The sequence below is a fragment of the Streptomyces sp. NPDC027663 genome, assembly GCF_055566415.1.
In genome coordinates, this window is sequence record NZ_JBVHSK010000014.1 from 57,672 (window position 1) to 221,407 (window position 163,736).

Sequence of the window (163,736 nt, forward strand, 5' to 3'; positions counted from 1 at the left end):
GGCGGCGACGGCGTGCTGCACGTCGTGCGGTCCGCGGCGCACCCCGAGGCCAGGCACATGGCCGCCGAGGCCGAGTGGTTCATGGACTACCGCAACGGTGACGGCTCGGTCGCCGAGATGTGCGGCAACGGCGTCCGTGTGTTCGCGCGCTACCTCCAGCACGCTGGGCATGTGGCCGAAGGCGACCTCGCGGTCGCCACGCGCGCGGGCGTGAAGTCCGTCCACATCGCCAAGGACGGTGACGTCACCGTAGGCATGGGCCGTGCCCGCCTCCCCGAAGGGGACGTCACGGTGACGGTCGACGAGCGCAGCTGGCCCGCACGCAACGTGAACATGGGCAATCCGCACGCGGTCGCCTTCGTCGACGACCTCGCGCACGCGGGCAACCTGTACACCGCGCCGCCGGTCGGCCCCGCGACCGCCTACCCGGACGGGGTCAACGTCGAGTTCGTCGTGGACCGCGGTCCCCGGCACGTCGCCATGCGGGTGCATGAGCGCGGCTCCGGCGAGACCCGCTCGTGCGGCACGGGCGCGTGCGCGGTCGCCGTGGCCGCTGCCCGGCGTGACGGCGCCGACCCGGGCGTCACCGGAGCGCTGGCGACGTACACGGTCGACCTGCCCGGCGGCCGCCTGGTCATCACCGAGCGGCCCGACGGCGAGATCGAGATGACCGGACCCGCCGTGATCGTCGCCGCGGGTGAGATCGACTCCGAGTGGCTGGAAAACGCCCTTCGCTGACCTGGCGGAACGAGCCCGGCAAGGGCTTCGGACGCTCGGATCTGCGGTTCCGGCCGCCGGGACCCGTTCAAAACCCCGGCGGCGCGCGGGACATGTGGCGCAAACCCTTAAACCTCGTTTCCTTCGCTCGAATGGGTGATCCGTTTCACGCTCGGCGAGAGGCGGTCGGTCGTACGTGGTGGGCTCGGTAGCATCAAGCACCGGCACGGACGGGGGAACGTCGCCATCCCTGAGCCGCGTACGCCCTGGGGCCCCGTCCGCCGGTCCACGAGCCGGAGGTGCCCATGAGTGCGGAGGCCACGAACCCTGCGACCCCTGGCCCGGTATCGCCCACAGCGCCGAAGGCGCCGGCGGTGTCGGCAGTGGCGGGCGCCGTAGGCGCGGCCACGACGGGCACGACGGCCCGCAGAAAGTCCCGGCCGCGGATCGACCTGCGCAGGCTCGGCCGGGCCGCGCTGCTCGGCCCCGCCGCCCGTGGCAAGCTGCCCGACGCCATCAGCCATGTGGTGGACGCACACCGCGCCCATCACCCCGACGCGGACCTCGAACCTCTGCGCCGCGCCTACGTCCTCGCCGAGTCCTCGCACCGCGGCCAGATGCGCAAGAGCGGCGAGCCGTACATCACGCACCCGCTCGCCGTGACCCTGATTCTCGCCGAACTCGGCGCGGAGACCACGACCTTGACGGCCTCTCTGCTCCACGACACCGTCGAGGACACCGAGGTGACCCTGGATCAGGTGCGGGAACAGTTCGGCGAGGAAGTGCGTTATCTGGTCGACGGCGTCACGAAACTGGAGAAGGTCGACTACGGAGCCGCCGCCGAGCCGGAGACCTTCCGCAAGATGCTCGTCGCCACCGGCAGCGACGTGCGCGTGATGTCGATCAAACTCGCCGACCGGCTGCACAACATGCGCACGCTCGGCGTGATGCGCCCCGAGAAACAGGCGCGGATCGCCAAGGTCACCCGGGACGTCCTCATCCCGCTCGCCGAGCGCCTCGGCGTGCAGGCACTGAAGACCGAGCTGGAGGACCTGGTCTTCGCCATCCTGCACCCCGAGGAGTACGAGCACACCAGGGAACTCATCGCCGACAACGCCGCCCGCTCCGGCGACCCCCTCGCCGAGGTCGCCGACGAGGTCCGGGAGGTGCTGCGCGAGGCCGACATCCCGGCCGAAGTCCTCATCCGCCCCCGCCACTTCGTCTCCGTCCACCGCGTGGCCCGCAAACGCGGGCGACTGCGCGGCACCGACTTCGGCCGGCTGCTGGTGCTGGTGAACGAGGACGCGGACTGTTACGGCGTCCTCGGCGAACTGCACACGTGCATGACCCCGGTGGTCTCCGAGTTCAAGGACTTCATCGCCGTACCGAAGTTCAACCTCTACCAGTCCCTGCACACCGCCGTCGCCCGGACCGACGGCCAGGTCGTCGAAGTGCTCATCCGCACCCACCAGATGCACAAGGTCGCCGAGGCCGGCGTCGTCGCGCTCGGGAACCCCTACGCTCCCGGCTCCGACGACCCCGCCGACGGCGAGCGCGCCGACCCCACCCGCCCCGGCTGGCTCTCCCGCCTCCTCGACTGGCAGCAGGCCGCCCCTGACCCCGACACCTTCTGGTCCACCCTGCGCGAGGACCTCGCCCAGGACCGGGAGATCACCGTCTTCCGCCCCGACGGTGGCACCCTCGGCCTGCCCGAGGGCGCCACCTGCGTGGACGCCGCGTACGCGCAGTACGGCGAGGACGCGCACGCCTGCATCGGCGCCCGCGTCAACGGCCGCCTGGCCACCCTCAGCACCGTCCTGCGCGACGGCGACACGGTCCAGCTCCTGATGGGCCAGGACCCGGCCTCAGAGCCCTCCCGCGAGTGGCTGGAGCACGCCCACACCCCGGCCGCCCGCATCGCCATCCAGCGCTGGCTGGCGACACATCCCGGCGCCGAGGGGGAGGCGGCGACCGGCACACGGACCACAACCGCCGACGGGACCGGCATCCGCCCCCCGGCCGCCGAGGGGGCCGGTGTCCGGGCCGGAGCGGCGGAGGGCGGTCGTGTCCGTCCCGAGGCCGCCGAAGGGGCTCCTCCCGCCCGCCCCGCGGACGGCACCCCCGCCGCCCGGCCCCGGCGCGCCGACGTCCTCGCGGACCGGCCCGGGGCCTCCGTACGGCTCGCCGGGTGCTGCACGCCCGTACCGCCGGACGAGATCACCGGGTTCGCGGTCCGCGGGGGAGTGGTGACCGTGCACCGCGCGGGATGCGCCGCCGTGGCGCACATGAAGAGCCGGGGGCGCGCGGAGATCGGCGTGCGCTGGGGCGACACCGCCGAGTGCCGAGTCACCCTCGTCGCTGAATCGTTCGGCCGCCCCCATCTGCTGGCCGACCTCACCGAGGCGATCGCCCTGGAGGGCGCCGAGATCGTCTCCGCCACCGTCGAACCACCCAGCCAGCAGCGGGTGCGCCACACCTACACCCTCCAGCTCCCCGACGCGGCCCACCTCCCGGCCCTGATGCGCGCCATGCGGGACGTGCCCGGGGTGTACGACGTGAGCAGGGCCCAGCACCAGGCACCGGCTTCCTGAAGACGGCCTCTGCCGGTCGACCCGTTCGGGTGGGCCGGGCGCGCGTCGCCACGGCGGCGCCGGTCCGCCCTGGTAGCGGTGGTCCATGCTGCTCACCCCCCGCCCCCGGCCCCGTCCGAGGATCTCCCGGTCCCGGAAGACGGCCCTGCTCGCCGCCGCCGTCTCCGTCTGCCTCATCGCCGCCGCGGCCCCCGCCGAGCCCCTGGGCGTCGGCGACCGGCTCTTCCCCCACCTGGGAAACCCGGGCTACGACGTGGCGTCGTACGACATCTCCCTCAGCTACCCGGGCACCAACGACAAGCCGTTGCAGGCCGTGACCACCATCGACGCCTGGGCGACAAGCGACCTGGACCGCATCAACCTCGACTTCGCGCACGGCACCGTGCAGTCCGTCGAGGTCGACGGACATCCCGCGCGCTTCACCGGCGTCGGCGAGGACCTGGTCGTGACCCCGGACGCTCCGCTCTCCGAGGGCAGCTGGACCCGGATCATCGTGCGGCACACCAGCGACCCCGTCCCCGGCAAGGACCAGGACGGCGGCTGGGTCCGCACCTCGGACGGCCTCGCCATGGCGAACCAGGCCGACGCCGCGCACCTGGTCTTCCCCTGCAACGACCACCCGTCCGACAAGGCGATGTTCACCTTCCGGATCAGCGCCCCCTCCGGCTACACGGCCGTGGCCAACGGTCTGCCCACCGGAGCCGACCGGATCGGCCGCACCACCACCTGGACGTACCGCACCCAGCACCCCATGGCCACCGAACTCGCCCAGGTGTCCATCGGCCGCTCCGCCGTGGTCCACCGCGACGGACCGCACGGTCTGCCCCTGCGCGACGTCGTCCCCGCCGGCGACCGCAAGGCCCTCGAACCATGGCTCGCCAAGACGCCTGACCAGATCGCCTGGATGGAGAGCAAGGTCGGCCGGTTCCCGTTCGAGACCTATGGCGTGCTCATGGCACAGGCGGCGACAGGCTTCGAACTGGAGACCCAGACCCTCTCGCTCTTCGAGAAGAGCCTGTTCACCGAGTCCGCCTACCCCAAGTGGTACATCGAGTCGGTCATGGTCCACGAGCTGTCCCACCAGTGGTTCGGCGACAGCGTCACCCCCCGCAGCTGGTCCGACGTCTGGCTGAACGAGGGGCATGCCACCTGGTACGAGGCGCTGTACGCCGAGGAGACCGCGCACCACCCCATGGAGGCCCGGCTGAAGGCCGCCTACGGCGCCTCCGACCGCTGGCGCGAGGCCGGTGGCCCGCCCGCCCGGCCCAAGCCGCCCGCCGCCGGCCAGAAGATCGGCATCTTCCGGCCGAACATCTACGACGGCGCCGCGCTCGTGCTCTACGCCCTGCGCCAGGAGATCGGCCGCACCGCGTTCGAGCGGCTGGAGCGGATCTGGGTCCAGGAACACCGGGACACCACCGCCACCACCGCCGACTTCGTCCGACTGGCCTCGGCCGTCGCCGGCCACGACCTGACCGGCTTCTTCAGGGCCTGGCTGTACGCCGAGAAGACCCCGCCGATGCCCGGCCACCCGGACTGGAAGCCCACGGCCCAGGCCGCCCCGGCCCAGCCGCGCATCGCGCGATAACCCGATGACGAGACGTGCCGTACCGTGCGACCATCTACAGGTCGGCGCGTACGGGGGACACGGGAATCTCCCGGGGTACTCGTACGTTGAACACGACGAGCGGCTGCGGGCGACCGCTGACGCCGCGACGGCACTCTCATCGACGTAAGGATCCAATGACCTCCTCTTCTTCCCCTTCCCAGGACACCAAGCGCCTCGCGCACGCCTATCCCGAGGGTCTTCGGGCCGATGCCCTGATGGAAGAGGACGTCGCCTGGAGCCATGAGATCGACGGCGATCGGGACGGCGAGCAGTTCGACCGCTCCGAGCGCGCGGCCCTGCGCCGTGTGGCCGGCCTCTCCACCGAGCTGGAGGACGTCACCGAGGTCGAGTACCGCCAGCTCCGCCTGGAGCGGGTCGTGCTCGTCGGCGTGTGGACCACCGGCACCGCGCAGGACGCCGACAACTCCCTCGCAGAGCTGGCCGCCCTCGCGGAGACCGCGGGTGCGCTCGTGCTCGACGGCGTCATCCAGCGCCGCGACAAGCCCGACGCGGCCACCTACATCGGCTCCGGCAAGGCCCAGGAGCTGCGGGACGTCGTCCTCGAAACGGGCGCCGACACCGTCATCTGCGACGGTGAGCTGAGCCCCGGCCAGCTGATCCAGCTCGAGGACGTCGTCAAGGTCAAGGTCATCGACCGTACGGCCCTGATCCTGGACATCTTCGCCCAGCACGCCAAGTCCCGAGAGGGCAAGGCACAGGTCGCGCTCGCGCAGATGCAGTACATGCTGCCGAGGCTGCGCGGCTGGGGTCAGTCGCTGTCCCGGCAGATGGGTGGCGGTCGCGGCGGCCTCGCCACGCGTGGTCCCGGTGAGACCAAGATCGAGACGGACCGGCGCCGGATCCGCGAGAAGATGGCGAAGATGCGCCGGGAGATCGCGGACATGAAGACCGGCCGCGAGATCAAGCGCCAGGAACGCCGGCGCAACAAGGTCCCGTCCGTCGCCATCGCCGGCTACACCAACGCCGGCAAGTCTTCCCTGCTCAACCGGCTCACGGGCGCCGGAGTCCTGGTCGAGAACGCCCTGTTCGCGACCCTGGACCCGACCGTCCGCCGGGCGGAGACCCCGAGCGGCCGGCTCTACACGCTGGCCGACACCGTCGGCTTCGTCCGGCACCTGCCGCACCACCTGGTCGAGGCGTTCCGCTCCACCATGGAGGAGGTCGGCGACTCCGACCTCATCCTGCACGTGGTGGACGGCTCGCACCCGAACCCGGAGGAGCAGCTCGCCGCCGTGCGCGAGGTGATCCGGGACGTCGGCGCCACCGACGTGCCCGAGATCGTCGTGATCAACAAGGCGGACGCGGCCGACCCGCTGACCCTCCAGCGGCTGCTGAGGATCGAGAAGCGCTCCATCGCCGTCTCGGCCCGCACCGGCCAGGGCATCGAGGAACTGCTCGGCCTGATCGACAACGAGCTGCCCCGCCCCTCGGTCGAGATCGAGGCGCTCGTGCCCTACACGCACGGCAAGCTGGTCGCCCGCGCCCACACCGAGGGCGAGGTGATCTCCGAGGAACACACCGCGGAGGGCACCCTGCTCAAGGTCCGGGTGCACGAGGAACTGGCGGCGGACCTGGCGCCGTACGCACCGGTCTCCGCGGCCTGACCCACGGCAGCACGACGGCCCGCCACCCTGTCCCGGTGGCGGGCCTTCGCCTTGCTCACTGCCCGGCGAACTGCTTGCTCACCGAGTCGTACACACCCTTCGCCACATCACCCAGCCGGGGACCGGCCAGCCAGCCCGCGCTCACCGGGCCGATCGAGGTGTTGGACACCAGCGCCGGCTTGCCGTCCGCGCCGGTCGCCACCCAGCCGCCGCCGGACGAACCACCGGTCATCGTGCAGCCGATCCGGTACATCGTCGGAGCGTCCTGGTCGATGGACAGCCGGCCCGGCTTGTCCTGGCACTGGTACAGCAGCCGGCCGTCGTAGGGCGCCGCCGCCGGGTACCCGGACGCGGTGATGCCCTTCACCTCGGGCACCGCCGGCGCATCGAAGTTCACCGGCAGCGCCCCGCCGACGGTCTCCTCCAGCGACTTGCCACCGCTGCCCTGCTCCGGCGTCACATGGATGACGGCGAAGTCGTACGGAGCGCCGTTGCCCCCCGTCTCACCGCCCTCGCCGATCCACTGCTGCGAGGTCTTCGCCGCATCGGCCCACCACACGCCGTACGGAGCCACCTCGGAGCGGGTGGCGTTCTCGAAGTCGGCGGCCGCCTTGCCCTGGTTGTTGTACGACGGCACGAAGGCGATGTTGCGGAACCAGCCGCCCTTCTTGCCGGCGTGCACACAGTGACCCGCCGTCCAGATGAGGTTGGACTTGCCCGGGTGCGCCGGGTCCGTCACGACCGTCGCCGAGCAGACCATGGTGCCCTCAGGGGCGTCGAAGAACACCTTGCCCGACGTGGCCGCGCTGGAGTGGTACGGCGGCGCAACCGCCTGCGCCTGCACCGGCTGCGGCGTCGGGTCCGTCACGCCCTGGTCACCGGAGATGTCGTTGTCGTCGACGCCCTTGTCCGGGTCGTCGGCGTCCCGCATCCGGTCCGGGTCCCACAGACCCTTGATGATCGGGTTGATGAAGTCGTTGGCCTCGCGCAGCCACTCTTCCTTGTCCCAGTTCTTCCAGGCGCCTTTCTTCCACTTGTCGATGTCGATCCCGTGTTCCTTGAGCCTCTGTTTGAGGTCCTCGGGGATGTGAACCTTTCCGTCGCCGGTGCCGCCCGCGGTCGCGCCGACGGTCGGCTTGCCGTCGGCATTGTCGTCACCGTCGCCGTTGCAGGCGGTGGCGGTCATCGCCAGCGCCGAGACGAGGGCGACCGCCGTCAGCGCGCGGGAGGCACGGCGTGGGCCCCTCCCTCCTCGGACGGTGAACGACGGCCGTATGGATCGCATGCTCTTGACTCCCCCTGCTGTGAAGGAACTCGGCGCTGCGGATGCGTCACCGGCACGGATCCCACGAGGAGTTCATGCCGGCCCCACATCCTTCTGGAACGGCATCACACACTATGCGCTCGCTGCGGGGGAGTTCCGATGGAACGGCAACGGTTCGGCTACAAGCCGTCTGACCTGGCTCTCGGCAGGGAGGCGAGCGGGACGGCGGAGACGGAGCAAGGCCTGTGCGTACGCAGCATGCACCGGGACAGGGCCTTGCGCCCGTGCCGTGTCCACCCCGCCGACACGTGACCGGGCTCGGCCGCCGCGCCGGGTGACCGGCCGATGCCGGCCGCGGGGAGACCGCCGTGCCGGGTCCGGGAGGACGACGCCCGCAGGCAGTCACGGCAAGGATCACGGCACTGATCTCCGCGCAACCCGTAACCCGCTGAACGGTGCGCGGTTGTAGGCGGTGGGGGGCCTGCTGTCTGTGTCCGGTCCCCGCGGATCAACTCGCCTCTGAGGAGCGGGGAGGACAACGCGCCGTGGCCGTTACGGAGTCGATGGCAGGGGGTGCACCCGGGGACGCGGGGGCCGTGCACGAGGGGATCCTGAGACGTCAGTCGGCGCGTGAGTCCTCGGCGCGCACCTACGCACGCGCCCTGCCCATCGTGCCCGTCCGGGCGAGGGGCCTCACCATCGAGGGCGCCGACGGCCGCCGTTACCTGGACTGCCTCTCCGGCGCCGGCACCCTCGCCCTCGGCCACAACCACCCGGTGGTGCTGGAGGCCATCCGTAAAGTCCTCGACTCCGGCGCCCCCCTCTCCGTGCTCGACCTCGCGACACCCGTCAAGGACGCCTTCATCACCGAGCTGTTCCGCACCCTCCCGCCCGGCCTCGCCGACCGCGCCCGCGTCCAGTTCTGCGGGCCGGCGGGCACCGACGCCGTCGAGGCCGCACTCAAACTCGTCCGCGCCGCGACCGGCCGCACGGGCATCCTCGCCTTCACCGGCGCCTATCACGGCATGACCGCCGGCGCCCTGGCCGCCTCCGGTGGCGCCTCCGACGTCCAGGTCACCCGTCTGCCCTACCCGCAGGACTACCGCTGTCCCTTCGGCGTCGGCGGCTCGCGTGGCGCCGAACTCGCCGCCCGGTGGACCGAGTCCCTCCTCGACGACCCCAAGTCCGGCGTACCACTGCCCGCCGGCATGATCCTCGAACCCGTCCAGGGAGAAGGCGGAGTGATCCCCTCCCCGGACGACTGGCTGCGCCGCATGCGCGACCTCACGGCGAGCCGGTCCATCCCGCTCATCGCCGACGAGATCCAGACCGGAGTCGGCCGGACCGGCGCCTTCTGGGCCGTCGGCCACAGCGGCATCACCCCCGACGTCATGGTCCTGTCCAAGGCCATCGGCGGCAGCCTCCCACTGGCCGTGATCGTCTACCGCGACGACCTCGACGTCTGGCAACCCGGCGCCCACGCCGGCACCTTCCGCGGCAACCAGCTCGCCATGGCCGCCGGCACCGCGACCCTCGCCCACGTCCGCGAGAACGGCCTCGCCGAGCGAGCCGCCACTCTCGGCTCGCGCATGCTGACCCAACTCGTCTCCCTCGCCGACGAGTTCCCGTGCGTGGGCGAAGTCCGAGGTCGCGGCCTGATGATCGGGCTCGAACTGGTCGACCCGGAAGCCGACGAGGCATCCTCCGGTGTCCGATCCGCCGCCGAGCACCCCGCCGAACCGACCGAGCCGGAGCCCACCCGCACTCCCCGCCCCGCCGCGCCCGCGCTCGCCGCCGCCGTACAGCGGGAGTGTCTCCAGCGCGGGCTGATCGTCGAACTCGGAGGCCGTCACGCCTCCGTGGTCCGGCTGCTTCCCCCGCTCACGATCAGCGACGAACAGGCGACGGCCGTACTCGACCGCCTGAGCGACGCCGTCGCGGCCGCGGCCTGCCGACACGCAACCCAGGGCCCACCCCGCCCAGAACGACAAGCGCCGGCCAAGAGCACGAGCTGAGCACTTCACTCGCCGCACCCGCCCACCGGCACCATCCGCCAGTCCGTCATCCCGTCCCATCCCGACCCGCCCCCTTCCCGGCACCCAGACCGACGCCCTTGCCGGGCATCCAGTCCGACGCCCTTGCCGGGCGTCCAGATCGACACCGACCGTCGGTGACAACCTCATAGCCATCTCGTTCACGCTCCTCTCCTCCGCCCGCTTTCCCACCCGCCTGGCCCTCCGGCGCCGCCCCGGGGCAGCCACCGGCCGGCCGAGGCGACCGAGCAGACGACGGAACGAGCCGCCCCGCCCCACCCCCCGAGGAGCCGCCATGAACGCCACCCCCTCTCCCGACGGCAGCTCCGGCGCCCCCGACGAACCGGGAGGCTCCGGCGCGGTGCCCTCCCGCGTACCGCTCACCGAGTCGGTCCCCCAGCAGAAAAGGCGGGACGCGGACCTCACCAGGCGGACAGAGCCCGGCGCCGACCCACTGGAGGACCCCGATCCCCTCACCGTGGCGGGGGCCGCCGCCACGGAGAACCTCCTGAGGTGCTGGGTCCGCGAGACCGGCCCCGCCGCCCCCACGACCGGCAGCCTCCGCATCCCGCTGCCCGCCAGTGGCACCGCCGTGATCGCACCGGTCCGCTACTGGTCCCCGACGGGCTGGCACCGCTTCGGCCCGCCCCGCTTCACCGGCGCACCCGAGACCGCGCCTCCCGTCGACGCCGTCACGCTCGCCGCGCTGCTCGCGAGGGAGACCACCGGCGACAGCGGCAGCGCCGACGGCACCACGGCCCCCACGGCAGGCGGCCCCGGCGACGACGGCGAACTCGTGGCCAGGGTGGCCGACTCCGCCCGCCGCATCGCATCCTTCATCCACCACCGGCGCGACCACCCCGCCGACCACTCCGACCTCTTCCTCAGCGCCGAGCAGGCCCTACTCCTCGGACATCCGCTGCATCCGACGCCGAAGAGCCGGGAAGGCCTGACCGAGGCCGAAGCCGACCGGTACTCACCGGAGCTGCGCGGCTCCTTCCCCCTGCACTGGCTGGCTGTCGCCCCCTCTCTCCTCGCGACCGACTCGGCCTGGACCGAGCGCGGCCGTCCCGTCGCCGCCGCCGATCTCGCCCGGCGCCTCGCCGGGACCGCACTGCCTCTGCCCGCCGGCTACACCGGACTGCCGCTGCACCCCTGGCAGGCGCGCGAGGTACGCCACCGCGCATCCGTCGCCGCCCTGCTCGGCTCCGGCCTCCTTCGCGACCTCGGCCCCCTCGGCGCTCCCTGGCACCCCACCTCCTCCGTACGAACCGTGCACCAGCCCGGCGCGCCAGCGATGCTCAAACTCTCGCTGGGCCTGCGCATCACCAACTCCCGCCGCGAGAACCTCCGCAAGGAACTCGACCGCGGAGTCGAGGTGCACCGGCTGCTGCGCACGGGCCTGGCCAAGCAATGGCAGGCCGCACACCCCGGCTTCGACATCGTCCGCGATCCGGCCTGGCTCGCCGTCGACGACCCGGACGGCCTGCCCGTGCAGGGCCTCGACGTGGTGATCCGGCACAACCCGTTCACCCCCACCGACGACGTCGGCTGCGTCGCCGGGCTCGTCTCGCCCCGTCCCCTCGCCGAGCCGACCGCCGGCCCGTCGAGTCCGCAGTCGACGTGGCCGCTGCGGTCCCGGCTGGCCCAGCTCGTCGCACGGCTCGCCGCACGCACCGGCCGGCCCGTCGGCGCCGTCGCCACGGAGTGGTTCCTTCGATACCTGGAGCACGTCGTCCGGCCCGTGCTCTGGCTGGATGCCGAGGCGGGCATCGCCCTCGAAGCCCACCAGCAGAACACCCTGCTCGTGCTGGACCGCGACGGCTGGCCCGCCGGTGCCCGTTACCGCGACAACCAGGGGTACTACTTCCGCGAGTCCCGGCGATCCGACCTCGACGCCCGGCTGCCCGGCATCGGAGAGCGCAGCGACACCTTCGTCTCGGACGAGACCACCGACGAACGCTTCGCCTACTACCTCGCCATCAACAACGTGCTGGGCCTGATCGGCGCCTTCGGTTCCCAGCGCCTCGCCGACGAGCGACTGCTCCTCGCGGCCTTCCGCCGTTTCCTCACCGACCTTGCCTCGGGGCCGGCCCCGCTGCGCACGTCGCTGCCCGGCCACCTGCTCGACTCACCCGTGCTGCGCTGCAAGGCCAACCTGCTGACCCGGCTGCACGGTCTCGACGAACTCGCCGGCCCGGTCGACACCCAGTCCGTCTACGTCACCATCGCCAACCCCCTTCATCACTGAGCCAAGCCCCCCACCGCACCACCCGAGCGGACCGCGCCTCAGGCGCACCGCCCCGCCCCCGCGACACCGAGGACCATGACCCACCCCGTCTCCTGAGAGGAGCGCAGCGTGCCCCCCACCGATGCGAGCGCCGGACCCGGCCCCGCCCCTGCCCACCCGGGCCGCACCGGCCCCGGCCCGGCCATCGTGGGCCCTCGAACCTCTCGCTTCCGCGGGTTCACGGTCGAGGACGACGACCCGGACAGCGAGGACACGCTGGAGCTGAGGCTGCCCACCGAGTTCATCGCACTCCGCGCCGGCTCGACGGCCGATCTCCTCGACCGAATCCCCTCATGGGGTCCGGTCATGACCTCCGTAGGCGCCTTCCGCCTGGTCCCCGTACGCATCGAGCAGGACCTGCCGCTCGTCCACCGCTGGATGAACGACGAGGCCGTCGCGGAGTTCTGGGAGCTGGCCGGGCCCCGGAACCGCACGGCAGACCACCTGCGCGCTCAACTCGACGGGGACGGAAGGAGCGTGCCGTGTCTCGGCGTACTCGACGGCACACCGATGAGCTACTGGGAGATCTACCGGGCGGACATGGATCCGCTGGCCCGCCACTACCCGGCCCGCCCGCACGACACCGGTATCCACCTCCTCGTCGGCGACGCCGCCGACCGGGGGCGAGGGCTGGGCTCCGCCCTGCTCCGCGCCACGGCCGACCTGATCCTGGACCGGCGTCCTGCCTGCGCACGGGTCGTAGCAGAACCTGATCTCGGCAACACCACCTCCGTCTCAGCCTTCCTGAGCGCCGGCTTCCGGCTCGCGGCCGAGGTCGACCTGCCCGCCAAGCGGGCCGCCCTCATGATCCGGGACCGGGTCCTGCGCGACCTGCCGTAGCTCCTCGTGACTGCATCCTCACAATGAGATACGAACGACGGCTCCACGGTGTTCCGCGGCCCGAGAAAAATTTCGAGGGCTTCCCGCGTTCCGACGGATCGGCCCTCGGCCACCCGTCCGACCACCAACCTTGAGCGCTCCCCTTCCCCGAAGCACAACCACCCCCACACCCCCCGCCGAACCCCCACCGCCCCGGAACCATCCAACCCACCGCCCCAGGAGCCCGGCCGTGATCCCGCCCCCTGTCCCCGCCATGGCCACCCGTTTGTCGGTGCAGGGTCGTAGGGTGGTCGGGCTATGACGAAGCCCTCCCTCTCCGAACTCCTGCATGCCGCTGTCGCTGCCGTCGGCGGTACGGAGCGCCCCGGCCAGGTGACCATGGCCGAAGAGGTCGCCGAAGCGATCGACGACGGATCCCACCTGCTGGTCCAGGCCGGCACCGGCACCGGAAAGTCGCTGGGCTATCTCGTGCCGGCACTCGCGCACGGAGAGCGGGTGGTCATCGCCACGGCCACGCTCGCCCTGCAGCGCCAGCTCGTGGAGCGCGACCTGCCGCGCACGGTCGACGCCCTGCACCCGCTGCTGCGCCGCCGCCCGGAGTTCGCCATGCTCAAGGGCCGGTCGAACTACCTGTGCCTGCACCGCTTGCACGAGGGGATGCCACAGGACGAGGAGGACGGTCTCTTCGATCAGTTCGAGGCCGCCGCGCCCACCAGCAAGCTGGGCCAGGACCTGCTGAGGCTGAGGGACTGGGCGGACGAGACCGAGAGCGGCGACCGGGACGATCTCACGCCGGGTGTCTCCGATCGCGCCTGGGCGCAGGTGTCCGTGTCGTCGCGGGAATGTCTGGGCGCCTCGAAGTGCGCGTACGGCGCCGAATGCTTTGCGGAGATGGCCCGCGAGCGTGCCAAGCTCGCCGAAGTCGTGGTCACCAACCACGCCCTGCTGGCCATCGACGCCATCGAGGGCGCCCCGGTGCTGCCCCAGCACGAGGTTCTGATCGTGGACGAGGCGCACGAGCTCGTCTCCCGGGTCACCGGCGTCGCCACCGGCGAACTCACGCCCGGCCAGGTCAACCGTGCCGTGCGACGTGCCGCCAAACTGGTCAACGAAAAGGCCGCCGACCAGCTGCAGACTGCCGCCGAGGGCTTCGAGCGGCTCATGGAGCTGGCGCTGCCGGGCCGCTTGGAGGAGATCCCGGAGGATCTCGCCTACGCTCTGATGGCGCTGCGGGACGCCGCCCGCGCGGTCATCTCGGCGATGGGCGCCACGCGCGACAAGTCCGTCCAGGACGAGGACGCGGTCCGCAAGCAGGCGCTGGCCTCGGTGGAGACGGTGCACGACGTGGCGGAGCGGGTCCTGAACGGCTCGGAGTGGGACGTCGTCTGGTACGAGCGTCATGACCGCTTCGGTGCCTCCCTGCGGGTCGCCCCCATGTCGGTCTCCGGGCTGCTCAGGGAGAAGCTCTTCGCCGACCGGGCCGTCGTCCTCGCCTCGGCGACGCTCAAGCTGGGCGGTGACTTCAACGGGGTCGGGGCCTCGCTGGGGCTCGGTCCGGAAGGCACGGAGGGCGAGGACCTGCCCAAGTGGAAGGGCGTGGACGTCGGCTCGCCGTTCGACTACCGCAAGCAGGGCATCCTGTACGTCGCCAAGCATCTGGCGCGCCCCGCTCGGGACGGCGAGCGCACCGACATGCTGGACGAGCTGACCGAGCTGATCCAGGCGGCCGGCGGTCGGACGCTCGGCCTGTTCTCGTCCATGCGGGCCGCCCAGCTCGCCGCGGAGGAGCTGCGTTCCCGGATCCCCGAGTTCCCCATCCTGCTCCAGGGCGAGGAGACGCTCGGCGAACTGATCAAGAACTTCTCGGCCGATCCGCAGACCTGTCTCTTCGGCACGCTGTCGCTGTGGCAGGGGGTCGACGTCCCGGGTCCCAGCTGCCAGTTGGTCGTCATGGACAAGATCCCGTTCCCGCGTCCCGACGATCCGCTGATGAGCGCGCGCCAGAAGGCGGTGGAGGACGCCGGGGGCAACGGTTTCATGGCGGTGGCCGCGACCCACGCCGCCCTGCTGATGGCGCAGGGTGCCGGCCGTCTCGTGCGGGCGTCGGGCGACCGGGGGGTGGTCGCCGTTCTGGACCAGCGGCTGGCCACGGCGCGGTACGGCGGCTATCTGAAGGCTTCGCTGCCGGACTTCTGGTACACCACGGACCGAAACCAGGTCCGCAAGTCGCTCGCGGCGATCGACGCGGCGGCGAAGCAGACGCAGACGGAGCACGCGGCTGCGCAGTGATCGCGTGGTGGCCTGACCGGTGCCGGTCAGGCCACCTGCGACCGCCCGGCGCCCGCCGCGGGAGGCCGTGCAAGGCCACTTCGGGCACACGCAGGGCCCCGGAACCGGCGCAGGGGTTCCGGGGCCCGGTCAGGGAGCGGGGGGTGACCCGCCCGCTGCAGCCGTCACACGCGGCGCAGCACGGCGACGACCTTGCCCAGGATGGTCGCGTCGTCGCCCGGGATCGGCTCGTAGGCCGCGTTGTGGGGGAGGAGCCAGACGTGGCCGTCCTCCCGCTTGAAGCGCTTGACGGTGGCTTCGCCGTCGAGCATGGCGGCCACGATGTCGCCGTTCTCGGCGACCGGCTGGCGGCGGACGGTGACCCAGTCACCGTCGCAGATCGCGGCCTCGATCATCGAGTCGCCGACGACCTTGAGGACGAACAGTTCGCCGTCACCGACGAGCTGGCGGGGGAGGGGGAAGACGTCCTCGACGGACTCCTCCGCGAGGATCGGGCCACCTGCGGCGATACGGCCGACCAGCGGGACGTACGACGCGGCGGGCTTGCCGGCGGTGTCCGTGGGCTGCACGGTCACGGCCTGGTCGGAGCCGCGCACCTCGTACGCGCGCGGGCGGTGCGGGTCGCGGCGCAGGAAGCCCTTGCGCTCCAGCGCCATGAGCTGGTGGGCGACCGAGGACGTGCTCGAAAGACCGACGGCCTGGCCGATCTCCCGCATCGACGGCGGGTAACCGCGTCGCTGTACGGAATCCCTGATGACCTCGATCACCCGGCGCTGCCGGTCGGTGAGCCCGGAGCTGTCCGCCCGGATGCCTGGAGGTCGGCCCGGCAGGGAGCGCTTGTGCCCCTCGGGATTCGTGGCTTCGTTCATCGCGTGTACCGGCTCGACTCGGCCCTGGGAGCGGTCCTGGGCGGTGATGGTGGCACTGTCTGCGGTGGTGGTCACGTCGGCCCCTCTCGATGGTCTCCCTGCTGGACAACGGTAGTTGCTTTCGAAAGGTTGCGCCAAACACACGTTCGAGTGAAAAAGTGCGTTTCACCTGACGCGATCGTGTGTCTGGGTGTATGGCGCACGCGACACCGGGCGGGCAAAAGCGCCCATTGTTGTACTCTTCACCGCCGGGGTTGCCGACCTTGTGGGTCGTGTCCCCAGTCTGCCATCCGGAACCCCTCGGTCCGGGGTCCGGGGCCCTTCCGAGCCGGAGCGGCACGCGTCCTCCCCGTGGTGCCCACGCTATCGCCGCACGCGCCCGAGAGATACGGCCACGCGCGCGTGTCTGCGCTGGTCGTCGGCGGCGCCCTCGATGCGCCGCTCCGCTGCGACACGCGAATCTGCCTCGATGTATGAGCCAATCCCCACATCTAGTGGTTGGATGGCTACAGCAGCCCACAAGTTGTGGTCCCCCGGTTAGAGGTGGCTCGGCAATCGCCTATGCTTAGGGCTGCTTCGCGAGGCTCATGGGTCCCGCGAGGCTGTTGAGTCTGCTGTGAGGAGGGTTGGAGATCATGCACTGCCCCTTCTGCAGGCACCCCGACAGCCGTGTGGTCGACAGTCGTACGACCGACGACGGCACGTCGATCCGTAGGCGCCGCCAGTGCCCCGACTGCTCCCGTCGTTTCACGACCGTGGAGACGTGCTCGCTCATGGTGGTCAAGCGGTCCGGAGTCACCGAGCCATTCAGCCGTACCAAGGTCATCAACGGCGTGCGCAAGGCGTGCCAGGGGCGGCCTGTCACCGAGGATGCACTCGCCCAGCTCGGCCAGCGGGTCGAGGAGGCGGTGCGCGCGACCGGAAGTGCCGAGCTGACCACCCATGACGTGGGTCTGGCCATACTCGGCCCGTTGCAGGAGCTCGACCTCGTGGCCTATCTGCGATTCGCCTCCGTCTACCGGGCGTTCGACTCGCTCGAGGACTTCGAGGCCGCCATCGCGGAGCTGAGGGAGGCGACGCGAGGCCCCGCCGCGGACGACGGAGACGCGGCAGCGGGGAGCCAGGAAGACGAACGCGGGCCCGGCGGGACCACTCAGGTCCCGGAGCCCGCCCACGCCGCCGACTGACCGGCGGGCCAGAACCGGGCGGAGACCCCGATTCCGGCCGGTAGGCGGTGGACGAAGACCTGTTGCGGGTGGCAGCTGAGGGTGCCCGCGACGCAAGACAGAACACGTGCCCATGGGAACAACGGGGCACTTCAGGGCGTTTTCGCCCGTACAGGGAGGCGGCATGACAGAGACGGCGAGCGGTCCGGCACGAGGTTCCCGAGCCAAGGGCGCCAAGGCCACCAAGGGACTGCGTATCGAGCGCATCCACACCACCCCCGGCGTGCACCCGTACGACGAGGTCGCGTGGGAGCGCCGTGACGTCGTCATGACCAACTGGCGCGACGGCTCGGTCAACTTCGAGCAGCGTGGCGTCGAGTTCCCCGACTTCTGGTCGGTGAACGCGGTCAACATCGTCACCAGCAAGTACTTCCGGGGTGCCGTCGGCACGCCGCAGCGCGAGGTCAGCCTCAAGCAGCTGATCGACCGCATCGTGAAGACGTACCGGAAGGCCGGCGAGGACCACAAGTACTTCTCCTCGCCCGCCGACGCCGAGATCTTCGAGCACGAGCTGGCCTACGCCCTCCTGCACCAGATCTTCAGCTTCAACAGCCCCGTCTGGTTCAACGTCGGCACTCCCCAGCCCCAGCAGGTCTCCGCCTGCTTCATCCTGTCCGTCGACGACTCCATGGAGTCGATCCTCGACTGGTACAAGGAAGAGGGCATGATCTTCAAGGGCGGCTCCGGCGCCGGCCTGAACCTCTCCCGTATCCGCTCCTCCAAGGAGCTGCTCTCCTCCGGCGGCAACGCCTCCGGTCCCGTCTCCTTCATGCGCGGCGCCGACGCCTCCGCCGGCACCATCAAGTCCGGTGGCGCCACCCGCCGCGCCGCCAAGATGGTCGTGCTCGACGTCGACCACCCCGACATCGAGGACTTCATCCAGACGAAGGTCAGCGAGGAGGAGAAGATCCGCGTCCTGCGCGACGCGGGCTTCGACATGGACCTGGGCGGCGACGACATCACGTCCGTCCAGTACCAGAACGCCAACAACTCGGTCCGCGTGAACGACGAGTTCATGAAGGCGGTCCAGGACAGCGGCAAGTTCGGCCTGCGCGCCCGTATGACCGGCGAGGTCATCGAGGAGGTCGACGCCAAGGCACTCTTCCGCAAGATCGCCGAGGCCGCCTGGGCCTGCGCCGACCCGGGCATCCAGTACGACGACACCATCAACAACTGGCACACCTGCCCCGAGTCCGGCCGGATCACCGCGTCGAACCCGTGCAGCGAGTACATGCACCTGGACAACACGTCCTGCAACCTCGCCTCGCTGAACCTGATGAAGTTCCTGAAGGACGACGGCAAGGGCCACCAGTCCTTCGAGACCGAGCGCTTCCAGAAGGTCGTCGAGCTGGTCATCACCGCGATGGACATCTCGATCTGCTTCGCGGACTTCCCGACCCAGAAGATCGGCGAGAACACGCGCGCGTTCCGCCAGCTCGGCATCGGCTACGCCAACCTCGGCGCCCTGCTGATGGCCACCGGCCACGCCTACGACTCCGACGGCGGCCGCGCCCTGGCCGGCGCCATCACCTCCCTGATGACGGGTACGGCCTACCGTCGCTCCGCCGAGCTGGCCGAGGTCGTCGGCACCTACGACGGCTACGCCCGCAACGCCGACGCCCACAAGCGCGTCATGAAGCAGCATGCCGACGCCAACGGCACGGCCGTCCGCATGGACGACCTGGACACCCCGGTCTGGGCCGCCGCCACGGAGGCCTGGCAGGACGTCGTGCGTCTCGGCGAGAAGAACGGTTTCCGGAACTCCCAGGCGTCCGTGCTCGCCCCGACCGGCACCATCGGTCTGGCGATGTCCTGCGACACCACCGGTGTCGAGCCCGACCTGGCGCTGGTGAAGTTCAAGAAGCTGGTCGGCGGCGGCTCGATGCAGATCGTCAACGGCACCGTCCCGCAGGCCCTGCGCCGCCTGGGCTACCAGGAGGAGCAGATCGAGGCGATCGTCGCCCACATCGCCGAGAACGGCAACGTGATCGACGCCCCCGGTCTGAAGCACGAGCACTACGAGGTGTTCGACTGCGCCATGGGCGAGCGCGCCATCTCCCCGATGGGCCACGTCCGCATGATGGCCGCGATCCAGCCGTGGATCTCCGGTGCCATCTCCAAGACGGTCAACATGCCGGAGACGGCGACCGTCGAGGAGGTCGAGGAGATCTACTTCGAGGCCTGGAAGCTGGGCGTCAAGGCGCTCGCCATCTACCGCGACAACTGCAAGGTCGGCCAGCCGCTGTCGGCCAAGAAGAAGGACACCGAGGAGAAGAAGGCCGAGGAGCCCGCGGCCGTCGAGGCCAAGGTGGAGAAGGTCGTCGAGTACCGCCCGGTCCGCAAGCGCCTGCCCAAGGGCCGTCCCGGCATCACCACGTCCTTCACGGTCGGCGGTGCCGAGGGCTACATGACCGCCAACTCCTACCCGGACGACGGTCTCGGTGAGGTCTTCCTGAAGATGTCCAAGCAGGGTTCGACCCTCGCGGGCATGATGGACGCCTTCTCCATCGCCGTCTCGGTCGGTCTGCAGTACGGCGTGCCCCTGGAGACGTACGTCTCCAAGTTCACCAACATGCGCTTCGAGCCGGCCGGTATGACGGACGACCCGGACGTGCGGATGGCGCAGTCGATCGTCGACTACATCTTCCGCCGCCTGGCGCTGGACTTCCTGCCCTTCGAGACGCGCTCCGCGCTCGGCATCCACTCCGCCGAGGAGCGCCAGCGGCACCTGGAGACCGGCTCGTACGAGCAGTCCATCGACGACGACGAGGTCGACGTCGAGGGCCTGGCCCAGTCCGCCCCGCGCGCCCAGGAGCTGAAGGCGGTCGCCACGCCGAAGGCCGAGTCCGAGGCGGCGAAGCCCGCCCCGAAGCAGGCGCACACCAGCGCCGAGCTGGTGGAGATGCAACTGGGCATCCAGGCGGACGCCCCGCTGTGCTTCTCCTGCGGTACGAAGATGCAGCGGGCCGGTTCCTGCTACATCTGCGAGGGTTGCGGCTCGACCAGCGGCTGCAGCTGATGTTGAGCGCCGTACAGGTGTGATGCACCTGTTCAGGGCGGTGGGCTCGGTCATCCGGGCCCACCGCCCTCGGCTTGCGCGGTCACCGTCGGGCTCGCCCTGCTCGCTGCTGCCGGGACTGAACCACACAGGTGCTCTCCGTCGGCATGACACCGGGAGTAAGGGGCGACGGCCATGGCTCTCGCCCCTTACTCATCCGGAGCGACAACCTCAGGGCTGGTGGGCCCTGCCCATCACCCGGGTGTAGGTGGCCGGGTCCTCGTCGAAGCCGTGCACCCCGGGGCGGAGGGTCCAGTTGCCGGCGTCGTCCCGTACGAACTCGGCGATCGTGGCGGCCGTCGAGCCGAGGACCGTTTCGAAGTCGTCCTCGGCGAGCACGGTGTAGCCCTCACGGACGCGCACGGCCGGATTGAGCACGTCCCCGAACCTCTTGTCTTCGGCCTGCTGCTGGATGACGACGCCCACCACCACGCGCGCGTAGCGGCCGTCGAGCCGGTCGAGTTCGAGCGTCATGACCTCGTCCCAGCCGAAACCCTTGCCGTCCGTGCTGTCGCGGTTGAGGAAGATCGTGCCGTCCGGAGAGCGGCTGTCGAAGTGCACCAGATAGGCGGGAGTCCCGTACGGGTCGCTCGACACGAAGGTCGCGGCAACGATGTCGAGATCGGTCGACGGCCGACCCGCCGGACTGGGGTCCCACTTGAGCGCGACCTCGACCTTGCGAATTCCCTTGCTGAAGCCGGTCACCAGGCTTTCCCTTCCCCCTTGTGTCGCGTTCGGCCCCAACTCCCGTGCAATCGGGGCTCTTTGTCCATCGTGCCATGCGCGCGGGGGCGCATGCCCGGGTCGTCTCCGCCCGAGCGTGACCGACGCCACGCCTGGTGGCCGTACGATGGCGCGGTGCTGGTCAAGTGGATTCGCTGCACCGTGGTGGACCGCCGGGGCTTCGAGCGGGGGCAGCGAAAATGGGCGGGGCTTCTGGGGGAGCCGGGTTTTCGGGGACAGGGCGGGGGCTGGAGCCGACAGCGGCAGGGGGTGGCGCACATCTTCGCCTTCTGGGAGAGCCGTGCCTTCTACGACTCCTTCATGGCCCGCTCCCATGATCGACTGGCCGCCGCCCAGTCCGGCACGTTCAAGGACGCCCAGGTCAAGCTGTTCGAGTACCGCTTCGATGTGAAGACGGGCTTCGAACCGCGCTTCACCGACGCCGACCTGGTCCGGGTGGCCCTGTGCCGGATTCACGAGGAACGCGTCGAGCACTTCACGCTCATGCAGGAGAAGGTCTGGAACCCCGCGATGGCGGGTTCGCCCGGCATGATCCGCGGCATGTTCGCGGAGGCGCCCGAGCACGAGTTCCTGATCCTGTCGATGTGGCGGTCGGCCGCGGAGCACGGCAAGTACCGGACCGAGCGCGTGGAGCGCCTGGCGCTGCGCGCCCAGACCGAGGCCGACGTCGCGGGGCTCTCCGGCGACATCGTGGAGCTGGAACCGCCCTGGACTGTATGACGGGACACAGTAGATTCGAAAATCGGACGCACTGTCCCGAATCCGTACGGAGAGCGGACTGTAACGGCCTGAGAGGGGCGATCCATGTGACCTACGCCGTATGGAGCCCGTACGAGTGCTCTACTTTGCGCCGTTCGATCTAGGGTTTTGGCATGGCACGACCACGGCGCATCGTCCTTGTCCGGCACGGCGAGTCGACGGGCAACGTTGACGACTCCGTGTACGAACGCGAGCCCGACCACGCTCTGGCACTGACCGAGCGCGGCGTGCGGCAGGCGGAGGAGACCGGAAAGCGGATCCGGGACCTCTTCGGCAGGGAACGCGTCAGTGTGTACGTCTCCCCGTACCGCCGTACGCACGACACACTCCGAGCCTTCCACCTCGACCCCGACCTCATACGCGTCCGGGAGGAACCCAGACTGCGCGAGCAGGACTGGGGGAACTGGCAGGACCGTGACGACGTGCGCCTGCAGAAGGCCTATCGCGACGCGTACGGTCACTTCTTCTTCAGGTTCCCGCAGGGAGAGTCCGGTGCCGATGTGTACGACCGGGTCGGCGGCTTCCTGGAGAGCTTGTTCCGCAGCTTCGAGGACCCCGACCACCCGCCGAACGTCCTCCTGGTCACTCACGGACTCGCGATGCGGCTGTTCTGCATGCGCTGGTTCCACTGGACGGTCGCGGAATTCGAGTCGCTGTCCAATCCCGGGAACGCCGAGATGCGGATGCTCGTCCTGGGGGAGGACGGCAAGTACACGCTGGACCGGCCGTTCGAACGGTGGCGGGAACCTGTCCCGTACTGGGTCAACGGCTAGAGTGGCAGAGCGATGACCGCTGACTCCTCTTCCCTCGGGCGCCTGGAGCGCGCCCTGACGAGCCTGCGTGGCCTGGCCGTCGGGGACGCGCTGGGCTCCCAGTTCTTCGTTCCGGTGAACTACCCCCTGCTGAAGCGCCGCGAGCTTCCCGCAGGCCCCTGGCAGTGGACGGACGACACCGAGATGGCCGGCTCCGTGGTGGCCGTGCTCGCCGCCCACGACCGCATCGACCAGGATGCGCTGGCCCGCTCCTTCGCGGAGCACCACGACTTCGACCGGGGCTACGGGCCCGCGGTCAACCGCCTGCTGCGCCTGGTGCGAGAGGGCGGGGACTGGCGCGAACTGGCTGCGGGACTCTTCGACGGGCGGGGGTCCTGGGGCAACGGCGCGGCCATGCGCATCGCCCCCCTGGGCGCCTGGTACGCGGACGACCCCGAGCAGGCGACCCACCAGGCCGAGATCTCGGCCTACCCCACTCACCAGCACCGGGAGGCCGTGGTGGGAGCCATGGCCGTGGCCGCGGCGGCGGCACTGGCGGGCTCGCCGGAGGGCCCGCCCAGCCCCGAGGCGCTCCTCGACGGCGTCATCGCGCTCGTGCCGAAGAGCGCGGTCGGCCAGGGGCTCCGTCGCGCCCGGGACATGCTCGACTACGGCGACGCGGCCACCGTCGCGGCCGTGCTGGGCTGCGGGCGTCGCACGACCGCGCACGACACCGTCCCGTTCGCCCTCTGGTCCGCCGCGCGGTCACTCGGAGACTACGAGACGGCGTTCTGGACCACCGCCCAGGTGGGCGGAGACGTGGACACCACCTGCGCGATCATGGGCGGCGTGCTGGCCTCCGGCAAGGCGGGGACACCACCCACCGAGTGGGTGCAGCGCACCGAGGCACTGCCGGACTGGGTGCCCACCGGCCTCTGACGGTCGCCGTGGCCCGCACGGCAGGGGCAGCTGAAAACTCTCCGTGCTCGATGGGAACGCTCTGTGACCGCCGCTCGTTCTTCCCGTGTCTGCTGCACCCCGCGGCTTCGAGCGCGAAAGGTGCAGCAGTGATCGCGGAAGGCGAATCGAGCATGGAGGGGGTGCGTGGTGGCGTCCGTCTTGCTGGTGCTGGTGCTGGTGTCGGCCTTCTCCCCTGTCGTGTCGCGTGCGCGGGTCGCCGGGGTGCGGCCGACCGGACCGCCGCTTGTGCCGTCTGTCCCCCGGCAGCGGTCCGGCCGGCCGCGGCTCCGCGCGGCTGGGCCTCGGTCAGCCGATGCCCGGGCCGGCCGCGCCCGCGAGGGAGTCGAGATCGCTCTTACGGACCCTGATCACCAGCCATGCGGTGAGGAAGGCGAGCCCGGCCATCGCGGCAGCCGGCACGAACGCGGTGGAGATGCCGTGGGCGAGCACCTCGTGCCCCCAGGGAGCGGGCAACTGGTGCGTCTTGGCGAACTGCGCCTGCTGCTCGGGCGAGGAGTCGGCGAGGAACTTCGGCAGCTGCTTCTTCGTCTCGTCCGTGCTGGCCGAGCCGAAGACGGTCGTCAGGATGGACAGCCCGAGCGAACCGCCGACCTGCTGCATGGCGTTGAGCAGCCCGGAAGCCGCACCCGCCTCATGCTGGGCGACACCGGAGACGGCCGTGACCGTGGCCGTCACGAAGTTCAGGCCCATGCCGAAGCCGAACACCAGCATGGGGCCCAGCACACCGCTGACGTACGTGCTGTCGGGTCGGATGAAGGTCTGCCACACCAAGCCGATCACCACGAGCGCCGAGCCGACGACCATGAGCGGCTTGGGGCCGAGCGTCGGCAGGAAGCGCTGGGACAGTCCAGCAGCCGCAGCGATCGCGAAGGTCACGGGAAGGAAGGCGAGACCGGCCTTGATGGCGCTGTAGCCGAGCACGTTCTGCACGAACAGCACGATGTAGAAGAACATGCCGAACATCGCCGCGGCCAGGCTCAGCATGATCACGTACGTGCCCCAGCGGTTGCGGTCGGCGAACATCCGGAGCGGGGTGATCGGTTCCTTGGCCCGCATCTCGGTGAAGACGAAGGCGAACAGCAGGACCACGGCCGCGCCGAACGAGCCGAGGGTGAGGCCGTCCCGCCAGCCTTCCTCCGCTGCGCGTATGAAGCCGTACACGAGCGTGGCCATGCCCGCCGTGGACGTCAGGGCACCGGTGAGGTCGAAGCGTCCGGGGTGCCGCTCGGACTCGTTGATGTACAGCGGCGCGAGCGATGCGATCAGCACGCCGATGGGGACGTTGACGAACAGCACCCAGCGCCAGTCGAGCCAGTCGGTGAGCATGCCGCCCGCAAGCAGGCCGATGGCACCGCCGCCTGCGGACACGGCCGCGAACACGCCGAATGCCCGGTTGCGTTCGGGTCCTTCGGGGAACGTCGTCGTGATCAGCGCCAGCGACGTAGGCGATGCGATCGCGCCACCCATGCCCTGCAGGGCCCGTGCGGCCAGCAGCTGCCAGGGTTCCTGGGCCAGACCGCCCAGCAGCGAGGCGAAGGTGAACAGCAGGATGCCGGCGATGAACACCCGGCGGCGGCCGAGGATGTCACCAGCCCGCGCACCGAGCAGCAGCAGGCCGCCGAAGGTGAGCGTGTAAGCGCTGACCACCCAAGTGAGGTCCGTGGTACTGAACTTGAGTGCGTCTTGAATGTGCGGGAGCGCGATGTTCACAATCGTCGCGTCGAGTACCACCATGAGTTGGCAGGCTGCGATGACGGTGAGTGCGATGCCGGGATGGCCCGCCCGGCGGGCCATACCCGGTTTCTGATCGTCCTGGAGCAACTGAGAGGTCGTCACTGTGGGTCCCCCATAACGGCGTTAGTGAACGCCCGCGTTCACTGTCGCGTCCACGGTAGTGAGTCCCGAACAGTGAACGCAAGCGTTCACTTAAATGCGTGCCGCGCCCTGCGTCCCCCTATTGCTGCAGTGCGGCTCGCTCCACCTTGGAATCCCCGCTTCCCCTTGCATGCTGGAGAAACAAAGATGGTTACCTCGCGCTGGACGGCCGCGCCCGCTCGGACGGCTTCCCCTCGTCGGCGCGGTGCGGTTCTGGAGCGCGCGATCCTGGACGCCGCTCTCGAGCAGCTCAGCACGGTCGGCTGGAAGGGGCTGACCATGGAGGGTGTTGCGGCAGGCGCCCAGACCGGCAAGGCCGCGGTCTACCGCCGTTGGCCATGTAAAGAGGACCTCGTCGCGGACGCACTGGTGTCCGGACTGCCCCGGGTGGAGAAGGCCCCGGACCTCGGCAGTGTGCGCGAGGACCTGCTCTCCCTGTGCCGTCATGTGCGGCAGGTCATGTACTCGCGGCCCGGAGTCGCGCTGCGCTCGGTGATTCACGAATGCGACCGTGTGCAGGCGGTGCGCTTCGAGGAAGTGATCGCCGGGAGTGTGGTCGAGCCGACGATCGAGCTGCTTCGTGAGGTCATCACCCGGGGTATAGAGCGAGGAGAGGTCCGCTCGGACGCCGCCAACGGATATGTCTTCGATGCCGTCCCGGCCATGATGATGTACCGCTCAAAGATGTGCGCAAGCGAATGGCACGAGCAGGACCTGGAAGAGATGATTGACCAGCTGATGCTCCCGCTGCTGCGCCCCTACGGAGCCTGATCCCGTCCGTCGGCGATCTTGGTCGCGGTCGGGCGACCGGGGTGTCGCCCGGCGATCCAGGCGGCGTACGCTAAGGGCGCCATGCCGTACGAACCGCCTACTCACACCGTCGAGCGCTCCCTTCGCGCAACGACCGGAGCGAAGGTCATTGCCGGTGTCGATGAGGTGGGGCGCGGCGCCTGGGCCGGCCCCGTCACCGTCTGCGCGGCGATCACCGGACTCCGCCGGCCGCCCGAGGGGCTGACCGACTCCAAGCTGTTGACCGTCAAGCGGCGTACAGAACTCGCCGTGACTCTGCGGACATGGGTGACGGCCTACGCGCTGGGGCATGCTTCCCCCGAGGAGATCGACGACCTGGGGATGACGGCCGCACTGCGGCTCGCCGCGGTTCGTGCCCTGGATGCGCTTCCGGTCCGCCCCGACGCCGTCATCCTCGACGGAAAGCACGACTATCTCGGTGCCCCGTGGAATGTACGCACGGTGATCAAGGGCGATCGGTCGTGCGTGGCCGTCGCGGCCGCGTCGGTGATCGCCAAGGTTCAGCGCGACAATATGATGGCCGAACTGGGTATCGACCATGCAGACTTCGGATTTGCGGACAACGCCGGGTATCCGTCGCCCGTGCACAAGGCCGCACTGGCGGAGCGGGGGCCCACCCCGCACCACCGTTTGTCGTGGGCGTATCTTGATGCGTTGCCTCAGTGGCGGCACCTCAAGAAGGTCCGCAGCTGGGTGGACGGAAGCGTTCCGGAAATCGAGGGCCAGCTCGGCTTCGATTTCTGACGGTTCCGATCGCACTGATGTGCCACCCGGTCACCCGCGCCGCACCAACGTTTGATAAATATCAGCTCATGCCTCTCATTCCCGAGGAGCCTCAGATTCACGAGAGTGCCCAGGGTCCCCGCGTCACTCCGGCCAGCGGCCGTACCGCGCCGACCCCTCGCCCCGTACCCGGCCCCCGTCCCGCGGCTCCGTCCCGCCCCGGTCGTCCCGGCCCTCTGCGGCCCACGCCGCCGGTGCAGCGCACGCCGCGTGACGTGGCTCCGGCCAAGCCGAGCCCGTCGGGCCCGGCCGCTCCCGCCGCAACGACGAACCCGCAGATCCAGCTGATCCCGGCCACGGCCGAGGGCGCGCTGGACGCCGCCGAAGAGGCGGTGGACCTGCTCCTGGACTCCGGCCGCGCCCCCGGCGACGTGCTCGTGATCACCACTGGTGCGCAGCACCCGTGGGCCGACCACGAGTTGTCCTTCGGTGAAGCGTCCTACTGGGCGCAGCACGACTCCGGTGACGACGTCTTCTACACGGACGCCGCCATCGCCTCTCGTGCCGCGTCCCGCCCGGTGGTCGTCGTGGCCGTCAACGGGGGCCCTGCCTCCGTCGCTGCCACCGCCCTCCCGCTGGCCCACTCCCGGGCCGGTGCACTGCTGATCGTCTGCGGCGACCCGCAGCAGATCAACTCGGTGCTGGGCGCCGGCGTCTGAGCCACGTCCGGCACCTCGGGTCACCGAGGTGTCGAGCAAGCCGCTCCGGCGGGATCCGCACGGTGCGGCTTTTGGCGTGCCCGGATGACGGACGACGGCCGTGCCGCTCCCTTGGGACTCGGTCGGAGAGCCCGGTGGAGTGCCGGAGGCCTTCAGGGAAGCATCAGGGGCCCCTGGCGGGCCTGGTCCCGGCCGCTGCGATGGCGCATGACCGGGCCGCAGGCAAGAGGGCTGCTGGGCTGTTTCACCGTGGCGCGTCGGGGTCTGGGCCTCCATACCCGCGGAGCATGGCGCACGAGCCGCGCGTGCCGGTCGGCGCTGGCGGTGTGTGCCCGCCCGCCCCGTCCCGGTCACGCCACCGGCGGTTCCGCTGCTCGCCGGTGCCCGGAGACACCTGCCGTCGTCGTACCTGCGGCGCCGAGCCCGCGCCGTGTGCAGTGGCACCGAGCCCGAGTCGTACCGGCGGCACCGAGCCGTGTCGTACCGCTGGGCCAGGTCCTTCAGCGGGCCGCCGCGCGGCGCAGGACCTCGGAGACGGGTCCTCCGGTGCGGGGCACGAGCGGCGGGGCCTCCGAGGTGTCGAAGGGCTCCGGCGCCGAGTGGGCGTTCGGGTGACGTCCGCCGCGTCCCTCGCCGAGCACCTGCCAGCCGTCATGCGTCAGCGTGATGTACGCGCCGCAGCGCAGCCCGTGCAGCGTGCAGGCGTCGCGCAGCCCCCACATCCACGCCCCGTCCTCCTCGGTCCAAGGGGCGTCGCCCTCACGGCAGTAGAGCAGTACGGCCGTACGCGCCGGGGTGCGGCGGCGCAGGTCGTGCGGGATCACCCGACGCAGCTGGGCGAGCAGCGCGTTGCGCAACATCCAGCCGTCGGCCGGAGCCGGGCGGCGCGTGAACGAGGCGCTGGCCCGCAGCCGCTCGTCAGGATCGAGCACCGCCACGATCGCCGTGGACGGCTTCGGGTGATGGCGGGCATGCAGCCCACTGACGACCTCACGCGGGTTGCGCAGCAGCGGGATTCCGGCGGCAGCCCACTCCGCCGGCTCGAGCAGGCGGCTGGCGGAAGCGGCGGACGCGGAAGTCGACAACGAGGCCGCCGAGGACGAGGCGAATCCGAAGGTCACGTTCCTCCCTTCGGCTACGCGCCCACACTGCGGGCGAGGTCGGATTCGGGGGAGCGCGCACCGCAGCGGAGCCCAACCGGATCACGGACGAACCGTGCGGGGAGCGGACCTCAATTCTTCCTGTCGAACTTGGATGCGGCAACGAGCAATTGGGGCCACCGACGGTTATCTGGTGGTGCGTGGCTTATATCCTTACCCAAGGGTCCGACTGCCGATGCCTCGGGCATCCGGACGCGGCCCATGGCACCGCCGGCGGCTGCTGCCCGATCAGCCCTGGACGGCGAGGACCAGCGGCAACACCGCCTGCGCCCCGGACTTTCTGAGCAGGCGTGCCGCGACCGCCAGCGTCCAGCCCGTCTCCGTGAAGTCGTCGACCAGCAGAACGGGACCCTGCGCCTCGGCAAGTGCCGACGCAAGTGCGGCCGGCACCGTCAACGTCCCGTCGAGGGCCTTCAGCCGCTGCGCACTGTTGCTGCGCGACACCCGGGGCGCATCCCCGGTGTACTCCACGGAGCCGAGCAGGGGGAGTCTGCCGACTTCCGCGATCCGGGCGCCCAGGGACTCGATCAGCCGGGGGCGGCTGCGTGAGGCGACGGTGACCACGCCCACCGGCCGGGGCTGGGCGTCGGCCGCGCCGGACGCCCAGCCGCCGGGGCCTCTGGCCCAGTCGGCCAGTACGCCGACCACGGCTCGCGCCACGTCGTCCGGCACGGCCTCGTCCGGCGTCTTGGCAGCGAGCAGCGGACGCAGCCGGTTGCCCCAGCCGATGTCGGAGAGGCGTCCCAGCGCACGCCCCGGCGAGGCCTGTTCACCGGCCGGGATACGGCCCTTGAGGTCGATGCCGATGGCCGGGAGACCGGTCGGCCACATGCGACGGGGCTCCACCTCCACCCCTGCACGGCCCAGGTCGCTCTGCGCGGCGTCCAGCGCCGTCGTGGACAGGTCGGCGGTGAAGCGTGGTCCCGCACAGTTGTCGCAGCGGCCACAGGGCTTGGCGCCCTCGTCGTCCAGCTGGCGCTGCAGGAACTCCATGCGGCACTCGGTGGTGGCCGCGTACGCGCGCATCGCCTGCTGCTCGGCCGTGCGCTGCCGGGCGACCCAGTCGTAGCGCTCGGCGTCGTACGACCATGGCCGCCCGGTCGCGATCCAGCCGCCCTTGACGCGGTGCACCGCTCCGTCGACGTCGAGCACCTTGAGCATGGTCTCCAGACGTGAGCGGCGCAGCTCGACCAGGGGTTCCAGGGCGGGCAGCGACAGGGGCCGGTCGGCCCGGGCGAGAACGTCCAGCGTGCGCCGGACCAGGTCCTCGGAGGGGAAGGCCAGCGACGCGAAGTACTGCCAGATCGCCTCGTCCTCCCTGCCGGGCAGCAGCAGGACCTCCGCGTGCTCGACCCCGCGGCCGGCCCGGCCGACCTGCTGGTAGTAGGCGATGGGGGAGGAAGGCGAGCCGAGATGGACCACGAAACCGAGGTCGGGCTTGTCGAAGCCCATACCGAGAGCCGAGGTCGCGATCAGGGCCTTGACACGGTTGGCGAGCAGGTCGTCCTCGGCCTGCTGCCGTTCGGCGTTCTCCGTCTTGCCCGTGTACGAGGCGACGGCGTGCCCTCGCTGCCGCAGGAAGGCGGTGACCTCCTCGGCCGCGGCGACGGTGAGCGTGTAGACGATGCCGGAGCCCGGCAGGTCGTCCAGATGATCGGCGAGCCAGGCCATCCGATGCGCCGCATCCGGCAGCTGCAGCACTCCGAGGCTCAGACTCTCCCGGTCCAGTGGCCCGCGCAGCACCAGCGCGTCCGACGCACCGCCCGTGCCCAGCTGCTCGGCGACGTCCGCGGTCACCCGCGCGTTGGCCGTGGCCGTGGTGGCCAGCACGGGGACGCCGGGCGGAAGGTCGGCGAGCATGGTGCGCAGCCGGCGGTAGTCGGGGCGGAAGTCGTGGCCCCAGTCGGAGATGCAGTGGGCTTCGTCCACGACCAGCAGGCCGGTGGCCGCGGACAGTTTCGGCAGGACCTGATCACGGAAGTCTGGGTTGTTCAGCCGTTCCGGCGAGACGAGCAACACGTCGACATCGCCCGCCGCGATCTCGGCCTGGACGGTCTCCCACTCCTCGGTGTTGGCCGAGTTGATGGTCCGGGCATGGATGCCTGCCCGGGCCGCGGCCTCCACCTGGTTACGCATGAGCGCCAGCAGCGGCGAGACGATCACCGTGGGCCCGCTTCCTCTGGACCGCAGCAGCGAGGTCGCCACGAAGTACACCGCGGATTTGCCCCAGCCCGTGCGCTGCACGACCAGGGCCCGGCGCCGGTCGGCCACCAGTGCCTCGATCGCCCGCCACTGGTCCTCGCGCAGCCGGGCCGCGCCCGTGGCATCCCCGACGAGCCGGGCGAGGACGGCATCGGCCTGTGCCCGGAGATCCGCGTTGCTCATGTGCTCCATGCGTTCCATACAACAGGACGGGACCGACAAGCGGGCGGCCCAGGTCCGCGGCTGTGGACAACACGACGGCGTTGTCGTGTCCCTGATTCGACTTATCCACAGGCTCAACCGGAATCTCAGGATCCGCGAGATCGTCGGCGCATGACGAATCACAGCGAAACCGCCGGACCCTTCGAAAACAGCGACATCTCGGGATCGGAGCCTTCGACCGTACCGGCCGAACACGCCGCGCAGGTCACCCTGCGCACTCCGGCCGAGCTGGCCGACGCCCTGCCCTACCTGCTCGGGTACCGCCCGGAGGACAGCATGGTGCTGGTCGCCCTCCACGACCGCGGCGGGCGCGGCAGGTTCGGCGGCCGGGCCCGGCTCGGCATCCCCGCGAGCGAGGAGGACTGGGAGGCCGCCGCACGGCAGCTTGCTCGCGGGCTCGTCACCGGCAGCGAGCGGCGCGGCACCCGGCCCGAGCGGATGGTGGCCTACGTCTGTCAGGAACCAGGCCCGGGGGAGAGCGGCCGGGACGTCAAACGACGGCTCGAAGGGCTGGCCCACGTGATGCGCACCGAGTGCGGCAACCTCGACGTGCCGGTCATCGAGGCCCTCTGCATCTCGGACGGCCGCTTCTGGTCGTACTGCTGCCCGGTCGCGGGCTGCTGCCCCGAGGAAGGCTCGCCCATGGGCCTTCCCGGCACCTCCGTGCTGGCCGCAGCCGCCACCTATGCCGGCATCCAGGTACGCGGCACGCTCAGGGAGTTGCGCGCCAGGCTGCAGCCCTGGGAGACGAGCGCGGCGCTGGGACAGGAGATCGCCCTGGACGCGGCCGGTATGAGCCTGGTGCCCCGCATCCTGGACGAGACGGCCCGCCAGGAGGTGGCCCGCGAGACCCTGGACCTGGCCGACCGGATCATCCGCCGCTTCGCCGAGGCCGCACCGGTCTCCGGAACGCATCCGGCGGACGTACGCGACGACGACCTCCTCGGGGACGACGAGGCGGCGACGCTGATCCTCGGGCTCCAGGACCGTACGACCCGCGACCGCGCCGCCGCCTGGATGGAGGGCGACGAGGCAGGCCCGGCTCTCCGGCTGTGGCGAGCCCTGGCACGCCGCTGCGTCGGCCCTTACGGCGAGCACGCCGCCGCCCCGCTGACCCTCGCCGGCTGGGTCGCCTGGTCCTCGGGCGACGAGTTGGAGGCGAGGGAGGCCCTGGCCATGGCGCTGGGCGCGGATCCCGACTACCTCTTCGCCCGACTGCTGCACCAGGCCTGCAACGAAGGACTCGACCCCGAAGCGATCCGCCGCTGCCTGCGCGCGGAGACTGCCGGACAGGCCTCGCCCGACACGGCGGATGCAGAGCGTACGGCGTGTGCGACGGATGCCGTGGACGCGGTGGAGGTGGCGGAGCGAGCACGGCGAGCCCCGCGAACCCCACGCGCCGAGTCGCCCCGGACCGCGGTCCGCGGTCCCGGAGCAGGCGAAGCGGCGGACGGTGACGAGGGGACCGGGCCCGGCACACGGACAGGCACGCATCGTCGCCGTGCGCGATCTGCGGCCGGCGATGACAGCCGCAATCCCGCGCGGCTCACGGGCGGCCGACGCCGGCCCGCCGACTCCCGTCCGCGATCGTCGGCTGCCGAGCCCGGCCGTCACGGCACCCGTAACCCGGGCGCAAGGCGCACGCGGACGGCGGACGCGGGTGACGCCACGACGAGTGGTGCTCAGCCGGAGAGCGGACGTCATCACCCTGAGAGCGACGGATGAGCACCGGCGGATCTGCGGCCCACCGGTACGCCGCCATTCGGTCGGCTTCGTCGCGACGAGCCGTGACCCGGAGGAGTCCGCCTCCGTTCACCTGAGTGGCGGAACGCCTGGACGGACCGTGCCGCCGCCCCCACCTTGTCCCCAGGGGCGACCGATTGACCGCCCAGCACCCCCGAGGCGCACCGAGACCAGAAAAAGCGACCCCATGCACCAGCAGCCGACTCCGCCCACCGCCGGCGAACATCCGCCCCCGGACGTGCGCGAGCCGTCCCCGACGGCTGGCGCCGGCACCGTCGCACCGGGGGCCACCGACCGGCCCCTGGCGCCCTCACCGGCCCCCCGTTCACCCTCCGCGGTCGTCCCCGACAGTTCACCGCCCCCTGTCCCCGACCGGCCCCGCCGACCCGCCGGAGCCCCACCGCGTGGGCGCCCGGACCCGTCGGCCCGGCGCCCGGCCCCGGGCAACCGCCCGGCGCCCGAACTGCCGGCCACGCACAACGCGCTGATCTGCGTGGCCCTGCCCGGCCTCGCCATCTCCGGCGAGCTGGGACAGCTGGCAGGCACGGGACTGGACGGGTTCTACCGAGGCGGCAGGCGTCTGCTGTCGCGGTGCCAGGTCCGCGTGGCCGGTCGTGAACCGCTGCCGGTGCAGGCCCGGATGACCGGAGCCGACAGCGCCCGCTTCGTGGGGACGGTGCGCGCTTCCCCGGTGGCGGGTCCCGATCCCGACGTCGTCGTCGAACGGACGCGCCACGCAGACGGCAGCGAACGGATCACCCTTCGCAACGCCGCCCTGCGTCCGCTCCGCCTGCCCGTCGAGATCGCCCTCGGTACCGACCTGGCGGAGCTCGGCGCCATCGCCTCCGGTGCGGCCGGTCCCGAACTCCAGGCGAGTGTCCACGACTCGGGGCTGCGCTGGGCGACAGCCGGCGCAGCCGCCAGTGTCACTGCTGACCCCCCGCCCTCGGACGCCCTCGCGTCCGCCGGCCTGCTGCGCTGGGAGCTGGAACTGGCGCCGGGCGGGACGGCAGCCGTCGAATTGAGGGTCAGCCTGGAAGGCGCAGGGCCGCTGCGTGCCGCAGGTCACACCGTCGGCAGCCCTTTCGCCCCCGCACGGGCGGCAGGCGACGACCCTCGGGTGAGCGCCCTGCTGCACGCGGCCGTCGCCGACCTCCAGGCGCTGCTCCTGCGCGACCCTGCACACCCCTCCGACACCTATCTGGCGGCGGGCGCCCCCTGGCGCTGCGGATTGGCTCCGGCCGAGGCACTCGCCGCCGCCCGCATGGCACTGCCGCTCGGCACCCGGATCGCCGCAGGCACGCTGCGCACCCTGGCCCGCACCCAGCTCCCGGGCCCCGGTACCCGGGCCGGGATGATCCCGGGCCCTCGACGCGACGCCGGTCCGCACCTGCCGCCGAGCTGCACAGGAACGGAGGCCACCCTGCTCTTCCCCGTGCTGCTCGCCGAGGCCCGTCGCTGGGGACTGCCCGAGCAGGACACGGAGGAACTGCTGCCAGCGGCGGAACGCTGCCTGGCCTGGCTACGGACCGCCGTCGGCGACGGCACCTACCTCCCCGACCCGCACCCCACCGGCCCGGCCCGCTGCGAGACACAGGCCCATGCGCATCGCGCGGCGCTGCTCGGCGCCGACCTCCTCGACGCCTACGACAGACCGGGCGCCACGGAACTGCGCCAGTGGGCCCAGACCCTGCGGACCGCCTTCCGGACCGACTTCTGGATCGAGGATCGTGGTGGTGGACGCCCCGCCGCGGCCCTTGCACCGGACGGTCGGCCCGTGCCCCACCTGACCGCCGCCGCGGTCCACCTTCTCGACACCGGCCTGCTCGGCGCCGGCCGGCTCGCCCCGGGCCTGCTCGACAAGGTGCACACCGAACAGCTCGCCCGGCTGCTCGGTACCCCCGCCATGGACGCGGGCTGGGGACTGCGCGGTCTCGGGACCAAGGAGGCGGGACACAACCCGTTCGGTCACCGGACCGGATCCGTGCGGGTCCAGGAGACCGCGCTCGCCGTCGGCGCACTGGCGGCGGCCGGGTACGAGAAGGAGGCCGTTGGCCTGTTGAGAGGGCTGCTGGAAGCGGCGGAACACTTCGGTCACAGGCTCCCCGAGATGTTCGCCGGGGAGCAGCGCTCCGCCGGCAGCGCGCCGCTCCCGCATCCCGCGGCCTGCCGCCCCGCGGCCACTGCCGCAGCCGCCGTGGTCCTCATGCTCACCGCTGTCGCGGGCATCCGCCCCGATGCCCCCGCGCGCACGGTCACCCTCCGCCCCGTGCGAAGCGCTCCGCTCGGAGAACTGGGTCTCACCGGGCTGCGCATCGCGGGTGCGCCCTTCGCCGTACGGATCAGCCGACTGGGGCTCGCCATGGTGGAGGAGGCGGCGGACGGCCTGCAACTGGGAGCGTGAGTCCTCGGCAGGGGCGCATGGGTGGGATCCCGGATGAGGACCGTGACCTGGTAGGACGCAACCGGATCGACGGAGGGGAGCCGTCTGCGCGACCTATACCGGAACGAAGTGGAACCACCGCCGGTGCCGCCGACGAAGGGAGTGTTTATCGTCAGGAAGACGACTATGATCGCGGCATGCCCTACGACCCGTCGGCCTTTCCGCCCTTCGCCGTCACCGTGGACCTGGTCGTGCTGACCGTGCGCCGCCATGCCCTGTGCGCGCTGGCGGTACGCAGGGGCGAGCCCCCTTTCCAGGGACGGTGGGCGCTGCCCGGTGGCTTCGTACGGGACGACGAGGACCTGTCCCAGGCGGCGGCGCGCGAGCTGGCCGAGGAGACCGGGCTGTGTGCCCACGATCCCTCGGCCCCGGCTCAGGACAACGGAGCCCACCTCGAGCAGCTCGCCACCTACGGAGACCCGGAACGGGATCCGCGCATGCGGGTGGTCAGCGTCGCGCATCTAGCGCTCGCACCCGACCTGCCCGCCCCGCGCGCCGGCGGCGACGCGAGCAACGCACGCTGGGCACCGGTGGAGGAGCTGCTCCAGCAAGGCGGGTACGGCCGCGAAGGCGAGCCCGTGGCGCCGCTCGCCTTCGACCATGCCCGGATCCTCGCCGACGGAGTGGAGCGGGCCCGCTCCAAGATCGAGTACTCGTCGCTGGCCACCGCGTTCTGTCCGCCCGAGTTCACCGTCGGAGAGCTGCGCAGGGTGTACGAGGCGGTGTGGGGCGTGGCCCTGGACCCGCGCAACTTCCACCGCAAGGTCACCGGGACTCCCGGATTCCTGGTCCCCACGGGAGGCACGACCACACGTCAGGGCGGCAGGCCGGCCCAGCTCTTCCGGGCCGGTGGTGCCACTCTGCTCAACCCGCCGATGCTGCGCCCGGAAGTGTGAGACACGCGGGGCGGCAGCCCCGGTGCGACCGGCACACGGGACGGCCTGGTTGCGTCGCGACTCCATCGAACGGCGTACATCAGCGGACTTAGTTGACGCGGCATCAGACGGCAAAGCGCCTTATACCCGGAAAACCGGACATGTCGCGCTATCTTGCTGCAGGTGATCCAGGCCTTCGGACTGACCAGCAACTCCCGCAAGGCGCAACCGCCCGCTGTCGACGACATTTCCTTCGAGGCGAGCGCCGGGCACGTCACTGCGCTGCTCGGCGGCGCCGGTGCGGGCAAGACGACGGCGCTCAAGCTGATGCTCGAACTCCAACAAGGGCGCGGCATCACCTACTTCAGGGGGCGTCCCCTCCACCGGATCGCCCACCCGTCCCGCGAAGTCGGCGTACTCCTCGGTGACGTACCGGGCCACCCGGCCCGCACGGTCCGCGGCCATCTGCGCATGCTCTGCGCGGCCGCGGGAGTTCCCGCCCGGCGAGCGGACGAGGTCCTTGAAGTGGTCGGCCTCGTCAGCCTCCGTGAGGAGCGCCTCGGCACGCTGTCACGCGGCATGGACCGCAGACTCGGTCTGGCCTGTGCCCTGCTGCCCGACCCGCACACGCTCGTCCTGGACGAACCCACGGACGGCCTCTCCGCCCGGGAGGCGCAGTGGCTGCACGGCATGCTGCGGGCTCATGCCACCCAGGGCGGCACGGTGCTCTTCACCACGGCCGACCCGAAAGAGGCCGCGCGCACCGCGGACAGGGTCGTCACCCTCGACGGCGGCAGACTCGTCGCCGACCAGGAGGGCCGGGAGTTCGCCCGCACCCGGCTGCGCCCGCGCGTGGCCGTCCGCAGCCCCCACGCCGCCCGCCTCGCGGCCCTGCTCAGCAAAGACGCCCGGACCGCCCGCCGCTCCGTCGAAGTCGTGCGCGAGGGCGGCAACCGACTTTCGGTGTACGGCAGTACGACCGCCGATGTCGGTGAGATCGCGTTCCGCAACGGCATCCTCGTCCACCAACTCGCCGACGAGGTGGGCGACATGGGGCCGGGTGCCGGAGCCGGGGCTGATGACGGAAAGTCCGTCGCCGAGCCCCGGCAGGCCGCACCGGACGCACCGCCGGCGGAGCGGACCGGCGTGGCACAGACCCATGCGCAGCCGGGACGGGAGCAAAGCGGGACCGACCGTTCGAAGGCAGGTGGTGCAGGCGCCGGATCCGGCTTCGCGGCACTGCAGTCCGCTACCGCCGCGCGTGGCAGCTCACCGTCGGACCCGGACCGGGCCGAGGACGAGTCGCCGACAGCACCGCAGAGCGCTGTGCAGCCGGAAGCCGCCGGGCCTGACGTGCCGGCCGGCGAGGCCGGTACCGCGGGACCGGTGAGGGAGCCGGACACCGCAGCGCTCGATCTGACGGCCGCGGCAGGCCGCATGGCGGCCCTGGACCGGTCCGGTCCGGAGCAGGCCGCTCCGGCGCCGGGGCCCTGGCTGTCGGACCACGGCACCGCGGCCTCCGACCGCCCGTACGGACAGGGGGAGCACACGGCGGCCGATCCGTCGTCATCGGAAGGGGACGGGCCCGCTGCCGGCCACCCCTCGGCCGAGGAAGGGTGGAAGCCTGCCGGTGTTTCGCTGCCCGACTGGGCGCTCGCCGCCGACCGCGAGCGGCGCGGACTCGCCGAACCCCTTGGCCGGCCACCCGCGTGGGAGCGTACGGAACTCCCCTCCGACGTTCCAGCCGCGAGTGCGTCACCGGGCGCGGTCTCGCCGGCCGGCCGGACGGCGCACGCAGTTGCCGAAGCCGATGACAGCGACGGGACCGGTGATGCTCCCGGCGAGGTGCCGGTGCGAGCCGCCGACCCGACGACCATGCCGGACGACGGTCCCGGCGGTTTCGCGACGGCATCCGGACCGCAGACCGGCAGCACCCGAACTCTCGCCGCTACCCGCACCCGCCTCCCCGGGGCCAGGACCCCGGGCGCCGGGCAGCCACAGGCCGGCCGCACCGCCCGCACGGACGATGCCCGCGCTGTCGCTGCCCTCCCCCCGCTCCCGCCCCCCATCTCCGTCCGCCCCGCCCGCAGCCCCCTCCGTCCCCTCCGCTACGAGATCCGGCGCGCCACCGGAATCGGCACCGGGTTCCTCACGTGCGGTGCCGTACTCCTCGTGTCCGCGCTCGCCGCCGTACTGCTGGCCCGGATCGGTCACACCCCGCAGGCACGGCTGTTCGCGGCCTGGCCGCGGGAGCTGCCGCTGCCGCCGGCGGCCCTTGCCGCCGGGTTGCTCGGTGCGCTGGCTTTCGGGGACGAGTTCCGCCACCCCGCCCTGGCGGCGGATCGCGGCACCGTGCCCCGCAGGCTGGGGCTGCTCACCGCGAAACTGCTCGTCTCCGGAGCCACCGCGGTGATGCTCGCCTTCCTCACCGTGGGCTGCGACGCCGAAGTGCTCTACATCGTCTACGGACGGGAGCTCACGCAAGTTCCCGCGGACTGGCTCTCGCTGACCGCGGGTTGGTTCGGACTGGTCGTCGGGTGCGCCTGGGCCGGTGTGCTGGCGGCCGGCGTGTTCCGGTCCACGACAGCCGGTCTGGCCGCCGTCCTCGCCGTGCCCGTCCTCGTCGTCCCCGTCGTGCACAAGGCGCTGCAGGGCCCGGCCGTGCGGATGGCGGCCGACTTCCCGGTGCGGATGCGTGAGGTCTTCCCGGTCCAATGGCCCTTCGGAGGGGACCGGTATCTGCTCGCAGCCGTGCGGATCCTCGCACAACCCGTGGGCGGCGCCTTGGCGTTGTCGCTCGTGGCACTGCTGTGCGCGTACCTGCTCACGACGCTGCGGACCAGATGCCGATGACCACCACACGTACGCTTCCGGTCCTGCTGTGCGCACAACTCCTCGCACCGAGCCCATTTCTTTCCGATAAGGCGTCAATTGCGACGGGGTGAGCGATCACCCTTTCGTGTGCTTTTCACCAAAGACCTCAAGGGAGTTGGAGACGACGCCGACAAAGGATCCGTGAGTACCCTTGCGCACACCATGATGACCGCCGCCCGCTCCGCAGACTCAGGTCTTGCCGGCCCGGGCGAACTAGACCGCTACCCCTACGCCGAGGCCCCGGTGGCCGACCGCGTCGGCGCGCCCGCCTGGGACGGCGGGGACCCCGAGCTGGGCCGCGTCGGCCGCCGGGCCGCGGGCAGCCGCGGACGCGGACTGCACGGCCAACTCGTCCAGCAGCTGGGTCAGATGATCGTCTCCGGCGACCTGGGCGCGGACCGCCCGCTGGTGCCCGAGGAGATCGGCCAGCGTTTCGAGGTGTCCCGCACCGTCGTCCGCGAGTCCCTCCGCGTCCTCGAGGCCAAGGGCCTGGTCAGCGCCCGCCCGAACGTCGGCACGCGCGTGCGTCCCGTCAGCGACTGGAACCTCCTGGACCCGGACATCATCGAGTGGCGGGCCTTCGGGCCCCAGCGCGACGACCAGCGCCGGGAGCTCAGCGAGCTGCGCTGGACGATCGAGCCGCTCGCCGCCCGGCTGGCGGCCGGGCACGGGCGCGAGGAGGTGCAGCAGCGCCTGTGCGACATGGTCGAGATCATGAGCCATGCCATGGCGCAGGGCGACGCGCTCACCTACTCGCGCGCCGACACCGAGTTCCACGCGCTGCTCATCCAGATCGCGGGTAACCGCATGCTCGAACACCTCTCAGGCATCGTCTCGGCCGCTCTCCAGGTGTCCGGCGGGCCGGTGACCGGCTGTGACCGGCCGAACGAGGCGTCCCTGGCCCAGCACGCGCGGATCGTCGACGCGCTCGGCACCGGCGACGGCACGGCGGCGGAAACGGCCATGCGTCAGCTGCTCACGGTCCACCCCGAGGTGGAGCGCGTGGTCCCCGCCCCGCGTGAGCACTGACCCCGCGACCGACGCGGTGCGGTCGCCGGTGTGCGGCGTCCATCTGGTGCTCGTGGCAGCGCCGGGCCTGCCGGGTACCGGCCGCCGCCGGACCCTGCCGGACCTTCGGGGGTCCGGCAGGGTCCGGCGGTGCGTCGGACCGCCGTAACCCCCGGTGCGTCCGGGTCGGCCACCCCGGATGATCCTATTTGCGAACATCTGATCACTTCTGACCACTTATGGGGTGTGACTCGGGCCACGCAGATTGGGCGTAACGCTCGTGGGAGCAGCGCGATGACCTAAGAGGTGACAGCCGCGGAGGGAATACGGACGCCATGCAAGGCGCTGTGCATCTTCCCGGCCCCCGCCCGCTCCGTCGGCCCATCCCCAGGCCGGTGGTCGGCTCCTGTCCGCAGTGGACGGTGCCGGAAGCCGTTTTCCAACGTTCCGAGAGGTTGTTCGTGTCGGCCAGCACATCCCGTACGCTCCCGCCGGAGATCGCCGAGTCCGTCTCTGTCATGGCGCTCATTGAGCGGGGAAAGGCTGAGGGGCAGATCGCCGGCGACGATGTGCGTCGGGCCTTCGAAGCTGACCAGATTCCGGCCACTCAGTGGAAGAACGTACTGCGCAGCCTCAACCAGATTCTTGAGGAAGAGGGTGTGACGCTGATGGTCAGTGCCGCAGAGCCCAAGCGCACCCGCAAGAGCGTCGCAGCGAAGAGCCCGGCCAAGCGCACCGCCACCAAGACGGTCGCGGCGAAGACGGTGACCACCAGGAAGGCCACCGCGGGCACGGCCGCCCCGGCGGCGCCCGTCGCTCCGGCAGCCGCCGATCCCGCCGAGGAAGAAGCACCCGCCAAGAAGGCCGTCGCCAAGAAGACGACCGCCAAGAAGACGGCCGCCAAGAAGACCGTCGCCAAGAAGGCGGCAGCCAAGAAGGCCACGGCCAAGAAGGACGACGCCGAGATTCTCGAGGACGAGGTTCTCGAGGACGCCAAGGTCGCCGACGAGCCTGAGGGTACCGAGAGCGCCGGCTTCGTCCTGTCCGACGAGGACGAGGACGACGCGCCCGCGCAGCAGGTCGCCGCGGCCGGCGCCACCGCCGACCCGGTCAAGGACTACCTGAAGCAGATCGGCAAGGTTCCCCTGCTCAACGCCGAGCAGGAGGTCGAGCTGGCCAAGCGCATCGAGGCGGGCCTGTTCGCCGAGGACAAGCTGGCGAACTCCGACAAGCTCGCCCCGAAGCTCAAGCGCGAGCTGGAGATCATCGCCGAGGACGGCCGCCGTGCCAAGAACCACCTCCTGGAGGCCAACCTCCGTCTGGTGGTCTCCCTGGCCAAGCGCTACACCGGCCGCGGCATGCTCTTCCTGGACCTCATCCAGGAGGGCAACCTCGGTCTGATCCGCGCGGTCGAGAAGTTCGACTACACCAAGGGCTACAAGTTCTCCACGTACGCCACTTGGTGGATCCGTCAGGCGATCACCCGAGCCATGGCCGACCAGGCCCGCACCATCCGTATCCCGGTGCACATGGTCGAGGTCATCAACAAGCTCGCGCGCGTGCAGCGCCAGATGCTCCAGGACCTGGGCCGCGAGCCCACCCCGGAGGAGCTGGCCAAGGAACTCGACATGACCCCGGAGAAGGTCATCGAGGTCCAGAAGTACGGCCGTGAGCCCATCTCGCTGCACACCCCGTTGGGCGAGGACGGCGACAGCGAGTTCGGTGACCTCATCGAGGACTCCGAGGCCGTCGTCCCCGCGGACGCCGTCAGCTTCACGCTCCTGCAGGAGCAGCTGCACTCCGTTCTGGACACCCTGTCCGAGCGCGAGGCCGGCGTCGTCTCGATGCGGTTCGGTCTCACCGACGGTCAGCCCAAGACCCTCGACGAGATCGGCAAGGTCTACGGCGTCACGCGTGAGCGCATCCGCCAGATCGAGTCCAAGACCATGTCGAAGCTGCGTCACCCGTCGCGTTCCCAGGTGCTGCGCGACTACCTCGACTAGGTCGCGTCGTACGACGGCGAAGGCCCGGTTCCCCTCGGGGGGCCGGGCCTTCGTGCTGCGCGATGCGGGCCGGTGGATGACTCTGGGTGTCCCAGAGGATCCCCAGAGTGAGGAGCCTGCATGCGTCGTTCCGTTGTCCGGGCACTGGTCAGGCCGCTGGCGCTGGCGGCCACCGTGGCTGTCATACCCCTGGTGGGCGCGGCTCCGGGGAGGGCCGACAGCGTTGTGGTGGGCGGGTTCCCGATAGAGGTCTCGCAGGCTCCGTGGACGGTGGCGCTGGCCAGCCGTGACCGGTTCGGGGGTACGCGGGCGGGCCAGTTCTGCGGCGGAGTGGCGGTCGCGCCGACCTTGGTCGTCACCGCGGCGCACTGTCTGACGGAGGACGCGCTCGGGGTGCCACCGGCCCGGGTGCGCGACCTCAGGGTCATCACGGGCCGCACGGACCTGCTGTCGGCCGAGGGCGACGAGATCGCCGTACGGGACATCCAGGTCAATCCCCAGTACGAGGCCATGAGCAACTCCGGCGACTTCGCGTTCGTCACCCTCTCCGACGCGCTGCCGCGAAGCGCGGTCATCGCCATGGCGCGCGCGGGCGACCCGGCCTACAGACCGGGCACGCAGGCCCTCGTGTCGGGCTGGGGCGACACGACCGGCGGGGGAGCCTATGCACGCAGGCTGTACGCCGCACGAGTGCACGTGCAGCCCGACGACCTGTGTTCCCGTGCCTACCCCGGGGGCGTGGAAGGTGCCTACCAGCCCGCCACGATGCTGTGCGCCGGAGAGGCCGCCGGCGGCCCGGACAGCTGCCAGGGCGACAGCGGTGGGCCTCTCGTGGCCGGAGGGCGGCTGATCGGGCTCGTGTCGTGGGGGAGCGGCTGCGGGCGGCCGGGCACCCCCGGCGTCTACACGCGCGTGTCCGAGATCGTGCGGCCTCTGGAGCCCGCTGCGAGAACCGCGCGACGGCCGGGCACGCCCGCCTGAGCGCGGGTGCGGCAGGGCGGTAGGCATGAGCACGGGCGGTCTCTCCCGATGAGGAGAGGCCGCCCGTTCACCGGCCTGTGCCGGGGCTGGCTCGTCGGGTGTGCGAGATTCAGCGCTCTTCTTCGGAAGCGGTGTTCGGAACGGACGTCAGCCGCTCCGTCTCGTCCTGTATCTCAGCGGCGATCTTCTTGAGTTCCGGCTCGAACTTGCGACCGTGGTGGGCGCAGAAGAGCAGTTCTCCGCCGCTGAGCAGGACGACGCGCAGGTATGCCTGGGCGCCGCAGCGGTCGCAGCGATCGGCGGCCGTCAACGGGCTCGCGGGGGTCAGAACAGTAGTCACGTCGCCTCTTCTCTAGCTCGACGAGCTGTCGTACCAGGGTCAACATCCAACCAGCCCGAAAACGTTCCCGCTCGTGGCTTTTCCTCGAAAAATTTCTTCCGGGGCGGCTGTTTGCTGCCGGTTGGCGGCGAATGTGCCGTAGTGCGTCTCTTGTATGCGTACGGGTTCGCGCTGTCTTGCTTGTCTCGGTCCTCCCGGCCGGGTTGCCGGTTGTTCATGAGGACGTGCCCGGAGCCTAAATGGTTCATGCCCCCAAGGGAACGTGATATGTACTTCACTCCAACGAGGGATCGAACATGCATGCGAGCCTGGACTAGTCTGAGTTCTCGACGAGGGTGGCGTTACACCGGCTCTACCAGGCCTCGGTACCCTCTGAGCGGCGACCGAAGCCGCCCCCTTACCCAAAGGGGGGCCACCTGAAATTCAGCGAGGAGCGAACCGCGTGACCGCCGATACGTCCGTGCCGTCCACAGCGCTGCTGGCAGGAGCAGACCGGGACGGTTCCAACTACACCGCGCGGCACCTGCTCGTCCTCGAGGGCCTCGAGGCCGTGCGCAAGCGCCCGGGCATGTACATCGGCTCGACCGACAGCCGCGGTCTGATGCACTGCCTGTGGGAGATCATCGACAACTCCGTGGACGAGGCCCTCGCGGGCGTCTGCGACCACATCGAGGTCATCCTCCACGACGATGGCTCCGTGGAAGTGCGTGACAACGGCCGCGGCATCCCCGTGGACGTCGAGCCCAGGACCGGCCTGTCCGGTGTCGAGGTCGTCATGACCAAGCTCCACGCGGGCGGCAAGTTCGGCGGCGGCTCCTACGCCGCCTCCGGTGGTCTGCACGGCGTCGGCGCCTCCGTGGTCAACGCCCTCTCCGCCCGTCTCGACGTCGAGGTGGACCGCGGCGGCCACACCCACGCCATCAGCTTCCGCCGCGGCGTGCCCGGCGCCTTCGCCGCCAGCGGCGCCGATGCCAAGTTCGAGGCCAGGAGCGGCCTGCGCAAGGCCAAGAAGATCCCGAAGACGCGCACCGGCACGCGCGTGCGTTACTGGGCCGACCGGCAGATCTTCCTGAAGGACGCGAGGCTCTCCCTGGAGACCCTGCACCAGCGCGCCCGGCAGACCGCCTTCCTGGTGCCCGGCCTGACCATCGTCGTCCGCGACGAGTACGGCCTCGGCGAGGGCGGCAGCAAGGGCGAGGAGTCGTTCCGCTTCGACGGCGGCATCAGCGAGTTCTGCGAGTACCTGGCGAAGGACAAGGCGGTCTGCGACGTCCTCCGCTTCTCGGGCAAGGGCACCTTCAAGGAGACCGTCCCGGTCCTGGACGAGCACGGCCAGATGACGCCGACCGAGGTCACCCGCGAGCTGGGTGTCGACATCGCGCTGCGCTGGGGCACGGGGTACGACACGACCCTGCGGTCCTTCGTCAACATCATCGCCACCCCCAAGGGCGGCACCCACATGGCCGGATTCGAGCAGGCCGTCACCAAGACGCTGCTCGAGACGGTGCGCGCCAAGAAGCTGCTCCGCGTGGCCGAGGACGACATCGTCAAGGACGACGCCCTCGAAGGCCTCACGGCCGTCGTCACCGTGCGCCTGGCCGAGCCGCAGTTCGAGGGCCAGACCAAGGAGGTGCTCGGTACCTCCGCGGCCCGCCGCATCGTGAACAACGTGGTCGCGAAGGAACTGAAGGCGTTCCTGACCTCCACCAAGCGTGACGCCGCCGCGCAGGCCAGGGTCGTCATGGAGAAGGTGGTCGCAGCCGCCCGCACCCGTGTCGCGGCCCGCCAGCACAAGGACGCCCAGCGCCGGAAGACCGCCCTGGAGTCCTCGTCCCTGCCGGCGAAGCTCGCCGACTGCCGCAGCGACGACGTCGACCGCAGCGAGCTGTTCATCGTCGAGGGCGACTCCGCGCTGGGTACGGCCAAGCTGGCACGGAACTCCGAGTTCCAGGCGCTGCTGCCGATCCGGGGCAAGATCCTCAATGTGCAGCGGTCGTCGGTGACCGACATGCTCAAGAATGCCGAGTGCGGCGCGATCATCCAGGTCATAGGAGCGGGCTCGGGCCGCACCTTCGACATCGACCAGGCCCGCTACGGCAAGATCATCATGATGACCGACGCCGATGTGGACGGTTCCCACATCCGCTGTCTGCTGCTCACGCTGTTCCAGCGCTACATGCGTCCCATGGTCGAGGCGGGCCGGGTCTTCGCCGCGGTGCCGCCGCTGCACCGCATCGAGCTGATCCAGCCCAAGAAGGGCCAGGACAAGTACGTCTACACGTACTCGGACCGTGAGCTGCGCGACACGCTCATGGAATTCCAGAGCAAGGGCATCCGGTACAAGGACTCCATCCAGCGCTACAAGGGTCTGGGCGAGATGGACGCCGACCAGCTGGCGGAGACCACGATGGACCCGCGCCACCGCACCCTGCGCCGCATCAACCTCTCCGACCTGGAGGCCGCCGAGGAGGTCTTCGACCTGCTGATGGGCAACGACGTGGCGCCCCGCAAGGAATTCATCTCCGGCTCGGCGGCGACGCTGGACCGGTCGCGCATCGACGCGTAGCGGCTGCGCCGGGCTTCAGCCGATGGGGTCGGCGCGCAGGTGGGGCCTGCTGGGGGCGGCCGTGTGGCCGCCGGACTGCTGCGCGTCGCCCCCGCCGGCGGCCGGGCCCCGGCCGCCGGCGGGGGCGGGCAACCCGGCAACCGGGTGGAGACGGCCTGGCGTGACGGGCCGGCTGACGGCTCAGCGGCCGACCGGGGGCTGGTCTCCTCCGGCGGCATGCAGGCCCCAGCCCGTACCGGTTGCCCCGGGCGCAGCCTGCCTCGCGGCCGATCCCACCCGCCCGCACCACCCGGCCCACGACATTCCAAGGGTCCGCCCGTACCGTCCCTCCACCCGTGGGTGGAGGCGGGCCGGTCAGAGGTTCCACCCGTGATCCACCCTGGATCCGATCCTCTGACCTGCGCATTTCCGTAGCTTCGAAGGGTCGGCAGCGCTCGCTTCCGGCACACCTTCCCGCTTACGGAGGCACCGATGTCCGGGCTCGTCAACGCGCTGGTGATCGTGGCCGTGGTCGCCATGGTGATCGCGCGGCAGTTCCGCGCCCGTCCGATCGACACCGACCGCCGCTGGTGGCTGCTGCCCCTGATCCTCGCCGTCGTGGCGCTGCGCGAGCCCGGCATTCTCGACGCCCACCACAGGACCGCAGCCGCTGTGCTGCTCCTGGTCGAGGTTCTGATCGGACTCGCCACGGGCGCGGGCTGGGCGTGGACCACCCGTATCTGGACGGCCGCGGACGGCGTCGTCTGGATCAAGGGCACGAATGCCGGCATCGGCGTATGGCTCGTCGGCATAGCACTGCGGGCCGGCGTCTTCGGTCTCGGTACCGCGCTCGGCGTGCACCAGGACAGCTCGGCCCTGATGCTCGGCCTGGCCGGCACGTTGCTGGTCCGCGCCGGGATCCTGGCCGGGCGGGCTCGGTCCCAGGGCCCCGCGACCCCTGTTGCCCCGGCGTACGGTGACGTCATGCGGCCGGCCTGGAAGGAGCGCGCGTGAAGGAGAACGCCTGGACACGCTGGCCGTCGCGTGAAGCGCTCGGCCGAACGGGAGTCTCCCGGCCCCGGCGCATGCTCACCTGGGCCGTCCGGCTGGTGCTGCTCGCCCTGCTGTTGTGGGCCGCGTTCAGTCACCAGCACGTGGGCATCTGGGGCGCGCTCGCGGCTGCCGCGACGGTGCTGCTGGCCGGTCTCGTCTCCTGGGGCTTCCTCCGCACGACGTACGCGCATCGGCTGGTGCCCTCCCTGGCGCTCATCACCGTGCTGCTGGGCATCGCGGTCGCGGCACAGGTCACGGGGTTCAGAGGGCCGGCCCTGGTGATCTGGTGCGGGTGCGGGATCGCCGCCCTGGAGAGACTCCCTCTGGGTGCCGCCGTGCCCGTGACGTCGGCGGCACTGGCCTCGTACGCCGCGTTCAACAACGACGTGTGGCTGACCACGGCGGCGACGGTGGCGGGCATGGCCCTCGCCGGCTACGTCCTGCGGCTGGACGCGGAGGCACGCGGCAACGCACAGCGGCTGCTCGCCCAGGAGCGGGCCGCACGAGCCGCCGAGGCGGAGTCGGCGGCGCTGGCGGAGCGTGCGCGCATCGCACGGGAGATCCACGACGTACTGGCCCACAGCCTCTCGGCGCAGCTCGTGCACCTGGAGGCAGCGCGGCTGCTGATCGAGAACGGCGCGAGCCGCGAGCGGATCCTGGAACGGGTGGTGGCCGCCCGGGGGATGGCCCGCGACGGCCTCGCCGAGACCCGGCAGGCGCTGTCCGCGCTGCGGGGAGAGCTGACACCGCTGGAGGACTTCCTGACCGAACTCGTCAGCACGGCCGACGGCGCCGAGGTCACCGTCACGGGTGAGCGCAGACCGCTGCCGGCCGAGGCGTCCCAGGCCGTGCGGCGGGTCGCGCAGGAGGCGCTGACGAACGTGCGTAAACACGCCCAGGGTGCCAAGGTCCGGGTGCGGCTCGACTACCGCGAACACGAAGTGACGTTGCACGTGAGGGATTCGGGCGGACGGCCGGGCGAACTCGGCGGCTTCGGAGGCGGGTACGGTCTGCTGGGCATGCGTGAGCGTGCCGAACTGCTGGGCGGTTCGCTGCACGCGGGGCCGCACGAGGAGGGTTTCGTGGTGACGCTGAAGGTGCCCGGATGACGGAGGCGGAGGGCGGCAAGAAGCCCGCGCGGGTGGTGGTCGCCGACGACCAGACCGTGGTCCGTGAGGGCATCGTGATGCTGCTCGGTCTGCTGCCCGGTCTGGAGGTCGTCGGGGCCGCGGGCGATGGCGAGGAGGCGGTGCGGCTCGCCGGGGAACTCGCCCCGGACGTGGTCCTGATGGATCTCCGGATGCCCCGCTGCGACGGTGTGGAGGCCACCCGGCGGATCCGGGCGCAGTACCCGGGGACCCAGGTGGTGGTACTGACGACGTACGCGGACGACGAGTCGCTGTTCCCCGCGCTGCGGGCCGGGGCCAAGGGGTACCTGACCAAGGACGCGGGCGGAGACGAGATCGTGCGCGCCGTGGAGAGCGTGCTGTCGGGAGACGCAGGGCTGTCGCCCAGCGTCCAGCGCCGGTTGCTGGAGCGGCTGTCCCAGCCCGAGCCGGCACCGGCCCCGACCGAGGCACCCGACGGGCTCACCGCACGGGAGACCGAGGTTCTGGTGCTGATCGCCGAAGGCCTCAACAACCAGGAGATCGCCCGCAGACTGCATGTGTCGACCGCGACCGTGAAGACACACATCAACAACCTCTTCGCCAAGACGGGGCTCAAGGACCGGGCGCAGGCCGTGCGCTACGCCTACAGCAAGGGTCTTGTGCGGCCACCCGCCGGGTGAGTCACCTGATGGGGTGAAGAGCCCGAGGAAGAAGAGTCGGGGATGCTCCCGTTCTGTCCATCCTTGGGCATGCAGTCACGCAACGGTCGTTCCCGCGGAGCCGGGGACGGTCCCGAGAGTCCGGCGGGGCACCAGGAAGAACACGGGGCAGCTGCCCATGAGGTGGCGTTCGAGGACCCCTGGTACGACGCCCTGGCGGCGGGCTGGGGCGAGCTGGACGGTACCGGCAGGCCGGCCTCGGCCGTGCCGCCGGCGCGGAGCGAGGCGAGCGCCACGGCACTGCGCGCCCGTGACGTGTACCTCGAGGTGCAACGGAGCGAGGCCTTCCAGGAAGTGCGCAGCAGATACCGGCGGTTCGTGGTGCCGGGAGTCGTGGCGTTCCTCGTCTGGTACGCGGGGTACGTGATCGCCGCGACGACCGCGCCCGGACTCATGGCCCGGCCGGTGGTGGGCGCGGTGAACGTGGCCCTGCTGGCGGGGCTCGGGCAGTTCCTCACCACGTTCCTGCTCACCTGGGCCTACGCGCGGCACGCCAGGCTGCGCCGGGACCGGGCCGCGCTGGAGCTGCGCTGGGACACCCAAGAACTGACCCGAGGAGTGCAGGGGGGCGCCTCATGACCGGTGACCACCAGACCCTGGCTCTGCTGCTGTTCAGCGTTTTCGTGGCGGTCACCTTGGGGATCACGACCTGGGTGAGCCGTCGACGGCACGGTTCGGCGGAGGAGTTCTATGCCGGCGGGCGGTTGTTCTCCCCGATGGAGAATGGTTTTGCCATCGCGGGCGACTACATGTCGGCGGCATCGTTCCTCGGGGTGAGCGGGCTCATCGCGCTGTACGGGTACGACGGGTTGCTGTACGGGGTGGGATTCCTCGTGGCGTGGCTGGTCGTGCTGTTCCTGGTGGCGGAACTGGTGCGCAACTGCGGGCGGTTCACCCTCGCCGACGTGGTGGCCGCGCGGATGAGCGAACGGCCCGTGCGGACCGCCGCGGGAACTTCCTCGGTGACGGTGTCCGTTCTCTACCTGGTGGCGCAGATGGTCGGCGCGGGCAGCCTGGTGGCGCTGCTGCTGGGGCAGACAAGCGAGGCGGCCCAGTCCTGGGCGGTCATCGGGGTGGGCGCGCTCATGGTGATCTATGTGTCGTTGGGAGGGATGCGGGCCACCACCTGGATCCAGATCGTGAAGGCGGTCCTGCTGATCAGCGGGACGGTCGCACTGACCGTGCTCGTCCTGCTGCGGTTCCACGGAGACGTCGACCGGCTGCTGCTGACGGCCGCGGAACGCAGCGGTCACGGCAAGGCGTTCCTGGCACCCGGACTGAAGTACGGCGGGGACTGGACCTCCCGTGTCGACTTCATCAGCCTCGGGCTCGCGCTGGTGCTGGGCACGGCAGGCCTGCCCCACATCCTGTCCCGCTTCTACACCGTGCCGACCGCGCGGGCCGCCCGCCGTTCCGTGGTGTGGTCCGTCGGTCTGATCGGCAGCTTCTATCTGATGTCGCTCGTGCTCGGGTTCGGAGCGGCGGCGGTGGTGGGACCGGACGCCGTGCGCCGTTCCAACGCGGCCGGGAACACCGCGGTGCCGCTCCTCGCTCTCGACCTGGGCGGCGGGGCGGGCTCCACCGGTGGAACGGTTCTGTTCGCGATCGTCGCCGCGATCGCCTTCGCCACGATCCTCGCGGTGGTGGCCGGCATCACGCTCGCCTCCTCCGCCTCGGTGGCCCACGATCTGTACGCCTCGCTGCGCCCGCCGCGCGGTGGGGCCCCGCGCAGCGAGGTGGCCGTGGCCCGGTGCGCCGCGGTGGGCATCGGAATCGTGGCGATCGCGCTCGGTCTGCTGGCCCGTGATCTCAACGTCGCCTTCCTCGTGGGGCTGGCCTTCGCGGTCGCAGCGTCGGCGAATCTGCCGGTCCTGCTCTACTCGCTGTTCTGGCGCGGCTTCACCACACGGGGCGCGGTGTGGGCGGTGTACGGCGGGCTGTTCCCGGCGATCGGACTCGTGCTGCTGTCGCCGGTGGTGTCCGGCAGCCCGGGCTCGCTGTTCCCGGGTGTCGACTTCCAGTACTTCCCGTTGGAGAACCCGGGCATCGTCTCCATTCCGCTCGGCTTCCTCGCCGGCTGGCTGGGCACGGTCACGTCGGACGAGGTCGCGGACGAGGCCAAGTTCGCCGAGACCGAGGTGCGTTCGCTGACGGGTGCCGGCGCGGTGTAGCCGGGCCACAGGAGTCGCTAGGGGGACACCCAGGCGTACCGGTGTTCCGGGCGGCCGGTGTCGCCGTACTTCAGGGACAGGCGGAGACGGCCCGCCTGTTCCAAGTGGCGGAGGTAGCGCTGGGCGGTGGAGCGGCTCAGGCCGGTGCGGGCGGCCACCTCGTGGGCCGAGAGCGGCCGGCCGGCGTGGTGCAGCACCTCGCAGATCAGGTCGGTCGTGGGCTCCGAGTGACCGCTGGGCAGGCCGGGCGCGGAGGGGGCGGGGACGGTGCGCAGGGCGCTGAAGATCCGGTCGATCTGTTCCTGACCCGTAAGGCCCCGGCCGCCGACGCGGTCGACCGTGCGGCGCAGGGCGGCGTAGGAGTCCAGGCGGGCGCGCAACGCCGCGAAGGTGAAGGGCTTGACCAGGTAGTGCAGGGCGCCGAGGCGCATCGCCTGCTGGACGGTCGTCACATCACTGGCCGCGGTGATCATGATGACGTCGGCGTGGTGGCCCTGCTCCCGCATCCGGTGGACGAGTTCCAGGCCGGTACGGTCCGGCAGGTAGTGGTCGAGCAGGACCAGGTCGATGGCGCCGCGTTCGACGGCGGCCATGGCCTGGGCGGCACTGTGCGCCCGGCCGGTCACCCGGAAGCCGGGAACCTTTCCTACGTACTTGGCGTTGATCTCGGCGACGCGGAAGTCGTCGTCCACCACCAGGACGTCAATCATCAGGCCTCTCCTTCAAGGCCGGCGAGCGCTGAGCCCGTGTTCGGCTCCGCAGTTGTAGCGCGAGCAAAACGAGCACAACAGGCTCCTGCGAGCAAAAGAACGGCTTGTGCTCACAAGACTCCTGCTACGGCCGGGGCCGCACCTACCGTCCCGCCCCATGAGCGCACACACCAGCCCCGCGATCGAGCTGCGGGGTGCGAGCAAGACCTTCAGAACCCCGTCCGGGGCGCTGCACACCGCCGTGCGCGGTCTCGACCTCACCGTGAACTGCGGCGAGTTCGTGGCCGTCGTCGGACCCACCGGGTGCGGCAAGTCCACCACGCTGACGCTGGTCAGCGGTCTGGAGGAGCCCACCGAGGGCGAGGTGCGGGTGACCGGGGAGCCGGTCGACGGCGTCGGCGAGAAGGTCGGCTTCGTCTTCCAGCAGGACGCCACCTTCCCCTGGCGGACCGTGCTGTCGAACGTCATGGCGGGCCCGCGCTTCCGGGGCGTTCCCAAAGCGGAGGCCAGGGAGAAGGCCCGTGAGTGGCTGGCCCGGGTCGGACTCGCCGCCTTCGAGGACCGCTATCCGCACCAGCTCTCCGGCGGCCAGCGCAAGCGGGTCGCGCTTGCGGCCACGTTCGTCAACGATCCCGAGATCCTCCTAATGGACGAGCCGTTCTCGGCGCTCGACGTGCAGACCCGGGCCCTGATGTCGGACGAGCTGCTGGAGCTGTGGGAGGGCACCGGTGCCTCGGTCGTCTTCGTCACCCACGACCTGGAGGAGTCCATCGCGCTGGCCGACAAGGTCGTCGTGATGACCGCCGGCCCCGCGACCGTGAAGCAGGTCTTCGACATCGATCTGCCCCGGCCGCGGAAGGTCGAGTCGGTGCGCCTGGAGCCGCGGTTCATCGAGATCTACCGCGAGATCTGGGAGTCCCTCGGCGAAGAGGTCCGCATCACCCGTGAGAGAGGTGCCGCCCATGTCGCCTGAGGTTCTCGGCACCCCCGTCGTCGGCACCGCCAAGACTCCCGGCCGGGCTCAGACCCGCGCCCGGGCCGCGCGCCGGCGCAAGATCCTCGTGAGCGCCGCGCGCGTGGTGCTCCTGGTGGCCGTCCTCGGACTGTGGGAGGCGTTGTCCCGGGCCAAGGTCATCGACCCGTTCAACTTCTCGATGCCCTCCAGGATCTGGGACCAGATCTACACCTGGGTGACCCACGGAACCGCGCTCGGCTCCCTGGGCGAGCAGATCTGGTACACGCTCTATGAGGCGCTGCTCGGCTGGGTCATCGGTGTGGTCGCCGGTGTCCTGCTCGGTATTGCGCTCGGGCGGATCAGATTGCTCGCCGAGGTTCTTGGTCCATACATCAAGGTGCTCAACTCGATTCCCCGGATCGTGCTGGCGCCCATCTTCCTGATCTGGTTCGGCCTCGGACCGTCGTCCAAGGTGGCCTCCGCCGTGGTCCTCGTCTTCTTCCCGGTGTTCTTCAATGCCTTCCAGGGCGCCCGGGAGGTCGACCGCAACCTGGTGGCCAACGCCCGCATCCTGGGCGCGAGCGACCGCAGGGTGACGCTCCAGGTGGTCGTCCCGTCGGCCACCTCCTGGATCTTCACCAGCCTCCACGTGAGCTTCGGCTTCGCCCTCATCGGCGCCATCGTCGGCGAGTACATCGGCGCGACCAAGGGCATCGGCCTGCTCGTCGCGCAGTCCCAGAACACCTTCAACGCGGCCGGGGTGTACGCCGCCATGGTCATCCTCGCCGTCGTCGCCCTCGTCGCCGAGGGGCTGCTGACCTTCGCCGAGCGCCGCGTCTTCCGCTGGAAGCCCACCGGTTCCGACAGCTGACCGGCCACCGCCACACCCCGGCCCTTTCCCCGCACCGCCCCCTCTCAAGGACGTGAACCGCATGCGCAAGCCCGCAAGATACGCCTGCCTGGCCGCCGCCGGACTGCTCGCCCTCTCCTCGCTCACCGCCTGTGCCGACGACGAGGCCGGCTCCACGGCCGACGCCGGCAGCGGCGGCGGCAGGGGGGAGACCGTCAAGATCATGGTGGGCGGCCTGGACAAGGTCATCTACCTGCCCGCGATGCTCACGCAGCGCCTCGGCTACTTCCGGGCCGAGGGGCTGAACGTCCAGCTTCTCAGCGAGCCCGCCGGGGTCCAGGCCGAGACCGCGCTCGTCTCCGGCCAGGTGCAGGGGGCGGTCGGCTTCTACGACCACACCCTCGACCTGCAGGTGAAGGGCAAGGCGGTGGAGTCGGTCGTGCAGTTCTCGCACGCGCCCGGCGAGGTCGAGATCGTCTCGGACAAGGAGGCCGGCGACCTCGCCTCGCCCAAGGACTTCAAGGGCCGCAAGCTGGGCGTGACCGGACTCGGCTCCTCGACCGACTTCCTCACCAAATACCTGGCGGTCAAGAACGGCGTACGGGTCAGCGACTTCACGCCGGTCGCGGTGGGGGCCGGGCCGACCTTCGTCGCGGCGCTCCAGAAGGGCGCGATCGACGGCGGCATGACCACCGACCCGACCGTCGCGACGATCCTGGACAAGAAGGCGGGGAAGATCCTCGTCGACATGCGCACCCAGGAGGGTTCGCAGGAGGCGCTGGGCGGGCCGTATCCGTCGTCAAGTCTGTACATGCAGACGGACTGGGTGAAGGGGCACAAGGACACCGTCCAGAAGTTGGTCAACGCGTTCGTCAAGACGCTCAAGTGGATGTCCACGCACAGCGCCGACGAGATCGCCGCCAAGATGCCCGCCGACTACTCCCAGGGCGACAAGGCCCTGTACGCGCAGGCCGTCGAAAGCACCCTTCCGATGTTCACCGACGACGGCGTGATGCCGCAGGGCGGTCCCGAGACGGTTGAGAAGGTGCTCAAGGCATTCAATCCCACCATCAAGAACGCAGATGTCGACTTGAGCAAGACGTACACGACGGAGTTCGTCAAGGCGGTCAAGTGACCGCTGCATGAGACGTGCTCAGACGCGGGCCGCCCACTCGTAACGGTGTTCCGGGCGGCCCGCTTCGCCGTACTTCAGGGTCAGCCGGGCCCGGCCGGTGCGTTCCAGGAGCTTCAGGTACCGCTGGGCGGTCTGCCGGCTCACTCCCGTCCGCTCGGCGATCTCCTGGGCGGACAGCGGGGCTTCGGCGTTCATCAGCACCTGTCGCACCAGCTCGGCCGTCGTGGGGGAGTGCCCCTTGGGCAGGCCTGGCTCGGACGGGGCGGACAGGGCGCCGAAGATGCGGTCCACCTCCGCCTGTTCGGCCTCCCCGCCGCCGTCCAGGGTGCGCCGCAGCTCGGCGTACGCCTCCAGCTTGGCTCGCAGCCCGGCGAAGGCGAAAGGTTTCACCAGGTACTGCAGCGCCCCGTGCCGCATGGCCGCCTGGACGGTCGAGACGTCCCGCGCCGCCGTCACCATGATCACGTCGGTCTGGTGGCCGCGCCGGCGCATCTCCCGGACGACCGCCAGGCCCGTGCCGTCGGGCAGGTAATGGTCCATGAGGACCAGGTCCAGCCGGGGCAGGGTCTCTACCTGGCGCAGTGCGTCGGCCGCGTTGTGTGCCTCGCCGGCCACATGGAACCCGGGCACCTTCGCCACGTAGGCGGCATTGACCCGGGCCACCCGGGTGTCGTCGTCCACGACCAGCACCTCGATCATCACGCCTCCTCCTCGGCGGTGGCCGGGGCGTCCGCCCTCTCCTCGGCGGACTCCACGGACCCGGTGAGCGCCGGCTGCAGATCCGGCTCGGTCAGCGCCTCCGGCAGGACCACCGTGAACTCCGCGCCGCCCCCTGCCGCCGCGCTCACGGTGGCGCTCCCGCCCTGCCGTTCGGCGAGCCGGCGCACCAGGGAGAGGCCGATGCCCCGCTTGCCGTGCGCGGGCGGCTGCTTGGTGGACCAGCCCTCCGTGAAAATCAACTCCTGTTGGTCCGCCGGTACGCCGGGGCCCGTGTCGCGCACCCGGAGGACGACCGTACGGCCCTCGGTGCGCAACTCGGCCTCCACGCGCGCGTGCGGGGTGCCCGCGACCGCGTCGAGGGCGTTGTCCACCAGGTTGCCCACGATCGTGACCAGGCCCCGCGGATCGATCAGCCGGTCCGGCAGCCGGGTGTGCTCCGACACCCACAGGGCCACCCCGCGCTCGGCCGCCACGGTCGCCTTGCCGACCAGCAGCGCGGCCAGCAGCGGGTCCTGGATCTTCTCGGTGACCTGCTCGGCGGTGGCCCGGTGGTCGCCCACCACCTCGCCGACGAACTCCATGGCGTCGTCGTACATCTCCAGTTCCAGCAGCCCGAGCAGCGTGTGCATACGGTTGGCATGCTCGTGGTCCTGGGCGCGCAGGGCGTCGATCAGCCCGCGCGTGGAGTCGAGTTCGCGCCCGAGCTGCTCCAGTTCGGTCCGGTCGCGCAGGGTGGCCACGGCGCCGCCGTCGTCGGTGGGCATACGGTTGGCGACCAGGACCCGCTGGCCGCGCACGGTGAGCAGGTCGGTGCCGGTCACCCGGCCGGCCAGCACATCCGTCGTACGGCCCGCGCCGAGCGCCTCGTCGGGGGTCCGCCCGACGGCCTCGTCGCCGATGCCCAGCAGCCGCCGTGCCTCGTCGTTGAGCAGGCGGATCCGGCCGCCGCGGTCGAGCGCGACGACTCCCTCCCGGATGCCGTGCAGCATCGCCTCGCGCTCCGCGAGGAGCGCCGAGATGTCGGAGAAGGCCAGGTCCCGGGTCTGCCGCTGCACTCGGCGGGAGATCAGCCAGGCGGCCAGCGCGCCCACCGCCAGCGCACCTCCGGCGTAGGCGAACAGCCCCGGGATCGCGCTGATCAGCCGCGCCCGCACGCTGTCGTAGGCGATACCGACCGAGACGGCCCCGATGATGCGGTGGTCGGCGTCGTACAGCGGCACCTTGCCGCGCGCCGAGCGTCCCAGGGTGCCCTTGTCGATCTCCATGACCTGCTTGCCGGCCAGGGCGTCCCTGGGGTCGGTGGAGACGCGCCGGCCGATCTCGGCCGCCGTGGGATGCGACCAGCGGATCCAGCGCCGGTCGAGCACCACGATGTACTCGGCGTGCGTGGCCTTGCGGATCCGCTCGGCCTCCTTCTGCACCGGGCCGTCGCCGGTCGGCGGGGTGGTCAGGACGCCCTCGGCGATCTGCGGGTCCTGGGCCGTCGTCTCGGCGATGGCGAGCGCGCGGCGCATCGCCTCCTGGTCCAGCTGCTTGCTCAGCGGCGCCAGGAAGAGCCCGGTCGCGAGCACCGCGACGCCCGCGGCGATCGCCACCTGCATGAGCAGCACCTGGGAGAACATCCGGCGGGGCATACCGAGGCGCAGACGGCGTGCGGGGGGAGTGCGGCTCATACCCACGACGGTACGTGGCACGGTCCGAAGCGCCCCAGCGGGTCGACGTGCACCCCTTGATCAATGCTTGAGCGAGCGATCAATGGCCGGCTCGTGGGAGCGATGACCAGGTCGCGGGATCAATGCACAGGTCGTGGCGGATGGCCGATGGCTAGCTCGCCAGAGCCGTCGGCCTCAGTTCGCGCACCTCCACCACGTCCATCCTCGCGGGCGCACCGAGCACGGCCGCGCCACAGCTCTCCGGGCGGGGCGGCAGCGACGCCCCCTGGGCCACGGTGACCCGCCAGCGGCGGCCGTCGGCGTGGGACACGGTGACCTCCCAGCGGGGGGCCGTGCCGGCGGTCCGTACGACGCTCAGCACGCCCGCCCGGTACTCGCCGCAGGCCGAGCGGACGGCCAGTTCGGCGGCCTGGCCGGGCCGTTCCCACGCGGAGCACCCACGGCACCCCTCGACGACCACACGCCCCTCCTGCACGCCGTGCAGGGCCTCCTTGACGATGTGCGCCTCCGCCCGGCCGTATGCGTAGCCGTACGGCAGGACCAGCACCGTCGGGGCGAAACGATGTCCACCCAGATGGGTGACCTCCCAGACCCCGCGCACACCGGACGCCTCCAGTTCTGCGGCGAGGGGGCGGCCCAGGAGCGCGCAGCAGCGGTCGCGCTTGCCGTTGGTGCACACGAGCGCGAGCGGGTCCCCGGTGTGCGGCAGCCCGCCGAGCGCCGCGCCGAAGGAACGGTGGTCGCCCGCCCCGAGGGCGGCGAAGTCGAGTGAGAGGAGCCGCTCGGGATCGCGGGTGGTGGCACCGTGCAGCCACACACGCCCCGCAACGGTGTGGGAGGCGTACACCTGCCGGATCGGAGGCGTGCCGGGGTCGGCGTGCCGCCCGGGGCGCCGGATGAGCGCGATGCGCACGCCGGTTCCCTCGGCGGCGGCCTCCAGCGCCCGGCCGAGCGCCCGGTCCAGATGGCTCGAAGTGAGCGCCTTGGCACCCCACGGGCCGGGCTGTTCCAGCAGCAGCCACGTCGTCGCCGTGGCCGCCGTGCCGGAAACCGGCTCGTCGAGGCTCCGGGAGACGGTCGCACACCTACTCACAGAGGTGAGCCTAACCTGACTCCGCGCGGGGCGACTTCCGGCCCCGCCGTGTTCTAGTCCGGGAGGGGTTGCGGCGGGCGTGCACCGACGTAGTGGCCGCTGGGGCGCATGCGCAGCGGGCGCTCGCCGTACTCCTCCAGGGCGTGCGCGATCCAGCCCGCCGTCCGTGCGACGGCGAAGATCGTCTCCCCGGCCGTGGCGGGCATCCCGGAGGAGGCGGTGAACACGGCCAGGGCCAGGTCGACGTTGGCGTGCAGCGGGGTGTGGCGGGCGGTCGTGGCGACGATGTCGCGGGCGGCCAGCAGTGCGGACTCCGCGCGCGGGACCTGCTCCAGCAGGGCGAACAGCGCCCGCGCGCGGGGGTCCTCACCCTGGTAGAGCCGATGGCCCAGCCCGGGGACGCGGCGGCCCGCGCGCAACTCGTCGGCGATCACCGGGACCGCCGTGCCCTGGTCGAGCACGTCGAGGAGCATCCGGTGGGCCAGGCCGCTGGCGGCGCCGTGCAACGGACCCTCCAGGACGCCCAGACCCGCCGACACGGCCGCGTAGGCGTGCGCCCGGGCCGAGGCGGCCACCCGGACGGCGAGTGTGGAGGCGGCGAGGTCGTGGTCGGCGAGCAGGCCCAGCGCGGTGTCCAGGACGCGCAGGGAGGCCTCGTCCGCCGGGCGGCCGGTCAGCCGGCCCCACAGGCGGTGGGCGAGCGGGCCGTCGTCCTTGTGGTCGTGCCAGACCGGCGGCAGCGCGGCGACGAGCGTCGGGATGAGGGTCCGTGCCGTGTTCAGCACGGCCTCCTCGGACAGGTCGAAGCGCAGCGGGTCCTCGGCCGCCGCGGCGACGGCCGCCACCCGCAGCCGGTCGACAGGGGAGGCGTGCTCGGACAGGGCGTCCACCGCACGGCGGGCGACCTCGACGGTGGCCTCGGGCGCGGTGAAGACCACCCCGGGGGTCAGGCGGCCCGTCCACAGCCACTCCGCGACCTCCTCGTAGGAGTGGCGGCCGGCCATCTCGACGGCGTCCACGCCCCGGAAGAAGTACCGGTCCTGATCGATCAGCGTGATACGTGTGCGGACGGACAGGTCGCCGCCGGAGCCCGGGGTGCCGGCCGCCTCGCGCCGGTTGCGGCGAGCGAGGGCCTCCACCTCCTTCGCCTCGAAAGTGCTGGCCCGGCCACCGGCTTCGCGCCGGCTGCTGAGCAGGCCGCGGCTCACGTACGCGTAGACCGTCTCGGGCTTCACGCCGAGGAGTTCGGCGGTCTCCTTGGTGCTCAGCCGGTGCCCGGGACGGTGGGGGGCGGGTTCGGGATCGCGCATGGGGGCCACCGTAGCCCCTCTGCACACGTTGATGAGGAAGCATTGATCCGATCAATATTGACAAGGAATTCGTCAAGCATGGACAGTCGGATCAATTCCAGGGAGGAGAATCATGGTCATCAACTCGACCGCAACCCCGCTGATCGACGCCCCACGCGGACTCGCGGGCGTCGTCGTCGCCGATACCGAGGTCGGTGACGTCCGGGGGAGCGAGGGCTTCTACCACTACCGGCAGTACCCGGCCGTCGACCTCGCGCGCACCCGGAGCTTCGAGGACGTCTGGCACCTCCTGGTCCACGGAGAACTCCCGGACGCCGGCCGCAGCGCCGTCTTCGCCGCCGAGACGGCGGCCCTGAGAGGCCTGCCGACGGAAGTCCAGGCGGCCCTGCCCGCGATCGCCGCGGCCGGAAGCTGCTCCGGCCCGCTCGCCGGACTGCGCACGGCACTGTCGCTGCTGGGTGCCGCCCGGGGCTTCCGGCCGGTGTACGACATCGACGCGGAGCGGCGGCGTGCCGACACCCTGGCCGCCTGTGCGGCCGTACCGACCCTGCTCACCGCGCTGCACCGGCTCGGCCGCGGACTCGAACCGGTCGAGCCGCGCGAGGACCTCTCGTACGCCGCCAACTACCTCTACATGCTGACCGATTCGGAGCCCGAGCCGCGCCGGGCGCGTGCGGTCGAGCAATATCTGGTCTCAACCATTGATCACGGATTCAATGCGTCAACGTTCACCGCGCGCGTCATCGCGTCCACCGGCGCCGACATGGCGGCCTGCCTGACCGGCGCCGTCGGCGCCCTGTCCGGCCCGCTCCACGGAGGCGCGCCCAGCCGGGCCCTGGACACACTGGACGCGATCGGCACACCCGACCGGATCGACACCTGGATCCGGGAGCGGGTGCTCGCCGGTGACCGCATCATGGGCTTCGGGCACGCCGTCTACCGCACGGAGGACCCCCGCTCGCGGATGCTGCGGGAGACAGCGCTCCACTTCGGCGGACCACGGGTGCACTTCGCGGTGGAGGTGGAACGCCGGGTGGAGGCGATCCTGGCCGAACTGAAGCCCGGCCGCGAACTCCACACGAACGTCGAGTTCTACGCCGGAGTGGTCATGGAACTCTGCGGCCTGCCCCGGGAGATGTTCACCCCCACCTTCGCCGCGGCACGGGTCGTCGGCTGGAGCGCCAACATCCTGGAACAGGCGGCCGACCCGAAGATCATCCGGCCGGTGGCGCGGTATGTCGGACCGGAGCCGGAGAAGGCGGCCACGGGCACCGGGTGACCCGGTGCGGCCGTTCACCGGGCCACGTGCACCGATCAGTCCGCGGACGGGCGGAAGGACTCCGCCGGCCAGGAGGCGCACGGAAGCAAGGCGGGACCGCTCACCTCGGTGGCCTGTGCCAGGACCGTCCGGACTGCAACGCCGCCAAGTGTTCACTTCGGACGCGTTCCGGCCCGCTCGTATCCTGGACCACCTGTCCATGCTCGTCCGTGCGCCGGGACGCGAGCCGGTGTGCGCTGGTGTGTCAGAGAGGTCACCCGTTGGGGAACAACTTGGGGAACTGCGGCGGTCCGCAGCAGGTCCCGGTCGTCGTGCTCGCCGGTTTCCTGGGCTCCGGGAAGACCACACTCCTCAACCACCTGCTGCACCGCAGCGGAGGCAGCCGGATCGGAGCCGTGGTCAACGACTTCGGGGCCATCGAGATCGACGCGATGGCCGTCGCCGGCGCACTCGGCGACTCGACGGTCTCGCTCGGCAACGGCTGTCTGTGCTGTGCCGTCGACGCGAGCGAACTCGACCTCTACCTGGACCGGCTCGCCGCACCCGCCGCCGGCATCGATGTGATCGTCATCGAGGCGAGCGGCCTGGCCGAGCCGCAGGAACTCGTGCGGATGGTGCTGGCCAGCGAGCACCCGAGGGTGGTCTACGGCGGCCTGGTCGAGGTGGTCGACGCCGCCGAGTTCGACGACACGCGCGCGCGGCACCCCGAGATCGACCGGCACCTCGCCCTCGCCGACCTGGTCGTGGTCAACAAGCTCGACCGCGCCGACGACCCCGGCCGGGTCCTGGGGCTCGTCCGCTCGCTCACCGACCGGGCCGCCGTCGTACCCGTCACCTACGGCCGTATCGACCCCGGGTTCCTCTTCGACTGCAAGCCGAGCGAGGAACGCATCGGGCAGCTGTCCTTCGACGACCTGCACGAGCCCGGCGAAACCGGTCGCGAGACCGACGGCGAACCCGATGGCGAGGGCGGCGCGCACGCCCATGCCGGACATCTGCACACCGGGTACGACAGCCTGGCCTTCACCTCCGGCGTGCCCCTGGAGCCCCGCCGGCTCATGCAGTTCCTGGACAGCCGGCCCGAGGGGCTGTACCGGATCAAGGGGTACGTCGACTTCGGGCCGTACGACCCGCTCAACCGGTACGCCGTGCACGCCGTCGGCCGGTTCCTGCGCTTCTACCCCGAGCCCTGGCCGGCCGGCGGCGACCGTCTCACCCAGCTGGTGCTGATCGGCTCCGGCATCGGCACCGACGGCCTAGGCAAGGAGCTGGAGGCGTGCAAGGACGACGCCCCGCACGCCGACGAGCACGGCATGTGGGGCGTCCTGCGCTACGTACAGGGTTCCGAGGCGGAGCCGGACCCCGAGGCGTACGAGCCCTGGGAGGGGGCCTAGAACACCGGTCCCGCCACCACCGCCACCGTCTTCGCCAGCGAGGTGCCCGAACCGTCGCGGCGCGGGTCCGGCTCCGGCAGCTCCGCCGGGGCACCGGTCTTCTGTGCCGCGCGCGCGGGAGCCGGGCCCGCCCAGGCCACCGACAGACAGTCCTCGCCCTTCAGGAACCGCTGACAGCGGACGCCGCCCGTGGCCCGGCCCTTGCGCGGGTACTGGTCGAACGGGGTCAGCTTGGCCGTCGTCTGCACGGAGTCGTCCAGCGTGCCGCGCGAGCCCGCGACCGTGAACACCACCGCGTCGGCGGCCGGGTCGATCGCCGTGAAGGAGATCACCTTCGCGCCCTCGGTGAGTTTGATGCCCGCCATACCGCCCGCGGGACGGCCCTGTGGGCGCACGATGGAGGCCTGGAAGCGCAGCAGCTGCGCGTCGTCCGTGATGAACACGAGGTCCTCCTCGCCGGTGCGCAGTTCCACCGCGCCGACGATCCGGTCGCCCTCCTTGAGCGTGATGACCTCCAACTCGTCCCTGTTGGACGGGTAGTCGGGCACCACACGCTTGACGACGCCCTGCTCGGTGCCGAGCGCGAGACCCGGGGACGACTCGTCCAGCGTGGTCAGGCAGACCACGGTCTCGTCGTCCTCCAAGGAGACGAACTCCGCCAGTGGCGCGCCTCCGGAGAGGTTCGGCACGGTCGTCGGCTCGGGGAGCTGCGGCAGGTCCACCACGTTGATCCGCAGCAGCCGGCCCGTCGAGGTCACCGCGCCGATCACCCCGCGCGCGGTCGCCGGCACCGCCGAGACGATCACGTCGTGCTTGACGCGCTTGGCACCCGTGCTCTCCGGGAACGGCTCGTCGGTCGCCGTACGGGCCAGCAGCCCCGTCGAGGAGAGCAGCACCCGGCACGGGTCGTCGGCCACCTGCAGCGGCACGGCGGCCACCGCGGCGCCCGCGGACTCCAGCAGGACCGTGCGCCGGTCGGTGCCGAACTTCTTGCCCACGGCGGCCAGTTCGGCCGACACCAGCTTGCGCAGCTCGGCGTCCGAGTCCAGGATCCGGGTCAGCTCCTCGATCTCCGCGGTGAGCTTGTCCTTCTCCGCCTCCAGCTCGATCCGGTCGTACTTGGTGAGCCGGCGCAGCGGCGTGTCCAGGATGTACTGCGTCTGCACCTCGCTCAGCGAGAAGCGCCGCATCAGGCGCTCCTTGGCCTGCGCGGAGTTCTCGCTGGACCGGATCAGGCGGATGACCTCGTCGATGTCGACCAGGGCGGTCAGCAGGCCCTCGACCAGGTGCAGCCGGTCGCGCCTCTTGCTGCGGCGGAACTCGCTGCGGCGGCGGACCACGTCGAAGCGGTGGTCGAGGTAGACCTCCAGCAGCTCCTTCAGGCCCAGGGTGAGCGGCTGACCGTCGACCAGGGCGACGTTGTTGATGCCGAAGGACTCCTCCATCGGGGTCAGCTTGTACAGCTGCTCCAGGATCGCCTCCGGCACGAAACCGTTCTTGATCTCGATGACCAGGCGCAGGCCGTGCTCGCGGTCGGTGAGGTCCTTGACGTCGGCGATGCCCTGGACCTTCTTCGCGTTGACCAGGTCCTTGATCTTCGCGATGACCTTCTCGGGGCCGACCGTGAACGGAAGTTCGGTGACCACGAGGCCCTTGCGGCGGGCGGTGACGGTCTCGATCGCGACCGTGGCGCGCATCTTGAAGGTGCCGCGGCCGGTCGCGTACGCGTCCCGGATGCCGTCCATGCCGACGATCCGGCCACCCGTGGGCAGGTCCGGGCCGGGGACGTGCTTCATCAGCGCGTCCAGGTCGGCGTTCGGGTACCGGATCAGATGGCGGGCGGCGGCGATGACCTCCCGCAAGTTGTGCGGCGGCATGTTCGTCGCCATGCCCACCGCGATGCCCGAGGAGCCGTTGACCAGCAGGTTCGGGAAGGCAGCCGGCAGCGCCACCGGCTCCCGCTCCTGGCCGTCGTAGTTCGGGGCGAAGTCGACCGTGTCCTCGTCGATCGACTCGGTCATCAGGCTCGTCGCCTCGGCCTGGCGGCACTCGGTGTACCGCATGGCGGCCGGCGGGTCGTCGTTGCCCAGCGAGCCGAAGTTGCCGTGGCCGTCGACCAGCGGCACGCGCATGGAGAACGGCTGCGCCATGCGCACGAGGGCGTCGTAGATCGACGCGTCGCCGTGCGGGTGCAGCTTGCCCATGACCTCGCCGACGACACGCGCGCACTTCACGTAGCCGCGGTCGGGGCGCAGACCCATCTCGTTCATCTGGTAGACGATCCGGCGGTGCACCGGCTTGAGGCCGTCACGGGCGTCCGGCAGGGCGCGCGAGTAGATGACCGAGTACGCGTACTCGAGGTAGGAGCCACGCATCTCGTCCACGACGTCGATGTCGAGGATCCTCTCCTCGAACGAATCGTCGGGCGGCGGGGTCTTCGTGCTGCGGCGGGCCATCGCTGCCGGCTCCTCCTGATCTGGTCGCTCGCCGAGGGGGCGCGCACCCTCCGGCTCGCTCTTGCTGAAGCGATTGACTGATCTGACGCGGACCATTGTGGACCGCGGCACTGACAGCCCGGGCCACGACCCGGCCCCCGGCGGCCCGGCCGGTACCCGGGAGCCGCCCTGAGAGGGGTCGGACGCAGGCTACGCGATCCGCTGTGGGCGTACGTGCCGCGGGAACTTCACCGAGGTCCCGCACGCTTTGCATACAGTGGCAGGAACGGCAGGAAAACCGCGGTTTCTTTCGACCGCCTCCGCTCGCGAAGGGACGCACATGCCCATGGGTCACACGACCACAGCCGAGGCAGGCTCCGGGGGCCTGACAGCGACCGAGCACCGCCTGGCCAACGGTCTGCGCGTGGTGCTCTCCGAGGACCACCTGACCCCGGTGGCGGCGGTGTGCCTCTGGTACGACGTCGGTTCCCGGCACGAAGTCAAGGGGCGTACCGGCCTGGCTCACCTTTTCGAGCACTTGATGTTCCAGGGGTCGGCGCAGGTCAAGGGCAACGGGCACTTCGAGCTGGTGCAGGGCGCCGGCGGCTCGCTCAACGGCACCACCAGCTTCGAGCGCACCAACTACTTCGAGACCATGCCCGCGCATCAGCTGGAGCTGGCCCTCTGGCTGGAGGCCGACCGCATGGGCTCCCTGCTGGCCGCCCTGGACGAGGAGTCCATGGAGAACCAGCGGGACGTCGTCAAGAACGAGCGCCGCCAGCGCTACGACAACGTGCCCTACGGCACCGCCTTCGAGAGGCTGACCGCCCTCTCCTACCCGGAGGGCCACCCCTACCACCACACGCCGATCGGCTCGATGGCGGACCTGGACGCGGCCACCCTGGAGGACGCCCGCCAGTTCTTCCGTACCTACTACGCCCCGAACAACGCGGTGCTCTCGGTGGTCGGCGACATCGACCCCCAGCAGACACTCGCCTGGATCGAGAGGTACTTCGGGTCGATCCGGTCCCACGACGGCAAGCCCCGGCCCCGCGACGGCTCCCTGCCGGTGACCATCGGCGAGCAGCTGCGCGAGGTGGTCGTGGAGGAGGTGCCGGCGCGCGCCCTGATGGCCGCCTACCGGCTCCCGCACGACGGCACGCGCGAGGCGGACGCGGCCGACCTCGCCCTGACCGTCCTCGGCGGCGGCGAGTCCTCACGCCTGTACAACCGCCTGGTGCGCCGCGACCGTACGGCCGTCGCGGCCGGCTTCGGCCTGCTGCGCCTGGCCGGCGCCCCCTCCATGGGCTGGCTGGACGTGAAGACCTCCGGTGACGTCGAGGTGCCGGTCATCGAGGCCGCCATCGACGAGGAGCTGGCCCGGTTCGCCGCGGAGGGCCCCACGCCCGAGGAGATGGAGCGTGCCCAGGCCCAGCTGGAGCGCGAGTGGCTGGACCGGCTCGGCACGGTCGCCGGCCGCGCCGACGAACTGTGCCGGTACGCGGTCCTGTTCGGCGACCCGCAGCTCGCCCTCACCGCCGTCAAGCGCGTCCTCGAGGTGACCCCCGAGGAGGTCCAGGAGGTCGCCAAGGCCCGCCTGCGGCCCGACAACCGCGCGGTCCTCGTCTACGAGCCGAAGTCCCCGGAGACCGTAGAGGACGCGGACGTGCCCGAGGACCCGGAGACGGAAGCGACCGTAGAGGCGGGCCACGACGAGAACGAGGAGACGGCCAAGTGACCGAGCTCGCCACCATGGACTTCCACCCCCAGCCGCAGCCGGGCGAGGCCAAGCCCTGGGCGTTCCCCGCCCCCGAGCGCGGCACGCTGGGCAACGGCCTGACCGTGCTGCGCTGTCACCGCCCCGGCCAGCAGGTCGTCGCCGTGGAGGTGCTGCTGGACGCGCCGCTGGACGCCGAGCCGGCCGGCCTGGACGGTGTCGCCACGATCATGGCGCGGGCCTTTTCGGAGGGCACCGACCAGCACTCGGCCGAGGAGTTCGCGGCCGAGCTGGAACGCGCGGGCGCCACGCTCGACGCGCACGCCGACCACCCCGGCGTCCGGCTCGGCCTGGAGGTCCCCGCCTCCCGCCTGGCCAAGGGTCTCGGCCTGCTCGCCGACGCCCTGCGCGCGCCCGCCTTCGCCGAGAGCGAGGTCGAGCGGCTGGTCCGCAACCGCCTGGACGAGATTCCGCACGAGCTGGCCAACCCCACCCGCCGCGCCGGCAAGGAACTCTCCAAGGAGCTGTTCCCGGCGGCCTCGCGCATGTCCCGCCCGCGGCAGGGCACCGAGGAGACGGTCGAGAAGATCGACGCCGCGGCCGTGCGCGCCTTCTACGACCGCCATGTGCGGCCCGCCACGGCCACCGTGGTCGTCGTCGGCGACCTGACCGGCACCGACCTGGACGCGCTGCTCACCGACACCCTGGGCGCCTGGACCGGCACCCCGGGCGAGCCCCGGCCCGTGCCGCCGGTGACCGCGGACGACACCGGGCGCGTGGTCATCGTGGACCGGCCGGGCGCCGTCCAGACACAGCTGCTCATCGGCCGGATCGGCCCCGACCGGCACGACCGGGTGTGGCCCGCCCAGGTGCTCGGCACGTACTGCCTCGGCGGCACCCTCACCTCCCGCCTGGACCGGGTCCTGCGCGAGGAGAAGGGCTACACCTACGGCGTGCGCGCCTTCGGGCAGGTGCTCCGCTCGGCGCCGGACGGCACGGGCGCGGCGATGCTCGCCATCAGCGGCTCCGTGGACACGCCGAACACCGGTCCCGCGCTGGAGGACCTGTGGAAGGTGCTGCGCACCCTCGCGGCGGAGGGCCTGACCGACGCCGAGCGGGATGTCGCCGTGCAGAACCTCGTGGGCGTGGCGCCGCTGAAGTACGAGACCGCGGCGGCCGTCGCGAGCACGCTGGCCGACCAGGTCGAGCAGCACCTGCCCGACGACTTCCAGGCGACGCTGTACCAGCAGCTGGCCGCCACGGGCACGGTGGAGGCCACCGCGGCCGCCGTGAACGCCTTCCCGGTGGACCGCCTGGTGACCGTCCTCGTCGGCGACGCGTCCGAGATCAAGGCGCCGGTCGAGGCGCTGGGTATCGGCGAAGTCACCGTCGTCGCCGCGGAGTAGCGGCATACGCGCGTGGGGCCCTGACGACCTACGGGTCGTCAGGGCCCCACGCTGTTCCACTCGTGTTGCCAGATGCCCGATTTGAGGCGGAGGTTGCCTGTCTGCCCTGTGGGATGCGCTACAAAACACCGGATCCGTTTGGGGATTGAAAGCAGGTTCCGTAGCGTCGTCGGGGCTGTTCGTCAGGCAGTGCGCCGCACCCGCGGCACCGGACAGTCATCGCCGAGTCCCCGTACGGCGCGAGCCAGGGGAGCCGGGGACCCACCGTCCCTGGGGTGAATCGGGCGCCCGCGCGTGAGCGGGGGAGTCCGTAGGAGACCTTCCTGCTCCGAACCCGTCAGCTAACCCGGTAGGCGAGACGGAAGGAAAGGACCAGCCACTACATGGCGTTCATGTGCGCCACCGGGAAGCACCGCAAGCCCGGCCGGGTCAAGCGCACCACCGCTCAGGCGGCCGGTATCGCGGCCCTCACGACCACCGGCGTCGTCGGCACCCTCGCCGCCTCCCCGGCGCTCGCCGCCGAGAGCCCCGCGGAGCAGACCGGCCTCACCCCGGTCATCACCGTGAGTGACGACGTCGCCGACCGCATCGACGCGCAGGCCGCCGCCCAGCAGCAGGCAGCCGACCAGAAGGCGGCCGAGGAGGCCGCGGCGAAGGCAGCCGCCAAGAGGGCCCAGGAGGTACGCGCGGCCAAGGCCCGTGCCGCTCGTGAGGCCGAGCGCAAGCGGCTCAACGCCTTCACCGCCCCCATCGCGCAGTCCTACGTCTCCACGGCCTACCAGGCCAGCAGCTCGCTGTGGTCCTCCGGCTCGCACACCGGCATCGACTTCCACGCGGCCAGCGGTACGACCGTCCACGCGGTCGGCTCCGGGACGGTCGTCTCGGCGGGCTGGGGCGGCGCGTACGGCAACCAGATCGTGATCCGGATGGCCGACGGCATGTACACCCAGTACGGCCACCTGTCCTCCATCGGTGTCACGGTGGGCCAGAAGGTCGTCCCGGGCCAGCAGATCGGCCTGTCCGGCGCGACCGGCAACGTCACCGGCCCGCACCTCCACTTCGAGGCCCGCACGACCTCCGAGTACGGCTCCGACGTCGACCCGCTGGCCTACCTCCGCAAGCACGGCGTGCAGATCTGACGCCCGGCGCGCGAGCGCCCGAAGCCCCGGCTCACCGAGCCGGGGCTTTCGCGTTTTCCGCCGGATCCCGTCAGAGGCGCTGTCCAAAAAAATATCCATGAATCAGGGGCCGCCGTCGGAAATTCCGCCTCATTGCAATAGAGTCACGGAACACGCGTCCATCGTCGACGTTTCACGGGGATTAAGGCGGAGGTCGGTCATGCGTATTCCGGCGCACTCGGTGTGCACGGCGATCCGGGACGACATCGTCGCGGGTGTCCACGAGCGCGGCGGCCGGCTCACCGAGGAGGTCCTGGCCCGCCGCTACGGCGTCTCGCGGGTCCCCGTCCGCGAGGCCCTGCGCACCCTGGAGGCCGAGGGCTTCGTGGTGACCCGCCGGCACGCGGGCGCGTGCGTGGCCGAGCCGACCGAGCAGGAGGCCGCCGACCTGCTGGAGATGCGGATGCTGCTGGAGCCGCTGGGGGCCGCCCGGGCCGCCCAGCGGCGCACCGAGGCCCATCTGAAGGTGCTGCGCGGCCTGGTCCGGCTGGGCCAGGAGCGGGCCAGGAGGGGGCACAGCGATGATCTGCGCTCGCTGGGCGGCTGGTTCCACGAGACGCTCGCACAGGCCTGCGGCAGCTCCTCGCTGACCTCGGTGCTCACCCAGTTGCGGCACAAGATCGCCTGGATGTACGCGGTGGAGGCGCCGCTGAGCCCGGTCGAGACCTGGGCGGAGCACGGGGCGATCGTGGACGCGGTGGCGCGCGGGGACGGTGACCGCGCGCGGGCGCTCACGGCACTGCACACCGAGCGGTCGACGGGCGCGCACCGGCTTCGTTTTCCCGGCGCCGCGGAACGTGTGAGGTCTTCGCAACATGCCGTAAACATGTCGAGCCCGCGGCATTAACACGCACGCCGTATACAAAGAAGAGCCATTTCGCGGGGCCTTGTTTTCCGCTGCCCTAATTCCGCTGCGGCCGGAATTCATTCGGTGTGGCCCGAGTATGCCCGCGGATAAAGCGCGGCAATTTTTCCGCCGGGTGCGCAAACGCCGGAGCCGCGCCGCCCCGAGAGGCGAACGCGGCTCCGGCGCTCCGTGCGGTGGACGCTCAGACGGTCTCGGGCAGCTCTTCCAGGCCCTCGGAGACCAGCTTGGCCAGACGGTCCAGGGCGGCGTCCGCGCCCTCGGCGTCGGAGGCGAGGACGATCTCCTCGCCACCCTGGGCACCCAGGCCCAGGACGGCCAGCATCGAGGCCGCGTTGACGGGGTTGCCCCCGGCCTTGGCGATCGTCACCGGGACGCCTGCGGCCGTGGCGGCTCGGACGAAGATGGAGGCGGGGCGGGCGTGGAGGCCCTCGGCCCAGCCGACGTTGACGCGGCGCTCAGCCATGTGTTGCTGCCCTTCGGTGTTCAGGGTTGTCTAGACCAGTTTCCCATATCGTGGAGCGTGCCCGGAGCGGACCCTCGTTCCCCTCCGGTCGGCCCGGACCGCGGCCTCGGTCCGGCTTGCCGGTCCTCCACAGACTGCCTCGCGCTGTTGTCGGACGCGAGCCGTACTCTGGGGCCCATGCAGACCTCGGCGGACCGGCACGACCGGCACGAGTACCCCGCCCACTGGGAGGCGGACGTGGTGCTGCGCGACGGCGGCACCGCGCGCATCCGGCCCATCACCGTCGATGACGCCGACCGTCTGGTCAACTTCTACGAGCAGGTCTCGGACGAGTCGAAGTACTACCGCTTCTTCGCGCCGTACCCCCGGCTCTCCGCCAAGGACGTCCACCGCTTCACGCACCACGACTTCGTGGACCGGGTGGGACTCGCGGCCACCGTCGGCGGCGAGTTCATCGCCACCGTACGCTACGACCGCATCGGCGCCGACGGCATGCCCGCCTCCGCGCCAGCCGACGAGGCCGAGGTCGCCTTCCTGGTGCAGGACGCCCACCAGGGCCGGGGGGTCGCCTCCGCCCTGCTGGAGCACATCGCCGCCGTCGCGCGCGAGCGGGGCATCCGCCGTTTCGCCGCAGAGGTGCTGCCCGCCAACAGCAAGATGATCAAAGTGTTCACGGACGCCGGCTACACCCAGAAGCGCAGCTTCGAGGACGGGGTCGTACGCCTGGAGTTCGGCCTCGAACCCACCGACCGTTCCGTCGCCGTGCAGCGCGCGCGGGAGCAGCGCGCCGAGGCCCGGTCGGTACGGCGGCTCCTCGTGCCCGGAGCCGTGGCGGTCGTCGGGGCCGGCCGCGCCCCCGGCGGGGTGGGCCGCAGCGTCCTCGGCAACCTCCGCGACGCCGGCTACCCCGGCCGGCTGTACGCCGTGAACAAGGCCTTCCCCGAGGACGCCACCGAGGTCGACGGGGTGCCCGCCCACCGCTCGGTGCGGGACATCGACGGGCACGTGGACCTCGCCGTCGTCGCCGTACCGGCCGAGCACGCGCCCGCCGTCGTCACCGAGTGCGGCGAGCACGGCGTCCAGGGGCTGGTCGTCCTCTCCGCCGGATACGCCGAGAGCGGACCCGAGGGGCGCGAGCGGCAGCGGGCCCTGGTGCAGCAAGCGCGCGCGTACGGGATGCGGATCATCGGCCCGAACGCCTTCGGCATCATCAACACCGCCCCGGACGTCCGGCTGAACGCCTCCCTCGCCCCCGAGCTGCCCCGCCCCGGCCGCATCGGGATGTTCGCCCAGTCCGGCGCCATCGGCATCGCCCTGCTGTCCCGGCTGCACCGGCGTGGGGGAGGGGTCACCGGGGTCACCGGGGTGTCCACCTTCGTCTCCGCCGGCAACCGCGCGGACGTCTCCGGCAACGACGTCCTGCAGTACTGGTACGACGACCCCGAGACCGACGTCGTCCTCATGTACCTGGAGTCCATCGGCAACCCCCGCAAGTTCACCCGGCTCGCCCGGCGGACGGCGGCGGCGAAGCCGCTTGTCGTGGTGCAGGGGACGGGGGCCGCGCCACAGGGCCACGCGGTGCGCGCCACGCGGCTGCCGCACGCGACCGTCTCCGCGCTGCTCCGGCAGGCCGGGGTGATCCGGGTCGACACGATCACCGAGCTGGTCGACGCCGGGCTGCTGCTCGCCCGCCAGCCGCTGCCCGCCGGGCCGCGCGTGGCCATCCTCGGCAACTCCGAGTCGCTGGGCGTGCTGACGTACGACCGGTGTCTCGCCGAGGGGCTGCGGCCGGCACGGCCGCTGGACCTGACGACCGGGGCGACGGCGGAGGACTTCCACCGTGCGCTGAGCGCTGCGCTGGCCGACGACACGTGCGACGCCGTCGTGGTCACCGCGATCCCGGCGATCGGCGAAGGCTCGCCGGGGGATGCGGAGCTGGCGGAGGCGTTGCGGTCGGCCGCGGCGGCCGTTCCGGGAAAGCCGGTGCTCGTGGTTCATGTGGAGCTCGGGGGGCTTGCGGAGGCGTTGTCGGCTGCGGCGAGCACGGCACCACAGGTCGTCGGCAAGGCGCCCGGCGCCGTGGGCGGTGCCCACCCCGTCCCGCCCGCGGCTTCGCCCGAGCGGGAGGACCCCCAACGCCCCGCGGACCGACTGACCGCCGCGGGGTCGGACCGAGTGCCCGCCGCGGCTGCGGGCCGCCCGCCCGCCCCGGCAGCGGACCGACCGCCCGCCGTGGGGTCGGACCGACTGCCCGCCGCGTGGGCGGACGGAGTGCCCGCTGTCGTACCCGCTCCTCCCGAAGGCACTCGGCTCATCCCCGCCTACCCCGCGGCCGAGCGGGCGGTGCGGGCGCTCGCCGAGGCCGTCAGGTACGCGCAGTGGCGGCGGGAGGCCGCCGAACCCGGGAAAGTGCCCGAGTTCGACGACATCGACGAGAAGGGTGCCGCCCGGCTGATCGGCGAGCTGCTCGCGCGCGGGGAAGGGCTCACGATCCCCGACGCGCAGACCTGCGAGCTGCTCGGCAGGTACGGCATTCCCGTGCGGCGCGCGCTGCCGGCTCCCACCCCGGACGAAGCCGCCGAAGCCGCCCGCAGCCTCGGCTACCCGGTGGCCCTCAAGGCCACCGCCCCGCACCTCAGACACCGCGCCGACCTGGGGGGCGTACGCCTGGACCTCGCCGACGAGGAGCAACTGCGCCGGGCGTACGCCGAGTTGACCGAGCTGTTCGGCAAGCCGGAGGAGCTGCGCCCGGTGGTGCAGGGGATGGCACCGCGCGGGGTCGACACGGTCGTACGCGCCGTGATCGACCCGGCGGCCGGAGCCGTGCTGTCGTTCGGGCTCGCCGGGGCCGCATCGCAGCTGCTCGGGGACATGGCCCACCGGCTTGTCCCCGTCACCGACCGGGAGGCGACCTCTCTGGTGCGGTCGATCCGCACCGCTCCGCTGCTCTTCGGCTGGCGCGGCTCCACGCCCGTCGACACCCCCGCCCTGGAGGAACTGCTGCTGCGGGTGTCCCGGCTGGTGGACGACCACCCGGAAGTGGTCGCGGTCACTCTGGAGCCGGTCGTCGTGGCCCCGCACGGCGTGAGTGTGCTCGGCGCCACCGTACGGCTCGCGCCTCCGCCCGCCCGCGACGACCACGGCCCGCGGACGATGCCGGCCTACTGAGCAGGGAAGGGGGGACCGGATGGACATTGCCGGACGCCGGCGGCCCGAAGCCGTCTCCGGCCCGGTCGCCGCCGCCCGACTGGACATCCGGCCGGGGCCGGTGCCGAGGCACCCGCGCGCAGGCGCACAGGCCGCCCCCGGTCCCGGCGACTGGCCCGGACCCCCCTTGCCCACGGATTAGGATGGACGCCATGGCCAAGACCAGTACGACGACCCAGGGGCTGCGCGCGGCGATCGAGCGCAGCGGCTACTACCCGGCCCTCGTGGCCGAGGCGGTGGAGGCCGCTGTGGGCGGCGAGCCCATCCGGTCGTACCTGGTCCACCAGGAGACGACGTTCGACCAGAACGAGGTCCGCCGGCATGTGACCGTGCTGGTCCTCACCGGCAACCGCTTCATCGTCAGCCACACCGACGAGCAGGCCGCCGACAGCACGTCCCCGACGCCGTACGCCACCACCTCCACCGAGTCCGTGAAGCTCGACCGGATCTCCTCGGTCGTGGTCAGCCGCGTGGTCGCCAACCCGGAGCAGTACACGCCGGGCACACTGCCCCGCGAGGTCGTGCTGACCATCGGCTGGGGCGCGGTCAACCGCATCGATCTGGAGCCCGCCGCCTGCGGCGACCCCAACTGCGACGCGGACCACGGCTACACGGGCAGCTCCACGGCGGACGACCTCAGCCTGCGCGTCAGCGAGGCCGGGGACGGCCCGGAGACGGTGCGCCAGGCGCTCGCCTTCGCGCAGTCCATCTCGGAAGCGACCGCGGACGTCACCCGCTGATGTCCCAGCTCTCCGCCTGGGACCACCCGGAACCGCTCGCCCTGGACACGGCGCCGCTGCCCGAGTACGGCACCGGCTCCCTCGCCGACCTGCTGCCCACGCTGGCCGCCGGCATGGGCGTCCCCGGCCTGACCGCCACGATCGGGGAACTGACCCCGGCCGACCGGGTCTGTGTCTTCCTGGTCGACGGCCTCGGCTGGGAGCAGCTGCGCGCCCACCCCGACGAGGCCCCCTTCCTGACCTCCCTGCTCGGCAGCTCGCGCGGCGGCACCGGACGTCCGCTCACCGCCGGATACCCGGCGACCACCGCGACCTCCCTGGCCTCCGTGGGCACCGGCCTGCCGCCGGGCGCCCACGGCCTGCCCGGGTACACGGTGCGCAACCCGGACACCGGCGAGCTGATGAACCAGCTCCGCTGGCAGCCGTACACGGCACCGCGCCCCTGGCAGCCGTACCCCACCGTCTTCCAGCTGGCCCACGAGGCCGGGGTGCATGCGGCCCAGGTGTCCTCGCCCGCCTTCGAGCACACCCCGCTCACCAAGGTCGCCCTCAGCGGCGGCACGTTCCGCGGACGGCTCAGCGGCGAGGAGCGCATGGACCTCGCCGCCGGGCAACTGGCCGCCGCCGACCGCTCGCTGGTGTACACGTACTACGCCGAGCTGGACGGCTCCGGACACCGTTACGGCGTCGCCTCCGACACCTGGCGCGGCCAGCTGATGTACGTCGACCGGCTCGCCCAGCGCCTCGCCGAACAGCTCCCGCCGCGCAGCGCGCTGTACGTCACCGCCGACCACGGCATGGTGGACATCCCGTTCGACGAGCAGCACCGCATCGACTTCGACGAGGACTGGGAGCTGCGAGCCGGCGTCGCCCTGCTGGGCGGCGAGGGCCGGGCCCGGCACGTGTACGCGGTGCCGGGCGCCCAGAACGACGTACTGACCGTCTGGCGCGAGGTGCTCGGCGAGCAGTTCTGGGTGGCCTCGCGGGACGAGGCGATCGCGGCCGGCTGGTTCGGCCCGCGGGTGGACGAACGCGTGTACCCGCGGATCGGGGACGTGGTCGCCGCCGCGCACGACGACGTCCTGCTCATCGCCTCCGAGCGGGAACCCAAGGAGTCCGCGCTGGTCGGCAACCACGGCTCGATGACCCCGGCGGAACAGCTGGTTCCGCTCCTCGAAGTACGCTCCTGAGGCGACCCTGACCCGCCGGACCCGTTGATCCCGCACGCCCACGACATGCCGAAAGGTGCTCAACTCCTCATGCCCGAGCTGGTGTTCTTCTCCGGAACGATGGACTGCGGGAAGTCGACGCTGGCTCTGCAGATCGAGCACAACCGGTCCGCACGCGGCCTCGTCGGCATGATCTTCACCCGCAACGACCGCGCGGGCGAGGGCAAGCTGTCCTCCCGGCTCGGTCTGGTCACGGACGCGGTGGAGGTCGCCGACGACCAGGACCTGTACGTGTATCTCGTGGACCACCTCTCGCAGGGCGGCCGGGCCGACTACGTGATCGCGGACGAGGCGCAGTTCCTCGCGCCCGACCAGATAGACCAGCTCGCGCGCGTGGTCGACGACCTCGGCCTGGACGTGTTCGCCTTCGGCATCACCACCGACTTCCGCTCCAAGCTCTTCCCCGGCTCGCAGCGGCTGGTGGAGCTGGCCGACCGGATCGAGGTGCTCCAGGTGGAGGCGCTGTGCTGGTGCGGGGCCCGCGCCACGCACAACGCCCGCACGACAGGCGGCCAGATGGTGGTCGAGGGCGCCCAGGTGGTCGTCGGCGACGTCAACCAGTCCCCGGGCGAGGTCGGCTACGAGGTGCTGTGCCGCCGCCACCACCGGCGCCGGATGACCGCCGCGTCGGCCCACGCGGCGGCCCTGTCCCCGGACGTCCTGCCCGTCCCGTCCGCCTGACGGTCAGTGCGGGTTCTCGACCACCGAGAACTCGGCGCCCTCCGGGTCCGCCACCCTCGCCACCCGCCCGTGCGGGCTGTCGTGGGCCGTCCTGAGGACCCGGCCGCCCAGGCCGTTGACGTGCCGTAGCGTTTCGTCGACGTCTCCGACCTCGAAGTACGTCTGCCAGTGCGGTCCCCGGTCCCGCGGCAGACCGTGCCCGACGCCGTGCAGGCCGGCCACCGGACGGCCGTCGAGGTGCAGCGTCAGATAGTCGAAGCCGGCCGAGATCACCGGCTCCTCCTCGTAACCGAACACGCTCTTGTAGAACTTGGCGACGCTCTCCGTCTCGAAGGTGAGCAGTTCGTTCCAGACGGGCGTGCCGGGGACACCGGTGATCGCCGTGCCCAGATACGCGGAGGCCTGCCAGATCCCGAACACAGCTCCGGAGGGGTCCGAGGCGATCGCCATCCGGCCGGCTTCGGCGGCGTCCAGTGGGCCGACGGCCACCGTGCCGCCGCACAGCCGCACCGTGTCGGCAGTCTGGTCCACGTCGTCCGCGGCGAGGTACGGCGTCCAGGCGACCGGCAGTCGGCGGTCCGGCGGCAGCTGGCCCATGCCCGCCACCTCCCGCCCGTCGAGCAGCGCCCGCACGTACGGGCCGAGCTGCTGCGGGCCCGGCCGGAACTCCCAGCCGAACAGCTCACCGTAGAACTCCTCGGTGGCATCCAGCCCGTGCACCATCAGGCTCACCCAGCAGGGCGTGCCGGGCACGCGCCGCGCGTGCGGACCGGCCGACTCCCGTGCCTCGGTCATCGATCACTCTCTCCCCGGCCCCTCGCGGTGGCCGTGTCGCTTCCGCTCCCCGGAAGGGGTGTCCACGCCGCCGGCGCGTACTCCCGTGCCGGTGCCCGCATCCTCCGCGGTGCCGCGGGGCCGTACCGCGCCGCTCGGCGTTGCTCCGGGAGGATGCCCGATCTGCCGTCTTTCGCCACTTCCTGACGATGGCCGGCGGGTGTCCGTCGGCTGTACAGCATGTGCTCGATCCCGTACGCCACGTGATCGAGCCTGTCCGGCGGAGCAGAGTAGCCGGACCTGGACGCGGCGGCCACCCCTGGCGTATGGATGGACGCCATGAGAGCCATCATCACCGCAACCGAACTCGCCCATGAGCTGACCGGGGGCACTCCGCCCGTGCTGCTGGACGTCCGCTGGCAGCTGAGCCTGGCGAAGGCGGCGGGCGCGCCGGGCTTCGACGGCCGGGCCGAGTACGCGGCCGGGCACATTCCCGGCGCCGTCTTCGTCGACCTGGACCGGGAACTGGCCTCCACGCCTGGTGAACAGGGTCGGCACCCCCTCCCCGCCATCGGGGAGTTCGGCGCCGCGATGCGCCGCGCGGGCGTGTCGGCGGGCCGGCCGGTCGTCGTGTACGACGGCGGACAGGGCTGGGCTGCAGCGCGTGCGTGGTGGCTGCTGCGCTGGACGGGTCACCCGGACGTGCGGGTGCTCGACGGCGGGTTGCCGTCCTGGCAGGGCGAGCTGTCCACGGAGGTCCCGGCCCCGGCCCAGGGCGACTTCGCGCCGGCACCCGCGCCGACGGGCCTGCTGGACGCCGACGGAGCAGCGGCCCTGGCCCGTACGGGTGTGCTGCTGGACGCTCGTGCGGGGGAACGGTACCGCGGTGAGGTGGAGCCGATCGACCGCGTCGGCGGGCACATCCCGGGCGCGGTGTCGGCGCCGACGACGGAGAACGTGGGACCCGACGGCCGCTTCCTGCCCGCGGCGGAGCTGAAGGACCGCTTCAAGGCGCTGGGAGTGTCCGAGGACACCGAGGTGGGCGCGTACTGCGGCTCCGGGGTCTCCGGCGCCCACGAGGTGCTCGCACTGGCGGTGGCGGGCATTCCGGCGGCCCTGTACGTCGGTTCGTGGTCCGAGTGGTCCGCGGACCCGTCGCGGCCTGTGGCGGTGGGAGCGGATCCGCAGTAGCGGCAGCCGGGAGAGGGGCACGCGCGCGTGCCCCTCTCCTGTGCGCAGAGCCGCTCCCGGCGCGGGCGGAGAGCTACTTGCGTCCCGTGCGCGAACTGTTCCCGTTCCGTGCGGAGAGCTACTCCCCACACGTGCGCGAACTGCTCCCGTTCCGTGCGGAGAGCCACTCCCCGCACCCGCGCGAACTGCTCTCGGTGCGTGCGGAGAGCCGCTCCCGGTCCCTGCGCAGGGCTACTCCTGCTTCTTGCGGCGTGTGCCGAACACGATCTCGTCCCAGCTCGGGACGGCGGCGCGGCGGCCGGGGCGGACGCCGTCGGCCTCGGCCTGGCGGTCGGTCGCGCCGATGAGCCGGTCGCGGTGGCTGCCGACGGAGCGCGGCATGAGGACGTCCGCGTAGGCGGAGCCGGCCGACGCGGCGGGCGCCGGTGGTTCCTCGGCGGCGGGCTCGTCGGTGGCCTCCTCCTCGGTCTCCGAGGGGCGCTCGGGGACCACCAGGTCGCCGCGGAAGCTCGGCACGGCCTCCAGCAGGCTGGTCAGCGAGTCGCGTTCGCCCGTGCTCTCCTCTGCGGGCTCGGACGACTGCGCGGGCAGGCTGGGCCGCTCGCGGTCGCCCCGGTCGAGGGCACGGTCCAGCGACCTCTCGCGCGGCAGCCGGGCGATGCGCGGGACGAACGGGAAGCTGGGCTCCGGCACGGCGAGGTCGTCGGACTCGCCGATCAGCGAGCGCGCCTCGTCGTCCACGGCCTGCACGAGCCGCCGGGGCGGGTCGTAGGTCCAGCTCGCCGAGTGCGGTTCGCCCGCGACCCGGTAGACGAGGAGCACCTCCCAGGTGCCGTCGTCGCGGCGCCAGGAGTCCCACTGCACGGTGTCCTTCTCGGCACCGCGCAGCAGCAGCCGCTCCTGCACGGCCTCGCCGAGCAGCGGGCCGGAGTTCTCACCGGGGCGGCGGACCGGGGTCTTGCGGGCCCGCTCGGCCATGAAGGCGCGCTCGGCGAGCACCGGCCCCTCGAAGCGCCGTACCCGGTCGACGGGGATGCCGGCGAGCTGCGCGACCTCTTCCGCGGTGGCACCCGCGCGTATACGTGCCTGGATGTCTCGCGGGCGCAGATGGCTCTCGACCTCGATCTCGATCTGACCGAGGCGGGGCCGGTCGCCGCGCACGGCTGCGCGCAGCCGTTCGTCGATCGGAAGCGTGTACTCCGTAGAGTCGGCAGCCTTCAGCACCAGCCGTGTGCCGTCATTCGAGACGGCCACGACACGCAGTTCGGGCATGGGGACCTCCCGGGTGGTGCCTGCCGACGTCACGTGCGTCGCTGCTTCCGCTAGTCGAGTGTGGCCTGCCCGGGTGCAGCCTGCCACAACCTTGCCGAGTTGCCCGGCGTGTCGGGCACGGGCCCGGGACCGCCGTTATGGCACGGTTACCTGTTCGCAACGCTAAGTGACCAAAATCGTCACCCTGTGCAACTAGCCCCCTCCCGGCGGTCCAGCAAGGCCGCGGGCACCCTGGTGGGAGACCGGACCCAGGGCTCGCAACAGTACTCCATTCGGACCACCTGCGTGGATGGGCGCGCCGCCCAACTTCTGACGAGGGAAGCGACTTGGCCCTTCGCAACCGGTTTTCTCGATCATGAACGTGGCGAACTTCACGCAATCCGGAGAAACGGAACTAATGGTTTCGTCCGTGCGTCCGCGCGTCCGTGCCTCCCTGTCTCGTGCAATCGGCCGGCTGACGTCGTCGAGTACTTCCGTCACGTACGGGATGGGCGGACGAGTTCCGGGTACGTGTGACCGCGAGCACCGCCACCCGCGCCCGGCAAGTCGGCCGCGACGCCTACGCCCCCAGAATCCTCCGCAAGTAGTCGTTCTGGAACAGCCGTTCGGGGTCGAGACGGTCCCGCAGCGCGGTGAACTCGCCGAACCGCGGGTACACCCGGGCGAAGTACTCCGCGTCCCGCGTGTGCACCTTGCCCCAGTGCGGACGGCCCTCGTGCGCCGTGAAGATGCGCTCGGCGGCGGTGAAGTAGGCCTGGTACGGCGTGCCCCGGAACATGTGCACCGCGATGTAGGCACTGTCCCGGCCGGAGGCGGTGGACAGGGTGATGTCGTCGGCCGGGGCGGTGCGCACCTCCACGGGGAAGCTGACCCGCAGGCCCGAGCGCTCGACCATGGTCCTCAGCTCACGCAAAGTCTCCGCCAGGGCCGCGCGCGGGACGGCGTACTCCATCTCCACGAAGCGCACCCGGCGCGGCGAGGTGAAGACCTTGTAGGGGATGTCGGTGTACGTCCGCGCGGACAGCGCCTTGCTGGAGAGCTGCGCGATCGCCGGGACGGCGGCGGGGACGGCGCGGCCCGTCCACTGGGCCACCTGGAAGACGCCGTTGGAGAGGAACTCGTCCTCGAACCAGCCGGCCAGCTGTCCCACCGGCTGCTCGGGGCCCGCGCTGCGGTTGTTGCGCTTGGTGTTGGTGTTCCCGGTGTGCGGGAACCAGTAGAACTCGAAGTGCTCGTTCTCGGCCCACAGCTGGTCGAACTCGGCGAGAACCCGGTCGAAGGGCATGGGTTCCTCGCGCGCCGTGAGCAGGAACAGCGGTTCGACGGCGAACGTGATCGCGCTGACGATGCCGAGGGCGCCGAGCCCGATGCGGGCGGCGGCGAAGACGTCGGGGTTGTCCTTCTCGGAGCAGGTGAGCACCGAGCCGTCGGCCGTGACGAGTTCGAGTCCCTTGATCTGAGCGGCGATGGAGGCCGACTCGCGGCCCGTGCCGTGCGTGCCGGTGCTGATGGCCCCGGAGACGGTCTGCTCCATGATGTCGCCCATGTTGGTGAGCGACAGGCCCTCGCGCGCCAGAGCGGCATTGAGTCTCTTGAGCGGGGTGCCCGCCTCCACCGTGACCGTCATGGACGACCGGTCGATGGTACGGATGCCGGTCAACAGTTGAGGGCGTATCAACACACCGTCGGTGGCGGCTATGGACGTGAAGGAGTGGCCGCTCCCGACGGCCTTCACCTTCAGACCGTCCTCCCGGGCCCGGCCCACCGCGGCGGCCAGTTCGTCCACCGAGGCCGGCGTCACCTGCCGGGCGGGCCGGGCGGAGACATTGCCGCCCCAGTTACGCCAGGTGCCGTTCTTCCCGCTCGCTGTGCTGCTCAACGGTGCCTCCCCGCCCCGAGACCGGCCTGCGCAGCCGGCGGTACCCGAGGAAACCGACCGCGACCGCGACGGCCCCGGACACGGCCGGAACCCCGTACCCGGCCCGCGCCCCGGCTGCGTCGATCACCCAGCCGGCCATGGAGGAGCCGAGCGCGACTCCGACCGCGAGGCCGGTGCTCACCCAGGTCATCCCCTCGGTGAGCTGCGCGCGAGGTACGTGCTCTTCGATGAGGGACATCGTCGTGATCATCGTCGGTGCGATGGACAGCCCCGCAACGAACAGCGCCACGGCCAGAAGCGGCAGGTTTCCGACCAGTAGGAGGGGGATCATACTCACGGCCATGGCCGCCACGCCCAGCAGCCAGCGGCGTTCCGGTGCCCCGGTGAAGCGCAGCAGCCCGAAGAACACGCCGGCCACACAGGAACCGGCCGCGTACAGCGCCAGGACCACACTCGCGGCGCCCTTGTGGCCGCGTTCGTCGGCGAAGGCGACGGTGACCACGTCCACCGCCCCGAAGATCGTGCCGGTCGCCACGAAGGTCGCCACCAGCACCTGAAGCCCCGGCGCGCGCAGGGCGCTGCCGACGCCGCGCCGCTCCTGCGGGTGCGCTTCCGGCTCGGTGGCGCGCTGGGCGGTGAGCCAGAAGACGCCGGCCGCCAGGAAGCAGGCGGCCAGCAAGGGGCCTGCCTCCGGGAACCAGGCCGTGGACAGGCCGATGGAGATGATCGGCCCGAAGATGAAGCAGACCTCGTCCACGACCGACTCGAACGAGTAGGCGGTGTGCAGCTTGGGTGTGCCCCGGTACAGCGCCGCCCAGCGGGCCCGGATCATCGCGCCGAGGCTCGGCACCGTGCCGATTCCGGCGGCGCACACGAACAGCACCCAGTCCGGCCAGTCGAAGTGCGCGGCCAGCAGCAGTCCGGCCGCCGCGGTCAGCGCCACCAAGGTCGCGGGGCGCAGCACCCGGCGCTGTCCGTGCCGGTCCACCAGCCGGGAGATCTGCGGTCCGACCGCCGCGGCGGCCAGTGCGATGGTGGCCGACAGGCCGCCCGCGAGGCCGTAGCGCCCGGTGAGCTGCGAGACCATCGTGACCACGCCGATGCCCATCATCGACAGCGGCATCCGGCCGATGAAGCCGGCGGCGGAGAAGGCCTTGGTGCCGGGCTCGGCGAACAGGGCTCTGTAGGGGCTGGGCACGTGGTCTCCGAACCGGATCAGTAAGGCGCGAATGCGGCTGATACAGATTACAAGTTAGGTGACCCTAATTGAAGTCCACGGAACGTCTGGAAAAACCGCCCTAAACCCTGTGGAACCCGACTCTTCATTCCGCTGTTTCCCCGGTGTCAGCGCCGGGTGGCAGGATCGAGTCATGCCAGACGCGCTCGATGCCACCCCGTACGACGCCCTGCTCCTGCTCTCCTTCGGCGGCCCCGGAGGCCCGGACGACGTGGTTCCGTTCCTGGAGAACGTCACACGCGGGCGCGGCATCCCGAAGGAACGCCTCAAGGAAGTCGGGCAGCACTACTTCCTGTTCGGCGGGGTCAGTCCGATCAACGACCAGAACCGTGCCCTGCTGGACGCCCTGCGCAAGGACTTCGCCGAGCACGGCCTGGACCTGCCCGTCTACTGGGGCAACCGCAACTGGGCGCCCTATCTGACGGACACCCTGCGCGAGATGGTCACCGACGGCCGCCGCCGCGTCCTGGTCCTCGCCACCAGCGCCTACGCCTCCTACTCGGGCTGCCGCCAGTACCGCGAGAACCTGGCCGACGCCCTGGCCACGCTGGCGGCCGAGGGGCTGCAGCTGCCGAAGATCGACAAGCTGCGGCACTACTTCAACCACCCCGGCTTCGTCGAGCCCATGATCGACGGGGTGCTGCGCTCCCTCGCCGACCTCCCCGAGGACGTCCGCGCCGGGGCCCACATCGCCTTCACCACCCACTCCGTCCCGGACTCCGCGGCCGACACCTCCGGCCCCGTCGAGGCGCACGGCGAGGGCGGTGCCTACGTCGAGCAGCACCTCGACGTGGCCCAGCTGATCGCCGACGCCGTCCGCGAGCGCACCGGCATCGACCATCCCTGGCGGCTCGTCTACCAGTCCCGTTCCGGCGCCCCGCACATCCCGTGGCTGGAACCCGACATCTGCGACCACCTCGAGGAGCAGCACGCGGCGGGCGTCCCGGCCGTGGTCATGACCCCGATCGGCTTCGTCTCCGACCACATGGAGGTCCTCTACGACCTCGACACCGAGGCGAAGGCCAAGGCCGAGGAACTGGGCCTGCCGGTGCGCCGCTCGGCCACCGTGGGCGCCGACCCGCGTTTCGCCGCGGCGGTCCGCGAGCTGATCATGGAGCGGTCCGCCGTGGAGCGCGGCCAGGAGGTCACCCCCTGCGCCCTGGGCGCGCTCGGCCCGAGCCACGACGTCTGCCCGGTCGGCTGCTGCCCGGCCCGTGCCCCCCGGCCGGCCGCCGCGGGTGCCGACAGCCCCTACGCGTGAGGAGACCCGTGACCGACCCCCTGCACCGGGACCTGCTCGCGCTGGCCCAGGAGGCCGCCCGCCGCGCCGGCGAGCTGCTGCGCGACGGCCGCCCCGCCGACCTGGCCGTGGCCAGGACGAAGTCCAGCCCGATCGACGTCGTCACCGAGATGGACATCGCGGCGGAGAAGCTGATCACCGATCTGGTCTCCGGCCGGCGACCCGATGACGGCTTCCTCGGCGAGGAGGGCGCCTCCGTCGAGGGCACGAGCGGCATCCGGTGGGTCATCGACCCGCTGGACGGCACCGTCAACTACCTGTACGGGCTGCCGACCTGGGCGGTGTCCATCGCCGCCGAGCAGGACGGCGAGAGCGTCGTCGGGGTCGTCGCGGCTCCGATGCGCGGCGAGACGTACCACGCCGTGCGCGGCGGCGGGGCGTGGGCCACGGGCGCGTGGGAGGGCGAGCGGGCGCTGTCCTGCCGCCCCGCGCCCCCGCTGGACCAGGCGCTGGTCTCCACCGGCTTCAACTACGTCACCGAGGTCCGCACCCACCAGGCCGAGATCGCCGGCCGGCTCGTCCCGCTGCTGCGGGACATCCGGCGCAGCGGCTCGGCGGCGGTCGACCTGTGTGACGTGGCCTGCGGCCGGCTCGACGGGTACTACGAGCGGGGACTGAACGCGTGGGACTACGCGGCGGGTGACCTGATCGCCCGGGAAGCGGGTGCGAGGACCGGTGGACGGCCCGGAGAGCGACCGTCACGGGACCTGACGGTGGCGGGCACCCCGGGCGTCTTCGAGCCCCTTCAGCGGCTGCTGGAGGACTTCGGGGCGTGGCACGACTGAGCGGGGCACGCCCGCTCCGGCACCGCTGGACGCAAAGGACCCCGGCGCTGGATTCGCCGGGGTCCCCTGTTGCGCTTTCGGGCCGATCAGACGCGTGACGCGCCGACCTCCACACCGTGTTCGGCGGCGAGGCGTCGCAGGTCGTCGAGCTCTGCCTGCTCCACCTCGACGAGGAAGTCGTCGCCCTCGTCACGAGCCCGAGACAGGTCGGACTCGGTCGCCTTTATGCGCTGCAGAAGTCCTGCGGTGAAAGCGTCCATGCTGCGCCCCCTCGTCCTGGGTCGTGGGTCGGGTGGCACGGGGGTGTGCCGTATGGAAAGGGGCGGTCACGTCTCTCGCAGATGCCCAGCACTGCCCTGCTGGGCGGCGACGGTGCCGGACACCCACGCCCACTCTGCGAAGCGGATCGCGGAGTACCGCATGTGCTGCGGCACATGCAGAGCGTGATCGCGGGGTGTAAAGCCGTCCTCCCCCCGCTCCCTTCCCCGGAAACCTCAACCGGAAGAGAAAATCTCGCATTCCCGTGCCGGCGCCCGGATCTCTGCGGTCCACACCCCGCCTTACCGCCGACTTATGGCCGAAAAGGGCAGGATGGAGGTCACACCCCACGAACAGCCCTGCCCGTACGCGCCCACGGCGCGCTACGCGGGTGGACAGAGGAAGGACAAGCGACGTGCGCGTACTCGTCGTCGAGGACGAGCAACTGCTCGCGGATGCGGTGGCCACCGGACTGCGCCGGGAGGCCATGGCCGTCGACGTCGTGTACGACGGTGCGGCCGCCCTGGAGCGCATCGGCGTCAACGACTACGACGTGGTCGTCCTCGACCGCGACCTCCCGCTCGTGCACGGCGACGACGTCTGCCGCAAGATCGTCGAGCTGGGCATGCCCACGCGCGTGCTGATGCTCACCGCCTCCGGTGACGTCAGTGACCGGGTCGAGGGCCTGGAGATCGGCGCCGACGACTACCTGCCCAAGCCCTTCGCGTTCAGCGAGCTGATCGCGCGCGTGCGCGCCCTCGGCCGCCGTACCAGCGTGCCCCTGCCGCCGGTGCTGGAGCGCGCCGGCATCAAGCTCGACCCCAACCGCCGCGAGGTCTTCCGCGACGGCAAGGAGGTCCAGCTCGCGCCCAAGGAGTTCGCGGTCCTGGAGGTGCTGATGCGCAGCGAGGGCGCGGTGGTCTCGGCGGAGCAGCTGCTGGAGAAGGCCTGGGACGAGAACACCGACCCGTTCACCAACGTGGTGCGGGTGACGGTGATGACCCTGCGCCGCAAGCTGGGCGAACCGCCCGTCATCGTCACCGTCCCCGGCTCCGGCTACCGGATCTGATCCCGTGGCCACGACACCCGCGCCGCCCCAGGCGCCACCGAAGCCCACCTGGGACCCCCGGAGGCCGCAACCGCCCGTCCCGTGGCTGCGCCCGACCATCCGCATACGGCTCACGCTGCTGTACGGCGGCATGTTCCTGATCGCCGGCATCCTGCTGCTGTCGATCATCTACCTGCTCGCCGCCCAGGCGATCAGCACCGGCAACCAGCCACTGTTCAAGATCATCGGCGGCACCGACATCAAGGTCGCCAGCGACAACTGCCCGGCGATCACCGCGATCAACTCCACCAAGCTGCCGCTGTCCGACTTCAACGAGGGCATCGCCCACTGCGTGGACCTGCAGCGCCAGGCGGCCCTGGACAACCTGCTCAGCCGCTCCCTGCTGGCCCTGCTGGGCCTCGCCGTGATCGCCTTCGCGTTCGGCTACGCGATGGCCGGCCGCGTGCTGTCCCCGCTCGGCCGGATCACCCGCACCGCCCGCCAGGTGGCCGGCTCGGACCTGTCCCGCCGGATCGAGCTGGACGGCCCGGACGACGAGCTGAAGGAGCTGGCCGACACCTTCGACGACATGCTGGAGCGCCTGCAGCGGGCCTTCACCGCCCAGCAGCGCTTCGTCGGCAACGCCTCGCACGAACTGCGCACCCCGCTCGCGATCAACCGCACGCTGCTCGAGGTGCACCTGTCCGACCCGAACGCCCCGGTGGAGCTGCAGCAGCTCGGCAAGACACTGCTGGCCACCAACGAGCGCAGCGAACAGCTGGTCGAGGGATTGCTGCTGCTGGCCCGCAGTGACAACCAGATCGTCGAGCGCAAGCCGGTCGACCTGGCCGAGGTCGCCACGCAGGCCATCGACCAGGTGCACGCCGAGGCCCAGGCCAAGGGCGTGACCATCCACGGCGAGCGCAAGCCGGCCGTGGTGCAGGGCAACGGCGTGCTGCTGGAGCGGATCGCGCTGAACCTGGTGCAGAACGCGGTGCGCTACAACCTGCCCGAGGCCGGCTGGGTCGAGGTGACCACTCAGGTCGAGCACGGGCACGCGGTGCTGACCGTGTCGAACACCGGACCGGTGGTGCCCGCCTACGAGATCGACAATCTTTTCGAGCCCTTCAGACGCCTGCGCACGGAGCGCACGGGCAGTGACAAGGGTGTGGGTCTCGGCCTGTCCATCGTCCGGTCCGTGGCCCGCGCACACGGCGGCCACATCCTGGCCGAACCGCGTGAGGGCGGCGGACTGGTGATGCGGGTCACCCTGCCGCTGTGACCGAAAACGACACACGCGGAGGATGTTCGCTTTGCGCGGAATTTTCAGAGCCCCCGACACGGTTCTTCCTGTGTGATCGATCACATGGACGGATTTCCGGCCATGTACGCACGGTGATCATGACAGAAGGTGGAAAGCCGGGAAAGTCCTGGTTTTCAGGGCTCTTGATCACGGGAAGTACACGGTGAGGCGCCTTTGAGGTGCGGCATTCGAACCGTGTACGGTCCTCACCGCCATCCAAGCCGATCACTCTTGAGGGATCGGGTTGGGTGTCGATTGAGTAACAGACCTTGATGTGAGGCAAAATCTCCGCCTCAGGTCGGGCACAAGTCCGGCCTCTCACGCGTTACGTGCGCTGGAGACACCGCAGACACCCAGAGGGGGAGAGCGTTATGGCAACCGATTACGACACTCCACGCAAGACCGACGACGACGTCGACTCGGACAGTCTCGAAGAGCTGAAGGCCCGGCGGAACGACAAGTCCACTTCGGCGGTGGACGTCGACGAGTTCGAGGCCGCGGAAGGCCTCGAACTGCCCGGTGCCGACCTCTCGAACGAGGAGCTGGCCGTCCGGGTGCTGCCGAAGCAGCAGGACGAGTTCACCTGCATGAGCTGCTTCCTGGTGCACCACCGCAGCCAGCTGGCCCGGGAGAAGAACGGTCAGCCGATCTGCCGCGACTGCGACTGAGGACGGGTCGGCCGTGACTGGCTCGACCCCCTCGCGGAAGCGCCGCTTCTCCCGCGGGAAAGCGGACCAAGGGCCGTCCGACGGCCCGCACGGCGCGCGTGACGACGAGCGGGGCTCTCCCGGAGCGGGAGCCTCGCTCGGACCGGCGGCGGACCGGACGGACCTGCCGGCCCCGGCCGAGCAGCCCCCACCCGTCGCGCGACGCCGGGCAGCGGTCATCCGGGAGAAGGCCCGGGAAGGCGCCCGCAAGGGCGGCAGCCGCGCCCGTGCGGGACTGGGGTACCTCGCGGACCGCATCATCGACATCGCCCCGCGTGTCCCCGTACGCGACCTCGCGACCCTGCGCGGACAGTTCCCCGGCCGCGGGCCCGAGGAGCTGGCCGACAAACTGGTGGCGGGCGCCGCGGCCGGGACCTCGGCGGTCGGAGCCGGGATCGGGGCGGCGGCGATGCTGCCCGTGCCGCCGGCCATGCCGACCGAGCTGGCCGCGGAGATCACCGGGGTCGCCGCGATCGAGCTGAAGCTGATCGCCGAACTCCACGAGGTCTACGGCGTACGCCCACCGGGCAATCTCAAGACCCGCAGCACCGCCTATCTGTCCTCCTGGTCGGGGGAGCGCGGGATCGACGTGACGAAGCCGTCGACGTACGACGCGGCCCTCGGCGGCCGCATGAAGCGTGAACTGCGCCAGCAGATCATGAAGCGGATGGTCCGCGACCTGCCCAACCTCATGCCGTTCATGGTGGGCGCCGCGGTCGGGGCGGTCATGAACCGCCGGGACACCAGAAAGCTCGCGGGACGGATCCGGGCCGACCTCCGCAAGATCCAGGTGCCGTGGGACGAACTGCCGCCACTGCCGCCCCTGGACAAGCCGGCGGAGCCGCTCCGGATGCGCGATCTGCCGAAGGAACTCTAGGCACCCGAGGTGCCTCAGGCGTGCGCCTTCCGGGCCGCCTCGATCGCCGCGGCCAGCTTCTCCGGCTCCCGCGTCGACAGGTACAGGTACGGCGTCGGGTCCTGCGGGTCCGTGACCTCCACGCGCAGCGCCGTCGGGATGTAGGCGCGCAGCAGCAGGAAGGCGCGGGTGTCGGCCTTGTACGTGCGCCAGGCGCGCGCCTCCTCCGCGTCCAGCACCTCCCACGCGCCCAGCGCCGACACCGGGATCTTCGCCTCGCCCGCGATCAGCGAGTCGCCCACGACCCGGATGCGCGGGGAGCCGTAGGCGCTGGCCACCACCGCCGCGGCGGCCGTACCGCCGACCAGGCCGCCGAGCAGCGGCAGGGTGCCGAAGGGCAGCAGGATCAGGGCGAACGAGACACCCACCAGAAAGCTGATCAGCCACCACGAGCGGGGGGCGGTGAGGCGTTCTTCGTAGGGGGCGGCGGAGAGCTGCATGGAGCCAAGCTTGGCACGGGGTCCGCGAATCCCCGCTGTCGGGGGCGGGCGGCGCGAAGCGCCGTCAGGCAGGGCGGTGGCCGGTGACGGGCGGCCGGGTAAGGTCTGCGGCTGTGAGTGGTAGTTCCGCAGCTCTTCAGCCCCCCGCCTACGCGGTGAAACCGATACGGCACCCCGACGCGCCCGCGCCCGGGGAGCTTCTCGGTGCCCACTACGAACACTGTTTCGGCTGTGGTCCCGGGCAGCCGCACGGGCTGCTCCTGGAGGCCCGCGCCGGTGACGGTGTCTCGCTGACCGCCGAGTTCACCGTCCAGCCCGCCCACCAGGGCGCCCCGGGCCTCGCGCACGGCGGAGTACTGGCCACGGCCCTCGACGAGACGCTCGGTTCGCTGAACTGGCTGCTGCGCACCATCGCCGTGACCGGCCGGCTGGAGACCGACTTCGTGCGGCCGGTGCCGGTCGGCACCACACTGCACCTGGAGGCCGAGGTCACCGCCGTCGCCGGCCGGAAGATCTACTCGAGGGCCACCGGGCGGATCGGCGGCCCCGAGGGGCCCGTCGCCGTCCGTGCCGACGCCCTCTTCGTCGAGGTCAAGATCGACCACTTCATCGACCACGGCCGCAAGGAAGAGATCCGGGCCGCCATGGACGACCCTGACCAGGTCCGGCGCGCCCGCGCCTTCGAGGTGAACCCGTGAGCCGCAACCCCCTCGACGTGCTCATCCGGCGCGTCGACCCCGACGTACCGCTTCCGGCGTACGAACACCCGGGTGACGCCGGAGCCGATCTGCGCACCACCGAGCCCTGCGAACTGAAGCCCGGTGAGCGGGCCGTGCTGCCCACGGGTGTATCGATCGCCCTCCCTGAGGGGTACGCGGCCTTCGTGCATCCGCGTTCCGGCCTCGCCGCCCGCTGCGGCGTGGCCCTCGTCAATGCCCCGGGGACGGTTGATGCCGGGTACCGTGGGGAGATCAAGGTGATCGTGGTGAATCTCGACCCGCGCGAGAGCGTGCGGTTCGAGCGCTTCGACCGGATTGCCCAACTGGTCGTCCAGCAGGTCGAGAAGGTCCGCTTCCAGGAGGTCGCGGAGCTTCCCGGCTCCGCGCGGGCCGAAGGGGGCTTCGGGTCCACCGGTGGCCATGCCGCGGTGGGCGACGAGAGCGGCACAAGCGGTCGGGCCGCCGAGGGCGGTCCGACGGGTGGGAATCGATACGCTTCGGTCGTATCCGACCGGGAAGGACAGTGACGTGTTCGGACGTCGCAACAAGAAGGGTGCCGCCGAGGACGCGGCCGGCGAGGCCGAGCAGGTCGTCGACAGCGTCGACACCGAGGCGGACGAGGAAGAGGCCGAGCGCGAGCGCGTCCGGCTGGAGCCCGGGCCCCGGCCCGACGGGCCGTGGGACAGCAGCGAGGTGCGCGACCCGGCCGAGGGCCGCGTGGACCTCGGCGGTCTGTTCGTGCCGGGCGTCGACGGCATGGAGCTGCGGGTCGAGGTCGCCGGTGACGCGATCGTCGCCGCGACCGTCGTGCTGCGGGACAGCGCCATCCAGCTCCAGGCGTTCGCTGCGCCCAAGCGTGAGGGCATCTGGACCGAGGTCCGCGAGGAGATCGCGTCCGGCATCACCCAGCAGGGTGGCATCGTCGACGAGGTCGAGGGTTCCCTCGGCTGGGAGCTGCGGGCCCAGGTGCCGGTGCAGCTGCCCGACGGCACCGGCGGCTTCCAGGTCGTGCGGTTCGTCGGCGTGGACGGCCCGCGCTGGTTCCTGCGCGGTGTGATCTCCGGCCAGGGTGCGGTGCAGCCGCAGGCCGCCGGGCTGCTGGAGCAGATCTTCCGGGACACGGTCGTGGTCCGCGGCGAGGGGCCGATGGCGCCCCGCGACCCGATCGTCCTGAAGCTGCCGAACGACGCCCAGATGGTCCCCGAGGGGGTCCAGCAGGAGGAGGGCTCGCGCTTCTCCGGGGGCATGGGACAGCTGCAGCGGGGACCGGAGATCACCGAGGTTCGCTAGACCGAGGGTCGGTGACGCCTTGGGTCCGGCGTGGAACTGAGGGTCGGTGACTCGTCGGGTTCCGCTGTGGAACTGAGGGTCGCTGAGTCGTTGGGTTCCGCCGTGGCGGCCGGGGGTCGGTGTCTCGTCGGGCTTCGCCGTGGGAATCGAGGGTCGCTGAGTCGTGGGGTTCCGCTGGGGCCGATGGTCGGTGACGCGCTGGGTTCAGCTGTAAGAGGCGGGCCGTGCCTCTTCGGGGGTGCGGTCCGTTTTCGTGTGGGGACCGTCGCGGGGGCTGCTGCCCGTTGCCGGGTGCGGGTGCGTCGTGGCTGGTCGCGCACTTCCCCGCGCCCCTTGCGGGGTGCTGCCCGTTGCCGGGTGCGGGTGTGTTGTGGCTGGTCGCGCGGTTCCCCGCGCCCCTTGCGGGGCGCTGTCGTGGGCTAGGTGCGGGTGTCGGGCCCCTTGCGGGGTGTTGTCGTGGGCTGGTGCCGGTGTGTTGTGACTGGTCGCGCAGTTCCCCGCGCCCCTTATGGGGTGCTGGCGTGGGCCTCTAGCGGGGCTCGCTGCCTCGGCCCTCTGTGCCGGGCTTTGCCCCGGGCCCCTGTGGGGCGTTGCCACCGGGCTGTTGTCCGGGTGGGCCGTGCGTGGTGATACTGGCCGCTCGGTCGACGGGGGAGGCGGCATGGGCGGTCACGTGGCCACCGAGACCATGGTGCGGGTCGAGGGCGTGCACAAGTCGTTCGGGGCCGGCGCTGCCGCCGTGCATGCCCTGCGCGGGGTCTCCTTCGAGGTGCCGCGCGGTGAACTCGTCGCCCTCAAAGGGCGGTCGGGGTCCGGCAAGACCACGCTGCTGAACATCGTCGGCGGTCTGGACGTGCCCGACCAGGGGCGCGTCCAGGTCGAGGGCCGGGATCTCGCCCGGCTCGGCGAGAGCGAGCTGCTGGCGCTGCGCCGGGACCGGATCGGCTTCGTCTTCCAGTCCTTCGGGCTCATACCGATCCTCAGCGCCGCCGAGAACGTCGGAGTGCCGCTGCGGCTGCGCCGTGCCGACCCGCGCGAGCGGGAGGAGCGGGTCGAGCTGCTGCTCTCCCTCGTGGGGCTCGCCGGGCACGCGGCCCAGCGGCCCGGCGAGCTGTCCGGCGGCCAGCAGCAGCGGGTCGCCATCGCCCGGGCCCTCGCCAACCGCCCGGCGTTGCTCATAGCCGACGAGCCCACCGGCCAGCTCGACGCCGAGACCGGGCATGCCGTCATGGAGCTGCTGCGGGCCGTCGTGCACCGCGAACAGGTCACCGCCCTGGTCGCCACGCACGACGCGACGCTGCTGGACCTGGCCGACCGGGTACTGGAGCTGCGCGACGGCGAGATCGCCGAGGACTGAGCAGTCCCGGAGATCGCCGAAACGCTGAGCGGTCCGGCAGTTCACCGGGTAGTGAGCGTTCAGGAGATCGCTAGGACTGGACCGTGGAGGAGATCGCCGCACACCGAGCGGTCCGGGAGATCGCCGACCACTGGACCGTTCCGCAGATCGCCGAGGACTTGGGCGTGCGGAAGAGCGCTGAGCACGGAGAAGTCCGGGGGGTCATCGAGGACTGCGGGGCCGGTCGGCGGGGAGCGCTGTGGGCTGTGTGCCGGCTGGGTCTCGGCTCGCTCATCAGGGATGCGTCAAAGTTGTCCGCTGCTCGCCTCCCTGTCCCGTTTGCCGTGATTGTTGGCCGTAGGGTCGACGCTGCGTAGACAAAAGGCGCGGGAAGACAATGAGGCCATGGCACGCGGCAAGCTTCGGATCTACCTCGGTGCGGCACCGGGCGTCGGCAAGACCTACGCCATGCTCTCCGAGGCGCACCGCCGGATGGAGCGGGGCACCGACTGCGTCGTCGCGTTCGTGGAGCACCACGGCCGGCCGCGCACCGAGGTGATGCTGCACGGCCTGGAGCAGGTGCAGCGCAAGGAGATCGAGTACCGGGGCGGCCTCTTCACCGAGATGGACGTGGACGCCGTACTGCGCCGGGCCCCCGCGGTCGCCGTCGTGGACGAGCTGGCCCACACCAACGTCCCCGGTTCCCGCAACGCCAAGCGCTGGCAGGACGTCGAGGAACTCCTCGCCGCCGGCATCGACGTCGTCTCGACCGTCAACATCCAGCACCTGGAGTCGCTCGGCGACGTGGTCGAGTCGATCACCGGGGTGCGGCAACGGGAGACCGTCCCGGACGAGGTCGTGCGCCGGGCCGACCAGATCGAGCTGGTCGACATGTCCCCGCAGGCGCTGCGCCGCCGCATGGCCCACGGCAACATCTACCAGCCGGACAAGGTCGACGCGGCCCTGTCGAACTATTTCCGGCCCGGCAACCTGACCGCTCTGCGCGAGCTGGCGCTGCTGTGGGTGGCCGACCGGGTCGACGAGTACCTCACCGAGTACCGCAGCGAGCACCGGGTCTCGAAGATATGGGGCTCCCGGGAGCGGATCGTGGTCGGCCTCACCGGCGGTCCCGAGGGGCGCACCCTGATCCGGCGCGCTGCGCGCCTGGCGGAGAAGGGCGCCGGCGGCGAGGTGCTCGCCGTCTACATCTCCCGCAGCGACGGCCTGACCTCCGCCTCCCCGAAGGAGCTGGCCGTCCAGCGCACCCTGGTGGAGGACCTCGGCGGCACCTTCCACCACGTCGTCGGCGACGACATACCGGCCGCCCTGCTGGACTTCGCCCGGGGCGTGAACGCCACCCAGATCGTGCTGGGCTCCTCGCGCCGCAAGGCCTGGCAGTACGTGTTCGGGCCGGGCGTCGGCGCCACGGTCGCCCGCGAGTCCGGTCCCGACCTCGACGTCCACATCGTCACCCACGAGGAGGTCGCCAAGGGGCGCGGGCTGCCCGTGGCCCGCGGCGCGCGGCTCGGGCGGGCCCGGATCCTCTGGGGCTGGGCGGTCGGCCTGGCCGGCCCCGCGGTCCTCGCGGTGCTGCTGAACACCGTCGATCTCGGCCTCGCCAACGACATGCTGCTGTTCCTGGCCGTCACCGTCGCCGCGGCCCTGCTCGGCGGCCTGCTGCCGGCCCTGGCCTCGGCGGCCTTCGGGTCGCTGCTGCTGAACTACTTCTACACCCCGCCGCTGCACCGGCTGACGATCGCCGATCCCAAGAACATCGTCGCCATCGCGATCTTCTTCGGCGTCGGCATGTCGGTCGCGTCGGTGGTCGACCTCGCCGCCCGCCGTACCCACCAGGCCGCCCGGCTGCGCGCCGAGTCCGAGATACTCTCCTTCCTCGCCGGGAACGTGCTGCGCGGCGAGACCAGCCTGGAGGAGCTGCTGGAACGGGTCCGCGAGACCTTCGCCATGGAGTCGGCCGCCCTGCTGGAGCGCGAGAGCGACGTGGCGCCCTGGGCGTGCGCGGGCCGCGCCGGTTTCGGGCCGCCGCTGGAACGTCCCGAGGACGCCGACGTCGACATGCCGGTCGGCGACCACCTGGCGCTCGCGCTCACCGGCCGGGTGCTGCCCGCCGAGGACCGCAGGGTGCTCGCCGCCTTCGCCGCGCAGGCAGCCGTCGTCCTGGACCGCAGGCGCCTGCAGGAGGAGGCCGACCAGGCCCGGGCGCTCGCCGAGGGCAACCGCATCCGCACCGCCCTGCTGGCCGCCGTCAGCCACGACCTGCGCACCCCCCTGGCCGGCATCAAGGCCGCGGTGTCGTCCCTGCGCTCCGACGACGTGGCCTGGTCCGAGGAGGACCAGGCGGAGCTGCTGGAGGGCATCGAGGAGGGCGCCGACCGCCTCGACCACCTGGTGGGCAACCTCCTCGACATGTCCCGGCTGCAGACCGGCACGGTCACTCCGCTGATCCGGGAGATCGACGTCGACGAGGTCGTACCGATGGCTCTCGGGGGCGTACCCGAGGACAGCGTCGAGCTGGACGTGCCCGAGACGCTGCCCATGGTCGCCGTCGACCCCGGGCTGCTGGAGCGGTCGGTGGCCAACCTGGTGGAGAACGCCGTCAAGTACAGCCCGCACGGGAAGCGCGTCCTGGTGTCCGCGAGCGCCATCGCCGAGCGGGTGGAGGTGCGTGTGGTGGACCGCGGGCCCGGCGTGCCGGACGAGGCCAAGGAACGCATCTTCGAGCCCTTCCAGCGGTACGGTGACGCTCCGCGCGGTGCCGGCGTCGGGCTCGGCCTCGCGGTCGCCCGCGGCTTCGCCGAGGCCATGGGCGGCACGCTCAACGCCGAGGACACACCGGGTGGCGGGCTCACCATGGTGCTCAGCCTCCGCGCGGCCGGACCGCGCCCCGAGCACCTCGGCCCGCCCGCGGACATCGCAGAACCGGAAAGGCAGGTCCTATGACGACCCGGGTGCTCGTGGTCGACGACGAGCCGCAGATCGTGCGCGCCCTCGTGATCAACCTCAAGGCGCGCAAGTACGAGGTCGACGCGGCTCCCGACGGCAGGACCGCCCTCGAACTCGCCGCCTCCCGTCACCCCGACGTGGTCGTCCTCGACCTGGGCCTGCCCGACATGGACGGCGTCGAGGTGATCAAGGGCCTGCGCGGCTGGACCCGGGTGCCGATCCTGGTGTTGTCCGCGCGCCACTCCTCCGACGAGAAGGTCGAGGCGCTCGACGCGGGCGCCGACGACTACGTGACCAAGCCGTTCGGCATGGACGAGCTGCTGGCACGGCTGCGGGCCGCCGTCCGGCGGGCCGAGCCGGCCGGGCCGGGCGAGGAGGACCTCACGACCGTGGAGACCGAGGGCTTCACCGTCGATCTGGCCGCCAAGAAGGTCAACCGCGCCGGCAAGGACGTCCGGCTCACCCCGACCGAGTGGCACCTGCTGGAGGTGCTGGTCCGCAACACCGGCCGGCTGGTCAGCCAGAAGCAGCTGCTGCAGGAGGTGTGGGGGCCGTCCTACGGGACCGAGACCAACTACCTGCGCGTCTACATGGCCCAGCTGCGGCGCAAGCTGGAGGCCGACCCGTCGCACCCCGAGCACTTCATCACCGAACCCGGGATGGGTTACCGGTTCGAGAAGTGAGGCGCAGGGGGCCGCAGGAGCGGGGCCGTCCTGTCGGGGTGGTTGCATCACCGGAACGGAGGGGCCGCCGGATCGGGGAGAGGTCGCCGCAACGGGAGGGGCCGCTGGAACGGGAAGGGTCGCTGGAACCGGAGGGGCCGCCGGTTCGAGAGGTGAGCCGTCGTTCCGGAGCCACCTGTTCGAGACCGTCCGGGTTCGGGACCATCCGGGCCGCCTGCTCGCGTCTATCCGCGCTGCTCGTTCGCGTCGATCCGCGCCGCCTGCTCGCGTCGGTCAGGGTTGCCCGTTCGCGTCGGTCCGCGCTGCCCGTTCGCGCCGGTCGGCGCCGCCCGTTCGCGTGGATCCGGGTCGCCCGTTCGCGTAGCTCCGTGCTGCCCGTTCGCGACGATCCGGGGCCGCCTGTCCGAGACACGAGCTGCCCTACGGTCCGGTCGGTGCTCCCCGGTACCCTTCACGTATGAGTGCTGTTCCTCGTTCCGAAAAGCCGGCCGGCCGGTTCCGGCGCATGCTCGACCGGCTCTCCTCGTCGCAGGAGGACCTGGAGTCCGAGGAGCTGCGCGAGGACGCCGAGACGGCGGGCTGTACGAAGATCGGTGACTGCCGTGACCGGCAGATCGTCACGGTAACTGGTACCTTGCGCACGGTCACCCTGCGCCCCCGCGCCGGCGTCCCGGCCCTGGAGGCCGAACTGTTCGACGGCTCCGCCGCGCTGGACGTGGTGTGGCTCGGCAGGCGTTCCATCGTGGGCATAGAACCGGGGCGCAAGCTGATCGCATCAGGCCGGATCTCGATGAGCCGAGGCCGCCGGGTGCTGTTCAACCCGAAATACGAACTGCGACCCCTTGGACGGGAGTAGCCGGTGACGTCCCTCGACAAGCCGACCGAAGACGCCGACCAGACCCCGCCCCACGACGCCCGCGCGCTGACCGAGGCCGCGCTGTTCGAGGCGTTCGGCGGAGTGCGCGGCATGGTCGAGACGGTCGTGCCGGGCCTGCTCTTCGTCGCGATCTTCACGATCAAGAAGGACCTGCACGTCTCCGCGATCGCCGCGCTGGCCGTGTCCCTGATCCTGGTCGTGGTCCGGCTGGCCATGAAGGACACCGTCAAGCACGCCTTCAGCGGTGTCTTCGGCGTCGCCTTCGGTGTCGTGTTCGCGATGTTCACGGGCAACGCCAAGGACTTCTACCTCCCCGGCATGATCTACACGCTCGGCCTGGCGCTGGCGTACATCATCACGACCCTCGCCGGTGTTCCCCTGATCGGCCTCATCCTCGGCCCGGTCTTCAAGGAGAACCTCTCCTGGTGCACCCGCAACCCCGGCCGCAAGAGGGCGTATGCGAAGGCGAGCTGGGCCTGGGGCCTGATCCTGCTCGCCAAGTGCGCGATTCTCTTCCCGCTGTACTGGTGGGCCGACACCACCCAGCTCGGCTGGGTCCTGGTCGCCCTGAAGATCCCGCCGTTCCTGCTGGCGGTATGGCTGACCTGGGTCTTCCTCGCCAAGGCGCCCGCGCCGATCGACGTCTTCGCGGAGATGGAGGCCGAGGAGCAGGCGGAGAAGGCGGAGAAGGAACGCAAGGCCGCGCTGGCCGCCGAGGGTGGCGACGCGACCGGAGGACGGCACCGCCGGGAGGCGTGAGCAGCAGTCGTACGACGAAGAAGGGCGCCCTTGCTGTCGAGGGCGCCCTTCTCCCATGCGGTCAGGCCTGTTCGCGCCGTACCGACAGCAGCTCCTCCAGCTGCTCCTCCCGGGCCTGCGCGGCCACGAAGAGCAGCTCGTCGCCCGCCTCCAGGGAGTCGTCCTTGGTGGGGGTCAGGACCCGGGTGCCGCGGATGATCGTGACCAGCGAGGTGTCCTGCGGCCATTCCACGTCGCCGACCTGGGTGCCGGCCAGGGCCGACTCCTCGGGCAGGGTCAGCTCGACCAGGTTGGCGTCGCCGTGGCTGAAGCGGAGCAGCCGGACCAGGTCGCCGACGCTCACCGCCTCCTCGACCAGGGCGGACATCAGACGCGGGGTGGAGACGGCGACGTCGACGCCCCAGGCCTCGTTGAACAGCCACTCGTTCTTGGGGTTGTTCACGCGGGCCACGACGCGCGGAACGCCGTACTCCGTCTTGGCGAGCAGCGAGACGACCAGGTTGACCTTGTCGTCACCGGTCGCGGCGATCACGACGTTGCAGCGCTGCAGCGCCGCCTCGTCCAGGGAGGTGATCTCACAGGCATCGGCGAGCAGCCACTCCGCCTGCGGGACGCGCTCGACCGAGATGGCGGTCGGCGCCTTGTCGATCAACAGGACCTCGTGGCCGTTCTCCAGCAGCTCGCCCGCGATCGAGCGGCCGACGGCGCCGGCCCCGGCAATGGCGACCCTCATCAGTGACCGCCCTCCTCTTCCGGGCCACCGGCGAACGCCGCCTCGACCTTCTCCACCTCGTCCGTCCGCATCATCACGTGCACGAGGTCGCCCTCCTGCAGCACCGTCTGGGAGGTGGGCAGGATCGCCTCGCCCAGGCGGGTCAGGAACGCCACCCGGACGCCCGTCTCCTCCTGCAGCTTGCTGATCTTGTGGCCGACCCACTTCGCGGAGGCGTGCACCTCGGCGAGCTGCACTCCGCCGGTGGGGTCGCGCCACAGCGGCTCGGCCCCGGAGGGGAGCAGCCGGCGCAGCATCTGGTCGGCGGTCCAGCGGACCGTGGCCACGGTGGGGATGCCCAGCCGCTGGTAGACCTCGGCGCGGCGCGGGTCGTAGATGCGGGCGGCCACGTTCTCCACGCCGAACATCTCGCGGGCCACACGGGCGGAGATGATGTTGGAGTTGTCACCGCTGGAGACGGCGGCGAAGGCGCCGGCTTCCTCGATGCCCGCCTCGCGCAGGGTGTCCTGGTCGAAGCCGACCCCGGTGACCCGGCGGCCCCCGAAGCCCGGTCCCAGCCGGCGGAAGGCGGTGGGGTCCTGGTCGATCACGGCGACCGTGTGTCCCTGTTGCTCCAGGGTCTGGGCAAGAGCGGAACCCACTCTTCCGCAGCCCATGATGACGATGTGCACGACCGTCCTTCCGGTGTCCAAAAGTTGCTGCTCAGCATCAGGGTCTCAGACCGAGGCCCAAAGCTACACACGGGCGTCACTCGGGGGGCACCCCCGTGCCCGAGGACGCGGTTTCCGCCGTCGAGTGATGCTGCGCACGCTGCACAGGGTCAGGATTCCGAGGCAGGTCAGGGCGAGCAGTGCCCCGATCAGCTCCGCGGTCGCGGGCATGGAACCTCCGAAGTGCGTCGACAGGCGGGGTTTGCCATCTAGGCACGGGGGGCACTTCATCCACGGATTCCGCAGTTCCGTGCGCCCCCGATTTCACTCGTGAGGCAGATCCAGCACGCCGGGTGGGCGGGTGCCAGTTCGAAGGCTTACGATCCTCTCTCGTGTCCAAACTGACCGACGTGCCCAAACGGATCCTGATCGGGCGCGCACTGCGCAGTGACCGGCTGGGCGAAACGCTCCTGCCCAAGCGCATCGCACTCCCCGTCTTCGCCTCCGACCCGCTGTCCTCCGTCGCCTACGCGCCGGGGGAGGTCCTGCTGGTCCTGTCCATCGCGGGCGTGTCGGCGTACCACTTCAGCCCCTGGATCGCCGTCGCGGTCGTCGTGCTGATGTTCACCGTTGTCGCCTCCTACCGGCAGAACGTGCATGCCTACCCGAGCGGCGGCGGCGACTACGAGGTCGCGACCACCAACCTCGGCCCCAAGGCCGGCCTCACCGTGGCCAGCGCCCTGCTCGTGGACTACGTCCTGACCGTCGCCGTCTCCATCGCCTCCGGCATCGAGAACCTCGGCTCCGCGATCCCCTTCGTGGTCGAGCACAAGGTCTCCTGCGCGGTCGGCGTGATCGTGCTGCTGACCCTGATGAACCTGCGTGGCGTGAAGGAGTCGGGCAAGCTCTTCGCCATCCCGACCTTCGTGTTCGTCGGCGGCGTCTTCATCATGATCCTGTGGGGCGCCTTCCGCGGCCTGGTCCTCGGCGACACCATGCGCGCCCCCACGGCCGACTACCACATCAAGGCCGAACACCAGGGCCTGGCGGGCTTCGCGCTCGTCTTCCTGCTGCTGCGCGCCTTCTCCTCCGGCTGTGCGGCCCTCACCGGTGTCGAGGCCATCTCCAACGGCGTCCCGGCCTTCCGCAAGCCCAAGTCGAAGAACGCGGCGACCACGCTCGCCATGATGGGCCTGCTCGCCGTGACCATGTTCTGCGGCATCATCGCCCTCGCCATGGCCACCAAGGTCCGCATGGCCGAGCACCCGGCCACCGACCTGCTCCGCAACGGCACCCCGGTCGGCTCCGGCTACGTCCAGAACCCGGTGATCTCCCAGGTCGGCGAGGCGGTCTTCGGCAAGGGCAGCTTCCTGTTCATCCTGCTCGCCGCAGCCACCGCCCTGGTCCTGTTCCTCGCCGCCAACACGGCGTACAACGGCTTCCCGCTGCTCGGCTCGATCCTCGCCCAGGACCGCTACCTCCCGCGCCAGCTGCACACCCGCGGCGACCGCCTCGCCTTCTCCAACGGCATCGTGCTGCTCGCGGGCGCCGCGACCCTGCTGGTGTTCATCTACGGCGCGGACTCCACCCGGCTGATCCAGCTGTACATCGTCGGCGTGTTCGTGTCCTTCACGCTCAGCCAGACCGGCATGGTCCGGCACTGGAACCGCCACCTCGCCGTCGAGAAGGACCAGGCCAAGCGCCGCCGCATGATCCGCTCCCGCGCGATCAACACGTTCGGCGCCTTCTTCACCGGCCTGGTGCTCGTCGTCGTCCTGGTCACCAAGTTCACCCACGGTGCCTGGGTCGCCCTGCTCGGCATGTGCATCTTCTACGCGACGATGACCTCCATCCGCCGGCACTACGACCGGGTCGCGGAGGAGATCGCCGCGCCCGAGGGCCCGCCGAGCGACGACCTGGTCCGCCCGTCCCGGGTGCACTCGGTCGTCCTGATCTCCAAGATCCACCGCCCCACGCTGCGTGCCCTCGCCTACGCCAAGCTCATGCGCTCGGACACGCTGGAGGCGCTGACCGTCAACGTCGACCCGCCCGAGACCAAGGCGCTGCGCGAGGAGTGGGAGCGGCGCGGGATCGACGTCCCGCTGAAGGTCCTCGACTCGCCGTACCGCGAGATCACGCGGCCGATCATCGAGTACGTCAAGAGCCTGCGCAAGGAGTCCCCGCGCGACGCGGTCTCCGTGATCATCCCCGAGTACGTGGTCGGCCACTGGTACGAGCACCTGCTGCACAACCAGAGCGCCCTGCGCCTGAAGGGCCGCCTGCTCTTCACCCCCGGCGTCATGGTCACCTCCGTCCCTTACCAGCTCCAGTCCTCCGAGGCCGCCCGGGCCCGCGCCCGCAAGCGCCAGGAGTGGAACGCGCCGGGCGCCGTCCGGCGGGGACCGGCCGAGGAGCGGGCGAAGGAGCCGTCCGCGAAGGAGTGAGGCGGGGTTCTCCGGCCGGCCACGCGAATGCCGGCCGGGCGGTGACGTGAGCGTCGGCCGGGCTGACGCGAGGGTTCTCCGGGCGGTGACTGACCGTGGGCCGGGGCTGACGCGAGGGTTCGCCGGGCGGTGGTGTGAGTGTCGGCCGGGGTTCGCCCGGCGGTGACGTGAGCGTCGGCCGGGGGGCGAGGCCGGCCCCCCGCCGAGGACCGGGGCCGGGCGGGAAGGCCGTAGACTGGTGGGCTGTTGTCAGACCCACCGGTGTGCGGCCTTTCCGTCGCCGTTCCTCGCGTCTTCTTCGATCTGGAGTCCCCCACCATGCAGGCAGAACCGACCCAGTCTCTGGTGGGCGAGGAGTACGAGGTCGAGATCGGCCCCGTCGCCCACGGCGGCCACTGCATCGCCCGTACCTCCGAGGGACAGGTGCTGTTCGTGCGGCACGCGCTGCCCGGCGAGCGGGTGGTGGCCCGGGTGACCGAGGGCGAGGAGGGCGCTCGCTACCTGCGCGCAGACGCGGTGCAGATCCTGGAGGCGTCCAAGGACCGCATCGAGGCTCCGTGTCCCTTCGCCGGCCCGGGCCGCTGCGGCGGTTGCGACTGGCAGCACGCCAAGCCCGGCGCCCAGCGCCGGCTGAAGGGCGAGGTCGTCGCCGAGCAGCTGCAGCGGCTCGCCGGCCTCACCCCGGAGCAGGCCGGCTGGGACGGCACCGTGGTCCCGGCCGAGGGCGACAAGCTGCCCGCCGGCCAGGTCCCGCAGTGGCGCACCCGCGTCCAGTACGCCGTCGACGCGGACGGCCACGCCGGCCTGCGCCGCCACCGCTCGCACGAGGTCGAGCACATCGACCACTGCATGATCGCCGCGGAGGGCGTCAGCGAGCTGGGCATCGAGAAGCGGGACTGGACCGGCATGGAGTCGGTCGAGGCGATCGCGGCGACGGGTTCGCAGGACCGCCAGGTGATCCTCACACCGCGCCCGGGCGCGCGACTGCCGATCGTGGAACTGGACAAGCCGGTGTCGGTGATGCGCGTCGGCGAGAAGGACGGCGGCGTCCACCGCGTCCACGGCCGCCCCTTCGTCCGCGAACGCGCCGACGGCCGTACGCACCGCGTCGGCAGCGGTGGCTTCTGGCAGGTCCACCCGAAGGCGGCCGACACGCTCGTCACGGCCGTCATGCAGGGCCTGCTGCCCCGCAAGGGCGAGACGGCCCTCGACCTCTACTGCGGGGTCGGCCTCTTCGCCGGCGCCCTCGCCGACCGCCTCGGCGAGCAGGGCGCGGTCCTCGGCATCGAGTCCGGCAAGCGGGCCGTGGAGGACGCGCGGCACAACCTGGCCGACTTCCCGCGGGTCCGCATCGAGCAGGGCAAGGTCGAGTCGGTCCTGCCGCGCACGGGCATCACGGAGGTCGACCTCATCGTCCTCGACCCCCCGCGCGCGGGCGCCGGCCGCCAGACCGTCCAGCACCTCTCCTCCCTGGGCGCCCGCCGCATCGCCTACGTCGCCTGCGATCCCGCCGCGCTGGCCCGGGACCTGGGCTACTTCCGGGACGGCGGCTACCGGGTGCGGACGCTCCGGGCGTTCGATCTGTTTCCGATGACGCATCATGTGGAGTGCGTGGCGATTCTGGAGCCTGCTGCAAAGGGGATCTGACCAGCGGCTTTCTGGGTCCTTCAGGTGCGGCCTGCGGTGCTCGACCTGTTTCCCGAAGTACATGGCGTTGAGCGTTGCGTAGGTACGCGCCACGTGCCTCACCTGCGGTTTCGCGTAGCGAGGCGCGGGTGAGAGGTGCTTCGCCAATGTCTCAGGGAGACGGCTGGGAAACGTCTTGACGCTCGTCCGACGCTGGTTCTGACGGAGCGTCATGACGTTTGCTCGGCCAGCTGTCGAGCTCAAGGCGAAGGCCCTGCACGGCGAGGTCGCCAGCGAGCGCCGAGAGGGGACTGAGTCAGCTTGTGATCACACGGAAAGCCGTATCCGTCGCTCGTCGCTCGTCGCCCGGCCGACCGGTCCGGGCGGCTCGCCTCCGGCGCGTCAGCTGCGGGCTGCCGGACGGTTGCAGATCGCCAGGTAGTCCCGGGCCTTCGCCACATTCGATGCGAGGTCAGCGACGGAATCGAGCAACAGCCGGTGATCGGTCCAGGGTTCGTCCCCGGTCCTCCGCTGCTGCACCGCTTTCCAGGTCGGTTCCTCGAAACCCGTGATGCTCCGAGACCGGTGCTCCAGTCGGCGGCGGTGGACCTGTGTGTCGGAGCACACCACCTCGATGACCGCTACGGGCACCCGGTGGCGGCCGGCCAGCGCTCGCCATTGCTGACGGGCCGCCTCCACGGCGTTGACGGCGTCGATGATCACGCTCTGCCCCACGGCGAGCACACCGTCGGCCACGGACTCGGCGACGAAGTATGCGGCCAGCCCCGTGGGCTGGCCGCGGGCCACGCCGGCACGCCACATCGCCGCTTCCACGGGGTCGACCGACACCACCGCAGCGGGCAGCGTCCGTGCCAGCTCCTCGGCAGTCGAGCTCTTTCCCGCTGCGGGGAGTCCGGCCGTGACGATCAGCATGACGGCACTGTCGCAGACCCGGCCCCGGCTCGCCGGTCGGGCTTCGGCTCCCCAGGTGACAGCGGACATACGGCTGTCAATTCCCGGGAGCGGGACACGTACCGTCCTTCCCCTCGCGCCTGACGTGGTGCAGCCGGCCGCGCGTCGCCACCAGTTCGACAGCGCGGAGGGCGGCGATGTTCTGGAGCGGATCGGCGCCCACCACCAGAAGGTCCGCGTTGAGCCCTGGGGCGAGACGGCCGGTGTGTTCCCGCACGCCGATCGCGCCCGCCGCCTCGGTGGTGGCCAGTGCCAGGACCCGCTCCCGCCGGAACCCAAGGTATTCGAAAAGCTCCAGGCTCCCGGTGAAATCGTCGAACGGCGGGTCGGGGATGCCCGCGTCGGTACCCGCGACCAAAGGCACTCCCTGCGCGTCGAGCCACCGGACACGTTCGAGGAGCCGGTCGGCGATGGCCTAACCGCGTCCAGGCCGGCGCGCGGCACCTGGGGATCGGGCATTCGGCCCAGCACGTCGTCAGCGGGTTCTTCGGCCACCACGGCGTTCCGCACCGTACTGAGGGTGACCGGAGCGTCGCCGAACTGCCTGGCGGCAGGGTGGTCGGGGTCACCTTCGACGCGGCCGGACGGATCGCGGGCGTGGAGACCGGGACCCTCCCTTGAGCCGGGCGCCACCGGACCCCGGCCGCCGGGACCTGCCCGCCGGGGCCCCTCAGTCCTCCTCGCCGAGGATCTCGTCGTTGGAGTCGAACTGATGGCTGCCGGCGGGCAGGTCGGGGAAATACGAGCTCCCGGACTCCCCCCTCAGGACGGCCAAGAGAAAGGAGGCGCACTGAGTGGCGTGGTGCTCCCACTCGGGACCGCGCCCCTCGTTGAACATCACGGTCCACTCGTTCGGGCTCTGCCCCGGTCCGGCGAGCCAGTAGAGCATCGCTCCGCTGTCCTCGATGTAGGCCCAGGGCAGGACCCGCGTACCCGGCCTGTCGAGTTCCGCCGGCTTCGGCTCGGTCTGCCACAGCTGGGCGAGCACCTTCTCCCGCTCCGACAACTGGGCCACGAGGTTGTAGTCCTCGTCAGGGCACTCCGGGTCGAACAGCCATACCGTCTCGTCGAAGACGCCGCCGCCGTAGACCTCGACCAGTTCCTTGTAGTCGTCCGGCAACGGCGTGTCGAGCGCACGTTCGACAGTGTTCCAGTCACGGGTCCGCCGGGGAGTGCCCGGCGGAACGATCTCGATGAGCCTGGTCACATCGGGATGCATGAGGCGCGTGTCTCCTTGGGGCGTCATATGCGTTTGGGGACGTTCAGGAAAGTGACGATGTTCGTACTGTCGCCGCCTTCGTAGGGAGTGAAGGCGAATCCCTTGTTGCCCCGGGCCTCGATGGTCAGCCCCAGCGGAATGACGTCGGTGGGGTCGTGCGTGCGGTAGACGGGCGTGACGGTGTACTCGATGGTCTCACCGCGCTTGTCGACCGCTTCCCTGATCTGGTCCTCGATCTTCCGCATGACCGGTGAATTGGCGAACCGGTGCATGGTGACGAAGTTCCGGGGGTCCCGGTTGGAGCCGCCGATCTGCGCGCCGAGCAAGTGGGTCTTGTTGAGCTTCTTGTACTTCTGGTAACCGGGCACATTGACCCGGGATCGGTCTTTCCGCCGGTCATGTCGGACTCGATCGTCGCCCGCATGGTGGTGGCGCGGCCTCCGGGACCGGGCGCACCGTAGCGGACCCGGCCGCCCCACGTGACGTCGTTCTCGTCACAGGGAGTGAGGCCCAGCGGATCGGACAGCGTGTGCGGGTTGTCGACGTAGGCGAAGGGGTTCGGCGCGGGGTCCAGGCCGAGGGGGTCTGAGGTGAGATAGCGCGCGGTCTCCGGATCGTAGTGACGGAAGTAGTTGTGGTGCAGCCCCGTCTCGGGGTCGTAGTACTGGCCGGGGAACCTGAGCGGCGTGTAGGCGGTGGCGTCCTGGTTCCAGGTCGTCGAACCCCAGAGAGTCGCGCGGGTCCGCCACGCGATCCTGCCCTCCTCGTCGACGAGTTCGGTGGGAGTACCGATCTGGTCGGTGACGATGGCGAAGAAGCGCTGGTCGATGGCGTCCTGCGGAGCGTCCGCGAGGGACTTGGTCTCGGTCTGCGCGACAGGTGCCTGGCCGTCGTGGTCCCAGGTGAGCGTGACCAGTTCGGCCGCGCCGCCGACCCGCGTGGTCTGCTCCACCAGTGTGGAACCGTCCCAGACGAACCGGGTTTCCTCGGCGATGGCGCCGTCCGCGGACAGACGCTGTTTCGCAATGCGCCGCCCGAGAGGGTCGTACAGGTACCGCCAGCAGGTGCCGTCCGGGGTGACGGCGGAGATGAGCCGGTCCTCGGCGTCCCAGGCGTAACGCCAGGTGTCGGGCTTGCGGGAGAGACGTTTGACCTGCCGGAGCACGCACCGGCCGGCGGCGTCGTGCTCGTAGCGCACGTTGCCGGCGCTGATCAGGCGCGTTCCGGCGTAGCTGCGCGTTCCTCGCGCCGGGCTGCCGGGATGCTTCTCCGGCCAGGCCGCCCGCGTCTGGTTGCCCGTCTCGTCGTAGGCGTAACTCTCGCTCCAGCGCCCGGCCTCGACGGCGCTGACCCGCCCCGCCCGGTCCAGCAGGAACGAGCGCCGGCCGGCGTCCCGGTCGGTGATGCCGGTCAGGAGCCCGTCATGACGGTAGGTGTAGCCGCGCTGGATCGACGGCTGCGCGGTGTCGTGGACGGTGAGTGTCTGCCCGCTGAGGCTGCCGACGGGATTCCAGGTGAAGGCGAGGGTGAATCGGTCACCGAGGTGCCGCAGCACCTCCCGCCCCGCCGCGTCGTGCTCGAAGGAGAGGGTGCGGCCCGAGAGCGACAGCTCGGCGCAGCGGCCGGCCGTGTCGTAGGAGTACGCAGTCTCGACACCCCCGGGTGTCCGGCGCCCCGAGGCGTCGCAGGCCGTGGTCAGCGTCCGGCCGTCGATGGTCTCCGCGACGACACGCCCCACCGCGTCGTACGCGTAGGCCAGTGTCCCGTCGGGTCCGGCCGCCGAGACCAGCCGCCCGCACGCGTCGTTCCGGAAGACGGTCCTGCGGCCGTCGACTACCTTCTCGACGAGTTGGCCGGCCGCGTCGTAGTGGTAACCGACCGTCTGCCCCGCTGCGTTGATCCGCGCGGTCAGGTCGCCTGCCGCGTCGTAGCGGTATGTCGTCTCGTGCCCGTCGAAGTCGGTTTCCTTCACCAGTTGTCCGACGGCGTCGTAGACGTACCTCCAGGCGAGTCCCTGGGGGTTGAGCACCTCGGTCAGCCGGCGTTCGGTGTCATAGCGGAACTGGTGTTCCACGCCGTCCGGGGAGATGCGGGCGACCAGCTGGTCGAAGGGGCCGTGGATCAGCCGCGTACGCCCCCCGACAGCGTCGGTGTGGCCGGTGCAGTTGCCCTCTCCATCGTACGACCAGGATTCGGTGGCGCCGTTGGCCGCGGTCCGTTCCCGCAGCCAGCCCTCGGCGTCCCACACGAGCGTGGTGGTCGCTCCGAGCGGGTCGGTGATGCGCGTCGGGCGTCCGAAGGCGTCCCGCAGATAGCGGGTGCGGTTCCCCTGCGCGTCTTCCAGGACGGTGGCCAGGCCCGCCGGGTCGGTGTCGATGCGGAGTGCGTCGCCCGCGGGACCGCTGACCGTGGCGACGGCGCCCGTGGAGTGGTGGGTGAACAGGTGGACCGAGCCGTCCGGTGCGGTCAGGATTGTGCAGTTGCCCCGTCCGTCGAAGTCCTGGACTTACGTCGCTCCCTGCGGGTCGGTGATGCGGACCGGCAGGTGCGACGCGTCGTAGGTGATGTGGCTGCTCGTGCCGTCGGGAGCCGTGACCGAGATCAGGTCGCCCGCGTCGTCCCACGTCCAGCGGGTGGTACGACCCAGTGGGTCGGTGCGGGAGAGCAGGTGGTCGTGGCGGTCCCAGGTCTGGGTGATGGTGTGCCCGAGCGGGTCGGTGATAGCGACGATCTGCCCATGCCGGTTGGCGCGGTAGATCGTGGTGTTGCCGAGTGAATCGGTGTACGTGACGGTGCTGGTGCCGTCGTGCTGGCGCTCGCCGTAGGTCAGGCGGGAGTTGAGGATGCCGTCGGTCCCGCGGGTCTCGATCACCCGTCCCTCGGCGTCGTAGACGTAGGTGAACTCGGTGTCGTGGGAGTCCCGCCACCCCGTCACGCGGTGGGCGCCGTCGTAGCTGAATCGCGTAGGCGCGTCGACCGCGTTGCGGACTTCGCTCAGGTTACCGGTCGCCGCGTCGTAGCCGAAGGTGCACAAGCGCACCGGGTCGTCATCGGTGAGGGCCCACAGCACGGTGACGTGCTGCAGGTCGTCGCGGTCGACGCGTAGGCGGTAACCGGCCGCTGTGGGTGACGGTGAGCGGGACACCGTCGTCGTCGCGCTCGACGGAGATGTGGTTGCCGTTGCGGTCCTCGATGCCGACCAGCCACCACGGTCCGCCCTGCGCCGTACCGGCTTCGAACTGGCGCGTGAGTCCTGAGTACGGGTCCTCCACCGTCAGGACGTATCCGCTGCCGCGGCTCACATAGGTCAGCGGGAGGCGGACGCCCTCGGCGGGCCCCACCCGGTCGCCGGGCAGGTCGGGCATACGCGGATAGGCGAGCGCGGACCCGTCCTCCCGGTGCCACCAGTATCCGCCCAGAGCGTCATCCTGCTGGATCCGTTCGTCGAGGGTGGAGGCCCAGGACGGGCCGAAGAATCGGCCTGCTTCGTAGCCGGAGAGGTGGGTTCGGCGCAGGATCAGGGGCAGGACACCCGGCAACGTAACATCCGTCTGGGCAAGCACCATCTGGCCGCTGGCCATGTCGATCGGATCGCCGCACAGCTGTTTGGTGTTCAGCTCGCGGCCTTGTCTGGCCAGGTCAGCGGAGTCGATCTTCAGGCCGGGGTCCGGCTTGCGGCCGGAGGCGGGGGCGCCGTGGTGGCCTGAACCGCCGTCTGACTTGCTGGAGTTGACGTGGGCGCTGTCGCCGGGGGGTGTGCTATCAGTGCTCGCCCTTGGGGAAGGGGTAGCGCGTCCGGTCAGCAGGGTGTGAGGCGACCTTGCTCCACCGTGCTCATGAGCCGTCATCAGCGCGGTGGTGGGAACTTGTCCATGCCGTTCTATAAGGGGTGATCCGCGGCCGACGGGAGACCACCGCAGGGGAGTGGAACCCGGGAGAGCGGCGGCAAGGCCGGTGTCATGGGACCTTCGAGAAGCGTTTCGGCTCCGCCAGAACGGCTCCGGCCCCGTAGAAGTCGGCGAGCCTGGCGGACAGGGTGGCCACGGCCAGCCGTTGGGGGAGTGCCGCCGAGAACTTCAGGCCGCGCACTGCCCGCTGGTCGACGTCGGGCAGGACGAGCGTCGGCCCGGCTGGTACGGCGTCCAGCGCGGCGCTCCACATGTCCGGGCTCAGGTCCTCCCGCAGCCGCAGGTAGCAGTCCGTGGGCCGTTGGACCGGGTCGGCGACCGACGACAGCGTCGCGCCCAGCGTCGCGTTGGCCCGGTACCCCGCCCACGTCCACCATCGGACGTCGTTCCCGCGTCGTGCGATCAGAGTCCCGCCGGGGTGGACGAGGTGAGGGGCGTCCTCGTCACGCCACTCCTGGAGGCAGACCTGGGCTCGTCGAGTGAGCGAGACGTCCGGATCGGCGCCCAGGAGGACATCGCGCATGGCCCGCGTCAGCGCGTACGACAGTCCGGAGACCGTGCCTCCGGACCATTTGGCAATCCCACCACCTTCGACCGGCTCGACGAAGACCCGTTTGCGCCCCCAGTCGATGAACGTCACCTGCCAGCTGCGGCCCGCCAGCAGCAGCCGACGCGGTCCCTGGCGTTCTTCGGTGAGGACGGACGGGTCCATTCGCCCGATCTCGGTGCGGCCGGACAGGACGGTGAACTGCGGTGGCGCGGTGAAGGACGCGGTCAGCTCGATGAAGTGGCGCCGTCCGAAGCGGCGTTCCGCCTCGGGGCCGATGAACAGCATGCCCCCGTCGGTGTCGAGGAAGCCTTCGTCCGTCAGGTGGCGGAGGACGGGAGCGGCCGAACGGTCGAAGGGCGCCAGGCCGTTCCACTGCTCGGACCACGTCTGATCGCCCAGCTTGTGTTCCTGGAGCGCGGCGGCGAGCAGTTGCTGCGCGACGAGGTGTCGTGGCTCGGGTGGTGCGAGGACCGGTTCGACCCAGCCGCGGCCCCACAGGAGCAGCAGCGCGGCGGCCTGCAACAGGGTGTCCTTCTGGGTGGCCAGGAACAGGCAGTTCCGGGTGCTTCCGGCGCGGCGTCCCGTTCGGCCGATGCGCTGGAGGAACGAGGCGACGCTGCCGGGCGCGTCGATCTGGACGACCCGGTCGAGGTCACCGACGTCGATGCCCAGTTCCAGGGTGGACGTGGCCACGATGACGCAGTCTCGTGACTCGGCGAACGCCTGCTCGGACCGGGCCCGTTCGTCGGCCGAGAGGGACGCGTGGGAGAGGAACACGGTGACGTCGCGTGCCCGCAGCGCCGCGCCCAGTTCCTCGACCTGCCGCCGGGAGTCGCAGAACACCAGTCGCTTCTCGCCCTTGTGCAGGGCCGCTATGACCTTGGCGGCATTGGACAGGGAGCCGACGTAGTCGAGTTCGACCTCTTCCGGCGGGGGACCGGCCGTGTCGTTCGCAGGCACTCCTGCTGATTCCGTCCGCGAGAACGCCGTGAGGTCCGGGGCGACGACTCGGCCCGGACGCCGGCCGGCACCGGACCCCTGCAGCCAGGTGAGCAGGTGCCGTGGATTCCCGACCGTGGCCGACAGCCCGATCCGCTGAATGGGACGTCCGGTGACCCGTTGGAGGCGTTCGAGGACCGCGAGGAGGTGCCAGCCCCGGTCGTCGCCCGCGAAGGCGTGCACCTCGTCGACGACGACGGCCCGGACGCCGCCCAGCAGGTGGGCGTGATCCGTCTTCACGCCGATGAGCATGGCTTCCAGTGATTCGGGGGTCGTCAGCAGGATGTCCGGTCTGTCGGTACGGATGCGTTGACGCTGTGACTCCTTGGTGTCCCCGTGCCACAGGGCCGCGCGCCGGCCCAGCCATTGCGCGTAACCGTCGACCCGGGGCACCAGGTTGTTGAGGAGCGCCTTGAGCGGGCAGAGGTAGAGGACCGAGGTGCCGGTCCAGCTCTGCGCGGACATGGCCGACAGGATCGGCAGGCAGGCCGCCTCGGTCTTGCCGCCCGCGGTGGGAGCGAGCAGCACGACGTCCTCGCCGTCCATCACGGGGTCGATCGCGGCCCGCTGCAGCGGCCGCAGATCCGGCCAGCCGAGGGTGTTGACGACGTGGTGCAGGATGACCGGGTCGAGCCGCTCGACGGGGTCCGCGGGTGGCGCCATCACAGCTCCAGATCGACGTCGCCGGCCGATGTCGATGCGGAGGCGTATGCGGCCAGGTTCCTCTCGACGTCGGTGAGTTCCTTGCTGTCCACGGTCAGCCGGTAGTGCTGCCGCGGATCGAAGTCCGGGAACTGGTCGATGCGGTCGAGCACGTCTCCGATCAGCTTCTTGAGGAAGAGCCGGGGCGCCACGCCGACCTTCCCGCCGAGCGCTCCGCCCACCGCTCGGGCGAGGTCGGCGATGTACGTGTCGTCGGCCAGCGCTTCGATCCGGCCGGGTGCGTCGGCCCCGGAGGCATAGAGATCGCGGATCGTCACCCCGAGCCCGGTCAGCGACTCCAGGGTGAATCCGGGCAGGCGCAGTTGGACCGCACGCGGGTTGTCGAAGCGCGGGTCGGTGGTGAAGTCGGTGGCGAGCCGCTGCGCGAGCGGTGGGAGCCGCTGCACGCCCTGCTGGCCGTCGTAGAAGGCCGGGGTTCCGGTGATGACCAGGTAGATGCCGGGGAACCGCCCGGAGTGGACTTCGTCGATCAGCTGCCGCAGCGCGTTGAGTGCCTTGTCGCGGGCGTCCGACCGCACTCTCTGCAGGGTTTCCACCTCATCCAGCACGACGAACAGTCCCCGGTGGCCGGAGTCCCGCAGGACGGTGAGCAGTCCCTGCAGGAAGCCCAGGGCGCCGAAGTGGTCGAGGTCGCCACGCACTCCCGCCGCTCGACGGGCCGCTGCCGCCACGTGGGGCTGGCCGCCGAGCCAGGCGAGGACGGCCGCCGCCGTCGCTTCGTCGCCGTCGGCCAGTGCGGAGCGGTATCCGCGCAGCGCCGCCGCGAAGGACGGGGCGTGCCGTGACACCTCGGTCAGGCGGGCGGCCAGCAACTGCTCCACCGCGCCGCTCAGGTCGTCCTCGTCCACCCCCGCCGCGAGGGCGTCCTCCTCCAGGGCGTAGAACCAGGCGTCCACGACGGGACGCAGTGCGCTCGGCGGGAAGCTCGTCGTGGACAGCCGCTCGGTAAGACGTCGGTAGACGGTCTCCAGCCGGTGCAGCGGGGTTTCCGTCTCCGAGACCTGGATCTCGGAGACGGCGAAGTTGCGCTGCTTGGCGCGTTCCCCGAGCCATCGAGTGAAGAACGTCTTGCCGGAGCCGTACTCGCCTCGCACGGCCTTGAAGACCGAGGCGCCGGAGGCGACCGCGTCGAGTTCCGCGTCGAGGGCGGACTCGAAACGGCCGAGTCCGGTGGCGAGGAGATCCAGGCCGCTCTCGGGCACGGCACCGCGCCGCAGCGCGTCGATGGCGGTGCGCCGCCGGGCGGCGGAGACGGGAGAGGGACGAGGGTCGATCACCCGCCCATTGTCCCATCTCCGTTCGGCCTCGGGCCGTTCGCTGAAGTCACCTGCGGTGGAGGCTGCCGTATCCCAGCTCGGTCGTGAGGTAGGTGACGAAGTCGCTGCTCTTCGCGGTCTTGTCGGGCCCCGACCGGTGCTGCTGCTGGAACATGTCGAAATGCTGCTGGAGCGACATCCAAAGCCACCGAAGACGAGGGATGCTCGGGAAGACCTCCTCACGAGCCACGTTGTTGAGGACTTCCGGCTTGTTGAACGTCCGTCCTGCCAGGTCGACGGCGCCGAGCATGGCCAGGTGGAAGCGAAGGTTGGTGTGCAGCGACCGGGAGACGGGATCCGACGACGCCTGAAGGAACTCGTCCACCTGGCGCTGCGCCTTCGCCAGCCACAGATAGACGGCGAGTTCCGTCTTGTCCGAAAAGACGCGCCGGTAGTCCGAGTCCGACTTCAGCAGGCTCGACGGACGGGCGCGGGCGTAGTCGGGCCGTCCCAGCGCCATCGCCATCACGGACTGGGCCAGCAGGGGGATGCTGACGATGCGGTCGGCCGGCTTGCCCTGGTTGCGGTAGAAGTTCTTGCGCCGGTCGTAGAACCAGTCGTGTTCGAGGAAGTACGACTCGATCTGCCGCTGGATGTCGTCCGTGGCCCGCAGGGACGCGACGGGCACGCTCGTCTGCCGGTTGGTGGCGCGGATGACGGAGTCACGGGCGGCCTGGTCCACGGTGACGAGGATGCGCACCTGCACCAGTCTGTCGAAGACCGGGTCGGCAGGGTCGGTCAGGTAGCGGTCGCGCAGCGTCTCGTGCAGGGTGTAGGAGGTCTGCAGGCCGTTGACGATCTGGACGTCGGAGAGGCTGAGCCGCTTCCCCACCGAGGTCGCCTGCGAGCACACGATGGTGATGCCGTTGTTGAGCCACCAGAACTCGGGTGCCTCCGGGTTCTGCAGGGAGGCCGTGATCTCCCGGTTCACCTCGACGTTGCCCTGGTAGTCGCGGACGTTCCAGTCGAAGACGTGGGACTTGATCGCCCCGGTCTCGTCGCTGAGGAAGTCGATGTACTCACCCAGGCCGACGAGCGCGATGTGGCTGGTGCCGTGGGTGATGCTCTCCCGGTAGGGGAGTTCCAGGGTGTACGAGGGGAGGGTGCTGGCACGCTTCCAGAGCTCCGCGGGGCCCAGGAACTCGACCTCGCCGGTGGAGATGGCGAAGGCGCTGGAGAACTGGCTCTCGAGGATCTTGGCCTTCGCCTGCACCTTGGGATGCACCTCGCTCGCCGAGCCGCGTGTCACGTACGAGAACTTGATCAACACGGTGGGATGGCGGGTGAGGAGCTTCTTCAAAGCTTCCCTGAAGAGGCGGAAGCGGGCGAGGAGGTCCTCGCTGTACAGCAGGCCGACGGTGGCCTCGTCAACCTCCATGTCCAGGAGGTTCTTGCAGGTGGACGCCACCTTGTCGATGGCGACCTCGGAGAAGCCGGGGCTGGTCTTCGCCTGGACTAGCCAGAGCGTCAACTGGGTTCCCTGCTCCACGTTCGCGACGGCGGCCTGCTGCTGGAAGATCTCACTGTCCTCGTGCAGAAGACGCCCGCCGAGGAAGACGTACGCCCCGTCGATGCCGCCGTCGTCCGCGCCACCGATCACACCGGCTTCGATCTCCTCCTCGGAGAGGCCGAAGCCGTGCAGGGCGTGTTCACTGGCGAACCGCTCGAACTCCGCGTCGAACGAGAGAGGGACGGCGCGGGCGTTGCGCCGTTCCTCGATCATCTGGTTGATCAACACACGGTCGTTGGCGCTCATGGCTCCCGGCTCATCGGTGTGGGATACGGCTGACGGGACGTCAGCTCAAGTCGAACTGCATGCGGAGCAGGGAGAGATCGAGGCGGACGGTGCGGCCGTCCGGCAGTGTCTCCAGGACCTGAACTCCGTCGTAGTTGAGCAACTGGCGCAGGATCGCGGCGAACCCGTCGGCACGGGTGGCCGGATAGGACACACGCTGGGCGAGTGCCGTCACGGGTAGCGTGCCTCCTGCCTCGATCAGAGCCCGGATCGCGCTTTCCACCTTCTCCATCGGTGGTCTGCGCGCGAGCAGGCCGATCTGCCCCTGGAACGTCTCCGAGGCGAAGAGGGCTGTGACAAGGGCGTCGTCCGGGCTCACCGCGGCGGTGGTCACCAGAGTTCCGTCGTCCTCGGGCGAGGGGACCACGGCGACGTCGAACAGCGCGTCGTGGGTGCGGGCGAGCCGGGCCTGAGCCTTGGTCGGCCGCTGCCGGGCGGCCCGTTCCCCGGGGGTGGCGCGTTCGGGCAGGGCGGGGACGGCGTGCCGGGGAGACGGGGCGTCCAGGGACCACCACGCCGGCCGCTGGTCGCCCAGTTCCCGCCAGGACGGGGGAGGGGGCGCTCCGAACGGCAGGAAGGCCAGGACGGGGATGGCGAACTCGGCCAGGGAGGCTCCGCCGTGGTAGCCCGCCTTGCGGGCGGTGTACCGGGAGTCGGCGTCCCAGAGGGCGACGATCGAGCCGCCCGTTTCCGGGGCTACCACTCGCGTGCCGTGCAGCTCCACCTCGGCAGGTCCCACCTCGTCGCCCGGCGCGCGGTGGCGGGCGGACAGCGGTGAGCCGGTCTGCACCTTCGCACCGTGCCGGTCGACGACGTGTCCGTGGTCGCTGGTGATCACCACCGCCATGCCCTGCGAGGCGGCGATCCGCAGCAGGTCCGGCAGGCCCGGGATGTGCTCGGCCCGCCAGGCGCCGTCGCCCAGTTTCTGCTCCTTGGCAAGCCGGTCGTCGATCGCGTTGAGGACGACCGCCACATGCGTACGGCCGTCCATGAGCGCTTCGGTGAGCGCGGACCCGAAGGTGTCCCCGGCGCTGTCGGCCCGCAGGTCGTCCTTGTGGAACACGGCGGCGGGCGCCCCGCTCCACAGGGGCAGGGCGGGGAACAGTTGCGCCTCCTCCTTCTGCGAGCCCCGCATCAGCCTTCCCGCGAACAGCGACGTGCGCGAGACGGAGGTGAGGGTGGGGAGCGCCGCGGCCATGGCGCGGCGCCGCGGAGCGCCCTCCGCGGCCACGGGGTCGAACTCGGCCCAGGAGGAGCGCAGTTCCTCCGCCAACTCGGTGGCGATGGCCGCGCTCATCCCGTCCAGGACGATCAGGAGCACGCGCCGGTCGTCGGCACCCCGCACGACCGGCTTCACCACCCGCTCCAGGAACGTCTCCACCGTCAGCATGCCGCCGGGATCGGTGCCGGCGGTCGTCCAGGTCGCCAGGTTGCGGGCGAAGTCGCGGTCGATCTCGTGCCGCTGCCGGCGCACGCGCGCGGCCAGTGCGTCGTAGGCGGTCCTCAGCCGGTCGTCGGGGTCGCCGCCCGCTTCGATGTGCTCCACAGCGCGGTCGACCCAGGCGGTCTCCTCCATGTGGCGCCCGATGGCCGCGCCGACGTGCGACGCCTCGGTCGCCGGGTCGGTGGCCAGCCACTGAACGAGCCGCTGACCCATCCGAGCTCGTTCGATCCGGGCCCGCAGCTCTGGCCCGTCGGCCCGCCAGTGCTCGCTCAGGGAACGGACGGCCGCGTCCAACGCCTTCGGCTCGCCGGCCGCGAGGGCCTCTCCGACCGTGGTGAACCTGGCGTCCAGGCCGGCCGGCAGCAGGGGACTGGTCCGGGCGGCGGCCTCGGCCCCGAACTGCCGGACCAGCGCCGAAGCGCGCTCCAGCACCGTATCGCTCGTCCGGCGGGCCTCGCGGGCCTCCTCCGACACCGGGCCGCCGTCCCGCTTCGCTCCGGCGAGCAGCGTGCCGACGTAGTCCTCGGTGGCCCGGCCGAAGGCGGCGACCATGGCGTCGAGCTGTTCGCCCCGAATCGGGGGGCGGTCTCCGAACCACCGCTCCGCGCGGCCGCGCGCCGTGTAGACGGCCGCGTCCGGCTCGGCGTGGCACCACAGGGCCGCGCACAGCAGTCCGAAGGCCACCGCGTCCGGCCCGTGGTCGGCCTCGACCAAGGCGAGCAGGGCGCGTCCCGCGAGCCCGGCCTGGTCCTCCTCCCCGAGGAACTGTGCCAGGCCCGCGCGTTCGGGGCCGCGCAGCGCCAACAGCCGTTCCGGCCCTCCGGGGATCAAGGACCAGCCCAGCAGGGTGTGGGTGTCGAGCCGGTCGGCGGACGTGGCGTGGTCCTGGCGGGCCGTCTCGTCCTCGTACCGTCCCAGTCTCAGGCGGCGCAGCGCGAGCGCGGTCAGGGCGGTGCCACGAGAGAGCATGCCGCCGCCGAGCCGGGGCCAGCCCCCTCTCGGGGGCGCCGCGTCCAGGAGGGCCTCCGCGGCCCACTTGTCGTCCTTGAGCCTCGGGTCGACCTGGTGTGCGCCGAAGGCGTCCCGTACGACGTCCCAGCTGTCCACCGTGTCCACGCGCTGTTTGTGGGCGCGGGCCAGGATGGCGGGGTCCAGTTCGTTCTGCTCGCGGTCGGTGAGGACGACGAGCACGGCGGGTCCGGTCGCCGGGTCCGACAGGTGACCTAGCACCAGCTCGTGTACGGCGAGCGGGGATGGGGCCGCCGCGATGCGTGCCGACTGCCCGTCGCCCCAGGAGTGTTCGGCCGGGCCGTCCCACTGGGGTGCGGAGCGCAGCAGCACGGCCCGTCGCCGGTCGCGGCCGGCCAGGGCGTCGGCCAGGGAGGTCTGGGCGGACAGGTACTGGGTGAGGGTGGCGAGGTTCAGCCGCACCGCCACCGCGCCGGTCGTCGCCGTGCTCATCCTTCGACGACCTGCCAGGTGATCTCGACCGTGGCACCGGGTTCCCGGGCGGCCAGCTCCGCGATCTCCGCCTGGAGTTCGGCCACGGCCCTGGCCGCGGTCGTCCGCCCGCCGCCGGAACGCTTCACCCGACCCGGCGTGGACGGGCGCGTGCCGGGCGACTGCTCGGGCACGGGCGGGTGGCTGGACGGTGTGTCGAGGGGGACGTCACTCGGACGCGGGGCCGGGGGCGCGGGCGGCGCGGGCGGTGTCGCGCGGTTCCGCTTGACCAGGGCCAGCACCTCGCGCTGGGTCCGGGCCAGCGCCTCCTTGAGGTCGTTGGTCCGTTGGTCGCTCTGGGCGGCGTTGCGCAGGGAATCCAGCAGGGCCTCGCCCTCGGGGCCTTCCGAGGTGGCCAGGTCGAGCGTGGTCCACGACGTCGAGTCCAGCGCCTGCGCCACGGCTCGGGCCTGCTTGACCGAGGTCCCGAACCGGTCCGCGCCGACCTCGCCGAAGTCGAAGGCGGCCAGCGCCTCGACGGTCTTCCTGGCGCCGGCGGCGCCCTGACCGGCGGACCGCGTCAGCTCCCGCAGCAGGTCGACGGCGCGGCGCGCGACGGCGAGGCGGCCGTTCTCGGCGGTCTCGTCGAGGCGGAGGAACCCGGCGTGCCGCTCCAACTGCGTCACCAGCTCCCGGGCGGCCTCCTGGTGGGCGCCGGCCTGCTGGACGATCTGTCGGGCGAGCTGGTTCACCATGCGGCCGCGCCGCAGGGTGGGGGCCGTTTCGCCGAACAGCGCCGTGAACCGCTGCCGGGCGGCCGACCAGTCCTCCTCCGAGGGCAGTGGCTGGCTGCGCAGCGCGTCGTGGTCCTTGATCTCGTTCAGCGCGGGCGCGGGGTCGAGCGGTGTGCCCGCGCGCACCCACACCCGGTCGTCCATCTCGGCGAACGAGGCCACCACCAGCCGGGCGAGGAAGCCCGGCAGACCGCGTGGCGCGGGCCGGTCGGTCCAGTCGGTCAGCGTGATCAGGCTGAGGTCGCCGGTGACGCCCTGCTCGCGGGCCAGCTGCCGGAAGTGGTCCGCCCAGTAGTGCGACAGCTCGAAGTAGGCCTCCTTCTGCTGCCCGAGCCGCAGAGGGGTCGCGACCCGCCGCATCAGATTGCGGTCGGGGGCGGGGACTTCGGCGCGCCCGTCGCGGGCCTCTGCGGCGGCCTGGACGTGTGTGAACACCTTCCTCGCGTCGGCGGGCCTGACCACCGTGCCACTGCCGTCGGGGTCCAGGTTCGGGTGGTCGGGGTACTGGCTCGCCAGCAGCCTGCTCGCGATGTGGCGGACGCCGTCGCGGAGCGACTGGCCGAACGAGAGGGTGAGCCCGTCGACCTCGCGCAGCGACTCCAGGTGGTCGGAGAAGCCGAGTTCCACGTCGGTGGCCTTCTTGTCGGCGAGGCCGTAGGCCTGCTTAAAGGCGGCCTTGACGTTCTTGAGCAGCGACTCGCGCTGGGTCTCCAGGAGGCCCTTGGCGCGGGCCCGGTTGTCGGGGCTCAGGTGGCCGGCGTACTGGCCGTCGAACCGCCGGCCGTCGGAGAGGGCCTTGTCGATGACGACGAGACGGCGGAAATCGGCGTAGCGCTGGCCGGACAGGTGGGTGGGCAGCCAGGCGACCGTGCGGGACGGCTCGCCCTGCCGCTCCCGCAGGCGCCGCATCCGGTTGGCGTCTTCGACGGCTCCGTACTCGCTGTCGTCGAAGGGCAGGTCGATCACGAGCCGCCAGAGCCCGTCCTGCTGGGGCATGAGGTCGTGGTCGGGCAACTCGTCCTCGTCCGCGACGTTGCCGAAGACGACCTCGACGCTGCGCTCGGTGCCCCGCCACACGAACTGCAGCTGGTCGACCAACTGGCCCTGGCTGATGCCGAGTTCCTCGACGAGGATGCGCCGGGCGAGCGCTTGACGGTTGCCGGGGTTGTCGTTGACGTTGGCGTTGGCGATCACCGAGTCGACGTCGACGCCGGACAGTTCGAGCCGGACGCCCGGGTTGGCCTCGGTGCCGGTCTCCTTGATCTCGGGGAACCGGCCCGCCCACTCGGCGATCTTGTTCTTGAGGATGCCGTACTCGCGCCCCGGGATCGGGGCGACGACCGAACCGTAGTTCAGCGCGGACAGGCGGCGGACCGTCAGGTCGGACAGGGCGGGAACGCTGGGGGCGAGCGCCGACAGCAGCAGCGTGCCGATGATCCGGTTGTCCCCGGTGAACTGCTTGATCCGGGTGCGCAGCGCGGGGTCGGTGATGCTGTCGGGACGGTTCGCGTACTGCTCTATGTCCTCCTCGGACACGTTGTGCGTGAGGAGGAGGTAGGGCCGCAGCTTGGTCCGGTACAGCTTGTCCGCGGCCTCGAAGACCACCTTCAGGCTGTCGGTGAACGGCTTGTCGCCGCCCGTCGTGATCAGCGGGTACAGGTCGCCGACCGGGATCAGGTCGCCCAGCCGCAGCTCGGCGCGGTGGTCGGCGAGCAGCTGGCCCATCAGCTTCATGCCGGTCCGGTTGCGCTGCAGCGCGGAGGACACGTGCACGAGGGTGTCCATGAACGCCGGCGAGAAGGGGTACGTCAGCCGGAAGCTCTCCTCGTCCGCGCCGACCCCGTCCGTCCCGCGGTCGGACCCCAGGAGCGTGTCCCACACCTCCTGGCGGATCTTGCGGGTCTTGTCGAACTCCGCCTCGATGAGGGCGGCGGCCTGCGCGTCCTTGGGCCTGAGCAGCCGGGCGTGGGCGACCTGGGGGAGGTTGCGGTCCTCCAGAGTGATCTTGTCGAAGCGTCCGGAGGCCAGGTTGAGCGTGTCCTGGATGGACGCCTCGGCGGCCCCGGACACCTCTTCGCCGACCAGCTCGCGCAGGTCGCGCTGGCGGGCGATGAAGGAGATGACCGGGATGGCGCGGCGGGCGTCGCCGCCCTCCACGAAGTTGGTGATCTTGCCGGCTTCCCTGGCCACGAACTTCTGGTCGTGGATGAGGGTGGCCAGCCACAGGATCAGCTCGTCCATGAACAGGATCAGCCCGTCGTAGCCGAGCGACTTGGCGTGCTCGGCGATCACGGACAGGCCGGCGTCCAGCGAGACGAACCCGTGCTCGTCCTCGGCGGCGTTCTTCGCGAAGCCGGGCAGCAGGTGGGTGCTCGCGTCCTGAACGAGACGGGCCCGCAGCTCGGCGGGCGTCGACGGGCTGACCAGGTTGAGCGCCTGCCCGCCCTCGTGGACCTCCTCGGCGGCCAGCGCGGTGTCGAGCAGCGCGGGCGCCCACCCGAACGCCTCGCCCCACTCGTCCTCCTCGTCCGTCCCGCCGCCGTCCGGCGAGGTCAGCCCGGCGATGACGGCCGCGTCGCCCATCCGGGACCGCATCGCCCGGATGTCCTCGAACAGCGCGTCCGTCCGGTACACCTGCGGCGTCGGCGCCTCGGGGTGCAGCTTCTTGACGTGGCTGACGTAGCCGCCGAGGACCCGCTGCTCCAGCGCCTTCGCCCCGAGCATGTGGTACGGCACGAGCAGGAACCGCTTGCCCTCCGTGCCGAGCCACTCGTGCTTGGTGAGCACCGGGTCGAGGTCCGTCCGGGAGCGGGCGGCCGGGCTGCCGCTGAGCAGCGCGTGCAGCACGGCCATGAAGTGCGACTTGCCGGAACCGAACGAGCCGTGCAGGTAGGCCGCCTTCGACGTGTGCCCGTCGAGCGCGGCCTTGATCAGCCCCAGCGCCTCGTCGAAGTTCTCCAGCAGCCGCTCCGTGACCACGTAGTCCCGCAGGGCGCGCTCGGCGCCCTCGGGGGTCGTCGCCTCCGAGAGCTGGAGGACGAAGTCCGACGTGGAGATGGACTCCTTGATGTCGATGACATCGCGGAGCAGGGGCGGCTGCTGGGCCATGAACGATCACTCTCCGACGGGCGGCTGCGCGGGCTCATTCGATCGTATGGCGTACCACTGACATCGGATGACCACTTTTCGCACATGGGCGACTACACGAGCGCGGGCGCCTCCACGCCGGACGCGGGGTGGACGAGCGAGCGCAGCTTCTCCCGCGTCTCCGGGTCGGTCGAGTAGATGATCGAGCCGACCATGCCTCGCGTCAGCAGCACCTTGTAGGTGTTGCGGATGAGTTGGTTGATCTCGCTGTCCGGTGTGGCCTTCGTGAAGATGGGGTCCTTGGACGCGGACCGCTGCACAACCCAGTGATCGGTACGCCACACCAGGTCGGGACCGATGATGACGCCCGACCAGTCGTACTCGAAGCCCTGCGCTGTGTAGACGCAGCCAACCTGGCCGAAACCTTCCGGTTCGGTGGCCCACAAGGGCGCGGGCGGGGCCCCGAACACGGACCGGTCGCCATACACGTTCCACGGCCGAGCCCAGTCGCCGATGACGACGTCGGTGGGAAGCGCTGTCATTTCCGGCGTGACCTTGGTCGTCCATTTCCAGCAGTAACCGGCCGACATCCGCGCGCCGTAGCCCTCCGCGCGCTTGGCGACGAGGAAGTCCTCCAGCTCCTGCGGGCTCTCGGCGGTCCGCAGCTCCAGTTTGCCGTCGGGCTCCCACGGGCCGGGCGTGCCACCCTCCAGGCCGAGCAGGTCGACGACCCACTTCTCGTACGCGTCGCTGCCGCCGCACCGGAACTGGCCGTCCAGCTCGATCACCGTGCAGTCGAGCCCTTCCGCGGCGGCGGCCCGCCGGATCTCCTCCTTCGTCCCCATCTCGCCGGGCCGCACCACCTGGTGCTGGTCGAGCAGGAACACCGGCACTCGGGCCGCGTCGATGAGTTCGGCGACCTGCGGCCGGCCCGTCCGCAGCTCGGCCTTGGTGTAGCGGTTGGCGGAGGTCTTCCGCAGCCGGTGCGCCTCGTCGCAGATCAGTACGTCGAGGTCGTTCGGCTCGGCGTCCATGAAGCTGTTGAAGTACATGAAGAGCTTCTGCACTTCGCGCTTCTTGTGTCCGGCGACCTTGCGCATCGTCTTGGTGAACGACGCCGATCCGGTGGCGTGCAGAGCGGTCTCCCCGCGCCGGTACAGCTCGCCCAGCAGCGACATCGCGATGACGCTCTTGCCGGAGCCGGGACCGCCGGTCACCACGATGACCTTCTTGTGGTTGCCGCGCTTGGCCTTGCGCACGGCGGACATCACCATCTCGTAGGCGACCCGCTGCTCGGCGAGGAGCACGAACTGCTCGCGGTCGCGGATCTCGGCCGCGGCGACCGCCATCAGCTGTTTCGACGGCCGGATCCTGGCGTCCCTCAGCAGGTCGGCGGCCTCCGCGCCGGACTTGGCGGCCAGCCGGGATCGCAGGAAGTCCAGGAAGGCCCCGCGCTGGTCGGCCGTGTACATCCGGCCGTACTGGTCCTCCTCGACGCTCCGCAGCCCCGCGATCCGGGACTCGGTCGCGTTGTGCAGGAACGCCACCCCGGCCAGCGACCCGGGCATCCGCTCCAGGGCCGCGTTGAACGACAGCAGGTACTCGCAGTAGCCCCGCACCTGTTCGATCGGGTTGAGGACGGGCTGCGGGTAGGCGTCGAGCCGGCACAGGAGAGGGTCGTCCTCGTCCGGGTGGGCCTCGCTCCACTGCTTCAACTCGACGACGACGTACGACGGCTGCCCCGTCGTCGGGTGCACGCCGGCCAGGACGGCGTCGGCGCGCTTGCTGGTGAGGGGCAGGCTGTACTCGATGATCACCTCGACCTCGCCGAGCCCGGCTTCCATGAGGGCGTTGACGAGGGCGGGGAGGCTGCGTTCCCAGGACCGTATCTCCGCCTGTGCGGGCGTGCGCCCGTGCAGATGACGGAAGTTCTCGGTCAGATGCAGCGCGAGCGACCCTTCGAGGATGCGGGTGGCCACGGACGCCGCGGACTCACGGAACAGCAAGGAAATGCCCCCAGGCAGCACGAAGAAGACTCGTGCGGGTGGGGGCATGTCCTGCGATGTCCGCCGAGCGCCGCCGTGGAGCGGGTGCGGTGGCGGATCAGGAAGCCCGTCGGGCCGCTGAGATGTTGTGTCGACATCCTAGGTGAGCCCGGCGATCAAGAGGAGGGGGTTCCGTGCGGGTTCGGCCACGTCCGGTGACGACCGCACGGTCACTTGGTGCTCTGACGGGAGCGGGCGTTGACCTCGGCGAGGAGGGCGCTCAGCAACTCGTCCTGGCTCAGCGTTCGGACGTGACGCGGGTCGGCATCCCATTCGCGGCCGCCGCCGAGCGGCCGGACCTGGAGGTACGGGCCTTCGTGGCCCATGACCCGGCCGAGCCGGTCGCGGGTGGTGTCCCGTACGGCCTCTCCGACTGCCGGGACCTCGCTCGGGCTTCCGCCCCGGTCGTCGTCCTCCGTCACGTACTGATCCCCTTCAGGATCAGGTCCGCGAGCATGAGGGCCACGGGCGCCGAGCACACCCCGAGGTGGACGAGCGCGTACTGGGCCTCGTCCTCGCGGTCGTCCGCCCACGGGGTACGGATGTCCATTGCCGGGAGCTGGATACCGGCCCGGCTGAGCGCGGAGGCGAGGGCGTCACGGGCGTCGAGGGCCTCCTGGACCTTCGGGGCGGAGGGCGGCGGGCTGCCCGCGACGGGTACGTGGTCGATCGACGTCGTGTGGTCCGGGTGTCGCGGTGTGGGGGTCATCGTCGTCCTCGTCGGTCCAGTCCTACGGATTCCAGGACCCGGCTGCGCTGGGTGAATTACGCTGCGTAGTCCGGGCGTTACGAGGATGCGCCGGGATCTGAGCGGCCAGGCCGTGGACGGGGTCGTGCTTCCCCGCGCCCCGGAGGTCGTTCCACACCTTCCACACCGTCCACGCGAGCTTTTCGGAGGGGAGCCAGCCGTATGCCGCAACGACGCGTCATCACCGGCCGCAGCCAGGAACCACGTCAGCGCTTCGCCGAGGAACTGCGCACCCTGCGGGCGGGCAGCGGGACGAGCCTGCGGCAGCTCGGGGAACGGCTGGGCTGGGACTGGTCCCTGTTCGGCAAGATGGAGAAGGGCGAGACGCTGGGCAGCCCGGAGGTCGTCCAGGCCCTCGACACACACTACGGCACGCCGGGACTGCTGCTCGCGCTCTGGGAGTTGGCGGCTGGGGACCATACACAGTTCCGGGAGCGGTACCGGCGGTACATGGCGCTGGAGGCGAAGGCGGTGAGCCTGTGGCACTTCGCGGTGAGCGTCCTGCCGGGGCTGTTGCAGACGCCGGGGTACGCGCGGGAGGTGCTGGCGGCGGGTGGGCTGAAGGGGAAGGAACTGGAGCAGCAGGTCGAGGCTCGGATGGGGCGGCGGGAGTTGCTGGAGGGGGAGGACGCGCCACCGTTCCGGACGATGCTGTCGGAGGCGGTGCTGCGGACGCCGTTGCGGGATGCGGGGGAGTGGCGGGGGCAGTTGGAGTACCTCGGGGAAGTTGCGGAGCGTCCGAACGTCACAATCCAAGTCCTTCTACAGAGCGCTGGGTTGCATGGTCTGCTGGGGGTCGACGTCTGGTACCTGCTCCTTCCGCAGGGGAAGACCGTGGCGTACACCGAGAACGGTTACTGGGGCGAACTCATCGAGGACGCCGGTCCGGTTGTACGCCTGCAGAAGACGTACGATGCGGTGCGCGACCTGGCGCTTACCCCGGCGGAGTCGCGCAAGTTCATCCTGCGGATGTTGGAGGAAGCGACGTGCGATCCATCGACCTGAGTGCCGCGTCTTGGCGTAAGAGCAGCTACAGCAACCAGGATGGTGGCGCTTGCATCGAGGTTTCTGACGACTTCACGTCTGTCGTCCCGGTGAGGGACAGCAAGGTTTCGCACGGGCCGGTGCTCGTGTTCCCGGCGGGCGGGTGGGCGTGCTTCGTGGCGGCCGTCAAGAGCGGTCGCTTGAGCGATTGATCCGGAACGTCGACGGCCCTCGCGGTGATTGTTACCGCGAGGGCCGTCGACGTACCCGCGCTGGTTACTTCTTGGCAGGACGCCAGGCGCGCAGGTCGTCGTCGGTGAGCCCGTGCTTGCCCTGTTCCATCTGCCGGTCGCCCTCGAAGAACTTCGCGGGGGTCGGGGCGAAGAGCGGATCGGGCTCGTTGTGCCACTGGTCCAGCCACGGCTGGAGTTCCAGCAGCCCGGCGAGGAGCGGAGTGACCTCTTCGGTGGTCAGGCCCTCGTGGGTGGCGATGTAGGTGTCGAGCGCGATGGCCTGCTCACGGTGGTCCCAGCCGGCCCAGCCGTAGAGGGCGGGGGTGGCCGCGTTGGTCCGCCCGTACGAGATGAACCGCTCCTTGGGCACGTCCAACTTGCCGCGCGCCCGCCAATAGGAGGGGCGCAGGAAGTCGGCCGAGGTGTACTTGGGCGGCACGGGGATGGTGTCCCGGATCTTCCGCTTGGCGGGCTCGTCCTGGGCGGCGTCCTCCTGCCGCTGAAGATCCCAGACGTGCTCCCAGTCCGCGCGCTTCTTGAGCCCGGACGGCTTGTAGCGCAGGGCGGGGAGGAAGGGCACGTGCTCAGTCGTCATCAACTCGGCGACGACGATGGGCAGTTCCTTGTGCGGTGCGTAGGTCTTGGCGACGGAGACGAAGTCCTCTTCACGGGACAGGTTGTCGGTGAGCCGGGAGAGCGTGACGAGGGCGGGCATGCCGTTCTCGTCGAACCAGTGGGAACGGTCCTCGATCCGGTCGAGCAGCCAGCCCTTCAGCGCCTTTTCCTGAAGAGCGTCCCACCCTTCAGTGGCCCAGCGGCGTTTGTATTCGGGCCGTTCGACCATGCCAATGGCGCGGGACGACTCGATGGCGTCGATGCGCTTCTGAACGACCTCGCGGTACGCGGCGGGCCAGTGAGCAGGAATTTCCGTGATGGGCGTGGATCCATGCCGCTTGAACCACTCGGCACTGGCCTCGCCTGCGGCGACCCGACGGGCGAGCGCGATCTCGAATGCCCGCTCTCCAAGGGAGAGTTCGGGGATTTCGGGGGATTCGGGGTCTTCAGAGACACGCAGATCTTCGTAGTGGAGGTTGTAGAGGGAATAAACCTGCCAATCCAGCTCTTCTTGGAGGGCAATCATGCGAGCGCGAACAGAATGCCATGTCTTACGCAGTTTACGGATGGCTGCGGCAGTGTGATTGCTTCCTTCGGTGGTAGAGAAGGAGCTGGCTGCAGCGAGTTGACGGGCTAGGCGCTCCAGCGTCTCAGGCAGAGTGGTGGGATACGCGCTTGGCAGCGGGAATTCTTCGACTTTGGCGCTAGCGAATTCATATCGGTGCTCCCAGAGTTCATCGGAAATTCCGCCGCCGATTCCGCCGTTGCCCTTGGAGTGGCTCACCATTTTGAGCCAGAAGCCAGCGGTAGAGCTGTTCAGTACCCCCAGCAGCTGCAGATGGTCTTGCTCGGATTTCCCTGTCGGCAGTTTTATTACAGGAGCCGTTTGCTTGAAGAGTGAAATGCCTCGGTCAAGGGTGAAGTGATTGTGGGTTGAGACGAATGCAAAAGCGATCGACCATGCATGCGTTCCAGCGTCCTTGGGGAGTTGATGCCACTCCCACCATGGCCGTCCTGCTAGGAAGTAGGTACCGCCAGAAAAAGTTGCGCGACTACCAAGTTCGGTTCGGTATGGCCACAGTCCCGGCGACGAGGCCACTTCGGCTGCTAGATGAAGGAGCGCTCGATCTTTTGAGTAAGGATAGAAGGCCTGATTCGTGGTAGTGGCAGACCAGTCACGGACCTCTTCACCGACAATGATCCGGCGGGCCAAGCCAATCAACTCTGGTGGCCATGCACGCTCTGGGCGAATCATGACGTCATCGGCATGCGTCATCCCTACGAAGCCAATGCGTGTTGCCAGCTGCCCCAATGTCTTGGTGGAGTGTTTGCCGATGGTGTCGTTGAGTTCGCGTCCCCCATCTGCGAGAATCCAGGGTTGGGAGCTGAAGTAACGGTCTCGGTCAAGATCATCTACAGAGACCCACTGGCTTACTGACCCAGGTTTCTCGATTTGAGCGACTATGGCGGCCCAGACCTTGCCTTCCTGGCCGTCGTCGGGCGTGCTGGGTTCACCTTGTACGCTTCGTACGGTGCGAATGGTTGCGGACCGACTGCTTCCGTTCCTCCGTCGGCCTACCAGGATGATAGTGGGAGTCCCGTGCCCCGGAATGTAGGCCCCGGATGTGTCGATGACTTCCGTCAGCTCCACCTCGTGTCCGAAATAGTTCTCAATCAGTCGTGTGCCGAACTCACGCTTCATGAAGGAGTTCGCGGTAATTTGCCCGACCGTGCCGTAGTTGCGCCCGCTCTTGGGGTCCCCGGTTTTCGCCAGCTCGAAGAACCGCTGAGCAAACGGAACTGACAGAGCGTAAGTTCCTGCGCAAGCGTCGTACAGCCCTCGATAGAGCTCGTTAAGCTTCCTATCCTTCACTGTGATATACGGCGGATTCCCCACCACCACGTGATACCGCCCCGGCTCAAGAATCCCCGGATGCTCGTGCAGATCCTCCGTCTCGTACTTGAAGTCGGCCAGCTCATCAGCCCCCTCCTCCTCCAAGTCGTCGAACAGATTCCCCTGCTTGTGCCGGTGCTTGATGAGCGAGTCGCCCACCGCCAGGTGAATCGGCCACTCGTACTTCGCGGCCTCCGCCAGCGTCCGCACCCCACCCGCAGCCATAGCCGCCACCAACAACCGGAACCGAGCAATAGCCACCGCGAACGGGTTCAGGTCCACCCCGTGCACAGAGTCCAGCGCCTCCCGCACCCGCTCGTGCACGTCCTTGCCCGGCCGGCCGTCCGCCCACAGCCGCACCAACCGCCGGAACGCCCCCAGCACGAAGTGCCCCGACCCGCACGTCGGGTCGATCATCTTCAGACCCTCGTAGCCGAACTCCCGCACCGCCGGGTCCATCGTCCGGTCGAGGATGAACTCCTCCACGAACTCCGGCGTCTGGAGCAGCGCGTACGTCTTGCGGGCGGCCTCGCTCAGGTCCTGGTACAGGTCGCCGAGGAACCGCGTGTCCCAGCCCTGCGTCCCGTCGCCGTCCTCCTCCAGCGGATCCCGGAAGTCGTGGACGAGCACACCTTCCTCGTCCCTCACCCGCCAGAAGTCCACCAAGTCCCGCGCACCGTCGTGCGACAGCGGGATCTGGTACAGCGGGTTGTGACGGCGGTCGAACAGCAGCCGTCCCGCCTGCCCCGCGCCCAGTTCCTCGAACGCCTGCTCAAGCCAGCCCCGGTACGTCGGGTCGTCGGACCGCGCGACGTACTCCTCGAAGCGGGCCAGCGCCAGGTCGCGCCGGTCGTCCTCGGGGGCCGTCAGGTACGGCTCCGGGATCAGGCGGTTGTCCTCGCAGAAGCGGACGAACACCGTGCCCAGCACCCACGCGACGGCGACCTGCGTGACCCGCTCGTCCAGCCAGGAGTTCCACGTCGCCGCCGTACGGCCCAGCTTCCGCGCACGGTCGTACTCCGCGCGCAGCTTCTCGCCCTCCGGCACCACCTTCACCTGGCGCCCCAGGTCGGCCTCGACCGCCTTGACCTGCCCCTTCAGGTCGTCCAACAGGGCCTTGCGGTCGATCACTTGGCGTCTCCCTCGGTACCGTTCATCATCTTCGTTCCCGCCCCCACCGCGCCGGCCCGGTGGGCGTTGCGCACCCACGAGTCCGGCAGCTCTATCCACTCGCCCAGGCCCGCCTGGTACGCCACCGCCACGTGCCCGAGCCTCGGCTCGCGTGCCGGGTCCGGCTGCGGCACGAGCAGCCACAGTCCCCGCCCGCCCTGCCGGGCCGCCTCCGCCAGCCGGTCCAGGACGCCCATCGCGTCGTACCGGGCGAAGACCGCCACCTCCGTCAGGAGCACCGGACCCGAGCCTGCCCCGGGCGCCAGCAGCTCACGCACCCGGGGTTCGACCGTCCCCCACGCCGTCCGCGCGTACTCCGTGAACTTCATGGCCCCGCGTGATCCCGGCTCGGCCACGTCCGCCTTCAGCAGGGTCTCCCACGTCGGCTTCGTGCCGGGCGGCACCAGCGCGTGCAGGGCCTCCAGGAACAGCTCGGTCACCGACACCGGCTGCGCGCCGATGCGGTCCGCCGACAGCTCCCGTACCGCCTCGACCGTGCGGCCGTGGTGCACGGTCAGCACCCGGTAGCCGTCGCGGCGGGCGGAAGCGAGGAGCCGTTCGTCCGCGCGGACCGCTCCCGCGAGCAGCGGATCGTCCGAGTACCGGGTCGCCGCGCCGACGAAGGTGGACTGCCGGCCCGCCACGCCCGTCAGGTAGCTGGACGCGTCGTCCATGCGGGTGGGCAGGTAGCGCGGCTTCCCGGAGTCCTCGTGCGTCGACAGGGCGAGGTCGAAGCCGGCCTCGCGCAGCGCCTTGGTCAGCGGCCCGCCGGTCGGCAGCTCGTGCGTGCTCCTGCCCCGGGCGTCCTGGACGACCAGCTCGGGGAAGCGGGCCCGTACCCGCTCGTGGATGTCCTCCGGACGCAGGCCCGGCTGCCACGCCTCGGGAACCCCCGGGTTCAGCCGGACCAGTCCGGCTTGTGTGAGGCGCAGCGCCCGGACCAGGGGCAGGTCGCGCGGGTAGATCTCCAGGCGGGGCGTGGCCGCGGCGTTGACGGACGCGGCGGCGGCCAGCTCGACCAGGCGGCGCTCGTCCCAGTCGACCACGCCCGGCGGCGGGGTCAGCGCGCCCAGCTCGCTCAGTACCGTCGTCGCCGTGGGCAGGGTCTCCAGGCGGGCCAGCCGGTCGGCGGTCTTGCCCAGACGGGTGGCGTAGTCGAGGAGGCCGGGAGCCGTCGGGGTGTCGGGGGCGTCGACCTCGCGGACGTCCAGCGCGAGCAGCCCGGCCGCCAGCGACTCCTCCGTCGCCCTGCGGTTCGGCTGGTGTTGGAACTCGGCTTCCTCCGGCTGGAGTTGCTCCACCTCCACTACGGCGCGGACGGCCGCCAGGGCGAGTGCGCGTCGCTGCTCGCGCTCCGGAAGCTGCGTACCGCGCCGTACGGCGAGCGCGTCCGCGATCTCCACGGCGGAGGCGACCCGGCCGAGGTCCACCAGCAGCCCGACGATCTCGTCCCGCAGGGCCTGGACCGCGGGCAGCTTCTTCCAGCGCTTGCGCTCCTCCTTCAGCATCTGCGGGATGCGGCCGGCGGACAGCCCGAGCGCCTCGGCCACGTCCTTCTGCTTGGGCCACACGCCGATGCCGGGCAGCTCCCCGTGCTCGTCCGGCAGCCGCAACAGCAGCCGGACCATCTCGACCTTGTTGGCGTTGGAGCGGTTGTTGTTCAGCTCCGGGACGAACAGCGTGGCGAGCGTGTCCAGGCTCACCGAGCGCAGGGCGGACTCCGTCAGCCCGGCCGCTCCCTCACCGACCGCGAGGGCCCCGGCGACCGCCGACTCGGCGGCGGTGAGCTGGGCCAGTTCCTCCTTGGCCTCCGCCCGGCCCTTCGGGGTGAGCGGGGAGAGCGGCGTCTCGCGCAGCAGCCTGCCCCACTGGCGCTGGCGGCGCTGCACCTCGGTGCGGGTCTTGGTGCCGAGGCCCGGCGCGTTGAGGAGCTTGCTGCGGCTGTAGTCGAGGAGTCCGCCGACGGTGGTGATCCCGAGGCCGTAGAGGAAGGACTCGGCGGCCGGGGTGAGACCGGCGGCGGACAGGTGGGTGTCGCGGGTGACCGCCGCCGCGAGGCGCTCGCGCTGCTCGTCGGCGCTGACCGGTTCGGCGTCCGCGATTCCCGCGGGGCGTTCACCGGCCGGGGCCGGCTGCGGGGCGGGCTCGGGGTGGCGGGAACGGTGGCTGGACGGCACCGCCTGCGATGCGTCCAGGAAGATCCGCTTCCAGGCGTCCCGCATCGGCTTCAGGTCGGGGAAGCGCTGGGTCACGTCCCGGTGCAGGGCCTTGCGGAAGAAGGCGACCAGCCCGTCCCGCACGGCGGGCTCGAAGGCGTCGGCCTGGACGGTCGGGTACGGGAACTCCTTCTCGTCCGTCATCCGGGGCGGGACCGAGCCGTCGCCCCACTTCGGCAGCTCGCCCGAGGCCATCTGGTGCAGGGTGACGGCGACCGCGTACCGCTCGGCGTGCGAGTCGTACGCGGTACGGGTCAGGGTCCCGATGAACGGGTCGAGGTAGCCCTCCGTACCGGCCTCGTGGTCCTTCGCCGGGTAGCCCGCCAGCGAGAAGTCGATGAGGACCAGCTCGCGGGTGCGGTTGGGACGGATGCGGATGGCGATGTTGTCCGGCTTGATGTCGCGGTGCCAGACCCCCTCGCCCTCCAGGAAGTCGACGGCGCCGAACAGGTAGTCGCCGTACGCCTCCAACTGGTCCATCTGCAGGCGGCCGTGCTCGCGCAGCTGGCGTGCGACCGTCTCCTCGCGGCGGCGGGCACGGGTACGGGTGCCGGTCTCGGCGGCCTCCGGGTCGTGGTCGAGGCCCTCCCGCTCGTCGCCCACGTACTCCAGGGCGAGGACGGTGCGGTTCCCGATGCGCAGGGGCTCCGGCTCGACCAGCCGGATCACCCGGGAGTCGGGGCGCAGCCGGTTCATCACCTCGGCCTCCTGGACCAGGACCTGGCCCCGGCTGTCCGAGAGGGCGACCTTCAGGACCGCCAGCGGCCGGGTCCTGCGCGCCTCGGCCTCGAGGTCGCGGACGAGGAACGCCCGGCTGGTGGAGCCGGTGCCCAGGCGGCGGCGCACCTCCCAGCGACCGCCGAGCACGTCACCGGCAACCGCCTCCAGCGGGTCCTTCCCCGGGTCCTCGGCGGAGTCGGCGGGCTCGGGTCCGGCGGCCGAGGAGGGCGCGGTCAGACCGTCCTCGACGATCTCCAGCATCTCCAGGAACTCGTCCACCGACGACAGACGCTGTCCGGGGCGGTAGGCGGTCGCGGCCTGGACGAGGAAGTCGATGTCCTCGGACAGGCCGTCGACCAGGGAACTGGGGCGCAGGCCCTCGCCGGCCTCCAGGCGGGCCAGCAGCTCGGCCTGGCTCGCGGCCGGAGCCTTCCCGGTGACCAGCAGATAAGTGAGGACGCCGAGGCCGTACACGTCCAGGTACACCGGGTCGGCCTTGAGCGCGGTCAGCTCCGGGGCGAAGTACGGGTCGGAGCCCTCCGACAGGTGCATCGCCGACAGTGCCGTCGGGGCGAAGCGGGTCACGCCCTGGCCGCTCCCGCCCTCCGAACCGGACGCCCGCTGGGTGGCGATCTGCCAGTCCGAGATCTCCAGGCGGGGCGTGAGCCAGGCGGCGTCCTCACCGACGGCCTGCCCACGGCGCCCCCGGTCGCGGGGGACGACGTGGACGGCGCGGGCGGCCAGCGCCCGGTGGTGGATGCGGGCCGAGTGGGCGGAGCGCATCGTCTCGGCGAGCTGGCGGACCAGTGCCATCCGGCCGAGGATGTCCAGGCTCTTGCCGTGCTGGAGCAGGTACTCGTCCAGGCGCAGGGTGAGCGGGTCGTAGTCGAAGATCAGCGCGGGACCCGCCGCGTGTCCCGACGGGTAGTACTGCTTGAGCTGCACCACGCCGGGGTGCTTGAACCGCTGCAGCACCGCCGCCTCGCGGCGGGCGGCGTTCTCCACCGACCGCCGGATCGACGCGTCCGACCCGCGCTCGCTCAGATAGACGCGGACCCGGGCCACCTCGGGCAGCTCGCTGTGGTGCGCCTTGTAGTCGGCCCAGGTCGGGCCCGAGTCGAACGACTTCCGGTCCAGCTGGTACGGGCCGACCTTGTACTCCGCCTCGCTCCTGCGGATGCCGATCCGGTCCAGCGCGGTCTTGATCTCTCGGGATTCGACGGCCGTGATCCGGCGCCGCTCGTCGCGCGGCGGCCGCTTCAGCATCGCCACCAGTTCGTCGACGGTGTGCACGCCGTTCTGGTCGTGGGCGGGCAGGCGCACACGCAGACCGCCGTCGGTGAAGCAGACGGCCTCGCCGACCCACACCCGCCTGCCGTGCTGGCCGAGCAGGGAGGCCAGCTCCTTCGCCTTCTTGTTGACGAGGTGCAGGGGGTTGCCGTGCGGGCGACGGTGCCCGCCCGGGGTGGTCTGGATCCAGGTGCCGTTCTCGCTGGTGACGGAGCCGTGCCAGTCCTTCAGCTCGATCATGTGGACGCCGCCGGGGGCGACGACGAGCAGGTCCACCTCGCGGACGTGACCGGTGTGGGCGGTGAAGGTGAAGTTCGACCAGGCCCGCCACGGATCGGCGTCCGGCAGCCTCTCCCGGACGGCTTCCAGGCCACGGTGCTCATGGTCGAACTCGGACTCGGTGACCGTGGTCCACCGGCCTTCCCGCATGCGCCGTCCCCGCCTCTTGCACTCCGACTTCCAGTGGGCGTCCGCTCCTGGTCTCCCGGCCTTTCGCACCGTTTCCACCACGTCGCGGACCCGGTGAATCCTAGTCGTGGCCGCCGACAGCGGGCACGTCCCGGACGGCGGACCACGAGACGGGGGGAGGAGGACGCTCCGCCGCGAGTAGCCGAGCAGCGGACGCCCGAACCGTGGGCTCCTCGTCCGCGTGGCGCAGCCGACGGTGAGGCCGCGGCCGGCGGACGTCCGCGCCCGGCCGGAACGCCAGGGAACCACTCCGAGGACGCTGATCCCGCCGAGGCGCAGTTTGACTACTTCGACACCGGCGCCGAATCGCTCGACCTACGATGTGACCGGGGGGATCTCGGCGTCCCGGCGCGCGCGCCGACAGCCGGAACTTGGCGTGCCGTGTGAGCTCCTCCGCATGACCGAGACCCTCAGCAGCCAGCCAGGAGCGCCAGGTGCCGTACACGGCCGAGATCAGCCGCAGCAATCCGACGAGCATCATCTTCCTCGTCGATCAGTCGACCTCCATGAGCGACCCCATCGGCGGGGAGGTCCCCCAGCAGAAGGCGGACGTCGTCGCCGACGCCATCAACCGCCTCCTTACGGAACTCTCGGTCAAGTGCGCCAAGGAAGAAGGCGTACGGGACTACTTCCACGTCGCGGTCATCGGATACGGCGCCACGGTGGGCTCGGCGTTCGCGGGCTCGCTCGCCGGCCGTGACATCGTCCCGCTCAGCGAGGTGGCGGACAATCCGGCCCGCGTCGACGAGCGGAGCAAGAAGGTGCCCGACGGCGCCGGTGGCCTGGTGGAGACCGTGGTCAACTTCCCGCTGTGGATGGACCCGGTCGCCCATGGCGGGACCCCGATGAACCGGGCCCTCCAGTACGCCGAGAACCTCGTCGCCGGCTGGACGGAGCGTTACCCGGCCGGCTTCCCGCCCATCGTCATCAACCTGACGGACGGCGAGTCGACCGACGGCGACCCCACCGCCGCCGCCGAGGCCATCACCTCGCACGCCACCGCCGACGGCGCGGCGCTCCTGTTCAACCTGCACGTCTCCGCAGCGGGGGGAACCCCCACCGCGTTCCCCGACACCGCCGACGGACTTCCCGACGCCTACGCCCGCACCCTCTTCAGCATGTCGAGCCCGCTGCCCAGTCACATGCGCTCGTACGCCGCCTCCCAGGGCCAGCGGGTCAGCGAGACAACCCGCGGCTTCGTCTACAACGCGGACATCACCACGGTCGTGCAGTTCCTTGACATCGGCACCCGAGCCACCGAACTGCGGTGACGACTCCGCTCTCCTGCGTGTACGTCACGCACCTCGTGGCCCCGAAGCACGGGAGCACCGAAGACGAATGCGAGGACGCGGTCGCCGTGCTCCCCAGCCGCTCACACGACGAGATGCTGTTCGAACCCGTCACCGCGGGCGTCTGTGACGGTGCGACGGAAAGCGCCCTGGCCAAGGACTGGGCCCGGCTGCTGTCCCGCGCGGCGGCCGAAAGCGCTCTGCGGCGACCGGACCTCCTGTCCGGCGGAACCGCCTACGAGGAGTTCGCTTCGTCGGCGGTGGCCCAGTGGGATCCCTGGCTGGCGCAGTACACACAGGCGCGCACCGCGGAAGGACGGCCGCTGAAGTGGTACGAACACACCAAGCTGGCCGAGGGCGCCTACGCGACGCTGCTCACGGTGCGCGTCGATCCGGACTCCGGTGTCGAGCACGAAGCAGCTGAACCAGCGTGGCGGTGGCGGGCTGCCGCCCTGGGGGACAGCTGCCTCTTCCACCTGCGGGACGACCGGCTGGTACAGGCGTTCCCGGTGCAGGCCGTCGAGGAGTTCGGCACCACCCCCGACCTCTTCGGCAGCCGCAACCACGACGCGGCGCTGCTGGCCTGCCGTACGCGGTTCACCGAAGGTCGGTGCGCGCCCGGCGACCGACTGCTCCTCATGACCGACGCCCTGGCCGCGTGGTTCCTGTCGGTTCCGGACCAGGAGGGCGCGCTGCGCCAACTGCTGGAGTTCGCCGGGCCCGACGACCTGCACGGGTTCAAGGAGTGGCTGAACGGCCTGCGGGGCGGCGGACAACTGCGCAACGACGACGTGGCGGTCGTACGGATAGACTTCGAAGGACGGTGAACATGGGCTCGGCCACCGGTCCGCAGAGGCAGTTCCCCAGTGGCGGCGACTACGCGGAGGCACTGCAGCACACGCACCTGTGCTTCCGGCATCCAGAGCTCAAAGGCGCCCGGCCGGAACTGACCAAGCTCGGTCTGCCCCGCGCCATCTCCGGCGCCTTCGCCAGCGTGTTCTCGCTGACCTCCGCTACGTCGGGCCAGCGGTACGCGGTCAAATGTTTCACCCGCTACGTTCCCGACCAGGAACGCCGTTACCAGGCCATCAGCTCCCGGCTTGCCCAGCTGGACCCGGCCGGGCTCTCCCAACCGTGGGCTCTCGGCTTCGAGTACCTTCCAGATGCGATCAGCGTCGGGCAGGAGCGCTATCCGGTCCTGAAGATGGAGTGGTGCGAGGCCGTCACTCTGTCCTCGTGGCTCGACGACAACCACGCCGACCGGTTCGCCGTCGGCCGGCTGGCCGACCGGTTCGAGGCGCTCACCCGCGACCTGGCGGAAAACCAGATAGCCCACGGTGACCTGCAGCACGGCAACCTGCTCGTCGCGAGTGACGACACCCTGCGCCTGGTCGACTACGACGGCATGTACGTGCCGGCACTGGCCGGTCTGAACGGTACCGAGCGGGGACACCGCAACTACCAGTCGCCCCTGCGGGGGAACGACGACTTCGGGGACAACCTGGACCGCTTCTCCGCGTGGGTCATCTTCCTGTCGCTCAAAGCGATCGCCGCCGACCCCGCACTCTGGAACGGGCTGCACGAGCCGAAAGGCGAGTTCTTGCTGCTCACCGAGGAGGACTTCAAGAGTCCGAGCGGTTCCACACGTCTACAGACGCTACTGTCCCACCCTGACCGCATGGTGAGCAGCCTCGCCGACCAGGTGAGGTCGCTGGCCTTTCAGCCGCTGGACGTGCTCCCTCCGCTGGCCGGGACGGTCCCTGGGCAGCGCACCGCCGCGACGGGGGCCACGCGAACGGGCGCTTCCGGCACGGGCGCTGCCCCCGCCCCCGCTGCGGGCGGACTGCCCGGCTGGATGGCAGGACACGTCCCTCAGCCGGCCCCGCCGCCATCGACCGGACCCATGGTCACCTCACCGGACGGCTTCCGCGTCCGGACGCCGCTGGACGTCGTCACGGCCGTGCTCTGGCCCCTCGTGTTGGCCGCGACCGTCCTGATCGTCGTCGCGGGACTCTCGGCGCCGTTGATCGGGCCGGGTGTGCCCGTTGCCGCGGCCGTCGTGTTCACCGCGTTCGCCCGGAGCCGCCGCGTGGAGCGGGCACAGTCGCGGGCCGCTCTCGCCCAGCTGACGAACGAACTCGCCCGGCTCGGGGACCCGGTCAAGGCAGCCGAGAAGTTGCGCGAGGACCGGGCGAAGTTCGACGCGGCCGAGACGAAGCGGATCGCCGCCCACCCGCGAGCCCAGGACAAGCTCACAGCCCAGTACCACGCCGAGTTGAAGGAGGCCGAGAAGCGCAAGGTCCGCAAGCAGCGCGACCTCGACAAGAAGATCGACGGCCTCGCGGAGGAACTGCGCAGGGCCTTGGGCAAGGCACTCGCCGACAAGCAGTCCGCATATGTGAGGGACCAGCTCAGCCGTCGGCTGATCGCCCAGTCGCCGCCGCACGGCATCGGGCCGACGCTTGCCGCTCGTCTTGCGGCAGCGGGCATCCGGACGGCAGCCGACTTCAAGGGCTACCGGTCCGTGCAGAACACCAACTACAACAGCACCGGCGCCGTACTCGTGCTGAACAACGGCCGGGTGGTCGATGTCCACGGCATCGGCGAGGCCAAGGCCATCGCTCTCGACGTCTGGCGTAAGAGTCTGGTCACTTCCGCCGAAGCCCGGCAGCCGACCGCGCTCAGCGCGTCGGAGCGGCAGTCGGTCGAGCAGGGCATCGACCGCCGTCGGTCCCAGCTCGCCGCCCAGCGCAAGACTGTGGAGTCCGAGACCGATGCCTCGCGTGCCAAGGCGCGGAAGAAACTGGAGGACGGTCAGGAGCGGCTCAGCCGGGAGAACAGGCGCGCGGGTGACCGGGCCCGGCAGCAGCGGCAGGAATTCAGCCGGTGCGCGGTCGAACTCCAGCAGAACAGTGCGCTCCACGGAACGCTGAGTGCCTCCCTCGAGGCCGCCAAGCTCAGGCAGCGCGGGCTCTCGTACGCGAGTTACCTACGGTTCCTCTACCTCGGTCACTGAGGTCGCATCCCACCAGCGGGGAGCTGGGGCATTGTCGAACCGGGTGGCGCCCCCGCGGGGCGCGCACCGGCCTGTCATCAGCAAAAATCAGACATCCCGTACAGTCGCCTGCATTGGTCCGGAACAATGGGTCGACGATGAGCTCCGAGACTGCCGAATCCGTCGACTACACCCCGTTCGCTCACCTCACCACCCCCAACGCCCCCCTCTACCGCCAGGTCATGCGGGCGTTCCTCGCCGCCAAGGAGCGGTTCGCGGTGCATCTGCGGCCGGAGGACGTGTACGCCGCCCTGGACGCGGGGAGCCGGCCCGCCGACCTCGACGCGGTGACGCAGACGCTGGACAAGCTCGTGGAGTGGGGCAATCTGCGGGCCGACCCGGACCACGCGCGGGTGACGGCGGTCGAGGACTTCTACCGCAGGCGGTTCATCTACCAGCTCACCCGGGCCGGTGAGGCGGCGGAGGCGGCGCTGGGGACGTACGACGAGGTGCTGGGGCGGCGCGGCGAACTCCAGGCGGTCGCGCTGCACGACATCGTCACGCAGCTGCGGGCGCTCCTGGTGATCGCCGCGGAGGACGAGCCCGACCCGGCCAAGACATACGTCGCCCTGTCCGTGCTGACTGCGCGGTTCACCGACCTCGCCGACAACGCCCGCGCCTTCATGGGCTCGCTCCAGCGCACCATCGACCTGCACGACATCGAGGTCGAGGCGTTCCTCGCCTACAAGGACCGGCTGATCCAGTACCTGGAGCGGTTCATCCAGGACCTCATCACCCTGGGCGGGCGCATCGCCCTGCTGATCGGGGAGCTGGAGGAGCAGGAACGGGTCGGTCCGCTGCTGCGGCTGGCCGCCGCCCGCGAAGCCGCCGACGCCGCTCCCGAGGACGCCGAGCGGGCGGAGGCGGTGGCGTACGAGCGGTGGGCCGCGCGGTGGTCCGGGCTCGCCGAGTGGTTCGTTTCGGAGGAGGGACGGGAGTCGCAGGCCAGGCTGCTGCGCGGGCGGGCGCTCGGTTCGATCCCGCAGCTCCTGGCCGTCGTACGGCAGCTCAACGAGCGGCGGGCCGGACGCTCGGACCGCTCGGCCGACTTCCGCACCCTGGCGCGCTGGTTCGCCCAGGCCCCGGACGACGAGGCGCGTCACCGGCTCTGGCGGGTGGCGTTCGGGCTGCACTCCTCCCGGCACCTCACCGTCGACGCCGACACCCTTGCCGAACGGACAGCCTCCCCGGCGCCGGCCGCCACTCCGTGGAGTGAGGCGCGACCGCTGCGGATCAGCCCCCAGCTGCGCCGCACCGGCAGCTACGAACGCCGCGGCAAGCCGCGCCGGGTCACCGACCGGGGCGAGGCGAAGCGTCGGCTCGCCGAGATCGCCGCCCGGCAGACGGAGGAGACCAGGCGGGCCCGGGACCGCCTCGTGACGGACGGACCGGTGCGGCTGTCCCGGCTCGGCGGACTCGACCCCCACGCTTTCCAGTTGTTCCTGCGGCTGCTCGGCGACGCGCTCGCCACCTGGCGGCCGGGCACCATCACCACTGTCGCCACCAGCGGGGACGGATCGATGGAGATCCGGCTGACCGCCCTCGACGACGGATCGACAGCCGAAGTGCGCACTCCCTACGGTGTGTTCAGCGGCCCCGACCACCTGATCGACATCGTCGACCTCACGGCGGGGCAGGGCCACCGCGCCGCACTGGCGTCGGCACCCGTTCCCCTCCCCGCCCCGCGACGGGACACCGCTCCCCAGCTCGCGGAGGACCGATGAGCGGCCCCCTCGCCGAGGTCCTCGACGGCCAGCGGCAGGCCGACCTCCAGAAGGCCGCACGCGCCCTGCTGAAGGAGCCGCTGCTCACCGCCGACGGACCGTACGCCGACGAGTTCAAGCTGGTGCGCCGGCACACCGCCGAGCTGCGGGAGTGGTTCGAACGCAACGTCGGCTGGACGCTGCGCACGGACGCCGACGCCGCACGGCTGCGCAAGACGCCGGGCACCCTCACCGACGCCACGCACCCGGCGCGTGAGGCCGCCCGCAGCGCCCTGCCCTTCACCCGCCGCCGCTACGTCCTGCTCTGCCTGGCCCTGGCCGCACTGGAACGGGGCGAGTCGCAGGTGGCGCTCGGACGTCTCGCCGAGCAAGTCGTCCTGGCCGCCGCCGATCCCGAACTCGTGGCCACCGGGATCACGTTCACTCTGGAGCGGCGCGACGAGCGCCTCGACCTCGCGGCCGTCGTCCGCCTGCTGCTGCGGCTCGGGGTGCTGCGGCGGGTGGCCGGCGACGAGGACGCCTACGTCAGCGGATCGGGCGACGTGCTGTACGACGTGCGGCGGCGCGTGCTGGCCGGGATGCCCGCGTACCTGCGAGGTCCCTCCATGGTCGAGGCCGAGGGCTTCGAGGAGCGCCTGGTGGAGATGACCGCGTGGACCGCGCTCGACAGCGACGAGCTCAGGTTCCGGGCGGTCCGCTGGAAGCTGACCCGCATCCTCCTGGACGACCCGGTCCTGTACTACGACGACCTGACCGACGAAGAACTGGCCTACCTCACCCGGCAGCGAGGCTTCATCACCGCCCGCATCAACGAGCTGACGGGACTCGTCCCGGAGGTCCGGGCCGAGGGCATCGCCATGGTCGACCCGATGGACGACCTCACGGACACGCGCATGCCGGAACAGGGCACCCACGGTCACATCACCCTGCTGTTGGCGGGGCACCTGGCCCGGGCGGCCGGGCCCGTCGAACCGGCGGAGCTTGCGGCCCGCGTAAGGGAACTGGCCGTTGAACATGGCGGGTTCTGGTCCAAGTCGGCGAGGGAACCGGGCGCGGAGCCCGAACTCGTCGAGCAGGCGCTGACCAAGCTGGTGGCGCTGGGACTCGCCGAGCGCACCGAACGGGGCGTCGTACCGCGGCCCGCCCTCGCGCGGTACGCGGTCGGCGAGCCCGTCGTCAGGGAACCCGGACGGGCCCGCCGACCCGCCACGACCGAGCAGACCCTGCCGCTCGTGCAGCCCATGCAGGACGAAAGGTGAACCGCCCCGTGACCGCGCTCCCCGGCCCCCAGCCGCCTGGCCCCGCGCTCCCCGCTCCCGCTCCCGGCCGGTGGCGGCCCTTGCGCATCGGACTCGTCGACCTCTTCCACTACGACATCGAGGAGTTCTGGTTCCGCGACGGCCGGCTGCTGCTGCGCGGCAACAACGGCACCGGCAAGTCGAAGGTGCTCGCCCTCACCCTGCCGTTCCTCCTGGACGGCGACCTGTCCGCCCGCCGCGTCGAACCCGACGGCGACCCGGGCAAGCGCATGGAGTGGAACCTGCTCCTGGGCGGCGCGCACCAGCACCCCGAACGACTCGGCTACACCTGGATCGAGTTCGGACGACACGACGGCACCACGGGCGAGGCGCACTTCCGCACGCTGCTGTGCGGGCTCAAGGCGGTCGCCGGACGCGGCATCGCCCGCCACTGGTTCGCGGTCACCGACCAGCGGATCGGCGCGGGCCTCGACCTGCTGGACGCGACCGGGACGGCACTGTCCCGGGACCGGCTCGCCGAGGCTGTAGGCGGCCACGGCATGGTGTACGACACCGCCAAGGCCTACCGCAGGGCGGTCGACGAAGCCCTCTTCGGGCTGGGGGAGCGGCGCTACGGCGCCCTCGTCGACCTCCTGATCCAGCTGCGCCAACCCCAACTGTCCAAGCGTCCCAGCGAGGCCGCCCTGTCCCGGGCACTGACCGAGGCTCTGCCGCCGATGGACCAGGCGGTCGTCGCCGACGCTGCGGAGGCGTTCCGGTCGCTGGACGAGGAGAAGGAGGAACTGCGGGCGGCCCGCGAGGCCGAACAGGCGTCCTCGGCGTTCCTCGACCACTACCGGCGCTACGCCCGCCTCGCGTCCCGGCGCCGCGCCCGCCTGCCGCGCCGCGAACACGCCCGGTACGAGAACCTGCAACGGGAACTCGCCAAAGTGCAGATGGACCGGGACCACGCCGTGGCGGACCGCGAAGAGGCCCGCGCGAGGGGCACCGCCCTCGACGAGCAGGCCGCGCGGCTGGCCGCCCAGGACGCCACGCTGCGGTCCCGGCCCGAGATGCGCGATGCCCGAGCGCTCGACCGGGCGGCGGACGATGCCTCTCGCACGGCCGTGGAGCTGAAGCGGGCCGAGGCGGACCGGCGTACGGCGGCCGAAGCGCACACCCGGGCCCTGGGCCGGCTCGCCACCGCGGACAACCGGCTCACCGCCGCCCGGGAGACGCTGGACGGCATCCGGGACCGGGTGGCCGAGAGCGCCGCGGCCGCCCGGCTCGACGTCCCCCGGACGGAGGGAGCCCCCGACGCGGTTCTGCGCCGGGAGGCGGACGAGGCGACCGCGAGCAGGCGGCGCGCCGTCGAGCACGTGGTGGAACTCGCGACGCGCGCGGAGCAGGCCGAGGAGCGGCACCGGGCCGCCCGGCTGCGCGCCGACGAGGCCGACGAGGAGGTCGTGCACGCCGAGGAGCGGCTGGCCGAGGCGGAGGAGAACGTCGCCCGGGAGGGGTGGGCGCTTGTCACGGCCGTGCGGGAGCGATTCTCCGGATATGTGGAGCTGCGGGTGCCCGGGCTGCCGGGGGTCCTGGACGCCGTACAGGACTGGGTCCGCTCTCTGGACGGCCCGCTGCCGGCCCGGAACGCGGCAGCCGAGGCCCATCGCGCCGCCGCGTCGCGTCTGGCCGACCGAGCGGCCCTTCTGGCCCACCGCGAGGAGGCGACGGCGGAGCGGCAGCGGCTGGCGGCGGACGAACTGACCACTCTCGAAACCGGTGGGGAGCGCGGCCCCGCGGCTCCCCCCACGCGCACACCCGGCGTGCGGGACCGGAACCCCGGCGCTCCTCTGTGGCGGCTGGTCGACTTCCGCCCGCACCTGACCGAGGCCGACCGCGCGGGACTGGAAGCCGCTCTGGAGGCGTCGGGGCTTCTCGACGCCTGGGTGCGGCCGGACGGCTCCGCGGTCGTGGCGGACGGCCACGACGTGCTGCTCGACCCGGTCGGTCTGCTCGGCGGGACCGGCCTCGACCGCGCGCTGTGCCCGGCGGTCGACCCCGCGGACGCGGGGGCCGCAGCCGTGGGGGAGGAGACGGTCGCGCGTCTGCTCGCCTCGATCGGGCTGGCCGCGGTCGGCGATGACGGGCCTGGCGAGGTTTCCTGGGAGGCCGGTGGCCACGACACCTGGGTCTGTGCGGACGGTCGCTTCCGCGTCGGGGCGCTCACCGGCAGCTGGGCCAAGGACAGCGCCCAGTACGTGGGGGAAGGAGCGCGGGAGCAGGCACGTCGCGTCCGGATCGCAGAACTGCGCGCCGAGATCGACGGCTTGACGGCGGAGCGGGAGCGGCTGGCCGAGGAGTCCCGCGCCGTGGCCGGGCGCCGTGCCGTGCTGGACGCCGAACTCGCCGCACTGCCCGGCGACGACGACCTGCGGCACGCCCACGCACTCGTCACCGCCGCGGCCGAAGCGGTCCGTCGCGCCCGCGCCCGGCGGGACGAAAGAGCCGCGGAACTGGCTCCGGCGGCGGAGCGCGCCGACCGTGCGACGGCCGAACTCGCCGACACCGCGGCCGACCTGAACCTCCCCACCGACCAGACGGCACTGGGTGCCGTTCGCCAGGCGCTCGCCGACCACACCGCCCTCCTGGCGGCCCTGTGGCCCGCATTGCGCGAACGCGCGGAGGCCGAGCGCGCGGTGACCGGCGAGCGGGAGGAGACCAGCCGGGCCGACCTCCTCGTGTCCGAACTCGCCGAGCGCGCCACGGAGGCGGCTCGGGCGGCCGCGGCGGCGGACGAACACCTCACGACGCTCCGCTCCACCGTCGGAGCGGCCGTCGCCGAGCTTCAGCAGCAATTGGAGGAGACGGCCGAGGCGGCCCGGGCCTGTGAGCAGGAACAGCGGCAGGCCCGGGCGGAGTACGGTGACGCCGACCGGCGGGCCAGCCGCGCCGAGGGACGCATCGAGCGGCTCGCCGAGGACGTCACCGAGGCGACCGCCGCGCGGGAGGAAGCCGTCGCCGCGCTACAGCGGTTCGCCGCGACGGGGCTGCTCGCCGTGGCGTTGCCCGACATCGACGTACCGGACGACGGCGGAGGGACATGGGCGGCGACCCCCGCCATCGCCCTCGCGCGGGCCGTGGAGTCCCGGCTGTCCTCTATCGATGACACCGACGCGGCCTGGGAACGCGTGCAGAAGCGGCTGAGCGAGGAGTTCGGCAGGCTCCAGGACGCCCTGTCGCGGCACGGCCACACCGCCACCGCCCGCCCGAGCGAGGACGGCATGCGGGTCGACATCGTCTACCAGGGCCGGGAACGGGGCGTGCCCGAACTCGCCGAGGCACTGGCCGTGGAGGTCGCGGAACTGACCCGCATCCTCTCCGCACGCGAGCGCGAGATCCTCCAGACCCATCTGATCACCGAGGTCGCCGGGACGCTCCAGGAACTGATCGGTGCGGCCGAACGGCAGGTGGCCGCCATGAACAGGGAACTGGAGGAGCGTCCGACCTCCACGGGCATGAAGCTGCGACTGGTGTGGAGAGCGTCCCGCCGGGCCCCGCAGGGACTGGCCCAGGCCCGGGAACGGCTGCGTCAGTCCGCCGACGCATGGTCGCCCGAGGACCGGGCCGCGGTCGGCGCGTTCCTCCAGGAGCAGATCGCCCACCGGCAGGCCGACGACAGCACCGGCAGCTGGCTGGAGGACCTCACCGCCGCCCTCGACTACCGGTCCTGGCACGAGTTCGGCGTCGAACGCCACCAGCACGGCAAGTGGGTGCCCGCCACCGGACCCGCCTCGGGCGGGGAGCGCGTACTGGCCGCCTCTGTACCCTTGTTCGCCGCCGCATCCTCGCACTACGCGAGCGCGGGCGGTGCGCACGCCCCGCGCCTGGTCACTTTGGACGAGGCGTTCGCCGGCGTCGACGACGACTCGCGCGCCAAGTGCCTCGGCCTGCTCCGCGCCTTCGACCTCGATGTCGTCATGACCAGCGAACGCGAATGGGCCTGCTACCCCCAGGTGCCGGGCATCGCCATCGCCCAGCTCTCCCGCGTCGACGACATTGACGCCGTACTGGTGACGCGGTGGGAATGGGACGGCAGCGAACGGCGGCGCGGCACGGAGCCCGGTGCCCGGTTGGACGCGCTCGGGACGGCTGCCGGTGCCGGCGACTCCGGCGAAAGGCCCGCCAGGCCGGTGAGTCCTGTGGACGAGCCCGGACGGACCCCCGTGGTCGACAGCGCCGGCGGGCAGGGGGCCCTGTGGACGTGACCCGTCCGGCGACCCCGCCTGACCGCGACGGAGGCCAGGTGGCGGCCGGACGCACGACACCGTCGGCCGCCACCGCGGACGTGGTGCCGGCCGTGCCGCCACCGGGAGAAGCCCGGACCGACGTCGATACCGAGCGCCTCGGACGTCTGCTCGGCCATCCCGGCCTTGCCTGGTTCGTCGACCGCGTGCGGCAGCGCATGTCCCGCGGCCGGCCGCTCACCGGCTCCGTCGCCTTGTCCGACCCCGATGAATCCCAACGGCACGCCGCCGATCGCCTTCTCGGGCGGGCACCACGATCCAGCGGTTCCCTGAGCATTCGCCTCGCCACAGTGGACGAGATCCTGCGTCGCTCCGGTGCCAGCCCCGACGGACTGGCGGCAGCCGTCGTCGCCCTCACCGGCCCGGTCGTACTCCACGCCGAGGCACGGAACAGGGAGGAACGGGCCTGGGAGGAGGCGTACGCCCCGCTCGACACCCTCGACGGGGAGCTGGCCCGCTGGGCCGAGCGGATTCGCGGTGACGGTCTCGTACGTCGCCTCGCCCGAACACCGGAGGCCGCGGGCCCTCTGGTGGAGGCCGCCGTGCGCGCGTTGCGTGCGCTTCCCGCGTCACCCCCGACCTCGCGGGCGACGTTCGCGGCACGGAACCTTTCGGGTGCCCATGCCCTGGACGAGGGGACGCCGCTCGCCACTCTCGTCCTGTCCGGCATCCGTTGCCTCACCGACTTCGCCGACGGCTCCGGTGCGCAGTGGCGGCGGGAGGCGTGGGCCTCCGCGGGCTTGCTCAAGGACGACCTGTCGTCGACCGTCCTCACCCTCAACCTGCGCGGTACACCATTCCTCGACTGGATGGCCGACGCCGGGGAGCCGGCGGTGCTGACCCTCCGCTCCCTCACCCGTAGCGCACCGGTTGCCTCCATTCCGACGACGGGAACGGTTCACATCTGCGAGAACCCGGCCGTGCTGTCCGCCGCCGCCGACACTCTCGGCCCGGCGTGCCCGCCCATGGTGTGCCTCCAAGGGCAACCTTCGGCCGCCGCGCTCACCTTGCTGCGCGACCTGTCCATGCTAGGAGCCCGCCTTCTCTACCACGGCGATTTCGACTGGGGCGGTGTGCGCATCGCCGCAGCACTGGCGCGAAGCGTCCCTTGGCGGCCGTGGCGCTACACGGCCGCCGATTACCGAGCAGCAGTGACCGCAGCGGCCGAAGCCCCGAATCTGACGGGCCGGTCCGCTGCGACTCCCTGGGACCCTGCCCTGGCCGTCGCTCTCGCCGAGTGCAGTGTCCGGGTCGAGGAGGAAACGGTGCTGGACGACTTGCTCACGGACCTTGGACGGGGGTCCGCTGAGGCGCATTTCGCGAGTGCGGCGGGCGCCGATCCGACCGGTACCGAGCCATTGGCGAGCAGCGCTCTGTCGCCTTGGGAGTCATGACGCTCGTTCGACGCTCCAGGGCCCCAGCAGTCCACTCGAAGGATCGATGAACGCCCTCTGACCTGGTGCTTCTTCCAGTCCCTCGTCGTGCGACATGTTTCCGATGACGCATCACGTGGAGTGTGTCGCGATCCTTGAGCCGGCCGCGAAGGGCTCCTGACCTGCGATTTTGTCCGTGCGCATTATGCGCGGTGTGGGCGTTACGGGCGATATCTTGACGCTGAAATGACGCTCATTTGACGCTCGTTCTGACGGGGTGTCGGGTGCATTGCTGGGCTGGTCAGGGCGTCTGAAGGGACTGGGGTCGCAGAGGTCTTGTCTGCAGGAACTCCGACTCCGCGAAAAGGCCAGACGATGTGAGGGGGTGCCCGCAAAGTCGCGATATGGGCGAGTCCTCCAAGCCTATCGATCGCCGGGCGGCCATCATCATGGCGTCGCCGGGACACGATGGCTTCATTGTGCGAACCCATACCAAGCTGGCCAAGGAGCTGAACCAACGCTTCGCATACAACGCGTGCAGGGAACTGTTCCACCACCCCGACGACACCCCTTTGCAGGGAGTCGAACTGCCGCCGGTGCGGGACCGCGAGATGAGGTCAGTCAGCCGCCACAGCGGTACCTGATGCCCGGCGGGCCCTCGACGCCTTCATGAGCGACGTCCCCGATCCGTCGCCCGATGCCAAGTCGCCACGGTTCGCGAAGGGATAAGGACGTAGGCAGAGGGGAGAGCCTCTCCCGGCCTTCGGCGTCCGAGCGCAACAACTTGCCTGCATGGTCCAGCGTTTGCCCTTCTAATCCTTGACGACGGGGGCACTCGCGGTGATCGATCTGAAGGAAGCCATCCAGACGACTGATGACGAGCTGACGGTTGCGGCACAAGGGGCCAATAACTCCCTGCGCTTTCAGTACAGCAGCATCGAGCTGGAGATGACCATCGCCATGAGCGACTCACCAGAGCGCCAGGGCGTACTGAAGGTTTGAGCGTTGGACGGCTTCCGGAAGCGGATTCGCGGCAAGACCTCTACGCACTCGGTCCGGGTCACCATCGAGCCGCACACCTCCGCCGGGGGAGAAGTCGCTTATACGGTGCACGAGTGATCACCTCCAGACCGCCTCGACCTGATCCTGGTTCCAGAGGTGCTCGCCGGTCGCGTCGGAGGTGTGGAGGTTGGGCCGTGGTGCCGGTATCGCACAACACCGCGGCCCGACAGACGACGTGGTCGAGCAGTGCTACGGAGTGCTGGGCCGGTCCCGGCAGATCGCGGCGAAGTCGCAGGCGGCGCAGGTGCCGCACCACGAGGTCTTGCGGGGCATGTCGTTGTGGCGGAGTTGGTCCCCGGCCTTGGCAACCTTGCCGGAGATCTCCTTCAGTAGGGTGTCGTTGACCTCCTCGCGACTGCTGCGGCTGCCCTCGTCGAGGTTCAGGACCTCGACGAGGTCGGCGCGCTTGCCGCTCAGCTCCTCGTACCCCACGACGTAGATGTGCAGTTGATCGCGGGTAACAGCGTCAGCCTGGGCGCGTTCCTTGGACTTGAAGTCCACGATGGACTGCTCACCGGTGTCGATCCGGCGGATTAGGTCGATGCGTCCGCTGACCGTCACCCCCGGCGTGAGGTGCACCTCCACCGGCTGCTCGGAGTGCTCGGTGAGGGCCAGTCGCGAGCCGTTTTCGCGGAGGTAGCGGTGGACGGAGCGAATGGCCGCGTTGCGCAGCTGTTCCTTGAGCGGCTCCGGTGCGAACGGAGCGTGCAGGTGCCGGTCGACGAGCGCCTCCACCTCCGTCGTGTCGACGATGTCGCCCTTCACGGCGCGCTTGTGCACCTCGGCCATCACGTCATGGAGCGACTTGCCGTACCCGAGTTCCTTCTGCAACGGCGAGTCGAAGCCGTACAGGAAACGCAGCTTGAACTGGTACGGACATTCGAACAGGTACTTCAGCTCGCTGAAGCTGAAGACGATGTCGGGCGTGTCGGCCAAGGGGGTTGAGGGCAGCCGGTTCAGCGTGGACTCGTCGGGCCTGGCGGCCTCCCGGGTCAGGACGTAGGTGTTGCGGGTCGCCTCGGCGAAGAACTGCGACTCCCGCTGGTAGAGCTTGCCCGGCCCAGGGGAGAAGGAGAGGGCGAGGTACTTCTGGGCGCGGGTCGCGGCCACGTAGAAGAGCCGGCGCTCGTCCTCCTCGCTGCCGCGGTAGCGGTCGGCGTCGTTGACGGCGGCCTCCGGGACGATGTGGAACGCACCGAGTCCGCCCTGCCGTTTGCTGGGGAAGCGGTTGCGGCGCATACAGGGCACGAACACCGCCGGCCACTGCATGCCCTTGGCCTGGTGGACGGTGGCGATAGTGACGGCGTCGGGCCGGGCGTATCCGGCGTCGGCGTCACTCTCCTCGTAGTAGTCGCCAGCCTGGTGCTCCAGCCACTTGGCGAAGGTGGCGAACCGGTCGGGCGGGCTGCTGAGGAAGTGGATGCGCTCGTAGTCGCCGATGGCGGTGCTGAACCGTCCCAGGTTGTAGAAGGCGAGCTCGCTGCGCTCGCGGCCGACCTCGGCAGTGAGGTGCTCCTCGCGGACGCCGACCTCGCCCAGGAAACGCTGGTAGGTGCCCTGGATCGTGTAGGTGTCCCAGGGCATGCCCTCCGCCCAGCCGCGGGCCTCGTCGAGGATCTTCACCCCGCGCTTCAGGGCCTCCCCGCGGAGCCCGAGCCGGGCGTCCGTCCAGGCCGTGACGACAGCGTCGCCGTCGACGGTTCCGGCGATGTAGTCGAAGCAGGTCTTGGCGGCCTGGACCTCGGGCGTCTGGAACAGGCGGCTCAGGCCCTTGATGATGTAGCGGATGCCCCGGGCGCGCATCTCCGTGACCAGCGGGTCGGCGTCGCCCGACACGCTGCGGAAGAGGACGGCGAAGTCCGAGTACGCCAGGCCCCGTGGCGGCGCGCCGGCACGGTCGGTGAAGGGTAGGCCGATCATCCACTCGATGCGGTCGCAGATCCACGCCGCCTCCTCCTGCGGCGTACCGAAGGAGAGGGCCAGCAGGTCGCCGCGGTCATAGCTCTGGTGGCCACTGGCGATCATCGACTTGCTCAGCCGACGCGAGGGATCGATGCCCTCCGCCACCCGGCGTGCAAGGTCCACCACTGCCTTGGACGAGCGGAAGTTCTCGTTGAGTGTCACAGTCTTGGCGCCGCTGTGGCGGGTGGTGAACGTCAGGATGTTGTTCACCGCGCTTCCGCGCCACTGGTAGATCGTCTGGTCGTCGTCCCCCACGACGCACAGGTTCGCGCCGAACTGGATGAGGCCGGCGATCAACTGTTCCTGGACGGGGTTGGTGTCCTGGTATTCGTCCACCACGACGTAGCGGACCGTGTCCCGCACGTGGGCGCGCAGATTGACCACGGGTTCGGTGGCCGGCCCTCCCGTACTTGGAGGCGGGAGCAGCAGGTCCGCGGCGAGGCGGAGGATCTCGCTGTAGTCGAGGTAGTGAAGGCGCTGGAGCAACGCTCGGTAACTGCTCAGGCCGTCGAGCACGTCCGACGGCAACTCGTCCTGGTCGATCTCGTCCTCTCGGAGCATGCCCAAAACCCGTTGGTACAGACGGGAATTGACGTATCGCTTCATCGGACGGGTCGGTTTGCCCTTGGTGCGGATCTGTGTCGTCGTCAGACCGCTGGCCCGGCTGTTGCGGTCGATCAGAACACGAGCCTGCACATCGCTGAGGACAGTGCATTTGAACGTTTCCGGCACCTGGGACTGCAGCATGCTCAAGGCGTAGCCGTGCATGGTGCCAACGAACAGCTCGGCCAAGCCACGGACATCTCCCAGTTCCTCTCGGACGCGAGAGACGATGCGCTGCTTCAGCTCTCCGGCCGCCCGGTCAGTGAACGTGAAGGCGACAATGTGCCGCGGCTCCACGCCGGGCAGTCGGAGCAACTTCACCACCCGCCGGGCGATGACTTCGGTCTTTCCGGATCCAGCGCACGCGACGATTCCCAGGTGCCGGTCCACGGTGTCGATCGCTGCCAGCTGATTCGAGGTCAGTTGCACCGAGGTGTCTCCACTCATCACGTCGGGGACCTGCTCCCCGAGCGACGAACTGTGTACCAAGCGGCACTGACAATCGCTTCACTACTGCAACGCGTTGTCTATCACCAGTTCGAATTTCGTTTGGTGCGCCTGTCGGGCAATCCATCTAGTGGCCTCTGATTATTTCCATCGAAGGTGCATTAATCGCCTCACTCCAACGTGTGTGCCTGTTCGATTTCTGTCTCTAGTGCGTTCGATGCGTCCACTGGGGCTGGGGGAGGCGGCGGGCGCTGCGGCGTGGGTCCCGCAGAAAGCCGGGAGAGGTGCCACGCTCTCGATTGCAGCGTCGCGAATTCGTTGACGGGCAGCGAGTTCGATGGAACGAGTCGTAAGTCCTTGCAGGCGTACAGCTGAGGAACGGACGGTAGTGGTACCAACGGCGCGGTGCCGACCGGGTCGGCTGACTTCCGGACGTCCGAACGTTCGTCGTGCAGTGCAAGCGATTTGTGCCGGACAATTCGAACGCGAGTAGGAAGGTGCCGCTAGCGCAGATGTATCGCGCCATGCCGAACGCACCAGGTGCTTAGAAGAGAGTGATCCGCTTTCGAAGCATTAGGGCCCTGACCTGCGAAGCAGCCCCAGTTACTGCCTGCACGGCGACCAACTTACCGTGCATTCACCGGAAGGCATCGTTCCGGTGGTGGGAGGGGAATACGGAGAAGATGGCCCGCGTGCCGGGCTCGAAGCTGCCATGGGCCGCCTGGCAGAACGCATTGTGTCGGACGACGGGCACGAGCCATGGTTCCGCAACCATGAAGGATCAGTCGCGCACCCCTGAGCGACAGACACCCCGCGAGCGGGAGCGGCTTCAGGTAGAGATCGGGATATGTCATGCACACTGTATGACTGATGGCCTCGAAGAGCGGCTGCAGCTCTACTGATATCTGACGGAGCGCGTCTTGACGACGTCCGTGCCTAGGCCGCGGGACGAAAAGCTCACGCTCGCGGAGGTCCACAAGCCGGGACCCGACGGTGGATCCGCGCCATGGTGCAGCCTCGACGACCCAACGTGACCTGGGCTTCACGCCCTGTCCCGGGGTTGCACCGATGCGCTGCTGAGAGACGATGGGAGGTGGGTGGGCCAGCCGCATGTACCGCTACATCTGAGGCAGGAGGCGCACCATGCCCGCTTCTCGATCCGTCGCAACCCCAGTCCTGGAACCCTCTGCCCGGGAGCTGACGGAGGCCACGTCACCACATCCGCGCATCTACGAGGTCCCGCCGGAGAACGGTCGCGAGATCCTCGACGGTCTCCAGGAAGGGAAAGGGGTGGCCAAGCCGGAGGTGGACGAGGACTGGGTGACCGTCGACGCCGGGCAGTACGGCAACGTCCGCACGCGTGTCATCCGCCCCCGGGGAACGATGGAAACCCTACCGGTGGTCCTGTATATCCACGGCGCCGGATGGGTGTTCGGCGACGAGAAGACGCACGACCGGCTGATCCGCGAACTGGCGGTCGGAGTGAACGCCGCGGTGGTCTTCCCCGTCTACGACAGGGCCCCTGAGGCGAAGTACCCGACTCAGATCGAGCAGAACTACGCGGTTGGGAAGTGGATCCTCCAAAACGGCGGGGAGCAGAACCTCGATGCCTCACGGATAGCGGTCTGCGGCGATTCGGTGGGCGGCAACATGTCGACGGTCTTCGCGCTGATGGCCAAGGAACGCGGAGATGTGCAACTGGCTGCCCAGGTGCTGCTGTACCCCGTCACCGACGCGAACTTCGACACTCCGTCCTACCAGCAGTTCGCCGACGGCTACTACCTCACTCGCGACGGGATGAAGTGGTTCTGGGACGCTTACACCTCGGACCCCAAGCAGCGCACCGAAATCTATGCCTCGCCGCTGCGGGCCGACATCGAGCAGCTCCGTGGCCTTCCCACCACACTGGTCATCACCGACGAGGCCGACGTACTGCGTGACGAAGGCGAGGCCTACGCGGCCAAGCTCCGCGAGGCAGGAGTGGACGTCACCGCGGTACGAGTGCTGGGAATGGTCCACGACTTCCTGATGCTCGACAGCCTCCGCGACTCCAAGGCAACCACGGTCGCGCGCACACTCGCCATCGAGGCGCTGCAACGAGCACTGCACACTTGAAGCGTGTCGCATTACGCCGTGAGGCGGATGAGAGCCTCCTGCGGCCGGCTGTAGAAGTCGCGACCCCCGCCGAAGATCTCGTGTGGTGGATCACGATCAGGTGATACGTCGCGCCGAGTCCTACCAGGTAGCCGTCACCCTCGCATCGCTCCTGATGTGGGCGTGACACTTGAAGACAACTCCTAGCTAGCTAGCGCTTGAGATCGTCATGATGGCGGGCTGCGGCTTGCGGAACGGGGAAGCCCGGGCGGTGTGTCAGCCGAGCGGGCGGGGGACAAAGCGCAGGGTGCCCAGGACCGAGGCGTACATGCGTGCCTTGATTGTGCCGAGCGTGTCGCCGGCCTTGCCCTGCTGTGCCTCGGCGATCTCCACAGCCGTCGAACGCACGGCGTCCTCGGCCACCGCCCGGTCGACGATACCCACGGCCGCGGCGTCCGACCCACCATAGCGGCGGGCGGTGACCATGGCCTCGTGCGCGGTCTGCGGCGCCAGCCGAGATTGGATCAGGGCACACATGCCGGGCGTGAAGGGCATGTTGATGTCGGCCTCCGGCAGACACCAGAAACCGCGGTCCGCGCGCATCACGCGGAAGTCGTGCGCGAGGGAGAACATCGCGCCAGCGGCGAAGGTGTGCCCCTGCAGGGCGGCGACGGTGATCACCGGCAGGGACAGCATGCGGGCGAAGAGCGCGTGGACGGAGATGCGGTAGCTCTCGTGCTGGTCGGAGTGGGCGCCCAGCCACTCCAGGTCCAGGCCGTTGGAGTAGAACTTGCCCGTCGCGGCGGTCACTAGGGCACGCGGCCCTTCCGCCTTCTCGACCTCGTCCAGGGCGGCGTTGACAGACGCGATCCAGTCGGGGTGGAAGCGATTCTCACCGTCTCCGATGTTGAGCACGAAGACGTTGTCCTGGCGGTCGAGCGTAGGCATGGTGAGCTCCTGGGTTGTGCAACCTCATGATCGGGTCGGGCCTTGGTGTATCAAGCTGTGTGCTCTCGGCGGGGAGCGGAACTGTCGAGTTGCCCGTGCCCATGTCACTGCAGCGGTCATGCCGATGTTCGAATGACTCCTTCACCGCGGTAGGGGCCGCTGAGGACCACGGGATCGAGTCCGTGCCGGGTGGCGGTGGCCAGATCGCCGGCGATGTCCCGGACGGGGGCTGCCGGTATCGATGCGCCGGCCAGGATGTCGAAACATATCCGCGGTGGGCAACAGCATCGTTGCTTCCTTCTCTCCGGGTCGCGTACCGCACCCATGTGCGACAGTCCCTACAGGCTGCGCCTCGTTTTGATGTATGTCCAATACCTAATTGGCTGGGCATTGTTCTAGAATCTTCATCAATGGCGAGCAGGGCGGAGGATGCCATGGAGATCCACGACGTGGAGGTATTCCTGGCCGTGGCGGAGGAGCTGCACTTCGGCCGTGCCGCGGAGCGGTTGCACCTGGCCCAGCCTCCGGTCAGCCGAAGCGTGCGCCGCCTGGAGGAGGAGCTCGGGGCCCGCTTGTTCGAGCGGACCACGCGCAGTGTTCGCCTGACCGCGGAAGGGGAGGCTCTGCGCCGACCGGCCCAGGACATGTTGGACGCGCATCGCCGCGCCCGACTGGTGGTGAAGGCGGCAAGAGGAGGTGAAGTGGGCCTGGTACGAGTAGCGTTCGCTGGGGCGTCGACCCACTCGATGGTCGGCAGGCTGGCCCGGCAGGTACGTCAGGATTACCCGGGCATCCAGATCGAGCTCCACAGCCAGAACTTCGCGATACCCGCCATCAGCAAGGTGCTGAGGGGGGAGATGGAGATCGGCTTCTCCCGCTGGGACGGAGTCATCCCGGGCCTCGCGGCACGAGTCGTGGCCCACGAGAACCTTGTCATCGCCGTCTCGGCTTCGCATCGCCTTGCCCAGAGGAAGACCATCCGCATCAAGGAACTGGCGCACGAGCCGTTCGTCTCGCTGCCGCCCTACTACGGCTCGGTGCTCATCGACCGCCTGCGCAGCCTTTCGCACAGCGCCGGCTTCTCGGCGGACGTCGTCCAGATCGCGCCCGACACCTGGACCCTGCTGGCGCTCGTCGAGGCGGAGGTGGGCTGCGCCCTTACGCTGACGACTGTCGCCGACAACGTCAGCGCCCGGGGTGTGCGCTTCCTACGGGTCATGGATCAGTACGACCCGATCGCCCTGAGGATGGCTTGGCGTGACAAGGGCGACACGGGGGCCGTGGCAGCGGTGCTGCGCCTGGCTGAGCGGGTGCTGCCGACCCCGACGACCGGATGAATCCGCTCCGCCACCGCTGAGCGGACCTCTCCTCGGTCATGGCGTAGGGCCCGAAGTCCTTCCGCGTTCGAGCGGACCAGCCTCGGACCAGATTTCCGGCCCCACAGCCGGCGAGGTCCGATGTACACGCCGGTTTGGGAAGGCTGCGTATGCGGATCCGTGCTGGCGCGATTTTGACCTGCGCGAACACAGGCGGCTCGACGTGCTTCCCCTTGGCTCGCCGTTGGGCGCTGATCGTTCGGGCGCGGAAGGGGCACACCACCTCAGCCCCTATTCGCTGGTGCTGGTGTCAGAAGCCTTTGTCGTACCGACCTGGTGAACGTCGGATCGAGCGAGGCGGCCGGGTCGGGTGATCTTGGGTCGGTGCGTGCGTGAACGCAGGGCCTCCTGTTCAGCCTCGGGTTGTCGACGACCGATGCGCCGAGACCTGTGTCGGTGCCTCGGGCTGCAGCCGGCACGCGTCCGTGCCTTCCCCCTCCGTGCCGAGGACCTGCGGCAAGCCGACTGCGCCGACCGCCGGCTCTCCATGGACCCCGCGACGAGCGCGCCCGCGACGCCGAGGCCGCGGCCGACAGGGCCCGTCGCCGCTTCGGACCGGGAGCCTAACGGCCCTCCGCTCTCGCCGGCCCGGGCGGCGCCGCCCCGGGAGCAGCGAGTGGCAGCCGTGCCGGGGCTGGCAGAGGATGAGAACGCTGCTCCTGTGCCGTGCCGCTGAGGAGGCCCGACATGCGCTGGTGGTCGTCGCTGGTCACGACCGGCCGGGACGGGCTGCGCATTCAGCGGGCGTTCGCCGCCCCATCGACGATCGTACGAGCCGTTCTGGCCGTGGTACTCGCCACGATTCTCGGCCTGCTGCTGGACGACCCGGTGGCTGGGGCCATGGCCAGCGTCGGTGCGTTCATCTGTGGTATCGGCACGCTGCTGAGCCCGCTGCGGCACCCTGTGGTGAACGCGCTCGGGATGGCCGTGGCCTTCACCGGCATGGCGGTGCTGGGGGCTCTCGTGCACGGCACCACCTGGCTGTTCCTGCTGCTGCTCGCGCTCGCGGCGTTCGCCGCCGGGATGTGGCGGACGCTGGGCGTCGCGCCCGGCATCCGGGGGTGCCTCGCGGTGATCGGGCTGATGATCACGGCCGATCTCGCTCCCGACGTACACGGCGGACTGGTGATCACGGGGTGGATCGCGGGCGGGTCTGGGCTCGTCGTGGTGGTGCAGATGCTCCCGCCGTACGGTCCACGGTTCGCCGCCCAGCGCCGCGCCCTGGCCGCCCTGTATCAGTCGCTCGCCGCGGGTTCCGTGGCGCCCGACACCACCGCTCTGAGCGGGGCCGCTCAGTTCACGGCGGCCCGGCAGACCCTGGACCTGCTGCCGCAGTTCAGCCGGCCGGCGGCCGCGGCCATGTTTGGTCTGCTGGGCGAGGCCGAGCGTATCCGCCGCGCGCTGCACACCGTGCGGCTGGCGGTTCCCATGGTGGCGGGGGACGGGAAGCAGGAGGCACTGGCCGCCGTCGCCCAGATGCTGGGCACCATTTCCCGCACAGTGGCCTCCGCCCGCGAGCACCGCATGTCCGAGGAGGTCGACCGCCTCCTGGAACCGTGGGCGGCCGAGTCACCCGTGCGCGGCCCGCGCGACCTGGTCGCGCGGCTGCGGACGGCCGAGCAACTGGCCCGGCGCGCGACCGACGACCGCCTCGGCGACGTGCTGGAACCTCACACCGAGGTGCCCGGTCTGTACACGGGCACCCCCTCCGTGGCGCGCACCGCCCGGCGGATCCGGGCGCAGTTGCGTCCCCGTTCGCCGATCTTCCGGCATGCGCTGCGGCTCGGCGTGGGCGTGGCGGTCGCGGAGATCATCGGCCGGTCGATCGGCGGGTGGGGCGGTCTTGGCATCTCCGCGCACGGCTTCTGGGTGGCCCTGACCACCATGCTGGTGCTCTTCCCCGAGTACGGCCACACCATCGCCCGTGGCTGGGGACGGGCGGCCGGGGCCGTGCTGGGCGGCCTCTTCGCCTGGGTGCTGTCCCTGCCGCCATGGTCGCCCGTCGGCCTTGCGGTCGTGTCGGTGGTGCTGGCCGCGGCGTCGTTCGTGACCCTGCGGACCGGCCAACTGATGCTCAACCTGTGGCTGACCACCTGGATCGTCTTCCTGATCCACCACGTCGGCGGGCTGCCCGGGCCCACGGCGTGGGCGCGCGCCGCCGACACGGTGGTCGGCGCCGCGCTCGCCGTGCTGATCTTCCTGCTCTGGCCGACCTGGTCCCACCGGCGGGTGCCGGGCCTGCTCGCGGAGTGGCTGCGGGTGCAGGACCGGCTGCTGCCCGAGCTGCTGACCGGCTACGCCGACGTCGGGACGACCGACCAGGCGGCCGTCGACGCGCTGCGGGCACGGTCCAGGCAGGTCAGGGAGCACCTGGTGGCCGCGGTGGAGCAGGCGCACGACGAGCCGGCCGGGCACCAGGGCTCCTGGTCGGCCGCGCAGTTGGAGCAGATCAGCGTCCAGGTGACCACGCTCGCCGGATGCGCCACCGTGCTGGGCGACCACCTGCCGCGTACCCCGCAGGACGCCGTGCCGGAGCTGACCGAACTGGCCGACCCGCTGCATGAACATCTCGCCGCCCTGGCCCGCGCCGCGGCCGGCGCGGAGACTGTGGTCCCGGGGGCGCTGCGGTCGGTGTTCGACACCTTCACCGTACGCTCCGGGTTGCTGGCCGCGACGTCCGACGGCTCGCGCATTGCCGCGGTCAGCCGTGCCGTCGGCATGAGCACCGCGACCGTCGACGCCGTCGAGGCACTCACCGTCGTCATCGCCTCCCGCCACCGACCTCGTCGGCACGCGGCAGCGTGATGCTCCGCACGCACTTCACCTGCGGATGACGTGGTCCGACGGATATGGGGTGGTCGGCGTGACGAGTGGGGGCAGACCTCCGGCCACCGCTGTCGTCGGTTGCCCGTAGAGGAACGGAACCGGAGAGGTGGGCGGGAAGCCTGGTCTGGCGGCGTCGAGGTGGGCGTCCAGGCTCAGTGCGGCGGTGACGAGGGCGAGGTGGGTCAATGCCTGGGGGAAGTTACCGAGTTGCTCGCCGGTCAGCCCGATCTCCTCGGAGTAGAGACCGAGGTGGTTGGCGTAGGTGAGCATCTTCTCGAAGACGAGGCGCCCCTCACGCAGATGACCGGCGCGCGCGAGGGCCTCGACGTACCAGAAGGTGCACGCCGAGAAGGTGCCCTCGGAACCGAGCAGTCCGTCGGGGGAGGCGGCGGGGTCGTAGCGGTACACGAGACCGTCGGACACGAGATCCTTCTTGATCGCCTCCAGGGTCGAGATCCACCGCGGATCCTGCGGTGGGATGAACCCCACGGCCGGCATCCGCAGGAGAGCGGAGTCCAGGACGTCGCTGCCCAGGTACTGCGTGAACGCGGCACGCTCCGGGTTCCACCCGCGCCCCAGGATCTGCCGGTAGATGGCGTCGCGTTCCTTCGTCCAGCGCTGCACCTCGGCGGGGCGGCCGCTGCGCGCGGCCATGCGGATGGCCCGGTCCAGCGCGATCCAGCTCATGAGCCGTCCGTAGGTGAAGTCCTTGTCCCCGCCCCGCGTCTCCCAGATGCCGGCTTCGGGGCGGTCCCAGTTGTCGCACACCCAGTCCACCGTGTCGATCAGCGCCTGCCAGATACGGCAGGTCGTCGGCAGACCCTGCTGGTCGGCGAAGTGGAGACACTCCAGTGCCGAACCGTAGATGTCGAGCTGCAACTGGTCGGCGGCGCCGTTGCCGATTCGCACCGGAGCGGAGCGCCGATAGCCCTCCCACTGATCCAGAGTCTTCTCCACCAGTGCGGAGGAGCCGTCGACGCGGTACATGACCTTCAGCGGGTGCTTGCCCGGCCCCCTGTACTCCTGGACGCGGTCGCCCAGCCACTCGGCGAACGCCACGGCCTCCTCGGTGAATCCCAGCCCGAGCAGCGCGTGCAGGGACAGGGAGGCGTCGCGCACCCACGCGTAGCGGTAGTCCCAGTTGCGTTCGCCCCCGACCTGTTCCGGCAGACTGGTGGTCGGAGCCGCGATCATGGCCCCAGACGGGGCGTAAGTCATGAGTTTGAGCGTCATGGCCGAGCGGTTCACCATCTCCCGCCACCGCCCGCTGTAGCGCGAACGCGCCAGCCACTTGTGCCAGAACATGATGGTGTCCTCCAGGAGGCGCTCGCACTCCTCCGGCGAAACGATGCGGGGCGGACCGTCCGCGAACGTCTCCAGCACCAGACCGCGCGTCATCCCGGCTTGCAGCCCCACCGCCATGCATGCATCGCCGTCGCGGATCCTCCGTGCTTCCGTGCACTCCTCGCCGAGCGAGTCCACCACGTGCACGGTCATGTCCGTATCGCCGCCCCGGCTGACGAAATGCCATCCGCCCAGTGACGACCTGACCTGATGCGGTTGCTGTGCGTAGTCGAACCGGGGGGCAATCTCGATGTCGAACACTATCTCACCGCGTGTGCACCGCAGCATGCGGACCAGCCGGTGATTCCTCGTCGGAGTACGGGGGGAGGTGGGCGGCATGAAATCCACGACTGAGCCGACGCCCCGCTTCGTCATGAATCTCGTGAGCAGGACGCAGGTGTCCGGGTAGTAGAGCTGTTTCGTCGCGTACGTCGGCGCCCGGGGAGCGATCCGTAGGTGGCCGCCGTTCTCGCTGTCGAGCAGTGCCCCGAAGATGCTCGGTGAGTCGAACCGCGGGCTGCAGAACCAGTCGATCGTTCCTTGCGTGGAGACCAACGCGGCCGTCTGCAGGTCACCGATAAGTCCATGGTCTTCGATCAGCGGGTGTTCGCTCATGGGTGCCTCCCACCTCCAGACTGCATGGAGTGCACAGGCTTCGCACCGGAAGTCTTAACTGACGAGTAACTTCGCACCTCAACTAGGGCCTGTGTGATGTTGTGATCAATCTTGCCGTCTGGGTCCCTCGGGAACGGGGATCCGGTAGGAAGGTGGTCCTGACACGTAGGCAACTCACTGACGAGCAATGGAAGTTGATCGAGCCGTTCCTTCCGATAGGCGAGTACGGGCCGTACCCCGAGCGGCTGCGGGATCAGTTCGAGGGGGTGATCTGGCGGTTCCGTACCAGCAGCCAGTGGCGGGAGATGCCCGGCGAGTTCGGCCCGTGGCCGACGGTCTATGGCCGCTTCCGGGTGTGGAGGGACGCCGGCGTCTTCACCGCACCGCTCGAAGGCCTGATCGCCGAGGCCGCCTGCCAGGGGCAGACGGACTTATCCCTGGTCAGCGTGGACTCCACCACGGCCCGCGCCCACCACGACGTAGCCGGGATGCACATCGGCAAGGACGTCATGGACGCCCTTGAAGAGGCCGCCATCGAGCAGGAGCGGGCCCGGCAAAAGGGGCCGGCCCGCCAGAACAGAACGGACAGCACGGCAGTGACGGCCCCGGTCAGGAAGAACGGCGGCGCATCAGGCGACGGCGCAAGCTCCGCTTGAACCAAGCCCTGCTCGGCAGATCCCGCGGTGGACTGACGAGCAAGATCCATCTCGCTGCAGACCGCAAGTGCCGTCCTTTGTCCCTCGTGCTGACCGCAGGACAGGCCGCCGACAGCCCGCAGTTCGTGCCAGTGCTGCAGAAGGTGCGCATCCGTCTTCCCGTCGGCCGGCCCCGAACCCGGCCCGACGCTGTCGCCGCGGACAAGGCCTACTCGTCCCGCGCTAACCGCTCTTACCTGCGCAAACGCAACATCAGGGCAGTCATCCCGGAGAAGAAGGACCAGGCCGCCAACCGGAAGAAGAAGGGCCGCCGGGGCGGTCGCCCCACACGCCACGACGCCGATCTCTACAAGGAGCGGAACACCGTGGAGCGCCTGATCAACAAGCTGAAGGCCTGGCGAGGCATCGCGACCCGCTACGACAAGACACCCGAGAGCTACCTTGCCGGCCTCCACCTCCGCGCATCCATGATCTGGATCAACGACCTCCTGAAGACAGCCAACTGATCACAACATCACACAGGCCCTAGGCCCAGCGCGCTCCGCAGCAGGAAAAGAGCCGTGTGCACAAGGAGCCTCCAGGGACCTTCGAACGGAGGGGAAGGCTACCCCTGGTGATGGTCACGTGGATGGCCAGCCCCGGTTTGGGAGCTCTGACCCTCTCGATGCGAACTATGGGCGGGGCGGTCGCTGAGGTCTGCCAGGCACGTCAGTCGGCTGCTTGGGCCTAGTGGCGGTCGTTCGGAGGCGCGGAGGTTGCTGTACTTCGCTGCTGTACGGCGCCCCTGGATGGTCTGCCTGGAAGGGACAGCATGACGGCCGGCGTCTGCGCGATCATGAGCGCATGGAATCGTGGACGATCAGACACTTCTCCCAGGCCAACCCGGCGGGAATCGGGCAGGATGACGTGCCTGCGCTGCTCCGTAGAGTCGCAGACTCCATCGAAAGCCTTGGCTTGGTCAAGGTCCAGGATCTCGTCATGCATACGGAGACCACTGCGGACGGCGATTGGCCGAGTCTTACGGTCTACTTTCACGACGCCGAAGCCTGATCCAGACTGTACGCGGCGCTTTGCACTTGGTCCGCTTCCGTATCAGGTCGATCACGGCGTCTTCCGGACCCTGCACTTCGCCGGGAAAGCGGCTCGACGCCGGCCGCTGGAGTACGCCGGAATCCGACCGTGTTCGCGGCTGTTGGTGTCAGCCGCTGGTGTCAGACATCAGTGGCTCACTTGACGGTCGTCCTGGCCAGGGAGTAAGGGTGCTGCTCAATCTCCGTCGCCAGCATGACGGACCCTGGCGAACACTCCAGCCCGGATCTGAAGCGCTGCACCGAGCACGACGAGCCCCAGGGCAATGGAGGAAACAACCATCCCAGCCCCGGGAGAGAAGCCGAGAAGTTTAGCTCCGCCGTCCAGGACGAAGCCGCCACCCATCGCTATCCGACCCCAACCAGCCCTAGGAGACCGCGCATACGCTGCGATTCCCCGGCTGCCGGTCAAGGTCAACACGCCCAGGACTACGACAAAGCAGCCGGAGCCCAACATGATCCACGCAGACATGGCACCCCTCCGCGGGAAGACTACTGCACGGGCTGCACAGGCGTAACGGCTGTGACCTGCGGCTTGACGGTGCCCCAGAGCACCAGTTTGGAAGATCGCGTAGGCGGACCGGGGCTGAGCTGACGAGACGCTGACCTGCGCCTTCCTGGTCCGGTCATCGTGACTCCCCGCTGCTCCCCGCCTCGTGCCCTTGGATCGGGCACGCAGGGGGCACGTATGGCCCCTCTATCACCCTCGGAAGGTTCGGAGGCCTCCGGCTCAGCGCTGAACTCCTCGGCCCTCACATGAGCATGTAGAGCGCCCGTCAGTCGACGTTGCCGGGCCTGGCCCGACGGAACGGCGCGGTACGGGGCAGATATGCGAGTTGGGCGATCAAGATTAGAAGGCTGAGGAAGAACCACCAGCCGTCACCCCCGGATCGTCCCACCACGATTCCCCAGACGAGGAACACGGCAAGCTGGAACCAGTTTGTCCATGTCCATACCCGTTCGCTCCGGATCACGTTCCCCTCCCTGGATCGGTCCGCAATGATTGTCGCACCTGAGGTCGCGCAAGCTTTGGTTCCTGCAGGAACCACAACGTTCCTTGGCTCCCATCCCGTTTGCCGTCGACCCACACACCGTGGAGCGGGCGTGGTTCCTGGCGTCCAGGTGGAGCGCGCCACCGTACGAACGACCTGGACGCCGGGGGCCGCGTCTGCTCGGCTCTGCCTGGGTCGACGGTAAACGGGATGGGAGCCCCCTCGCACGCCACGGCGAACCTGCAGTCGGGCACGGCGCCCCCTCCATCCCGGCGTCGGCCGATCCCCGCCGGAGGCTTGTTCTGGCCTCATGCCCGTGTGCCTGCCTCTTGGGCGGGAGCGGGCGGGCGGCGGTGCCGAGTGGGGCGGAGACATGAGCGCGGGCGCCACTGGCCGCCCGCGCCCGCCCGGAGGAGCGGAGCGACGACGGGTGCTTGATGCGGCAGGGAATGTCTCATCGGGCTGCGCGCCCAAACGGAACGGAACCGGCAACCGCTCCCTCTAAGAGGTCATCTCATTTGGTTAGTCTGCGGTAGCAGATGAGGGTGCAGGCGATTGCTGGTGAAGGCGAGGAAGTGCTCGGCTTTGCGCTCGTAGCGGCGGTGCAGTCGTCGGCATCCGGCGAGCCAGGACATCGTGCGTTCCACGGTC

114 protein-coding genes, 4 pseudogenes and 1 riboswitch (1 of these 119 only partly in view) are annotated in these 163,736 nt (G+C 70.7%); of the genes and pseudogenes, 76 read left to right on the forward strand and 42 right to left on the reverse strand.

Annotated features, from left to right (window positions below; translation table 11 throughout):
- The 4 genes from dapF to hflX form a co-directional block, all read left to right on the forward strand.
- A protein-coding gene (gene dapF / locus ACZ4SF_RS29800; protein ID WP_468390247.1) for a diaminopimelate epimerase crosses the window boundary here: on the forward strand, positions 1–738 show its 3' portion. It extends 132 nt beyond the left edge of the window; 738 of the gene's 870 nt are visible here — the last part of the coding sequence; the start codon falls outside the window, past its left edge; it ends in the stop codon at positions 736–738.
- Between the two features lie 284 nt (positions 739–1,022).
- Positions 1,023–3,308 carry a RelA/SpoT family protein gene (locus tag ACZ4SF_RS29805; RefSeq protein WP_468390249.1) on the forward strand — a complete coding sequence of 762 codons (2,286 nt, stop codon included), beginning with the start codon at positions 1,023–1,025 and terminating at the stop codon, positions 3,306–3,308.
- 85 nt (positions 3,309–3,393) lie between these two features.
- A complete protein-coding gene (locus ACZ4SF_RS29810) occupies positions 3,394–4,896 on the forward strand; it encodes a M1 family metallopeptidase (RefSeq protein WP_468390252.1) in 1,503 nt (500 codons plus the stop codon).
- A 155-nt stretch (positions 4,897–5,051) separates the two neighbouring features.
- Positions 5,052–6,542, forward strand: coding sequence for a GTPase HflX (gene hflX / locus ACZ4SF_RS29815; protein WP_468390255.1), 1,491 nt, complete (start codon positions 5,052–5,054; stop codon positions 6,540–6,542).
- Between the two features lie 55 nt (positions 6,543–6,597).
- Here the strand turns inward: hflX and ACZ4SF_RS29820 are convergent, their stop codons facing one another.
- Positions 6,598–7,827 (reverse strand): trypsin-like serine peptidase, encoded by a 1,230-nt coding sequence (locus tag ACZ4SF_RS29820; protein ID WP_468390258.1) that lies wholly within the window; start codon positions 7,825–7,827, stop codon positions 6,598–6,600.
- A 542-nt stretch (positions 7,828–8,369) separates the two neighbouring features.
- On the opposite strand from ACZ4SF_RS29820, the gene ACZ4SF_RS29825 reads away from it, so the two are divergent.
- The 4 genes from ACZ4SF_RS29825 to ACZ4SF_RS29840 all read left to right on the forward strand — a co-directional run bounded on the left by ACZ4SF_RS29825 (position 8,370) and on the right by ACZ4SF_RS29840 (position 15,258).
- Positions 8,370–9,821, forward strand: a complete 1,452-nt coding sequence (locus ACZ4SF_RS29825; protein ID WP_468390261.1) for a diaminobutyrate--2-oxoglutarate transaminase family protein — start codon at positions 8,370–8,372, stop codon at positions 9,819–9,821.
- A gap of 313 nt (positions 9,822–10,134) precedes the next feature.
- A complete protein-coding gene (locus ACZ4SF_RS29830) occupies positions 10,135–12,090 on the forward strand; it encodes an IucA/IucC family protein (protein WP_468390262.1) in 1,956 nt (651 codons plus the stop codon).
- A gap of 108 nt (positions 12,091–12,198) precedes the next feature.
- Positions 12,199–12,969, forward strand: coding sequence for a GNAT family N-acetyltransferase (locus tag ACZ4SF_RS29835; protein ID WP_468390265.1), 771 nt, complete (start codon positions 12,199–12,201; stop codon positions 12,967–12,969).
- 297 nt (positions 12,970–13,266) lie between these two features.
- Positions 13,267–15,258 (forward strand): ATP-dependent DNA helicase, encoded by a 1,992-nt coding sequence (locus ACZ4SF_RS29840; RefSeq protein WP_468390268.1) that lies wholly within the window; start codon positions 13,267–13,269, stop codon positions 15,256–15,258.
- A gap of 164 nt (positions 15,259–15,422) precedes the next feature.
- On the opposite strand, the gene lexA is transcribed toward ACZ4SF_RS29840, so the two are convergent.
- Positions 15,423–16,202, reverse strand: coding sequence for a transcriptional repressor LexA (lexA, locus tag ACZ4SF_RS29845; protein ID WP_030750750.1), 780 nt, complete (start codon positions 16,200–16,202; stop codon positions 15,423–15,425).
- A gap of 560 nt (positions 16,203–16,762) precedes the next feature.
- On the opposite strand from lexA, the gene nrdR reads away from it, so the two are divergent.
- Together nrdR and ACZ4SF_RS29855 are read left to right on the forward strand one after the other, a co-directional pair.
- The gene (nrdR, locus tag ACZ4SF_RS29850; protein WP_468390271.1) at positions 16,763–17,314 is read left to right on the forward strand and encodes a transcriptional regulator NrdR; all 552 of its coding nucleotides are present in this window, start codon (positions 16,763–16,765) and stop codon (positions 17,312–17,314) included.
- A gap of 163 nt (positions 17,315–17,477) precedes the next feature.
- Entirely contained in the window at positions 17,478–20,372 is a 2,895-nt protein-coding gene (locus tag ACZ4SF_RS29855) for a vitamin B12-dependent ribonucleotide reductase (protein ID WP_468390274.1), read from the forward strand.
- Positions 20,373–20,582: 210 nt separating this feature from the next.
- On the opposite strand, the gene ACZ4SF_RS29860 is transcribed toward ACZ4SF_RS29855, so the two are convergent.
- The gene (locus tag ACZ4SF_RS29860) at positions 20,583–21,155 is read right to left on the reverse strand and encodes a TerD family protein (RefSeq protein ID WP_468390276.1); all 573 of its coding nucleotides are present in this window, start codon (positions 21,153–21,155) and stop codon (positions 20,583–20,585) included.
- Positions 21,156–21,269: 114 nt separating this feature from the next.
- Here ACZ4SF_RS29860 and ACZ4SF_RS29865 point away from each other — a divergent pair, with 114 nt between their 5' ends.
- From ACZ4SF_RS29865 to ACZ4SF_RS29875, 3 genes are all read left to right on the forward strand, one after another.
- A complete protein-coding gene (locus ACZ4SF_RS29865) occupies positions 21,270–21,875 on the forward strand; it encodes a YdbC family protein (RefSeq protein WP_468390279.1) in 606 nt (201 codons plus the stop codon).
- Positions 21,876–22,027: 152 nt separating this feature from the next.
- Positions 22,028–22,687 (forward strand): histidine phosphatase family protein, encoded by a 660-nt coding sequence (locus ACZ4SF_RS29870; protein WP_468390281.1) that lies wholly within the window; start codon positions 22,028–22,030, stop codon positions 22,685–22,687.
- A 12-nt stretch (positions 22,688–22,699) separates the two neighbouring features.
- The gene (locus ACZ4SF_RS29875; protein ID WP_468390284.1) at positions 22,700–23,605 is read left to right on the forward strand and encodes an ADP-ribosylglycohydrolase family protein; all 906 of its coding nucleotides are present in this window, start codon (positions 22,700–22,702) and stop codon (positions 23,603–23,605) included.
- Positions 23,606–23,932: 327 nt separating this feature from the next.
- Here ACZ4SF_RS29875 and ACZ4SF_RS29880 read toward each other — a convergent pair whose 3' ends face one another.
- A complete protein-coding gene (locus tag ACZ4SF_RS29880) occupies positions 23,933–25,483 on the reverse strand; it encodes an MFS transporter (protein ID WP_468390287.1) in 1,551 nt (516 codons plus the stop codon).
- Positions 25,484–25,669: 186 nt separating this feature from the next.
- Between ACZ4SF_RS29880 and ACZ4SF_RS29885 the strand changes: the two genes are divergently transcribed.
- From ACZ4SF_RS29885 to ACZ4SF_RS29895, 3 genes are all read left to right on the forward strand, one after another.
- Positions 25,670–26,293: a TetR/AcrR family transcriptional regulator gene (locus ACZ4SF_RS29885; protein ID WP_468390289.1), complete on the forward strand. Its 624-nt coding sequence runs from the start codon at positions 25,670–25,672 to the stop codon at positions 26,291–26,293.
- Positions 26,294–26,374: 81 nt separating this feature from the next.
- Positions 26,375–27,076 (forward strand): ribonuclease HII, encoded by a 702-nt coding sequence (locus ACZ4SF_RS29890; protein ID WP_468390292.1) that lies wholly within the window; start codon positions 26,375–26,377, stop codon positions 27,074–27,076.
- A 68-nt stretch (positions 27,077–27,144) separates the two neighbouring features.
- Complete coding sequence (locus tag ACZ4SF_RS29895; protein ID WP_468390296.1) at positions 27,145–27,774, forward strand: hypothetical protein; 630 nt, start codon at positions 27,145–27,147, stop codon at positions 27,772–27,774.
- A 500-nt stretch (positions 27,775–28,274) separates the two neighbouring features.
- Here the strand turns inward: ACZ4SF_RS29895 and ACZ4SF_RS29900 are convergent, their stop codons facing one another.
- Positions 28,275–28,895, reverse strand: a complete 621-nt coding sequence (locus ACZ4SF_RS29900) for a hypothetical protein (protein WP_468390299.1) — start codon at positions 28,893–28,895, stop codon at positions 28,275–28,277.
- A 267-nt stretch (positions 28,896–29,162) separates the two neighbouring features.
- On the reverse strand, positions 29,163–31,328 hold the full coding sequence (locus ACZ4SF_RS29905) for a RecQ family ATP-dependent DNA helicase (protein WP_468390301.1): 2,166 nt from the start codon (positions 31,326–31,328) through the stop codon (positions 29,163–29,165).
- A 141-nt stretch (positions 31,329–31,469) separates the two neighbouring features.
- On the opposite strand from ACZ4SF_RS29905, the gene ACZ4SF_RS29910 reads away from it, so the two are divergent.
- The 7 genes from ACZ4SF_RS29910 to ACZ4SF_RS29940 all read left to right on the forward strand — a co-directional run bounded on the left by ACZ4SF_RS29910 (position 31,470) and on the right by ACZ4SF_RS29940 (position 43,285).
- On the forward strand, positions 31,470–33,083 hold the full coding sequence (locus tag ACZ4SF_RS29910) for a DUF4192 domain-containing protein (RefSeq protein WP_468390303.1): 1,614 nt from the start codon (positions 31,470–31,472) through the stop codon (positions 33,081–33,083).
- 511 nt (positions 33,084–33,594) lie between these two features.
- Positions 33,595–35,505, forward strand: coding sequence for a glycogen debranching N-terminal domain-containing protein (locus tag ACZ4SF_RS29915; protein ID WP_468390306.1), 1,911 nt, complete (start codon positions 33,595–33,597; stop codon positions 35,503–35,505).
- A 176-nt stretch (positions 35,506–35,681) separates the two neighbouring features.
- A complete protein-coding gene (locus ACZ4SF_RS29920) occupies positions 35,682–36,440 on the forward strand; it encodes an NUDIX hydrolase (protein WP_468390309.1) in 759 nt (252 codons plus the stop codon).
- Positions 36,441–36,593: 153 nt separating this feature from the next.
- Complete coding sequence (locus ACZ4SF_RS29925) at positions 36,594–39,272, forward strand: ABC transporter ATP-binding protein (RefSeq protein ID WP_468390312.1); 2,679 nt, start codon at positions 36,594–36,596, stop codon at positions 39,270–39,272.
- A 162-nt stretch (positions 39,273–39,434) separates the two neighbouring features.
- Positions 39,435–40,322 (forward strand): FadR/GntR family transcriptional regulator, encoded by an 888-nt coding sequence (locus ACZ4SF_RS29930; RefSeq protein WP_468390315.1) that lies wholly within the window; start codon positions 39,435–39,437, stop codon positions 40,320–40,322.
- 440 nt (positions 40,323–40,762) lie between these two features.
- A complete protein-coding gene (locus tag ACZ4SF_RS29935) occupies positions 40,763–42,304 on the forward strand; it encodes an RNA polymerase sigma factor (RefSeq protein ID WP_468390318.1) in 1,542 nt (513 codons plus the stop codon).
- A gap of 120 nt (positions 42,305–42,424) precedes the next feature.
- Positions 42,425–43,285, forward strand: a complete 861-nt coding sequence (locus ACZ4SF_RS29940) for a S1 family peptidase (protein WP_468390321.1) — start codon at positions 42,425–42,427, stop codon at positions 43,283–43,285.
- Positions 43,286–43,394: 109 nt separating this feature from the next.
- On the opposite strand, the gene ACZ4SF_RS29945 is transcribed toward ACZ4SF_RS29940, so the two are convergent.
- Positions 43,395–43,625: a DUF7455 domain-containing protein gene (locus ACZ4SF_RS29945; RefSeq protein ID WP_030735014.1), complete on the reverse strand. Its 231-nt coding sequence runs from the start codon at positions 43,623–43,625 to the stop codon at positions 43,395–43,397.
- A gap of 442 nt (positions 43,626–44,067) precedes the next feature.
- On the opposite strand from ACZ4SF_RS29945, the gene ACZ4SF_RS29950 reads away from it, so the two are divergent.
- The 6 genes from ACZ4SF_RS29950 to ACZ4SF_RS29975 all read left to right on the forward strand — a co-directional run bounded on the left by ACZ4SF_RS29950 (position 44,068) and on the right by ACZ4SF_RS29975 (position 51,222).
- Positions 44,068–46,191, forward strand: a complete 2,124-nt coding sequence (locus ACZ4SF_RS29950) for a DNA gyrase/topoisomerase IV subunit B (protein ID WP_468390324.1) — start codon at positions 44,068–44,070, stop codon at positions 46,189–46,191.
- A 471-nt stretch (positions 46,192–46,662) separates the two neighbouring features.
- Entirely contained in the window at positions 46,663–47,184 is a 522-nt protein-coding gene (locus ACZ4SF_RS29955) for a DUF1453 domain-containing protein (protein WP_468390327.1), read from the forward strand.
- The gene (locus ACZ4SF_RS29960; protein ID WP_468390330.1) at positions 47,181–48,332 is read left to right on the forward strand and encodes a sensor histidine kinase; all 1,152 of its coding nucleotides are present in this window, start codon (positions 47,181–47,183) and stop codon (positions 48,330–48,332) included. Before ACZ4SF_RS29955 ends, ACZ4SF_RS29960 begins: the two co-directional genes overlap by 4 nt.
- Positions 48,329–49,012, forward strand: coding sequence for a response regulator transcription factor (locus tag ACZ4SF_RS29965; RefSeq protein ID WP_468390333.1), 684 nt, complete (start codon positions 48,329–48,331; stop codon positions 49,010–49,012). Before ACZ4SF_RS29960 ends, ACZ4SF_RS29965 begins: the two co-directional genes overlap by 4 nt.
- Positions 49,013–49,174: 162 nt before the next feature.
- The gene (locus tag ACZ4SF_RS29970) at positions 49,175–49,630 is read left to right on the forward strand and encodes a DUF485 domain-containing protein (protein WP_468390335.1); all 456 of its coding nucleotides are present in this window, start codon (positions 49,175–49,177) and stop codon (positions 49,628–49,630) included.
- A complete protein-coding gene (locus tag ACZ4SF_RS29975) occupies positions 49,627–51,222 on the forward strand; it encodes a solute symporter family protein (RefSeq protein WP_468390338.1) in 1,596 nt (531 codons plus the stop codon). The genes ACZ4SF_RS29970 and ACZ4SF_RS29975 overlap by 4 nt, the downstream gene beginning before the upstream one ends.
- A 17-nt stretch (positions 51,223–51,239) precedes the next feature.
- Here ACZ4SF_RS29975 and ACZ4SF_RS29980 read toward each other — a convergent pair whose 3' ends face one another.
- Complete coding sequence (locus ACZ4SF_RS29980) at positions 51,240–51,932, reverse strand: response regulator (RefSeq protein ID WP_468390341.1); 693 nt, start codon at positions 51,930–51,932, stop codon at positions 51,240–51,242.
- A 157-nt stretch (positions 51,933–52,089) separates the two neighbouring features.
- On the opposite strand from ACZ4SF_RS29980, the gene ACZ4SF_RS29985 reads away from it, so the two are divergent.
- The 3 genes from ACZ4SF_RS29985 to ACZ4SF_RS29995 all read left to right on the forward strand — a co-directional run bounded on the left by ACZ4SF_RS29985 (position 52,090) and on the right by ACZ4SF_RS29995 (position 54,872).
- Entirely contained in the window at positions 52,090–52,905 is an 816-nt protein-coding gene (locus ACZ4SF_RS29985; protein WP_468390344.1) for an ABC transporter ATP-binding protein, read from the forward strand.
- Positions 52,895–53,758: an ABC transporter permease gene (locus tag ACZ4SF_RS29990; protein ID WP_468390347.1), complete on the forward strand. Its 864-nt coding sequence runs from the start codon at positions 52,895–52,897 to the stop codon at positions 53,756–53,758. Before ACZ4SF_RS29985 ends, ACZ4SF_RS29990 begins: the two co-directional genes overlap by 11 nt.
- Positions 53,759–53,819: 61 nt before the next feature.
- A complete protein-coding gene (locus ACZ4SF_RS29995; RefSeq protein ID WP_468390349.1) occupies positions 53,820–54,872 on the forward strand; it encodes an ABC transporter substrate-binding protein in 1,053 nt (350 codons plus the stop codon).
- An 18-nt stretch (positions 54,873–54,890) separates the two neighbouring features.
- On the opposite strand, the gene ACZ4SF_RS30000 is transcribed toward ACZ4SF_RS29995, so the two are convergent.
- From ACZ4SF_RS30000 to ACZ4SF_RS30015, 4 genes are all read right to left on the reverse strand, one after another.
- Positions 54,891–55,571, reverse strand: a complete 681-nt coding sequence (locus tag ACZ4SF_RS30000) for a DUF7342 family protein (RefSeq protein ID WP_468390352.1) — start codon at positions 55,569–55,571, stop codon at positions 54,891–54,893.
- Positions 55,571–57,265, reverse strand: a complete 1,695-nt coding sequence (locus tag ACZ4SF_RS30005) for an ATP-binding protein (protein ID WP_468390355.1) — start codon at positions 57,263–57,265, stop codon at positions 55,571–55,573. Before ACZ4SF_RS30005 ends, ACZ4SF_RS30000 begins: the two co-directional genes overlap by 1 nt.
- Positions 57,266–57,416: 151 nt before the next feature.
- Positions 57,417–58,358 carry a sucrase ferredoxin gene (locus tag ACZ4SF_RS30010; protein ID WP_468390357.1) on the reverse strand — a complete coding sequence of 314 codons (942 nt, stop codon included), beginning with the start codon at positions 58,356–58,358 and terminating at the stop codon, positions 57,417–57,419.
- A 53-nt stretch (positions 58,359–58,411) separates the two neighbouring features.
- On the reverse strand, positions 58,412–59,668 hold the full coding sequence (locus ACZ4SF_RS30015) for a citrate synthase (protein WP_468390360.1): 1,257 nt from the start codon (positions 59,666–59,668) through the stop codon (positions 58,412–58,414).
- Between the two features lie 112 nt (positions 59,669–59,780).
- Here ACZ4SF_RS30015 and ACZ4SF_RS30020 point away from each other — a divergent pair, with 112 nt between their 5' ends.
- Complete coding sequence (locus tag ACZ4SF_RS30020) at positions 59,781–60,947, forward strand: citrate synthase/methylcitrate synthase (RefSeq protein WP_468390362.1); 1,167 nt, start codon at positions 59,781–59,783, stop codon at positions 60,945–60,947.
- Between the two features lie 260 nt (positions 60,948–61,207).
- Positions 61,208–62,341 (forward strand): CobW family GTP-binding protein, encoded by a 1,134-nt coding sequence (locus tag ACZ4SF_RS30025; protein WP_468390365.1) that lies wholly within the window; start codon positions 61,208–61,210, stop codon positions 62,339–62,341.
- Here the strand turns inward: ACZ4SF_RS30025 and ACZ4SF_RS30030 are convergent.
- Positions 62,338–64,797, reverse strand: a complete 2,460-nt coding sequence (locus tag ACZ4SF_RS30030; protein ID WP_468390367.1) for a DNA gyrase/topoisomerase IV subunit A — start codon at positions 64,795–64,797, stop codon at positions 62,338–62,340. The two genes, ACZ4SF_RS30025 and ACZ4SF_RS30030, sit on opposite strands and share 4 nt — an antisense overlap.
- Before the next feature lie 319 nt (positions 64,798–65,116).
- Here ACZ4SF_RS30030 and ACZ4SF_RS30035 point away from each other — a divergent pair, with 319 nt between their 5' ends.
- The 4 genes from ACZ4SF_RS30035 (at position 65,117) to ACZ4SF_RS30050 (ending at position 69,924) form a co-directional block, all read left to right on the forward strand.
- On the forward strand, positions 65,117–66,514 hold the full coding sequence (locus ACZ4SF_RS30035; protein ID WP_468390370.1) for a M16 family metallopeptidase: 1,398 nt from the start codon (positions 65,117–65,119) through the stop codon (positions 66,512–66,514).
- Positions 66,511–67,899 (forward strand): M16 family metallopeptidase, encoded by a 1,389-nt coding sequence (locus ACZ4SF_RS30040; RefSeq protein WP_468390373.1) that lies wholly within the window; start codon positions 66,511–66,513, stop codon positions 67,897–67,899. The genes ACZ4SF_RS30035 and ACZ4SF_RS30040 overlap by 4 nt, the downstream gene beginning before the upstream one ends.
- A gap of 210 nt (positions 67,900–68,109) precedes the next feature.
- Positions 68,110–68,269, forward strand: a riboswitch (cyclic di-AMP (ydaO/yuaA leader).
- 13 nt (positions 68,270–68,282) lie between these two features.
- On the forward strand, positions 68,283–69,038 hold the full coding sequence (locus ACZ4SF_RS30045) for a M23 family metallopeptidase (protein WP_468390376.1): 756 nt from the start codon (positions 68,283–68,285) through the stop codon (positions 69,036–69,038).
- 199 nt (positions 69,039–69,237) lie between these two features.
- A complete protein-coding gene (locus ACZ4SF_RS30050) occupies positions 69,238–69,924 on the forward strand; it encodes a GntR family transcriptional regulator (RefSeq protein WP_468390379.1) in 687 nt (228 codons plus the stop codon).
- Between the two features lie 202 nt (positions 69,925–70,126).
- Here the strand turns inward: ACZ4SF_RS30050 and ACZ4SF_RS30055 are convergent, their stop codons facing one another.
- Positions 70,127–70,408: an HPr family phosphocarrier protein gene (locus ACZ4SF_RS30055; protein WP_014675499.1), complete on the reverse strand. Its 282-nt coding sequence runs from the start codon at positions 70,406–70,408 to the stop codon at positions 70,127–70,129.
- Positions 70,409–70,585: 177 nt separating this feature from the next.
- Between ACZ4SF_RS30055 and ACZ4SF_RS30060 the strand changes: the two genes are divergently transcribed.
- The 4 genes from ACZ4SF_RS30060 (at position 70,586) to ACZ4SF_RS30075 (ending at position 76,265) form a co-directional block, all read left to right on the forward strand.
- Positions 70,586–73,576: a bifunctional acetate--CoA ligase family protein/GNAT family N-acetyltransferase gene (locus tag ACZ4SF_RS30060; RefSeq protein WP_468390382.1), complete on the forward strand. Its 2,991-nt coding sequence runs from the start codon at positions 70,586–70,588 to the stop codon at positions 73,574–73,576.
- Positions 73,577–73,758: 182 nt separating this feature from the next.
- Positions 73,759–74,355: a DUF5998 family protein gene (locus tag ACZ4SF_RS30065; protein WP_468390385.1), complete on the forward strand. Its 597-nt coding sequence runs from the start codon at positions 73,759–73,761 to the stop codon at positions 74,353–74,355.
- Positions 74,355–75,545: an alkaline phosphatase family protein gene (locus tag ACZ4SF_RS30070; protein ID WP_468390388.1), complete on the forward strand. Its 1,191-nt coding sequence runs from the start codon at positions 74,355–74,357 to the stop codon at positions 75,543–75,545. The genes ACZ4SF_RS30065 and ACZ4SF_RS30070 overlap by 1 nt, the downstream gene beginning before the upstream one ends.
- A gap of 69 nt (positions 75,546–75,614) precedes the next feature.
- Positions 75,615–76,265: a thymidine kinase gene (locus ACZ4SF_RS30075; RefSeq protein ID WP_468390390.1), complete on the forward strand. Its 651-nt coding sequence runs from the start codon at positions 75,615–75,617 to the stop codon at positions 76,263–76,265.
- A 3-nt stretch (positions 76,266–76,268) separates the two neighbouring features.
- Here the strand turns inward: ACZ4SF_RS30075 and ACZ4SF_RS30080 are convergent, their stop codons facing one another.
- A complete protein-coding gene (locus ACZ4SF_RS30080; RefSeq protein WP_468390393.1) occupies positions 76,269–77,060 on the reverse strand; it encodes a VOC family protein in 792 nt (263 codons plus the stop codon).
- Positions 77,061–77,378: 318 nt separating this feature from the next.
- Here ACZ4SF_RS30080 and ACZ4SF_RS30085 point away from each other — a divergent pair, with 318 nt between their 5' ends.
- A complete protein-coding gene (locus ACZ4SF_RS30085) occupies positions 77,379–78,230 on the forward strand; it encodes a sulfurtransferase (RefSeq protein WP_468390396.1) in 852 nt (283 codons plus the stop codon).
- Between the two features lie 231 nt (positions 78,231–78,461).
- On the opposite strand, the gene sepH is transcribed toward ACZ4SF_RS30085, so the two are convergent.
- The 3 genes from sepH to ACZ4SF_RS30100 all read right to left on the reverse strand — a co-directional run bounded on the left by sepH (position 78,462) and on the right by ACZ4SF_RS30100 (position 82,579).
- Positions 78,462–79,502, reverse strand: coding sequence for a septation protein SepH (sepH, locus tag ACZ4SF_RS30090; protein WP_468390399.1), 1,041 nt, complete (start codon positions 79,500–79,502; stop codon positions 78,462–78,464).
- Positions 79,503–80,061: 559 nt separating this feature from the next.
- Positions 80,062–81,381 carry a D-arabinono-1,4-lactone oxidase gene (locus ACZ4SF_RS30095; RefSeq protein WP_468390401.1) on the reverse strand — a complete coding sequence of 440 codons (1,320 nt, stop codon included), beginning with the start codon at positions 81,379–81,381 and terminating at the stop codon, positions 80,062–80,064.
- The gene (locus ACZ4SF_RS30100) at positions 81,341–82,579 is read right to left on the reverse strand and encodes an MFS transporter (RefSeq protein ID WP_468390404.1); all 1,239 of its coding nucleotides are present in this window, start codon (positions 82,577–82,579) and stop codon (positions 81,341–81,343) included. Before ACZ4SF_RS30100 ends, ACZ4SF_RS30095 begins: the two co-directional genes overlap by 41 nt.
- Before the next feature lie 172 nt (positions 82,580–82,751).
- Between ACZ4SF_RS30100 and ACZ4SF_RS30105 the strand changes: the two genes are divergently transcribed.
- Entirely contained in the window at positions 82,752–83,879 is a 1,128-nt protein-coding gene (locus ACZ4SF_RS30105) for a ferrochelatase (RefSeq protein ID WP_468390407.1), read from the forward strand.
- An 8-nt stretch (positions 83,880–83,887) separates the two neighbouring features.
- The gene (locus ACZ4SF_RS30110) at positions 83,888–84,703 is read left to right on the forward strand and encodes an inositol monophosphatase family protein (protein ID WP_468390410.1); all 816 of its coding nucleotides are present in this window, start codon (positions 83,888–83,890) and stop codon (positions 84,701–84,703) included.
- 86 nt (positions 84,704–84,789) lie between these two features.
- Here the strand turns inward: ACZ4SF_RS30110 and ACZ4SF_RS30115 are convergent, their stop codons facing one another.
- Positions 84,790–84,963, reverse strand: coding sequence for a hypothetical protein (locus ACZ4SF_RS30115; protein WP_167381439.1), 174 nt, complete (start codon positions 84,961–84,963; stop codon positions 84,790–84,792).
- 413 nt (positions 84,964–85,376) lie between these two features.
- Here ACZ4SF_RS30115 and ACZ4SF_RS30120 point away from each other — a divergent pair, with 413 nt between their 5' ends.
- The 4 genes from ACZ4SF_RS30120 to ACZ4SF_RS30135 all read left to right on the forward strand — a co-directional run bounded on the left by ACZ4SF_RS30120 (position 85,377) and on the right by ACZ4SF_RS30135 (position 88,896).
- Positions 85,377–86,030, forward strand: coding sequence for a response regulator transcription factor (locus ACZ4SF_RS30120; RefSeq protein ID WP_003993508.1), 654 nt, complete (start codon positions 85,377–85,379; stop codon positions 86,028–86,030).
- Between the two features lie 4 nt (positions 86,031–86,034).
- Entirely contained in the window at positions 86,035–87,291 is a 1,257-nt protein-coding gene (locus ACZ4SF_RS30125) for a sensor histidine kinase (protein ID WP_468390413.1), read from the forward strand.
- Positions 87,292–87,683: 392 nt separating this feature from the next.
- Positions 87,684–87,980, forward strand: coding sequence for a DUF4193 domain-containing protein (locus ACZ4SF_RS30130; protein ID WP_005481602.1), 297 nt, complete (start codon positions 87,684–87,686; stop codon positions 87,978–87,980).
- A 13-nt stretch (positions 87,981–87,993) separates the two neighbouring features.
- Positions 87,994–88,896, forward strand: a complete 903-nt coding sequence (locus tag ACZ4SF_RS30135) for a hypothetical protein (protein WP_468390416.1) — start codon at positions 87,994–87,996, stop codon at positions 88,894–88,896.
- Between the two features lie 14 nt (positions 88,897–88,910).
- Here the strand turns inward: ACZ4SF_RS30135 and ACZ4SF_RS30140 are convergent, their stop codons facing one another.
- A complete protein-coding gene (locus tag ACZ4SF_RS30140) occupies positions 88,911–89,375 on the reverse strand; it encodes a DUF3093 domain-containing protein (RefSeq protein WP_468390419.1) in 465 nt (154 codons plus the stop codon).
- A gap of 113 nt (positions 89,376–89,488) precedes the next feature.
- Here ACZ4SF_RS30140 and ACZ4SF_RS30145 point away from each other — a divergent pair, with 113 nt between their 5' ends.
- From ACZ4SF_RS30145 to ACZ4SF_RS30180, 8 genes are all read left to right on the forward strand, one after another.
- Entirely contained in the window at positions 89,489–90,073 is a 585-nt protein-coding gene (locus tag ACZ4SF_RS30145) for a PaaI family thioesterase (RefSeq protein ID WP_468390422.1), read from the forward strand.
- Positions 90,070–90,621, forward strand: a complete 552-nt coding sequence (gene dut, locus ACZ4SF_RS30150; RefSeq protein WP_468390425.1) for a dUTP diphosphatase — start codon at positions 90,070–90,072, stop codon at positions 90,619–90,621. Before ACZ4SF_RS30145 ends, dut begins: the two co-directional genes overlap by 4 nt.
- A gap of 1 nt (position 90,622) precedes the next feature.
- Complete coding sequence (locus ACZ4SF_RS30155) at positions 90,623–91,384, forward strand: DUF3710 domain-containing protein (RefSeq protein WP_468390427.1); 762 nt, start codon at positions 90,623–90,625, stop codon at positions 91,382–91,384.
- Positions 91,385–92,045: 661 nt separating this feature from the next.
- Positions 92,046–92,741: an ABC transporter ATP-binding protein gene (locus tag ACZ4SF_RS30160; protein ID WP_468390430.1), complete on the forward strand. Its 696-nt coding sequence runs from the start codon at positions 92,046–92,048 to the stop codon at positions 92,739–92,741.
- A gap of 384 nt (positions 92,742–93,125) precedes the next feature.
- Positions 93,126–95,681 carry an ATP-binding protein gene (locus ACZ4SF_RS30165; RefSeq protein WP_468390432.1) on the forward strand — a complete coding sequence of 852 codons (2,556 nt, stop codon included), beginning with the start codon at positions 93,126–93,128 and terminating at the stop codon, positions 95,679–95,681.
- Positions 95,678–96,367 (forward strand): response regulator, encoded by a 690-nt coding sequence (locus ACZ4SF_RS30170; protein WP_468390435.1) that lies wholly within the window; start codon positions 95,678–95,680, stop codon positions 96,365–96,367. Before ACZ4SF_RS30165 ends, ACZ4SF_RS30170 begins: the two co-directional genes overlap by 4 nt.
- A 457-nt stretch (positions 96,368–96,824) precedes the next feature.
- Positions 96,825–97,223, forward strand: a complete 399-nt coding sequence (locus ACZ4SF_RS30175; protein ID WP_093474051.1) for an OB-fold nucleic acid binding domain-containing protein — start codon at positions 96,825–96,827, stop codon at positions 97,221–97,223.
- A gap of 3 nt (positions 97,224–97,226) precedes the next feature.
- Positions 97,227–98,003 (forward strand): DUF3159 domain-containing protein, encoded by a 777-nt coding sequence (locus ACZ4SF_RS30180; protein WP_468390438.1) that lies wholly within the window; start codon positions 97,227–97,229, stop codon positions 98,001–98,003.
- Positions 98,004–98,064: 61 nt separating this feature from the next.
- Here ACZ4SF_RS30180 and ACZ4SF_RS30185 read toward each other — a convergent pair whose 3' ends face one another.
- Positions 98,065–98,736: a potassium channel family protein gene (locus ACZ4SF_RS30185; RefSeq protein ID WP_201839947.1), complete on the reverse strand. Its 672-nt coding sequence runs from the start codon at positions 98,734–98,736 to the stop codon at positions 98,065–98,067.
- Positions 98,736–99,407: a potassium channel family protein gene (locus ACZ4SF_RS30190; protein WP_468390443.1), complete on the reverse strand. Its 672-nt coding sequence runs from the start codon at positions 99,405–99,407 to the stop codon at positions 98,736–98,738. The genes ACZ4SF_RS30185 and ACZ4SF_RS30190 overlap by 1 nt, the downstream gene beginning before the upstream one ends.
- Before the next feature lie 371 nt (positions 99,408–99,778).
- Between ACZ4SF_RS30190 and ACZ4SF_RS30195 the strand changes: the two genes are divergently transcribed.
- The gene (locus ACZ4SF_RS30195; protein WP_468390446.1) at positions 99,779–101,830 is read left to right on the forward strand and encodes an APC family permease; all 2,052 of its coding nucleotides are present in this window, start codon (positions 99,779–99,781) and stop codon (positions 101,828–101,830) included.
- A gap of 318 nt (positions 101,831–102,148) precedes the next feature.
- Positions 102,149–103,477 carry a class I SAM-dependent RNA methyltransferase gene (locus ACZ4SF_RS30200; RefSeq protein WP_468390449.1) on the forward strand — a complete coding sequence of 443 codons (1,329 nt, stop codon included), beginning with the start codon at positions 102,149–102,151 and terminating at the stop codon, positions 103,475–103,477.
- Between the two features lie 381 nt (positions 103,478–103,858).
- Here ACZ4SF_RS30200 and ACZ4SF_RS30205 read toward each other — a convergent pair whose 3' ends face one another.
- From ACZ4SF_RS30205 to ACZ4SF_RS30270, 14 genes and pseudogenes are all read right to left on the reverse strand, one after another.
- Positions 103,859–104,389 (reverse strand): P-loop nucleotide/nucleoside kinase family protein, encoded by a 531-nt coding sequence (locus ACZ4SF_RS30205; protein ID WP_468390452.1) that lies wholly within the window; start codon positions 104,387–104,389, stop codon positions 103,859–103,861.
- A gap of 76 nt (positions 104,390–104,465) precedes the next feature.
- The gene (locus ACZ4SF_RS30210; RefSeq protein ID WP_468390549.1) at positions 104,466–104,840 is read right to left on the reverse strand and encodes an amidohydrolase family protein; all 375 of its coding nucleotides are present in this window, start codon (positions 104,838–104,840) and stop codon (positions 104,466–104,468) included.
- 258 nt (positions 104,841–105,098) lie between these two features.
- On the reverse strand, positions 105,099–105,647 hold the full coding sequence (locus ACZ4SF_RS30215) for an SMI1/KNR4 family protein (protein ID WP_468390455.1): 549 nt from the start codon (positions 105,645–105,647) through the stop codon (positions 105,099–105,101).
- Positions 105,648–105,670: 23 nt separating this feature from the next.
- Positions 105,671–107,928: pseudogene (locus ACZ4SF_RS30220) on the reverse strand (RHS repeat-associated core domain-containing protein); the annotation flags it as partial.
- A gap of 225 nt (positions 107,929–108,153) precedes the next feature.
- Positions 108,154–108,717, reverse strand: coding sequence for a hypothetical protein (locus ACZ4SF_RS30225; RefSeq protein ID WP_468390458.1), 564 nt, complete (start codon positions 108,715–108,717; stop codon positions 108,154–108,156).
- Complete coding sequence (locus ACZ4SF_RS30230) at positions 108,695–109,495, reverse strand: DUF6531 domain-containing protein (protein ID WP_468390461.1); 801 nt, start codon at positions 109,493–109,495, stop codon at positions 108,695–108,697. The genes ACZ4SF_RS30225 and ACZ4SF_RS30230 overlap by 23 nt, the downstream gene beginning before the upstream one ends.
- Before the next feature lie 109 nt (positions 109,496–109,604).
- Positions 109,605–111,767 (reverse strand): DEAD/DEAH box helicase, encoded by a 2,163-nt coding sequence (locus ACZ4SF_RS30235; protein WP_468390464.1) that lies wholly within the window; start codon positions 111,765–111,767, stop codon positions 109,605–109,607.
- A complete protein-coding gene (brxD, locus tag ACZ4SF_RS30240) occupies positions 111,767–113,104 on the reverse strand; it encodes a BREX system ATP-binding protein BrxD (protein ID WP_468390467.1) in 1,338 nt (445 codons plus the stop codon). The genes ACZ4SF_RS30235 and brxD overlap by 1 nt, the downstream gene beginning before the upstream one ends.
- 46 nt (positions 113,105–113,150) lie before the next feature.
- Positions 113,151–114,899, reverse strand: coding sequence for an AIPR family protein (locus ACZ4SF_RS30245; RefSeq protein ID WP_468390470.1), 1,749 nt, complete (start codon positions 114,897–114,899; stop codon positions 113,151–113,153).
- A 40-nt stretch (positions 114,900–114,939) separates the two neighbouring features.
- Positions 114,940–117,843, reverse strand: coding sequence for a BREX-2 system phosphatase PglZ (gene pglZ, locus ACZ4SF_RS30250; RefSeq protein ID WP_468390472.1), 2,904 nt, complete (start codon positions 117,841–117,843; stop codon positions 114,940–114,942).
- On the reverse strand, positions 117,840–121,724 hold the full coding sequence (gene pglY, locus ACZ4SF_RS30255; RefSeq protein WP_468390475.1) for a BREX-2 system ATPase PglY: 3,885 nt from the start codon (positions 121,722–121,724) through the stop codon (positions 117,840–117,842). The genes pglZ and pglY overlap by 4 nt, the downstream gene beginning before the upstream one ends.
- A 92-nt stretch (positions 121,725–121,816) precedes the next feature.
- Entirely contained in the window at positions 121,817–123,757 is a 1,941-nt protein-coding gene (locus ACZ4SF_RS30260) for a DNA/RNA helicase domain-containing protein (protein WP_468390478.1), read from the reverse strand.
- Positions 123,758–123,918: 161 nt separating this feature from the next.
- On the reverse strand, positions 123,919–124,170 hold the full coding sequence (locus ACZ4SF_RS30265; protein WP_468390481.1) for a hypothetical protein: 252 nt from the start codon (positions 124,168–124,170) through the stop codon (positions 123,919–123,921).
- Entirely contained in the window at positions 124,167–124,457 is a 291-nt protein-coding gene (locus tag ACZ4SF_RS30270) for a hypothetical protein (RefSeq protein WP_468390484.1), read from the reverse strand. The genes ACZ4SF_RS30265 and ACZ4SF_RS30270 overlap by 4 nt, the downstream gene beginning before the upstream one ends.
- 201 nt (positions 124,458–124,658) lie before the next feature.
- Here ACZ4SF_RS30270 and ACZ4SF_RS30275 point away from each other — a divergent pair, with 201 nt between their 5' ends.
- Both ACZ4SF_RS30275 and ACZ4SF_RS30280 read left to right on the forward strand, forming a co-directional pair.
- On the forward strand, positions 124,659–125,501 hold the full coding sequence (locus ACZ4SF_RS30275) for a helix-turn-helix domain-containing protein (RefSeq protein WP_468390487.1): 843 nt from the start codon (positions 124,659–124,661) through the stop codon (positions 125,499–125,501).
- The gene (locus tag ACZ4SF_RS30280; RefSeq protein WP_468390490.1) at positions 125,483–125,692 is read left to right on the forward strand and encodes a DUF397 domain-containing protein; all 210 of its coding nucleotides are present in this window, start codon (positions 125,483–125,485) and stop codon (positions 125,690–125,692) included. The genes ACZ4SF_RS30275 and ACZ4SF_RS30280 overlap by 19 nt, the downstream gene beginning before the upstream one ends.
- A gap of 64 nt (positions 125,693–125,756) precedes the next feature.
- On the opposite strand, the gene pglX is transcribed toward ACZ4SF_RS30280, so the two are convergent.
- Positions 125,757–129,353 (reverse strand): BREX-2 system adenine-specific DNA-methyltransferase PglX, encoded by a 3,597-nt coding sequence (pglX, locus tag ACZ4SF_RS30285; RefSeq protein WP_468390493.1) that lies wholly within the window; start codon positions 129,351–129,353, stop codon positions 125,757–125,759.
- Positions 129,350–134,047, reverse strand: coding sequence for a BREX system serine/threonine kinase PglW (pglW, locus tag ACZ4SF_RS30290; RefSeq protein WP_468390496.1), 4,698 nt, complete (start codon positions 134,045–134,047; stop codon positions 129,350–129,352). Before pglW ends, pglX begins: the two co-directional genes overlap by 4 nt.
- A 473-nt stretch (positions 134,048–134,520) precedes the next feature.
- On the opposite strand from pglW, the gene ACZ4SF_RS30295 reads away from it, so the two are divergent.
- The 9 genes from ACZ4SF_RS30295 to ACZ4SF_RS30335 all read left to right on the forward strand — a co-directional run bounded on the left by ACZ4SF_RS30295 (position 134,521) and on the right by ACZ4SF_RS30335 (position 148,074).
- A complete protein-coding gene (locus tag ACZ4SF_RS30295; protein ID WP_468390499.1) occupies positions 134,521–135,357 on the forward strand; it encodes a vWA domain-containing protein in 837 nt (278 codons plus the stop codon).
- Positions 135,354–136,202: a hypothetical protein gene (locus ACZ4SF_RS30300; RefSeq protein ID WP_468390502.1), complete on the forward strand. Its 849-nt coding sequence runs from the start codon at positions 135,354–135,356 to the stop codon at positions 136,200–136,202. The genes ACZ4SF_RS30295 and ACZ4SF_RS30300 overlap by 4 nt, the downstream gene beginning before the upstream one ends.
- A gap of 2 nt (positions 136,203–136,204) precedes the next feature.
- Positions 136,205–138,391 carry a protein kinase family protein gene (locus tag ACZ4SF_RS30305; RefSeq protein ID WP_468390504.1) on the forward strand — a complete coding sequence of 729 codons (2,187 nt, stop codon included), beginning with the start codon at positions 136,205–136,207 and terminating at the stop codon, positions 138,389–138,391.
- A 137-nt stretch (positions 138,392–138,528) separates the two neighbouring features.
- Positions 138,529–140,154, forward strand: coding sequence for a TIGR02677 family protein (locus ACZ4SF_RS30310; RefSeq protein WP_468390507.1), 1,626 nt, complete (start codon positions 138,529–138,531; stop codon positions 140,152–140,154).
- Positions 140,151–141,413 carry a TIGR02678 family protein gene (locus tag ACZ4SF_RS30315; protein WP_468390509.1) on the forward strand — a complete coding sequence of 421 codons (1,263 nt, stop codon included), beginning with the start codon at positions 140,151–140,153 and terminating at the stop codon, positions 141,411–141,413. The genes ACZ4SF_RS30310 and ACZ4SF_RS30315 overlap by 4 nt, the downstream gene beginning before the upstream one ends.
- 8 nt (positions 141,414–141,421) lie before the next feature.
- Positions 141,422–145,660, forward strand: a complete 4,239-nt coding sequence (locus tag ACZ4SF_RS30320; RefSeq protein WP_468390511.1) for a TIGR02680 family protein — start codon at positions 141,422–141,424, stop codon at positions 145,658–145,660.
- Positions 145,661–145,698: 38 nt separating this feature from the next.
- Positions 145,699–147,093 carry a TIGR02679 family protein gene (locus ACZ4SF_RS30325; protein WP_468390514.1) on the forward strand — a complete coding sequence of 465 codons (1,395 nt, stop codon included), beginning with the start codon at positions 145,699–145,701 and terminating at the stop codon, positions 147,091–147,093.
- Between the two features lie 383 nt (positions 147,094–147,476).
- On the forward strand, positions 147,477–147,716 hold the full coding sequence (locus tag ACZ4SF_RS30330) for a hypothetical protein (RefSeq protein ID WP_468390516.1): 240 nt from the start codon (positions 147,477–147,479) through the stop codon (positions 147,714–147,716).
- Between the two features lie 196 nt (positions 147,717–147,912).
- On the forward strand, positions 147,913–148,074 hold the full coding sequence (locus tag ACZ4SF_RS30335) for a trypco2 family protein (RefSeq protein WP_468390519.1): 162 nt from the start codon (positions 147,913–147,915) through the stop codon (positions 148,072–148,074).
- Between the two features lie 249 nt (positions 148,075–148,323).
- Here ACZ4SF_RS30335 and ACZ4SF_RS30340 read toward each other — a convergent pair whose 3' ends face one another.
- Positions 148,324–151,146, reverse strand: coding sequence for an ATP-dependent helicase (locus tag ACZ4SF_RS30340; protein ID WP_468390522.1), 2,823 nt, complete (start codon positions 151,144–151,146; stop codon positions 148,324–148,326).
- A 1,143-nt stretch (positions 151,147–152,289) separates the two neighbouring features.
- Between ACZ4SF_RS30340 and ACZ4SF_RS30345 the strand changes: the two genes are divergently transcribed.
- The gene (locus ACZ4SF_RS30345; RefSeq protein WP_100830100.1) at positions 152,290–153,261 is read left to right on the forward strand and encodes an alpha/beta hydrolase; all 972 of its coding nucleotides are present in this window, start codon (positions 152,290–152,292) and stop codon (positions 153,259–153,261) included.
- Between the two features lie 255 nt (positions 153,262–153,516).
- Here the strand turns inward: ACZ4SF_RS30345 and ACZ4SF_RS30350 are convergent, their stop codons facing one another.
- A complete protein-coding gene (locus ACZ4SF_RS30350) occupies positions 153,517–154,188 on the reverse strand; it encodes an enoyl-CoA hydratase-related protein (protein WP_468390526.1) in 672 nt (223 codons plus the stop codon).
- Positions 154,189–154,622: 434 nt separating this feature from the next.
- Here ACZ4SF_RS30350 and ACZ4SF_RS30355 point away from each other — a divergent pair, with 434 nt between their 5' ends.
- The 3 genes and pseudogenes from ACZ4SF_RS30355 to ACZ4SF_RS30365 all read left to right on the forward strand — a co-directional run bounded on the left by ACZ4SF_RS30355 (position 154,623) and on the right by ACZ4SF_RS30365 (position 158,369).
- Entirely contained in the window at positions 154,623–155,525 is a 903-nt protein-coding gene (locus ACZ4SF_RS30355) for a LysR substrate-binding domain-containing protein (RefSeq protein WP_100830102.1), read from the forward strand.
- 427 nt (positions 155,526–155,952) lie between these two features.
- Positions 155,953–156,212, forward strand: a pseudogene (locus ACZ4SF_RS30360) (ImpB/MucB/SamB family protein); the annotation flags it as partial.
- A gap of 39 nt (positions 156,213–156,251) precedes the next feature.
- Entirely contained in the window at positions 156,252–158,369 is a 2,118-nt protein-coding gene (locus ACZ4SF_RS30365; protein WP_468390531.1) for an FUSC family protein, read from the forward strand.
- A gap of 15 nt (positions 158,370–158,384) precedes the next feature.
- Here the strand turns inward: ACZ4SF_RS30365 and ACZ4SF_RS30370 are convergent, their stop codons facing one another.
- Entirely contained in the window at positions 158,385–160,349 is a 1,965-nt protein-coding gene (locus ACZ4SF_RS30370; RefSeq protein ID WP_468390534.1) for a glycoside hydrolase family 15 protein, read from the reverse strand.
- A 158-nt stretch (positions 160,350–160,507) separates the two neighbouring features.
- On the opposite strand from ACZ4SF_RS30370, the pseudogene ACZ4SF_RS30375 reads away from it, so the two are divergent.
- Together ACZ4SF_RS30375 and ACZ4SF_RS30380 are read left to right on the forward strand one after the other, a co-directional pair.
- Positions 160,508–161,511, forward strand: a pseudogene (locus tag ACZ4SF_RS30375) (IS5 family transposase).
- 337 nt (positions 161,512–161,848) lie between these two features.
- Complete coding sequence (locus tag ACZ4SF_RS30380) at positions 161,849–162,055, forward strand: hypothetical protein (protein ID WP_468390537.1); 207 nt, start codon at positions 161,849–161,851, stop codon at positions 162,053–162,055.
- A gap of 1,544 nt (positions 162,056–163,599) precedes the next feature.
- On the opposite strand, the pseudogene ACZ4SF_RS30385 reads toward ACZ4SF_RS30380, so the two are convergent.
- Positions 163,600–163,736, reverse strand: a pseudogene (locus tag ACZ4SF_RS30385) (IS5/IS1182 family transposase); the annotation flags it as partial.

Coding starts and splice junctions, on each gene's coding strand:
- ACZ4SF_RS29805 (WP_468390249.1), top strand. CDS start 1,023: ATGAGTGCGGAGGCCACGAACCCTGCGACCCCTGGCCCGGTATCGCCC.
- ACZ4SF_RS29810 (WP_468390252.1), top strand. CDS start 3,394: ATGCTGCTCACCCCCCGCCCCCGGCCCCGTCCGAGGATCTCCCGGTCC.
- hflX (WP_468390255.1), top strand. CDS start 5,052: ATGACCTCCTCTTCTTCCCCTTCCCAGGACACCAAGCGCCTCGCGCAC.
- ACZ4SF_RS29820 (WP_468390258.1), bottom strand. CDS start 7,827: ATGCGATCCATACGGCCGTCGTTCACCGTCCGAGGAGGGAGGGGCCCA.
- ACZ4SF_RS29825 (WP_468390261.1), top strand. CDS start 8,370: ATGGCAGGGGGTGCACCCGGGGACGCGGGGGCCGTGCACGAGGGGATC.
- ACZ4SF_RS29830 (WP_468390262.1), top strand. CDS start 10,135: ATGAACGCCACCCCCTCTCCCGACGGCAGCTCCGGCGCCCCCGACGAA.
- ACZ4SF_RS29840 (WP_468390268.1), top strand. CDS start 13,267: ATGACGAAGCCCTCCCTCTCCGAACTCCTGCATGCCGCTGTCGCTGCC.
- nrdR (WP_468390271.1), top strand. CDS start 16,763: ATGCACTGCCCCTTCTGCAGGCACCCCGACAGCCGTGTGGTCGACAGT.
- ACZ4SF_RS29855 (WP_468390274.1), top strand. CDS start 17,478: ATGACAGAGACGGCGAGCGGTCCGGCACGAGGTTCCCGAGCCAAGGGC.
- ACZ4SF_RS29870 (WP_468390281.1), top strand. CDS start 22,028: ATGGCACGACCACGGCGCATCGTCCTTGTCCGGCACGGCGAGTCGACG.
- ACZ4SF_RS29875 (WP_468390284.1), top strand. CDS start 22,700: ATGACCGCTGACTCCTCTTCCCTCGGGCGCCTGGAGCGCGCCCTGACG.
- ACZ4SF_RS29885 (WP_468390289.1), top strand. CDS start 25,670: ATGGTTACCTCGCGCTGGACGGCCGCGCCCGCTCGGACGGCTTCCCCT.
- ACZ4SF_RS29890 (WP_468390292.1), top strand. CDS start 26,375: ATGCCGTACGAACCGCCTACTCACACCGTCGAGCGCTCCCTTCGCGCA.
- ACZ4SF_RS29895 (WP_468390296.1), top strand. CDS start 27,145: ATGCCTCTCATTCCCGAGGAGCCTCAGATTCACGAGAGTGCCCAGGGT.
- ACZ4SF_RS29905 (WP_468390301.1), bottom strand. CDS start 31,328: ATGGAGCACATGAGCAACGCGGATCTCCGGGCACAGGCCGATGCCGTC.
- ACZ4SF_RS29910 (WP_468390303.1), top strand. CDS start 31,470: ATGACGAATCACAGCGAAACCGCCGGACCCTTCGAAAACAGCGACATC.
- ACZ4SF_RS29920 (WP_468390309.1), top strand. CDS start 35,682: ATGCCCTACGACCCGTCGGCCTTTCCGCCCTTCGCCGTCACCGTGGAC.
- ACZ4SF_RS29940 (WP_468390321.1), top strand. CDS start 42,425: ATGCGTCGTTCCGTTGTCCGGGCACTGGTCAGGCCGCTGGCGCTGGCG.
- ACZ4SF_RS29955 (WP_468390327.1), top strand. CDS start 46,663: ATGTCCGGGCTCGTCAACGCGCTGGTGATCGTGGCCGTGGTCGCCATG.
- ACZ4SF_RS29965 (WP_468390333.1), top strand. CDS start 48,329: ATGACGGAGGCGGAGGGCGGCAAGAAGCCCGCGCGGGTGGTGGTCGCC.
- ACZ4SF_RS29975 (WP_468390338.1), top strand. CDS start 49,627: ATGACCGGTGACCACCAGACCCTGGCTCTGCTGCTGTTCAGCGTTTTC.
- ACZ4SF_RS29980 (WP_468390341.1), bottom strand. CDS start 51,932: ATGATTGACGTCCTGGTGGTGGACGACGACTTCCGCGTCGCCGAGATC.
- ACZ4SF_RS29985 (WP_468390344.1), top strand. CDS start 52,090: ATGAGCGCACACACCAGCCCCGCGATCGAGCTGCGGGGTGCGAGCAAG.
- ACZ4SF_RS29990 (WP_468390347.1), top strand. CDS start 52,895: ATGTCGCCTGAGGTTCTCGGCACCCCCGTCGTCGGCACCGCCAAGACT.
- ACZ4SF_RS29995 (WP_468390349.1), top strand. CDS start 53,820: ATGCGCAAGCCCGCAAGATACGCCTGCCTGGCCGCCGCCGGACTGCTC.
- ACZ4SF_RS30000 (WP_468390352.1), bottom strand. CDS start 55,571: ATGATCGAGGTGCTGGTCGTGGACGACGACACCCGGGTGGCCCGGGTC.
- ACZ4SF_RS30005 (WP_468390355.1), bottom strand. CDS start 57,265: ATGAGCCGCACTCCCCCCGCACGCCGTCTGCGCCTCGGTATGCCCCGC.
- ACZ4SF_RS30015 (WP_468390360.1), bottom strand. CDS start 59,668: ATGCGCGATCCCGAACCCGCCCCCCACCGTCCCGGGCACCGGCTGAGC.
- ACZ4SF_RS30020 (WP_468390362.1), top strand. CDS start 59,781: ATGGTCATCAACTCGACCGCAACCCCGCTGATCGACGCCCCACGCGGA.
- ACZ4SF_RS30030 (WP_468390367.1), bottom strand. CDS start 64,797: ATGGCCCGCCGCAGCACGAAGACCCCGCCGCCCGACGATTCGTTCGAG.
- ACZ4SF_RS30035 (WP_468390370.1), top strand. CDS start 65,117: ATGCCCATGGGTCACACGACCACAGCCGAGGCAGGCTCCGGGGGCCTG.
- ACZ4SF_RS30045 (WP_468390376.1), top strand. CDS start 68,283: ATGGCGTTCATGTGCGCCACCGGGAAGCACCGCAAGCCCGGCCGGGTC.
- ACZ4SF_RS30050 (WP_468390379.1), top strand. CDS start 69,238: ATGCGTATTCCGGCGCACTCGGTGTGCACGGCGATCCGGGACGACATC.
- ACZ4SF_RS30055 (WP_014675499.1), bottom strand. CDS start 70,408: ATGGCTGAGCGCCGCGTCAACGTCGGCTGGGCCGAGGGCCTCCACGCC.
- ACZ4SF_RS30060 (WP_468390382.1), top strand. CDS start 70,586: ATGCAGACCTCGGCGGACCGGCACGACCGGCACGAGTACCCCGCCCAC.
- ACZ4SF_RS30065 (WP_468390385.1), top strand. CDS start 73,759: ATGGACGCCATGGCCAAGACCAGTACGACGACCCAGGGGCTGCGCGCG.
- ACZ4SF_RS30070 (WP_468390388.1), top strand. CDS start 74,355: ATGTCCCAGCTCTCCGCCTGGGACCACCCGGAACCGCTCGCCCTGGAC.
- ACZ4SF_RS30075 (WP_468390390.1), top strand. CDS start 75,615: ATGCCCGAGCTGGTGTTCTTCTCCGGAACGATGGACTGCGGGAAGTCG.
- ACZ4SF_RS30080 (WP_468390393.1), bottom strand. CDS start 77,060: ATGACCGAGGCACGGGAGTCGGCCGGTCCGCACGCGCGGCGCGTGCCC.
- ACZ4SF_RS30085 (WP_468390396.1), top strand. CDS start 77,379: ATGAGAGCCATCATCACCGCAACCGAACTCGCCCATGAGCTGACCGGG.
- sepH (WP_468390399.1), bottom strand. CDS start 79,502: ATGCCCGAACTGCGTGTCGTGGCCGTCTCGAATGACGGCACACGGCTG.
- ACZ4SF_RS30105 (WP_468390407.1), top strand. CDS start 82,752: ATGCCAGACGCGCTCGATGCCACCCCGTACGACGCCCTGCTCCTGCTC.
- ACZ4SF_RS30115 (WP_167381439.1), bottom strand. CDS start 84,963: ATGGACGCTTTCACCGCAGGACTTCTGCAGCGCATAAAGGCGACCGAG.
- ACZ4SF_RS30130 (WP_005481602.1), top strand. CDS start 87,684: ATGGCAACCGATTACGACACTCCACGCAAGACCGACGACGACGTCGAC.
- ACZ4SF_RS30140 (WP_468390419.1), bottom strand. CDS start 89,375: ATGCAGCTCTCCGCCGCCCCCTACGAAGAACGCCTCACCGCCCCCCGC.
- ACZ4SF_RS30160 (WP_468390430.1), top strand. CDS start 92,046: ATGGGCGGTCACGTGGCCACCGAGACCATGGTGCGGGTCGAGGGCGTG.
- ACZ4SF_RS30165 (WP_468390432.1), top strand. CDS start 93,126: ATGGCACGCGGCAAGCTTCGGATCTACCTCGGTGCGGCACCGGGCGTC.
- ACZ4SF_RS30170 (WP_468390435.1), top strand. CDS start 95,678: ATGACGACCCGGGTGCTCGTGGTCGACGACGAGCCGCAGATCGTGCGC.
- ACZ4SF_RS30175 (WP_093474051.1), top strand. CDS start 96,825: ATGAGTGCTGTTCCTCGTTCCGAAAAGCCGGCCGGCCGGTTCCGGCGC.
- ACZ4SF_RS30185 (WP_201839947.1), bottom strand. CDS start 98,736: ATGAGGGTCGCCATTGCCGGGGCCGGCGCCGTCGGCCGCTCGATCGCG.
- ACZ4SF_RS30200 (WP_468390449.1), top strand. CDS start 102,149: ATGCAGGCAGAACCGACCCAGTCTCTGGTGGGCGAGGAGTACGAGGTC.
- ACZ4SF_RS30205 (WP_468390452.1), bottom strand. CDS start 104,389: ATGCTGATCGTCACGGCCGGACTCCCCGCAGCGGGAAAGAGCTCGACT.
- ACZ4SF_RS30215 (WP_468390455.1), bottom strand. CDS start 105,647: ATGCATCCCGATGTGACCAGGCTCATCGAGATCGTTCCGCCGGGCACT.
- ACZ4SF_RS30230 (WP_468390461.1), bottom strand. CDS start 109,495: ATGACGGCTCATGAGCACGGTGGAGCAAGGTCGCCTCACACCCTGCTG.
- ACZ4SF_RS30235 (WP_468390464.1), bottom strand. CDS start 111,767: ATGGCGCCACCCGCGGACCCCGTCGAGCGGCTCGACCCGGTCATCCTG.
- ACZ4SF_RS30245 (WP_468390470.1), bottom strand. CDS start 114,899: ATGAGCGCCAACGACCGTGTGTTGATCAACCAGATGATCGAGGAACGG.
- pglZ (WP_468390472.1), bottom strand. CDS start 117,843: ATGAGCACGGCGACGACCGGCGCGGTGGCGGTGCGGCTGAACCTCGCC.
- pglY (WP_468390475.1), bottom strand. CDS start 121,724: ATGGCCCAGCAGCCGCCCCTGCTCCGCGATGTCATCGACATCAAGGAG.
- ACZ4SF_RS30260 (WP_468390478.1), bottom strand. CDS start 123,757: ATGCCCCCACCCGCACGAGTCTTCTTCGTGCTGCCTGGGGGCATTTCC.
- ACZ4SF_RS30270 (WP_468390484.1), bottom strand. CDS start 124,457: ATGACCCCCACACCGCGACACCCGGACCACACGACGTCGATCGACCAC.
- ACZ4SF_RS30275 (WP_468390487.1), top strand. CDS start 124,659: ATGCCGCAACGACGCGTCATCACCGGCCGCAGCCAGGAACCACGTCAG.
- pglW (WP_468390496.1), bottom strand. CDS start 134,047: ATGCGGGAAGGCCGGTGGACCACGGTCACCGAGTCCGAGTTCGACCAT.
- ACZ4SF_RS30305 (WP_468390504.1), top strand. CDS start 136,205: ATGGGCTCGGCCACCGGTCCGCAGAGGCAGTTCCCCAGTGGCGGCGAC.
- ACZ4SF_RS30310 (WP_468390507.1), top strand. CDS start 138,529: ATGAGCTCCGAGACTGCCGAATCCGTCGACTACACCCCGTTCGCTCAC.
- ACZ4SF_RS30315 (WP_468390509.1), top strand. CDS start 140,151: ATGAGCGGCCCCCTCGCCGAGGTCCTCGACGGCCAGCGGCAGGCCGAC.
- ACZ4SF_RS30330 (WP_468390516.1), top strand. CDS start 147,477: ATGGGCGAGTCCTCCAAGCCTATCGATCGCCGGGCGGCCATCATCATG.
- ACZ4SF_RS30340 (WP_468390522.1), bottom strand. CDS start 151,146: ATGAGTGGAGACACCTCGGTGCAACTGACCTCGAATCAGCTGGCAGCG.
- ACZ4SF_RS30345 (WP_100830100.1), top strand. CDS start 152,290: ATGCCCGCTTCTCGATCCGTCGCAACCCCAGTCCTGGAACCCTCTGCC.
- ACZ4SF_RS30350 (WP_468390526.1), bottom strand. CDS start 154,188: ATGCCTACGCTCGACCGCCAGGACAACGTCTTCGTGCTCAACATCGGA.
- ACZ4SF_RS30355 (WP_100830102.1), top strand. CDS start 154,623: ATGGAGATCCACGACGTGGAGGTATTCCTGGCCGTGGCGGAGGAGCTG.
- ACZ4SF_RS30365 (WP_468390531.1), top strand. CDS start 156,252: ATGCGCTGGTGGTCGTCGCTGGTCACGACCGGCCGGGACGGGCTGCGC.
- ACZ4SF_RS30370 (WP_468390534.1), bottom strand. CDS start 160,349: ATGAGCGAACACCCGCTGATCGAAGACCATGGACTTATCGGTGACCTG.
- ACZ4SF_RS30380 (WP_468390537.1), top strand. CDS start 161,849: ATGGAATCGTGGACGATCAGACACTTCTCCCAGGCCAACCCGGCGGGA.